174 protein-coding genes, 6 tRNA genes and 1 pseudogene (2 of these 181 only partly in view) are annotated in these 230,686 nt (G+C 64.6%); 94 read left to right on the forward strand and 87 right to left on the reverse strand.

The window, feature by feature from the left end:
- Together ACYOEI_RS00485 and ACYOEI_RS00490 are read right to left on the reverse strand one after the other, a co-directional pair.
- Positions 1 to 1,376: the 5' portion of a CoA-acylating methylmalonate-semialdehyde dehydrogenase gene (locus ACYOEI_RS00485; protein WP_462847284.1), read on the reverse strand. The gene continues 160 nt to the left of window position 1, outside the view; the window shows 1,376 of its 1,536 coding nt (coding positions 1-1,376); the start codon lies at positions 1,374 to 1,376; its stop codon lies off the left edge, out of view.
- Positions 1,377 to 2,083: 707 nt separating this feature from the next.
- Positions 2,084 to 3,304: pseudogene (locus tag ACYOEI_RS00490) on the reverse strand (ISAzo13 family transposase); the annotation flags it as partial.
- A gap of 529 nt (positions 3,305 to 3,833) precedes the next feature.
- On the opposite strand from ACYOEI_RS00490, the gene ACYOEI_RS00495 reads away from it, so the two are divergent.
- The 3 genes from ACYOEI_RS00495 to ACYOEI_RS00505 all read left to right on the forward strand — a co-directional run bounded on the left by ACYOEI_RS00495 (position 3,834) and on the right by ACYOEI_RS00505 (position 8,302).
- Positions 3,834 to 4,793 carry a ThuA domain-containing protein gene (locus ACYOEI_RS00495; RefSeq protein WP_462847285.1) on the forward strand — a complete coding sequence of 320 codons (960 nt, stop codon included), beginning with the start codon at positions 3,834 to 3,836 and terminating at the stop codon, positions 4,791 to 4,793.
- Positions 4,794 to 4,941: 148 nt separating this feature from the next.
- Positions 4,942 to 6,519 carry a sialate O-acetylesterase gene (locus ACYOEI_RS00500; protein WP_462847286.1) on the forward strand — a complete coding sequence of 526 codons (1,578 nt, stop codon included), beginning with the start codon at positions 4,942 to 4,944 and terminating at the stop codon, positions 6,517 to 6,519.
- 121 nt (positions 6,520 to 6,640) lie between these two features.
- The gene (locus tag ACYOEI_RS00505; RefSeq protein ID WP_462847287.1) at positions 6,641 to 8,302 is read left to right on the forward strand and encodes a ThuA domain-containing protein; all 1,662 of its coding nucleotides are present in this window, start codon (positions 6,641 to 6,643) and stop codon (positions 8,300 to 8,302) included.
- Positions 8,303 to 8,351: 49 nt separating this feature from the next.
- On the opposite strand, the gene ACYOEI_RS00510 is transcribed toward ACYOEI_RS00505, so the two are convergent.
- A complete protein-coding gene (locus ACYOEI_RS00510; RefSeq protein WP_462847288.1) occupies positions 8,352 to 8,804 on the reverse strand; it encodes an acyl-CoA thioesterase in 453 nt (150 codons plus the stop codon).
- A gap of 28 nt (positions 8,805 to 8,832) precedes the next feature.
- Between ACYOEI_RS00510 and ACYOEI_RS00515 the strand changes: the two genes are divergently transcribed.
- The 3 genes from ACYOEI_RS00515 to ACYOEI_RS00525 all read left to right on the forward strand — a co-directional run bounded on the left by ACYOEI_RS00515 (position 8,833) and on the right by ACYOEI_RS00525 (position 15,305).
- Positions 8,833 to 12,213 (forward strand): DUF7133 domain-containing protein, encoded by a 3,381-nt coding sequence (locus tag ACYOEI_RS00515; protein ID WP_462847289.1) that lies wholly within the window; start codon positions 8,833 to 8,835, stop codon positions 12,211 to 12,213.
- A 44-nt stretch (positions 12,214 to 12,257) separates the two neighbouring features.
- The gene (locus ACYOEI_RS00520) at positions 12,258 to 14,144 is read left to right on the forward strand and encodes a CocE/NonD family hydrolase (protein ID WP_462847857.1); all 1,887 of its coding nucleotides are present in this window, start codon (positions 12,258 to 12,260) and stop codon (positions 14,142 to 14,144) included.
- Between the two features lie 69 nt (positions 14,145 to 14,213).
- Positions 14,214 to 15,305, forward strand: a complete 1,092-nt coding sequence (locus ACYOEI_RS00525) for an alpha/beta hydrolase family protein (RefSeq protein ID WP_462847290.1) — start codon at positions 14,214 to 14,216, stop codon at positions 15,303 to 15,305.
- A 146-nt stretch (positions 15,306 to 15,451) separates the two neighbouring features.
- Here ACYOEI_RS00525 and ACYOEI_RS00530 read toward each other — a convergent pair whose 3' ends face one another.
- Positions 15,452 to 16,906 carry an NAD-dependent succinate-semialdehyde dehydrogenase gene (locus ACYOEI_RS00530; RefSeq protein ID WP_462847291.1) on the reverse strand — a complete coding sequence of 485 codons (1,455 nt, stop codon included), beginning with the start codon at positions 16,904 to 16,906 and terminating at the stop codon, positions 15,452 to 15,454.
- Positions 16,907 to 17,293: 387 nt separating this feature from the next.
- On the opposite strand from ACYOEI_RS00530, the gene ACYOEI_RS00535 reads away from it, so the two are divergent.
- The 3 genes from ACYOEI_RS00535 to ACYOEI_RS00545 all read left to right on the forward strand — a co-directional run bounded on the left by ACYOEI_RS00535 (position 17,294) and on the right by ACYOEI_RS00545 (position 20,219).
- Positions 17,294 to 17,824 carry a hypothetical protein gene (locus ACYOEI_RS00535; RefSeq protein WP_462847292.1) on the forward strand — a complete coding sequence of 177 codons (531 nt, stop codon included), beginning with the start codon at positions 17,294 to 17,296 and terminating at the stop codon, positions 17,822 to 17,824.
- A gap of 359 nt (positions 17,825 to 18,183) precedes the next feature.
- Positions 18,184 to 19,761 carry a class I tRNA ligase family protein gene (locus ACYOEI_RS00540; protein WP_462847293.1) on the forward strand — a complete coding sequence of 526 codons (1,578 nt, stop codon included), beginning with the start codon at positions 18,184 to 18,186 and terminating at the stop codon, positions 19,759 to 19,761.
- Positions 19,762 to 20,060: 299 nt separating this feature from the next.
- Entirely contained in the window at positions 20,061 to 20,219 is a 159-nt protein-coding gene (locus ACYOEI_RS00545; RefSeq protein ID WP_462847294.1) for a hypothetical protein, read from the forward strand.
- A gap of 18 nt (positions 20,220 to 20,237) precedes the next feature.
- Here ACYOEI_RS00545 and ACYOEI_RS00550 read toward each other — a convergent pair whose 3' ends face one another.
- The 7 genes from ACYOEI_RS00550 to ACYOEI_RS00580 all read right to left on the reverse strand — a co-directional run bounded on the left by ACYOEI_RS00550 (position 20,238) and on the right by ACYOEI_RS00580 (position 30,105).
- Positions 20,238 to 22,052 (reverse strand): ABC transporter permease, encoded by a 1,815-nt coding sequence (locus tag ACYOEI_RS00550; RefSeq protein WP_462847295.1) that lies wholly within the window; start codon positions 22,050 to 22,052, stop codon positions 20,238 to 20,240.
- Between the two features lie 57 nt (positions 22,053 to 22,109).
- Positions 22,110 to 22,934, reverse strand: coding sequence for a sugar phosphate isomerase/epimerase family protein (locus ACYOEI_RS00555; RefSeq protein WP_462847296.1), 825 nt, complete (start codon positions 22,932 to 22,934; stop codon positions 22,110 to 22,112).
- Positions 22,935 to 23,016: 82 nt separating this feature from the next.
- The gene (locus ACYOEI_RS00560; RefSeq protein ID WP_462847297.1) at positions 23,017 to 24,135 is read right to left on the reverse strand and encodes a Gfo/Idh/MocA family protein; all 1,119 of its coding nucleotides are present in this window, start codon (positions 24,133 to 24,135) and stop codon (positions 23,017 to 23,019) included.
- Between the two features lie 3 nt (positions 24,136 to 24,138).
- Positions 24,139 to 25,068: a CDP-alcohol phosphatidyltransferase family protein gene (locus ACYOEI_RS00565; protein WP_462847298.1), complete on the reverse strand. Its 930-nt coding sequence runs from the start codon at positions 25,066 to 25,068 to the stop codon at positions 24,139 to 24,141.
- Entirely contained in the window at positions 25,065 to 27,182 is a 2,118-nt protein-coding gene (locus ACYOEI_RS00570) for an ArnT family glycosyltransferase (protein ID WP_462847299.1), read from the reverse strand. The genes ACYOEI_RS00565 and ACYOEI_RS00570 overlap by 4 nt, the downstream gene beginning before the upstream one ends.
- 662 nt (positions 27,183 to 27,844) lie before the next feature.
- A complete protein-coding gene (locus ACYOEI_RS00575) occupies positions 27,845 to 29,398 on the reverse strand; it encodes a lipopolysaccharide biosynthesis protein (RefSeq protein WP_462847300.1) in 1,554 nt (517 codons plus the stop codon).
- Positions 29,386 to 30,105, reverse strand: a complete 720-nt coding sequence (locus ACYOEI_RS00580; protein ID WP_462847301.1) for a class I SAM-dependent methyltransferase — start codon at positions 30,103 to 30,105, stop codon at positions 29,386 to 29,388. The genes ACYOEI_RS00575 and ACYOEI_RS00580 overlap by 13 nt, the downstream gene beginning before the upstream one ends.
- A 291-nt stretch (positions 30,106 to 30,396) precedes the next feature.
- On the opposite strand from ACYOEI_RS00580, the gene ACYOEI_RS00585 reads away from it, so the two are divergent.
- Entirely contained in the window at positions 30,397 to 30,960 is a 564-nt protein-coding gene (locus tag ACYOEI_RS00585; protein ID WP_462847302.1) for a DUF2617 family protein, read from the forward strand.
- 232 nt (positions 30,961 to 31,192) lie between these two features.
- Here ACYOEI_RS00585 and ACYOEI_RS00590 read toward each other — a convergent pair whose 3' ends face one another.
- A complete protein-coding gene (locus tag ACYOEI_RS00590; protein ID WP_462847303.1) occupies positions 31,193 to 31,939 on the reverse strand; it encodes a 3-keto-disaccharide hydrolase in 747 nt (248 codons plus the stop codon).
- Between the two features lie 674 nt (positions 31,940 to 32,613).
- Here ACYOEI_RS00590 and ACYOEI_RS00595 point away from each other — a divergent pair.
- On the forward strand, positions 32,614 to 33,813 hold the full coding sequence (locus tag ACYOEI_RS00595) for an ADP-ribosylglycohydrolase family protein (protein WP_462847304.1): 1,200 nt from the start codon (positions 32,614 to 32,616) through the stop codon (positions 33,811 to 33,813).
- A 169-nt stretch (positions 33,814 to 33,982) separates the two neighbouring features.
- Positions 33,983 to 34,507: a TPR end-of-group domain-containing protein gene (locus ACYOEI_RS00600; RefSeq protein WP_462847305.1), complete on the forward strand. Its 525-nt coding sequence runs from the start codon at positions 33,983 to 33,985 to the stop codon at positions 34,505 to 34,507.
- Positions 34,508 to 34,580: 73 nt separating this feature from the next.
- On the opposite strand, the gene ACYOEI_RS00605 is transcribed toward ACYOEI_RS00600, so the two are convergent.
- From ACYOEI_RS00605 to ACYOEI_RS00625, 5 genes are all read right to left on the reverse strand, one after another.
- Positions 34,581 to 35,234: a hypothetical protein gene (locus ACYOEI_RS00605; protein ID WP_462847306.1), complete on the reverse strand. Its 654-nt coding sequence runs from the start codon at positions 35,232 to 35,234 to the stop codon at positions 34,581 to 34,583.
- A gap of 181 nt (positions 35,235 to 35,415) precedes the next feature.
- The gene (locus ACYOEI_RS00610; protein WP_462847307.1) at positions 35,416 to 36,540 is read right to left on the reverse strand and encodes a hypothetical protein; all 1,125 of its coding nucleotides are present in this window, start codon (positions 36,538 to 36,540) and stop codon (positions 35,416 to 35,418) included.
- A gap of 224 nt (positions 36,541 to 36,764) precedes the next feature.
- A complete protein-coding gene (locus ACYOEI_RS00615; RefSeq protein ID WP_462847308.1) occupies positions 36,765 to 37,529 on the reverse strand; it encodes a putative Ig domain-containing protein in 765 nt (254 codons plus the stop codon).
- A gap of 77 nt (positions 37,530 to 37,606) precedes the next feature.
- A complete protein-coding gene (locus ACYOEI_RS00620) occupies positions 37,607 to 38,953 on the reverse strand; it encodes a MotA/TolQ/ExbB proton channel family protein (protein WP_462847309.1) in 1,347 nt (448 codons plus the stop codon).
- A gap of 136 nt (positions 38,954 to 39,089) precedes the next feature.
- A complete protein-coding gene (locus ACYOEI_RS00625; protein ID WP_462847310.1) occupies positions 39,090 to 39,614 on the reverse strand; it encodes an L-2-amino-thiazoline-4-carboxylic acid hydrolase in 525 nt (174 codons plus the stop codon).
- A 357-nt stretch (positions 39,615 to 39,971) separates the two neighbouring features.
- On the opposite strand from ACYOEI_RS00625, the gene ACYOEI_RS00630 reads away from it, so the two are divergent.
- The 3 genes from ACYOEI_RS00630 to ACYOEI_RS00640 all read left to right on the forward strand — a co-directional run bounded on the left by ACYOEI_RS00630 (position 39,972) and on the right by ACYOEI_RS00640 (position 42,595).
- Positions 39,972 to 40,568 (forward strand): RNA polymerase sigma factor, encoded by a 597-nt coding sequence (locus ACYOEI_RS00630; protein ID WP_462847311.1) that lies wholly within the window; start codon positions 39,972 to 39,974, stop codon positions 40,566 to 40,568.
- Positions 40,569 to 41,243: 675 nt separating this feature from the next.
- Positions 41,244 to 42,134 carry a DUF1559 family PulG-like putative transporter gene (locus ACYOEI_RS00635; protein WP_462847312.1) on the forward strand — a complete coding sequence of 297 codons (891 nt, stop codon included), beginning with the start codon at positions 41,244 to 41,246 and terminating at the stop codon, positions 42,132 to 42,134.
- 23 nt (positions 42,135 to 42,157) lie between these two features.
- Complete coding sequence (locus tag ACYOEI_RS00640; RefSeq protein WP_462847313.1) at positions 42,158 to 42,595, forward strand: hypothetical protein; 438 nt, start codon at positions 42,158 to 42,160, stop codon at positions 42,593 to 42,595.
- Positions 42,596 to 42,624: 29 nt separating this feature from the next.
- On the opposite strand, the gene ACYOEI_RS00645 is transcribed toward ACYOEI_RS00640, so the two are convergent.
- Both ACYOEI_RS00645 and ACYOEI_RS00650 read right to left on the reverse strand, forming a co-directional pair.
- Positions 42,625 to 44,838 (reverse strand): serine/threonine-protein kinase, encoded by a 2,214-nt coding sequence (locus ACYOEI_RS00645; RefSeq protein WP_462847314.1) that lies wholly within the window; start codon positions 44,836 to 44,838, stop codon positions 42,625 to 42,627.
- A gap of 474 nt (positions 44,839 to 45,312) precedes the next feature.
- Entirely contained in the window at positions 45,313 to 45,699 is a 387-nt protein-coding gene (locus ACYOEI_RS00650) for a response regulator (RefSeq protein ID WP_462847315.1), read from the reverse strand.
- 335 nt (positions 45,700 to 46,034) lie between these two features.
- Between ACYOEI_RS00650 and ACYOEI_RS00655 the strand changes: the two genes are divergently transcribed.
- The 4 genes from ACYOEI_RS00655 to ACYOEI_RS00670 all read left to right on the forward strand — a co-directional run bounded on the left by ACYOEI_RS00655 (position 46,035) and on the right by ACYOEI_RS00670 (position 50,030).
- On the forward strand, positions 46,035 to 47,024 hold the full coding sequence (locus ACYOEI_RS00655) for an alpha/beta fold hydrolase (RefSeq protein WP_462847316.1): 990 nt from the start codon (positions 46,035 to 46,037) through the stop codon (positions 47,022 to 47,024).
- A 354-nt stretch (positions 47,025 to 47,378) separates the two neighbouring features.
- On the forward strand, positions 47,379 to 48,647 hold the full coding sequence (locus tag ACYOEI_RS00660) for a M24 family metallopeptidase (RefSeq protein ID WP_462847317.1): 1,269 nt from the start codon (positions 47,379 to 47,381) through the stop codon (positions 48,645 to 48,647).
- Positions 48,648 to 49,005: 358 nt separating this feature from the next.
- Positions 49,006 to 49,833, forward strand: a complete 828-nt coding sequence (locus ACYOEI_RS00665; RefSeq protein WP_462847319.1) for a site-2 protease family protein — start codon at positions 49,006 to 49,008, stop codon at positions 49,831 to 49,833.
- A complete protein-coding gene (locus ACYOEI_RS00670) occupies positions 49,824 to 50,030 on the forward strand; it encodes a hypothetical protein (RefSeq protein WP_462847320.1) in 207 nt (68 codons plus the stop codon). Before ACYOEI_RS00665 ends, ACYOEI_RS00670 begins: the two co-directional genes overlap by 10 nt.
- Before the next feature lie 165 nt (positions 50,031 to 50,195).
- On the opposite strand, the gene ACYOEI_RS00675 is transcribed toward ACYOEI_RS00670, so the two are convergent.
- The 3 genes from ACYOEI_RS00675 to ACYOEI_RS00685 form a co-directional block, all read right to left on the reverse strand.
- Complete coding sequence (locus tag ACYOEI_RS00675; protein ID WP_462847321.1) at positions 50,196 to 50,813, reverse strand: 3-keto-disaccharide hydrolase; 618 nt, start codon at positions 50,811 to 50,813, stop codon at positions 50,196 to 50,198.
- A 170-nt stretch (positions 50,814 to 50,983) separates the two neighbouring features.
- Positions 50,984 to 52,183, reverse strand: coding sequence for a hypothetical protein (locus ACYOEI_RS00680; RefSeq protein WP_462847322.1), 1,200 nt, complete (start codon positions 52,181 to 52,183; stop codon positions 50,984 to 50,986).
- A gap of 73 nt (positions 52,184 to 52,256) precedes the next feature.
- Entirely contained in the window at positions 52,257 to 53,183 is a 927-nt protein-coding gene (locus tag ACYOEI_RS00685; protein ID WP_462847323.1) for an LOG family protein, read from the reverse strand.
- A gap of 261 nt (positions 53,184 to 53,444) precedes the next feature.
- Between ACYOEI_RS00685 and hemE the strand changes: the two genes are divergently transcribed.
- The 21 genes from hemE (at position 53,445) to ACYOEI_RS00790 (ending at position 85,245) form a co-directional block, all read left to right on the forward strand.
- Positions 53,445 to 54,515 (forward strand): uroporphyrinogen decarboxylase, encoded by a 1,071-nt coding sequence (gene hemE / locus ACYOEI_RS00690; protein WP_462847324.1) that lies wholly within the window; start codon positions 53,445 to 53,447, stop codon positions 54,513 to 54,515.
- Between the two features lie 214 nt (positions 54,516 to 54,729).
- Positions 54,730 to 55,800, forward strand: coding sequence for a DUF1559 family PulG-like putative transporter (locus tag ACYOEI_RS00695; RefSeq protein WP_462847325.1), 1,071 nt, complete (start codon positions 54,730 to 54,732; stop codon positions 55,798 to 55,800).
- Positions 55,801 to 55,941: 141 nt separating this feature from the next.
- Positions 55,942 to 56,580: a sigma-70 family RNA polymerase sigma factor gene (locus tag ACYOEI_RS00700; RefSeq protein WP_462847326.1), complete on the forward strand. Its 639-nt coding sequence runs from the start codon at positions 55,942 to 55,944 to the stop codon at positions 56,578 to 56,580.
- Complete coding sequence (locus tag ACYOEI_RS00705; protein ID WP_462847327.1) at positions 56,577 to 58,277, forward strand: serine/threonine-protein kinase; 1,701 nt, start codon at positions 56,577 to 56,579, stop codon at positions 58,275 to 58,277. The genes ACYOEI_RS00700 and ACYOEI_RS00705 overlap by 4 nt, the downstream gene beginning before the upstream one ends.
- 1,945 nt (positions 58,278 to 60,222) lie before the next feature.
- Positions 60,223 to 62,511, forward strand: a complete 2,289-nt coding sequence (locus ACYOEI_RS00710) for a CRTAC1 family protein (RefSeq protein ID WP_462847328.1) — start codon at positions 60,223 to 60,225, stop codon at positions 62,509 to 62,511.
- 174 nt (positions 62,512 to 62,685) lie between these two features.
- Positions 62,686 to 64,035 carry an APC family permease gene (locus ACYOEI_RS00715; protein WP_462847329.1) on the forward strand — a complete coding sequence of 450 codons (1,350 nt, stop codon included), beginning with the start codon at positions 62,686 to 62,688 and terminating at the stop codon, positions 64,033 to 64,035.
- 371 nt (positions 64,036 to 64,406) lie between these two features.
- On the forward strand, positions 64,407 to 65,516 hold the full coding sequence (gene rfbB, locus ACYOEI_RS00720) for a dTDP-glucose 4,6-dehydratase (RefSeq protein WP_462847330.1): 1,110 nt from the start codon (positions 64,407 to 64,409) through the stop codon (positions 65,514 to 65,516).
- Positions 65,513 to 66,403 (forward strand): glucose-1-phosphate thymidylyltransferase RfbA, encoded by an 891-nt coding sequence (gene rfbA / locus ACYOEI_RS00725; protein ID WP_462847331.1) that lies wholly within the window; start codon positions 65,513 to 65,515, stop codon positions 66,401 to 66,403. Before rfbB ends, rfbA begins: the two co-directional genes overlap by 4 nt.
- Positions 66,404 to 66,879: 476 nt before the next feature.
- Entirely contained in the window at positions 66,880 to 67,602 is a 723-nt protein-coding gene (gene rfbC / locus ACYOEI_RS00730; RefSeq protein WP_462847332.1) for a dTDP-4-dehydrorhamnose 3,5-epimerase, read from the forward strand.
- Positions 67,603 to 67,849: 247 nt separating this feature from the next.
- On the forward strand, positions 67,850 to 68,839 hold the full coding sequence (locus ACYOEI_RS00735; RefSeq protein WP_462847333.1) for a hypothetical protein: 990 nt from the start codon (positions 67,850 to 67,852) through the stop codon (positions 68,837 to 68,839).
- Positions 68,840 to 68,903: 64 nt separating this feature from the next.
- Positions 68,904 to 69,683 (forward strand): glycosyltransferase family 2 protein, encoded by a 780-nt coding sequence (locus tag ACYOEI_RS00740; RefSeq protein ID WP_462847334.1) that lies wholly within the window; start codon positions 68,904 to 68,906, stop codon positions 69,681 to 69,683.
- 84 nt (positions 69,684 to 69,767) lie between these two features.
- Positions 69,768 to 70,814: a hypothetical protein gene (locus tag ACYOEI_RS00745; RefSeq protein ID WP_462847335.1), complete on the forward strand. Its 1,047-nt coding sequence runs from the start codon at positions 69,768 to 69,770 to the stop codon at positions 70,812 to 70,814.
- A 189-nt stretch (positions 70,815 to 71,003) separates the two neighbouring features.
- Positions 71,004 to 71,879, forward strand: a complete 876-nt coding sequence (locus ACYOEI_RS00750) for a methyltransferase domain-containing protein (protein WP_462847336.1) — start codon at positions 71,004 to 71,006, stop codon at positions 71,877 to 71,879.
- Positions 71,880 to 71,957: 78 nt separating this feature from the next.
- Positions 71,958 to 74,375, forward strand: coding sequence for a glycosyltransferase (locus tag ACYOEI_RS00755; protein WP_462847337.1), 2,418 nt, complete (start codon positions 71,958 to 71,960; stop codon positions 74,373 to 74,375).
- Between the two features lie 201 nt (positions 74,376 to 74,576).
- On the forward strand, positions 74,577 to 76,088 hold the full coding sequence (locus ACYOEI_RS00760) for a methyltransferase domain-containing protein (protein ID WP_462847338.1): 1,512 nt from the start codon (positions 74,577 to 74,579) through the stop codon (positions 76,086 to 76,088).
- Between the two features lie 421 nt (positions 76,089 to 76,509).
- Positions 76,510 to 76,806, forward strand: coding sequence for an EsaB/YukD family protein (locus tag ACYOEI_RS00765; protein WP_462847339.1), 297 nt, complete (start codon positions 76,510 to 76,512; stop codon positions 76,804 to 76,806).
- 60 nt (positions 76,807 to 76,866) lie between these two features.
- Positions 76,867 to 77,631: a ubiquitin-conjugating enzyme E2 gene (locus ACYOEI_RS00770; protein WP_462847340.1), complete on the forward strand. Its 765-nt coding sequence runs from the start codon at positions 76,867 to 76,869 to the stop codon at positions 77,629 to 77,631.
- A 130-nt stretch (positions 77,632 to 77,761) separates the two neighbouring features.
- Positions 77,762 to 79,006, forward strand: a complete 1,245-nt coding sequence (locus tag ACYOEI_RS00775) for a HesA/MoeB/ThiF family protein (RefSeq protein ID WP_462847341.1) — start codon at positions 77,762 to 77,764, stop codon at positions 79,004 to 79,006.
- Positions 79,007 to 79,191: 185 nt separating this feature from the next.
- Positions 79,192 to 80,595: a Mov34/MPN/PAD-1 family protein gene (locus ACYOEI_RS00780; protein WP_462847342.1), complete on the forward strand. Its 1,404-nt coding sequence runs from the start codon at positions 79,192 to 79,194 to the stop codon at positions 80,593 to 80,595.
- Between the two features lie 96 nt (positions 80,596 to 80,691).
- Positions 80,692 to 81,990, forward strand: a complete 1,299-nt coding sequence (locus ACYOEI_RS00785; protein ID WP_462847343.1) for a M48 family metallopeptidase — start codon at positions 80,692 to 80,694, stop codon at positions 81,988 to 81,990.
- A 507-nt stretch (positions 81,991 to 82,497) separates the two neighbouring features.
- A complete protein-coding gene (locus ACYOEI_RS00790) occupies positions 82,498 to 85,245 on the forward strand; it encodes an MMPL family transporter (RefSeq protein WP_462847344.1) in 2,748 nt (915 codons plus the stop codon).
- 36 nt (positions 85,246 to 85,281) lie between these two features.
- Here ACYOEI_RS00790 and ACYOEI_RS00795 read toward each other — a convergent pair whose 3' ends face one another.
- Positions 85,282 to 85,851, reverse strand: coding sequence for an elongation factor P (locus ACYOEI_RS00795; protein ID WP_462847345.1), 570 nt, complete (start codon positions 85,849 to 85,851; stop codon positions 85,282 to 85,284).
- A gap of 257 nt (positions 85,852 to 86,108) precedes the next feature.
- Here ACYOEI_RS00795 and rnc point away from each other — a divergent pair, with 257 nt between their 5' ends.
- From rnc to deoC, 3 genes are all read left to right on the forward strand, one after another.
- A complete protein-coding gene (gene rnc, locus ACYOEI_RS00800; RefSeq protein WP_462847346.1) occupies positions 86,109 to 86,834 on the forward strand; it encodes a ribonuclease III in 726 nt (241 codons plus the stop codon).
- A 152-nt stretch (positions 86,835 to 86,986) separates the two neighbouring features.
- Positions 86,987 to 88,267 (forward strand): hypothetical protein, encoded by a 1,281-nt coding sequence (locus tag ACYOEI_RS00805; RefSeq protein ID WP_462847347.1) that lies wholly within the window; start codon positions 86,987 to 86,989, stop codon positions 88,265 to 88,267.
- Positions 88,268 to 88,350: 83 nt separating this feature from the next.
- On the forward strand, positions 88,351 to 89,094 hold the full coding sequence (deoC, locus tag ACYOEI_RS00810) for a deoxyribose-phosphate aldolase (protein ID WP_462847348.1): 744 nt from the start codon (positions 88,351 to 88,353) through the stop codon (positions 89,092 to 89,094).
- A gap of 186 nt (positions 89,095 to 89,280) precedes the next feature.
- Here the strand turns inward: deoC and ACYOEI_RS00815 are convergent.
- The 6 genes from ACYOEI_RS00815 to ACYOEI_RS00840 all read right to left on the reverse strand — a co-directional run bounded on the left by ACYOEI_RS00815 (position 89,281) and on the right by ACYOEI_RS00840 (position 95,662).
- A tRNA-Pro gene (locus ACYOEI_RS00815) sits at positions 89,281 to 89,355 on the reverse strand.
- A gap of 43 nt (positions 89,356 to 89,398) precedes the next feature.
- Positions 89,399 to 89,827 (reverse strand): response regulator, encoded by a 429-nt coding sequence (locus ACYOEI_RS00820; RefSeq protein ID WP_462847349.1) that lies wholly within the window; start codon positions 89,825 to 89,827, stop codon positions 89,399 to 89,401.
- Positions 89,828 to 89,840: 13 nt separating this feature from the next.
- The gene (locus ACYOEI_RS00825; protein ID WP_462847350.1) at positions 89,841 to 90,548 is read right to left on the reverse strand and encodes a histidine kinase; all 708 of its coding nucleotides are present in this window, start codon (positions 90,546 to 90,548) and stop codon (positions 89,841 to 89,843) included.
- 689 nt (positions 90,549 to 91,237) lie between these two features.
- A complete protein-coding gene (locus tag ACYOEI_RS00830) occupies positions 91,238 to 92,128 on the reverse strand; it encodes a ParB/RepB/Spo0J family partition protein (protein ID WP_462847351.1) in 891 nt (296 codons plus the stop codon).
- 433 nt (positions 92,129 to 92,561) lie between these two features.
- The gene (locus ACYOEI_RS00835) at positions 92,562 to 93,917 is read right to left on the reverse strand and encodes a nicotinate phosphoribosyltransferase (RefSeq protein ID WP_462847352.1); all 1,356 of its coding nucleotides are present in this window, start codon (positions 93,915 to 93,917) and stop codon (positions 92,562 to 92,564) included.
- On the reverse strand, positions 93,914 to 95,662 hold the full coding sequence (locus tag ACYOEI_RS00840; RefSeq protein ID WP_462847353.1) for an ArnT family glycosyltransferase: 1,749 nt from the start codon (positions 95,660 to 95,662) through the stop codon (positions 93,914 to 93,916). Before ACYOEI_RS00840 ends, ACYOEI_RS00835 begins: the two co-directional genes overlap by 4 nt.
- 259 nt (positions 95,663 to 95,921) lie before the next feature.
- Here ACYOEI_RS00840 and ACYOEI_RS00845 point away from each other — a divergent pair, with 259 nt between their 5' ends.
- Positions 95,922 to 96,872 carry a histone deacetylase family protein gene (locus ACYOEI_RS00845; RefSeq protein ID WP_462847354.1) on the forward strand — a complete coding sequence of 317 codons (951 nt, stop codon included), beginning with the start codon at positions 95,922 to 95,924 and terminating at the stop codon, positions 96,870 to 96,872.
- Between the two features lie 312 nt (positions 96,873 to 97,184).
- On the opposite strand, the gene ACYOEI_RS00850 is transcribed toward ACYOEI_RS00845, so the two are convergent.
- Positions 97,185 to 97,259: transfer RNA gene (locus ACYOEI_RS00850), tRNA-Glu, on the reverse strand.
- A 276-nt stretch (positions 97,260 to 97,535) separates the two neighbouring features.
- On the opposite strand from ACYOEI_RS00850, the gene ACYOEI_RS00855 reads away from it, so the two are divergent.
- On the forward strand, positions 97,536 to 98,105 hold the full coding sequence (locus ACYOEI_RS00855) for a DJ-1/PfpI family protein (RefSeq protein ID WP_462847355.1): 570 nt from the start codon (positions 97,536 to 97,538) through the stop codon (positions 98,103 to 98,105).
- A gap of 160 nt (positions 98,106 to 98,265) precedes the next feature.
- Here the strand turns inward: ACYOEI_RS00855 and csrA are convergent, their stop codons facing one another.
- The 4 genes from csrA to ACYOEI_RS00875 form a co-directional block, all read right to left on the reverse strand.
- Positions 98,266 to 98,475 (reverse strand): carbon storage regulator CsrA, encoded by a 210-nt coding sequence (gene csrA / locus ACYOEI_RS00860; RefSeq protein WP_462847356.1) that lies wholly within the window; start codon positions 98,473 to 98,475, stop codon positions 98,266 to 98,268.
- Between the two features lie 546 nt (positions 98,476 to 99,021).
- Positions 99,022 to 99,765 (reverse strand): RNA polymerase sigma factor, encoded by a 744-nt coding sequence (locus tag ACYOEI_RS00865; RefSeq protein ID WP_462847357.1) that lies wholly within the window; start codon positions 99,763 to 99,765, stop codon positions 99,022 to 99,024.
- Positions 99,766 to 99,960: 195 nt separating this feature from the next.
- A tRNA-Arg gene (locus tag ACYOEI_RS00870) sits at positions 99,961 to 100,034 on the reverse strand.
- 44 nt (positions 100,035 to 100,078) lie between these two features.
- Positions 100,079 to 100,152 (reverse strand) — tRNA-Arg (locus ACYOEI_RS00875).
- Between the two features lie 492 nt (positions 100,153 to 100,644).
- On the opposite strand from ACYOEI_RS00875, the gene ACYOEI_RS00880 reads away from it, so the two are divergent.
- The 4 genes from ACYOEI_RS00880 (at position 100,645) to ACYOEI_RS00895 (ending at position 110,759) form a co-directional block, all read left to right on the forward strand.
- A complete protein-coding gene (locus tag ACYOEI_RS00880; RefSeq protein WP_462847358.1) occupies positions 100,645 to 104,733 on the forward strand; it encodes a serine/threonine-protein kinase in 4,089 nt (1,362 codons plus the stop codon).
- Positions 104,734 to 104,873: 140 nt separating this feature from the next.
- Positions 104,874 to 105,737: a tetratricopeptide repeat protein gene (locus ACYOEI_RS00885; protein WP_462847359.1), complete on the forward strand. Its 864-nt coding sequence runs from the start codon at positions 104,874 to 104,876 to the stop codon at positions 105,735 to 105,737.
- A gap of 31 nt (positions 105,738 to 105,768) precedes the next feature.
- Positions 105,769 to 106,737 (forward strand): nitrilase-related carbon-nitrogen hydrolase, encoded by a 969-nt coding sequence (locus tag ACYOEI_RS00890; protein WP_462847361.1) that lies wholly within the window; start codon positions 105,769 to 105,771, stop codon positions 106,735 to 106,737.
- 212 nt (positions 106,738 to 106,949) lie between these two features.
- Positions 106,950 to 110,759, forward strand: a complete 3,810-nt coding sequence (locus tag ACYOEI_RS00895) for a CRTAC1 family protein (RefSeq protein ID WP_462847362.1) — start codon at positions 106,950 to 106,952, stop codon at positions 110,757 to 110,759.
- A gap of 140 nt (positions 110,760 to 110,899) precedes the next feature.
- On the opposite strand, the gene ACYOEI_RS00900 is transcribed toward ACYOEI_RS00895, so the two are convergent.
- The 3 genes from ACYOEI_RS00900 to ubiE all read right to left on the reverse strand — a co-directional run bounded on the left by ACYOEI_RS00900 (position 110,900) and on the right by ubiE (position 113,600).
- Positions 110,900 to 111,769 (reverse strand): UbiA-like polyprenyltransferase, encoded by an 870-nt coding sequence (locus ACYOEI_RS00900; protein WP_462847363.1) that lies wholly within the window; start codon positions 111,767 to 111,769, stop codon positions 110,900 to 110,902.
- Positions 111,750 to 112,661, reverse strand: coding sequence for an SDR family NAD(P)-dependent oxidoreductase (locus ACYOEI_RS00905; protein WP_462847364.1), 912 nt, complete (start codon positions 112,659 to 112,661; stop codon positions 111,750 to 111,752). Before ACYOEI_RS00905 ends, ACYOEI_RS00900 begins: the two co-directional genes overlap by 20 nt.
- Positions 112,662 to 112,826: 165 nt before the next feature.
- Positions 112,827 to 113,600 (reverse strand): bifunctional demethylmenaquinone methyltransferase/2-methoxy-6-polyprenyl-1,4-benzoquinol methylase UbiE, encoded by a 774-nt coding sequence (ubiE, locus tag ACYOEI_RS00910; RefSeq protein WP_462847365.1) that lies wholly within the window; start codon positions 113,598 to 113,600, stop codon positions 112,827 to 112,829.
- A 283-nt stretch (positions 113,601 to 113,883) separates the two neighbouring features.
- Here ubiE and ACYOEI_RS00915 point away from each other — a divergent pair, with 283 nt between their 5' ends.
- From ACYOEI_RS00915 to ACYOEI_RS00925, 3 genes are all read left to right on the forward strand, one after another.
- Positions 113,884 to 115,713, forward strand: coding sequence for a UbiD family decarboxylase (locus tag ACYOEI_RS00915; protein WP_462847366.1), 1,830 nt, complete (start codon positions 113,884 to 113,886; stop codon positions 115,711 to 115,713).
- 175 nt (positions 115,714 to 115,888) lie between these two features.
- A complete protein-coding gene (locus tag ACYOEI_RS00920) occupies positions 115,889 to 118,984 on the forward strand; it encodes a PSD1 and planctomycete cytochrome C domain-containing protein (protein ID WP_462847367.1) in 3,096 nt (1,031 codons plus the stop codon).
- A gap of 35 nt (positions 118,985 to 119,019) precedes the next feature.
- Complete coding sequence (locus tag ACYOEI_RS00925; protein WP_462847368.1) at positions 119,020 to 120,498, forward strand: DUF1501 domain-containing protein; 1,479 nt, start codon at positions 119,020 to 119,022, stop codon at positions 120,496 to 120,498.
- Positions 120,499 to 120,519: 21 nt separating this feature from the next.
- Here ACYOEI_RS00925 and ACYOEI_RS00930 read toward each other — a convergent pair whose 3' ends face one another.
- Positions 120,520 to 122,082 (reverse strand): B12-binding domain-containing radical SAM protein, encoded by a 1,563-nt coding sequence (locus tag ACYOEI_RS00930; protein WP_462847369.1) that lies wholly within the window; start codon positions 122,080 to 122,082, stop codon positions 120,520 to 120,522.
- Between the two features lie 242 nt (positions 122,083 to 122,324).
- Between ACYOEI_RS00930 and ACYOEI_RS00935 the strand changes: the two genes are divergently transcribed.
- Positions 122,325 to 122,909 carry a flavin reductase family protein gene (locus ACYOEI_RS00935; RefSeq protein ID WP_462847370.1) on the forward strand — a complete coding sequence of 195 codons (585 nt, stop codon included), beginning with the start codon at positions 122,325 to 122,327 and terminating at the stop codon, positions 122,907 to 122,909.
- A gap of 163 nt (positions 122,910 to 123,072) precedes the next feature.
- On the opposite strand, the gene ACYOEI_RS00940 is transcribed toward ACYOEI_RS00935, so the two are convergent.
- Entirely contained in the window at positions 123,073 to 123,447 is a 375-nt protein-coding gene (locus tag ACYOEI_RS00940) for a hypothetical protein (protein ID WP_462847371.1), read from the reverse strand.
- Between the two features lie 750 nt (positions 123,448 to 124,197).
- Positions 124,198 to 127,113, reverse strand: coding sequence for a protein kinase domain-containing protein (locus ACYOEI_RS00945; RefSeq protein ID WP_462847372.1), 2,916 nt, complete (start codon positions 127,111 to 127,113; stop codon positions 124,198 to 124,200).
- Positions 127,114 to 127,723: 610 nt separating this feature from the next.
- On the opposite strand from ACYOEI_RS00945, the gene ACYOEI_RS00950 reads away from it, so the two are divergent.
- Positions 127,724 to 129,394 (forward strand): N-acyl-D-amino-acid deacylase family protein, encoded by a 1,671-nt coding sequence (locus ACYOEI_RS00950; protein ID WP_462847373.1) that lies wholly within the window; start codon positions 127,724 to 127,726, stop codon positions 129,392 to 129,394.
- A gap of 342 nt (positions 129,395 to 129,736) precedes the next feature.
- Here the strand turns inward: ACYOEI_RS00950 and ACYOEI_RS00955 are convergent, their stop codons facing one another.
- Entirely contained in the window at positions 129,737 to 130,903 is a 1,167-nt protein-coding gene (locus ACYOEI_RS00955; RefSeq protein WP_462847375.1) for a hypothetical protein, read from the reverse strand.
- Between the two features lie 1,079 nt (positions 130,904 to 131,982).
- Here ACYOEI_RS00955 and ACYOEI_RS00960 point away from each other — a divergent pair.
- The gene (locus ACYOEI_RS00960) at positions 131,983 to 132,876 is read left to right on the forward strand and encodes a response regulator (RefSeq protein ID WP_462847376.1); all 894 of its coding nucleotides are present in this window, start codon (positions 131,983 to 131,985) and stop codon (positions 132,874 to 132,876) included.
- Positions 132,877 to 132,893: 17 nt separating this feature from the next.
- Here the strand turns inward: ACYOEI_RS00960 and ACYOEI_RS00965 are convergent, their stop codons facing one another.
- On the reverse strand, positions 132,894 to 133,817 hold the full coding sequence (locus ACYOEI_RS00965; protein ID WP_462847377.1) for an alpha/beta hydrolase: 924 nt from the start codon (positions 133,815 to 133,817) through the stop codon (positions 132,894 to 132,896).
- Between the two features lie 323 nt (positions 133,818 to 134,140).
- Between ACYOEI_RS00965 and ACYOEI_RS00970 the strand changes: the two genes are divergently transcribed.
- Complete coding sequence (locus ACYOEI_RS00970) at positions 134,141 to 137,215, forward strand: PSD1 and planctomycete cytochrome C domain-containing protein (protein WP_462847379.1); 3,075 nt, start codon at positions 134,141 to 134,143, stop codon at positions 137,213 to 137,215.
- Positions 137,216 to 137,219: 4 nt separating this feature from the next.
- Positions 137,220 to 138,650: a DUF1501 domain-containing protein gene (locus tag ACYOEI_RS00975; protein WP_462847380.1), complete on the forward strand. Its 1,431-nt coding sequence runs from the start codon at positions 137,220 to 137,222 to the stop codon at positions 138,648 to 138,650.
- 193 nt (positions 138,651 to 138,843) lie between these two features.
- Here ACYOEI_RS00975 and ACYOEI_RS00980 read toward each other — a convergent pair whose 3' ends face one another.
- The gene (locus ACYOEI_RS00980) at positions 138,844 to 139,002 is read right to left on the reverse strand and encodes a hypothetical protein (protein WP_462847381.1); all 159 of its coding nucleotides are present in this window, start codon (positions 139,000 to 139,002) and stop codon (positions 138,844 to 138,846) included.
- Between the two features lie 40 nt (positions 139,003 to 139,042).
- Positions 139,043 to 140,197 (reverse strand): flavodoxin-dependent (E)-4-hydroxy-3-methylbut-2-enyl-diphosphate synthase, encoded by a 1,155-nt coding sequence (gene ispG / locus ACYOEI_RS00985; RefSeq protein WP_462847382.1) that lies wholly within the window; start codon positions 140,195 to 140,197, stop codon positions 139,043 to 139,045.
- A 143-nt stretch (positions 140,198 to 140,340) separates the two neighbouring features.
- On the opposite strand from ispG, the gene ACYOEI_RS00990 reads away from it, so the two are divergent.
- From ACYOEI_RS00990 to ACYOEI_RS01010, 5 genes are all read left to right on the forward strand, one after another.
- Entirely contained in the window at positions 140,341 to 141,234 is an 894-nt protein-coding gene (locus ACYOEI_RS00990; protein ID WP_462847383.1) for a class I SAM-dependent methyltransferase, read from the forward strand.
- A 134-nt stretch (positions 141,235 to 141,368) separates the two neighbouring features.
- Entirely contained in the window at positions 141,369 to 141,965 is a 597-nt protein-coding gene (locus ACYOEI_RS00995) for a cysteine hydrolase family protein (RefSeq protein ID WP_462847384.1), read from the forward strand.
- A 5-nt stretch (positions 141,966 to 141,970) separates the two neighbouring features.
- Entirely contained in the window at positions 141,971 to 142,792 is an 822-nt protein-coding gene (locus tag ACYOEI_RS01000; RefSeq protein ID WP_462847385.1) for an HD domain-containing protein, read from the forward strand.
- Between the two features lie 147 nt (positions 142,793 to 142,939).
- On the forward strand, positions 142,940 to 143,056 hold the full coding sequence (locus ACYOEI_RS01005) for a YnfA family protein (protein WP_462847858.1): 117 nt from the start codon (positions 142,940 to 142,942) through the stop codon (positions 143,054 to 143,056).
- Between the two features lie 260 nt (positions 143,057 to 143,316).
- The gene (locus tag ACYOEI_RS01010) at positions 143,317 to 144,024 is read left to right on the forward strand and encodes a fused DSP-PTPase phosphatase/NAD kinase-like protein (protein ID WP_462847386.1); all 708 of its coding nucleotides are present in this window, start codon (positions 143,317 to 143,319) and stop codon (positions 144,022 to 144,024) included.
- 27 nt (positions 144,025 to 144,051) lie between these two features.
- On the opposite strand, the gene ACYOEI_RS01015 is transcribed toward ACYOEI_RS01010, so the two are convergent.
- Together ACYOEI_RS01015 and ACYOEI_RS01020 are read right to left on the reverse strand one after the other, a co-directional pair.
- A complete protein-coding gene (locus ACYOEI_RS01015) occupies positions 144,052 to 145,119 on the reverse strand; it encodes a Gfo/Idh/MocA family protein (protein ID WP_462847387.1) in 1,068 nt (355 codons plus the stop codon).
- A gap of 321 nt (positions 145,120 to 145,440) precedes the next feature.
- A complete protein-coding gene (locus tag ACYOEI_RS01020; protein WP_462847388.1) occupies positions 145,441 to 145,764 on the reverse strand; it encodes a hypothetical protein in 324 nt (107 codons plus the stop codon).
- A gap of 243 nt (positions 145,765 to 146,007) precedes the next feature.
- On the opposite strand from ACYOEI_RS01020, the gene ACYOEI_RS01025 reads away from it, so the two are divergent.
- Positions 146,008 to 146,505 (forward strand): hypothetical protein, encoded by a 498-nt coding sequence (locus ACYOEI_RS01025; RefSeq protein ID WP_462847389.1) that lies wholly within the window; start codon positions 146,008 to 146,010, stop codon positions 146,503 to 146,505.
- A gap of 238 nt (positions 146,506 to 146,743) precedes the next feature.
- Here ACYOEI_RS01025 and ACYOEI_RS01030 read toward each other — a convergent pair whose 3' ends face one another.
- Positions 146,744 to 149,098 (reverse strand): FG-GAP repeat domain-containing protein, encoded by a 2,355-nt coding sequence (locus ACYOEI_RS01030; RefSeq protein ID WP_462847390.1) that lies wholly within the window; start codon positions 149,096 to 149,098, stop codon positions 146,744 to 146,746.
- Between the two features lie 369 nt (positions 149,099 to 149,467).
- Here ACYOEI_RS01030 and ACYOEI_RS01035 point away from each other — a divergent pair.
- The 3 genes from ACYOEI_RS01035 (at position 149,468) to ACYOEI_RS01045 (ending at position 149,993) form a co-directional block, all read left to right on the forward strand.
- Positions 149,468 to 149,550, forward strand: a tRNA-Leu gene (locus tag ACYOEI_RS01035).
- A gap of 78 nt (positions 149,551 to 149,628) precedes the next feature.
- Entirely contained in the window at positions 149,629 to 149,784 is a 156-nt protein-coding gene (locus ACYOEI_RS01040; RefSeq protein WP_462847391.1) for a hypothetical protein, read from the forward strand.
- The gene (locus tag ACYOEI_RS01045) at positions 149,781 to 149,993 is read left to right on the forward strand and encodes a hypothetical protein (RefSeq protein WP_462847392.1); all 213 of its coding nucleotides are present in this window, start codon (positions 149,781 to 149,783) and stop codon (positions 149,991 to 149,993) included. The genes ACYOEI_RS01040 and ACYOEI_RS01045 overlap by 4 nt, the downstream gene beginning before the upstream one ends.
- Positions 149,994 to 150,389: 396 nt before the next feature.
- Here the strand turns inward: ACYOEI_RS01045 and ACYOEI_RS01050 are convergent, their stop codons facing one another.
- Together ACYOEI_RS01050 and ACYOEI_RS01055 are read right to left on the reverse strand one after the other, a co-directional pair.
- Entirely contained in the window at positions 150,390 to 150,647 is a 258-nt protein-coding gene (locus tag ACYOEI_RS01050) for an HNH endonuclease (RefSeq protein ID WP_462847393.1), read from the reverse strand.
- A gap of 6 nt (positions 150,648 to 150,653) precedes the next feature.
- Positions 150,654 to 150,995, reverse strand: coding sequence for a hypothetical protein (locus ACYOEI_RS01055; RefSeq protein ID WP_462847394.1), 342 nt, complete (start codon positions 150,993 to 150,995; stop codon positions 150,654 to 150,656).
- A 1,250-nt stretch (positions 150,996 to 152,245) separates the two neighbouring features.
- Between ACYOEI_RS01055 and ACYOEI_RS01060 the strand changes: the two genes are divergently transcribed.
- Positions 152,246 to 153,490, forward strand: coding sequence for a hypothetical protein (locus ACYOEI_RS01060; protein ID WP_462847395.1), 1,245 nt, complete (start codon positions 152,246 to 152,248; stop codon positions 153,488 to 153,490).
- A 267-nt stretch (positions 153,491 to 153,757) separates the two neighbouring features.
- On the opposite strand, the gene ACYOEI_RS01065 is transcribed toward ACYOEI_RS01060, so the two are convergent.
- Complete coding sequence (locus ACYOEI_RS01065) at positions 153,758 to 154,993, reverse strand: cytochrome P450 family protein (protein ID WP_462847396.1); 1,236 nt, start codon at positions 154,991 to 154,993, stop codon at positions 153,758 to 153,760.
- Between the two features lie 289 nt (positions 154,994 to 155,282).
- On the opposite strand from ACYOEI_RS01065, the gene ACYOEI_RS01070 reads away from it, so the two are divergent.
- Complete coding sequence (locus tag ACYOEI_RS01070) at positions 155,283 to 156,716, forward strand: alpha-amylase family protein (protein WP_462847397.1); 1,434 nt, start codon at positions 155,283 to 155,285, stop codon at positions 156,714 to 156,716.
- A 23-nt stretch (positions 156,717 to 156,739) separates the two neighbouring features.
- Here ACYOEI_RS01070 and ACYOEI_RS01075 read toward each other — a convergent pair whose 3' ends face one another.
- From ACYOEI_RS01075 to ACYOEI_RS01085, 3 genes are all read right to left on the reverse strand, one after another.
- A complete protein-coding gene (locus tag ACYOEI_RS01075) occupies positions 156,740 to 157,555 on the reverse strand; it encodes an ATP-grasp domain-containing protein (RefSeq protein WP_462847398.1) in 816 nt (271 codons plus the stop codon).
- Positions 157,556 to 157,769: 214 nt separating this feature from the next.
- Positions 157,770 to 158,309 (reverse strand): hypothetical protein, encoded by a 540-nt coding sequence (locus ACYOEI_RS01080; protein WP_462847399.1) that lies wholly within the window; start codon positions 158,307 to 158,309, stop codon positions 157,770 to 157,772.
- 47 nt (positions 158,310 to 158,356) lie between these two features.
- On the reverse strand, positions 158,357 to 159,187 hold the full coding sequence (locus ACYOEI_RS01085; protein WP_462847400.1) for an RING finger protein: 831 nt from the start codon (positions 159,185 to 159,187) through the stop codon (positions 158,357 to 158,359).
- A 250-nt stretch (positions 159,188 to 159,437) separates the two neighbouring features.
- Between ACYOEI_RS01085 and ACYOEI_RS01090 the strand changes: the two genes are divergently transcribed.
- The gene (locus ACYOEI_RS01090) at positions 159,438 to 160,340 is read left to right on the forward strand and encodes a DMT family transporter (protein ID WP_462847401.1); all 903 of its coding nucleotides are present in this window, start codon (positions 159,438 to 159,440) and stop codon (positions 160,338 to 160,340) included.
- Between the two features lie 3 nt (positions 160,341 to 160,343).
- On the opposite strand, the gene ACYOEI_RS01095 is transcribed toward ACYOEI_RS01090, so the two are convergent.
- Positions 160,344 to 161,612, reverse strand: coding sequence for a threonine synthase (locus tag ACYOEI_RS01095; protein WP_462847402.1), 1,269 nt, complete (start codon positions 161,610 to 161,612; stop codon positions 160,344 to 160,346).
- 389 nt (positions 161,613 to 162,001) lie between these two features.
- Between ACYOEI_RS01095 and ACYOEI_RS01100 the strand changes: the two genes are divergently transcribed.
- Positions 162,002 to 163,609, forward strand: a complete 1,608-nt coding sequence (locus tag ACYOEI_RS01100) for a hypothetical protein (protein WP_462847403.1) — start codon at positions 162,002 to 162,004, stop codon at positions 163,607 to 163,609.
- Between the two features lie 120 nt (positions 163,610 to 163,729).
- Here ACYOEI_RS01100 and ACYOEI_RS01105 read toward each other — a convergent pair whose 3' ends face one another.
- Positions 163,730 to 164,239: a tRNA (cytidine(34)-2'-O)-methyltransferase gene (locus tag ACYOEI_RS01105; RefSeq protein ID WP_462847859.1), complete on the reverse strand. Its 510-nt coding sequence runs from the start codon at positions 164,237 to 164,239 to the stop codon at positions 163,730 to 163,732.
- A 412-nt stretch (positions 164,240 to 164,651) separates the two neighbouring features.
- Between ACYOEI_RS01105 and ACYOEI_RS01110 the strand changes: the two genes are divergently transcribed.
- Positions 164,652 to 168,008 (forward strand): PSD1 and planctomycete cytochrome C domain-containing protein, encoded by a 3,357-nt coding sequence (locus ACYOEI_RS01110; RefSeq protein ID WP_462847404.1) that lies wholly within the window; start codon positions 164,652 to 164,654, stop codon positions 168,006 to 168,008.
- Between the two features lie 153 nt (positions 168,009 to 168,161).
- Here the strand turns inward: ACYOEI_RS01110 and ilvB are convergent, their stop codons facing one another.
- Positions 168,162 to 169,931: a biosynthetic-type acetolactate synthase large subunit gene (gene ilvB, locus ACYOEI_RS01115; RefSeq protein ID WP_462847405.1), complete on the reverse strand. Its 1,770-nt coding sequence runs from the start codon at positions 169,929 to 169,931 to the stop codon at positions 168,162 to 168,164.
- 159 nt (positions 169,932 to 170,090) lie between these two features.
- On the opposite strand from ilvB, the gene ACYOEI_RS01120 reads away from it, so the two are divergent.
- Positions 170,091 to 170,909, forward strand: coding sequence for an SDR family NAD(P)-dependent oxidoreductase (locus ACYOEI_RS01120; protein WP_462847406.1), 819 nt, complete (start codon positions 170,091 to 170,093; stop codon positions 170,907 to 170,909).
- Positions 170,910 to 170,913: 4 nt separating this feature from the next.
- Here the strand turns inward: ACYOEI_RS01120 and ACYOEI_RS01125 are convergent, their stop codons facing one another.
- The 3 genes from ACYOEI_RS01125 to ACYOEI_RS01135 form a co-directional block, all read right to left on the reverse strand.
- Positions 170,914 to 171,210 (reverse strand): hypothetical protein, encoded by a 297-nt coding sequence (locus ACYOEI_RS01125; RefSeq protein ID WP_462847407.1) that lies wholly within the window; start codon positions 171,208 to 171,210, stop codon positions 170,914 to 170,916.
- Between the two features lie 197 nt (positions 171,211 to 171,407).
- Positions 171,408 to 172,388 (reverse strand): GNAT family N-acetyltransferase, encoded by a 981-nt coding sequence (locus ACYOEI_RS01130; protein ID WP_462847408.1) that lies wholly within the window; start codon positions 172,386 to 172,388, stop codon positions 171,408 to 171,410.
- Between the two features lie 72 nt (positions 172,389 to 172,460).
- Complete coding sequence (locus ACYOEI_RS01135) at positions 172,461 to 172,769, reverse strand: Rieske (2Fe-2S) protein (protein WP_462847409.1); 309 nt, start codon at positions 172,767 to 172,769, stop codon at positions 172,461 to 172,463.
- A 246-nt stretch (positions 172,770 to 173,015) separates the two neighbouring features.
- Here ACYOEI_RS01135 and bshB1 point away from each other — a divergent pair, with 246 nt between their 5' ends.
- Entirely contained in the window at positions 173,016 to 173,708 is a 693-nt protein-coding gene (gene bshB1 / locus ACYOEI_RS01140) for a bacillithiol biosynthesis deacetylase BshB1 (RefSeq protein WP_462847410.1), read from the forward strand.
- 94 nt (positions 173,709 to 173,802) lie between these two features.
- Here the strand turns inward: bshB1 and purN are convergent, their stop codons facing one another.
- Positions 173,803 to 174,462 carry a phosphoribosylglycinamide formyltransferase gene (purN, locus tag ACYOEI_RS01145; RefSeq protein ID WP_462847411.1) on the reverse strand — a complete coding sequence of 220 codons (660 nt, stop codon included), beginning with the start codon at positions 174,460 to 174,462 and terminating at the stop codon, positions 173,803 to 173,805.
- 214 nt (positions 174,463 to 174,676) lie between these two features.
- On the opposite strand from purN, the gene ACYOEI_RS01150 reads away from it, so the two are divergent.
- Positions 174,677 to 175,216 (forward strand): general stress protein, encoded by a 540-nt coding sequence (locus ACYOEI_RS01150; protein WP_462847413.1) that lies wholly within the window; start codon positions 174,677 to 174,679, stop codon positions 175,214 to 175,216.
- A 70-nt stretch (positions 175,217 to 175,286) separates the two neighbouring features.
- Here the strand turns inward: ACYOEI_RS01150 and ACYOEI_RS01155 are convergent, their stop codons facing one another.
- From ACYOEI_RS01155 to ACYOEI_RS01195, 9 genes are all read right to left on the reverse strand, one after another.
- Entirely contained in the window at positions 175,287 to 176,585 is a 1,299-nt protein-coding gene (locus tag ACYOEI_RS01155; protein WP_462847414.1) for a DUF1015 domain-containing protein, read from the reverse strand.
- Between the two features lie 393 nt (positions 176,586 to 176,978).
- Entirely contained in the window at positions 176,979 to 178,307 is a 1,329-nt protein-coding gene (ahcY, locus tag ACYOEI_RS01160) for an adenosylhomocysteinase (protein ID WP_462847860.1), read from the reverse strand.
- Between the two features lie 156 nt (positions 178,308 to 178,463).
- Positions 178,464 to 178,778: a hypothetical protein gene (locus ACYOEI_RS01165; protein WP_462847415.1), complete on the reverse strand. Its 315-nt coding sequence runs from the start codon at positions 178,776 to 178,778 to the stop codon at positions 178,464 to 178,466.
- 367 nt (positions 178,779 to 179,145) lie between these two features.
- Positions 179,146 to 179,799 carry a phosphoribosylanthranilate isomerase gene (locus ACYOEI_RS01170; RefSeq protein WP_462847416.1) on the reverse strand — a complete coding sequence of 218 codons (654 nt, stop codon included), beginning with the start codon at positions 179,797 to 179,799 and terminating at the stop codon, positions 179,146 to 179,148.
- A 4-nt stretch (positions 179,800 to 179,803) separates the two neighbouring features.
- Positions 179,804 to 180,136 (reverse strand): thioredoxin, encoded by a 333-nt coding sequence (trxA, locus tag ACYOEI_RS01175; RefSeq protein ID WP_462847418.1) that lies wholly within the window; start codon positions 180,134 to 180,136, stop codon positions 179,804 to 179,806.
- 208 nt (positions 180,137 to 180,344) lie between these two features.
- Positions 180,345 to 181,082: a zinc ribbon domain-containing protein gene (locus ACYOEI_RS01180; protein ID WP_462847419.1), complete on the reverse strand. Its 738-nt coding sequence runs from the start codon at positions 181,080 to 181,082 to the stop codon at positions 180,345 to 180,347.
- Between the two features lie 337 nt (positions 181,083 to 181,419).
- The gene (rpoD, locus tag ACYOEI_RS01185; protein ID WP_462847420.1) at positions 181,420 to 183,090 is read right to left on the reverse strand and encodes an RNA polymerase sigma factor RpoD; all 1,671 of its coding nucleotides are present in this window, start codon (positions 183,088 to 183,090) and stop codon (positions 181,420 to 181,422) included.
- 29 nt (positions 183,091 to 183,119) lie between these two features.
- Entirely contained in the window at positions 183,120 to 185,024 is a 1,905-nt protein-coding gene (gene dnaG / locus ACYOEI_RS01190) for a DNA primase (protein ID WP_462847421.1), read from the reverse strand.
- 696 nt (positions 185,025 to 185,720) lie between these two features.
- A complete protein-coding gene (locus ACYOEI_RS01195; RefSeq protein ID WP_462847422.1) occupies positions 185,721 to 187,211 on the reverse strand; it encodes a trypsin-like peptidase domain-containing protein in 1,491 nt (496 codons plus the stop codon).
- Between the two features lie 426 nt (positions 187,212 to 187,637).
- Here ACYOEI_RS01195 and asnB point away from each other — a divergent pair, with 426 nt between their 5' ends.
- The 4 genes from asnB (at position 187,638) to ACYOEI_RS01215 (ending at position 192,665) form a co-directional block, all read left to right on the forward strand.
- Positions 187,638 to 189,515: an asparagine synthase (glutamine-hydrolyzing) gene (asnB, locus tag ACYOEI_RS01200; protein WP_462847424.1), complete on the forward strand. Its 1,878-nt coding sequence runs from the start codon at positions 187,638 to 187,640 to the stop codon at positions 189,513 to 189,515.
- Positions 189,516 to 189,683: 168 nt separating this feature from the next.
- Positions 189,684 to 190,406 carry a metallophosphoesterase family protein gene (locus ACYOEI_RS01205; RefSeq protein WP_462847425.1) on the forward strand — a complete coding sequence of 241 codons (723 nt, stop codon included), beginning with the start codon at positions 189,684 to 189,686 and terminating at the stop codon, positions 190,404 to 190,406.
- Complete coding sequence (locus ACYOEI_RS01210) at positions 190,403 to 191,629, forward strand: MFS transporter (RefSeq protein ID WP_462847426.1); 1,227 nt, start codon at positions 190,403 to 190,405, stop codon at positions 191,627 to 191,629. Before ACYOEI_RS01205 ends, ACYOEI_RS01210 begins: the two co-directional genes overlap by 4 nt.
- Positions 191,616 to 192,665, forward strand: coding sequence for a 1-acyl-sn-glycerol-3-phosphate acyltransferase (locus ACYOEI_RS01215; protein WP_462847427.1), 1,050 nt, complete (start codon positions 191,616 to 191,618; stop codon positions 192,663 to 192,665). The genes ACYOEI_RS01210 and ACYOEI_RS01215 overlap by 14 nt, the downstream gene beginning before the upstream one ends.
- Positions 192,666 to 192,901: 236 nt before the next feature.
- On the opposite strand, the gene ACYOEI_RS01220 is transcribed toward ACYOEI_RS01215, so the two are convergent.
- The 7 genes from ACYOEI_RS01220 to ACYOEI_RS01250 form a co-directional block, all read right to left on the reverse strand.
- Positions 192,902 to 193,372, reverse strand: a complete 471-nt coding sequence (locus ACYOEI_RS01220; protein WP_462847428.1) for a helix-turn-helix domain-containing protein — start codon at positions 193,370 to 193,372, stop codon at positions 192,902 to 192,904.
- A 348-nt stretch (positions 193,373 to 193,720) separates the two neighbouring features.
- Entirely contained in the window at positions 193,721 to 194,725 is a 1,005-nt protein-coding gene (locus ACYOEI_RS01225) for a polyprenyl synthetase family protein (protein ID WP_462847429.1), read from the reverse strand.
- A 155-nt stretch (positions 194,726 to 194,880) separates the two neighbouring features.
- A complete protein-coding gene (gene moaC, locus ACYOEI_RS01230) occupies positions 194,881 to 195,360 on the reverse strand; it encodes a cyclic pyranopterin monophosphate synthase MoaC (RefSeq protein ID WP_462847430.1) in 480 nt (159 codons plus the stop codon).
- Between the two features lie 79 nt (positions 195,361 to 195,439).
- The gene (locus ACYOEI_RS01235) at positions 195,440 to 197,062 is read right to left on the reverse strand and encodes a glycosyltransferase family 39 protein (RefSeq protein WP_462847431.1); all 1,623 of its coding nucleotides are present in this window, start codon (positions 197,060 to 197,062) and stop codon (positions 195,440 to 195,442) included.
- Between the two features lie 261 nt (positions 197,063 to 197,323).
- Complete coding sequence (locus tag ACYOEI_RS01240) at positions 197,324 to 197,899, reverse strand: response regulator transcription factor (RefSeq protein WP_462847432.1); 576 nt, start codon at positions 197,897 to 197,899, stop codon at positions 197,324 to 197,326.
- 227 nt (positions 197,900 to 198,126) lie between these two features.
- Positions 198,127 to 198,255, reverse strand: coding sequence for a hypothetical protein (locus ACYOEI_RS01245; RefSeq protein ID WP_462847433.1), 129 nt, complete (start codon positions 198,253 to 198,255; stop codon positions 198,127 to 198,129).
- 210 nt (positions 198,256 to 198,465) lie between these two features.
- Positions 198,466 to 200,280 (reverse strand): flagellar basal body P-ring protein FlgI, encoded by a 1,815-nt coding sequence (locus ACYOEI_RS01250; RefSeq protein WP_462847434.1) that lies wholly within the window; start codon positions 200,278 to 200,280, stop codon positions 198,466 to 198,468.
- 1,302 nt (positions 200,281 to 201,582) lie between these two features.
- Here ACYOEI_RS01250 and ACYOEI_RS01255 point away from each other — a divergent pair.
- From ACYOEI_RS01255 to ACYOEI_RS01280, 6 genes are all read left to right on the forward strand, one after another.
- A complete protein-coding gene (locus tag ACYOEI_RS01255; protein WP_462847435.1) occupies positions 201,583 to 202,683 on the forward strand; it encodes a DUF1559 family PulG-like putative transporter in 1,101 nt (366 codons plus the stop codon).
- Between the two features lie 198 nt (positions 202,684 to 202,881).
- The gene (locus tag ACYOEI_RS01260; protein WP_462847436.1) at positions 202,882 to 203,073 is read left to right on the forward strand and encodes a hypothetical protein; all 192 of its coding nucleotides are present in this window, start codon (positions 202,882 to 202,884) and stop codon (positions 203,071 to 203,073) included.
- A 304-nt stretch (positions 203,074 to 203,377) separates the two neighbouring features.
- Positions 203,378 to 203,449 (forward strand) — tRNA-Gly (locus tag ACYOEI_RS01265).
- 106 nt (positions 203,450 to 203,555) lie between these two features.
- Positions 203,556 to 205,091, forward strand: a complete 1,536-nt coding sequence (gene tig, locus ACYOEI_RS01270) for a trigger factor (RefSeq protein ID WP_462847438.1) — start codon at positions 203,556 to 203,558, stop codon at positions 205,089 to 205,091.
- A gap of 116 nt (positions 205,092 to 205,207) precedes the next feature.
- Positions 205,208 to 205,846 carry a ClpP family protease gene (locus ACYOEI_RS01275; RefSeq protein ID WP_462847439.1) on the forward strand — a complete coding sequence of 213 codons (639 nt, stop codon included), beginning with the start codon at positions 205,208 to 205,210 and terminating at the stop codon, positions 205,844 to 205,846.
- A 32-nt stretch (positions 205,847 to 205,878) separates the two neighbouring features.
- Positions 205,879 to 206,493 (forward strand): ATP-dependent Clp protease proteolytic subunit, encoded by a 615-nt coding sequence (locus ACYOEI_RS01280; RefSeq protein WP_462847440.1) that lies wholly within the window; start codon positions 205,879 to 205,881, stop codon positions 206,491 to 206,493.
- Between the two features lie 202 nt (positions 206,494 to 206,695).
- Here ACYOEI_RS01280 and ACYOEI_RS01285 read toward each other — a convergent pair whose 3' ends face one another.
- From ACYOEI_RS01285 to ACYOEI_RS01300, 4 genes are all read right to left on the reverse strand, one after another.
- Entirely contained in the window at positions 206,696 to 207,361 is a 666-nt protein-coding gene (locus ACYOEI_RS01285; protein ID WP_462847441.1) for a hypothetical protein, read from the reverse strand.
- Between the two features lie 55 nt (positions 207,362 to 207,416).
- Positions 207,417 to 207,839, reverse strand: coding sequence for a (deoxy)nucleoside triphosphate pyrophosphohydrolase (locus ACYOEI_RS01290; RefSeq protein ID WP_462847442.1), 423 nt, complete (start codon positions 207,837 to 207,839; stop codon positions 207,417 to 207,419).
- Between the two features lie 16 nt (positions 207,840 to 207,855).
- Positions 207,856 to 208,668, reverse strand: a complete 813-nt coding sequence (locus ACYOEI_RS01295) for an enoyl-ACP reductase FabI (RefSeq protein WP_462847443.1) — start codon at positions 208,666 to 208,668, stop codon at positions 207,856 to 207,858.
- A 108-nt stretch (positions 208,669 to 208,776) separates the two neighbouring features.
- A complete protein-coding gene (locus tag ACYOEI_RS01300) occupies positions 208,777 to 210,021 on the reverse strand; it encodes a hypothetical protein (protein WP_462847445.1) in 1,245 nt (414 codons plus the stop codon).
- Between the two features lie 196 nt (positions 210,022 to 210,217).
- On the opposite strand from ACYOEI_RS01300, the gene pxpB reads away from it, so the two are divergent.
- The 9 genes from pxpB to ACYOEI_RS01345 all read left to right on the forward strand — a co-directional run bounded on the left by pxpB (position 210,218) and on the right by ACYOEI_RS01345 (position 221,781).
- Positions 210,218 to 210,868 (forward strand): 5-oxoprolinase subunit PxpB, encoded by a 651-nt coding sequence (gene pxpB, locus ACYOEI_RS01305; protein WP_462847446.1) that lies wholly within the window; start codon positions 210,218 to 210,220, stop codon positions 210,866 to 210,868.
- The gene (locus tag ACYOEI_RS01310; protein WP_462847447.1) at positions 210,865 to 211,575 is read left to right on the forward strand and encodes a 5-oxoprolinase subunit PxpA; all 711 of its coding nucleotides are present in this window, start codon (positions 210,865 to 210,867) and stop codon (positions 211,573 to 211,575) included. The genes pxpB and ACYOEI_RS01310 overlap by 4 nt, the downstream gene beginning before the upstream one ends.
- 1 nt (position 211,576) lies before the next feature.
- Positions 211,577 to 212,530 carry a 5-oxoprolinase subunit C family protein gene (locus ACYOEI_RS01315; RefSeq protein WP_462847448.1) on the forward strand — a complete coding sequence of 318 codons (954 nt, stop codon included), beginning with the start codon at positions 211,577 to 211,579 and terminating at the stop codon, positions 212,528 to 212,530.
- Positions 212,531 to 212,735: 205 nt separating this feature from the next.
- Complete coding sequence (locus tag ACYOEI_RS01320; RefSeq protein ID WP_462847449.1) at positions 212,736 to 213,821, forward strand: hypothetical protein; 1,086 nt, start codon at positions 212,736 to 212,738, stop codon at positions 213,819 to 213,821.
- A 157-nt stretch (positions 213,822 to 213,978) separates the two neighbouring features.
- Complete coding sequence (locus ACYOEI_RS01325) at positions 213,979 to 215,487, forward strand: c-type cytochrome domain-containing protein (protein ID WP_462847450.1); 1,509 nt, start codon at positions 213,979 to 213,981, stop codon at positions 215,485 to 215,487.
- A gap of 478 nt (positions 215,488 to 215,965) precedes the next feature.
- Positions 215,966 to 217,081: a mandelate racemase/muconate lactonizing enzyme family protein gene (locus ACYOEI_RS01330; protein WP_462847451.1), complete on the forward strand. Its 1,116-nt coding sequence runs from the start codon at positions 215,966 to 215,968 to the stop codon at positions 217,079 to 217,081.
- 376 nt (positions 217,082 to 217,457) lie between these two features.
- Positions 217,458 to 218,393 carry a ribokinase gene (locus tag ACYOEI_RS01335; RefSeq protein WP_462847453.1) on the forward strand — a complete coding sequence of 312 codons (936 nt, stop codon included), beginning with the start codon at positions 217,458 to 217,460 and terminating at the stop codon, positions 218,391 to 218,393.
- 317 nt (positions 218,394 to 218,710) lie between these two features.
- Positions 218,711 to 220,381: a gamma-glutamyltransferase gene (gene ggt, locus ACYOEI_RS01340; protein ID WP_462847861.1), complete on the forward strand. Its 1,671-nt coding sequence runs from the start codon at positions 218,711 to 218,713 to the stop codon at positions 220,379 to 220,381.
- Positions 220,382 to 220,413: 32 nt separating this feature from the next.
- Positions 220,414 to 221,781, forward strand: coding sequence for a DUF5009 domain-containing protein (locus tag ACYOEI_RS01345; RefSeq protein WP_462847454.1), 1,368 nt, complete (start codon positions 220,414 to 220,416; stop codon positions 221,779 to 221,781).
- A gap of 72 nt (positions 221,782 to 221,853) precedes the next feature.
- Here the strand turns inward: ACYOEI_RS01345 and ligA are convergent, their stop codons facing one another.
- Entirely contained in the window at positions 221,854 to 223,869 is a 2,016-nt protein-coding gene (ligA, locus tag ACYOEI_RS01350) for an NAD-dependent DNA ligase LigA (protein WP_462847455.1), read from the reverse strand.
- A 750-nt stretch (positions 223,870 to 224,619) separates the two neighbouring features.
- Between ligA and ACYOEI_RS01355 the strand changes: the two genes are divergently transcribed.
- A complete protein-coding gene (locus ACYOEI_RS01355; RefSeq protein WP_462847456.1) occupies positions 224,620 to 225,399 on the forward strand; it encodes a hypothetical protein in 780 nt (259 codons plus the stop codon).
- Positions 225,400 to 225,443: 44 nt separating this feature from the next.
- On the opposite strand, the gene ACYOEI_RS01360 is transcribed toward ACYOEI_RS01355, so the two are convergent.
- The 6 genes from ACYOEI_RS01360 to ACYOEI_RS01385 all read right to left on the reverse strand — a co-directional run.
- Positions 225,444 to 226,562 carry a DUF1559 family PulG-like putative transporter gene (locus tag ACYOEI_RS01360; protein ID WP_462847457.1) on the reverse strand — a complete coding sequence of 373 codons (1,119 nt, stop codon included), beginning with the start codon at positions 226,560 to 226,562 and terminating at the stop codon, positions 225,444 to 225,446.
- 155 nt (positions 226,563 to 226,717) lie between these two features.
- Entirely contained in the window at positions 226,718 to 226,933 is a 216-nt protein-coding gene (locus tag ACYOEI_RS01365; protein ID WP_462847458.1) for a hypothetical protein, read from the reverse strand.
- A gap of 1,086 nt (positions 226,934 to 228,019) precedes the next feature.
- Positions 228,020 to 228,475 carry a nucleoside-diphosphate kinase gene (ndk, locus tag ACYOEI_RS01370; RefSeq protein WP_462847862.1) on the reverse strand — a complete coding sequence of 152 codons (456 nt, stop codon included), beginning with the start codon at positions 228,473 to 228,475 and terminating at the stop codon, positions 228,020 to 228,022.
- 104 nt (positions 228,476 to 228,579) lie between these two features.
- On the reverse strand, positions 228,580 to 229,011 hold the full coding sequence (locus ACYOEI_RS01375; RefSeq protein WP_462847459.1) for a M67 family metallopeptidase: 432 nt from the start codon (positions 229,009 to 229,011) through the stop codon (positions 228,580 to 228,582).
- Positions 229,012 to 229,078: 67 nt separating this feature from the next.
- The gene (gene cysK, locus ACYOEI_RS01380; protein WP_462847460.1) at positions 229,079 to 230,044 is read right to left on the reverse strand and encodes a cysteine synthase A; all 966 of its coding nucleotides are present in this window, start codon (positions 230,042 to 230,044) and stop codon (positions 229,079 to 229,081) included.
- 240 nt (positions 230,045 to 230,284) lie between these two features.
- Positions 230,285 to 230,686, reverse strand: partial view of a cyclase family protein gene (locus ACYOEI_RS01385; protein WP_462847461.1) — the 3' portion only. 669 nt of this gene lie beyond the right edge of the window; 402 of the gene's 1,071 nt are visible here — the last part of the coding sequence; the start codon falls outside the window, past its right edge — the gene reads right to left on this strand; it ends in the stop codon at positions 230,285 to 230,287.

Consider the following 230,686-nt stretch of genomic DNA (forward strand, 5'->3'; position numbering starts at 1 on the left):
ACGCCGACATTGATCCCGACCATCCCGGCCTGGATCCGTTCGCGAAAAATGCGGGCCGCTGCCCCGGATTGAGTGAACAGGGCGGCGGTGTTGCCGTACCGGCTGCGATTCGCCAACGTGATCGCCGCATCAAGGTCCGGGGCACGCATCAGACTCACCACGGGTCCAAAAATCTCTTCCCGGCCGACGAACATTTCCGGAGCCACGTCGTCGAAGACCGTCGGCCCGATGAAACAACCTCGCGGCCTCCGGGGTGCGGTTTGGGAACGGCCGTCGAGTCGAAGCCGAGCCCCTTCCGCCACCCCGCGCTCGATGGCGGCACGGATCCGCCTTTCCTCTCCCGCGTTCACCACGGGACAGAGCGTCGCGGTGTCGTCCAGGCCGTCCCCCAACTTGAGTCCTCCCGCGGCGTGGACGAAGGCGTCGACGACGGCGTCCTGTCGGACTCGATCACCGACCACAACCAGCACACTCCCGGCGAGACATCGCTGTCCCGCGGAGCCGAAGCACGCTCCGATCAGGTCGGGCACGACCCGCTCGAGATCGGCATCGGGCAAGATCAGCAGATGGTTCTTCGCCCCGCCGTGCGCCTGGATACGCTTGCCGTGGGCCGCCGCAACGCTGTAGACGGAGTCTGCGACGGCAGACGTGCCGACGAAGGAGATCGCCTGGACATGCGGATTGGCGATGAGCCGTTCGCTGACATCCTTGCTCCCCTGCACCACTCCCACGACTCCGGTCGGCAAGCCGGCCTCGGCGAACATCTCGATGAGTCGCGTCCCGGTCAGCGGGGCCTTCTCAGCAGGCTTGAGGATGAACGTATTTCCGCAGGCGACGGCGACCGACATCATCCACAGCGGAATCAAGGCGGGGAAATTGAAAGGCGGAATGCCGACCACCACGCCCATGGGCTCGCGAAAGGTGAGGCAGTCGACGTCCCTCGAAACGTCGGTCAGAGTCTGTCCCATCATCTGCGAGGGAATCCCGCACGCGAAGTCGACGACGTCCAGCCCGCGCCGGAGCGAGCCGCGGGCCTCGCTCAACAGCTTGCCGTTCTCGCGGACGATGCTGTGGGCGACGTCCGAGAAGTTCTTCTCCAGGAGTTCTCGGAACTTGAACAAGACGTGAGCCCGATCGGGCGCCGGCGTGGCACGCCAGCCGGGGAAGGCCCGTGCGGCAGCCTCGCAGGCCTCGTCCACCTGCTCTGGGGCGGCTTCGCGCACGGGAGCCAGCAACTCGGCCTTATCCGCCGGATTGTAGATATCCCGACTCGTCTCTCCTCGCCCCTCGACCCAAGCTCCGCCGATCAGGCTCAATGTCGATACTGAACGCGGAGATGTTGCAGCCGACTGATCAGCGGCAGCAAACGTGCTCATGAGGCCCTCCTGGAACCTGAGAGTCAGTCCACGAATCGCTCGTCTCGCGATGTTGTCGTTAAACTGCAACCGTTAAAGTGCCCTAGAAATAAAATCAAACGATTGTTAATTTCAAACATTCAAACATATTATTTACGAACCAGCAATCCCAGGATGAGTGCGACATTGTTGGTTCACGATCCGACAAATGAGAGATCTTAGCATCGTGGCTTCGACAGACGTTAGGAGTCGGGCAAAAATAACCTGGTGAAATTCTCCAGCAATCTTTTGCGAATCTGAAGGGAACGATCTCCGCCCGCATGGCCGTCGACATGGGCACTCGCTCTCCTTACTCGTGGCCTCACTCCCCGATGGGCGGCCCCGGCACTTATCGACGGCGATCAGCGTAGGTCGGCAAGTTCGACGGCAACCTCGACCGGGGCCCCGCCCGGGTTTGCCCTTTCCCTGCAGCGAACCGACTCCCCAGGCTCGAACTGCCACCGCTCGTCTTCGGGACGATGGCCGATAAGCCGATAAACGCCCGGCGAGATCTCGAGGGCGTCAACCGGTCTCCAGACCTCCTTACCCTCGTCGATCAGCCGGACGAGGATCTGACGTTCCGATGCTGCCATAACCTTGTCCCCTCTCCATCGCAGGAGGCCCCATTCGTCACCCGCTGTTTCCCTAGCGGATCGGCGGACGGACGTCGCAACCGAGTATCGATTCCGCCTCGGCGAGATGATGGAATTCCAGTCCCCGTGAAAGTCGGCTCCTTTGATCCGCAGCCTCGCCATCTCCTGGTCGCTTACCTCGATCCCCTTCGGGTAGTTGCCGGTGTCCAGACCCGCCTGGACCCGCAACCCGGCTTCGGTACGAGTGCCACCGATCAGATTGACGATCACCTCCAGGCTCCTCAGCGGCCTGCCTCGCCAGTTCTCGGTGATGTGACAGAACATCCGGTGCTCGATCTTGTTCCACTTGCTGGTGCCCGGAGGGAAGTGGCACACCTTGATTCGAAGTCCGGTCGCATCGGCCAGTTCCTGCACGGCGAGCTTCCATAGCCGCACTCTGCTGCCGTTGCTCCCACCGGAGTCGGCTGTGACCAGCAATCCCTTGGCGTTCGGGTAGACCTTCGAGCCCATATACGCCCACCATCGCCGCAGCGTCTCGGCGGCGAACCGTGCGGTGTCGTGGTCGATCCCGACGCTCACCCAGCCCTCGTTGGCCGACAGGTCGTACACGCCGTAGGGGATCGCCTTGCCCAGCTCCTTGTCCTGGAAGTCGTGCACACGCACCAGCTCGGGTCGCCCCTCAGGCTTGTACTCCCGCCCTGCGTTCTTGAAGTCGCCGACGAGTTCCTTCTTCTTGGTGTCCACCGAGTCGACGGGCTGGCCCCGCCGCTGGAAGCGGCGGACCTGCTCGCTGATGTACTGGAACTGGGCGTTGCGGTCCGGGTGCGAGGCCCCCTCCCTCGCCTTGCGGTTGGATTGGAGGCTGTAGCCGAGTCCCTTGAGCAGGGCGGCCACGGTACGGTATCGGACGGCGTGGCCCTCATGTCGGAGTGCTTCGGCGAGCTTGCGGGTGCTCTTGCACGTCCACCGAAGGGGCGACTGCGGGTCGCCACGGGTCACGGGATCCACGAGGGACTCCAGCCCATTCAGCAGGCGGGCGTCATGATCGGTGAGGGGCTTTCGGCCCCCGCCGGGCCGTCGCACATGACTCAGTGCCCCCGCGACGTCGTCGCCCTCCGATCGCGACTGTAGTTCCCGGAGGCCGACGGCGATGGTCGTCTGCGACAGGCCGGTAGCGAGGGCGACGGCGGTGATTCCGCCCCAGCCGATCTCCCTGGCCGCGGCTGCGGCCCAGAGCCTCCGCAGCCGCTCGTTGAGGAGGGGATCGAGCGAGAGGTACTTCCGGCGAACGACTTCTGTGCGGTGATTGTCCGACATCATCCCAGCAGACCAGGTCGGACAAATTTCATCAAGTTATTGTTGCCCAACTCCTTAGCCAGAATAATCGGCTAACTTATGATGGGCAAGAAACGCTCGACGAGGAGGTCTCCTTTGCCTAAGACCATCTCCAGGACACGGCTGGAACTCACGGCCCTCGCCCTCTGCCTGATTCTCGGAACAGGGATCGGCTGGACATCGGGCGAGCTCTGGCTCCGATCCCACCCTGAGTACGATCAGGGCGAAGATGTCCTCATCTGTTATATTCGAGGGGCGATCGGCGGATTGTTGGGACTCGGGCTTGGCTCAGCCCTTCTTAGCTTTTACCGTCTGACAATGCGACGGCGGAACTCAGACGCTTGAGTTCGCGATCCGGTAAATTCTCCACCCGGCCGCTTCGCGTCTCCCGACACTTGTGATGCCTGGATCAGCGGGATCGTCGGTAATACGATGGCGGAGCTTCTGGGCCGACTCGATCCACAACACTTTGGACAATCGCACGCGGCCCGACACCCTGGAGCCAGCCGAAATGGTGTTCCCACCGAGTCGTCGCCGCTTCCTCGCAGCCTCGTCCGCGGCCATCGCCTCGCCGCTTTTGACCGCAGCCCCGAGTTCCGCAGATGAGCCAAATCGCAGTCGAGACAACTCGACAATCAATGTCGTGGTCTGGGACGAACAGCAACCGGCCCAGAAGGAGGCGTACGACAACTTCCTGGGCAACGCGATCGCCGACCATCTTCGCACGCAGCCGGAGTTCTCCGTGAAGTCGGTCAAGCTCGACGATCCCGAGCACGGGCTCGCGGCTGACGTCCTTGGGCCGTGCAACGTGCTCATCTGGTGGGGGCATGTCCGGCAGGCGGAAATCTCCCCTGAAGTCGGCAAAGCGATCGTGGCGAGGATCAAGGCTGGGACGTTGTCGCTCATCGCCCTCCACTCCGCCCACTGGTCAACGCCGTTCGTCGAGGCGATGAACGAGCGGACTCGAATCGATCTCCGCCGAGACTCGGAGGCACGAAGCGAGGTGCCGACCGAAGTCGAAGTCGCCCCGCCCCGTCGATACACGGTGCCCGCCGCGGACGCGAGGGTTACGCCGTGGACCTCGATCCGCAAGTTCCCCGGCGGTACGTCGAAGGCAACCGTCTACCTTCCCCTCTGTTGCTTCCCCGCCTATCGCAACGACGGCAAGCCGAGTCATGTGCAGACGCTGAAGCCAGGGCACCCGATCGCCGAGGGGATCCCCGCGAAATTCGAGCTTTCCAGGACGGAGATGTATGACGAGCCGTTCCACGTCCCCGACCCGGACGAAGTCCTCTTCGAGGAGCGTTGGGCCGGCGGCGAGTGGTTCCGGAGCGGCATGCTCTGGACCCTGGGCAAAGGGCGTGTCTTCTACTTCCGGCCGGGACACGAGACCTACCCGATCTATCGGAATCCGATCCCGCTCAAGATCCTCGCGAACGCCGCACGCTGGCTGGGGACGCGTCCTGGGTGACTGTCGCGTCGGTCGGAGGGTTTCGCGTCCTCAACGGGGCGCGTCCTCGCACCGGTGACCGAACCGTGGAATCGTCCTGACCGCTCCGCTACATTGATCACTCCCACCGGCTTCGTGGCCTGGACTCGACACCTAGAGGATCTCTCCGATGAATCGTGTCTTCGGACTGACACGCCCCGTCCTGATGGGCCTGTCGATGCTCGCCCTCCTCTCCGGAGGCCCCTCGGCGCAGGCGAACGTCAAGCTCCCGGCCCTCTTCGGCGACCACATGGTCCTCCAGCGCGATCAGAAAGACCGCGTCTGGGGCTGGGCCGACGCCGACGAGGAAGTGACCGTCTCCATCGCGGGGCAGTCGAAGTCGGCCAAGGCCGACAAGGACGGCAAGTGGCTCGTCACCCTCGACCCGTTGCCGGCCGGCGGCCCCTACACGGTCTTGATCAAGGGCAAGAACGAGATCCGGCTCGACGACGTCCTCGTCGGAGAAGTCTGGATCTGTTCCGGCCAGTCGAACATGCAGTGGGACGTCTCCCGGGCCGACGACGGCGACCTCGAGGCCCTCGCGGCCAAGGATTCCGGGATCCGACTGATCTCGGTGCCCCAGGTCGGGACGCAGGCGCCCCAGGACAACTTCCACGGCAAGTGGCAGGTTTGCACGACCGAGAACGTGAAGGATTTCTCGGCCGTCGGGTTCTTCTTCGGACGGCAGCTCCGCCAGACCCTCGACGTCCCGATCGGCCTGATCGACGACGCCTGGGGCGGCTCGGCCTGCGAGGCCTGGATCCGCCGCGACCTGCTCGCCTCCGACGCGAAATACAAGCCCCTGATGGAGAAATGGGAGACGCTCGAGGCCGATCATAAGGCGGCCCAGGCCGCCTACGAGAAGGCACTTTCCGATTGGACCGCCGCCGCGGAGAAGGCCAAAGCCGACGGCAAGCCTGCGCCGGAGAAGCCCAAGGCCCCCGAGAACAACCTCATGGGCGGAAACTCCCGGCCGGCCAATATCTATAATGGCGTGCTCAAGCCCACGATCGGTTACGGGATCCGGGGCGCGATCTGGTACCAGGGCGAGTCGAACGCGGGCCGGGCTTATCAGTACCGCGACCTCTTCCCGCTCATGATCAAGAGCTGGCGCGACGAGTGGGGCATCGGCGATTTCTCATTCTACTGGGTCCAACTCGCCGACTTCCTCGCCGAGAAGCCCGAGCCCGGCGACAGCGCCTGGGCCGAGCTCCGCGAGGCCCAGACCATGACGATGGGCAAGCTCCCCCACACGGGCGAAGCCGTCATCGTCGACCTCGGCGAGGCGCAGGACATCCACCCGAGGGACAAGCAGAACGTGGCCAAGCGGCTCGCCCGCTGGGCCCTCGCGCATGACTACGGGATCCGGGTCCCGCACCACAGCCCGACCTTCAAGTCCAAGGAGGTCCAGGGGAACAAGATCGTCGTGACCCTGGCCCACCCAGGCAACGGCCTCCGTCCCTTCGACGTCCCCGAGATTCGCGGGTTCACGATCGCCGGCGAGGACAAGAAGTTCGTGAAAGCCCAGGCCAAGATCCTCGACAAGGACAAGGTCGAAGTCTGGGCCGACGGCGTCTCGTCGCCGGTCTCGGTCCGCTACGCCTGGGCCGACAACCCGGTCTGCAACCTGTACACGACCGACGGCCTCCCCGTCACCCCGTTCCGGACCGACGACTGGCCCGGCGCGACGATCAACAACTTGAAGTGAACTCGGGAGGCCGGCCAACCCTTTCGAGCCCGCTCCGCTCCGCAGATGCGACGGAGCGGGCTCCCGCGAGCCGCTCCGATTCCCGAAAAGTCCTGATATTTCCATGCAAAAGGGGTTCGCAATGAGATCACGGCCGTCGTTCCCGGGGCGAGGTTGGGGGCATTACAGCGTTATCGCCTTGGCGCTCGCCGTCGCGTGCGTTGCGACCGCGTCAATCGCGGCAGACGCAGACTCGACGCTCAAGCTTCGCCTCCGATCCCGCGTCGAACCCACCGAGAAGGGGGCGCCTTACCTCGTCGTCGAGAAGGCGGCCACCTGGAGCCCCGAACAGACGGCGGTCATCGTTTGCGACATGTGGGACCTCCACCACTGCCTGAACGCCGTCCGGCGAGGCACGGAGATGGCGCCGACGATGGACAAGGTCCTCTCGGCGCTCCGCGACCGGGGCGTGCTCGTGATCCATGCGCCGAGCGGTTGCATGGACCCGTACAAAGATCACCCCGGCCGGAAACTCGCGAAGGAGACGCCGAAGTCCAAGCATCTTCCCAAGGACATCGGCCAGTGGTGCTACAAGATCCCGGCCGAGGAGAAGGGGGCCTATCCGATCGACCAGACGGACGGCGGCGAGGACGACGACCCTGCCGAACACAAAGAATGGGCCGCCAAGCTCTCGGGCATGGGCCGCAACCCCCGCGCCCCTTGGAAGTCGCAGATGGACCTCCTCACCATCAAGGACAACGACGTCATCAGCGACGACGGCGAGGAGATCTGGAGCGTCCTCGAAGCTCGCGGGATCGATAACGTGATCCTCATGGGCGTCCATTTAAACATGTGCGTCCTCGGGCGTCCGTTCGGGCTTCGGCAAATGTCGAAGAACGGCAAGAACGTCGTCCTGATGCGCGACATGACGGACACGATGTACAACCCGGCGATGCCGCCTCGCGTGAATCACTTCACGGGGACCGACCTGATGGTCGAGCACGTGGAGAAGTTCGTCGGCCCGACGATCACGAGCGATCAGGTGCTCGGCGGCGTCCCCTTCCGATTCAAGGACGACAAGCGTCCCCATGTCGCTTTCGTCATCGCCGAGGACGAGTACAAGACCGAGCAGACCTTGCCGGCCTTCGCCACCTCGTCGCTGATCAAGGACAAGCACGTGGATTACGTCTTCGACAGCGAGGGCGACCGGAACGACGTGCCGGGGATCGGGGTGCTCGACGTTGCCGACGCGGCGGTCATCAGCGTCCGGCGCCGGGTCCTGCCCAGGGATCAGGTCGACCGAATCCGCAAGTTCGTCGCCTCGGGCAAGTCGATCGTCGGCATCCGGACCGCCAGTCACGCCTTCTCGGCGAGAGGGAATACCCCTGCCGAGGGAGGACATGAGGCTTGGCCGGAGTTCGACGCTGAGGTCCTCGGCGGGCACTACACCGGCCACCATGAGGTTGGGCCGAAGTCGGCCGTGAGCGTCGCCGATGGTGCCTCGGACCACCCGATCCTCAAGGGGGTCGACGTGGCCAAGCTCGTCGGGAACGGGTCCCTCTACAAAGTCAGCCCGATCGCGAAGACCGCGACCCCGCTCCTGATCGGGACCGTCCCGGGCCACCCCGCGGAGCCGATCGCCTGGACCAATGCCCCCGCGACCAAGGGGCGGGTCTTCTACACGTCGCTCGGACACATCGACGACTTCACGTCGCCCGAGTTCCAGCGTCTCCTGAAGAACGCCATCGACTGGGCCACGGAACCCAACGCCAAGGCGGTCGCCGCGGCCCCCGGCGAGAAATGATCCGACGAGGGGCGGCCTCCTCTCCCGAGGGAGGCTGCCCCGACCGACTTCAAGCGGGGAAGGGCTTCCCCTCCAGGACCTCGATCGCGCGTCGGACCGTGTCGGGGACGGGGTGCGAGCGGTTCTGGATGTAGTCGAAGACGACGATCGTCGCGTGGGCCTCGGCCACGAGCATCCCGGAGGATTCCGCGAAGATCTTGTGCTCGAGCGTCACGCTGGAGCGGCCGATCCGCGCGACCCTCGCCCCGATTTTCACGGTCTCCGGATAGTTGACCTGCCGGCGATAGTGGCAGGTGATCGACGCGAGGATCGGCCCGATCTGCTCCGGTCCCATCCTGGCCGACAGGCCGACGCTCCCGAAATACGCGATCCGACTGGATTCGCACCACCGCAGATAAATCGTATTGTTCACATGTCCGAATGCGTCCTGGTCGCCCCACTGTACGGGGAGCGTGACGATGATCGGAAAGCTGTCCAGCGAGTCGTCCGGTTCGGGGTGCATGTCCGGTCCTGTCCCCAGGGAATGCCCGGTGGAGACGCGAGGCGTCTCCCTCGGCGCCACCTTATCGCCCCCCCTTTTGCGACGCAACCCGCGGGTCGGCGGCGTCGGGAGCCGGATCCTCCTCGGCCTGGTGACAGCCTTATCGGCCGGAGACGTCGCCAAGGCCGATGACCTCGGGTTGAAGGTGCCTCCCGGGTTCCGCGTCACGCTCTACTCCGACCAGGGCCTGGCCAACGACATCTACGCGATGACGCTCGACGCCGAGGGGCGTTTGGTCGTCACGAGCCGAGGGTATGTGAAGCTCCTGCACGACTCCGACGGCGATGGCAAGGCGGATCGGGCCACCCTGTATGCCGAGCCTGAGACGGGAGGCATGGGCCTCTGCTTCGATGGCCCCGACCTGCTCTTCTGCGGCGACGGCTGGCTCTCCCGCTACCGAGACGCCAACGGCGACGGCCGGGCCGACGGGCCTCCCGAGCGTCTGGCCCCGCTCGCGTTCGGCGAGCACGGCGGCCACGCGATGCGGAAAGGCCCCGACGGCTGGTGGTACGTGATCGGTGGCAACGATGCCGGGATCGATCGCCGACACGCCAGCCTGCCGAGCTCGCCGATCCGGGATCCCGAAGCCGGCGCCATCCTCCGGATGCCCCCCGACGGCCGCGGGAGCGAGGTGATTGCCCAGGGGTTCCGCAACCCGTATGACTTCGACTTCAACCCGGCCGGCGACCTCTTCACCTACGACAGCGACGTCGAACGCGACAACTTCCTCCCCTGGTACACGCCAACGAGGGTCGACCATGTTGCGTATTCGGGACATCACGGTTGGCGGCTGAACGGCTACCTGAGAAGCTGGCCCCGCCGGAACGACTTCCTCGACACGGTCGACATCCTCTGGCCGGTCGGCCGAGGCTCGCCGACGGGGGTCGTCTGCTACCGCCATACGCAGTTTCCCGGGCACTATCGAGGGGGCCTCTTCGCCCTCGACTGGACGTTCGGGAAGGTCTACTTCATCCCGCTCGATCCCGAAGGGGCGAGTTACCGGAACCAGGGCGAACTCTTTTTGGAACCAACGGGGACGTTCGGCTTCGCACCGACGGACGCCGTGGTCGCCCCCGATGGTTCGCTCCTCATCAGCATCGGCGGTCGCCGGACCCGAGGCGCGGTCTACCGCGTCGAATACGTGGGCGGCGATTCTCCGTCGTCGACATCCCCGGTCGACCCCTCATCGCTGCAGGCCGTCCTCGACGCCCCGCAGCCCCTGGACGCCTGGTCTCGCCGGCGCTGGGAACCGCCGGCAAAGGCCCTGGGGCGAACGCCGTTTCTGCAAAGCCTCGTCAACGACTCGCTCAGCGACACCTCGAAGGTCAGGGCGGTCGAGATCCTCACCGAGCATTTCGGAGGCTTGACCCGGGAATCGGCCGAGGCGGGCTCGCGGGTCTCATCCCCCGCCGTCAGGGCAAGAGTGGCCTGGTCACTCGGGCGTCGGCCCGTCGAAGGGACCAATGCGATCCTCGCCCGACTGGCCCAGGATCCGAATCCGCTGGTCAGCCTCCACGCGCTCGAGCCCCTCGGAGACCGCCCCGATCGGATCAGTCCCGAGGTGCTTCCGGGCGTGCTCAAGGCATCCCTTCCCTCGCTCGACAAACGGGTCCGCCAGGCCTCGGCGCGACTTGCGTCACGACTACCCGCAGAAACCTGGGAGTCGCTCTGGGAATCGCGCACTCGACATCCCCTCCGTTCCCGGCTCACGCTCGCCCTGGCGTCGGCCTGGCGCAACCCGGGGTCGCAATTCCAGGAAGAGCTCATCCGCGAAGCCCTCGCGGTCCTCGACGAGACATCCGACACGGAGCTACGATTCGAGGCGGTTCGCCTGATCGAGCTCGGGCTCGGGGACTTCCACCTCAAAGACCCGGCCGTCGAAGTCGTGACGGGTTATTCCCCGGCGGCCTCGATCGACGGACACGAGGCCCTGGTTTCGAGCGTCGGATCTCGGCTCCGTGGATTCTTCCCGACCGGGAAGGAACGTCTCGACGAGGAAGTGGCCCGCACCTTCGCGATGATCGAGGACGCCGACCCCGCCCTCCCTCGCATGGTCTCCGAGTTCTGGACGGCGCAAAGCAATCCGACCCGGGACATGCATTACCTCGTCGTCTACTCGAGACTCCGCGCCTCCCCCAACCCCGAATTGACGCCACGCGTAGCACGTGCGCTGCTGGCGCTCGACCCGAAGCTCGAGGGACGTGAGCTCCGGATCAAGCAGAGCTGGAACGACCGACTGGCCGAGCTCGTCGGCCTGCTGTGCAAGCACGACCCGAATTTGGCCGAGGCCCTGCTCTCCAGCCCGGACTTCGTCTCCCCGGCGCACGTCGGCCTTGCGCTGGCAATTCCCGAATCCGACCGGCCGAGGGTGGGCCGACGGTTTCTAAACGCCGCCCGCGACGATTCCGAGTTCGCCTGGTCGGGCCCGCTCATCGAGCTACTCGCCAACCTACCGACAGAAGAGACGCGTCCCCTCCTCCGCTCCCAGTGGGAGAACTACGGCCTGCGGGACGCGCTCCTCCCGAGGCTCGCCGATTCCCCCGACGTCTCCGATCGAGGCGCCTATCTCTGGGGCCTGGAATCCGGACAACCTCAGGTCGTCCGAGCCGCGCTCTCGGCCCTCGAACGGCTCCCTCGCGACGACGCACCTGAGCACCTGGCCGCGCCGCTGCGACTCCTCCGGCGTCTCCTATTCGAGCCGAAGGAAGGAGAGTTGCGAGGACGGGTTCTGGGCCTCCTCGCTCGTGACGCCGGCGCCACCTTCATCGTCAAGGAATCCTCGAGCGACCCGTTGCAACTCAAGGCCCTCTACCGACCGGTCTTTGACGAGCTCACTCGCCGATTTCCGGGACTCTCCGGAGAGCTCGGACAGGCGGCCGACGAAGACCTTGCCGCATGGGAGCGTCGCCTCTCCGCCATCGACTGGGCGCGAGGGCGAGCGGATCGCGGCGAGACATTGTTCCGCGCCCGAGCCTGCGAAACGTGCCACGCCGGCCCTCGAGCCCTCGGCCCCGACCTCTCGGGCGTTTCGGGGCGACTCTCCCGCCCCGACCTCTTCACGGCCATCGTCGCGCCCAACCTCGACGTCTCGCCCCTCTACCGGACGACCCAGGTCGAGACGAAGGAGGGCCAGCTCATCTCGGGGATGGTGGCCTTCGAGTCGGCCGACGGCCTGATCCTCCAGACGGGGGCGGCCACGACCGTCCGGATCCCGACGACGGACATCGCCGTCCGAGTCCTCGGCACGCGCTCGCTGATGCCGACGGGCCTGCTCAAAGACCTCAAGGACAGCGATCTCGCCGATCTCTTCGCCTACTTGCAAACGTTGTCGCCTCGGCCCCGGCCTCAAGCTTCGGGAGCCCCTCGTTGAGCGACGCCACAACCCCGCGAATACCCCAAGGTCTTGAGGTGAGCATGCGGACGTTCGGGATCCCAACGGCGCGAGTCCTGATCCTGGCCGGCCTATTCGGGATGACCCCGACCCGGCCGCTCGCGGGCCAGGGTTTGGATCACGTCAAGGCGAATTATACGAAATATGAGCACATGGTCCCGATGCGCGACGGGGTCAAGCTCTTCACCGCCGTGTACGCCCCCAAGGACCACTCGAAAAAGTATCCGATCCTCTTCAACCGAACGCCGTACGGGGCCGTCCCCTTCGGAGTCGACCGCTACAAGAGTGACCTCGGGCCCTCCCCCCACTTCGGCCGGGAAGGGTACATCTTCGTTTATCAGGATGTCCGAGGGCGCTGGATGTCGGAGGGGGAGTTCGTCAACGTGCGGCCGATCCGGCCGCATACGGGCGACCCGAAGGTGATCGACGAAAGCACCGACGCGAAAGACACGATCGAGTGGCTCCTCGCCCATGTGGAGAACCACAACGGCCGGGTCGGGATGTGGGGCATCTCCTATCCCGGCTACTACACGGCCTCAGCCCTGGTCGACCCGCACCCTGCCCTCAAGGCGGCGTCACCCCAGGCGCCGATCGCCGACTGGTTCATCGGGGACGACTGGCACCACAACGGGACGCTCTTCCTCCCGCATGCGTTCAACTTCATGGCCGTCTTCGGACACCCCCGCCCTGCCCCGACCAAGAAATCCGACCGAACTTTCGACCATGGGACGCCGGACGGCTACCAGTTCTTCCTCCGCATGGGGCCGCTCGCCAACGCGGATGCGGCCTATTTCAAGGGAGACGTCGGCTTCTGGAAAGAGTTGATGCGTCACGACACCTACGACGCCTTCTGGAAAGAGCGAAACCTCCGCCCCCACCTGAAGTCGGTCCGCCCCGCGGTGATGACCGTCGGGGGCTGGTTCGATGCCGAGAACCTCTTCGGGGCCCTCGAGACCTATCGGACCATCGAGTCGAGCAACCCCGGGGCTTCGAACACGCTCGTCATGGGCCCCTGGTACCACGGCGGCTGGTCCCGCGACTCGGGCGATTCCCTCGGAGCCGTCCGGTTCAACGCGAAGACGTCACATTTCTACGCGGAACATATCGAGCTCCCGTTCTTCGAGTTCCATCTGAAGGGAACGAAGGCCCTCGACCAGCCCGAGGCCTGGGTCTTCGAGACGGGCCGCAACGAGTGGCACTCCTATCGGACGTGGCCCCCCGAATCGGCGACGCCGAAGTCTCTCTTCCTCAGTGCGAAGGGGAAACTGGCATTCGACCCACCCGAAGAGGCGGGGGATGCGGTCTTCGACGAATACCGTAGCGACCCCGCCAAGCCGGTCCCCTACATCGACGAGTTCGCCGTCGGTATGAAGCGCGAGTACATGGTCGCCGACCAGCGGTTCGCCTCAAGGCGCCCCGACGTCCTCACCTATCAGACCGAACCTCTCCTCGAAGACGTCACCCTCGTCGGCCCGATCCGGGCCAAGCTGAACGTGTCGACGTCGGGAACCGACTCCGACTGGGTCGTCAAGGTCATCGACGTCTACCCCGACGACTCTCCCGACCCCGATCCCAACCCGTCGGGCGTTCGCATGGGCGGATATGAACAACTCATCCGAGGTGAGGTGATGCGCGGCAAGTTCCGCCGGAGCTACGAGACGCCCGAGCCGTTCGAGCCCGGGGTGGCGACCGAGGTGAATTTCACGCTCCAAGACGTCAACCACACCTTCCGGCCCGGGCATCGGATCATGGTCCAGGTCCAGAGCACCTGGTTCCCCCTGGTCGACCGGAACCCGCAGAAGTTCGTCGGGATCAACACCGCCAACGAATCCGACTTCCAGGTCGCGACCCAGAGGCTCTACCGTTCGAAGGACAAGACCTCGCGACTCGAGGTCCTGACCCTTCCCTGACACCCCGGCACCTCTACCGGAGCCGTCGCTTACCTCGTCCCGGCGCTCGCAACCCTTAAGAGGGATCTCATGAGTCGATACGTTTGGCTCTTGCTCTTGCTCTCGATCTCGATCTCGGCCTCGACGACGTTCGCCGAGGCCCCAAACGACCACCAACTCCCTCCAGCCGAGGTCAGGAAAGCCTTCACCTCGCTCCTGGACCGACCCAAGGTGGCCCTCGACGTCCGGCCTGGACCGATGAGCCCTCCCTCCGACGGCCTGGTCACCGAGCGGCTCAGTTTCGCGTCGGAGAAAAAAGCGGACGGGCACGTCGAGCGCGTCCCGGTCCTCATCATCCGCCCGGATGGGCCGACCAAGCGTCGTCCCGCCGTCATCGCCTTGCACGGGACGGGCGGGAGCAAAGAGGGGCTGAAACCCTGGTTGGTCGAGCTTGGCAAGCTAGGAATCGTCGGGGTCGCGATCGACTCCCGGTACCATGGCGAGCGCGAGGGGGCATCGAAGGGGACCGAAGCCTACAATGACGCGATCACGCGGGCCTGGAGGACACCGAAAGACCAGCCCCAGGAGCATCCGTTCTATTACGACACCTGCTGGGACCTCTGGCGGACGATCGACTACCTCGAGTCGCGCGACGACGTCGACCCGAAGCGGATCGGCATGTTCGGCATCAGCATGGGAGGGATCCAGACCTGGCTCGCAGCCTCGGTCGACGAACGCGTGGCCGTCGCGGTGCCGGCGATCGCCGTGCAGGGCTTCCGCTGGAGCCTCGAGCACGACCGTTGGCAAGGGCGGGCCCGGACCATCGCCGACGCGCACGAGGCCGCGGCCAAGGACCTGGGCGAACCCGAGGTAAACGCAAAGGTCTGCCGAGCCCTCTGGCAAAAAGTCATCCCCGGCATCCTCGGCCCCTTCGACGGGCCGAGCATGCTTCGACTCTTCGCCGGCCGCCCCCTCCTGATCCTCAACGGCGAGAAAGACCCCAACTGCCCCATCGAAGGCGCAGAACTCGCCTTCTCTTCCGCCCTCTCCGCCTTCAAAGACGTGGGAGCGGCGGACCGCGTGAAGATCATCGTCGCCGAAGGTGTCGGCCACTCCGTCACCCCGGACCAACATCGCGAGACGATCGAGTGGTTCCGGACCTGGCTCAAGCCAAGCCATTGATCGAGTCGAAGCGGGGAGGATTCACCACAAAGGCACAAAGGGCACGAAGAACTTCAAGAAAGGAATTATAATGACTTTCTTTCTTGCTCTTACCTTTGTGCCTTTGTGGTGAATCCTCCCCGTCTTTGTTCACTTCTAGGCCTTCCTCACGCCCTCAGGCCGATCGAGACGTACTTGGTTTCGAGGTAGGCGTCGATCCCTTCCACGCCGAGCTCGCGGCCCATGCCGGATTCCTTCATGCCGCCGAATGGGCACTGGGGGGTGGCGGGGACCGGGTCGTTGATGCCGATGATGCCCGCCTCGAGACCTTCGGCCATCTTCGTGGCGACGGTCAGGTCGTTGGTAAAGACGTAGGCGGCAAGGCCGTAAGGGGTGTTGTTCGCCGCCGCGAGGACATCCTCGAGCTTGGAGAAGTCGAGCAGCGGCATGACCGGGGCGAAGGGCTCTTCGGTCATGATCCTCATGGCTCCGTCGACTTCGCGGATCACGGTCGGCTCGAACCAGTAGCCCTTGTCGAACAGCGACGGCCGACCGCCCCCGGTCAGGATCTTCGCGCCTCGCCCTTTGGCGTCGTCGATCAGGGACTGGGTCTTGTCGAGGGCTCGCCCCTCGAACATCGGGCCGACCTGGACCCCGTCTTCGAGCCCGTTGCCTTGCTTGAGCTTCTTGGTCAGCTCGACGGCGGCCTCGGTGAATTCCTTCGAGATCGATTCGTGGACATAGAATCGCGAAGGCGCGATGCAGACCTGTCCATTATTCCGGAACTTGCCGATGACCGCGGCCTGGGCGACCTGCGCGACGTCGGCGTCGGGGAAGACGATCAGGGGGGCGTGGCCGCCGAGCTCGAGGCTCAGGCGTTTGACGCCGTCGGCGGAGCGCCGGATCAGTTCTTTCCCGACTCCCGTCGAGCCGGTGAAGCTGATCTTGCGGACGTCCTTGCTCGCGAAGTAGGCGTCGGCGACGGGAATCGCATCGCCGATCACGAGATTCGCCACTCCGGCGGGCAGCCCCGCATCGGCGAGGCACTCGAACATCTGGACGAGGGTCAGCGGTGTCTGGTCGGCGGGCCGACTCACGACCGTGCAGCCGACGGCCAGGGCCGGGGCGATCTTCCGGCTGGGGAGCGCGGCGGGGAAGTTCCAGGGGGTGATCGTGCCGACGACCCCCACCGGGTGCTTGATCGCCTGGTGGCGTTTGGTGGCGTTCGACTGGGGGATGATCCGCCCGTAGGTCCGCTTCCCTTCCTCGGCGAACCACTCGAAGGTGTCGGCCGCGTGCAAGACCTCGGCCTTCGCCTCGGGCAGGGGCTTGCCCTGCTCGCTGGTCAACGTGCGGGCGATCGTGTCGGCCCGCTCGCGCATCAGATCGGCGGTCCGCTTGAGGATCTTCGCGCGGTCATACGCCGTGAGGGCCCGCCAGGCGGGGAACGCTTTCGCGGCGGCCTCGATCGCCCGCTCGGCTTCCGCGCGTCCGCCGTACGCGACTTCGGCCAAGACCGACTCGTCCGCCGGGTTGATCACCGCGAGCGTCTTGCCCCCATCCGCCTCGCACCAGGCACCGTTGATGTACATCTGCCTCGGAAACCCGCTCGCCACGGCCATGGTGCTCGTCTCCCTCAAATCGCACGACCCAGCTTGCCCAACCGGCCTCGCCCCACGATGACGCGATATCGGCTCGACTTTCGATTGCTCTAAGTCTTGGCACCCCCCCCACGATAACGGCGGCGATATGGACATTCAACCGGCCTAGCATCAGGAGATGCGACTGTGAACAATGCAAATTGGCCCAAAAACGCACAAAAAAGATACCCCAGACATCCCAATTTACTGGACCGGAAAATCCGGTAGACGGAAATCGTCAACCTGCGCACAATCCGTTCAAGCGTTTGAAATCGCGGTACCGATACATCGAATCGTGGCCGCGAAACACTCCTAGCGATATCGACAGAACGCTATCGCGACATGCCCTAGGGGCAGTGCTGGTGAGTCATGACCCGATACATCCTTCGCTTACCGACCTACCTGCGACGATGCAGGGTCCACCTATTGCTCGCCGCGGGACTCTTGGGGATCGTCGCTCCGGTGGAGGCGAGCCCCATCCGACACCGGCAGCCGATCTCGTCCGAGACGGCGAGAGACTACCGATCCTGGGTCACCTACCTTTCGGCGGGCCCCACCGTCTGGGCGCATCTGCATGATCCCCCGATCAACCAGGGGATTCGGGCGATGATGATCCAGGCGCTCCGACAGTCGGATCCCTTGACGAACCCATTCACCCAGTTCCTGCTCTGGCGGCGGAACCTGAACCCGATCCGGTTCGATCGTTGGCATCCGGTCCTCGGCCCGTTACTTCAAAACCTCCCCCCGCCCCAAACCTCGACCTCGACCCCGCCCCCGCCGAATCTCGCCCCCCAGACGATCCCCGAGCCGAGGACCTGGTTGATGTCGGTCATGCTCATCGGGACGGGCGTCTGGTGGCGTCGGAGGGTAACGCCTGCGTTGCCGAAGGCCCTCGGCTGAGGGTTCCTCGAAGATCGGCCCCTCGACGTCGCACCACGACCGAAGCCGCACCCGACCTCCCTCGGGCTCGACCTGACGACCGCTTTCGGGACTACGCGACCATGCGTCCCCGGAGGCCGGTCGTTTTCGTTTTCAACGTCTCAGTCGGGCTCCGCTCCCAGTAGGGGGGAGTGCTGCGAAGGTCGTTGCGTAGCTGGGGACGACCCTGTGCCGCCGCTCGACGAGTGGGCGTGCGCCTCTCACCGAGGGTCGATCGACTCTGATAGAATGAGATGTTGTGAACGCCCGAAGTGCGGCCCGTGTCTCGAGACAGGGGGACGCAGGGGCGCCGCCAGAGCTCCGAAGAAAAGGTCTCGACGATGACGGACGCAAAGAAGTTCTACCTCACGACGGCGATCGACTATCCCAACAGCAGGCCGCACATCGGGACCGCCTTCGAGAAGATCGGGGCCGATGTCCAGGCACGCTTCCGCCGGATGGAAGGCTTCGACGTCCACTTCCTCATGGGCAACGACGAGAACACGATCAAGGTGTCGCTACGCGCCGAGGAACTGGGCGTGGCACCCAAGCCGTACGTCGACGACATGGCCCGACAGTTCCGCGAGGTCTGGGACGCGCTCGACATCTCCTATAGCGACTTCATCCAGACGAGTGAGAACCGACATCACGCGGGTTGCCGGAAGTTCATCCAGGCCGTCTACGACGCGGGAGACATTTATAAGAAGTCGTATACCGGGCTGTACTGCAACGGGTGCGAGTCGTTCAAGACCGAGAAAGAAATCGTCGACGGCCGGTGTCCGAACCACCCGAATACCCCCCTCCGCGAGATCGAGGAGGAGAACTATTTCTTCCGCCTCTCCGCCTTCCGGGACCGCTTGCTCGCCTACTACGCGGCCAATCCCGACTTCATCCAGCCCGAAAGCCGGCGCAATGAGATCGTGAACCTCGTCGAGTCGGGGCTGTTGGACATCTCGATCAGCCGCAAAGGTTTCACCTGGGGAATTCCGGTCCCGTTCGATCCCGAGCAGACGATCTACGTCTGGTTCGACGCCCTGCTGAACTACATCACGGCGATCGGATACGGGACCGACGAGGCGGCTTTCCAATCGCGATGGCCGGCCGACGTCCACGTCATCGGCAAGGACATCACGCGATTCCATTGCGCCCTCTGGCCGGCAATGCTGATGTCGGCCGGGGTCCCGCTGCCCAGGAAGGTGTTCGGCCACGGGTTCGTCTACAACAAGGGGGCGAAGATTAGCAAATCGGCGGGGACCGCCATCGACCCGATGGACGTCTACCGGCTGCACGGGTCCGACGCTTTCCGATATTATTTCATGAAAGAATGCCCCTTCGGAGGCGACGGCAACTTCAGCGAGGAGCGCTTCGCCGAGATCTACAACTCGGACCTGGCCGACAAGCTCGGGAATCTCTACAGCCGCACCCTCACGATGTGCGTCAAGTATTTCGAGGGTCGCCTCCCCGGCGCGGACGCCGTCGACTCGACCACCTGGCTGGCGGGTCTCGACCTGGACGGTCTCGTGACGGACCTCCGTGGGCGCGTCGGCTCGTTCGAGTACAACCCTGCGCTCCAGCGGATCTGGCTGGAGGTCGTAGGCGCCGCCAACCGCTACATCGAAGACACCGCCCCGTTCAAGCTGGCGAAGACCGACCTCGAGGGGACGAAGCCGATCCTGATCAACTGTATCGAGGCGATCCGCGTCATCGCGATCCTGATCAAACCCTTCATCCCCAGGACCGCCGGCGTGTTCTACTCGGCGTTCAACTTCGAGGAGGCGGCCCCGTGGGACGAGGTGGGCTACCGGGATGCCTCGGCCCGCGTCTCGATCCCCGAACTCCGTGTGACCGCGACGCTCACCGCGGGCAAGCCGACGCCCCTCTTTCCCAAGATTGAGCTGAAGACGTCCGAGGCCAAATAATCTCCCGATCCGGAGAGATCCGCAAACCTTGCCCTTTCCCCCGAAAACTTCAAAATCCGGGAGAGGATTTACCGAAAAACCATTCTATAGTGGACTCGAGGGATGCGACGCGGTGCCCGGAACGAGCTGAGGCGAAAGCCGGCTCGCGAGCCCCCTCGAATGCGACTTGGCCCCATCTTGGTTTTTGGCACTCGATTTGCTTACCAAGATGGGACCATACGAGTTGACACGACGGCGGCTCAGTATCCACTCCCGGTCGTCGGCAATGGTTGGCCTTGGTGCTTGGGAGATACAAGACGATGAACGCCCTTTCTGAAGTGGCCGTGACCCTGGCTCCCGAACTTCTCGACCGGCTCCGCTCGGAGGCCGCCGGCCTCGGGCTCTCGCTCGAGTGGCTCATCGCCTCGCTGATCGTCGATAGCCTCGACGAAGCGGACCTGCCCGCTGCGGTCAACTGACCCGGGTCACGAACGAGTTCAGTCTTCGGCCGAGGGCCCTTGGAGACGTGCCAGGGCCCAGGTCGCGAAGAGACCGAAGCTCGAAACCGCCGCGAGCACCACAAGGACGACCGCAGAGAGGTGGCTCTCAACCCCCGTGTGGAGCAGGCTCCAGATCACCACGGTCACGGGGGTGATCCCCGGCGGAGTGACGGGATTTGTGGCAGGAAGCTCGCCAAATGCGAGCACGAACGCGACGCTCCAGGCGGCAATGATCGCCCCTCGAGTCGTCGGGACCGCCACTCGGGTCGCCAACCCGAATGAGTCGAGGCCGTCGAGCATGGCCGACTCGAACAGCTCGGAAGGCAACGACCTGGCCGCCGGCCAGAGGACGAGCCAGGCGTACGGCAGCGTACGGAGCACGCCCGCGAGCACGATCATCGCGATCGAGTCGTAAACGTCCGGGAAGTTTCGATATGCCAGGACGAGGGCCATCCCCGAGACTGGCCCTGGGACGGCCAACGCCAGTGCGACGCTCAAGACGCCCACGACTCGCCAAAGGCCAGACCCACGTCCCGACCACACAAGCCACCAGGCGACCGCGACCGCGAACGACGCCGATAGTCCCGAGCAGATGAGACTCGTCGCCAGCGGACTCGACGCGAGTCGTTGGAAGGTCGCGACGCACTCGTTCCACCCAACCTCGAGGTAGATCCACGCTTCGGGACCCGTCAGGGCCTGCACGAAGGTAGGCAGTCCCTCGGGCGAGCCCGAAGTGCCCGGCTCGGGCTCCGAGATTCCCGTCAACTCGAAGAACGCGGAGCGGAGCGAGCCGTACAGCCCCGAGGACGACCAGTGTGGCGACTGGCCTCGAGAGGCCACGCCTCCGACCCGACCCGCCCGCCAAACCAGGGCACCGAACGGGACGGCAACCATTCCGCCGACGATCAGGCCCGTCGCGAGTCCGACCGCAACCCGACTTCGGCCGAGCTTCCAGACCTTCCCGGTCCTCGCCGCCGAGGCGATCCGACGCGGGTCCGCGCGCAACAACGTCCCCTCCGCGACGAGGAGCAGGATGCCGAGCACGACCAGCGGAGGGAGGGCCACGGTCCCCGCGGCGGCCGGCCCTCCCCCGAGCTGATATTGGAGGTACGCTTCCTCGGCATAGGTCCGGACCTGGAGGAGATCCGTGACCGTCATGTCTCCCGCCGTGAGCACGGCCACGGCCAGCGCCGCGCCGGCGATCGCCCATGCCCCGCGTCGGAGGGTCACCGTAGTGACGACTCGCCAACCGGACATGTCCATCTGGGCGGCCTCTTCCAGCTCCGGCTCGACCGAACGCAAGCCGACTCCGGAAAGGATCACGACCCAGGGGATCGCTGCAACCGCATGCACGACCGCAGCACCCACGACCCCGACTAGGAATGGTGACGACCCGAAGAGTTGACTCCGCCCGACATTCCCGAAGGCCCCGAGCCAGGCCGTGGCGTGCAAGGGCATGGGGACGAACGCCGCGATCGCCATCAGCGCGAGCCACCCTCGGCGCCCCCAAAGGTTCGTGCGGAAGAGGAGGAACCCGAGCGGGATCCCCACGGAGAGCGCGATCGCCTCGGTCAGTAGCACGAGCTTCAACGTCTCCACCGCCAGGGCGAGGGGCCGCGTGATCCGCCCCTGGTCGCCCAGCGGCAGCATGAGGCCCCCCCCTCCCCCAACCAACTCATCCGATGCCGGGGCGATGGCCTCCAGAATCGTCGCGAGGGTCGGCCAGGCCAGGACCGCCACGAGGGCCGCGGCCAGGGCCGCTCCTGCCAGGATCGACTTCCAGAGCGAGGCTCGAGCGAAGGCACTTGGCACGTTGGGCCTCGGCGACGGGCATGATTGGGGCGAGGGCGTAGGGGCGATCGCAGGCCGTCAGCCTCGGAGCCCTGCGTTGCTCATGAGCCTGGCCGTCGAGTCGTACGCCTCGCGCACCCACTCGACGATCCTGTCAGGCTCGGGCGAATACTCGAGCTCGATGGAGATCACCGCGTCGTCGATCCCGAGCGACTTGATCGCGTCGAGGTACGGGGGGAAGTCGACCACACCCCGACCGGGCGGCAGGTCGCCGTGGACCTTGCCGTCGCAGTCCGAGAGATGGACGTGGGCGATCCGGCCGCGCAGCCGCTCGATCGACGCAGCGGGCTCTTTGGCGAGGACCAGGTGCGAGACGTCGAGGTTGGCTTTGACGGCCGGATGGTCGACGTCGTCCAGGAACCGGGCCATGCTGTCGACATTGTTCAGGAGCGACAGGGTGAACGGCTCCAACTCGAGCGCAATTTCGAGGCCCAGACGCGAGGCATGTTCGGCGAGGGAGCGGACGTTGGCGACGCCCGTCGCCCATTGCTCGGCCGGAGGAATCACCTCGCGCTGCCAGAGGTATTCGCCGAGGACCAGGAGGAGGTTCTTCGCCTCGAAGTCGTACGCCATGTCGAGATAGGCCCGGGCCCGATCGACGTGGAACCGCTGGACGCTCGGGTTGAAGTCGATCAGGCCGATCGCGACGCAGGCCACGCTCACGATCGGCAGCCCGGCCTTCTGGCATTCGTCCCGGATCAGCTTCCGTTCCCTGGCATCCGTGTCCAGGGGGTCCGCGAAGATGTCGATCGTGTCGAAGCCGATCTCGCGGGTCTTGTGGATCCCGAAGGCGGTATCTCGGCCCGACTGGGCCCACGCGGAGTTGATGAGGCCGAGTTTCATGGGTGTGATCCGAGGAAGGTCCAACGCGCTTCGCACGCCGGGGCGGTCGGAGGACATCAAGCCGGCTTCGGGGAAGCTCCGATCAGGCCTCCGGCCCGAGCATCTCGCGGAAGTCGACCACCCTGTGCTCGCGGGCCCCGACGAGCACCGCCTCGCAGAGCGCCAGGGTCTTGAGGTTGTCGCGTCCGGGGATGTCCGGCTCGGTCTCCGACTCGAGGGCACGGAGGAGCCCGGCCATCGTACCGGCGAAGGCGTCGGGGAACCAGGCTTCGGGCCATCGAGGACGATGCCAGGTCCCCGAGTCGCGGACAGTCGAGTAGTCGAGGGTACTCGGGGTCCGGGCTGGCCATCCTGGCCAGCCGATCGTCCCGAGGGCCAAGCCCTCGGTCCCCTCGAATCGCCAGCGGATCCCGATCTCGGCCCCCGCCCCTTCCCGCGCGGGGCCGGCCCAAACGTCGTCCCAGGCCGACGCCCGAGCTCCGCCCTCGTATTCGAGGATCACCAGGTTGATCCCGTCTTCGTGCGGGAACCTGGTCCGAGGGTCGGGTCGAGTGCTCGCCAGGACCCGAGCCGGGTCTCCCAGCCAGTATCGGAACGTATCGAGGTGGTGGATGCTCATAATATACGTCGAGAGCGACCTCGCGCCTTGCGACCACGGCATCCAATGCGGGATCGCACGCATCTCGATCGTCGCCAGCACGGATTCGCCTAGCACCCCACGGTCGATCAGGGACTTGAGGGCCCGGACCGACTGGTCGTATCGCATATTCTGATTGATCTGAAGCCGAACCCCGGCCCCCTCGCAGCGCTCGACGAGGTCTCGGGCCTCCACAAGCGTCATGGCCAGGGGCTTCTGTGCAAGGATGCCGCGAACCTTGCGGGGATGGTCGAGGATCGACCGGAGGATCGCCGGCTGCTCGTTCGGCGGGACAGCGACATCGACGACTTCGATCTCGGGGTCGTCGAGCATCGCCGCGACCGAGTTGAAGACTTTCGGCACGCCTCTGAGGCTCGCGACCTCCTCGGCCACGGCCCGAGTCCGCGAGGTCAGTCCGACGACGCGGAAACCCGCCTGTGCATAGGCGACGAGGTGACAGTCTCGGACGATGAACCCGGCCCCCACGACTCCGATCCCGACATCCCGACGCGAGGGGAGCAGCGGAAGGTGGTCAGAGCCGGAGGGGAGGTCGACGTCGGACATCGTTCAACTCGATCGGGTGAGCCCGGGTTCTCGAGGCAGAGTCCCATGGTACGCGACGGTCGGCTCGAGTCCACCCTCGGAATCCTCGACCGAGGTCGCGGCATCACCAGTCGAAAGGTCGGGTCGGAACCAGGCGTCGAACTCGGAGGAGACGGATCGTCGCGAGATCGTCCGCGACGCCCTGGCAATGGCCAACGTCGGCGCGAGGATGGCCATGCCTCGTACACTCCCCCTCATGACGCACTCCCAGGCGGGCTCCGACGCGAGCGCCAGGAGGGCGAATGCCGAGAGTCCTGCGAGTACCACGTGGGCCTCGCAGGCCTTGTACGCGGGCCAGGTCAACGCGGCCCGTCCTCGTCTGGGCCAAGGAGTCGGAGGAGAGGGCCGGCCTCCGGATCCACCTTCGACTCGGTATTCGACAGTCTCTCGCTTCAAGCGCTGAAAGAATGCCTTGTACCGGCAGTCGTTGTGGAGGCCAAGAAACAGCCACCCCAAGGCGATCGCGAAGCCGGCGACTGACCAGGTCGGATCGCCGCTTCGGAAGGCCAGCCCCTGGCCAAGGGCGAACCCCAGGCCGAGGTTCCATGCGTGGTGCAGCAGGTAGTCGAAGTAGACTCCGTCGAGGCTCGACGTCCCTCGCCAACGCGCCACCTGGCCATCGACGTGATCGAGCCAGAACGCCAGGTGGGCCAGGACAACCCCCGCGATGAAACCCCCGCGAGTCCCCGAAGCGATCGCGACAGAGGCCCCCCCCAAGGCGAGGAGGGCACCGGTCGTCACCTGATTCGCGGACAACCTGAGTCGGACGGCCAGCCAGGTCCCGTAGACGGCGGCCGGCCTCGCAACCCGGCGTGCCAACCAATTGCCGATCTCGCGGTGGTGCTCCTTGTGAACCTTGACTCGCAAGTCCGCCAGCGTAGGCGTGTCCCTCATCGCCTCGCCTCCCCGCCGTCGCGTACGGCCAATGGTTCGGAGAGCGGGTAGATCTCATACCGGCGACGGACGCCGTCGGCGTCCTCGATCACCTCGCGGAAGACGGGAGGACGTCCCGACGACCATGGGGCGAGCCGCCTCGAGAGCGTCGGGTCGAATTCGACGGCCGACTCCGGGATCGGAGGGCAGAGCATCACATGAGTGAACCCTTCTTGTTGCAACCTCTCCACGATCTGACGGGGAGACTCGCCGCGACTCCCAAGCCCGGTCCGCCTCCGATGGGCAAGCTCCATCGTGTAGGGCCTCGGGATGTAATAGCCCCGGTGATCCTGGCCCACCAGCCTCGCGTCCGCAGGGAGGTTCTCCGCCACCCAACGGCCCACGCGGAACGTGGGCTCTCGGCGGGCGAGGAAGTGCTCTCGGGTCTCTCGGCCGAGCACGACGGGGAGCCCATGCCGTGCCCTCGCCATTGCGAGACTCGACTCGAAGGCGAGAACAAGCAGAAGGACTCCGACGATGGCCCGCCCGGGCCAGGATCGACGATCCCACCACGTACTCGCCAGCCACGCCACCGCCACCGACATCGGCCCAATGGCGATCAACAGGAACCGCATGCTCTGGCGCTGGGTCAGGCAGAGGATCAGGAAGCCATACCCAACGGCGGCGATTCCGAGCACGCGACGCGGGGCACGCTCCAGCAAGAGCGCGGGGAGAAAAAGCAGGAATACCGGTCCGAACTGATGGGAAAAGCTGTCGAATCGAGCGGGCTCAAGAGTCAGGGGCCCAATTGCGGTGAGTAGATTCACCACCGTAACCGCCAGGGGACGCTTGATCGGATCAAGCACCTCGTCGAGTCCCGCGCCGCCGAAGACACTTCGGAAGAACGGATAGACGGGATTGCCGGTGTAGGCCCAGGCTCGCAGGTACCAGGCCCCGCCCACCATCAGAGCTGCCAGCCCAAAGATCGCCGCATGCGAAGCCATCGGGCTGGTTACGAGTGTCCTCGATCCGGCCTCGATCGCCTGGCACTCGTCGTTCTGGGACTGCGATGAGAGCGATTCCGCGTCACACCGACCCTCGTTCCCACGAGCCCCGAGGGCAGACCGCCTTCGATGGTCTGCGTCGGTATTTTTGGCCGCAGAGTCGCCAGGATATGCCATCCCATGCGGCCCGTAGGAACGAGATCTCGTGGAGGTAGCGCGAAGGTAGACCACCGCAGCCCTAAAGAGTCGGCCGAAACGCTCGACACTCGCCAAGACGATCGGTCGCGCGAGGATCGTCATCCCTAGAAGACCCGTGAGCACCAGGGCCGGGTACTTCACGCCCATACCGAGCCCCGCCATGATTCCCGCGAGCAGCGCCGACCTAGCATCGGGGCGTTCGTACCACCGGCTCCACACCACAAGCGTTGTAGACCCGAACGCCGCCAAGGCGACGTCGTTCAATGGGGCACTCATCCCGTTCGAAACCGCGGGGACCAATAACGCGATCGTCCCGGCCCACCAGGCTCGTTTGCCCAGGCTTGGTCGTGCCAACACCGTCACATTCGCCGCGAAGACTAGCCCGAAGACCCACTGAATCAGCCGGCAGGCTTCGGGCCCTCGCAGGGCCAGTCCGTAGGCGTAGAGCAATTCAGTCAGAAGGGGATAAACCGTCTCGTGGAGGTCCGGGTCGAAGAAGACGGCCCCGCGAGCGAGGAACTCTTTGGGGACTTGCAAGTGGTAGCACAGGGCGTCGCCGTCCGTGACCGGCGCCATCGCGGTGAGGAGAGTGCCAAGGACGGTCGACAGTAACGCGATTCCGAATGCGACATCGATGAAGTTTGAGGGCCGAGCGTGGCGAAACCCTTGAGTCGACCGGACGATCGTTACCCAAGCGACCTTTGCCCCAGGAATCGCTCCCACGCAGATCATGCCGAGGAGCGTTGATCGATTGACTACCCCGATCTCGCCCATGAACAGAGCCGCCAAGGCAAGGAAGCCGAAGCCTAGCGGGATCGCGACCCCGATTCGATCGGTGGGCTCGCCGAAATCCGGGACGAGGCAGTCCAGTAGCCTCGCGCCAACGCCCGACGCGCCGAGTACGAGGGCGGCGATGAATAGCAGCTCAAGCATCCTTGCCTCTGGGAAGTGTCACCGTCGGAATATCGCCGATTGAAAGCAATTCACCAATATTATCGATGAAGATCACTCCATGTAATCGCAAAGAAATACAGAATCCACACGACTCCCAGGAGGCGTCCCAACCGGTCGATCCAGGAGGGATCAGGTCGTCGAATCCCAGCGATAGCTCGGCTCAGCCACGCACCGGCGACCGCCGCTCCGATCGCGACGGAGTCACGATAAAGGAGGCCGACCCACCAGGGTGCCGAAGCCATCCCCATATAAAACTTCATCCGCGAGCCGGGGACCGGCCCGACGATCAGGACGAGAATCCCGAACACGAGCAGAAAGGCGGTCGCAATCCCGCAAGCAACCGCTCCTGGCTGTCGGCCCAGCCGTTTGAAGTCGGGGCGGGGCTGTCGGAGACAGACCAGGAACGTGGCGACCGACCACGCCGCGAGGAGGGGTAAACCAAGGGCAATCTGGTGGAGGGATTGGGCCGGCAGGTTATTCCATTCTCTCGTAATCGAGAGCCCGACTCCTGTGGCCGCAATGTAGATCATCCCGTCTGCAAGCGTAAAGTCGCGACGCATCCGCGTGCGATTCGGAGTGGCTGCACCACGCAAATCGACGCCCGCCGAAAGCCCGGATGCCATCTCTTCCCCTTTACTTATTTATTGCGTCGTTTCGTGGTCGGTTCGTCGAGCAACCTTGTTTCTGAGGCCGCCCCAACCGTTTCGCCGGCCCCAGAGCCAGAGGGTCGGCAAGAGCCAGGCGCCGAGGACGAGGCCATGAAGAACGACGGCGAGATAGGGCGACCGTCCTGCGGTGGGAACCAGGTCCGTCAGTAGAGTGCCCGCCAGGAATCCGCCGAGCGTCCGGAAAAGTCGAAGCTGGTGGCCGAGCCAGGCCGTCCATCCGAGCACGGGCACGAGGGCTGTCGCGCTCGTGAGGACCGAGAGTGCCGAGTAACCGACGGACATCCCCCAGGCGACGCCGACAATCCCGGAGGTATCGGCACCAAGCGTCGCGGCCGCGGCGGTCACCGCCAGTCCTGCAAGGGTCGCGAGGCCGAGGCGATAGGGCCGGTCGACGGCGATGAGCATCTGCCGCGTGGGCCAGGCAAGGCCAAGCATGATCATGCCGGGCAGGAGCGGTCGGAGCGCGGGCAGTCCTTCGACGTATTGGGGCATCAGGGTGCCGAGGAACGTCGGTCCGACGACATAGGCGACGGCGCTCCCTCCAGCGAGCAGCGGCGCCTGGGCTTCCGTGGCCTTTGCCGCCTGGCGTGCCACCTCCGTGATGTCACGCGTCCGGCCCAAGGTCGTCTGAAAAGCCGTGTACATCACGAGGACGATCCGCCCCGCGAGGTCGAGGCTCCAACTGGTCCCCATGATCGCGATCGAATAAAGCCCCACCGCGCGAGCCCCGTCGGGGACGCGCCAAAGAATCAGCGCCCGGTCGAGGTTGAGCACCGCGCCGAACAGGGCGGTATTCGCGAGGATCGGCAGCCCAACGACCATCAGCCTTGAAACCGATGTCCCGTCCCAGGCCCAACGGAATCGGAGCGGATGGGAGGCGTGTAAGTAGGCGATCTTGATCCCAAGTATTGCGCCGACCGACGCGAGCAGGCCCCAAAAGCCAGCGAGCCGGAGGCCGCTCCCCACCGCGACGATCGAGACCGTCGACTCGAGGATGTCCAGTTTCGTCGTGAGGACGAACTCGCGGTGCGCCCGGAGGACGGCGATGAGGTAGCTCTCGTACCGCTTCACCAGCGTCAGGCCGGCGACGGCGACAAGTCCCCAGGTCCATTCCGCGGCGAGCGGGTCGTCGGCGACGAGCGGCGAGCGGATCCAGGCCCAGAGTAGAAGCAAGCCTGCGTAGATCAAACACGTGAGCGTGTTCGTGGTGTACGCGATGTCCGCCACGCGTTGGGCTTCGACCTCCCGGCCGGCGGCGAGGAGGACGGGGATCTCCTGCACGGCGCCGAGGCTAACGCCCAGGCTCGATCGGTTGGTGTTGTCGAGGTAGAGACGAAGGCCGCTGTAAACACCGAGCCGCGCGGGGTCGAGCCCCCAATGAAGGATCAACGACGTCAACGTCCCGATCGCGCGCTCGAGCTGGCCGCCGATCGTGACGACGATGCTGTCGCGGACCGTCTTTCCCTTCTCGAGCGGCGTCCGGCCCTCGGCGGTCGTCGCCGCGACCGTCCCGGTTACGGTCGCCACAGTTCGGCCACGCAGAACTGGGAGTCGGTCGGGTCGCAATCGATCGGGAAGGGACCCGACTCGGCAAGGGCGAACCCTGCCCCCTCGTACCAGGCGGCCGTGTCGTAGCCGAAGCGGTTGTAGGTGACGTCGGTGTCCTCGTTATGGGCCGCATACCGGCGGGCGACCCGGACGACTTCGCGCCGAATCCGTTCCGCGACCGGGGGAGGGTTGTGGAGGATGACCGCCGAGGTCAAGACGAGGTCGAATGACTGGTCGGCGAACGGCAGGGCCTCTCCGTTGGCGAGGGCCAACGACACCTCCCGGAATTCCGACAGGTACTCTCGCCCCCTGCGGAGTTGGCTCGGGCTGAAGTCGACCCCGAAAACGGGGACGTCGATCTCCCTGCGGATCGCGGCGATTTGCTTCCCGTAGCCGCAGCCGATCTCGAGGATCGAGGTCGGTCGGTAGGATGCGACCCTTCGGGCGATCCACTCGGACCGCCTCGATCGCGCCTCCTGCCCTTCCTGTTCCCGAAAGTATTCTTCGCCGCCCCGGAGTGTCCAATAATTGCGAGGGTCGGCGTAAAGGAGGCGACGCTTCCACCCCGGCCAACGTCCGAGGGAGCGTCGGAGGGTCTTGTGCCAGGCGTAGCGTACCCCCCGGTTTCGCCATGCGTTCCAGGCGCGAGCGGGGAGCACGGGGGCTCGAAGAGGTTCCACCACCATGCGGCTCCTCTCAACGGCCCCGACATCCGTTCGGGAGGGGGCGGTCGGCCGAGTGTCGAAGGCTTCCTACCTCCCGGCGTCCGGGAAAGCGCGAGGAGTGTACGGGCCTCCGCAATGCGGGTCAAGGCGGGCTTACGCACCCGGCTCCGGCCGGAGGATCCCCCCGATTTTTCCCGGTCGCATCGCTCGAATTGCGTTGCCTGGCCCGCCATCTATAATGGAGTGGGGATGCCCGTATCGGGACCCAGCCGTGGGCCTGGCCGGACGACGGAGTGGAAGGGAGCACGTGCGATGGGCGTGAGTTTCGGCCGTTCGCGGGTCGCCGACCTGTCCTTCCAGGTCTTCGCCAAGGTCATCCATCCCGACTGGTTCGGCGTCAGGGCGCACCGGAGGATCTCCCAGGAAGGCTGGGAGGCCGACATCCGGATCATCGAAGGCGGACACTCCGTCACGTTTCGTTCCGGGACAACGAGGCTGACCGAAGTCCTCTGCGGCCCCGAGACGAAACTCCCCGAGTCCGGGTTGCTCTTCCACTCGACCGTGCGCCACGAGCGTTCCACGAACCTACCGGCCCGCGGCGGGCTCGCCTACCAGACCTGCTTCGAGGTCGAGCGAGTGGACCGCGAGATCTTCGACCACCTTAGCGATGAGATGAGCCTCGACACGACCCGCGGCCGGCTCTTTCATCGCTTCGCCCCGGCCAATCGCCTCGCCCCGTCTCCGATGAGCCACGTGCTCGTCGAACCGGGCGTCAAAGGGCTCTCCGTCCACGCCTTCCACACCTTCCCCGACGAGCGGGCGATCGTCCGCATCCTCTCGCTCTTCGAGCCCCAACTCGCGCTCCCCCCACGCTGATCGTCCCCACGCCAAACCAAAATCGTCGACAAACCAACCGCTCGGGAGACCGAGCACCGGCCCCCTGTCGGGGGTGGTGGCCCAGCCTCCGGCCGGCACGAGCGCCCGGGAGAAATGCGAATGCGCCAACCAGGGCCAACAGCCCGGGCCCAGGACTTCGAACCAGGCCGGTGGCCGTCGACCGTCGCACGTTGAATTCACGATATCGTCAACGTGGATTCGCCCTCGCAGCTCACTTCGAGTCGAGAGGCAGGAGCCAGATGTTGCGGTATTGGACCGGATTCCCGTGATCCTGGAGCATGATCGGGCCAGGCTTGCTCGGATCTCCGCCGAGTCCGGCGACGGTGTTGTCGATGAGGATCGAGACGTCCTCGTGGATCGGGACACCGTTCTGCACCACGCTGATCTTGGCCGGTTCCACCTTCTTCCCGTCGCGGAAGACCGGCGCACGGAAGTCGATGTCGTACGTCTGCCAGACGGTCGGAGCCTTACAGGCGTTCACTGTTGGGGTCGCCACCTTGTAGATCCCGCCGCAGTCGTTGTCCTGACTCTTCAGTCCGTAACTGTCCAGGATCTGGACTTCGTACCGCCCTTGTAGATAGACACCGCTATTTCCCCGACCCTGCCCCTTGGCGGTCGGCATGTACGGCACGCGGAACTCGACGTGGAGCTTGAAGTGACCATCGAAGGTCCGCTTCGTCATGAGGCTCCCGTTCTTGACCTGGACGGCTCCCGGCTCGACCAGAGTCCAGCTCGGGGCCGACTTCCCATCGGTCTTGGTCCAGGAGTCGAGATTCTTTCCGTCGAACAGAATCAAGGCGTCGGACGGAGGCGGTACCATCTTTGCGTCGACACCATCCGCTGGCTTGGCGAGCGCGAGATCGGTGACCGGACCGTAGGGATCCTGTCCCCGGACGGTGGTGCCGAGCGCGGCGAAAATGACGCCAAGACCAAGGGAACGCGCAATTAACCAACTCATACGGGTGAACTCTCCGTCGAGGGCCCGGAAGGAGGAATTCCTTCGTTGTGGTGATCGTCGAGGGTCGACCAATCGTCCTTGCTCCCCGATGGCTCGTCAACCCGTGAGTCGCGACGCTCGGGATTTCCTCGAGCCTCGCATCGGGCCATTCGGGAGACCGGCAGGGCCGGGTCTCGAACGTCGCAACGCTCGGCACGGTTACGCCGCGGGGGAGGCCTTCGACGAAGGAATCCTTCGGCTTCGATGTGCTCCCGAGAGGGTGGGCCCGCCGATAGAAAGCGTCGGAGTGGATTGGCGGATCTTCATGGGTTCCTGCATCGAATGCGGTCACGATCCTCCGATCTCTATGTGTCGACGCTTTCGAAAAATCAGCCTATCCATTTAGCCACGACCACCCTAAACCTCATCGGGTGGGTGAGGAACACGACCCCAGCGAGGGAAAATGTGAGCGGACCGAAAAAAATTGGCGAAGCCCCTGAGGCCGCTTAAGGTGAAGAGGGGCCTTGCGCCCGTGTTGCCATGCGTGCGTCGTGGAAGGCGACTCGGGAGTGCGGCGGGTAAAAATACGTTGGCGTGGTTCGGCCATGTCGTTACAGTTCGTTGCGTCCCGAAGAGGAGGGAGATTGTCCGGTCTCTCGGGCAATCCACCCGTCATCCGAAGGAGCCTTGCCACGATGCCCCAATTGTCCCGCCTCGACCGTGTCCGAGGCAGTCTCCTCGGATTGGCTACTGGAGATGCGCTGGGGGCCCCCCTCGAAGGTCTCAGTGCCCAACAGATCCGAGCCCATTACGGTGTGGTGGCCGATTATGTCGACGGATCTCGGGCGTGGAAGAAGAAGCCCTACCGTTGGCGGATGCCGGGTTTGTACTCGGATGACACCCAGCAGGCACTCGCGCTGAGCGACGTTCTCCTCGACCTGGGCGAGATCGACGCCGACCGGCTCGCCTCGCTCTACCTCCAAATGGCGCATCCGCGCGGGTCTCATTACGGGGCCCATCGGGGGATCGGCAGGAGCTTCCGTCAGGTTCTCGGTGCGCTGGAGGAGGGCACGTCGCCCCTCGAGACGGGCCAGGCGTCCGCGGGCATCGGTGCCGCGATGCGGATTGCCCCGCTGGCCCTCTACTTCGAGAAGAACGACCAGGAAGGCCTCTTCCGCTCCGCAATGTCCGCGAGCCTGATGACGCACCGGGACGTGCGAAGCCTCGCCGGAGCCATGGCCGTCGCCCACGCCGTTCGCCGGCTCGTGGATGGCGAGGCCCGCGAGCCGAGCTTCCTCCTCTGGCTGGCCGCCGACGTCGCCCGTGAGGAAGAGCGCATCGCCTCGCAACTCGGGACGGGCGTCGGCTCGCTCGACCGACATTCGAGGAGCATGTCGACGGCCATTGCCCACACCGAGTCGCTCCTCGAACTGCCGCGCACCCAGGCGCTCGCGGGCCTTGTCGAGGAGGCCAATCGCCACGGTGCCGATCCCACCTGCAAGCGGGCTACGATGGGCTTCCCCCCCGCGTGCATCCCGACCTGCCTCTACATCCTGCTGACGACCGACTCCTTCGAGGACGGCCTCATCGAGATGGTCAACTTGGGCGGCGATGCCGACAGCACCGGCGCCATCCTCGGTGCCCTCATGGGCGCCCACTACGGTGTCCAGGCGATCCCGGAACGCTGGCTCGACGGGCTCCGCAACCACGAAGGCGTCGACACGAGGGCGCGAGCCCTCGCCGAACGCTCCGCGGTCGGGATCAAGATTCCTGCTCTCGTCGCCACCGAACATCAGCTCAGCGAGCTGGAATCCCACTTCAGAGACCACTTGATCAAGTCCGCCCCGATATCGCCCCAAAACGGGGGCGATCTCGGGGCAAACCGGCGGATGTGATCGAGTGGCTCGACCGAGGAACCGCCCCCTCTCGGTCTCTTCCCCCGCACCACTTTTTGGGGTAGACTGGGCTTGTCAAGGTGTGCGGCACCCTAGGCAACCTGTCGCGAACCTCGCGATCAAGCCAGATCGCGAGGTGTCTGTGACTGAGCGGGGAGAGAGCGGAGCGATGGGCCGGATCATCCGCGACCGCATCAAGCGGCAACTTGACGAGGCCGAAGGCTACTTGATGCTGAATCTCCCGCGTCGCGCCATCGAGATTCTCGAAAGGCGGGCCGACTGGGCGACGATGCAATTCGAGGCGAGCTTTCTCACCGGGGAAGCCCTACGCTCGCTCGAGCGTTATCGCGAGGCCCTCAAGCCGCTCGAGGTCGCCGCCTTATTACGCCCCGGCGACATCGGCGTGGCGATTGCTCTCGGCTGGTGCTACAAGCGCACGCATCGGCTCGCCCAGGCGATCGACGCTCTGGAACGAGCCGAGCGTCACAACCCGGAAGAGCCGCTCCTCCACTACAACCTCGCCTGCTACTGGAGCCTCGCGGGGAACCCAGCGAAGGCACTCGACGCCCTCACCATGGCCCTCGAACTCGACCCCGACCTCCGCTCCTTGATCCCGGTCGAATCCGACTTCGATCTGCTTCGCGGCGACCCCGATTTCGAGCGACTTACCGTCGGCCCGGCCCCGCTCGCATAACCCCGGCCTCATATCTTAGGCACGCTCGACGTGACGGCTGCCCTCGAGCATGGACAGCCGTCGCATCCGTCGTTTATCTCCTTTGAATCGGAGCGCCGTTCCCCACACCGGTGAGCGGGGTGGATCCGTTTGCAACCCTGCGGATCGTGAACGGGTCTCCGAGAAGGGCCTCCCACTGCTCGCGCTGGGGCTCGGACAGGACGGCCATCATGTTCCTCGAGAGCACGAGCGAGTCGTTCGCGGGAACCGGCCCCGACTTGTGCTTCGCAACGAACTGGTTGACCTCGCGGACCAGGATCGTCCTCTGCTCGGCATTCAAACCGAGCCCATCGGCCAGCCCCCGACGGCTGACGAGCGCCGAGGGGCCTTCCCACTGCAGGTCGATCTGCAGCAAGCGCGTCCGCTGGGCGTCGGTGAGGCGGGACTTGAGCCACAGGCCTTGCTCTTCATTGAGCAGGCGCTGCTCGGCAAAGACTTTCTCTCCTTGCAGGCCGAAGAGCTTCTTCGCCCTGAGGAAGAACATCCGGCTTGCCGCTTCCGCCTCGACCGACTTCTCGGCATCGAGGCCGATCGCGGTCCGAATATCCTGCCGGCTGAGCAGCAGCATCGGCGCCTTCCGTTTCCCCCACTCGCTGTCGGGGAGCGTCAAGTCACCCCCAAAGACGACCGGGGGCAAGCTCGCCGCGACGAGCATGATGGTTAACGCCGGGATCGCACCATGATGCATTGTCCCGATCCCTCCTTGGATCGATCGATTCGCCGATAACACGAGCGGCGTCGTTATACGCCGAACCCCCGAGCAGGAGAAGGCCAGACGACCACGGGATTGTGGCCAAAACAAAAGAGGACGATCCAAAGGTCGTCCTCCATAATGACAAGCCCATGCATACTGGTGACGCCGAAGTCGACTACGACTGCGCCGTGCGACGAGTCGTCGAGGCTTTCTTCTTGGTCGTCTTGCCGGTCCCGGCCGGGGTGTCTCCCTTGGCCGTCGCCGATTTGCCGGTCTTCGACTGAGCGTCGGCCTTCTTGGTCTCGTCCTTCTTGGCGGCGTTCCCCTTCTCGATGTCGAATGGCTCGCCGAGCATCTTGTTGAAGGTGTTCTTCTGGTTCCTGGTCAGGACCTTGCCGAGAGCGGCAATGGTGTCCTCTCGAAGCGAATCGCCGGCCTTCTGCATCTCTTCGCGCTTCGCCTTGGCCTCGGGCGAATTTCTTTCGGCGTCGAATGCTTCCTTGTTGAAGCTGCCGTCGGCATTCTGGAATCGGTTTCGGCCACCACCACCAGGGCCGCCACCACCGCCTCCGTTGTTGCCCCCGCCGCCACTCTGGGCGCCACCGCCGCCGTTGCCCCCGTCGTCATTCCCGTTGCCGTTATTGCCGTTCCCGCCTCGTCCCCCGCGGCCACCACGTCCGCCGCCGTTCTGGCGAAAGAGTTCCATCTGACTCTGACGATAATCCTGGTTGATCATGTTGATCTGTTCAACTTGCTCAGGGGCAAGATTCAACTTTTCCTGCATGTCGGCCTTGGTGACGGCCATCGGCCCTTCTTGCTGGAGAGCAATCTGGCTGAGCCGCGTGCGCTGCCCTTTGTTCAGGATTTTGGAAAGCAACGTGTTCGTGTCGCGGGTCATCGACGCGAACAATTCTTGCATCGTTTCCGGGTCGAGACGCTGGGTACCCGAATTCTCGCGTGCGGCCTTGAAGTTGTCTTCACCTTTTTTGCGGAGCCGCTCCTGGGCGGTTTTCAATTGTTTCTTCTGGTCCTCGGTGATCTTCAACTCCTCCTGAACGGTCGCGCGATCGAGCAGACCGAAGCTCGAATTGCGACCGCCGAAGCCCCCGCCGAAGCCTCCTCCTTTGCCGAAGGGGCCGCCGCCACCGGGGCCACCCCCACCACCGCCCTGGCGTCCTCGCCCTTTCCCTTGTCCACCGTTGCCCTGGTCACCAGGGCCCTGGGCGAACATCGTAGAATGAATCATCAAGGTGGCGACCACCAACCCCATGCTCAGCAAGAGAGTGCGAATCCGGGACATCTTGACCTCCAGATGCTTCCGATCGCCGTTGAAGGTCGACGCGGAGGGGAATGGGCCGGGCAGGAAAGACTGACAGCGTTAGTGACATAAGCGATATCCGTGCCCCACCCGTCCGGCGATTCAAGGTCCTTTTTGCAAACAATTGTAAAGGCGACGGCCCCCGGATGATCGTTTCCGGGGACCGCCGCCTTGATGTTCAGAAGCTCGATCGCCCCGGGGCGAAATCAGCCGATCGGGCGCCAGAGCCAGAGGGCGAGGGCAACCGTGCCACCGAACGTGGCCAATCGCGTGAACACCCGATACCTCAGGAACCGCTTTCGGACATTCGCACTCTCTTCATCGCTGTCCGGCGAGTCGTCGAGACCGCTTTCGGCTCGACGTTCCAGGCTGGCCAGGCTGTTCATCCCGAACGCGTGGATCAGCCACAACATCAGGAAACCGAACCCTTGCTCGAGCCAGGCCTGCCAGGGGACCGGTGGGAGGGCAGGTTTCCACTTCGAGGGGGTCGTCAAGGGTTTGTCGGACTCGTAGACGAGCAGGCGAGCCTCCTGGCTCGCGCGGTCATTCCCATCGGAGACCCTCATGACCACCTTGGCCGGCTCGGGCGTGCCTTTTCGAGGGGTTCCTCGGACCTGAGCCGACGCCGGGTCGAAGTCGAGCCCCTCCGGGAGTTTCCCGTCCAGCGACCATTTCAAAGGCCCCCGCCCCCCCGTCGCCGCGAGTGCGACCACGTAGGGATGCCCCGCGATGGCCTCGGGCAGGCGCTCCGGGGTCGCGATCGCCAAGGGCAAAGCGGCTCGATCCTGAGAGGGAGTTCCCGCCGAATGCATGTCCACGGCCTTGGGCATCAACGCCATGATGACCATTGTCAGGAGGAGGATGAACAGCAAGGCACCCGTGAGCTTCGTGACCACGACAGCCACGAACGAATCCTCGCCGGAGCCTCCGAATTCCATGCCCGCATGCCCGTTCCTTCGCGATCGCCGCATGCGTCTCCCCTCCTGGCGGGCATCGTGGCCCGATCGTCAATCGGAAGTCCTCACGCCTCGTCGGTCGTGGCGGACGATCACGCCGCGTCGTGCTTGGTGACACCGAAGCCGCCGTCGTTCTGGAACATCTTCTTGACGATGTTGCGATAGAGCGAATGGCCTTGCTCCATGCTGACGTTCAGCATGTCGAGCGCGTCCTTGAGGCTGTTCATCGTCTTCGCGAGCTGCTCCTGCGTCGATCGGCTCGAACGCTCGTAGGCGTGCGCCCACGACTCCGAGAGATTCTCGACGGCCGCACAGGTGCGCTCGATGCCCACCTTGATCTCGTCGAGCCGATCGCCTTGCATCGCCTGGTCGGCGAGCGTCGACTCGATCCGCCCGAGCGACGTAACCCCGCGTCGCAGCGAGTCGTTCGCCGTTCCCAGGGCCTCGAAATCGCTGCCGATCGCGGCGATCGACTCCGCCCCGCGCTGGAACGCGGCAAGGGACATCGGCAGGCGGTCGACCGACTTCGAGAACTGCTCGATCGGCGCCCCGAGTCGCTCACCCCAGCGGGCCGACTGGACTTCGAAGGCCTGGGCCGCCGGCTCGATGAGCGCCGCGAGCTCACGACGCAGCAGCTCGAGCTGCGGCGCGATCGCCAGGGCCAAGCTTTCCGCCAGCGGGTTGTCGGTGCCCACCTTCGGCAGGACCTGCTCCACGACCCAACGATCGATGCGTGCCAGGAGGTCTTCCGAGCGCCGGAAGACCAGCGTCTGCACCAGCATCAACGCCGCACTCAGGAAGAGTGCGAGGAGCGTACTGTCGAAAGCGATCTGAAGGGCCGAAGTGACCTTCGTCAGGTTATTCATGAACCCGTCGAGGTCCTTGACCATCGGCAGGACCACGCTGATCTCCATCAGCGCATGCGAGATTCCCTCGACCGTCCCGATGAAGCCGATCACGGGCAGGAGATACAGGATGTATCGCGTCAGCGTGAACCGGCCCGTGGCCTGCTCCTGGTCGAGTCCGGAGCCCTCGCGGTTCAGCTCCATGAGCTGGTCGACGGTCGGCGAGCGGGATTCCTGGACGTAAGCCGCCAACTGGCGGAATCTCGAGGGCAAGATCCGGCGGTCGACTTGGCCCGCCTTCGTGGCCGTCGGGCTCGGCTCGCCGCTCGGGGTTCGGCCGCGGATCATGGTTTTGAGAAGGGCCGGGGCTTCCTCGAAGGCCCGCTCATTCTTCCAGAGCCAGGACAGCTCTCGGGCGAGCGTGACGACCGCCCAGATGTAGATGCCCGTCCCGACGTATTGTTCCCAACCCCGCTCGAACATGAGGGTCGGGTTGAAGATCATCAGGGCGACCGGGAAGGCCAAGGCCAGCCCCAGCATCGCCAGGGTCCCCGGATACGCCAGCCGTGAGGTGCCATGAGCGCCGCTCGGCATAATGCATGCCCCTTCCTTTGGGCAGGTCGGATCGATCGAAGGCCGGGCCACGGACAGCCGCGAGGCCGGCGACACGTCCCTACCATCCCGATAATCGGCAAATTGTCCAGGTCGACTTGAGCCCCAAGGGACGTCGTCAAATCTCGGGGTCGACAGCCCCTCGAGACTCGAACGGTGGGAGAGGCTCGGCCCCCGGGGCTCGGAACCGAAAGTTGCAGTGGGAGGCCCCTTCCATGAGGGTTTGAGTCCGGGTGAGCTCGATCGACGGGTTGAATCCCTGAATCAGCGCGAAGTCGCGCTGGCACGAAAGGCTCGCCCCCAGGTCGGCCATCCCGAGCGCCCGATACATCTCGGCGTAGCGGCAGCGGGTCACGTCGAAGTCGAGAGAGTCTGCGGACTGCTCGAGCATCCGAATCTCGAGGGCCCCCCCTTCGCGCCAACGCTCGAGCCCCTGGGCGAACGCCTCGAGCGTCGACTCTCCGAGTCGGCCGGCCAGGTCGGCTCCCCCTTGGCGGGCGAGATCGGAGATCACCAGGCGGACCACTTCCAGCGCCTTCTCCTGCCCCAATTCATCGACAAAGGCACGGATCAACGGTCCGACGATCCTCGCCTCGATCTCGCGCTGCTGGAGGAGGGTCAGGACGGGACGTTCGCTCGACATGGGGACCATCCATCCTCGGGAACTCATGGGCGAAAACCGACGCTTCACGAATCCTACCAGGACTCGATGGACGGTTCATCCCGTGGACGGCCCACCGATCAGGTCCTCCCTGTTGCGACAAACGGGTATTTCCGAATCGTGTCGGGATTTAAACACCCGTTCCTCCCGAAATGAGTCGGCCCGCCTCCCGGAGTTCCGATCGGCCCAGTATGAATTCGTGCAAGGTTCGCGGAGCCGATTGGGAAAACGTTCGTTCCGGGCCTTGATTCTGGCATGAGTGATGCGCACATTGTGAAAGGATAAGCGACTTTCGCCGAGCTTATCCTCGTTTCTCCTCGCATGAAGGGAAGGCAGACCATGGCCGGGATGTCTGTCCAACAAGAGGAGTTCGCCGATTTCATTCGGCGGATCCGTGCCGGCGATGTCCAGGCGGCCGAGGAGGTGGTGAGCCGCTACGGCCCGGAGCTTCGCTTCGAGTTGAGGATGTACCTCCGGCGCTGCAACACCCGAATGCGTCGGGTCGTCGATTCGATGGACATCTTCCAGTCCGTCATGGCAAGCTTTTTCGTCAGGGCCGCCGTCGGTGAGTTCGAGTTGGACCGCCCCGACCGCCTCGCCCACCTTTTGATGGAGATGGCCCGGCACAAGCTGACGGATCAGGTGAAATACTACCAGCGACAGCGTCGCGACCTGAGGCGGGAGCAGGACCTGCATTCCAATCCCGAACCCACGGACGCCTCAACGCAATCCCCCAGCCAAATGATGGCGAGCCGCGAGCACCTGCAGCAACTCTGGGGAAGACTGTCCAACGAGGAACGTAGGCTCGCCGAACTGCGCATCCAGGGGCAGGAGTGGGTGGCGATTGCAGACCTCCTCGGAGGGACCCCGGAAGCGAGGCGTAAGCAACTCGCACGAGCCGTCACGCGAGTCCACGCCGAGATGCCCCCGAACTGATCCTCCTCAGGACCTTACCGCTGGAGAAGCGACCTAGACGGTAACGTTTCGACGCAACAAGCACTCGCCCCTGCATCGCCCGTTCGATTCCTGAAGTATCCCTCCGGAGCAGCCCCAGGTGTGACGGTGCCTCCTGCTGGCGATGGTGCGCGCGAACTCCTCGAGAACACGGCCCTGGAACCTCTCCATCCTCCCGACGAATCGCCGCGGGTCGATCTCCCGCCAGGTTTCCATTTGCCTCGAGTGTTCAATCCTAGCCAAGTGCATGACCAATAATGCTGTCAATGCTTCGTGGCACATTGGTCTTCAGGTCCATACGTACGTATTCAGAATGGTCCGAATGCCTCGCCCACAACCTGCGGCGCCCGGTACGTCGTGGACACGAACAAACGTTCAGACGCCGGAGGGTCGCCGGGCCTTTTTCCCATTTTGTGTCCGGTGGTCCGGCCAACGTCGATTTCGTAGTTGGGGGGAAACATGCAACGCCGCGGCCGGCGTGGCGAGCCCCCAGATGTCACCAATCCGGCTCGACGCCGCCCGTTGACAACGCTGCATACCGGCTTCCTTGACAGTCGGATTCCCGAGGGCCCTCCATTCCAACCAACGTGCCCGAAAGCGGACGTCCCCCGTCCGACTCGGGCATCCCCACTCCTCATCCATTCCCAGGAGCCGCACATGCATCCTTCGCGAACTCGGGGCTTCACCCTGATCGAACTGCTGGTCGTGATCGCCATCATCGCGGTGCTGATCGCACTCCTCCTCCCCGCAGTGCAATCGGCTCGCGAGGCGGCACGCCGCGCCCAGTGTATCAACAACCTCAAGCAGATCGGACTGGCCGTCCATAATTATCACGATATCAACAACACGATCCCCACCCACAATGGGAAGACCGAAGGATCCTGGATTTTGGAGATGCTCCCGAATCTGGAACAGACGAACCTGTTCAACCTCTACAATTTCAGCCCTGCCATCATTACCACGCCTTGGTGTTCGCCATCGAACATGACCGTCATGACCACGCCCTTGAGCGTCTGTGCATGCCCGAGCTACGCGGGTCCGATGACCCAGTTGGGGCAGGCCGACATGACCGGGCCGGCGGCGACCTGGCTGGTCGCGGGCACGTGCTACAAAGGATGCACGGGTGACAACACGATGGGAGGGATCTTCGTGACCCCGTTCTCCCTGCTCGGAGATGGCTCTCCCCCGACGTTCCGGGGAGTTTTCTACCGCTACGACGGGGGGCCCATGAGCTTCGCGTCCATCACCGACGGCCTGAGCAACACCTTCCTGGCCGGCGAGGCGCTGCCGAACAAGTGCAAGTGGAACAACTGGGCCAACGGCAACCAATCCGTCGGCTACTGCGCGATCCCCTTGAACCAGATCACGTACAACAATCCCAGCGATTGGAGCACGTGCATGGGATATGCCAGCCAGCATCCGGGCGGCGGTAACTTCGCGTTCGCCGATGGCTCGGCCCGATTCGTCAAGACCACCGTCAACTACCAGAATTACATGGCGCTCAGCTCGAGAGCCGGAACCGAAATTGTCAGCAGCGACGCCTATTGACCCAGGAAGGTGGGGTATACCCGATGCCGAGTTCCATCACCAGACGGGGTTCCTCCCTGGTCCTGGCCGTCGCCGCGAGCCTGGGGACCATCTCCGGCTGCGGCTCCGAAGCCGAGGAGTTTCCCGAGACATTCCCCGTCACGGGAAAGGTCTCGCTACGCGGTGAGCCGTTGACGAAGGGGGCGATCAGCTTCGTCCCCACGAACGGGAGGCCGGCGACGGCCACCATCGAATCCGACGGGACCTATCACCTGAGCACATTCAAACCCGGCGATGGTGCGGTGCCCGGCCCGTACCGCGTGACCGTCAGCGCCACCGACACCGACCCCATGCAAATGCCCCGCCCCGGAGACCCGCCGCCGAAGAACCTCGTCCCCAAGAAATACGGTCGGACGGCGACGTCGGATCTCAACGCGACCGTGGAAAAGAAACCCAACGAGATCCCATTCGATCTCCGCTGAGGTCGATTTCCGACGCGGTCATCGCACCATCACTCGGCCGAATTCGCACCGAGGGTTGGAGTCTTCGCTTGAGGGAGCTGAGGATTTCGGAGTCGATGCATCAGCTCCCGATAGCCTGAGTGGTGGCGGATCGGTGCGAGGGCCTCGTCGGTCTCGATCAGGCCGAGATTTCGGGGCCCTCGCGTCGCCGCCAGCTCGAACGCCAGGGCTGCGACGGCCCGGTCGCCGCATTGCCGTCGCAGACTCGCCGCCCCATCCCCTTCGATCTGAGAGATACAGGTGGAGAGGGCCTTCGCCAGCCAGATCGGCTCTTCCACAACTTCGGGATTGAACTCGCACAGTTCCTCGGCCACGGCGGGTATCTCGGATCGGCGACCGCGATCGGCCAGGAGATTGACGCGGAGGAGGAGCAGCCGGACGGCGACGTCGGGCACTTCCGCCCGGGCACGCGCGGGCATGTCGAGGATCACGGCCGCCGCGTCGCAGTAGGCGATGTCCCGCTTCAGCGTATTCAGGTAGCGCAACTCGATCGCGGCCTGCCCGTCGAGCTTACCTTCGCGCTCGAGCCGGCCCAATCGTTCGAGGACCTGCCGGAAGAGGCGTGCTGCGTCCTGGAAACGACGCTCGTCCCGGTTCAACCCGGCGAGGTTGTATTGCACGTGGATCAGGCGGAGATGGGACTCTCGGTCTTCCTCATCGAGGGCGACGGTCCGCAGGGCGTAACCTTCGGCAACCTCGAGATTCTTCCTCGCCTCGACATAATTATGTTCGTGCATAAACACGATCGCGGCGTTGTGCGTGCAAATTACGTGTTGGCTCTCGATCGCCTTCACGGCCGCGATCCGGAGGCGTTGCTCGTCGTCCTGCATTCCGATGAGCAGGAGGACGAATGCGAGTCCGAGTGAGGCGAGCGAAATGACGAGGGTCGGACGACGCTTGACCCACTTCCAGGCCCGCCCCCAGGCCGGAATCGGCCGTGCCATGATCGACTCGCCATCGAGGAATCGTCCCAGGTCGTGAGCAAGATCGATGGCCGAGGCATAGCGCTGTCGAGGGGCTTTCTCCAGGCACTTCAGGCAGATCGTCTCCAGGTCGCGCGGGATCTTGGGTTGCAGACGCCTCGGTGGGACCGGCTCCTGGGTGAGGATCTGACCGATCATGGCGAGGGGTGTCACGCCCTGAAACGGCGTCTGACCGGTCAGCATTTCATAGAGGATGATTCCCAGGGCATAGATGTCCGTGGCGGCCGTGACCTGTTCGGGTTTCCCCTGGGCTTGTTCGGGGGCCATGTAACCGGGGGTCCCGAGCAAGTCGCCGGATTTCGTCTGCTCGACGGAGTGTTCCAGGAGCTTGGCCAGGCCGAAGTCGGCGAGTTTGGGCACGTTTTCCTCGGTGAGGAGGACGTTCGCCGGCTTCAGGTCGCGATGCACGATCCCACACTGGTGGGCATAGCCGAGTGCACAGGCGAGGGTCTCCACGATTCGGGCGGATTCGAGCGGATCTTGCGGGCGACCGGCGATCCGGTCGTGCAGATTCCCCCCGGAGGCGTACTCCATGACCAGGCAGGCCATGCCCTCGACTTCGCCTCGCTCGTAAATATGAATGATGTTCGGGTGATGAAAGCGAGCCGCGGCCTCGGCCTCGACCTGGAAGCGTCCCGCGGTCCGGGGATCGATTCGGGCACTGAGGTTGAGGATCTTGATCGCCACCAGGCGTTTCAGGTTGATTTGCCAACCTTTGTACACGGTCCCCATGCCGCCTCGGCCCAGGATGCTCAGGATCCGGTAGCCTGGCATGGAGAAACCAAGCGGGAGCGAGCCACCCACTTCGAGCACTTCGGACTCGGCGTCCGCGGCGACTCCGGCACATTCCGTTTGCACGGGCGGCGGCACGCTCCACAAGGCACGATGGACCGCGACTTGCCTCCGAAATCGGTCGGCGAAACGGGGGAAGCGCCAGGTAAACTCGGCGACCTCGGGGGCCTCTCCCAGCGCGCTGCGCAGCCAATACTCGCCGAAGACCAGTTCGAACGCGGTCTCGTCCTCCCACGAGATTTCCGGATGCCGCCGCAAGTAGGCCTCGGCTGGGATCCGCATCCCCGCGTGCCAATGACGCTCCTGCGTCTCCCAGAGTGGTTCGGGCGAATCCGGATCCCTCGGCTCTCGAAGCTCGCTCTCGAGTACGCGCGAGCTTCCGGAGCTATCCAAAGCCGGAAGGTGTGGGTGATCCGTCTCCGGGGTCATTGCGGCGATCCTGGGGGGATGAGCATACCCGAACGAGCCGGCAAGAAGCACTTGCTCGATTCGAGACGCGAGGGCTCATATCCGCAAACCGAAGGGCAGAGATTCAAGGATCTGATCGAGAGGACGGACGGAGGAGACGATTGCTACGAACGGAGGACCGCTTCCGACGCGGTCGGGCGCGTAAGATTCCTCCCATTGCGACCTATCGATTATTCCCGATCGGAGCACGTCGTTCAAGACTCGAGCAACGCCCACGACTGGTGCCGAGAGAGGCATCCGGGCCCGACGAGCGTCGCGACTTGAACAAGCATCGGGTTTTGTTTGAAGGAAAGGGATCGAGAGGGCGGCGTGGCCAGGGCGTCGCGGGCCCCGACCCGGCCACAGGTCTTCGGGCGTAGGTACTGTCGACGAGCTGTGCTCTGCGGGGAGGGCTTCCTCGGTCACGGAGCGACTGCGATTCGCCCGGGTCTTCGGTCAGCCGACCTGCAAGGCCCGGAGCCGGTCCAGCAAGGTCGGGAGGTCGATGGGCTTCGTCACGAAGTCGACGGCCCCGGCCTGCCTGGCCTTGATCTCGGCTTGCTTCGAGGAGTCGGCCGTGATCGCCAGGATCGGGAGGTCGGCCGTCTTCGGGTTGGCCTTAAGCTTTTGGATCAGCTCGACCCCATCCATCCCAGGCATCATCAGGTCGGTGACGACCAGCTGGGGATGGAAATCGCTCACGTATTCGAGCGCTTCGAACCCGTCGTTCGCCTCCATGACTTCGAAGCCGTGCATGCGCAGGAGCCGGCCGAACGCATACCGGAGGAACGGGGCATCCTCCACGAGTAGTATTTTCATGCTCTTATTATAATTCGCCCACATGGGATTGCTATCTCCGTCGCATGGGACTCGAGTCAACCCGCACTCCAGTGAGTCGGCTCCGCCAACCGCCCTGAACGATCCTCAAATCCTCGGTCAACGATCGGTCTCGATGCCGCGACCGAATCCGCGAAGTTTGATTGAGCAAATACCGGACCAATCGCTTCGAGAGACCAGCCTCATTCAGGTCCACGGATCCCGCACGATCGTCGCGATTCACAGAACCATCCCGACGAAAGCGGAGCGGAGCCCTTGAAACGGGCCGAGTGCGGGCCCTAGGATCACTCAACAACGTTGACGAGACACCTTGTTCGGTTGCAGCGGAGGCCTTTCCCGTCATGTCCTTTCCCTTACCCCTACGGCTTGGGACCGCCCGCATCCTGGGGTCGTCCTGGACCCGAGGAATCGCCTGGGGATGCCTCCTGGCGGCGACGGGCATGCTGGTGAAGGCCGAGGCCACCCGCCCCGAACTCCCTTCAGGGGTCGTTACCCACGGCGACCTCCTCTACCGAGTTTCGGGGGGTCGAAAAGTCCGGCTCGACCTGTATCTGCCCAATCGCCCAGCGCCTCCGGAAGGCTGGCCAGCGGTCGTCGCCATTCACGGCGGCGGTTGGCGAGGGGGGAGCAAAGAACTTGTCCGACCGATGGCCATCGAACTTGCCCAGCACGGTTACGCCGTCGCCGCGATCGACTATCGTCTCTCGAAACCCGGGTCACCGAGTTGGCCCGACAACTTCGAAGATGTCCGTGAGTCCGTTCGTTGGCTTCGCCAACATGCGTCCGACTACGGAGTCGACTCGGACCGAATCGCCGCCCTCGGATCGTCGGCCGGCGGGCACCTCTCGGTGTTGCTCGGGGCGTATCCGGACGGCCCCGTCCTCCCCGAAGGACGCCCTCGGACTCCGTCCGATGATCGGGTTCGGACGGCTCCGCACGCGTCGGCGCGGGTCAAGGCCGTCATCGATTTCTATGGCCCCGTCGACCTTGCAAACCTGCATCCCTCGGCCCCCGACTCCGGATCACCCGTCCCGCTGATGCTCGGCGGACGCCCCGCAGCCGTACCCGGGCGTTGCGAAGCGGCGACTCCCCTGACCCATATCTCAAACGACGATCCGCCGATGCTCCTCATCCATGGGAACAAGGATTCGCTCGTCCCCCTCGAGCAGTCCGAGAAGCTCGCCTCGGCGCTCACCGAATCGGGCGTGCCACACCGGTTGATCGTCGTCGACGCGGCCCGACACGGCTTCGGGTTTAAGGCCGGAGACCGTGACCTCCTCCCCGACATCCTCGCGTTCCTCGACTCCACCATTGGCAAGTCGTCCCAGTAGGCTCGTCCCGCCCCCAATGCCTCAGGCCCCGACCCGATTGACCAGGTCGGTTCGGCCCGCGCGAGGCGGTCGTATCTCGGTTGAGATCGGGGCGGCCCGGCCGGACGGAGTCGGTCGGCGCCGCCCAATCCTGTTTAAACTCAGATCAACCCAAGTAAAGCTTGGCCGGTCGCGGAGTCCCTTCGAAAGCGTGCATCTCCCGGCCCTGCAGGCATTTTCAGCATGACGACGACTTGCTTTTCGACCAGGGACGTGGAACGATGGCATTAAGCCTTTCCGACGCGTATTCCGGGTGTCGATCGGGACGATCACCCCAGGGCACGCCTCACGATCGAAAAAAATGGAGGCCGTCGCGTGGCATCCGGATCCCATGTGACCGGGATGTCTCCCCCCCTTTCCGGGGCGCCAGACCTCTCCGACGGATTTGATCGGGTCTTGCACACGGCGGGAGACCGTCCGAACACCGACACCCTCCCCGCCCTGTCCGATCCGACCGTCGACCATGCCGACGACGATCTGGCGGAGCGGCGTGAGGATATCGACGAGAAGCATCGCCGGATCGCTGCCTACCTCGACGCTACGGGCCAAGATGCCGTCGTCCTCGGCCGTGCCGACTCGATCGCCTGGTTCACGTCCGGTGGCGACCTCGGGCAAGACCTCGGATCCGAGGTGAGCACGGCCCTGCTCTATGTGAACCGAGGCAGCCGGGCCGTCGTCACGGACAACGTCCAGAGCGCCCGGATCTTCGAGGAAGAGCTGGCCGGCCTCGGCTTCCAGTTGAAGGAGCGGCCCTGGTACGAGGAGCCCGAGCGGGTCATCAGCGAGCTCGGGCACAATAAGCGCCTCGCCTGCGACCTCGGGCAGGCCTGCTACCCTTGGCCACGCGACGGCGGTCCCCTGCGGGCCCTGCGTCGGCCGCTTACCGGGCTGGAACGGCAACGGCTCCGCGAGCTCGGCAGGACGCTGACCCTGGCCGTCGAGGCGACGTGCCGCAACTTCGACCGGGGCGAGAAGGAGGCGGATGTCGCCGGCCACCTCGCGCATCGACTCGTCCGCGAAGGGGTCGTTCCCGTCGAACTTCGCGTGGCCGGCGACGACCGGCCCGCGCGATTCCGTCAGCCGACCTTCAAGGCGGCCCCGATCGACCGGCGTGTGACGATCAGCGCAACCGGGCGACGCCATGGGCTCTGCGCAACGGTATCGCGTTCCGTCTCGTTCGGTCCGCCCGACGAGACATTTCGAAACTGCCACAGCCTCTGCGCGATGGTCGACGCCACCTGCATCTATTTCTCCAAGAACGGCGAAACGATCGCCGAGGTCTTCCGCCGCGCGCGTCGGATCTACGAAAAATTCCAACATGCCCACGAGTGGACCCTCGATTATCTCGGATTCCTGATCGGATACCTCCCGAGAGAGATGCTGCTCCTCCCCGACAGCGGCCTCGTGCTCGAGCATGGCACGCCCGTCTGCTGGAGCCCCAGCGTCGGGCCCGCCCGCTCTTGCGACACCATGGTCGTCGACCGTAGGGGCCTGGAGTTGGTCACGGCCGCCCAGAACTGGCCGCAGATCGAGGTCTCGGTGAAAGGGTTCGTCATCCCCAGGCCCGGCATCCTGGAACGCTAATCCCCCCCGCGATCAAAGTTCCTCCCCCTTGGCGTCGCGGCCCCACTCGGGAGCGCCTGGACGTCCCACGGACGGTCGCTCACCCACCTCTCGGTTCGGTCTCAATCGCTCGGCAGCTCCGCCTTGGTCGCCCCGTTTGCTACGAAAATCGTGATCCACCCGCACAACACGGGTCGTCCTTAGTGCGAAGCACGAGAGGCTGACCGTCTTGTTAGGGTGAAACGATTTCACTCCGCCAGGAGTCAAAGACGAAGGAATCGGCCCTGGAGATTCGCCCGGGCGAACTATTCGTCCAGAACAAGCGAACTACAATAAGACAGAGGAGGGTTCGCCCTTCGATGAAAGGATAAGGTGTCGAATGAGCATGTCGTGGAAGTTGGGTCGCGTGGCGGGGATCGACGTCTACGTCCACAAGACCTTCCTGCTCCTGCTGGCGTATCTCCTGGCCTCCTACGGCGAGGTCCAGGTCCTTTTGCTCGCCCTGTCCGCTTTCGGTTGCGTGCTCCTTCACGAGTATGGGCATGCCCTGATGGCGCGTCGGTTCGGGATCGAGACCGAAGATATCACGTTGTACCCAATCGGCGGCGTCGCCAGACTTCGACGCCTGCCAAGGTCGCCCGGTGCCGAGTTGGCCATCGCCCTCGCCGGCCCTGCGGTGAACGGGGCAATCGTGATGCTGATCTTCCTGCTCGGGCTCTCGGGTGTTCTGGACCCGCTCGTAACCTCCCCCGCGTCCCGTGCGTTCGTCGTCAACTTGATGGTGGTGAACGTCTTCCTCGGCGCCTTCAACCTGATCCCCGCGTTCCCGATGGACGGTGGACGTGTCCTTCGGGCGATCCTGAGCACCTGGCTCGGCAGGGCCCGGGCGACCGGCATCGCGGCAGGGATTGGCCAGGCGCTCGCGATCCTGTACGGGGTCTACAACTTCGGACTCGCCGTCTTCGACGGGCAATCAGGAGCCTGGCTCCAGGTGTTCCTCGCGACGTTCATCTACATCGCCGCCGGCGCCGAGTTGAGTCGGGTCATCGCCGAGGAACGCGGCCGTCATGGCCAAAGCGACGATTCCAACGACACTGGCTCGGCCCCTCCGGGATTCCGCTGGGTCAGCCGAGGCAAGGGCGTCTGGCAGCTCGCCCCGATTACCGTCGACGCGCGGGTGGACCGAGGCGGGACACGATGGCCCTGAAACCAATCGTCGAACTCGGGGTGGCCGAAGCCTATGAGCTCCTCACCGTGCGATTCGGCTTCGAGATCCCCCCGCCCCTGGACGCGATCGAGAACGAAGACTGGGGGCGGGATTTCCTCCTGAGCCACTTCCAAGCGATCCCGGCCGAAGCCCTCGCCGAGGCCGGGCTCTCTTGGGAAGACGTCAGCGACTCTTGAGGAAGGATGAAGCACGGGGGGGGAAGCGGACTCATCAACGGATGACAAAGACGGACGCAGATAAGATTAATTCTAAAACCAAAAATTATTTGACATACTAGATCGAATTGTTTTTATACGTGTTCAATCCGTGGCTAGAAATGCCCGGCCCTATCCACGACCGCCTCAAGGCTTCGACAATTCCTTGATCTTCAGCTCGCGCCACTCGAACTGCCCATTTTCGCCTTGCAAGCCGAGATAACCTTCGGGCAGGCTGATCGCCTCCGAGACGGTGACGGCCATCCCGTTCAGGCTGACTTCGGCGTGCTTCCCGACGACTTTCAGCGTGAGCTTCTGCCACTCCCCCACGCCCTTCATGACCGACTTGAGGACGTCAGGCTTCCGCTCCGAGGTAGGGGGCGGGGTCCCGTGGCCGAAGATCATGAGGTTGTTCTCGCCGTCGACGACCTGGAGTTGATATCCGCGCGACGGCCAGAACGGTTCCTTGTCGGCGCTCTCGAGGCTGGAGCGGAAGAAGATCCCGCTGTCGGCCCCTTTCTTCAGGGCCCGATACTCGGCCTGAAATTCGAAATCCTTGTAGAGCTTGGCCGAGCGGAGCCAACCGGTCCCGCCGTCGTGGAAGATCGCCCCGTCCCGGACGGAGACGCGATCGGTATGTTCGGGGGTCCATCCGCTGAGTGTCTTGCCGTCGAAGAGGCTCTGGAACGTCGGGTCGGCGCCCGAGGCTGCGCCCAGGAACACGACGGCCGCGATGACCGCGAGTCCTCGGATCCGGCATGTCATCGATCGATCCCCTTCGTCAGGGCAGAGTGCTTCGCGAACCGCCCCGGACGTCACCGGCTCTCGGGCGAACTCGCGCGGCCTTTGAAAGATTATCGAACCCCGATCGGGCTCGCCAGTGGGCTCGTGGGACAGACGTCGAAGGCCGTTGGAGTCGGGCGAATGGGAGGCGGTCAGGCGGGAGGGTCGAGAGGGCCGGTTTGGAGCAGGGCGGCCGTGTAGTTGACGAGGTTGCCGTGATCCCTGGCGATCCTAGCGAGCCGGTCGGGTTGCCCCGCCTTCTGGCAGAGCGTGGCGACGCCGGGGCACATGAGGGCCGAGTCGGGCAGATCTCCGAGGCGTTCCGCCGCCAGTTCGATCGCTTCGTCGAGCCGCCCCAGCCGCACCAGCAGGCCGACCAGCACCTGAGCGGCGGGGGATGCATCCCGACCCTCGGGATCGGGCGGGCCGAGCTTCGAGCGGAAATGGGCGATGGCCTCCTCGACCTCCTCCCCCACCAGGGCCCGGAGGTACACCGCGTGGTCCTCGTAGGTGTTCTCGAACGGGACTTCTCCCTCATATCGATGCCTGGGGGAGAGCCTGCGGCCGTATTCGGTCAGGCCGACCGCCAACGAGAGCGTGGCCGGGTCCGACACAAGCGGGGCGAGGCGGACCGTCGCGGCCAGGTGGGAGACATCGATGTGATACGCATCATCACTGAAGAGCCAGTCCCGGCCGGAAACCAGGCTCGAAATCGGGGTCCCGACCGCGGGTAGTGGCTGGCCTCGATGCGTGATCTCGGCGCGGAGGCTCTCGGTCAGGTGGGCGTGGAGTTGCCGGATCAAGAGGTCGGCACAGGCGACTCGAGTTGCCTCGTCTTGCGGCAGGTGCTCGAACGCGGTGATCGCGGAACACGTCCCGTAATGCGTCAGGATCAGCTCGAATCCTCGACGAGGGTTCGCCCCCTGATTGAAGGCGACCTCGACGATCGGTCCGAGTTGTTCGTCCGACTCGCCCGGCGAAAACGCGTCGATGGCCTTCGAGACCAGTTCGGGCTCGCCGATCGCCCGGAAGTAGGGCCAGGCGGCGGGAATATCCCCCGAGGCGAGAAGACGCCCTCCGACGGTCCGGATCGCGTCGACGTAACGCTCCTCGTATTTCGATCGGGTCGGTTCCGGCACGTCATTGAGCGACCCGACCTGCACGAGCGGGAGGCCGAGCTCATGCCTCGCCTTGAGCAGCAAGGCGTCCAGCAAGGCACGCGACTCTCCCCGATCGCTCAGGAGCCCGATCAGTCGGTTGAGCGTGGCTTCGGGGCCCGAGTTGCGAAGGGCCTCATCCAGGGCCCGGAACGGCGCGGCGTCCTGTTCGGTGAGGGCGGGGGCGTCGAGCATCTCTCGGGCTCCTGCGGCGGGGGGATCCAGGCAAGCCAATCGGTCGGGGATGGAGGCTCGACGACCCAATAATTTACTGGGCGTCGGCCTTGGCGGGATCGGGAGCGGTCGACGGTGCTCCAGGCGGGTCGGCGTCGAGCTTCGCCCCTTCCGACTTCTTCCAGGTGGTCCAGCACCGTGTATTATAGCAGTCAACGATCACGTCGCGGGCCTCGTCCGTCGAATCGGTCACGATCAGGAGGTTCAGGTCCTCCGGCGAGATCGCCCCTTCGGCCAACTGGGTCGCCTTGATCCAGTCGAGCAGCCCCTTCCAGTAGGAGGAGCCGAAGAGCACGATCGGGAACCGCTTGATCTTCCGGGTCTGGACCAAGGTCAGCGCTTCAAACAGCTCGTCCAGCGTACCGAACCCGCCGGGAAAGATCACGAACCCGTTCGCGTATTTCACGAACATCGTCTTCCGCACGAAAAAATAGCGGAAGTTGATCGAGAGGTTTGCATACGGATTCTGCGACTGCTCGAACGGGAGCTCGATGTTCAGCCCGATCGAGAGCCCGCCGGCCTCGGCCGCACCTCGGTTGGCGGCCTCCATGAGACCCGGGCCGCCCCCGGTGATCACCGCGAAGCCCGCCTCGGCCAGCTTCCGCCCGAGGATGCAGGCCTCGGCATAGTACGGGTTGTCGGCCCCGAACCGCGCGGAGCCGAAGACGGCGACCCCCGCCCCGACCTCGGCCAGGGCATTGATCCCGTGCACGAATTCCCCCTGGATCCGGAGGACCCGCCAGGGTTCGCTGTGCGTGAAGGCCGCCATCTCGGGCACGCTGGCCTTCGGGAATGTCGGCACCGCCCGGTTGAGCAGTTGCTCGTCCTCGGTCTCTCGACCGGGCGGTCGGCCCTTCGGGCGGGAGGCGTCCAGCACCGACTTTCGAGAATCCTCCGATGTGCCGTTCTTGTTGGTATTCGGGGTCGTCCCCGCCGTTTCGTTCGAATCATTTCGGTCCATCAGGCGACACTCATCACGGAATCATCGGGCGTATGTCGCCGGCCCGCGTAGGCCGCGATCATCGAAATCCCATCAATCGACCCGTTGACTAATTGTACCGCCGAAACCCGGAGGGACCACCCCCGCGGACCTCGGCGGCCCGGGCGGCCTCGGACCTAACGGAGACCAGGGGATCAGGCCCTGGCATTCCCTTGATGCGACGCGCTGGCGTATGATGGCGGCACATGACGACTGGAACCGCCTCGAGACCGCAATCGCACCATGCCAAGCCCTGCCCTCCCCTCCTTCGAAGAGCCGCTCCGAGATAGCCTCCTCCTGAAAGCCTGCCGGCGAGAGTCGACACCGACCACTCCCGTCTGGCTCATGAGGCAGGCCGGGCGGTATATGGCCGAGTATCGCGAGCTCCGGGCCAAGGTCTCATTCCTCGAGCTATGCAAGGATCCCTCACTCGCGACCGAGGTCACCGTGACGGCCGCCGAGCGATTGGGCGTCGACGCCGCGATCCTCTTCGCCGACATCCTGCTCATCCTCGAGCCGATGGGCCTCGACCTCGAGTTCGCCAAGGGGGAAGGGCCGGTCATCCACAACCCGGTGCGGACCGGCGAAGATGTCGATCGTATTCGCCGCCTGGGCGATGTCACTCCCCTGGACTACGTCTTCCGCGCCGTCACGTCGATCCGCTCGGCCCTCAAGCCGAACATCCCGCTGATCGGCTTCGCCGGGGCGCCGTTCACGCTCGCGTGCTACGCCATCGAAGGGGGAGGGTCTCGGCACTACGAGAAGGCCAAAGCCTTCATGTATCGCGACGCCGGCGCGTGGGACGCGCTCATGGAGGTGCTCGTCGACGGCACCACGCTCTACCTCAACGCCCAGGCCGAAGCGGGTGCCCAGGTCCTCCAACTGTTCGATAGCTGGGTCGGCAACCTCAGCCCGGACGACTACCGACGATTCGTCCAGCCCCACATGCGCCGACTCATCGGCGGCCTCGCCCCTGGAGTGCCCGTGATCCACTTCGGGACCGACACAGGCTCATTGTTGGAACTCCAGCGCGACGCGGGGGGCGACGTCATCGGCCTCGACTGGCGCGTCGACCTGACGAAGGCCTGGGAACGACTCGGCCCAACCGTCGGAGTCCAGGGTAACCTCGATCCCATCGTCCTCTTCGCGACGATCCCCGAGATCGAACGCCAGGCCCGTCGGATCCTCGACCAAGCGGCGGGACGACCTGGCCACATCTTCAACCTCGGCCACGGGATCCTACCCCACACGCCCGTCGACCACGTCATCGCCCTGGTCGACATCGTCCACTCGTACAGCCGCCCCGCCGAGTAAACCGCCCTTCTCCACGCCCGTGGATCTAGCCATGTCGCGGGCGGTCATGGCCGCCTACTCGGCTCCCCTCGGAATCACGTGTTCGAGAAAAGTTTGATTTTTGCGAATCAAGTGTTCGCAAAATGTTCTTCACCCCGTTAATTTCATCGGTCTGGCGGGAGTTTCCAGGGCGGAGCTCCCGGTCGAAGTCGCACCGAGATCGCGAGAGGACACGATGAAACACCAAGGACTCACCCGGCGTGACGGGGGAGGGCGAGGCTTTACGCTGATTGAGCTGCTGGTCGTGATCGCGATCATCGCGGTCTTGATCGCGCTGCTGCTCCCGGCCGTCCAGGCCGCGCGCGAGGCGGCCCGGCGGGCCCAATGCGTCAACAACCTGAAGCAGATCGGGCTGGCGCTGGCCAACTACGAGAGCGGCGAAGGAGCCCTGCCCCCGGCGGGCAAGTCGACCTATTTCGGGTCGAATCCGCCGAACAACCAGTTCGTCGACGGGGTCTCCGTCTTCCCGAGGATCCTCCCCCAGTTGGAAGCGGCCCCGACGTTCAACGCGATCAACTTCTCGTTGGACTACAACCATCTCAGCGGCGCGAACTTCACCGCGTACAGCACGGTGATCAACGCATTCCTCTGCCCTTCGGCGTCGCGCGTCCCCTCGGGAGGTCGTGATTCCGTCGAGCCGGATGATCCGGCTTCGAGCCGGGCCGGCTTCGGATATGGCGTCACCGACTACGGCGCGACCTGCGCGACGACGATCGACCCTCTCGGCCGAGCCGGCTTGCCGAGCAGCACACCGATCGCCAACTATCGGAACACATCCGCCCGGGTCAACGGCCTGCTCAAGCAGGGGATGACCCGACTCTCCGAGGTCACGGACGGCCTTAGCATGACGATCGCCATCGCCGAAGACGCGGGACGGGACGATCGCTTTATCAGCGCATACGCGGAGAACTTCATCACGCCGGCCTTGACGGTGAACCGCCCCGTCCCCCAGGGCCAGCGCCGGTTCTGGCGCTGGGCCGAGCCGGACAATGCGATCGTCTCGTCGTCGACGATCAACAACAAGGGGACCCCGAGCCACGGCGACACCCCATATGCCCAATCGGGCCCATCACTGGGCTCCGGCGCCGGTGCGGATGACGAGATCTTCGGTTACCACCCCGGCGGCGTGAACGCCCTCTTCGGCGACGGCTCGGTCAAATTCCTGAGGGAAGGCCTGAACATCGTCGTCCAGCGGTCGTTGATCACGGCCTCTGGAGGCGAGGCCATTTCCAGCGACGCCTATTGAGAAATCCCCTTCTTAATTAGGGTTGGGCGACCGGCGCGCGGTCGCCCAATAACTCACCAGGATTGGCTTGAGGGTGCGCGCTGCCGTTGGGACCGATATACTCGAAGGGGCAATCCGAACCGTCCTTCGAGTATGTTCCTCATGTGGCCCGACGCGGACGAGACCCAGGTTCTCCTAAGGGGCGTCGAACAGGAGGCCCCCAACGCCGCGGGACGGCTTTGGGAAAGGCATCGCGGGCCCCTGAAACAGATGATTCGACTCCGGCTCGACCCGATGCTGGAGCGGAGAGTCGACGCCAGCGACGTGGTCCAGGAGGTCCTGCTCAAGGCCGATCAGCGCCTCGGCGACTATCTCCGGAACCCGGCGATCCCGTTCCCTCTCTGGCTCAGGCAGATCGCTCGCGATCATATGATCGACGAGCACCGACGCCATCGAGGTGCGGCGCGTCGGAGCATGGATCGAGAGCAATCCTTGGCGATCGCCGCATTCGCGGACCGATCTTCAGCCGTGCTCATGGCCGAGCTCCGCGACCCGAACCCGACGCCTGCGGCCGACGCACTACGCCGAGAGCTTGAGCGGCGATTCCAAGAGGCCCTCGGTCGACTCGGGGACGACGATCGCGAAATCATCCTCCTCCGCCACTTCGAGCAGCTCTCCAACGGAGAAATCGCCCGACTCCTCGGCCTGAGCGAGCCCGCAGCCGGGATGCGACATCTTCGAGCATTGCGGAAGCTCCGGGCAATCCTGGGCGAATCCCCATCCAAGGAGCCCGTCTCATGACGGCTTCTCCCAAAAGAGTCAACACACCTGAACCGGAAGACTTCCCTTCCGATTCCGAGTCGAGACTCGCGGCACTCCTCCAAGGCTTGATCGACGAGTTCCGTGACGGGCGTGAACCGGACGTCGAACGCACCGCTCTCGCCCATCCCGAACTGGCGGAGGAATTACTCCACCTCTGGGAGGCATCTCGGCTCGCGGAGGAAGTCGCGCGATCAGCCTGGGAAGAATCGCCGACGGACGACTGGGTGTCGGTCAGGGCTGGATCCCGGCCGGCGGCTCGCGAAGAAGTCCACGTCCCTCGGGTTGGCAATCATGTCCTCCTCGACGAAATCGGCCGGGGTGGGATGGGGGTCGTGTATCGGGCTCGTCAGGGGGAGCTCGGCCGGATCGTGGCGCTGAAGTGCCTACTGGGGGGGTCCGTGTCGCCGAGCAGCCTGGCCCGATTCCGCGCCGAGGCCGACGCGGTGGCGCGGCTCTCTCATCCGCACATCGTGCCGGTTCACGACGTCGGTGAAGAGGAAGGCCAGCCGTTCTTCGTGATGACCTACATCGAGGGGACAACCTTGGCCCGTCGCCTGGCGGACGCGCCACCCTCCCCCCTCGAAGGGGCTCGGCTCCTGACCCGGGTCTGTCGCGCCGTCCATTATGCCCACACCCAGGGGATCCTCCACCGCGACCTCAAGCCCTCGAACATCCTGATCGATCTCGAGGGACAGCCTTACGTCAGCGACTTCGGCCTGGCGAAGCAGTTCGATTCCGAGGCCGGCCTTACCGAGAGCGGGGCGATTCTGGGGACGCCGAGCTACATGGCTCCCGAGCAGGCCTCGAGAGGACGGGGCTCTGTCGGCCCGGCGAGCGACGTCTACGGCCTGGGGGCGATCCTCTACCAGATGTTGACCGGTAAGGCACCATTCGTCGCCTCGTCGCCGGTCGAAACAATCCTGCTGGTCCTCGAGCAAGACCCGGTCCCTCCTCGGGTGATCAACCCGAAGATGCCACTCGACCTCGAGATGATCGCGCTCAAGTGCCTCCAGAAATCGGCCGACCAACGCTATCCTTCGGCGGCGGCGATGGCGGACGACCTCGACGCGTTCCTCGCCGGGGAGCGGGTCTCGGCCCGATCGACAAGCCTCGGGTCTCTCGCGGCCAGGCTTCTGGGCGACACGCACCACGCGGACGTCCTCGAGAACTGGGGGATGCTTTGGATCTACCACAGTATCGCCCTCGTCGTCTTCTTCGGATTGACCAATGTCCTGCTCTGGCGCGGGGTGACGTCGCGCTGGCCTTACGTCTCCATCTTTACCCTGGGTCTGGGGGCGTGGGCGGCCGTCTTCTGGACGCTTCGTAGGCGCGGAGGCCCGATCCGTTTCGTCGAGCGGCAACTTGCGCATATCTGGGGCGCGGGCGTGCTCGGCATCAATCTCATTTTCCTCGTCGAATGGCTCCTTCGCCTACCCGTCCTCTCGCTATCGACGATGTTCGCCGTGACCAACGGGATGCTCTTCATGATCAAGGGCGGCGTCCTATCCGGCTGCTTCTACCCGCAGGCGGCACTCACCCTCCTCGCCATCTTCCCCATGGCGGCGTTCCCTCACTTCGCTCCCTTGATCTTCGGGCTGGTGAGTGCTTACTGTTTTTTCCAAACCGGTCTGAAGTATCATCTCCGTCACCGCCAGGCAGAACGGCTCGCTCGATGAACGGCCTCAACAATAGATAGAAATTCATTATCACCAATGACCACAATTTGGCATTGGCTCATGTAGCGAGATCGGTGCCGAAGTCAACCCGTAGGTTGGGCATCGCCCACCAGTCTTTCCCGGTGACGATCGAGGGCAGGAAATTCGTCAACTCGCTCCGCCCGAGGTTCGATGGCTGGTGACGTCTACCGGGCCTCCAGGAATGCTGGTGGGCAGTGCCCACCCTACAAGGAGCCAGCACCGGTTTCGCTTCATGGGCCTCGGCATCTTCGGTTCGTGGATCCGTCGGGCTCAGGATGACGAATTCCGGATGACGTTTTCCGTCGGGAGCGCGATCGGTGACATGGCGACGGTCGTCCCTTGTCCCCAAGGGCCACCTTAAGTATGGTAAGCTTAGGAGTGATTTGATTCGCGAGTGTCACTACTCCCCTTCAATCTCGGCCGATCGGCCGGAGCTTGATGACGACGTCAGGATGGCACCACTCGATGAGGTCCACCGCGGAAAGTCGACGGGGACGACTCTCGGTCGGAGTACCCTTGGTGCTCCTGGCGGGGATCGTGTTCGCCTGTCGACCGGCCGAGGCAGGGTGCGCCTCGCATGCTCGAGTCGCCGTCCACTCCGACGGAATCGACGGGGGTTTGGAAGCAATTGATGCCGCCGGTAAAACTCGGGAATCTCGGACGCCATCGGCCCCCGAGCGACCCTCGCCATGCACGGGTCCAATGTGTTCCGGTCGGCCGACCATCCCCCTCTCCCCGGTTCTCTTAGATCACTATCCAGCGAGTCCTCGGGCTCTATTACACATCCCCATCCGGCTGGAATCCCCCGAACCTGAGCGTTATCCCTCGGACGATGGCGTTGTCCGGCCTACCTCCCTCGGACTTGGCGTTTTCCACCCGCCTCCGTTCGTCCTCACCCTCCCCGATTCCGACTGACTCATCGCATTCCGGGACATTCCATTCGGCGCGGGCCGATTGGGATCGGACCGGAGTTAGCCGTACGTTCCCTCTCCGAATGCGGGAAGCCGTCGATCGGGCCCCTCCGGACTCGATTTGGATCGGGATTCCGCGCCTTGAATGCGGAACGACATGTTCGGTGATCGACCTCGACAACTGGTCAGTCGAGCGACCATGGCACTCTTGGTGTCCTGGTTCTGTGGTCTCGCTGCGCCCGCTCCGGCTCGGGCGGGATGTGGTCACGGCCTCAACGACCAATCCCGCGTCGAGATGGAGTCGGTCCGACTCGGACTGCTGGAGCGATTCAGCGACGAGGCTCATTTCGACACGACCCCGGAACCTGAGCAGCCCGCTCACCCGGGCCCTTGCTCTGGGAATTGGTGTTCGGGACGCCCCAACCTTCCGGTAGCGCCCCAATCAGTGGAGCAACGTCTCGCGGGACGCTGGGCGTTCCACGAACCTCACCTGTCACTTGACGTTCCTGGCCGCTCGTGGCCACCTCGAATCTGCGAAGACATACGTCCCGTCAAGGTTTCGACCTCGATCTTCCACCCTCCTCGACATCCGGATTCCTCCTCCCATCGTGAGAACTCGTCGACGGACTAAATTCGGTCCGTATTGACTCGACGTGCGCGTCCGTTGCGACGGGACGGGTGAGTCGATGCGGGCACTCGGTCCGATCGCGTGCCCGAGTTTCACGAGGGGCCGGCCATGCCGATAGAGTCCATCACTCTATCATATTTAAACTTATAATATCAAACATTTCCGTCGAACTTCATCCGGAAGGCGTCCGATACCCTTCGCGCCCAGAGAGTCTTCCCGCGCCTTGCGGCGTCGAATGAGTCGGGAAGGTATCGGCGGCTTCCGGAGTCGAAACAGCGGACGGATTGGGAACGAGAGTACCAGGAACGACTCGGTCGAACTCCCCGAATTGGGAGGTCCTGAAGTCCTTCCCGTTGCAGGATCGACTCGGAGGTTCCGTAGGACGATGACTTCACTGACACGAAGATTCGGCTCGGCGTCGAAGATCCTTGCCGGCGTGATCCTGGTGCTGGCGATCGGGATCTTCGCGCTCAATGCGTCCCGCGAGACGGCATCCGGCCACTCGAAACCATCGGCGCCCTCCGCGGTGAAGCCGGTGTCAACCACGGTATTCCGTGAGCGTATGCCGTTCGACACCAGCGGTTACTCTCTCGTGGTCCCAAGGGTCAAGCCATGGGAACCTTTCGCCTCCCTGCAAGAAATCGGCGACCACTGGAAGAATGCGGGTGCCAAGATCAATGGGGCGATCGATGCGCATCTCGCCACGATCAAGAGCAAGGACGCCACTCCCGGTTCGTTGATCCCCGTGCTGATCAACAAGGCCGTGCTGTATAACTACGAGGGCGAGCCCGACAAGGCCTACGTCCAACTGGAAAGGGCCCGATCGCTGCTCGGTGGCGACCCTTCGCTCGAGTCGCGGTGGCTCTATACGATCGCTTATCACCAGGGGGTCGCCTCCTTGCGACGCGGGGAAAACGAAAACTGCATCATGTGCCGAGGTGAAAGTTCGTGTATTTTGCCGATCTCGACCAAGGCGGTCCACACGAACCCGGACGGATCTCACCGGGCGATACGCCACTTCACCGAGTACCTCGAGAAGTTCCCGAGCGACCTCGAGGTCCGCTGGCTTCTCAACCTGGCCCATATGACCCTGGGCGAACATCCCGAGGGAGTCGACCCTCGTTTCCTCATCTCGCTGGAGAGGTTCACCAAGTCGGAGTTCGACATCGGCCGGTTCCGGGACATCGGCGACCGGGTTGGCGTGAACCGGCTGAATCAGGCCGGCGGGGGGATCCTCGAGGATTTCGACAACGACGGCCTGCTCGACCTCGCGGCCACCTCCTTCGACCCGACCCAGGTGATGGCCTTCTACCGCAACCAGGGGGACGGGAAGTTCGAAGAGCGGACCGAGTCGGCCGGCCTCACCGATCAGCTCGGCGGGCTATTCTGCGGCCAGACCGACTACAACAATGACGGTTACATGGACATCTTCATCCCCAGGGGCGCCTGGTTGCCGCTGCCGATGCGCCCGACCTTGCTCAAGAACAACGGCGACGGCTCCTTCGCCGACGTGACCGAGGCTGCGGGCCTGATGGACCCGGTCAACTCCAACTCGGCGCAGTGGGCGGACTACGACAACGACGGATGGCTCGACCTGTTCATCTGCTGCGAGAACCAGCCCAATCGCCTCTACCACAACAAGGGCGATGGGAGCTTCGAGGAGTTGGCCATCTCGGCGGGCCTGATCACGAATCAGTCGTTCTGCAAGGGGGCGAACTGGATCGATTTCGACAACGATCGATATCCCGACATTTTCATGAATTTCCTCAACGGGTCCGGCCGTTTGTTCCGCAACAACAAGGACGGGTCGTTCAGCGACGTGACCATGCCCATGGGAATCAACGGGCCCCGGATCGGCTTCTCTTGCTGGGCCTGGGACTACAACAACGACGGATGGCTCGACATCTGGGCCTCCTGCTACGAACGGACGTTGAAGGACGTCGTCAAGGGGATGATCGGTGAGCCCCACGGGCTCAACTCCAACAAGCTCTACCGCAACGAGGGGGGCGAGCGCTTCGTCGACGTGACCAAAGAGGCGGGATTGGACATGGTCTTCGCGACGATGGGGAGCAATTTCGGCGACTTCGACAACGACGGGTTCCTGGACATGTATCTCGGGACGGGTGAGCCGAGCATCTCCACGCTCATCCCTAACCGCATGTTCAGGAACGTCGGGGGGACGCGCTTCGCCGAGATCACCGGCTCCTCGGGGACGGGGCATCTCCAGAAAGGACACGGGGTCGCCTGCGGCGACTGGGATCGCGACGGCGACACCGATATCTTCATCGAGATGGGAGGCGCCATCAACGGCGACAAGTACCACAACGTCCTCTTCGAAAACCCCGGCCAGGGGAACCACTGGCTGACGGTCAAGCTCGTCGGCAAGAAGACCAACCGGGCGGCGATCGGGGCCAGGATCAAGGTGGTCACCGCGGGTGAATCACCGTTGACCGTCCGTCGACTCGTCTCGACGGGCAGCAGCTTCGGCGCGAATCCGCTCCAGCAGACGATTGGCCTCGCCAAGGCCGACCGGGTTGCGACCTTGGAAATCACCTGGCCGACGAGCGGGACGACCCAGGTCTTCCGCGACATCCCCACCGATCAGGCCATCGAGATCACCGAGTTCGCCGACAACTACAAGTCGCTCGGCTGGAAGCCGATCGCATCCAAGTAAGCGAGCTCAGGACGCCTGGCGAACGCTCGAGATCTCCAGTGCGTTCCGTCCACCCTCTTTTCAGGCCCCGGCTTCACGACGACGATGTGGACCGGAAATGGGCGGTCCACGGGGCCTCGCGAGCGGCCGGGGCCTGTTCGGGATCCAGGCAACGATCGAGAGGGTGCGGACCTCATGGCGAGTGTTGAAGGCACAACGGACCAGCCGGTCGGGACGCTCCGGCGGCAACTCGGGGTCGCCTCGGCGACGGCGGTGGTCGTCGGGGAAGTGGTCGGCGTGGGGATCTTCCTGACGCCGGCCGAGATGGCCCGGTCACTGGGCTCGCCCGCCATTCTGCTCGCGGTCTGGCTCGCGATGGGAGTGATCACGCTGGCAGGGGCCCTCTGCTTCGGAGGCCTGGCGGCCCGATTCCCCGAGGCCGGGGGAATTTATGTCTACCTCCGAGAAGCCTTCGGCCCTCGTCCGGCGTTCCTGTTCGGGTGGATGTCGCTCCTGGTGACCGACCCCGGCATCACGGCCGCCCTCGCCACGGGGATGGCCGCGGCATTCAAGGACGCCTTCGGTCTCTCCCCGCTCGGCCTCAAGGCCATCGCCGTGGGGGTCATCCTGGTTCTGGCCACGATCAATGCGGTCGGACTCGGCGTCGTCGCCAGACTCCTGCGAGGTCTCGTGCTCCTGAAGCTCGGGATCCTGGCATTCCTCGCCATCTGGGGATTCGGACTCGGCCGCGGGGATTGGTCGAACGTCTTCCCGCTGACCCTCCGAAGATCGGGGGCGGAACCCCTCCCCGGTGCCCTCATCGGCGCGATGATCTCCGCCTTCTTCTCGTTCGGCGGGTGGTGGGATCTGAGCAAGCTGACGGGGGAGGTACGGGAGCCGGCGAGGACCATCCCGAAGGCATTGACTTGCGGCGTCCTGACTGTTACAGGCATTTATATTTTGGTTAGTTTCGTTTTCATCTACCTCGTGCCGCTCTCGCGGATCGGTCGGAAGGATACTTTCGCCACGCTCGTCGGCGAGGCCTTTTTCGGCCCGTCGGGTACGGTCCTGTTCGCGGGGATCGTCGCCATCGTCGTCTTCGGAAGCGTGGCGGCGATCCTGATGGCTGCCCCTCGCGTGTACTACGCCATGGCGCAGGACGGCCTCTTTCCGCGTTCGCTCGCCGCGATTCACCCGAAGTTCGGCACGCCCGCTCGCGCGATCGCCATCCAGGCGATCCTCGCCTCGGCCCTGGTCATCTCCGGGACGTTCGAGCAGATCCTGGCCTACTTCTTTTTCGTCACCGTGGCGTTCCTCGTCCTGACCGTCTTGGGCGTCTATCCTTTGGCCCGAAGAGACGGCAACGATCTCACGCTGAGGAGCAGGATCCCGGGCTACCCGATCACCCCCCTGCTCTTCCTGTTTCCCATCGCCTTGCTTCTCGTCCTTTTGGCAGCCGGCAGGCCGGTGCAAACCCTCCTCGGGTCGGTCGTCGTATTGCTCGGCCTCCCCGTCTATCAGTTCGCGTTCCGGCGGCGGGCCTGACCCGAGCACTAGGACCGATCGGAATCCTCTCGAGAGTCGACCCTACAGTCGCCTTGACATACCTGGGGTCGAATGCTAGTTTCCCGCCGACGTCGGGGTCGATCGGCGTATCGCCCTCGAGTCGGCCCGGGCCATGAACGACTTGGCCTGGGTCCTCGACGGCGGGCTGGGGTTCTGCCCGGAGTCGCGGCAGGAGGTCGCGACAGGGGGAACCGTCGCCTCAGACTCCCGAACCAAACGCCCGAATCGCGAGCGACCGACGACCGCGTCGGTCGGCTGCTCACGCACCGAGCCCAGGACTCGAGGCGTCTCGACGCGCCGCGAAGACGCGAGCGCCGAGTTCCAAGACCGGCCAAACCGCCGAGGGATCCATGATCGAAATGCCGGAGACCGTCGACGCGAACGGCGAGGACCGCCCCGGGACCGTCCTGGTGACCGGTGGGGCGGGCTTCATCGGGTCGGCCCTGGTCCGACAGATGATCCGCGAGTCAGAGCTCGACGTCGTCAACGTCGACAAGCTGACCTACGCCGGCGACCTCGGGTCCGTCGCCGAGGTCGCCTCCAACCCCCGGTATCACTTCGAGCGCGTGGACATCTGCCAGGCCGACGAGGTCGCCCGGCTGTTCGAGCAGTACCAGCCCTCGGCCGTCGTCCACCTGGCCGCGGAGTCGCACGTCGACCGCTCGATCGACGGGCCGGCCGAGTTCATCCGGACCAACATCGTCGGGACGTTCACGCTGCTCGAGGCGGCGTACGCCTACTGGAAGTGCACCACGGGCGAGGCTCGAGGGCGGTTCCGGTTCTTGCACATCTCCACCGATGAGGTCTTCGGCTCGCTCGGCGAGACGGGTTTCTTCACGGAGGAGACGCCCTACCAGCCGAATTCGCCGTACTCGGCGAGCAAGGCGTCGTCCGACCACCTGGTGCGAGCGTGGAACCATACGTATGGGCTCCCGACGCTCATGACCAACTGCTCGAACAACTACGGCCCTTATCAGTTCCCCGAGAAGCTGATCCCGTTGATCATCCACAATGCCCTGGCGGGGAAGCCGCTGCCAATCTACGGCAAGGGCGACAACATCCGAGACTGGCTCTACGTCGACGACCACGCCAGCGCCATCCGCCTCGTGCTCGAGACCGGCAAGGTCGGCGAGTCGTACAACGTCGGCGGACACAACGAGAAGACCAATCTCGAGGTGGTGACCACCATCTGCGCGATCCTTGATGAACTCGTTCCCGACTCGCCGCATGCCCCGCACGCGGGGCTGATCCGGTTCGTCCAGGATCGCCCCGGGCACGATCGACGCTACGCCATCGACGCGGGCAAGATCGGGCGAGAGCTCGGGTGGATGCCTCGGGAAAGCTTCGACTCGGGGTTGAGGAAGACCGTCGAGTGGTATCTCCGGAATCGGACTTGGCGCGGGGACGGCCCGGCCGGCCAGAACCGGGGCGAACGACTGGGCCTGGGGGTAGGACGATGAAAGGAATCATCCTCGCGGGAGGGTCGGGGACCCGGCTCTACCCACTGACCCGCGTGGTCAGCAAGCAGTTGCTCCCGGTCTACGACAAGCCCATGATCTACTATCCGCTCAGCACCCTCATGCTGGGGGGGATCCGCGAGATCCTGATCATTTCCACGCCGTCGGACCTGCCCCGGTTCCGCGAACTGCTCGGCGACGGCTCCCAGTGGGGGATCTCGCTCGAGTACGCGATCCAGCCCCAGCCGGACGGCCTGGCCCAGGCGTTCGTCATCGGCCGGTCGTTCGTCGGGGATCAGCCCGTCGCCCTCGTCCTGGGGGACAACATTTTCTACGGCCATGGCCTCAGCGAGACGCTCCAGAACGCCACGAGCCGGACGAGCGGCGCGACGATCTTCGGCTACTACGTCAAGGATCCCGAGCGCTATGGCGTCGCCGAGTTCGACAGCCACGGGCGCGTCGTCGGCCTCGAGGAGAAGCCGCCGATCCCGAAGTCGCACTATGCGATCACGGGGCTCTATTACTACGACAATGACGTCCTCGACATCGCCAAGGACCTCAAGCCCTCGAAGCGCGGCGAGTACGAGATCACGGACGTGAACCTCGCCTATCTCGAGCGAGGCGACCTCCATCTTGAACTCCTGGGCCGAGGCGTCGCCTGGCTCGACACCGGGACGCACGAGGCGCTCCTCCAGGCGTCGGACTTCATCCAGATCGTCGAGCAGCGGCAAGGCCTGAAGATCGCTTGCCCCGAAGAGATCGCCTACCGCATGGGCTACATCGATGCGGGCGAGCTCATCCGCCTCGCGGAGCCGCTGCGGAACGAATACGGGCGTTACCTCCTCGGCCTCGTCCGGGAGCGTCCGGCCCTGTCGGCGATGGCCGGCTGAGACCGGTCGTCGCGCGGAAAGACTCTCAGACATCTTCGCGCCCGAGGGGTCGCTTTGCCGACCCCTCAGACCATCGTTTGCCCAATCTCCGAAACCCGTCGGATCTCGTTGAGAGATCGAACCTTGTTGACATCACGGGCGGGGTTGTCCGGGTGGAGAGCGCGAGTCTTTCGTGGCGTGGGCATCGCCCACCGTGGCATTCCCGATGCCGGTGGGCGATGCCCACCCTACGAAAGGCAACCTGCCGGGATCCACAACGACGTCCCGAGTGAGGTTGTCGACATCGAATGCAACAGAAACCCGTTCTTTAAGAATAAAACAGATTTCAAGTGAAACACTTCGTGATGCTTGACTGAGCCCCACCCCCGGACCATTCGATCTCCAAGCAAGTCGGGCCGACTCTTCCCCATCCTTCCCCTATCTCGGAGGGCGGCGAATGCTCCCCTGCGCCAGGCGCGGGCGGGACTTGCCGCGGCATGATGAATCTGATCGAGACCCGGTTGGCGGGCGTCGTGATCCTCGAGCCTCGCGTGTTCCACGACTCTCGCGGGTACTTCATGGAGACGTGGAACCGGGCGAGGTACGAGTCGTTCGGCCTACCGGGGACCTTCGTGCAGGACAACCTGTCGTCGTCGGTCCGAGGTGTGCTACGGGGACTGCACTACCAGCATCCTCGGGCACAAGGGAAGCTCGTGACCGTCCTGAAGGGGGAGGTCTTCGACGTCGCCGTGGACATCCGGGTCGGCTCGCCCACGTTCGGCCAGTGGGCCGGCGTGACACTCTCCGAGGAGAACAAGCGGGAATTCTACATCCCGCCCGACTTCGCCCACGGGTTCGTGGTGACGAGCGAATCGGCCCTGTTCAGCTACAAATGCACCGAGTATTACGACCCGAAGGGCGAAGCGAGCCTTCTCTGGAACGACCCGGGCATCGGGATCGAGTGGCCGGCGGACACGCCGCTCCTCTCACCGAAGGATGAGGCGGCACCTCGACTCGAGGAGATCCCGCTTGATCGACTCCCCCGATTCTCGACAGGGGACGTCTCCTCCGGCACGTTCGTCCGCGAGGGCGAGGCCACGGAGGAGGGTCGCCGGAAGCGCTGGGTCGAACAGCCCGGGGCCCCGGTCGCTGGTCGGCCGTCGTCCTGGCGCGTCACGCCTCGCGACGAGGCGACAACGACGCTTCCCTCCGAGAACTGAAGGCCGGCGATGGGCCGACGGCTCGGCGATCGAGGCATACTTCGATCGCCGAGCAAGCTGCATTGACCGATGTGGAGGGCAAGGCTATAGTCCCCCCGCCACCTCGAGCTTGCCTCATGTGAGGGACAGTGACGGACGCGAACGAGCAACACCGCGGCCCTCCCAGCGAGCCGCCGGCGGATCCTCGACGTCCTCGAGCGCAGATCCTGTCCTCGACCCGCCACCCGCGTGAGAAGCGAGACCGACCATGAAACCGGAACCGGCCGAAAGAGCCCACCGTCGAGCGCTCATCGTCATCCCCGGCACGGTGAACTACTTCTACAACCTCAGCGGGAGGCGGATCGCCGAGGCGCTGGGGGAACACGGTTTCGCGGTGGAGATCCGGACCCTCGCGGAGTGCTCCGAGGTCGGCGAGTACGACTGGTGCCTCCTGTCGAACATCACCGAAATCCTTCATAACTTCGGCGAGGAAGGGCCAGGACTCGAGCGAATCGCCGCGATCCGCCGTCGATGCCGGGCCATGGCCTCGCTCTCGATCGACTGCGTCTCGACCCCCTGGTATCACAAGATCCGAAACCTGGGAGCGCGGGCAGGCGTCGAGACGATCCTCGACCTGGGCCTCCAGGACCAGTCCGAAGCGCTCGCCCCCTCCGATCGGCCCGGATATCAGTTCGTCTTCTCGGGGCTGACGCCGACCGAACTGTCGCTCCTCGGCGAGCTCGACCGCCGCGATTCGGAACGGACGGTCCCCTGGGCCTTCGTCGGCCACGTCACGACCACCCGCGCCGCCCTCGTCGACCACATGATCCAGCACGTCGACCCGAGGGGCTTCGTCTACATCCCGGCGGCGGCCCCTTATACCGAGAAAGGGTCGCCCCACCTCAATCAGCAGCAGTTCGACCGCGTGCTGGATCGCACGCGTTATCAAGTGTGGTGCTCCCACCACGCCCACTTCTACATGGAACCGGAACGGTTCCGGACCTCACTGCTGACCGGAGGCGTCCCGATCAAGGTTGTGCTCAACCGCGACGAGATCCCGAAGTCGGCCCCGCTCAGCTACCTGATGCTCGAGGCGCACGAGGTCGTCGAGCGGATGCGAGAGAGCGTCTTCCCCCGACTTCGCCGCGTATTCTGGCAGGACTGGGGGCGGTTCCCGACGCTTGCCCAGGAGTTCGGTCGCATCCTCGAGGCGTCCGGCATCCAACTCAAAACGGCCGCGAGCGCCCGGGCGGCATGATCGGCCGGGTTTGTGCAGACTTCAGTCGATGACCTCACCAGACGGAACTGAGAGGGGACGGGGCATGAATGCTCAGCCGGGCGTCACGATCGCGATCCCGAACTGGAATCACGAGATCCTCCTCCCGCGTGCCGTGGCGTCGGCGATGCGATCGCTCGCCGCACTCCGGGACCGGGGGATCCCGGGCGAAGTCGTGGCGATCGACGACGCCTCTCGCGACGGCTCACTCCCGCTGCTCCGCCGCCTCGAAGCCCGCTACTACAAAGACGGCTTCCGGCTCCTCGCCTTCGAGTCGAACGGTGGCCTCGCCGCGAATCGGAACGAGATCCTCCAACGTTCCCGATACCGTTACGTGACCTTCCTCGACGCGGACAACGAACTGATCCCCGAGAACCTCCCCTACTTCGTCAAGACGCTCGAGGACACGAAGGCGGCCGTCGCCTACGGGAACCTGCTGATCCGCTCCGCGGCGGCCGAGTGCTCGCACTACGTCGTCAGCAATGAGAGCATCCAGTCCAAGATTTTTCTTGGCAATTATATCGATGCGTTTGCACTCTTGGACCGGGTCCAGCTCCTCGACGTGGGGGGATACGACGTCTCGTATCAGGCCCTCGAGGACTGGGAGATGTGGATCCACCTGACGACGAACGGGCGCCGAATCGTCTTCGTCCCGATGGCGTTCGGCTACTACTACGCGCTGCCGAGCTCGATGGCCCTGGATCCCGCCAAGGAACACGCCTCGTTGAACAAGATCCGACGAGTCTTCAACCAGGTCGGGACGAGGGAACACCTCCGGTCGAACACCCATCAGCTCCGGTATCACCCGGAGATCGGCTACCTCTGAGTCGGCCGCGCACGGTCGTCTCGAGCGGACGCCCGCGACCGAGGATGCCCCGGCGAACATCGTTCGAGCGCGAAAGGGATGTCGATGAATCCGAAGCTCCAGTCGAAGCGTTCCTCCAAGCCGTCCATCATGACGGTGTTCGAGCCGGTCGAGGAATACTGGGCCTCGTTCGAGGGGCTCGACATCCAGGGCCGGCCGCTCGAAGAGGTCTTGAATCCCTTCGACGCATTCCTCACCCACTTGGTCCTCGAGTTCACCCCGGGGCTCCCCCTCGTGGTCGACCTCGCGGTCGAATCGACGGGAGGCGCCAGCTCGTTGATCGGCCTGACGCACCCGCACGTCCGCGGGGTCCTCGCCGTGTCCGACGGCGGGACGGTGTCGGCGGGGAGGACACTCTCGGCCCTCAAAGTCTATTTGCGGAGCCGACCCGCGGGCCACGCCCCGCTCGACGTGACGTCCCGCGAGGCGTTGGCATCGAGCCTCGTTGATGAGTCCCGAATCGCCATCCTCGTCGACGCGAGGGAGGAAGACTCCGAGGACCTTTCGCAACAGTTGCAGTCCTGGACCGACGAGTATCCCGACGCCCTCATCTTCGTCTTCGGGCTCGGCAGAGTCGGCGAGTGCCGAGGCATCGAGGCGATCCAGTCGGCCTGCTCTTCGAGCTCGTCCCGGCGGTTCTGGTTGATGAGGGAATTGGAAGAAGTCTTCGCGGGGAGCGACCTCGCACTGGTGGCTCGGAACGACCATCCCCACCTCGCGGACGTCCTCCAGCGCATTCAACTCCTCCACGCGAGCAACTACAACTATCTCGATCTCCTGAAGTCGCACAATCAACTCGCGATGCAGCAGGCCCGGGTCGACGACAACGTCTTCCAGACCCACCCGCTGTCGGCCCCGCTTCGTGCCGAGTTCGAGGCCTTGAAGCGTTCCGCCGAGGAGTCGCGAGGGCGGGGCGACGAGCTCGCCCGGGCCCTCGAAGCGGCGCAAGCCGAGCTGAACGAGTTGAAGCAGCAACGACTCGCCCGCCTCATCGTCAGGAAGGTCCGCCGGAAGCTGGCCCCCTCGATCGTGGGCAAGGCCTGGCGGCTCTCCAAACGGGTCGCCAGGAAGGGACGGTCGTACCTTCGCTGAAGAAATGTCTCGAAACCCGGTTGGCTCGTAGGGCGAAATCGGTGTCCGGGATACCCGGTAGGGGGGCACCGCCCACCTGCCATTCCCGTCGACGGTGGGCGGTGCCCACCCTACAAAACACCAAAGGATGAAGATGCGACGCACCTGTCGCCAATGAGAGGCGGCGCACCAACGGAGAGGGAGTGATCCATGTCGGCGAACACCGCCACCTTGTCCCGGCTCGAGACGTTGCTCCCGTTGCTCGCCTGCCCGACCTGCCGAGAGGCGCTGCGTCTGGAGCACGAACAACTCGCCTGCAGCGGCTGCAACACCCAGTTCCCGATCTTCGAAGACCGCCCGAGCTTCCTGCCCGACGCGGGGAACCCACCGCGAGTCATGCCCGAGGGACATATCAGCAACCAACCGCCGAGGAATATCCTCGACTGGATGATCTGGTCCGAAGGGTGGATCCTCAACCTCGGCGCAGGGGGCACGCAGACCAAGCTCGAGAACTGCGTCGAGATGGAATATTCCATCTTCCGGAACACCGACATCGTCGGCGACGCCCACCATCTGCCCTTCGCCGACGACGCCTTCGACTCCGTCGTCAGCTTCAACACATTCGAGCACCTGGCGGATCCCGACCGGGCCGCCGCCGAGATCTACCGGGTGCTCAAGCCAGGGGGCAAGCTGATCGTCCATACGGCGTTCCTCCAGCCGGTGCACGAGCCCCCTTATCACTTCTACAACACGACCGAGTACGGCCTGCGTCGCTGGTTCCAGTCGTTCGACATCGAGTCGGTGTCGGTCTCCGAGAACTTCCACCCAGCGCACGTCCTGGGATGGCTGGTTTCCGAGATGCTCCGAGCCGTGGAGACTTCTCAAGGGAGGGCGGCGCGGGATCAGCTCGCGGGCAGTTCTCTCGAATTCTGGCGGGAGATGTGGGAAAACCCCGCCCAGCGGTCGAGCCCGGTCTGGGAGTGCCTGAAGAAGCTCCCCCAGGACGAGCAGAAGCGGATCTCGGCCGGGTTCCAGCTTGACGCCGCCAAGCCGCTCGAGCCTCGCGACGCGACGACTCGTCCTTGACGGGACTTCGCCTCGAACGCCCCCCGAGCGATTCGCCCCTCGCGGACGCTGAAGACTCGGAGAGGAGGGATCAACAGCATGAACGATAACCACGCACTGAAGGCGTCCCCCCCGCCGGGCCCCGGACGTTGGCGCGACCGCCCCACCGTCCATCGGGCCCGCCACCTGGCACGTCGGGTCGTCGGAAAGCTGCGTAGGGTCGGCGGACGGACCCTCCGGAAACTCGGCCTGAGGCCGACGCCGGTCCCTTCGCCGACACCTCCGCCCCAGCCGGCCAGGCCGAGGTGGCCCGATCGCGTGGGAGGGCCTCGCGTCCCTTCGCTCCGTTCCTTCCGGGTCATGTTCCTCATCCGGCCCGGGGTCTGGGACGCCGCCTGCATGCGCTACCGGGGGTACAACGTCGTCGAAGCGCTCAGGCTCTCGGGGATCGAGGTCGCCTACATCGACGACCGACACCTGGCCGAGCGGTTCGCCGAGGTCCTCTCCTACGACCTCATCATCTTGGTCCGCCGCCCGATGACCCCGGAAATGTCCGAGTTGCTCGACGCCGCGGCGGAGCTCTCGGTCCCCGTCGTGTTCGACCTCGACGATTATCTGTTCGACGAGGAGATCGTCCCCTACGTCGCGATGCTCCAACTCGCCCCGCCCGAAAAAGCCCGCGCCGTGGTGGCCGAATGGCGCGACATGCTGATGCGGTGCGACTTCTACACCGGGTCGACGGCCTACTTGACCGAACGCGCGACCGCGATCGGCCGAGACGCCTTCTTGATCCGGAACGGATTGAATGAGGCACAACTCGAATTGTCCCGGATCGCGCTGGAGCAGGTACGGCGGAAACCGCCCCGGTCCGGCCTCCGTCTCGGGTATTTCAGCGGGACGAGGACGCACCAGGACGACTTTCGCCAAATCGCGACGGTCCTGGTGAGCCTGCTCGAGGAGTTCCCGAACCTCGAGCTCGTGGTCACGGGCGACTTCGACCTGACCGAATTCCCCGAATTCGCCCCGTTCGAGGATCGCCTCGAGGAACGCCCGTTCGTCGACTGGCGGCGCCTCCCCGCCGAAATCGCCCGCGTGGACATCAACCTCATCCCGCTTGAAGTGAATACGTTCACCGAGGGGAAGAGCAACCTGAAGTACTACGAGGCCGCTCTCCTGCATGTGCCCAGCGTCGCCACGCCGTCGAGCGCGTTCGCTTCGAGCATCGAACACGGGGTCACCGGCTACCTTGCCCAGACCGACGACGAATGGTACGGATGCCTCCGGGCGTTGATCGTCGACCCGAAGCTCCTTCGAGACATGGGAGAACGGGCCTATCGGGATGCCCTGCGGGAATACGCCCCTCGCGTCGTCGCGGGCGAGGCCATCTCGGCCTATCGACAGATGCTGACGACCCACCGGCGCCGACTGGGCGTCCAAGATCAGGCCACGACCATCGTCGTCCTGGTTTCGGACCTCCACCAAGCGATCCAGGATCGCGACCCGGCGCTGACGCTGGCGCGAGAACTGGCCGACCTCGGTGCCGTCGTAACCTTACAACTATGCGACCAAACCTCGGGGCTCTCGGCCGAAGACGCGTGCCGAAAAATCGCCGAACTTGGGGATGAACCGACGTACGCCATCGAGTTCGGGGTCGAGGTCCCCTGCTGCGACGTCTTGATCGCGACGGACCCTGACACCGCCCGCCTTGCCAAACGTGCCGAAGGCCGGGCGATCCATCTCGCCTACTCCGTGGCCGAATACCTTCCGGGACGACTCCCCGAGGGTCCCGACCGGTCTCGTGCCGACGCGAGTTACGGCTGGGGCCTGGACTTGCTCACCTACGACCCGGCCGTGGCCGAACGGCTCGAGCGCCAAAACGGAGCCCGAGCGACCCTCCTCGGCCCCTGGTCGGAACGAGCGACCGGTCCGGTCGAGTGCTTCGACCCGACGTCGGTGTTGGCAATCGCGACGGGCCCGTTGCCCGAACACGTATGGCGTGAGGCCCTCGACGCCCTCGGTCGAGTCCACGCCCACCATCCCGAGATTGCCATCGTACTCGGCGGCCAGGCGGCCTCGCGAAGTCATCTCTGTGAGTTCCCGCACACCGTCCTCCCCGACCTCGTGGGCACGGAGTTCGAGGCGCGGATCGAACAGAAGCCGATTGGACTCGTCCTCAATCCGTCGGGCACTCCACGTTGGATGTTCGACCTGCTGGCAGCCGGATGCCCGATGGTTGCCCTCCTGGACGAATGGGGATCGCCCGGAACCCGCGCGGAGCTCGTCGACGGCTATCTGAGCGTGGGGGTGGAGGCGCGTCCGATGGCCGATGCGATCGAATCCCTGCTGGTCGATCGAGGGCGACGGACTCGCCTTCTGTTCAGGGCGTCGGAGCGGGTCCGGAACCTGGGAAATGCCAAGGAAACGGTCGAAGGATTCTTGCGGGGATTGGAATTAGCCGATAGTCAACGTCATCAGGACGTCTGTGGCACAAGTGGTCCCTTCGCCCACGTGGCGTGAGCAGGACCTCCCCCTTCGGGCCGAGGATCGGTCCACTGGGGGATTTCGAGCGACGACTTTGCTGGCCACGAGTCCGGATCGTTCCGGGGACACCCGAATCCGGGCACTTACCGTAAGTCCACTTCGCGGGGGGACGGTCGGCGCATCAGTGCCCCGAGTCCTCGGATCGAGTGATTCCTTCCCCCCCGAAGGAGAATCCCGATGAAACTCAGCGGCGAACGCTACTTCCCTCGGCTCACCAACCCTGAGCTGTTGCCGTTCGAACCTTTCATCTCCTACGAGCACTGGCACCGGTATTTCTACGCCGTGCCGTTCATCGCCGGCAAGGTGGTCCTGGACATCGCCTCGGGCGAGGGCTACGGCAGCGCCTTCCTCTCCGAACGGGCCGCCCGGGTCTGCGGCGTCGATGTCTCCGAAGAAGCCGTCGAGCATGCCAGCGAGCAGTATCGACGGGACAACCTCCAGTTCTTCCACGGCTCGGCCGAGCAGATCCCGATCCCCGGCGAACACGTCTTTGACGTCATCGTGTCGTTCGAGACCATCGAGCACCTCGACGCCGACGCCCAGGCCCGTTTCGCCGCCGAGGTCCGTCGTCTCCTGAAACCGGACGGCGTCTTCCTGCTCTCGACCCCGAACCGGATCACCTACAACGAAGGCGATACGCACAGCAACCCCTACCACCTGCACGAGTTCACCCGCGAAGAGTTCCTCGACTACCTCCGCGAGAGCTTCCAGCACGTTCATCTGCTCAGTCAGCATGTGTATCCGATGTCGTACATCTGGAACCTCGACCACCCCGGTGCGTCGAACATCGAGTACCAGATGACCCTCGTGGACGGCGGATTCCGCCCCTGCGACTCCGACCAGAAAGAGGTCGACTACCTCATCGCCGTCTGCACCAACCGCGACGAGGACCCTAACACCTCCGACTCGGTCCTCGTCGACCTGTCGGAGACCGCCTTCCGGGGGATCCGCGACCGCGAACGTTGGCAACTCAGCTCGCTCTTCCTCGACACGGGATTCAGCTTCCGCGCCGAGGAGGTCCGCCGCGAACAGGTGGAGTACAATCCCGAGTTCGAGGCCACGTTCATCCTGGACTCGCCCGACGCAATCAGGCAATTGCGCTGGGACCCGCTCGAGTCGCGGCTTTGCCTCGTCCACATCCGCGAGGTCGTCTGGGAAGACGACCAGGGGAAGTCGCACGCCCTCGACCTCGACGCGGTCACGAGCAACGGGGTTTTGATCGAACCGGGGACATTCCGGTTCGAGACGCTCGATCCGATGATATATCTCCCGGTCACGGGGGCCGTCACCCGATTGACGATCCGAGGTGAGTGTCGGATCGAGGGGGAGACGGGCTCGTTGCTCGGCCTGGAAAAAGCGATCGTCACCCGCAATTCTCAGCTCATCCAGCGCGACCACGAGCTCAAGGTCTCGATCGAACGGGTCATGACCCAGGACCAGTCGCTGGAAGAATACCGACGCCAATTGAAGGAAACGACCGATCGCTTCATCGCGGCCGAGCGTCGATTGCATGAGATCGAGCACACTCTCGGCCTGGTCCTGAACTCGAAGCGCTGGGCGTATATGAATCGCATTCGGTCGGTCTATCTCTACTTCTCCGACCTCTTCAATCGCAGAGGCACGCAAAACGGCCGTCGACACGGGCCGCACCGACTCCAACAACTCGGGAATCGGGCCGAACGGGTCTGAAGTCATTCCTCGCCGATGACTCTTGTGGCCCTCCAGGCCCCCTCCCTCCCACGAACAGACGTTCAGTTCATCGGGCGAGCCTCGTGCTCGCCCGAGCACGCGTTTCAAGCCACCGCTTCTCGCTCGACTCTCCTCGACCATATCTCACCCTTCGACAGTGGCGACCCCTCAGAATCCGAACGTCGTCGCCTCGTCTCGCGATTTCGATCCGGACTCGGCACCGACTTCCTCCATCCTTCGGACTCGCCAATCGACCGGTTCCACCTCCCGGTCACGATGCCAATTCGATCACTCGAGAGTTTTCGGCACCTCCTCGAGTGGATATCCTGGAACGGGGCGGCGCGGGCGCTCGACGATTCTCGTCTTGGTCGGTTAATAATGCCCGGTGTCGAGCGAATGATGGTGAGGAGGTATCTTAACCATGTCATATGGCGGAAATGCCGAACCGAGCGGGATCCAGGTCACTTTCCTGGACCAGACCGGGGCGAAGTCGGTCAAGGCGGTCATTGCCTTTAGCGTCCCCGTGAGCCGGATTCTTCCGAACATCATCACGAAGATGAATCTGCCCACGATCAGCCCCGACGGGCAGCCCATGAGTTATTCGCTCGACCATAAAGAGGGAGGGCGTCGACTCGTCGAGAGCCAGACCCTCGTGGAGGCGAGCGTCCGGAACGGCGACCACTTGATCGTCTATCCGGAAGTCGTCGCCGGTCGTTGACTCGTCGCGCTCCGGCGAGTCTCCCTCGAAGAAAGTCGCGGCGGGGAGTGAGCCCCTATCATGCACGAATCGCCCCGGATCCGTCGGCTCCGCAACGATCATGCGGCGATGGAACGCCTCCGTGCCGAGAGCTCCGTGCTCCGGTTCCGCGAGGCCGGAAAGCCCGCCCAGCAGTATGTCGTCGAGTTTTTGGGGAAAAGCCTGGCGCGTGAGCGAAGCAAGGTGGTGATTCGGGAGCGTCACGAGGTCGAGATCAAACTCGGCTCGTCGTATCCCCGAACCATGCCCGAGATCCGCTGGCTGACCCCGATCTACCATCCGAACATCTCCGAGATCGGGATGGTCTGCCTCGGAGGATACGGCACCCACTGGGTGCCGAGCCTCAACCTCGACGAGCTCTGCGGGATGTTGTGGGACATGGCCCGATTCCACAACTATGACATCCGAAGTCCGTACAACCGAGACGCGGCGCTCTGGGTCGCCAACCAGCGGAACTTCACCTTCCCGCTCGACCACCGGCCGCTTCGCGACCTCCGCGCCGCGCTCGGGAGGGTCGAACACGAGGGGGCCGCGACGCCCGAGTCACCCGCCGAACCGGATCCACCAGCGGAGCCGAGTCGCAAGGACTCCCGGGTCGGTCGCTACACCGACTTCCTCAAAAAGATCGCGGAGAACGGCGACGCGATCAGCCCGATTCGGTTGAAAGACGACTCCAAAGGCCCGATCGCGGAGCCCGAAGGGGTCATCATCCTCGACATGGAGGTCGACCTCCGCCCGAGGCCGGTCGCCGTACGGGCCGACGAAGAGATCGTGTTCCTCGAGTAGTCGAGCTCGACCCCGACTCCGGTCGCTTCGCCGCGAGGCCGGGTCGGCTATCGCCGTCCTCGGAGCCCTCGGGCCGGCGCCAGCCTCCGAGCCTCGCCGACCTTGCCCGATCCCTCGATGCGAGACCTCCATGGACGAGCCCCCGCTGACGTTTCTCGACGATCCCGAGCAACCGGAGGAACACGAGGACGCCGGCTCGGAGACGTTCGTCATCGACGACGATGACCGATATAGCCGGCTACGACTCATCCCCTGGTGGCGGCAGGAACGGCTCGCAGCCGCCAGGGTCCTGGTCGTCGGTGCGGGGGCGCTGGGGAACGAGGTCTTGAAGAATCTCGCGCTCCTCGGCGTCGGGACGACCTACGTCATCGACCTCGACTGCGTCGAGCCCTCGAACCTGTCGCGATCCGTCCTGTTTCGAGCCGAGGACGGGGGCCTCGCGAAGGCCGAAGTCGCCGCCCGCCGTGCCCAGGAAATCAATCCTGATGTCACGTTCGTCCCGATGCGCGGTGACGTGATCACCGAGCTCGGCCTTGGCTTGTTCGCGGATGTCGATGTCGTGATCGGATGCCTCGACAATCGCGAGGCCCGACTCTGGGTCAACCGCCAATGCTGGAAGGTCGGGACCCCGTGGGTCGACTCCGGGATCCAGGAGATCCAGGGGGTCGTCAAGGTCTTCGTCCCGCCGACATCCGCCTGTTATGAGTGCGCGATGACGGAGCGAGACTACCAACTTCTGAACGTTCGGTACAGTTGCCCTCTCTTAAGACGTGAAGACATCCTCCAAGGCAAGGTCCCGACGGCGCCGACGATCGCCTCGATGATGGGGGCCCTCGAAGTCCAGGAGGCGTTGAAGCTGATCCACGGCTTGCCGGTCGCCGCGGGTTCCGCCCTCGTCTTCAACGGGGTGACCAACCAGTTCTATTCGACGCAGCTCCCCTTCCGGGAAGACTGCCTAAGCCACGAGACCTACCCCGCGCCGGTCGAACTCCCGATCGGATTTCGCGACTCCGCCCGCGCTCTGTTCGAGGCCGCGGGGAAAACCATGGTCGGTCCGCTCTCACTCGGCCTCGACCGCGACCTGGTCGTCGCCGTCGACTGTCCCCGATGCGGTTGGAGGGCCGAGATCCTCCGCGCCCGGACCCGGGTCAGCCAGGCCGACGCGCAATGTCCGAACTGCCGTGAATTGGGGCGACCGGAGACACGGAACTCCATCTCCGAGGATTCCCCGCTCGCGGATCGGCCGCTCAAAGAACTCGGGATCCCGGCGTACGACATTGTGAGGGTCGACGGTGAGGAGACAACCGGCTTCTTCCTCCTCGCTGGGGATCGTGACGGGATGGCCTCCGGCTGGAGCTTGGGACGAGCGACGTGAGTCTGCGGACCGGGTTTTGAGCCGAGGTCACGTTCGTTGACGCTGGCAGGGCCCATCGGCGAGGATGTTGGGGTATCCGCCGGTCGGGGGTCGGACTCGTACGAGAGCACGCCGGGGTGGGGTCACAGGACCCTTCCGGGCATCTTCGGTCCGAGCCGAGGCCCGCAACAGGGGGGCGTGTCGACTTGAGCCACGACGAGATCGTCTTCGACGACGTCCAGTATCGCGAACCCGAACGGCGCCGACGGCCGGAACACGACGGCGGTTGGGCGTGTCTGGCCTATGAAATCCCGAAGGCCGACGACCTGCCGATCTACCTCGAACGCGGCACGGCGGACGTCATCGAGCGGCACGCCCTCCGGGACACGCGGGTCGAGCTCGGCGGCATCCTGCTCGGGAAAGAATGTGTTGATGAGACCTCGGGACGCCCCTTCGTCCTGATCGTGAAGTCGCTCGAGGCCAAGCACTACGAGAATACCCAGGCGAGCTTCACCTATACTCACGACTCGTGGGAAGAGATCACTCGTGAACGCGACCGGCTCCACCCCGACCTCGATATCGTCGGGTGGTACCACACGCACCCCGACTTCGGGATCTTCCTCTCGGGACACGACCTTTTCATTCACCGCCACTTCTTCTCCCAGCCGCTCCAGGTCGCGTACGTGGTCGACCCGATCCGTCAGACTCGGGGATTTTTCCGCTGGCGAGACGGGGGCCTCGACCAGGTCGGCGGCTTCCATATCGTCTCCGAGCGAGCCGATCGCGTCGCTCTCGCGCGGCTGGTCAACGACCTCGAGAACGTCCCCAACCCCGACGGCGGCGGAAGCCTGTCCCCTCGCCTGGAAGCGGAGTTGATCGCCATGTTGACTCGACCCCAGTCCTCGCATCTCTCGGCAACGGACCGGACGCAGACGGCCGCGATCTTCAGCCTCGCCGGGGGGCTGGCCGGCATGTTGATGTTCGCGATCTTGCTCTGGTTGTTCTCGATGAACAACCAACTCCAGGATCAGACCCAGGCGATCAAGGATCTGAACACGAAAGCCCTGGAGACTTCCTCCAAGCAGAGCCTCGCGCTCGACGCGTTGCTGGGCCAATCGACGGGGACGAGCGCCGAGAAGATCCTCCGCCAATACGAGCAGGTCATCCGAGAACGTGACCAGTCGTCTCGCGAGGTCGACCGCTGGCGGACGATCGACGCCGCCCTCAACGACCGTTCGCGGGCCTTGTTCGGCGAAAACCTCAAGCTGAAAGAGGAGCTGGGCAAGTCGAAGGTGGTGGTCGAGGCCTACAACGCCGCCAAGAAGGACTATCCCGACCTCCAAACTCGACTGAGCAAGATAAACCGAGACTCTGAGACGCAAGAAGCGGAGATCGCAAGACTCAAGCGTCTCCTCGATACCGTCGAGGGTCACCAGGCCGAGGAACTCGTCCGCAGATATGATCTTGCCTGGTATGTGGCGGCGGGAGGATGGGGGGTCGCGGTACTCCTGGTGCTGGGCCTGCTCACGCTGCTCGGGCGGATCAAGGGCGAGGACGCGCCCGACCAGGCCCCTCCCCCGTTGGGGACGCCGACGCACAAGATTGTTTGACCAGACTGGCGGCCGACACGCACTCGAGGGGCGTAAAGCCCGACGGAACCCCGCCACGCACCAGATCGCCTGAGCCCACCGAGATGAGCCCGCCCGATGAAGCTGTCCCTGCCCGTCCTCGCCTTGATCCTCTGCGCGGCTGGTTCCCTCGGGGCCGATGCTCCCGAGACGAATGTGCGACCCGATCCCCCGTCCTTGAAGCGACAGGCCGACGAGTTGGTTCCCGTCGACGTGCCGGAAGCGACGCCCCTCGCCTTGCGGTTCTACCGCTCGGGCAACTGGCTTTGGGCCTTCGGACAGGCCTGGAGCCTGTCGATCCCGACGGTGCTCCTTCTCACGGGAATCTCGGCCAAGCTCCGGGACGTCGCCCGGCGACTCGGACGGGTCTGGTTCCTCACGTTCCCGATCTATCTCGTCCTTTATCTCGCCCTCGACTTCGCGATCGACTTCCCCCTGCACTACTACCGCGGGTATGTCCGACTGCACGAGTATGGACTCTCGAATCAAACCTTCGCCAAATGGCTCGGCGACTCCCTGAAGGGCCTAGGGATCTCGGTGGTCGGGGGGTGCCTTTTCGCGTGGGTCCCCTTCGCTCTGCTGGCTCGCAGGCCGAAGCGTTGGTGGCTCGACACCAGCTTGCTGACCGTGCCGTTTCTCTTCTTCGTCGTGCTCGTTCATCCCTTATGGATCGACCCGCTCTTCAACGAGTTCGGGCCGATGAAAAACCAAGCGCTCGAGCACGAGATCCTCGCCCTCGCGAAACGCGCGGGGATCGATGGGAGTCGGGTCTTCGAAGTCGAGAAGAGCGTCGATACCAAGGCGATGAACGCTTATGTCACGGGGTTCCTCGGGAGTAAGCGGGTCGTCCTCTGGGACACCCTGCTCGCCAAACTCAACGACAAGGAGGTGCTCGGGGTCATGGGTCACGAGATGGGACACTACGTCCTGGGACACATCCCTCGCTCCATCCTCCTCTCGTTCTTCGTCACTCTGGCCAGCCTTTTCTTCGTGGATCGTGCGGGTCGCTGGCTGGTCTCGAAGTACTCCGGCAGGTTCGGCTTCGATCGCCTCTCCGACGTCGCTTCGATCCCCCTCCTGCTCTTGCTCCTCCACGTCTCAACGCTCGTTCTCGGCCCGGTCACCAACATGTACAGCCAGGCCCAGGAACACGAGGCCGACCAATTCGGACTCGAGGTCACGCGCCTCAACCGATCGACAGCGCTCGCCTTCGCGAAGCTTCAGCGCGAAAATCTCGCGAATCCACGTCCCGGACTGCTTTTCAAGCTCTGGCGATCGACCCACCCCAGCATCGCCGATCGCATCGAGTTCTGTAACCGCTACCATCCCTGGACGACGGGCGAACCCCTCCGTTTTTCGAATTGGTTGACACCCTAATCACGCCTCAGGGGACTTACGACCACACGTAGGATGGACGGCGACGACCCGCAGGAAGAGTCGAAGGCACGTCACACGCCGATGAGCCGAGACTTTAAGAGATCAAGTCCGGTGCGGTGCGGTCGTGACGAATCCGACGATCCGCGTGCGATGGACGGGCCGGAGAAGCTCTTGCAGAAATCGAGGCACCGACGCCATGATTTCTCAATTGCGCATCGACGCCATGAGTCGCAGCGTCGAGGGATCTCGAGTAGATCGTGCGTGATCGAGCTTTTCAGGCCATCGCCAGGGGATGGAATGGTGCGTCGGCCCACGCGGGCTTTCGCGACCGATGGCTTCCCGACGAGGCGCCAGGTCGATAACCGGCCGGCCTCCTGCCACAACCCTCAAGTCGCTCGCGACGGACTCGGGCGACGACAGAACGTGTGACCTGCGACGGTCGTCGTTCGATCCCTACCTCCCAGGTGTGCCCCCCGCCGAGCGCCACGGATTGAGGAGTCTGCCGCGATGGCCTTGGAAAATCTGCGCTCGATCGTCGGACGACGCCCGACCTGGATCATTGTGGGTTGGCTCGCCTTGGCCGTGGGCGTGGGCATTGCCGCTCCGGATCTCTCTCGAGTGACGGCCGAGGGGCAGACCCGACTGCTCGGCCCCGACTCCGAGAGTCTCCACGCCGAGGCCATCATCCACCAGGCTTGGCCCGACCGGACGCACGGCTCGATGGCCGTCGCCGCCCTCCATCGTCCCGAAGGCTTGACCGCCAATGACCGGGCGTTCGCGAAACGCCTGGCCGGGCACTGGCAGAGCGACGGACCCTCGGGCGAGATCCTCCGGGTGCTCGGCCCCGATTCCGCGAAAGAGATCGCCGATCGACTGACGAGCAAGGATCGGACGATGCAGCTCATCGCCGTCCCGCTCGCGAGCATGTTCGTCTCACCGAAAGCCCATGACGCGGTCGCCTGGCTCCAATCCTGGGACAAGGATCCCGGCCTCGCGGCCCCGGCTGGCCTGGAAGTCCATTGGGCCGGCGACGCCGTGACGGGACGAGACTACATGGAGAACGTCCAGACCTCGCTCGATCGCGCGGCCGTGGTGACGGTGATCCTCCTCTTGATCGTCCTGCTGATCGTCTATCGATCGGCCTGGCTCGCCCTCATCCCGCTCGTGACAATCGGAGTCAGCCTGATCATCTCCCGGGGGCTCCTCGCCTGGTTGATGCTCGCGGGTTGGGAGATCTCCCCTCTCGCCGAGTTGTTCCTCGTGGCGCTCCTGTTCGGCACCGGGACGGACTTCTGCCTCTTCATCTCCTGGCGATACGGCGAGCACTTCGACGCGGACGACCCGGTTCGCGCGATGTCTGTCACGCTCCGGAAATCGTTCCTCGCCCTCATCACGAGCGCCGGCACGGTGATCATCGGCCTCGCCCTGATGGGGACGACCCGCTTCAAGCTCTTCTCCAGTACGGGCCCGAGCGTCGCGGTCGGCCTCGTCCTGACGTTGGCGGCGACCCTGAGCCTCACCCCCGCCCTGCTCGTGGTCCTGGCCCGGCTTCGTCCGCAAGCCTTCTCGGGGCTCACCGCCCCGTCGTCGGGATTCTGGGGACACCTCGGCCGCCGGGCGATGGCCCGACCGGTCTTGAGCTGGCTGGCCGCACTCGCCCTGATGACCCCGCTGGCGCTTCTGAGCCTTCGCACCTCCTTCGTGCAGGACCTGATGGGAGAGCTCCCGAAGTCGACACCCTCGAGCCGTGTCTTCCATTCGATCGCCTCGAAGTTCGGGCCCGGTTTCGTCGCTCCCCTCTCGGTTGTGCTCGAGTCGGACACGGACCTCCATCAATCGGCCGGCCTCGCGCTGATCGACGACATCAGCCGACTTCTCGCCCACCAGCGTCGCCTCCTCGAGGTCCGCTCCGCGACCCAGCCCTTGGGGAGCCCAGCACCTCTCGCTCGGGCTCGACTCGACTCGAGGCTTGGCGAGGTGAATGTCGGGTTCGCTCGGATCTCGCAAGGGGCCGGCCAACTCCAGAAAGGCCTGACGGAAGGCGCGGCCAAACTCCGAGCGGCACTCTGGCTCGAGGAGAAGCTGGCCCGTTCTTCGTCCCCTCGCCGCCCGACCGAAGGGACCGTAGCGTCGCAGCCCTCGACGAGTCAGGAGCGAGGCAAGGTCGACACGGACGTCGGACGGGTCTCGACCGATTTCCTCGGCGTCGGGAAGGCGTCACGCTGGCTCGGCCTTTCCTCGTCACCGAGCCGCCCCGAGACCAAGGACACGCCGACGAACGAGTCCGCCAAAGCCACGATGCTCCGTGACTTGACCCGTGCCGCGGAGGGCATTTCGCTGATTGCCCAGGGCGCCGAACAGGCACACCGCGAGGTCACCACGATCCTCGACGATCCCGTGGGACGTCGAGCCCTCGACCGGCTGCTGATCACCTCCGAGACGGTTCGGGACCACCCGGAGTTGAACGCGAGCTTTAATGCTTATATCACCCCGGACGGGCACCAGGCCCGGATCGACCTGACCCAGGCCGATCGAGTCTTCTCCGCAGGGGCGATGGACCAGGTCCTAACCCTCCGCAAGAGGCTCGACGACTATCTTGGTGAAGTCGAGGGGATGTCGGTGAAGGCGAGCCTCACCGGTGCGAATGCCGAGTCGGCGGATATCCGGGAGATGACGCGGTCCGACCAGTTCCGAAGTTGGTTCGTGATCCCGCTCGGGGTCTTCCTCGTCCTGCTCGTCGCGCTCCGCGACCCGCTGGCGTGCTTCAACCTCGTCGGGACGATGCTGTTGACCTACGCCTTCGCCCTCGGGGCGACTCACCTGGTTTTCGTCACGGGGCTCGGACTCGAAGGGCTCGACTGGAAGGTCCCGTACTTCCTCTTCGTGCTCCTGGTCGCGATCGGCGTCGACTACAACGTCTTCCTGATGGATCGAGTTCGTCAGGAAACGGAGACCCTCGGCCCGAGGATGGGCATCATTCGGGCGATCGGGCGGACGGGCGGCCTGATCACTTCCGCCGCGGCGATCACGGCGTGCAGCTTCGCGTCGTTCCTGTCGAGCCCCTTGGTCTCGCTCCGACAGCTTGGGTTCGCGCTCGTCGTCGGCATCCTGCTCGACGCGCTCCTCGTCCGCCCGCTCCTCGTCCCTTGCGGACACTGGCTCCTCACTCGTGGGCGGCCCGACCGCCGACCGGCGCGACCGGCTCGGCCCTCCCCTGCCCTGGAGGTCGGGTCCGTCCTCCAATACGCCGAGTGAGGCCGGACCCAACCACAGTCATTCGCTCCGGCGTTCTCAGTTCGCGCGGCCGAGGTAGTCGCCGGTGCGCGTGTCGACCTTGACGGTGACCCCGCCGTCGAGGTGTTCCGGGACCTGGATCACATGCCCCGTCGACAGGGTAGCGGGCTTGGTGCGCCCCGTCGCCGAGTTGCCCCGGACGCCGGGCGCCGTGTCGGTGATCGGGAGCTCGACGGTGTCGGGCAGCTCGATCGCGATGACCTCGTCGTCGACCACCAAGGCCTCGACCCCTTCCATGTTCTCCGTCATGTAAGGGAGCTGGTCGCGGAGCTCGTCGGGCGAGAACGAGAACTGGTTGTAGTCCGCCGAGTCCATGAAATGGCAGCCGTCCGGATCCCGGTAGAGGTACTGGATCGGGCGACGCTCGAAGCTGGACTCGTTGAGTCCTTCGGTCCCCTTGTAACTCTTCTCGACCCGGTTCTTGGTCTTGAGATTCCGCGCCTTGATCTTGTAGAGGGTCGCGGCCCCTCGAGCCGACGGAGTCTGGACCTGAATGTGCTCGATCATGTGCGGGGCGCCGTCGATCTCGACGACCATTCGGCGCTTGAAGTCTTTGGCGGGAACCACGGCGGCCAATCCTCCGGCCCCTCGCGTTCGAAGCGAGGGGCACGACGCGTTTACGATAGAATGTCCGGATGCCTCGATCCGCACATCATAACGACGGGCCCGGCGGAGGGTCAAAGCGCCAGGGTCGTCCTGACGGAAGCTGACTCCCGACGCGGGGTAAGGCGCGACGCCTTGTCGACGCGTGGTTGACAGGTGTGATCTCCAGGGATAGCCTGGGAGACTGGTTGCAACTCTTTATGCGCCTTGTTGGTGCGATCATGCCCGATCCGACTCGACGCGACGAGATGAACACCCTTGACCACTGCCAAGAGGTGCTTCACTATCGCTTCCGCGATCCCACCTACCTCCAAGAGGCGTTGACCCACGCGTCGGGCGCCAATCATCGACTCGTCTCGAACGAACGGCTCGAGTTCCTCGGTGACGCGATCCTGGGCGCGATCGTCTGCGAGGTCCTGTTCCGGAAGTTTCCGGAGTATCTCGAGGGGGACCTGACTCGGATCAAGTCTGTGGTCGTCTCACGCCGCACTTGCGCCAAGATCTCGCAGAGGCTCGGTCTCGACGCCTTCCTCGTGCTTGGAAAGGGGATGGGAGGTCAGGACGAGACACCCTCCTCCGCGCTCGCCGACGTCTTCGAAAGCCTGATCGGCGCAATCTACCTCGACGGGGGGATGGAGGCCGCCCAGCAGTTCATCCTCAGGCACATTGAGGCGGAGATCGAGGCGACGGTCGGCGGCCAGGGCGGCATCAACTACAAGAGCAACCTCCAGCAAGTGGCCCAGCGCCAGTTCGGCGAGACACCGACGTACCTCTTACTCGACGAGAAGGGCCCCGACCACTCGAAGTGCTTCAAGATCTCGGCACAGATCGGTCGGCAGAGCTACGCCCCGGCCTGGGGCCGGAACAAGAAGGATGCCGAGCAGAGGGCGGCGATGAATGCCCTTTGCCAGCTCGCAGGCGAGGCCGTCCCGTTCGAGTCGGATTGACTTGGATCGATTTGGAACGGTCGAAGGCGAGGCGCCTTGCGGCCCTCCATGGACGTTCGTAAGATTTCCCCTCGAGGCGAGGATCGCCCGCCCCGCGGGATCTGGCAGCGAGTCTTCGCCTTTTCGACTTCGCTGGGAAGAGAGAGGATTCCGTGAGCGGCCCTTCGCTCGTCATCGACCTCGGGGTCGGCCCCGTCGTTTGGTTGTTCCTGTCGCTGCTCGGCTGCGTGACGTTCTTCTTCAAGTTCAGCCGAGTCTGGAGCGTACGGAACCTCGACTTACTCCTGCTCTTCACGCTCGCCCCAGGGATGATGATCCTCGTCGGGAACGGGCATCGCCAACCCTGGATCGCGTTCGTCTGGCTCTTCCTCGGGTCGATCCTCTGGCTCGTCCGCTGCCTCGTCGACCTCGGCCTGACTCGTCGCCCGCTGCTCGAACCGAATATGAACGCCGCGGGTTTGGCGTGTCTGTCGATCGGCGTCCTCGGCTTACTCCTCGTGGAAACGGTCAGTCTCCCGGTGGATGAAGGGGCGGCGCGGAACCCTGCGGACCCTGTCGGCCGGGCTGATCCGCCGCCTGCCGGTTCGCTCGACGCGAATCACGCCTTGAACCAGGTGTTGAGCGCCACGTCCCTGACCGACAAGATCACGGATCGAAGGCCCCAGGTGATCCTCTCGAGGGTCCTGGCCAGCCTGGCGCACCTCGGCCTCGTCGCCTCGTTGTTCATCGTGGGGTGGAAGCATTTCGAACGCCCCATCGCGGGGCTGGCCGCCGTGACCTGCTACTTGATTTCCCCATACACTCGGATCGCGCTCGTCGATAGCGGGCAAGTCGTCCCCGCTGCGCTCATCGTTGCGGCGCTCGCCGTCTATACGCGACCGATGATCGCCGGCGGACTGATCGGCCTTGCGGGAGGCTGGATGCCCGCGTGCCTGGGGCTGATCCCGCTCTGGTGCGGCTTCTACCGAGGCCGGGGGATGATCCGCTTCGGGTCGATCGGACTCGGGGTCGTCACGATCTGCGGAGTCGTCGGGGCGCTGATCCCCGGCCTCGCCGGGTGGGCTCGTGCCCTCGGCTCTAGGAGTCTGGCCGAAGCCGGGATGTTGCCTGGAATCGAGGCCCCGCTCACCGGCAGCTTCTGGGCGGGGATCGACGCCAGCTATCGGCTCCCGGTGCTGATCAGTTACATCGCCTTCGTCATCATCATCACGATCTGGCCGTCGGAGAAGAACCTCGGCGAGTTGATCTCGCTGTCGGCAGCGATCCTGGTCTCCAGCCAGTTCTGGTATCTCGACGAAGGGGGGACGCTCGTCCTGCTCTACCTCCCTCTCGTCCTGTTGATGATGTTCCGACCGAACCTGGCCTCGAAACGCGCGACCCCGACACCCCGGAGATCCAGGGATTCGCGCCAGTCGCTCAACCCCGTCCGGTGATCGAGCCAGTCGAATCCCGTCGCCCCCTCCCCCTCCAAGACACGCGGCCTCGACCTCTCCCCTGCCCCAGGAGCTGACCTCCCATGCAACTCACGTATGAAACGATCGCCAAGCGGATCGATCACTCACTCCTCGGGCCCACGCTGACCCACATCGAGCTCGACGAGGGGTGCCGACTCGCCGCGCAATACCAGGTGGCCAGCGTCTGCATCAAGCCGTACGCCGTCGCCCGTGCGGCCGAGTTGCTTCGAGGCACGGGTGTCTTCGTCGGGACGACCATCGGGTTCCCTCATGGCGGCCACTCGACCGAGGTGAAGGTCTTCGAGTCTCGGCGGGCACTGGCCGACGGTGCGACTGAGCTCGACATGGTCATCAACATCGGCGAAGCCATCGCCGGGCGTTGGGATGTAGTGCGTAACGACATCGCCGAGGTCACCAAAGTGGCCCACGAGGGCGGAGCGATCGTGAAGGTGATCTTCGAGAATTGCTACCTCAACGACGAGCAGAAGACCCGGCTCTGCGAGATCAGCGGAGAAATCAAGGCCGACTATGTCAAGACCTCGACCGGCTACGGCACCGGTGGCGCAACCCACGAAGACCTGATCCTGATGCGTCGGGCCTCGCCGCCGCACGTGAAGGTCAAAGCGGCCGGCGGCGTACGTGACCTTGACTCCGCGATTGCGGTCGCCGAGCTCGGTTGCGATCGGATTGGAGCGAGTCGAACCGCCGAAATCCTCGACGAGCTCAAGGTCAGGCTGGGATTGGCCACGCCGAGGGCTGACAGTGATCGTGCGCCTCGCCAAGCCTCGACCCAAGGCGGATACTGACCCCGTCGCCGAGACTTACGGATTGGGCGCGTCCCCGCTCGATCCTGGCGTCTGCGAAGCGAGCGAACTCGATCTCGGTTCCACGTGAAACGGGCCCGGAAGTGCCGGGCCCGTTGGCGTTTCATTCAGGTTTGCATACGAGACTTCGTTGAGCGTACTTTCTTACCGCTCGACGAAGTTCCCAAGTCGGGGCGACCAGATTCGAACTGGTGACCTCCTGCTCCCAAGGCAGGCGCGCTAACCAGGCTGCGCTACGCCCCGATCAGTTGGACTTACGCATGGTAAGGTGAGGTTGGGAGCCAGGTCAAGTCCGGCTCGATAATCCGTGCGGAGGCATCAGGCGGTCGATCCACGAGAGGAACCGCTCGATGTCGACCGGTTTTGAGAAAACCGTCGCGAAACTCCGCTTCAACTGGACGAGCTCCAGGTCGCCGAGAGCCTGCCCGGTCATCAAGAGGATCGGGACCGAGGGGAATCGCGTCTTCATCCAGGTGGCGAGGCCGCGACCGTCGAGGTTGGGCATCGACAGGTCCGTCACGACGACCTGGGGCCTCCGCTCCTCGCAAAAGCTCAGGGCTTCGGTCGCGCAGTGGGCGAGGGAACACGAATACCCTGCCCCTTCGACGACCTGCTTGAGGAAACTCACGCTCGACCGGTCGTCGTCGACCAGCAAGACATAGGGCCGCTCCGGACGTGGGCGGATCGTCAGCATCGAGGCGGTGAGGCTGAGCATGGGTGCGGACTCATCATCGAGGTCGGAAGTCGAGGGGCCAGCGGATTTCGAGGTGATTGGCTCCCGGAGCCACGTGCGTGATCGAACCGCCGTGGGCGGAGACGACCCGAGCGAGCAGCGGGAATGCGAACGCGTTGGTCTCGTTCTTTGACGTGGAATCCGCGAGAGAATCGTCGAGGCCGCTCTCCTCCCATACGATGACGAATTGTCCGCCCTTCGCGACCCAACTTAGCCGTACGTGGCTGTCCAACGGCCCGCACTCGGAACGCCAGGCGACGAAGGCATCGAAGGCTTCCCCCAGACGGGTCGAATCGAACTGACCGACGGCCGGCTCTTCTGGCCCGATCATCTCGAAGGTCCGATTCCTCGACGCGAACGCCGATGTCCATGACGCTCGGCGGTCGTCGAAGAGGAGCGCGAGCGAGCCGACCATCGGCGAGAGGGTCATCGGCCGGCAGATCGACTGCAATCGCTCGAACAACCGTTCAATCTTCTGATATCCCGGCTCGAAATGGGACCACGTTTCGGGTGAACCCCCCGACTGGTCGCGCCGGGCGAGATAGAGGCTGAGCTTCAGCGAATTCAAGATGTTGCGACCCTGGTGACAGTAGCTCCCGACGATCCGATGCAAGTAGCACACCTGCTCGGGATCCGAAGCAATCTGCACGAGGGCACTCGCCAGATCGGATCCAGCCCGCTCCTCGACACTCAGCAATTCCATGCGCGAGTCAATTCCTAGGGCGAATGCCAGTTCGGCGGATCGGGTTCGTGACGTTCGATCGGATCGACGGTGGGATCAGCTCTCCCCCCATTTAGCAAAGCGAATGCCATCTGTGCTGGGGAAACAGGGCCAGGTAGCAACCTAGTTCTGGGAACCATCTTCGAAGGTGACCGTGGAGAAAAATCGACGTCACGACCCGTGCCGAAGCCGGAAGGCGTATTCTCTTTTTCGACGGCATCCCCCGAGAAATGGGAAGCCAAGTCGCGATCTCGGGCCGAATTCAAACCGGGGTTTCGTCGCGTCCCCCTTCTCGACCCGAAGCCGGCTCCCCACTCCGGATACCATCCGGAGCGATTGCATCGAGTTCACCTGTGTTCAAGAGGACACAAATCATCGATCGTCGAAAGGTGCGTTGACCATTTCGAGAGATGATCCAAGGTACCAGGAGGATCCACGTCTCGAGGACGCGATCGGACGATCCGGCGCCGTTTGGAGGAGGACGGAGAAGAGACGAGGATGGCCCGATCGAATGGGGGAGGGCGTTGAGATGAGGGGGTCGAAGGCCGAACTCGCCGCGGAAAGAACGGTGAGGTGGATCGAAGCTGTCTCGGGAAAGGAAAACCCGGCGTGAAGACTCGGCCTCACACCGGGGGAAATGGTCATCGGAGGGTTGGTCGGCCGGTCAGGCATCACCCGCGGATGAGCCCTGTAACGCGCTCGAATTCTTCCTGCGAGTTGAAGTCGATGACGATCTGGCCACGGTCGCGACTCTTCACACGAATCAGGACCGGCGTCCCGAACCGGGTGTTGAGGTGCTGTTCGAGCTCGACGAAGTGCGGGGCCCGCGCCGCCGTCGAGGAGGCGAGGTGTCCGGGATCCTTGCGGATCCGAGACTTCGCCGGGGTCGGCTCCCCGGTCGCGACGAGCGCCTCGGTTTGGCGGACCGAAAGGTTTTCCTCGATCACCCGCTCACACGCCGCGCGTTGCTGATCCGCGTCGGACAGGCCGAGGAGGGCTCGGGCGTGGCCTTGCGAGATCTTCTTGCTGCGGACCGCATCCTGGACCTCTTCCGGGAGCTCGAGCAGGCGGATCAGGTTCGCGATCGTCGAACGATCGAGACCGAGCCGTTTGGCCAGGTCCTCCTGGGTCCCGCCGTAGCGGAGCAGGTAGTCGCGGAAGGCGACGGACTTCTCGATCGCGTTGAGATCCTCACGCTGGAGGTTCTCGACCATCGCCAGCTCGTTGACGCGCTGGTCGTCGAGATCCATCACGCGGGCGGGGACCTCGCGGAGGTGGGCCTCGATGCTCGCGCGGAGCCGACGCTCGCCGGCGACGAGTTGGTAACGATCGTCGACCGCCCGGACCAGGATCGGCTGGAGCATACCGTGCTGGCGGAGCGAGTCGGCCAGGGCGGCGATATCTTCGGCGTCGAATTGACGGCGGGGTTGAAACGGGTTCGGGTCGATCTGATCGACGGCGATATAGGTCAAGTCATTCGTGTCGACGGAGACGGGATCGAAACCGCCTTCCTCGCGGCCGAGCAAGGACTCCAGGCCGCGTCCAAGACGTCGCTTATTCACCTTCGATGACCTCCTTGACAAGTTCCGTGAGGGCCCGACTCCGCGGGCCCTCGGCGTGTCGGAGCACGCCGACTCCGTGACTCGTCGGCTCACTGCCCGGGACTTCGCTCGGGACGTCGGCCTCGAAGGCCTCGCCATTTCGAAGTTCCTGCTGATTTCATCGTCCGCTCGAGCGGAAACCTCTAGCGTCGTCGCAAAGAGCGTTTCCCCAGGATCGCAAACTTCCCCTCCCCTGCCCTCTTCTCCAGGTCCAAATCACACCCGCAAACTCCGATTCGACCTCGAAGACGATGCTCGGGTGTTCCCAACCTTTTCGAGCATCCCGGGCGGTGGTGCTCGGCGTGAGCCATCAACACGAGACGCACTCCGGTCCCGGTCGCGATGAGCGCGTTCTCAGAACAAGTGAGGACGAGCCGTCCAAATCCGCGAGGGGTCAGGACCGATGACCGAGTTCCTCGGCCGCCGCCTGCAGTCTTGCGCTGACGACGACCGGGTAAGTCGGAGTCTCGTCGAGGTCGCGGAGCGTTTCCGGGAGCGATTCGAGTTGAACACGGCAATGCGCGCGAATCTCTTCGAGCCTGGGATAGGTCCCGACGAGTCGCCCCTCTCGAATCATCGGCACGAGCAAAGCCTCGCCCTCCGATGATTCGTCCGATTGCGTGACGCGGTCCTCCAAAAATCGACCGTCGTCCTCTCGTATTCGGAAGACCTGTTTGGCGAAGGGATAGGTCGCCTTCCCCGGACTTCGCTTGAGTCGCCCCTTCCCGTCGAGCTCGACGAGCTTATAAACGAGCGAGAGAGCCGGGGCGTCCCGACTGGTGATGAGCTCGGTCCCGACGCCGAACGCATCGAAAGGTACACCTCGCTCGACGAGCGAGCGGATGGAACGCTCGTGGAGGTCGCCGCTGCCCACGATCCTGACCTGGGGTCGTCGAAGCTCATCCAGAAGGGCTCTGGCCCGGAACGCCTCCTCCGCGAGGTCTCCGCTGTCGATGCGGATGGCCTGGACCGGAGGTTCGATCGCCGCCGCATGGCGGACTCCCTGCTCGACATCGTACGTATCGACGAGGAGCGTGGTCGCGTCCGGGAAGTGTCCGGCGAAAGCCGTGAAGGCTTCGGCCTCCGTCTCGAACGACTGGACCCAGGAATGCGCCATGGTTCCGACGCAAGGGATGCCCAGACGTCGTGCTGCCTCGACGTGGCTCGTCCCCGATGCGCCTGCGATCCACGACGCTCGGGCCGCTAGGAAGCCGGCAAGGGGCCCCTGCCCTCGTCTCGCCCCGAAGTCGAAGACGGGCCGGCCGCTCGCGGCATGGACGACGCGTGCGGCCTTGGACGCCACCAAAGTCGGGTATCCGAGCGTCGCGAGGAGAAACGTCTCGATCCACTGCGCCTCGAGCAGCGTCGCCTCGACGCGAACTAGGGGTTCTCCCGCGAAGACCACGCTCCCCTCGGGGATTGCCCAGAGGTCTCCCGTGAACCGAAGCGTCCTGAGGCGGTCGAAGAACCGAGGGTCGGTCCTCGAGAAGGCTGGCCAATCTCGTAGCGAGTCGATCTGTTCCGGCGAAAAGGCCAGGTTGAGGAGGTCCGCGATCGCCTGCTCGAGGCCCGCGAAGACCAGATAAGAGCGGTCCTGCGGCAACCGCCTTACGAACACCTCGAACGTGGCCCGCTGGCGATCTTTTCCCAAGGCGGCGTAACCCGCCATCATCGTCAACTGATAAAGATCCGTCACAGGACCCAACGCGTTCGGGTCGGGCCAGAGCGGGCTCGGCGGTTCGGATCTCACGGGGAAACTCCCGGCTTCCCTGGTGTGGTGTTGGGCAAAACGCGTCGGAGTAACACCAGGAATAGGCCACCTGACGAGTTCGTTCCGAACGCCGATCGCGGTTCGACGTCGAGACGAGTCACCGGGTCGAGCTCGAGCGCTCGGCTCGAAACGGTTTCCCAATCACGAAATTTAGCCCGTGCCGAGGCGAGATCCTTCTCCTGGAGGAGCTGGACCTCGTCGATTAGGGCAAAATCATGAACTTGTGTGTTGGCAAGAATCGAGTCCAGGTCGGGATGCAGTTGGATCGGTCGCTGACTCACGAGAGCGAGATAGAAAAGCACCGGTCGGCGAGCCAGGACCTGCACGCCCCTCCCCCCTGCCGCCTTCGAAGTCTCCATTCCCTGCGCAGCCTGCGTGACGGCCAGCTTCAGCCCATCCGTTGGGCCGAAGACTTGCGAGATCGGGAACGGTCGCGCGTGCGTCATACGTTCGGTCAGGATCCCGAAGATCGCGCAGACTCCGACCGCGAGTAGGAAAGCGCGTGGCAACGACGTCGAACGCCGTGCGGACTCCTTCAAAGAATCCAAGTGGCCGAGCACGTCGAGTCCTCGAGCGAGGAACAACCATCCCACCGCATGGAGCGGGAGCCAGAGTCGCGCGTATGGGTGGTAAAACGGCGTCAAGACCGACATGACGAGCCACCAAACAGCGAGGATTCGCGCCGCCGGGCGTCGGTCGAGAAGAAGGTTTGGCATGAGCGCAAGACTAACCCACCACGCAAGAGTCGGCAGCAACCCCAGGACGAGCGAACCCACGCATAGCTCGATCCAAGGTCGGAGTCTTCCCCACCGACTCGGCTTCGAGTCGGTGGAGGTCGCCGAAGTCGACCACTGACGCACGCACCAGACCACAATCCAGGTCAGGACTCCCCAGGCCGCTCCACCCGACAGGGCGACCGCCTGAGCCTGCTGCGTGTTCCAGTGCGGCAGCCAGGTCTTGGGACCGCCGAGATAGCTCTGGTGGTGTCGAACGAGGGCGTCGTAACCCCCATGCCGCTCAACGAACATGAACCAGGGCCAGTAGACGACGAGGGCGACCCCGACGGCGATGAGACCGAACCCGAACGTCCGTGGCCAGGTGTCGCGACGACGATCGGCCTGGCAAACGACGAGGCCGAGGACGGCGGTCAGCACGACGATCGCCCCCGCGAGCCAACCGTTGTACTTGGTCATCTGAGCGAAGCCGATGGCCAGTCCCAGGGGAATCGCCCGACGGAGCCGAGGCCGTTCGAGGAACCTCCCGCCAAGCCCGATGACCAGGCTCCACGCGAGAAGCAATGGGACGTCGGTCAGCGCTTTGCGTGAGAACGCGATGTGAGCAATGGAAACACCGGCCAAAGCCGCCGCGGTCACGCCCGATCCCGGTCCGAAGGCCCGACGGCCAAGCCATGCGATCACGGGGATGAGGGCGACTCCACAAAGCGTTGAGACCAGGATCGCCGAAACATCGGCCACACCGATCACGCTGTAACCCAATCCGATCAGGATCGGGAAGCCGGGCGGGGCGTACGGGACCACCATCGGGTCGATCCCGGTCAAGCCGCCGGGACGAATCGCCCAGAGGCCTGACAGGGCGTAAACACCCTCATCGAAATGGGTAAGGCCGAGACGGCCGATCGCCCAGAACCGGAAGATTGCCCCGAGGCACGTTACGGCGATCACCGCCAGGATTTCCCGCCTGGTCGACTGCTCCAAGGGTCTCATGCGAGGATCTTAACCGAACCGGGACCGGATCTCATCCCCAGCGCCGACCGTCCCGAGTTCCTGTCGTTGCGGGTTCCACGTGGAACGGCGAGGGGCGACCGTCGACGAGGCAACGAGTGTCGATGTGCCCCTGCCCTCGTCCGCAGGCATTCCGGGGAACTCAACGTTTGACGAACAACGTGTTGGAACCTTAGGCTCCGTGCTGAGGAAGGAACGACACGTCAGGGCCGGTCGAATTTGCCGAGGGGAGATGTTGGAGATGGTCATCCTGTACTCGGACCGTCGAATGCTGGAGCACAGCCCGCCTCCCCGACATCCGGAGCGGCCCCAGCGTCTCGAGACGGTCCTTAGGCACCTGGACCGGACAGGCCTCTCTCAGGTCTGTCCGGCCGGGATCGTCCGGGAGGCCACGCGCGAGGAACTGGCGCGGGTCCATTCCGAGGGATACATCGACCAGCTCATTGAGTACGAAGGAGAAGGCGGCGGGCCCATCGAGGCGGACACCTGGATCAATGCCGGCTCGACGCGAGCCGCCCGCCTCGCCGCAGGCGCCTCGGTCGAGGCCGTCGAAGCGGTCCTCAAGGAGCCAGGACAGGGCAAACGCGCCTTCTGTGCCGTGCGGCCCCCCGGACACCACGCGAGGCCCGACGAGCCTATGGGGTTCTGCCTCTTCGGTAACGTCTCCGTCGCGGCGGCCCATGCCCTTGAGCGCTTCGAGCTCGACCGGGTCCTGATCGTCGACTTCGACGTCCACCATGGTAATGGCACTCAGGAGATTTTCTACGAGGATCCTCGCGTGGCGTTTCTCTCGATCCACCGGTACCCGTTCTATCCGGGGACCGGGGCGGCTGACGAGACGGGGACAGCCGCTGGGTTGGGTGCGACGCGGAACATCCCCCTACCCTTCGGGATTTCACGCCTCGAGTATCTTTCGGCCTTTCGGCGCGGCTTGGAGTCCGTCGCGGATCAGGTCCGACCCGAACTCGTGATCGTGAGCGCGGGTTTCGACGCGCACGTCGAGGATCCTGTAGGAAGCCTCGGACTCGAGACCGAAGACTTCGAGTCGATCACGCAGGCGATCGTCGACGTCGCCGAAACGCACGCCCAGGGCCGGATCGTCAGCGTCCTGGAAGGCGGCTATAATGTCTCCAGACTTGCGGGCTGCGTGGAAGTCCACCTCAGGGCGCTCGGCGCTGACACCCTCCGCTGAACCGAGCCACAATCCATCAACCGAGACGCGTCGAGCTACTCCTACCATCCGACCGCTGGAGGCCGCCAACCTATCGTTGGGTGAGTGACTTCGCTCTGGCCAGACTACACCTTGGAAACAGGCCCTTGAGCTCGTTGCCGGCGTTGGCGTCCGCGTGCTCGTGACAGCCGTAGCGATCACCACCCGGCCAATCTCGACGTCCGGTGCGGATCCATTGAGACTAGCCTAAAACGAAAAGAGCCCGGCCTTTTCAAGGCCGGGCTCCTGGTGATCGTTGATGAGGTCGCAAACACCCCATCCGCTTCGACGAAATGACCCTGACGGGATTCGAACCCGTGTTGCATGCGTGAAAGGCATGTGTCCTAGACCAGGCTAGACGACAGGGCCGTCGCACGTCTGACGCGAACTACTGTAACGAGAGCACACGGGGAGGGTCAACCCCGGTTCGACGGGATCTCACGAGGCGAGCCCAGGGACCAAGCCATTTAGACATGACTTGCTAGCTTTGCGCGAGCTAACAAGGCGACTCGTCTCGGTCCTACGTTCGGATTGCCAAGCGAGGGACTGATCCCGGCGGGTTGCGGACGCACACACGTGTCGTTAGCTTAGGTGCGATGCGGACGTCTCGAGAGTCGCGGCCGAGGACGGGAGAGTGTCGTCGCCATGCTCAAGTTCTTGTTACTCACCGGCGATGCGGGCGAAGCCCAGGAGATCTATTACGCGAAGTATCGTCTAGAGGAGGAAGGCTGGACGGTCCACATCGTCGCTCCCGAGAAGCGGGTCTTCCATTCGGTCGTCCACGACTTCGAACCCGGCTTCGACACATACACCGAGAAACCTGGGTATCGGGTTCAGGCCGACCTCGGCCTCGATGACGTCGAACCCGGTGCCTACCATGGCCTCGTCCTCCCGGGCGGCCGCGCACCGGAGTATCTGCGAAACCGACCGAAGGCGGTCGCCATCGTTCGCCACTTCCTCGAAGCCGGCAAGCCGATCGCCGCGAACTGCCACGGCCCGTTGCTCATCTTGGCCGCGGGCGGTGGCAAGGGTAAGACGATGACTTGCTACCCGGAACTCGAGCCGGACTTGAAGGCCGCTGGAGTCGAGTTCGTCAATCGCGACGTCGTTGTCGACGGTCCCATCATCTCGGTGCGTGGATGGCCCGACAATGGTCCGTGGATGCGAGAATTCGTCCGGGTCGTGAAGAGCTTCGAAACCTCGCGCAGCACATGACGAAGTCTCGTCGCGATTACAGACCCGATGCGGTTGGGAAATGCGCATGAAGACTCTGTACCGATCCCTTTTGGGGAACGCCCGAATCTAACGCATTCTCGAGAATTGGATCGCTAACGCGGAACGGACGAGGGTGGGAAAGAATCGGAGGGATCGGGGATCACGCTTCCGGCGAAAAGGCCGTCGGTCCGTGATCGTGCGCCTTGGCCTGGTTCTGGATCGCTTCGTAAACTTCGCGTCGGTGAACGGTCACATCCTTGGGCGCTTCAATTCCGAGGCGCACCTTATCACCTCGAATCTCGATCACGGTGACCGTGATATTGTCGTGGATGATGATGCTTTCGTTCTTCTTCCGGGAGAGAACCAGCATCGCCACTCCTCTCTGAGGTCAACGAAGCTCGTCAGGTACGTGAATAAAACGGGACAAGCCTGCCCCAAATCACGTGAGGAACTGGGATTGACGCCAAGCCTGAAACTCTTGACATCTCCACTACAACTCTAACTCCTGAGTGGCGACGGTCAAGGGGGGCGGAAAAATCCCGTCCTCGCGATTAGGGAAATCGGGGCATTTTCGAGGTGGGAAGGCTGGGGAATTCGCGGGAGAGGCCAGTGGCGCATGCCTCGTCACGCCTTGATCAGGGGTGTGCCGCGGCCTTTTCGACACCCGATCCGTGGAGAGAGTCCGCACGGACGTTCCCGTCCACGCGCACGGATTCGTCACGAAGTCTTCTACCGGAAGACGCTGCACGGTTGCCCCGGTCGCCAGAGAGACGTCGCGGCGAGGGCCGAGGGCAACCATGGGCTCGTCCACATGCGGGACGAAAGCCCAGGCCAAGTGCACCCCACTTCCCGTGAGGTATCCCTATCCGCGCACGACAACCCGTAACGGGGACCGTTGGGTCCGGCTGAGCCATCGCTAGCTGTCGGAGTCGCTCGAGTATCGACGGTAGAGGTTGCCCAACCCCAGGTCAAAGATCTCGGCCTCGATGTCCTCCGGCTCGGCCGGATGAATCGTCTCTTTGAGTTCGAGGATGAGGAGCTCGAGGAATTTAGCCCGAGCGCGCTGGAGCGTCTTGCGGAAAGCCTCGGGACTGATCGGCGAATGATTTTGCTGGCTCAGTTGCTGGGCGAGTTCGTCGATCGACGCCTTGGGGTTTCCCACGCGAAGGTGCAGGACGCTGGCGTATCGGTTCTTGGGCGTGTTGACTTCGTATGTATCAAGTCGCAACCACACGCGTTTGATGACCGCCTCGCGCCAGACGCGATCGTAGTCCGCGTCGGGACTCGCCGGGTCGAGCAGGTCGCCGGAGGGAAGCGGCTGGAGTTTCCGGGTGCGAAAGTGATCGATGATGAGGCGATGCAGGACGGTCCGGAGATAGTCGCGGAACCGCCCCTTATTGTTGTCCGCCCCCGCGAGCTTGTGAGTCAGGAGCTTCGTCCAGAATTCCTGAAACACCTCGTCGGCGAGGTTACGGTCGCGCAACTTCAGCCGGAGGTAGCGCTCGACGGCGTCGTGATAGCGACCGATGAGCTCGCCCATGGCCGCCTGGCCGACGGGGCCTGGGCAGTGGGCATTGCGAATGGTGGTCCAGCTCGTTTCGAGATCGGTCAGGTTTTCACCCGCCGTCGGCGGGGTCGCCCCACGATCGGGGAGGTCCATGGGCAGGTCCGCCTCGATAAAGATCGTGCCGGGCGGTTCCCGGACGTTTCACGTGGAACTCGGCAGGCCCCTCAACAGGGAGGAGGCCCTTAAAGCGTTATGAAATCCGACTTCACCACTCCTGTCAAGATCCTAACCCGAGGAGGAGTGAGCATTCGGCGAAGGTTGGAATCTCCGACCAGAAGTCGTCGGAAGTACGCCCGGCAGGACTCGAACCTGCGACCGACGGTTTAGAAAACCGTTGCTCTATCCAGCTGAGCTACGAGCGCAAGGATCTCTCGAGTCGAGCCAAGGACCTAACCCGAGAGAAGAATGCGCCCGGCAGGATTCGAACCTGCGGCCTGCGGTTTAGGAAACCGCCGCTCTATCCACCTGAGCTACGGGCGCGGACGACTTGAGGACCGCCCGATTGTGCTCCAAGCGGCGGCGTGCTGTCAACCGCGGAGCTGACGGGACCCCTCCTTTCTGAACGGTTTGCATTTTCCGCGAGCCCAACCTTGACCCTCGCGCCCTAAACTTCAATGGTGAGGCCGGGTCTGGTCGTTCAGGTGTGCCCGATCCTCGATGGCCATTGGCCGCGTCGAGTCGTCGGGTTCCCCATTCGAGCCCGTTCCGACCTCGCTGATCCGGTCGCGAGGATGACCGACAACCGGTACCCGCGCATCGCATCGTGGGGACCAGGGATCGAGTCGCAAAGCCGAGGGGAGGGGGTCGCCTCGATCTGAGGATTTCGGTAGGATTTCATCGTAGTCTCACTTCAAACGATCACAACTCCCTGATGGCCCGGTTGTGGAGACCCCGCCCACGACCGTGCCGACGATTTTTCCGGGCGGGACGTTCTCCCCGCCTGGTTCCGAAAGGGAAAGGGCCGAGACGAACATGTCCGAGGCGGACTCGACCAAGACCGACAAGGTCGGACCGAGGATCGGCAGTTACCGATTGCTCCAGTCCCTCGGTTCTGGGGGGATGAGCTCGGTCTTTCGGGCCGTCCACATCGAGACCGGACACATCGTCGCCCTGAAGGTTCTCCAACGGGCCCTGGCGAAGAACGGGATCCCGCTCCAGAGGTTCCTGCGCGAGGCGAAAAGCGCCGAGTCGCTGGAGCACCCGAACATCGTTCAGATCTTCGACCGTGGTGTCGACAACGGGCGATATTACCTCGTCCTCGAGTACGTCGAAGGGGGAGACCTCCACGAGCGAGTGCGGACCCAAGGGCCGCTCGGCATCGGGGAATCGCTCCGCATTATCAAGACCGTCGCGAAGGGACTCCAGTTCGCGGCGAGCCGCGGCCTGATCCACCGCGACATCAAGCCTGCCAACCTGCTGCTAACCCCCACGGGCGACGTCAAGATCATCGATCTCGGGCTGGCACTCCAGGCCGACCGCGAGGATGAGCGCGTCACTCGTGAAGGTACGACGGTCGGCACAGTCGACTTCATGTCACCGGAGCAGGCGAGGGATAGCCGAGCGACCAGCGAACGGAGCGACATCTACTCGCTCGGGTGCACGTTCTACTACATCCTCACGGGATCGGCCCCGTTCCCCGGGGGCGATATCGCCGACAAGCTGAGTCGCCATTGCCTTTTGCCGCCACCGAATCCGAAGGAGTTGCGACCCGAAGTATCGACCTCGCTCTCACTCCTGATCCGACGGATGATGGCGAAGAAGCCGGAACAGCGCTTCGCCAACTACGAGGAGTTGATCGACGAGCTCGACGTCGTCCCCACTTTCGAACGCGACGGGGACGCTGGTCCTCTGTACGCGGTCATCGACGACGCGGAGGACGACCGAGACGCAACCCAGATCAGTCGCATTCGGTTTCCGATCGAAGTCGACTCCGTCGAAGGCCGAGGACTCCGACTCGGGTCCGAGTTGGCCGGAGCCCCCACGCTTGGCGTGGAGTCGGGGCAGGGGGAAGTCCCGGGCGTCGATCATTCGGGACTGCTCTACGCCGAGTTGACTCCGCTGCTCGAGGCTTCCCGCGACGAACTCGACGAGCTGCCCTCGAAGGAATCCCAGGCAACAACGTCGCCACGCTCCAGTAGTCCGGAGGTGACCCCGTCCATCGTTGCCCTTATGGAGAGTGAGGAGGAGGAAGCCGAGACAGGGCCGGGTGTCGCGGCGATTCGAGGTCCACGCCCTTCCTTCGACGACGGCTCGCGCCGGTGGATCACCACGTGCGTGACCCTGGGGGCCGGTATCGTCCTCCTGATCATCGGGACCCATCAACTGTTTCAATCCGCGGCCGGGTCCTATCCCGAGCCCCAGGAACCGAATCCAGCAAGGGAATCCCAGATCCTCGCGGCGGCTCCCTCGAACGTCCCGCTCGCGCCGGTAGCGACGAGCCCTCCAAAAGCCATCATGGCACCGGGTCACACTCCCGCAACGAAGGGAGACCACCCGAGCCAACCGGCTCCGCCCACCTGGATTGAGCCGAGTGACCCGCCGCCCGACCTCCAACCCGAACCAAGCTATGGGGTAGGAGTCGAGTCGAAGTTCGTGCCGGATTGGGCCTCGGCCGAGATTCCGACCCGACTCTCGGGTAACTACGCGATGGTTCACCGGGTCGTCGACCCGAGGGATTCGTCGCAACACCCCAACTTGCGCTTCGCACTCGACGTGATCGGCGGGACGATCGAGATCGCCGACAATGGCCCGTTCTTCGAGGACGACCTACGAATCTCGGGGGAGTCCCGATTGATCCGGGGACGCGACGGCTGCCGCCCGATCGTGGCCGTGGATACGCCCCAGTTAGAAGTCGTGCGGGCGCAGCCGGCGGTGATCATGCTCGAGGGGAAATCACTGATCCTCGACGGCCTGGACCTCATCGTGAACGTTCAGGACTTGCCCAAGACGCAGTCGGCGCTCGTCCAATGCCGAGGCGGCTCGTTGACGATCCGGAACTCGACGATCACCATCGTCAACCCCCGGAAGCAACCGTTCTCACTCATAAGGACCCGTACGGCGACGGTCCCCAACCACATTCGCATCGAGTCGACGTTGATCCGGGGCGATGGGACTTCGCTCATCGACTTCGCCGGCGGGAACGCCGAGGCCCTGATCCGACGATCCGCGGTCGTCTGTGGTGTCGAACCTGTGGTCACGGGTTCGGGCACAGAACCGCAGGGAGATCGCCGCCTGTCCTTCGTCCGGTGCCTTGTTCTTGGAGGGAGCTCCCTCGTCGACCTGTCGCGAGGCACCCCGAGTGCTCGCAGGGAATCGACCACGGTCCGTGCCCTGGGATCGACATTCGCGCACACGGCGAAGGGACGGGCGTCGAGCCTGATCATCGCGGCTTCAGAACCCGGGAGAGCAGGGGATTCGATCCATTGGCACGGCGATCACAACCGATTGGTTGGCTGGGCCGAGTTTCTGAGTTCGGCGACCAATAAGCCGTCCAGGATCGCATCCCTCGCGGGGGTCCGAGAAGCCTGGCCGGGAACCGACGCGCATAGCGTCGCTGAGTCGACGAACCTCGAGGTCAGGGCCGATATCGAGCGGATCGCCCCAACCGACTTGTTGACGATCGCCCCGGAACGTTACCCGACGATCTCCCGGATCGCCGTCCCGGCACCCTTCCTCTTCGAGAAAACGCTCGAGACGTTCCGCAAAGTCGCGCCACCCGTCCCCATGGGTCGATCCTCGAACGGTCCGGGCTCGCCCCCGAGTGCCTCGATCACTCCCGTCAGCGCGGCAAAGAGTGCCCAGGCCAAGGATCTCGGATTCGCGGTGATCGGCGACACGCCCGCCCCCGCCCCCGCCCCGACACCGACCATTCGCCCACGCGCCCAGGCGACGAATGCCAAGGTCCGGGACATCGTCTTCGACCCCGGCGTGAGTCCAGACGCCCTCGATCTCGGCCAATTCATCCTCGAGGAGCTGACCTCGACCGATCGGACCCTGCGGGTCAGGATCCGAGGGAGTCGTACGATCCCTTTCACGCCCGTTCGGCTCCCCAACGGAGTCTCGCTCGAGCTCTCTCCGGTCAGTCCGACGACCCCGGCCACCATCATCGCGGCTCCATCGGCCTCGGGCGATGCGCTGATCGAGATCCACGAGGGCGACCTTCGGATCTCCGACCTCCGGCTGGCTCGGGAGTCGAACTCGGGGGTCCAGTTCCTGGTGAAGGTCAATCGTGGCAATCTGCTCCTCGAGCGCTGCTGGCTCTCGGATTCGGAGACGACCCCTCGGTGGGACGGAGGACTCATTTCGTTCCAGGCCTCGAGTACGGAGCCCTTCGCCGAAGCGAGCGCCCTCTTCGATCCGCCGATCCACAAGCCGGTTTGCAGAATCATCGACTCCCTCCTCTCCACCGGCGGTGAGGCCGTACGCGCCGAGGTCGGTCGAGGGATGATCGCCGCCTCGAACTGCGCGATCGCCAGCGGGAGCGTTGCGTTCTCGCTTCGACCATCGAAGGTGGCCAGGGACCGGTTCGACGCCACGCTCGGCCTCGAGCATTGCACGGTTGCGGCCGCAGAGAGCTTCGTCGAGCTGGCCCGATGGCCGGGCTCCGCGCCCGGGCCGGATCGCCCCTGGCTCGTATTGACCCGTGACAACGCCTTCGTCGCCGGTTTCGACCGAGGTGCGAAAGACTCATCAATGCTGCGGGTCGAGGCCGAGTCGCTGGGGCAGGGGGCCCTCTTCTGGCAAGCGGCAAATGACGCCGTCGAGGTGGCCCATTTCACCTCTCGGGCCGAAACACCCCCGTCCTCGAAGACGCGACCCGATGTCGAACGCCAGTGGGTCGAATTCTGGGGGAAGGTCCACATGCACAACATCACGGGACCGAGTCGGCTCCCGGGCGTCCCCCCCAGCGTACGGCTCCTCGGCAAGCTCCACGCTGGCCAGATCGCGCCTGGAGACCTCGCACTCGACCCGAGCTATCACCCGGGGCGTGCCAAGCTGGACGTCGGGCCGGACTTGAAGCGTCTCGGTATCGACCCGACTCGGCCGGCTCGGAGACGGTGACGGCCCCCAGTCACTCACCTGAACAGGTGCCGAATCTTCCCTCGAAGTGGATTGCCTTCGACGGCCTCCCCCCGCGATAATTGACTGTAACGGAAGGTTGTTCGGAAGAGATTCCAGGTCAGGAGGGGGGTCGGCCTGCCATGTCACGCTCACGACCGTTGGGCAGCGTCCTCTGCGTCCTCGCGTCCTTATCTTTGCCGGCCGTCGCCGGCCCACACTCCGGTGGGATGGCTCATCACCACGGGGGGGGGGGTGGCGGTGGTGGCGGCGGAATCCACCACCACGGCGGTGGATTCTCATTCGGGGTCGGGGGCGGCTGGTCCGGGTATCCCTTCCCGTATTACCAGTCTTTCGGCGTGGGCGGATTCCCCATCGTCTTCATGCCGCCGATCATCAACTACAGCCCGAATTGGTATCCGCCCTACTTACCGACGGTTCAGGCCCCGGGCTGGAATGGGGGGGCGCTCGCCGGGCCGATGCCCCCCATGGCGATGGGACGACCGTTGGCGGAAGTGCCGAAGCGCAAGAAGAGCGAACCCGAGCGATCGAAGCAGTTGGTGACGGTCGGCGATCGACTCTTCCGGGCGGGGAACAACCGGCGCGCCACCGAGCGTTACGAGCAGGCCGCCAAGGCCGATCCCCATTCCGCCCCCCCTCGGGTCCGCCTGGCTCAGTGCGCCCTGGTGCGAGGGCAATACGGCGAAGCGGCGAACCATTTCCGCGAGGCCCAGACGGCCGAGCCCGGCTGGCTCGCGAACGCAGGGGACATCCAGACGATCTACTCGGAACCTGCCGACTTCGCCAGACAGATCGCTGCCCTCGAGTCGCATCTCCAGGTCACTCCTGGGGACCGGGACGCCTGGCTCGTGCTCGGGGCCCAGTGGTATCTTTCCGGTCGGACGCAGAAGGCCTCCGACGTCTTCCTGAGACTTTCCGACCGCGCGGCGGACCCGACTCTCGCCGCCTTCCTCGACGCCACGACTCCTGCGGTGGAGTCCCGTTGAGGACGGGACCTCGACCCAGACTTCGAGAAAGGTGAGATCGCTGTCCTCGAGCCCTCCTCGATACTACGCCGCCGCTTGCCAGACCGACTTGCCTTGCCCTCGCGATCGGAGCGAGTTGGCGGGGCGAGTCGGTGCCTTGTTGGGGATGGTCGATCGCGCGGTCGTCGGATACAAGCCGTTCTTCGACGTGAAACTCCTGGCGTTCCCCGAGTTCGCCCACGCCGCACCCATCTACGAGACTCTCGACGAGCTTCGCGATCGACTCGCGGTCGAGATCCCGAACGAACAGACCGACCGTTACGCCGCCAAGGCGAAAGAGCACAACGTCTGGATCCAGACCGGGACCTTCCTCGAAATCGACCGACGCTGGCCCCGGTCGGTCTTCAATACCACATGCCTGGTCGGCCCCGACGGGCTGCTTGCCAAATACCGAAAGGTCAACCCCTGGCTCCCCTGGGAGTTGCACACCAGCCCGGCGGACTTGCCCAAGTATCATGAGCCGATGTTCCCGGTCGTCGAGACTGAAATCGGTCGGATCGGCGCGGCGATCTGCTACGACTGGCTCTTCCCCGAGGCGATCCGCGCCCTTGCGCTCGGCGGAGCTGAGGTCTTGATTCGAGTCTCGGCATACATGGACCCCTGGGGTGCGACGCCCCCAATGGACTGGTGGACGCTTTTCAATCGGGCCCGAGCGGTCGAAAACCTGGCCTACGTGGTGGCCGCGAACCAGGGGGCAAGTGCCTCGAACTATCCCCCGTTTACCTGGCCCGGCGGTAGCATGGTCGTCGACTTCGACGGACGGATCCTGGCCCAAGCCGATCCCGGTCCCGGCGAAAAGATCGTCGTCGCGCCGATCGACATCGACTCGCTCCGCGCCGAGCGGGCTCGCCGCAGCGGGCATCAGATGCTCTCCCACCTCCGACTCCACGCCTATGCCCATTCGGTGTCTCATCCACAGGTTCCCACGTTTCCTCCCCCTCTGAAGCCGGATTCTCGCTAGCCAGAGGGAGGATGTCCGGCATCATTGACGGTGGGCGCAGCGACCTCACCTCGGGCCGCAGTCGCGTCAGCTCCTGTGGCCGGCCTCTCTTTGGCCGTCCGTATCGTGGCTCATCCGGATCGACTCACCCACCGTGGACGGTTCGCGTCTACTCGGCGCCAAATCGAACCGCTATCCTTGAGGTTCTTCCTGACCTCTTGCGAGAGAGCTTCATGCCTCATCGACCGCTCGGCCATCGTCCGTGGTCCCAGACCGTGTTCGTCCTGCTGGCGCTGGCATTCGGTTGCCACCGAGAGCCAGCGCCAACGCTCGGCCCCGTTGCAGGCTCGCCGAACGAACCGAACACCTCAGAGGCGGTCAAACCGAAGGCCGAGCCGCTCCGCGACGAAATCCCCTCGGCGGAGATGGATAAGGTCGTCGGAGAACACCTCCGCGGCCTCGGTCACATGGAGCGATACGAATACGACAAGGCGGCCGAAGCCTTTCGCGAGGTGCACGAGAGGGCCCCGGGTTGGATCCCGGGTTCGATCAACCTGGCGATCGCCTATCTGAACCAGACCGGCACTCAGGCGGAGGGGGCGAAAGCCGGCGGGGCGAGCCCGCGCGGAGAAGGGGAGGGGGCGGGCGGTCAGGTCGCCCCGACTCAGTTCGAGCGGGCCCTCGGGCTCCTGGATGGGGTCCTCACAAGGGCGCCGGGGAACCTCCACGCCCATTATTGCCGGGGCGTGATCCTCGAATACCTCGGCAAGCTCGCCGACGCCCATCGCGACTACACGTTCGTCGCCGAGCATGATCCGAACGATGCGCATGCTTGGTACAAGGTAGGGAGCACTCTCGCCGATCCCGAGGCCCCCGATCGCCCCGCCGGTCCGAAGCAGGCGAAGCAGCTCATCGAGATCTACACGAAGGCCCTCGAGCGGAATCCCTATCTCGTCAGCGCCCTGTACAAGCTCCAGTTCGCCTACGCCTGGGCGGGCGAGCGCGACAAGCAGAAGACGTTGCTCCAGCTCTGGCAACGTCTCAACCCGAAGAGCAACGCCGCCGGGCCCGGCGACACGGCCGAATCGTTCTATGGCGAGATGGGACGGTACGCGCAGGTCGTGAACCCGATCCCAACCGCGGCCCCCGCCGCCAAGCCAGGGATCCCTCCCCGCTTCGACGTCCCCAAGACGATCACCGTCGCACTCCCGACTGAGTGTCGCTGGGTTCAGCCCGACGACTTCACACGGTCGCTTGCCGTCGTCGGTCGAGCGAGGTCCCGCTTCGGGGCCGCGTCGGCAAGCCTCGACGCGGATGGCGACGGACGTCTAGACCTTTTCCTGGCCTCCGCTGTCCACGGCCCGGGCGGGGTCCGCGACGTGCTCTTACTCAACCGAGGCGAGGGCCGTTTCGAGGACGCCTCCGCCGCGTACGGCTTGCCGGCCTCCGGGGGCAGCCTCGGCGTCGCGGCGGCCGACTTCGACGCCGATCGTAGGATCGACCTCTTCCTCTCCGGGGTCGGAACAGCTCGACTTCTCCGGAATGTTGGCGGCCGATTCGAAGACGTCACAAAGGCCGCCGGTATCTCGGTGGACGCCTTGAGCCTCACCGCACGCTGGCTTGACCTCGACCAGGACGGCGACCTCGACCTCTATGTGGTCAACTACACGAGTCCGGACCATGCCGAGACGGCGTTCACCGAGACAAGGCCCCCCGGCACTCCCAATCAAGCGTTCCGCAACGACGGACAGCCCGCCGCGATCGCCGGCCGACCCAAGGACAACTGGGCCCCGCTCGGGGTGGCTACCGATGAGCTCGCGGCCAAGTCGGGACTTTCGATCGCCTTCACCGCCTGGCCTGAGGCCGAGGTCCTCAAGGGCGGATCCAGCCCTCACGTCGCCGTGGCCTCGCTCGACATCGACGAGGATCGAGACATCGACCTCGTTCTCGCGTCGGAAGGCAACCCGCCCCTCGTCGTGCTGAACGACCGACTCGGACGATTTCACGCCGCCGAGGCGAGGGGGATGGACGCGAAGGAGCCGATCTCAGGGATGCTCGTCACCGACCTCGATAAAGACGGTCGGACCGACGTCGTCGCCGTCTCCGCGACCGGACGAACCTCCCCGTGGCGGAACGTGACGGACCGGACCGCGGAAGCGGGCCGGACGTACTGGGAAGCTTGGCCGAGCAACGGAGTCGGTTGGACGAATGCCGTGGCCGCCGACCTCGACCTCGACACCTGGACCGACCTGGTCGGCATCTCGAGCAGGCCACTGTCGTCCTCTCCCTCATGGGCGAGGAATGACGGGAAGCGGCTGGAGACTTCTCCGCTGACCCTTGGACCAGGCGTCGACGAGGGCAAACCACTGTCGGGATTCGCACTGGCCGACTTCGCGGGAGACCCCTTGCCGGACTTGTTCCTGATTCAAGACGGGGCCGCCCCTCGGCTGGCGCGGAACCTCGGCAACGGCCAGCACTGGCTGTCGATCGACCTCTCCGGGCGTTGGAAGACATTCCCGGACCACATGAGGAGCAACTCCCATGGGACGGGGACTCGCCTGACGCTGGAAGGGCAGGGGTTGCTCGTGCCCTTCGATGCGTCCACGATTTACGCCGGACTCTCCCAGTCGGTCGGACCGTTCGTGCTGGGACTCGGGAAGGTCCCGACCGCCTCGCTCCTTCGCCTCCGATGGCCCGACGGGACGATGCAGTGCGAGTTGAACGTGGTCGCGGATAAGACGCTCTCTCTCGCCGAACATAATCGAAAGACGGGGAGCTGCCCGGTCCTTTTCACGTGGAACGGCGAACGTCTCGTCTGCCTGGGGGACTTCCTGGGAGGGGGTGGCCTGGGATACCTCGTCGCCCCGGGCGTCTACGGACAGCCCGACCGCGATGAGTCGGTCGCGATTGCGCCCGACCAGCTCAAGCCGGAGAACGGCGTCCTCCGACTCTCCGTCGTCGAGCCGATGGACGAAGTTGCCTATCTCGAGAAGCTCTCGCTGGATGTCATCGATCGGCCCCCGGGGGTATCCACAACTCCCGACGAGCGGTTCGCCCCCGAAGGGCCTCGGCCGACCGGCGAGGTCATCGCCTGGCGCGAGACGATCGACCCCGTGAAAGCGACCGACCTGCACGGCCGCGACGTCACCGAGACTTTGAAGGCCTGGGACCGCAAGTCGGTTGACGACTTTCGACGCCTGAACGGTTGGATCGGGTATGCCGAGGAGCACGGCATCATCCTCGATTTCGGCGATCGGCTCTCGCGGTTTCAACCGAACGACCCGCTGGTCCTCTGCCTCGCGGGTTGGGTCGAGTACCCGTATTCGCAAACGAACTACGCCGCGGCAACGGCGGGGGTGGCCTTGAAACCTCCGGCGATCGAGCGTCGCCGAGAGGACGGGACGTGGGAGGTGATCGAACCGAACGCGGGCTATCCCGCGGGGCTCCCTCGCATGATGACGGTCGATCTGACGGGGAAACTCCGGGGCTCGTCCTGTGTCCTCCGGATCCGAACGAACATGGAGTGCGCCTGGGACCAGGCGTTCCTGGCCGTCCGAGATCGGAGCCTGCCGATCCGCGTTTCGAGGCTTGCGGTTTCACGTGCCGTGCTCGGGGAGCGAGGTTATCTACGCGAATCCTCGCCCGATGGCCGCGCCCCGTTGCTTTACGACTACGAGCACGTCGACCCCGCCCCGTTGGCCAGGATGTCCGGGCGGCTCACTCGGTTCGGCGATGTGGCGACGCTCCTCAAGGCCGATGACGACCAGCTCTGCACCGTCGGGCCGGGTGACGAGGTTCGCCTCGAGTTTGATGCCGTCGCCGCCCCGAAGCTGCCGGAGGGATGGACGCGTTCCTACGTCCTCCGCTCCGTCGGCTACTGCAAGGACGCCGATCCGTTCACGGCCGCGAGCGACTCCGTCGAGCCTCTCCCCTGGCGAGGGATGCCCGCATACCCCTTCGGCCCCGAGGGCGAAAGGCCTCGAGACGCCGAGTATGACAGCTATCTGAAGGAGTATCAGACCCGGCCCGCGGGTGATCGTTGACTACCCCCCGTTCCATTCAAATGCTAGGGCCGTCTTGTTTCACGGGAAACATTGAGTAACGCTCGGTGGGCAATGCCCACCGGGTCGTCACTATGGCGAGGCATCGCGACTGACCTCACCAATAACCCGGCCATCCCGCCCTAGACCAAGAGGTCGACCAGGCCGAACACGAGCAGCCCCATGCTGATCGCGATGTTCACCTGGAAGAACGCGACGTTCACGCGTGTCAGGTCGTCGGGGCGGACGATCGCGTGCTCGTACCCCAGGAGGATCGACACCGCCGTGACGCCGACGAAGTACACGGCACCGAGGGGATAGGCGACACCCAGCGCGATGAGAGTCAACACCATCACGGCGTGGCAGGCCGCGGCCAATCGCAGCGCACCTTTCACACCCAACCTCGACGGGACGCTGTGCAGGCCCGCGGTGCGGTCGAAGTCGACGTCCTGGCATGCGTAGATGATGTCGAAGCCCGAGACCCAGAAGAGCACCGCCAGCCCGAGCAGAACCGGTGGCCAGGCAAGATCGCCGCGCAAGGCGATCCACGCCGCGATCGGCGCGAGCATCAGTGCCCCGCCGAGCCAGAAGTGGGCCAGGCTCGTGAACCGCTTCGCGAACGAATAGCCGAGGAGCCAGAGGAGCACCGGGACCGACAAATAGATCGGCCAGCGGTTCGGGAGGAACAGGAGCGTCGACGCGACGAATCCCACCGCACTCGCCACGGTAAAGATCGACACCGAGGCGACCGAGAGTTGTCCGCTGGGCAAGTGCCGCATCGCGGTCCTCGGATTCTTCGCATCGATCGAGCGATCGATGAGCCGGTTGAAGGCCATCGCCGCAGATCGGGCGGTCGCCATGCAGAGCAGGATCCCGAGCCAGTCTTGGGGGCGGCCATGCCAACCGTCGGGGGCATACGCGGCGAGAGCGGCGCCGAGGAGGGCGAAGGGGAGGGCGAACAGCGTATGGCTGAACTTGATCATCCCCAGGAGGTCATTCAGTCGGCCGAGCATCGCCGTGGCTCCCTACCAGTCGCGAGTTCTCTTCCAGCCGCTCGAAGTGGCGGGCCATGGTGGTGAAGGCCACGTCCCCGAGGGCGGGCCAGGCGCGGAATACTCCGCCAAGGAGTCGGAAGGGCCAAACCACCCTCCGGCGGACCGAGAGTCGCCGCTTCGGGGAGTCGATCAAGTCGACGATCCTGCGGGCCACGTCGTCGACCTGGGCCGACATCCACGGGGCAGGGGCGTCGAGCATCGGGTGATATTCCCCCCCCGGTCGAATCAGCCGCTCGATCGCGCTGAAGAATTCGGTGTGGACTGGTCCAGGCTCCACGAGGCAGACCTTGAGCCCTTTGTGGCGGAGCTCGCGGCGGAGCGCATCATTCCAGTAAGCCAGGCCCGCCTTGGTCGCACCATAAGCGCCAAGTGCCGAGTTGGGAACGCTGGTGATCGCCGAACCGATATTGATGATCGTCCCCGGACTCGCGAGCAGGTGGGGCAGGGCGGCCCTGGTGAGCAAGAGTGGCGCGACGAGGTTGACCTCGATCTGGCGGCGCAGCTCACTCGCGTCCGAGTCGGCGAACAGGGAGGGGAGGCCGAAGCCCGCGTTGTTGATCAGGACGTCGAGCCGGCCGAAACGCTCGACCACGTCCCCGATGATCTGGTCGGGGGCCGAAGGGTCGCTCAGATCGGCGGGGAAAGCCTCGACCTCGATCGAAGGTCGATCGGAGCCGCGGGCCTTGTCCTCGGCAAGCAACCTGTCGGCGAGCGTCTGGAGTCGGTCGCCACGCCTGGCCGTGAGGGCGAGGTGGTAGCCTCGACTCGCAAGCTCGAGGGCCAGGGCCGCCCCGATCCCGGCCGAGGCCCCGGTCACCAAGACGACTTTCGGTGGTGCGGCGGGGGACATCAAATCAGTCCTCTCCTCGGACACGGCCCCGGGTCTCGTCGAGCTCTCCCCGATGTCGAATCGGAGTCAGACCGAGACCGAGCCGATCGCGAATCCCTGCGACCTCGAGACAAGCCACGCTGAGTTGGCTTCGATCAAGGACGACGTCGACGACGGACGCATCGCTCATCCGACCGTCCCTCGGCCGGGCTTCACGCCCACGTAGAGGGTGGCGATGCCGAACGTCAAGGGATACTGGCGGAGTTCGGTCAGGCCTCGCTCGGCCATCAGGTCGAGCATCGCCTGGCCGTCGGGGAACTGGAGGACGCTGTTGGGCAGGTAGTCGTAGGCGTCGTACTGGTTCGGGGCGATCGCCTGGCCGACCCTGGGGAGGACGTGGCGGAAGAACCCCATGTAGATCCGGCCAAGCACCGGGCCTCGGGGCCTCGAGAACTCGAGGATCGCGACCTTACCGCCCGGCCGAGCGACCCGGATCATCTCGTCGAGGCCACCGGCCGTGTCGTTCACGTTGCGGAGGCCAAAAGCGACCGTCACGACCCCGAACGTGTCGCTGGGGAGGGGAAGCCTGAGCGTGTCCCCTTCGATCAAGGCAACCCGGCCTTCGGCGCCCGCCTTGCGGACCTTCTGGTTGCCGATACGGAGCATCTCGCGGCAGAAGTCGGAGCCGACGACCGGCGACTGCCCTCGGCTCGCCCGGTCGTAGGCAAGGGCGAGGTCGGCCGTCCCGGTGCAGCAGTCGAGGATCGGCACCCCCGGCTCCGGCGGGACCGTCCGCGTCGTGAAACTCCGCCAGAGCTTGTCGATGTTCAAGCTCAGGAGGTGGTTCATCAGGTCGTACTTGCCCGCGATCGACGTGAACATCGAGCGCACGCGCGTCGAGGACTTGTCAACCGGCACTTCGAGACGCAGGCGTTGCGAAGGTTCCGTCTCCGTGGACATTTCGATCCCTTTGCGGATCACGAGGGCAGGGCAGGGGGTACGCACCCCCCGGATCTTCATTGTATACGAGCCCACACCGCGCTTGTCCACGCGGACTGCCGGCTGAATCCTTGCCCGAGCTCGCCTTCACGAGTCTCAGGACCATGCCCCTTGGCGTTGCCGTGGGCGATTCCCTAGTCTGGAACGGCAACGGGCCGCGGGTAAGGCGGCGGTGGAGGAATGTCCTCGCGTCGACAACCTCCGCCTCGGATCGGATGGACACGGAAAGGGCTCGTCTCTCGCCATGGGCTATCGCACGCTGGCCGACTGTGTTGACGACCTTCGAGAACGCGGCGACCTCGTCGCGATCGACCGGGAGATCGACCCCTACCTCGAAGCCTCCGCCATCCAGCGCCGAGTCTTCGAGGCGCAGGGGCCTGCCCTCCTGTTCCCGAGGGTCAAGGGGACCGCCTTCCCGATGGTCGGGAACTTGTTCGGGACGATGGCGCGGACCCGGCTGATCTTCCGCGACACGCTCGATGCCGTCCGAAAGCTGGTCGAGGTGAAGGTCCGCCCTCCCGAAATCCTGAAGCGTCCCTGGCGATACCGAGGCCTCCCCGCCACGGCGCTCCACTTGCTTCCCATACGTGTCTCGCGGGGCCCGATCTTGGAAGGAACAACCACGGTCGACCGACTTCCCCAACTCCACTCGTGGCCGGGAGACGGGGGAGCGTTCGTGACATTGCCCCAGGTCTACACCGAGGATCCCGACCGTCCGGGCCTCGCACGGTCGAACCTCGGGATGTACCGGGTGCAGCTCACCGGCAACGACTACGTGACGAATCGCGAGGTCGGGCTGCACTACCAGATCCATCGAGGGATCGGAGTTCATCACGCGTCGGCGATCCGGAAGAACGAACCGCTGCGGGTGAACGTCTTCGTCGGCGGTCCCCCCGCCATGACCGTCGCCGCCGTGATGCCCTTGCCCGAGGGACTCCCCGAGCTCGCCTTCGCCGGGGCGTTGGGAGGTCGGCGCGTGCGCATGGTCATCGCGGCCAACGGGTTACCCATGCCGGCCGAGGCCGACTTCGTGATCTCGGGCACTGTCGACCCCGACCTAAGGAAGCCGGAAGGTCCGTTCGGGGACCACCTGGGATACTACAGCCTGACCCACGACTTCCCGGTGCTCCGAGTCGAGCGGGTGTACCACCGCCCCGGCGCGATCTGGCCGTTCACCTCGGTCGGAAGGCCTCCGCAGGAGGATACGTCCTTCGGCGACCTGATCCACGAGCTGACCGGCCCGCTCATCCCGACGGTCCTCCCCGGCGTCAAGGCCGTGAATGCCGTCGACGCCGCCGGCGTACACCCGCTTCTCCTGGCAATCGGCAGCGAGCGTTACGTCCCCTACGCCGACGTACGTCGCCCTCAGGAGATTCTGACCACCGCGAACGCGATTCTCGGCCAGGGGCAGATGTCCCTGGCGAAGTACCTCCTGATCGTCGCGAGCGAAGACGACCCGACGCTCGACATCCACGACATCCCCGCGTACTTCCGCCACGTCCTCGCGCGAGTCGACTGGACCAACGACCTCCATTTCCAGACCCGTACGACGATCGACACCCTCGACTACTCGGGGGACGGGTTGAATCAGGGGTCGAAGGTCGTGATCGCCGCGGCCGGTCCCCCGCGCCGGGGACTCCCGACGGAACTGCCCTCGGAGCTTCGGATCGCCGAGGGATTCCACTCCCCCAAGGTCGCCTTGCCGGGGATCCTCGCGGTTCAGGGCCCCCCCTACCGCACGGATGTCGAGGACCTGGAGCGTTTCTGCCGAAGCGTGTCGCCGGACGATCCTATTCGTCAATTCCCCCTGATCGTGCTCGTTGATGACAGCGAGTTCGTCGCACGTCGTGAGAAAAACTTCCTTTGGGTCACGTTCACCCGCTCGAATCCGGCGGCGGATATCAGTGGGGTCGACTCGTTCGTCTCACAGAAGCACTGGGGATGCCGGGGGCCGCTCGTCATCGACGCGAGGATCAAGCCGCACCACGCCCCTCCGCTCATCGACGACCCCGAAGTCGAGCGACGCGTCGACGCATTGGCGGCTCCCGGCGGTCCGCTCCACGGGGTCTATTGACGTCCGAAGGTCTGAGACGTGAAAGACGTACGGGGGATTGGAGTCGGGGTCGTCTTGGTGTAGCCTCAAGGTCTCGCACGCCGACGACCAGCCGCGCCTCGGCTCATTCCGACGGATTGCCACGCAGGACGCCTTGAATCGTCCCCAAAGTTGCCAGCCCAGAGAGGTCCGAACGATGGTGGGACGGACGAACTTCGCCCCCGGCTCCCCGGCCCTGGGTTACCTGCTCGGGCTCGCGCTCCTGTTGATCCCCGCGAGGGGCGCCGAACCGGACGCGAAGGAGCTCGAGTACTTCGAGTCCAAGGTGCGGCCGATCCTGGTCGAACGATGTTACTCGTGCCACTCGACTGAGGCGAAGAAGAGTCGAGGGAACCTCCTCCTCGACTCGAAGGATGGTTGGCAGAAGGGGGGGGATTCGGGACCCGCGATCGTCCCCGGCTCGCCCGACCAGAGCCCGATCGTCAAGGCAATCCGATACGACGACCCGGACCTCAAGATGCCCCCGAAGGGCAAGCTGGCGGAGGAGGAGATCGCCATCCTCGAGGCCTGGGTCAAACGAGGGGCCCACGACCCTCGGGCCAAGCCGGTGGCCGCCTCGGGAAAGCGAGTCATCGACATTGAGGGCGGGCGAAGCTTCTGGTCGTTCCAGCCCCTCTCCACCGCGCCCCTCCCAGTCGTGCGCGATCCATCGCGATGTTCGAACGACATCGATCGGTTCGTCCTCGCCGCGCTCGAGTCTCGAGGGATCGAGCCCAACCGGCCCTTGGCACGTCGACAGCTTATCCGCCGCGCCTCCTTCGATCTGGTCGGGCTCCCGCCGACGCCGGAGGAAGTCGAGGCGTTCGTGGCCGACTCGTCGGCCGACGCCTATGATCGACTCCTCGACCGACTGCTCGCCTCGCCCCACTACGGCGAGCGCTGGGGTCGACACTGGCTCGACCTCGCACGATTCGCCGAGAGTCACGGGTTCGAGCATGACACCGATCGCCCCTCGGCGTACCACTACCGCGACTTCGTGACCGAGGCCCTCAACCAGGATCTCCCCTTCAACACGTTCGTCACCTGGCAGCTCGCGGGCGACGAGGTCGCGCCCGAGAACCCCCTGGCCTTGAAGGCGACGGGCTTTCTGGCGGCGGGGGTCCACAGCACCCAGATCACGGCAAACCAGGTCGAGAAAGAGCGGTACGACGAGCTCGACGACATCGCGAGCACCATCGGGACCTCGATGCTCGGCCTGACGATCGGATGTGCTCGATGCCACGACCACAAGTACGACCCGATCCCCCAACGCGACTACTACCGTCTGGTCTCCACGTTCACGACGACCGTCCGCTCCGAGATCGAACTGATCGTCGACCCTTCGGGCCTCGATCGCGCACGAACCGCCTTCATTGAAGAGCACAAACCCTACGTCGCCGACCTCGCCCGGTTCGAGGCGGAGGTCCTCCCCGGTCGCCTCGAGACCTGGGAACGGGAACGCTCGGCGTCGACCGAACCCCCCGCCTGGTTGACCCTCGACTTGTCAAGCCGGACGTCCCAGGGAGGAGCGACCTTCTCGAAGCGCGTCGACGGCTCCTGGCTCGTCGGGGGCAAGAATCCCGACTTCGACACGTATACTCTGGTCGCCACCGCCTCCCCGATCGGAATCACGGCGATGCGTCTCGAGGTCCTCCCCGACCCCTCGCTCGTCCACGGAGGTCCGGGGCGTGCGGACAATGGCAACTTCGACCTCACCGACTTCCGCGTGATGGCCGCACCAAAGGACGGCTCGTCTCGTCCCGAGCCGGTTCGCCTGCGGAACGCCAGGGCGAGCTTCGAGCAACCGGGGCTCCCGATCAAGGCCGCCATCGATCGGGACAAGGCCTCCGGCTGGGCGATCGACCCCCAGTTTGGCAAACCCCAATCGGCGCTCTTCGAAGTCGACGGGGACCTGGGGCACCCCTCGGGGACGGTCCTCACCTTCGTCCTCGACTTCCGGGGAAACCGACGCCACGGGATCGGCCGGCTCCGGCTCTCGGTAACCAGCCTCCCTCGGTCGCTCGCCTCGTTGTACGGGGAGACGATCCCCATGGAGATCTGGTCCATCCTCGCCAGGCCCCGATCGGAGCGGTCGAAGGAGCAGGGCATCACCCTCCTCGATTGGTATCGAACGATCGATCCCCTCTGGCAGGCGAGGAGCAAGGCGGTCGAGGAGCACCTGGCGAAAGGGCCGAAGCCCAGGACGTCGAAGGCCCTGATCGCCAGCGAGGGTCTGCCCGCGGTCCGGCTCAACACACAGGGGGGGGACTTCCTCGAGAAGACCCACCTGTTGAAGCGGGGTGATCCCAATCAGAAGTTGGAGGAAGTGCTCCCCGGATATCTCCAGGTCCAGATGTCGAGCGCAGCGACGGAATCGCGCTGGAAGATCAACCCTCCCTCCGAGTCTCGGACCACGTTCCGACGCGCCTCGCTCGCCAACTGGCTCACCGATCCCAACGATGGCGCCGGTCGGCTCCTCGCCCGGGTGATCGTGAACCGGCTCTGGCAGCATCACATGGGACGTGGGATCGTCTCCACCCCCAGCGACTTCGGCGCCCAGGGGGAAAGGCCGACCCATCCCGAGCTGCTCGACTACCTCGCCGGCGAGTTGATCCGAGGAGGTTGGCGACTGAAGCCGATCCATAAGCGGATCATGTCGTCGGCCGTCTACCGCCAAGAGGCTCGAATCGACCCGGTGAAGTTGAAGCTCGACCCGGAGAATCGTCTCCTCTGGCGGCAAGAACGCCGGAGGCTCGAAGCCGAGATCATCCGGGATGCCATGCTCGCGGTCTCGGGCCAGCTCGACCCGACCTTGTACGGACCGGGGACCCTCGATCCGAATCAAAGGCGGCGCAGCCTCTACTTTACCGTGAAGCGGAGCCAGTTGATCCCGATGATGACGCTGTTCGATGCGCCGGACACACTCCAGGGGATCGGTGTGCGTGCCACGACCACCGTCGCCCCCCAGTCACTCCTCCTCCTGAACAGCACAATCGTCCGGGGATGGGCCGAGGGATTCGCCTCGAGGATCGCCCGGAGCTCCGGGGGATCCACCGAGGAGATCATCCGCTCGGGCTATGGGATCGCCCTGGGCCGCCCCCCGGCTCCGGGAGAAGCGCAGGATGCACGGGCCTTCCTCGACCGCCAGGCCAAGCTCCACCGAAAGGGCGGGGGAGGTGACCCGGAAGAATTGGCCCTCAGAGACTTCGCCCAGGTGTTGTTGAGCCTCAACGAGTTCTTCTACGTCGAGTGAGTCCGCCGATCGGCTCCGCGCCTGGAGATTGAACGATGCCTCGAATCCCCCACGCATTCGCGACCCCGAGCCCGACGTTCCGAACGCGCCGAGAGTTCCTCCGCCGGACGGGGTCGGGGCTCGGTATGCTTGCCCTGTCGGGTTTGCTCGACGCCGAAGCCACGCTCCGATCGGCCTCGGCCGGGGAATCCGACCGGGCGCTACATCCCCTGGCCCCGAAGTCCGGCCACTTCGCGACCGGGGCCAAGTCGGTCATCTGGCTGTTCCTGAACGGGGGGCCGAGCCAGGTTGATACCTGGGACTACAAGCCGGAGCTCGAGAAGCGGCACGGCCAGGAGCTTCCCGGCTTCGACAAGAACACCGGGTTCTTCACCGGGCAGGTCGGCCCGCTGATGAAGTCTCCGTTCCGATTCCGTCGGCACGGCGAGTCCGGGGCGTGGGTCTCGGAGATCTTCCCGAACCTCGCCCGCCACGTCGACGAGATGGCGTTCCTCCACGCCTGCCATACCGAGACCAACAACCACTCCCCCGCGCTCTTCGAGATCAACACGGGGATGAGCCGTATGGGCTTCCCCTGCGTCGGTTCCTGGGTCACTTACGGGCTCGGCACGGAGAACCAGAACCTCCCCGGCTTCGTCGTGATGTACGATACCCTGGGACGCGGACTCCCCAAGGGCCACGCCCTGAACTGGGGTCCGGGATTCCTGCCGGGCATTTATCAAGGGACGGCCTTGAACCCACAAGGCGTGCCGATCGACAACCTGACCCGCCTGCCCGAGGTCTCCGCGGACGAGCAGCGGTCGCAACTCGACCTGATCGCGCGGCTCAACGGCCGATACCAGGAGGAGAACCCCGACGAGGTCGCGCTCGCCGCCCGGATCGAGTCGTTCGAGCTCGCCTACCGGATGCAGATGTCCGCCCCCGAGGCGCTCGACCTCGACCGAGAGTCGAACGCGACGCGAACCCTCTACGGCCTCGACGACCCGAAGTGTGGCCACTTCGCCAAGCAGTGCCTCATGGCGCGCAGGATGGTCGAACGTGGCGTCCGTTTCGTCCAGATCTACAGCGGCGGGATGGAGAACGAGCGGAGCTGGGATGGCCACACCGACATCGTTTCGAACCACGGCGGCTTCGCCCTCGAGACCGACCAGCCGATCGCCGCCCTCCTGACCGACCTGAAAGGCCGAGGCCTACTCGACTCGACGCTCGTCGTCTGCAACGGTGAGTTCGGCCGGCTTCCGATCGTCCAGAAGGGGGGGACGGGTCGCGACCACAACCCGCATGCGTTCACGACCTGGATGGCCGGCGGCGGTGTGAAGCCGGCCGTTCACCACGGCGAGACCGACGAGTTCGGGCACAAGGCGGTCGTCGACCGCGTGAGCGTCAACGACCTCCACGCCACGATCCTCCACCTCCTAGGGATCGACCACACCCGACTCACCTACCGCTTCAACGGTCGAGACTTCCGCCTCACCGACGTCGCCGGCCAGGTGGTGAAGGCCGTCGTGGCCTGAACTTCGCGAGTCTCGGCCCGTTCACGTGTTGACCAGTCGCGACTCCCCGCGGACCATCTGGCGGGTCATGATCGCGAAATGCGTGTGCATGACGCATTTGAACGCGAACTGGAAGAGGTAGCGCGGGGGACGGCCCGAGGTCAGCAGCTTCCGCAACGTCTTCGCGTAGACGTGGCGGTAGGGTTTCGACCGAGGGTCGAGGAAGACCCGGACGAGGATCCCGATCGCCGCCAGGATCGTGAGCGTCTGGTTCGCCGCGTACTTGAGCGGCCGGTGCCGACGGAGCCATTCCATCTTCGCCGTACCGAGGGGGAGCTTCCCCTCGATGAAGAGCTCGTCGAACCGTTCGAAGTAGTTTTCGGCGTCGTAGAGCCGGTCCATAAGGTCGAGCCAGCCGTCGCGCATCGCCTCGCGGGACATGAGCAGGGGGATGACGTTCGTCGCGATGTTAGGGTCGTCGGCGGCGGCATTGTCGAGTCGGCCCGCGGCCTCGAGCCGTTCGTAGAGCGGGGTCTTCGGGATCGCCGAGAGCATCCCGGCCATCGCCCCGATGATCTTCGCGCGGCTGAGGAATTCGAACTGGCGGTCGAAGATCGTCTCGTCGTCCTGGTCGAAGCCGACGATCATCCCCGCGTAGACCTCGAGACCGGCGGCCTGGACCTTGTGGACTCGGTCCAAGAGGCTGCCGCGCACGTTCTGATACTTCTTGGTCTCGCGGAGCGCCTCTTCATCCGGGCTCTCGATCCCGATGAAGACCGCGACCATCCCGGCCTCGGCCATCAAGCGGAGGAGCTCGTCATCCTCGGCCAGGTCCAGCGACGCCTCGGTGAAGAAGGCGAGGGGATACCCGTGCCGATGCTGCCAGTCGACGATCGCGCGAAGCAGGACCTTGGCCGCCTTCTTGTTGCCGATAAAATTGTCGTCGACGAGGAAGATCACCCGAGCGCCGAGGCGGTGTTGCGCCTCGATCTCCGCGATGACCTGGTCGGCCGTCTTGAGTCGAGGGCGCCGGCCGAAGATCACGATGATGTCGCAGAACTCGCACTGGAACGGGCACCCGCGCGAGGTCTGGATGCATCCCATCGAGTATTCGCGAAAAGGGACGAGGTCGTAGCGGGGGAGGGGGACCTTCGTCATGTCGGATTTTTCGGCCTGTTCGTAGCGGCGTTGCCATTCACCCCGTTTCCAGTCCTCCAGGAACTTCGGCCAGGTTTCTTCCGCCTCGCCGATGAAGATCACGTCGACAAGGCCATCAAACCAATTCTCGGCGACGGTGATCCAGGGGCCTCCCACGACAACGAAGATGTCACGGGCCTGTAACTCCAGGAGGATGTCGCGCATCCGGTCGCGCTGGACGGTCATCCCTGTCAGCCCGACGATGTCGAACCCGCGGAGTGCGTCGAAGTCGATCTCCTCGATATTTTCATCGATCAGGACGACTTCATGCTCTTCGGAGGTCAGGCCCGCGATTGTTGGCAGGGCCAGGACCGGCATGTTGGCCTTCTTACCGAGCAAGGGAAGGCCATGATTGAGCCCCCAGAACGAGGTCGGGAATCGCGGGTTGATCAGGCAAATCCTAGCCATCGAATAAGAGCCTCAGCCTGGAGGAACCGGATCGGACCCGACGCAACACGAGTGAGGAACTCACCCTAAGGAGGGAGCGTGAGGTTATCATCGCCTCTGCCACGCCACAATAGGAAGGTGATCGCAATCCGGCCGACTTCGCCGTCGCAAATCCGATGGGTCGGCAATCAAGGGCATGAGCGTCGAGTTTGAGGCACATCCTCAACCCCTCCGCAACCATGGCCATGTTCAAAGGAATCGGTATGGATACGACCGGAGCCTCGCAGCTCTTCCGACACCTCGACCGTGAGCTCTGGCTCGTGACCTCGGCCTCCGGGGGCCGACGTGGAGGTTTGATCGCGACGTTCGTCAGCCAGGCGTCGCTCCCCCCTCGACTTCCTCGAGTCGTGATCGGGATCGCCAAGCAACATCACACAGGGAGGCTGATCGAGCGGAGTGGGGCCTTCGCGCTCCACCTCATCGCCCCGGAACGGATCGACTGGGTCTGGCGATTCGGGCTCCAGTCCGGCCGGGACGTGACCGACAAGTTCGCCGGTCTCTCGCCGAAATCCGGCGCGACGGGCTCCCCCCTGTTCGAGGAAGCCCCAGGTTGGCTCGACTGCCGGGTCGAGTCGACCACCGACACCGGCGATCGGACGATCTTCCTCGCCGAAGTCGTCGATTCACGGTTCGAACCTAGACCGTTTTTGACCACGAAGGAGATGATCGCACGAGCCCCGGAGGACCGGCGGGACGAGTTGCGACGCCAGATCGATAGGGATGTCGAGGTCGATACCAGGGCCATCGAGATCTGGCGGAGCGGTCGAGGTCCGAAGCAGGGCAGGTGATCGGGAGGACGTCAGTACCGCCAAGGGGAGACGGCGAGCTCTTCGACCCATGAGATCGGGCAAGCATTCCGGTCCCAAACCCTGTTCACGTTTCAGCCCATGAGTCCATGCATTTGTCGGACGACCTCGGCCGAGTTCGACTCGAGTTCGGACCGGGCCCAGCTTACGGTCCCTCGAGATCTCGCAACTCAGGGAACAGTTCGAGCAGCCTCATGTTCAAGAAGTCACTCATTGGTCTGGATCTCTCCTCGAACCGTTCCAGTTTCTCTTGCACGGCGGCCTGCCGCTTCTCGACCGCATTAACACCGTCGGTCAGATCGCGCACGCCCCCGCCGACCCCCGTTGGGGTCCGCTCGGCGCGGATCGCCATGAGTGCCTCGAAGAAAGCCGGCAACCGCCCGGGGTCGACCAACATCTCTTCTCGAGAAACCCCGGCGAGCCTGAATAGCCGGGCGTGAAAGCCGTTGACGAAAGTTCCCCAGCGAGGCCACTGGAGCGGATTCTTACCGAGGCGATTGTAGTAATGAGTCAGCGTCACCCGACACCGATTCTCCGGCTCTTCGTCGCCATTGTAAACTCGGAACATAACGTCATAACTTCGGGGCTTCCTCTCATCGAGCGAGGCATCAAGCGAGGTTTCGAGTAGACGACAACCTTGCCGATACTTGCCCGTGAAGTAGAGGAGTGGAATGTCGTGAAACTGGAACCAGTTCAGTTCACGGATCGACCATGCCCGTCGATCGAGGTCAATTTTTCGCCCGAAGACGCACTCTTCCCATCGCCGGAGCAGTCGCCAAGCCGAAGGGTACTGCCCAAGTGCACACGGCGCGTCGATCTCGAACGAATAGGTGAAAAGGCCCGCGTCCCGGCCCGGACCACGAGCAGCGTGGCGCCGGATCTCCCGGCATGCCGCAACGACACGCTCGTGCGAACCACTCCGACTCAATCGAGCGAGGTAGAGTAGGTATAATCGGGGCGTGTCTTCATTGATTCGCCACAGATCGGTGAGACGCATAGGAATCAAACTCGAGAAGGCGATGCAGGTTTCCGATCGTCGAGTCGACCCCAGCCAGCTAGAGGCGTCCCCTGCACCAAGGAGCCGGCCACCTACGATATTTCACCACTACTATTCATAATATGAATTATAAAGCGTTAGATATTCTGAAATTTACACGATATAATTAAAATCGTTTCATCGCGTTATCACAATTTAACTTACCACGCATTTATTTAATTTCATATTTCCGTCGGTTCGTCGAAATGGATAGTCTCGATCCACCCCGACAACTCAGGCTTGGGGCAAGCGAGGCAGGCCTTCGAAGAGGATCTCGCCGTCGGGAGCTACGACCCGGATTTCCTTAAAGCGGGCGGTTGAGTCCCAGGTCGAGAGCCCGACTCTGCCGATCCGGAATCGGTCGTCCTTACCGTGAAATTCCTCCCGACCATCGACATAGCAACGAAAGTCCGCCTTTCGGACCTCGATCCTGACATGGAACCAGCGGTCGAACTCTCGCTTCATCGGCAGGAAGAACCCGTTGTGACGGCCCCAGTTCCCGTTGATGTCGAAGGAGAGATCGTCTCCCGTGTTATGATAGTTCCCGAGTGCGAAGGCGTACGTGGTGGGCCTCTCCCCGCCGGAGTGATGGAAGAGCCCTTTGAACAGGTGAGTGCCGTGGGTCGCCTTACCTTTGAATTCGAAGTCGTAATCCGACCAGAATGGGCTGCCGAAAAGCAGAATGGCTCCCCTTAACTTCAACCGTTCGGACTGGACCAATTCGTCGCCCTCGATCGCCCATCTTCCGGCGCGAATCGTCGCCGGGAAGTCGTCGCGGACGAGCGAGGTTCGGGGCAAGGGGGTCGCGACCCTGGCGTCCCGGCCCTCTCCGACCGGACGTCTCATCCCCACACTGGATTTCCGATCAAATTCCTCGACAACAAGATCCTTGACATGCAGATTCGTATACGCTTCGCAATAAAGGCCGATGCGTACCGGTTCGAGTCCCCCATTGGGCTCGTTGTAGGCCGCGACTTCTTTGCCATTGACCAAGGTGGTGAGGCGGTTCCTGGAGTAGACCAGTTCGATTTCCGCCCAATCTCCGAATTTGATCGAACCCGACCTGGCCGGGATCGTGACGTCGGGGCCGACGAGCTGACCTCGAATGATGCTGCCGACCGGCAACCGCTGATTGCCCTCGATCGAAGGGGTACCGATTACGACGCGATAGGTCGCCTCTTCGGGATTCTCGCCGACGCCCCTCCCTCTCGAGTAGAGTGCGATCGACTTGTCTCTTCGATCGGAGTTCAAGAACTTCATTCGCATCCGGAAGTTCGCGAAGTTGGCGCGGTCGGTCCTCAACAAGGCGTAGGCCCGATCCTCATCGCCTCCCTTCCCGATGAGAATCCCGTCCTCGACAAACCATCCACTGCCATTGGGCTGATCATCTCCCCAACCTTCCGTGTTCTTCCCGTTGAAGAGGGGGGTAAACCCATTGGGTACCTCGGTCGGGGTGAGCTTCGGGGTTTCCCGTATCGCCGGCCGTAGTTCGGCCTCCAAAGGAGTCACCCCCTCGGCGTCCGGGGCTTGAGCGAGCGGCTTGACGATCAGGCCCGGTTCTCCAGGTTTGCCCCCTAGATCCACCTTCGCCTCCTCGGCCCGCCGCACGATGGCTTTCTCGCCGACGATGGGGACGCCCGCGTTTGCCGGGGATGTTTTCGGGGCGGTCGAGGGGCCACGAGAGGTCAACACGAGAATCCCGAGCAGGAGGACACTAAAAGTGGTGCCCGCGATGGCGAGGATTGCCGCCCAATTCGAGTTCTTGCGACGGTGGAGAGCCTGCGTGAGCGAGGACTCGGGCAACGTCCCTGGAACGTCTCGTTCGCTCGTGTCGATCAAGTGAGACCAAGGCGTCTTGGAGTCCTCCACAACGGTCTTTGTCTGATGCGGGATTGGTTCGGAGGGCGGCTTGGCTCGCGGTTCGGCACGATTCGGAGAGGTTTTCTTGGACCTCAAGGGTTGGGGATTACGGCTTGCTCGGGGGTCCTGTGCGGTCGTCCGACCCGTCCCGGCTCCGCCGACCGCAGGCTTCCTGAAAAAGGGGGTCAGAGCTTTGGCCACCTCGTCGGGGGTCTGGAAGCGTCGCGACCGTTCTTTCGTCAGCATCTTGGCGACAAGCGATGCAAGCTCGGCGGGGACCTCGGGCCGGATGAGATTCAGGGGGCTTGCTTCTCGAGAGATATGGGATTGGTAGATGTCATAGAGCGACTTGGCCAGGAAGGGGGGACGGCCGGTCAGGAGGTAATACATCGTCCCTCCCAAGCTATAGATGTCCGCCCGAATGTCGACGTTCGTCGCGTTGAGGATCTGCTCGGGCGCGATGTAGTCCGGAGTGCCGAGAGCCTGGCCCTCGTGCGTCAAGGTCGTGTCGAGCGAACCCTCACGGTTGGCCTTCGCCAGCCCGAAATCCAGGATCTTGATGAGTCGACGCTTGCCGTCATGGGTGAGCATCAGGTTCTGGGGCTTGATGTCCCGGTGGACGGTCCCTCGCTCGAAGGCGTGCTGGAGCCCGAGCGACACCTGGTAGGCAAAGTGGGCGGCGTGCTCGACCGAGAGCGGCCCTTTGGCCTGGACCAACCGCGCGAGGTCGAGGCCTTCGACATACTCCATCGAGAACACCAACCCGCCTTCGATGCGAAACGCAGTGTAGGCCGTGACGATGTTGGGATGGCGAAGGTTGGCAACCGCCCGAATCTCGCGTTGGAAGCGTTCCAGCACCCCTGGACGCTCCATGACCTTCTGGTTGATGACCTTGAGAACCTCATCTCGACCCATCATGAGGTTCTGGGCCAAATACACGACCCCCATCCCACCCCGGCCAAGCTCCTTCCGGATCCGATAATCGAGGTGCGACGCCAGCCCAGGCGGGAGGGAATCGACCGGAGGTGGAGCGGGTTCTCCTTGGAGCGACCGAGACGTAGGCGTGATCTCGAGTTCACCACGACTCAAGGTCGTATCGCCAGGGGAGAGCCCAGCCTCTCGGAGCCGGCCGAGGAACGTGTCATGCGACAACCCGATTACCCGGCTCCGGCACTCTTCGCACCGCTCCAGATGCCCGTGGATCGAGCTCGCGAGGCTCTCGTCGAGCCTTCCAAGCCCATACTCGGCCAGGTCTCGATCACTCGGGTGCGAAGTCTTGAGATCGTCCATCGGACAACATTCCCGGGCGGGTTGTCGGAAGGCCTCGCAAACTCTCTCGAAGAGAGGTGAGCCAGGGTTGGGCGTAAACCTTCCACCTCGGTTTTAACAGCGATCCGACTTTGGGGCCAAACCTAGCCACGGCAGAAACGCAGATAATCCAAGACAAATTGATCGGCAGACGACACGAAATCGCCAAGAATGGAATCGCAAAGGTATCTTACTCCATCCGTGTCGACCTGGGGCATCTGCGGATCGTCTACTGGCTCTTTCTCCAAGCCCGATGTTGGGTCGTTGGATTCCAATCAATCATATGAGATCCGGCGAAGAACCGAGGGACTGAAGTCAAGGTACAGTCAGTACAAATGAGTTGAGAGAGGCCGACGTTTTCACCCCCGTTTTCACGTGCCCTCCGCGAACGATCTCGCCTTTTTTCTCCTACCCCCTCCCAACGCGATATGTGGGTCATGGCGGGAACAGCTTTGGACCACGGTTTTGCCGTCGGGCTCTGGTACATTCCGTCTTCGCCAGCGACCTTCGCGAATCGAGCTCGGTGGTCATCGCCAGCGAAGGTAGGCGACGTGGACGAGTGACTGGTCCTGCCCTCATGAAGGAGTCCTCCATGAAACCGTGCCGACGTCTGTTGGGCATCGCGATCGGCCTTGCCGTCCTCATGATCTCTCCCGCGCGAGCTGCGGAGCCGCCATTCGACCTGGTCATTCGCAACGGGAAGGTCGTTGACGGGACCGGCAATCCCTGGTTCCGGGGAGAAGTCGCCATCCGAGGGGACCGGGTCGTGGCCGTCGGCCGCGCAATTACCGGCGAGGCCAGGCGCGTGATCGACGCCAAGGGGATGGTCATCGCCCCCGGCTTCATCGATATGCATTCGCACTCCGACCTCCTCCTCCTCGAAGACGGGAACGCCCAGAGCAAGGTCCGTCAGGGAGTGACGACGGAGGTGATCGGGGAAGGGGGATCGGCCGGCCCATCGAAGACACCCGAGACGGCGATCGTCGGGGGAAAGCCGGTCGAGTGGAAGACGCTCGGGGGCTACTTCGAAACCCTGGAACATGCGGGGATCGCCGTGAACGTCGCCTCGTACGTGGGGCTCGACACCGTCTGGCAGATGGCGATGGGGGACTCCTTCGAGCGTCCGACCTCTTCGCAGATGGACACGATGAAGGCAGTCGTGGACCAGGCGATGACAGAGGGGGCCTTCGGACTCTCGAGCCAGCTCGCGATGCCCCCGGGCTCGCTCGCGACGACGGATGACATCGTCGAGCTCGGAAAGGTCGTCGCCAGGCATCACGGCCTCTTCTCGTCACACATCCGCAACGAGGGGACGGGTGTGCTCGACGCCGTGAAGGAGGCGATCGCGGTCGGAGAACGGGCGGGTATTCCCGTCGACGTCATCCACGTCAAGATCGCCGACCAGAGGTCGTGGGGCCGGATGAATGAAATCATCGCGTTGATCGAGGACGCCCGGAAACGTGGCGTCGACGTCCAGACGAACGTCTATCCGTACACTCGAGGCAACAACAACCTCGCGAGCATCATCCCCCCTTGGGCCCACGAGGGAGGCACCGCTCGAATGCTCGAACGGCTGAAGGATCCTGCGCTCCGTCCTCGCCTGAAGACCGACATTCGGGAGGGGATTCCGGGCTGGTACAACCACTACACCGCGGTCGGGGGCGACTGGCGTCGGATGCTCGTCAATGGCGGTGGGAAGTACGGGGGGCTCACGATGGATCGGGTCATCCAGGACTGGAGCCGAGGGAAAACCCTGACCCCCGACCCCCTCGACGTTCTCTTCGACGTCCTGAGCGAGCAGCAAGGGTCAATCCCCACGATCTATGAGCATCATACCCAGAAGGACATGACCCTGGCGCTCGCGCAACCGTGGTGCTCGATCGGCTCGGACGGCTCGGCCTACGCCATCGAGGGGCCGCTTCGCCGAGGCTATCCCCACCCTCGCAGCTTCGGGACCTTCCCGAGAGTGCTGGGCGTCTACGTCCGAGAGCGAGGGGTGATCCGGCTCGAGGATGCGGTCCGCAAGATGACGTCGCTGAACGCGTCGAAGCTTGGGATCACGGATCGGGGGCTACTCCGCGCGGGACAATACGCCGACGTGGTCGTGTTTGATCCCGACCGGATCCTCGACCATTCCACGTACGAAGATCCGTTCCGATACAGCGAAGGGGTCGAGTTCCTCGTCGTCAACGGCCGGATCGTCCTCGAGCAAGGCCGCCACACGGGGGCTCGGTCAGGGCGTGTCGTCCGCCACGGGGGCTGAATCCCGCCCCAATCAGCTGTTGACGCTTCATGACAACGACCCGACATCGGGCTGGAATCGGCCACAGATTGAGGATGGAGATTTTTCAGCCACGGATGAAACACGGATGGAACACGGATAAATCGAGAGATCAGAGAATTTATCAACAGATGACGCAGATGGGCTCAGGCAGGAAATTCAATAAAATTTTCAAATTTATTGAATAAATCATTTGTTCCCATCTGCGTCACCTGTTGATCGTTTTTATTCTTGATTTATCCGTGTTCCATCCGTGTTTCATCCGTGGCTAAAAAAACCTTTGCTCGACCTGGGGCGGACCCGAACGCCGTGCCCGGCCGTTGCTTAAAAATAATCGGCGACGGATTCGGCCGACGCCCGCGCCGTGGCGGGGCTGGGATTGTGCGGAGACGAGTTGGGGCCCTTGGGTGGATCCTGGAGCGCGAAGCGCTGGACTTGCCAGGGGCCCGGTGCTTTGGGCCAGGTGAGGTAACGGAGCCACCGATTGTCGAGCGAGAAGGAAGGGGGAGTGGCGACGCATTGTTTGCAAATCGTCCGAGACTCGGCGGTGACGACCGAGGGAACACCTGAGTCCGCTTCGAGTTCGATCGGAGCGACCTTCAATGTCCATTGGGACCTCGGCTCGCTCGACCGACGGTCGAGGTAGGCGAGGAGGAGACGCCCCGACCGGTCCGTCCCGATTGTGGGACAGCGTTCCGTCGTCAGCCCATCGTCCGGCACGTTCGGACGGGTCAGCCGGCCCGCGGCAACGATCTTGGTGTATTCGGGGTTGAGTTCGAGCCACCAGATCTGATCACGCTCGAGGTGGGCGACCCCGCCGAAGGTAGAGCGAGGGCTCAACGAGGCGAGGATCCGTCCTTTCAAGCGAGGGTCGGACGGCCAGAAGAGGTCACCGCGGAACAGACCATCGGAACCGAGGACATCGTCTCCCCAACGAACGGGCGTCGGCCGCAACTCGCTCCGACGATTCGGCCGACCCTCGAACTCCAACCGGGCGAGGTTGGACCGAGAATCAACGTAGAGGATCCGGGCGGAGCGGTCCGGGAACCAGCAAGGACGCCCGGCCGGCAGGATTTCCATGGCGAGTTGATCGAGCAAGCTACCATCGGGCAGCGAAGCCCGGACCAGTGTCGGTTCGGTGGCCCCGCCCTGGAGAAGGCCCGAGAGGACCCCGACGATCTGAGTTCGCCCGCGCTCGTCGCGCCAGGGGGAACCGCTGGCGTGGCTCAGATCCATCCCCACCCTCGACGCTAACGGATCCATCTTTCCCGTCTCCGGGTCGAACACCACCGTCTTCGGAGGCGTCAGGTCCGGGATCGTCTCCGGCCCGAGGATGAGCGGGGCCGTGGCCGAAGCCCTGGCCGAGGGGGCGGGCGGATTGATCCGGGAGAGGAGTACAGCAAGGATCGTGACCAACAACGCCAATTTCGCCAGGACTCCGCACGCCCCGCGGACGACCGTCGCGACGCGAGTGCAGGAGTACGGACTCATTCTCGCGTGTGGAACCACTCGAGTTCGTTCCCTTCGTAGAGCGCGCATAACGTCGTACCTCGGCTCGGAGAATCGTGAATTCCCTGCTCGTCGTGGCTCGGCGCGTACCGCGAACCTGGCCTCTCACGGATCAACGACGACCCTTGGGGACTTCCATCAATCGACGTCCATACCGCCGGGACCGGCCGCGCGCCTACACCACGAGGATGGGTCGCGATCGGGTCACCGCTCGATCCCTCGAATCCAAGACATCTCCCGACAGATTACGCTCTCATCGACGTTATCTTAGAGTCGTTCGGTTCCGATTCCGAAATATCAAATCCGGGTCCTAGGATCGCATGCTTCGGGATGCGAGATCCTGGACATAGATCATCCATCTCAACTCATCTCATCTCATCATTGAAGTGAAAACCAACGGGTGTGGAGAGCTTCGGCCGTCGGAGAGGGCGCGGCCGGACTTCCCAGGAATTGGGGGATGCTCATTCACTCTCCTCCGATCGAGCCTTGGAGTCAAGTGGCATGTTCGCACGCCTCCACCCAACCTCCATCCTAATAGTGTCGCGAGGGTTTCGATGTCATCCAATTTTTTCCCCAACCACCCAAAATCGGTCTTACAAACCGAGGCCGAAGACGATCCGCAGATCAACTCCGTCGAATTGAGGAAGATGACCGTTTTCATCTGAACCCCTCCGCGGATACACTCGCCTTGTCTCGTCCGTTCCCCATTCGGGGCTGACTTCGCCCGACGTCGGGGCGTGGATTCTCTCGCGATCGCATGGAAATGCGGCCCTTGGCGAAGGGTTGGCGTTCGGTATTGGCATCCGGAGCTTTTCAAAGCTTTGCCAACTAGACATCTCCCTGCTCGGCGGCCCTTGACGCGATCACTCGCTCCCTCGCCACCAAACAATCGTTCGACCTGATCCTGTCCGATGCCGGGATGCCGGGTGTCGAGGGATTCGACCTTGTCCGCTTATTTAAGCAAGAGTCCCACTCCACCGGCCTGACGGTTGCGAATCTCTCGCCCGGCGTGAGCGATCGACGCGGTGTGTTGTCGGGACCTGAGAGTGAGGAGCTTTCTCGTGGAGCCGATTCGCCCCTCGGAGTTGGAGGACGCCAAGGCGTCGTCGATGGACACAACCCGGTCGGACGACTCGGCAACGGCCGAATCCCCTCCCGGTCGAGCGATTCCTCCCGTCCGCCCCGCGCGGATCCTGATCGCCGAGGACAACATGGTGAACCAAAAACTGGCGAGGTTGATGCTCGAGCAGCATGGGCATCAGGTCGTCGTCGTCAACGACGGGGCCCAGGCGCTCGAGCGGTTGGAGGCCGAGCCGTTCGACCTCGTGCTGATGGACGTCCAGATGCCAGTGATGGACGGATTCCAGGTCACCGCGGCGATCCGGGGGCGTGAGGCCGGGACGGGCCGACACATGCCGGTGATCGCGATCACGGCGGGCTCGACGAAGGGAGATCGCGAGCGTTGTCTAAACGGCGGATTCGACGACTACATCCCCAAGCCCGTCCACTGGCCGACATTCATGGACATCCTCGAGAGGCATTCACGCCAACCCGCCGAATCCGAATCGGTGTCCGACACGGAGGGGCTGTCTCGGACGATTCTTGACCTCGACTCGGCGTTGGCGAACCTCAACAGCAATCGCGAGATTCTCCGGGAGATTACGGAGATGTTCCTCGACGATGCGCCTGGGATGATCCAGGGGCTCGCCGAGGCGATCGATCGGGGTGACGCGAAAGCACTCCGACTTGGGGCCCATACGCTGAAAGGGTCGGTATCGATCCTCGGGGGCCTGGCCGCGACGATCGTGGTCGCCCGGCTCGAGGAGATCGGTCGCACCGGCGACCTCGCCGAGGCCGAGGTCGCTCTCGCTCGCGTTCGACTTAGCCTGGAACAGATCCGGCCCGCGCTGATGAGCCTGGTCGGTCGGGACGACGCCGAAGCTCCCAAGTCCTGAACGCCCGCCTCAAGTCGTCAACGGCGCCAGGCGTCCCGGAGCGCCGACGCCGCATCGAGGAGCGCCGTCCGGCCGTCGTCGAGGATCCCGGCCATCTGGACGAAGCCGTGGATCATCCCGTGATAGCGCCGAAGCTCGACCGAGACCCCGGCCTCTTCCAGGCGCCCGGCATAGGCTTCGGCCTCGTCGCGAAGCGGGTCGAACTCCGCCGAGAGGATCCAGGCGGGAGGAAGTCCGCCGAGGTCTTTCGCCCGAGACGGGGAGGCCAGGGGGTTCTCCCGGTCATCGACGTTCGCGAGGTACCGGCTCCAGTACCACGCCATCGTCGACCGCGTCAGCCCGTACCCCTGGGCGAATTCACGGTACGACGGGGTGTCGAGGGTCGCGTCGATCACCGGATAGATCAACAACTGAAATCCGATCCGAAGGTCCCCGCGATCCCTGGCGAGCAGGGCGACGGCCGTCGCCAGGTTGCCCCCGGCGCTATCGCCACCGACCGCGATCTCATCAGGGTTCACGCCGAGCGACTCGGCATTCTCGACGACATACTTCGAGGCGGCGTAACAGTCCTCGAGCGGGACGGGGAAGGGGTGCTCCGGAGCCCGGCGATACCCGACGGAGACGACCACGCAGTCCGAGGCGTTGGCGAGCGTTCGGCAGGGGCCATCGACGGTCTCGAGACTCCCGAAGACCCATCCGCCTCCGTGGAAGAAAACGAGGACAGGGCGAAGGACCGAGCCCTCGGGGCGGTAAACTCGAATCGTGACCTGATCGGCGAGAGTCCGGCTCTCGACCGACGCCACGGGCTCGGCCGGCCCCGACAGCTTTCGCAACGACTCGAAGCCCGAGCGGCCGACCGACACGGGCAACGTCTCGACCGCGGGTGCCCCGATCGCCGCCAGTTTCTCGAGAAAATCCTGGGCTTGGGGGTGGGGCGGCATCCTCATCCTCGGACATCGGCCAATCCGTCGCCTCCTGGCCTGACGTTTCGAAGATACGTGGCTCGGCCTGGAATCGGCAAGCCGAGGCGTGACCGGTCGTCGTCAACGGGGGTCGGGCGCCCCGATCCTCGCCCCGAGATTGACAGAGACCGAAGACCCGGATCCCCGAGCATCCGGCGCAGGGACTCGACGTCGCGTTGGCGTGCCCCCCGGTGGTGGACCTGGGGCCTTCCGAGCTTGTTCTCAGCGCCACGCCCTCGGGATATAATCATGGTCTTGCGGTCGGTGGCTCGGTTGCATTCCTGGAAGGGGTCTTACGAACGATGAGTGGTCACTGGCTGCCGAAGGCGGGGATGATTCTCCTCGGACTCGCGACGACCTTGCACGCCGCCTCGCCGAAGGACGTCGTCGACTTCGACCGGCAGATCCGGCCGATCCTGTCGAACAACTGCTTCCAGTGCCACGGCCCCGACGCCAACGAGCGCCAGGCGGAGCTCCGGCTCGACGTCCGCGACGACGCCCTCCGACCGGCCGAGTCGGGCGAGCCCGCGATCATCCCCGGCGACGCCGCGAAGAGCACGCTCGCGAAGCGGATCGACTCCAAGAGCAAGGGCTTCATGATGCCGCCGCCGGAGAGCCGCAAGGCCCTCACGGACGACCAAAAAGCCCTCCTGAAATCCTGGATCGACCAGGGGGCCAAGTACCAGACTCACTGGTCGTTCGTCGCGCCCCGACGGCCCGAGGTCCCGACTCCGAAGGGCGTCCCGGCCACCTCGAACCCGATCGACCGGTTCCTCCTCGGCCGAATCAATAGCGAAGGCCTGAAGCCCGCCCCCGAGGCGGACAAGACAACCCTGATCCGCCGGGTGACGCTCGACCTGACCGGCCTGCCGCCGACTCCGGCCGAAGTCGACGCATTCCTCGCCGACACCCGCCCGGACGCCTACGAACGACTCGTCGAGCGGCTCTTCAGGTCGGCCCACCACGGCGAACGCCTGGCCCTCGACTGGCTCGATGCCGCGCGATACGCCGACACCCACGGCTACCACATCGACAGCGGGCGCGACATGACCCGTTGGCGTGACTGGGTCATCGACTCATTCAACAGGAATCTCCCGTTCGACCAGTTCACGATCGAACAACTCGCCGGCGACCTCCTCCCCGAACCGACGGTCTCCCAGCGCGTCGCGAGCGGATTCAACCGCAACCACATGATCAACTTCGAGGGAGGGGCCATCCCCGAGGAGTATCAGACCGCCTACGTGATCGACCGGCTCAACACGACCGGGACCGTCTGGCTCGGACTGACCGTCGGATGCACGCAGTGCCACGACCACAAATTCGACCCGATCACTCAGAAAGAATATTATCAACTGTACGCATTCTTCAATAACATCCAGGAGAATGGGCTCGACGGCAGCAAGGGCAACGCCTCGCCCCAACTCTCGACTCCCGATCCGACGCAGAAGGCCGAGCTCGACCGATTGACGGCCTCGATCGCGGAGCTCGACGCTCAGCTCAATGCCGACTCGCCCGCACTCGACGAGGCGCAGGCCCGTTGGGAGGCTTCGGCGACGGACGCGTCGAAGGAGGGAACTTGGACTCCGCTCGAAGCCGTGCAGGTTCGCTCCAAAGGGGGAGCCACCCTGGTCGCCCAAGACGATCGCTCCATCAAGGTCGAAGGGACGAACCCGTCGACCGACTCCTACTCGGTCGTCGTCGCCGGAGACCTGGCGGGAGTCCGGGCCTTTCGACTCGAGGCGCTCCCCGATGCTCGGCTCGCCGCCAAAGGACCGGGCCGGTCGGCGAACGGCAACATGGTCCTCACCGAGTTCCGGGTCGAAGGGGCAGGGCCGCTCAAGATCAAGGCGGCCGCCGCGGACTTCAGCCAGGATGATTTCCCCGTGACGCTTGCCATCGACGGCCAACCTTCGACCGGTTGGGCGATCTATCCCGAGGTCGGCAAGGCGCACTCCGCGATCTTCGAGCTCGACCAGCCAATCGCCTCGGCCCCCGAACAGCCCGTCACGGTCAACCTCGACTTCGAGTCGCCGTTCGGCCAGCATCAGCTCGGGAAATTCCGACTCTCGGCCTCGAGGGCGGAGCACGCCGCCGGCACGAAGTCGCTGCCGAAGCGAGTCGCGAACATCCTCGCGACCGCGGCCCAGGCGCGCGACCCGATGCAGAAAGCCCATCTTCGGACGTACTTCCGGTCCCAGGCTTCGCCCGAGCTGAAGGCGGCCGCCGAGCGTCGCGCCAAGCTCCAGGATGCACTCGACGGGGTCGAGAAGACCGTCCCCACCACGATGGTCATGCAGGAGATGGCCACGCCTCGCGACACGTTCTTGCTCGTCCGAGGCCAGTACGACAAACACGGCGAGAAGGTGACCCCGGGGGTCCCCGCAAGCCTCCCGCCGCTGCCCGCCGATGCGCCCAGGAATCGGCTGGGCCTCGCGCGATGGCTCGTGGACCCCTCGCATCCCCTCATGGCCCGCGTCACGGTCAACCGGTTCTGGCAGATGTTCTTCGGCACCGGGCTCGTCAAGACGGCCGAAGACTTCGGCTCGCAAGGCGAGGTCCCCAGCCACCCCGAGCTGCTCGACTGGCTGGCGGTCGAGTTCCAGGACGGCTGGGATGTCCGCGAGCTCATCCGGCTCATCGTGACGTCCGAGGCTTACCGCCAGTCCTCGACGGTCACTCCCGAAGGACTCGCCAAGGACCCCGAAAACCGCCTCCTTGCCCGAGGCCCCAGGCTCCGGCTCCAGGCCGAGTTCATCCGCGACCAGGCGCTCGCCGTGGGCGGGCTCCTCGACGGCCGAATCGGCGGTGCGAGCGTCTCGCCCTATCAGCCGCCGGGACTCTGGGAGGAGCTGGCCTCGAGGCTCGACGGCAAGAACTGGACGGCCCAGACATATACGCAGAGCCACGGACGCGACCTCTACCGCCGGACGATGTACACCTTCTGGAAACGTACCTCGCCCCCGCCGACGCTCGCCACCTTCGACGCCCCGGACCGCGAGACGTGCACCGTCCGCCGGTCCCGCACCAATACCCCGCTCCAGGCGCTCGTCCTCATGAACGACCCGACATACGTCGAGGCATCGCGGAAGCTCGCCGAGCGGATGATGACCGAAGGGGGGGCGTCGGACGAAGACCGGATCACCTACGCATTCCGACTCGCCACCGCGAGGCGGCCCAGGCCGCTGGAAGTCGCCGTCCTCAAAGAGCTCTACGCCTCGCAGTTGGCCGCCTATCGTCGCGACGCCGAGGCCGCCAAAAAGCTGCTCCACGTGGGCGAATCGCCGAGGAACGAGTCGCTCGATCCTTCAGAATTGGCCGCCTGGTCGATGGTCGCCGGCGCGATCCTCAACCTCGACGAGACCGTCACCAAGGGGTAACGCCATGCTCGACCCGACGCTAGAACATCAACGCCTCGTCACCCGTCGGCAGTTCTTCGGCAGGACCGCCACGGGGATCGGCACGGCCGCACTCGCCTCGCTCCTCAACCCCCGGCTGATGGCCGCGCCGACGCACTTCGCCCCCAAGGCGAAGCACGTCATCTACCTGTTCATGTCGGGCGGTCCTTCGCACATCGACCTCTTCGACTACAAGCCGCAACTCAAGGAGCACCACGGCGAAGAGCTCCCGGGGTCGGTCCGCATGGGCCAGCGGGTCACCGGGATGACCTCGGGGCAGAAGTCGTTCCCGTGCGTCGCCCCGATGTTCAAGTTCGCCCAGCACGGCCAGTCGGGCGGGTGGGTCAGCGAGTTGCTGCCGCACACGGCGGAAATCGTCGACGACATCGCCATCGTCAAGTCGCTGAACACCGAGGCGATCAACCACGACCCGGCCACGACCTTCATCCAGACGGGTCACCAGCAACCGGGTCGGCCCAGCCTCGGGGCCTGGCTGAGCTACGGGCTCGGGAGCGAGAACGAGAACCTGCCCGCGTTCATCGTCCTGATCTCCCAAGGGAGCGGGAACAAGACCGACCAGCCGATCTTCTCGAGGCTCTGGGGCAGCGGCTTTATCCCCACCCAGCACCAGGGGGTGCGCTTCCGGTCGGGGGACGACCCGGTCCTCTACCTCTCGAACCCGCCCGGCATCGACGCCGAAACTCGGCGCAGGATGCTCGACGGCGTGGGCCGGCTCAACGAGATGGCCGCCCAGTCGTTCGGCGACCCGGAGATCAACACCCGGATCGCCCAGTACGAGATGGCCTATCGGATGCAGGCCTCCGTCCCCGAGTTGACCGACCTCTCGCGAGAGCCCGCGTCGACCATCCAGATGTACGGAATCGACGATACCGGCGTCGACGGCGGCTTCGCCCGCAACTGCCTGCTCGCGCGGCGGATGGTCGAACGCGGCGTACGATTCGTCCAGTTGATGCACCGGGGCTGGGACCAGCACGGCAACCTGCCGACCCAGATCCGAGGCCAGTGCAAGGACGTCGACCAGCCCGCCGCGGCCCTTGTCAAGGACCTCAAGGCGCGGGGCCTCCTCGACGAGACCCTCGTCATCTGGGGAGGGGAATTCGGTCGTACGGTCTATAGCCAGGGGGCCCTGTCCAAGGACAACTACGGGCGCGACCACCACGGGCGTTGCTTCACGATGTGGATGGCGGGGGGCGGGATCAAGCCGGGCATCACCTACGGCGAGACCGACGACTACTGCTACAACATCGTCAAGGACCCGGTCCACATCCACGACTTCAACGCCACGATCCTCCGCACCCTCGGCATCGACCACACCCGACTGACGTTCCGATTCCAGGGCCGCGACTTCCGCCTCACCGACGTCCACGGCAACGTCGTGCCCGGGTTACTCGCGTAGGCGAATCGAATCTCTACAAGCCCGAAGCGCCAGCGAGTGAGTCTCCTCACGATCATGCGTGAGGGGTTTCACTCGTCGGCGATTCGGGCTTGCATCAGAGTGGGCCAAAAATCTGGCGGGGTAGGAGTACACCACCCACCATCCGAGATGCTCAGACTACCGGTGGGCAGAGCATCCTGGGCCTCGAAGTGTGCTAGCGATCGACCAGGATAAGCGTGCCGGCGGCGATCGCGAGCAGGGCGAGCAGGGGGGTGACGAAGGGGATGCTGATGAGCGACATCACCCCCTGGGCAATCAGCCAGACCGCGAGGAGGACGACCCCGAGGTCCTTGCGACGCTTGAAGAGACTCAACGGCCCGCCTCCTTGTGGGACTTCGGGGAATCGTTCCCGATCAGTTGAGAACCGGCAGTACGGACTTCTTCTTCTCCTGGTACGACTTCAGGGCCGGCGTGTCTTCTTCGAAGCGTTCGACCTCCTCGAGCAGCGCCTGGACCATGTCGGCCTCCTTGACGTGCCGGATCGGGACCCCTCGCTTGAAGATGACCCCCTTGCCGGAGCCGGCGGCGATGCCGATGTCGGCTTCTTTGGCCTCGCCAAAGCCGTTGACCAGGCAGCCGAGGATGCTGATCCGGAGCGGGTTCTTGAGGTGGGCCATCTTGGCCTCGACCTCGGCGACGATCCGTTCGAGGTCGATGTCGAGCCGGCCGCAGGTGGGGCAGGCGACGACTTCGGGTCGGGTCACGCGCCGGTCGCAGGCGCGGAGGATGTCGAATCCGGCCGCGATCTCGGGGACCGGGTCGCCCAGGAGCGAGACCCGAATCGTGTCGCCGATCCCCCGGAGCACGATCGCGCCGATCCCCGCCGCACTCTTCAACGTGCCGTACTCCCTCGAGCCAGCCTCGGTGATCCCGACGTGGGTCGGGTAGTCACACTTGGACGCGAACAGGGAGTAGCATTCGACGGCGGTCGGGACGTGGCTCGCCTTCAAGGAGACGATCATCTGCTTGTAACCCAGGCCTTCGGCCATTTCGATCGCGCGGAGGGCGCTCTCGACCATGGCTTCGGGGCAGGGGAAGCCGTATTTCTCGATCAGGTCCTTCTCGAGGCTCCCCGAGTTGACCCCGATCCGCATCGGGATCCCCTTGTCGCGGGCCTTCCGGACGACTTCCTTGAATCGCTCCTCGCCGCCGATGTTGCCGGGGTTGATCCGGATCTTGTCGACGGCGGGTCGGCCGTCCGCGGTGGTCGCGTCGAGGCAGGCCAGGGCCATCCGGTAGTCGTAGTGGATGTCGGCGATGAGCGGGATGTTGATGTTCGCGCGGATCAGGCGGCAAGCCTCGACGTCCTCCTTCTTGGGGACGGTGACACGCACGATCTCGCAGCCTGCTTCTTGCAGGCGGCGGATCTGCTCGATGGTCGCCTCGGCGTCGAACGTGTTCGTCGTCGTCATCGACTGGACCCAGATCGGGTTGTCGCCGCCGACCACGTGATCGCCCAGACCCACTTCGCGCGTCTTGTGCCGAACCACACCCGTGCTGTAAGCCATCGCCGTCGTCCTAGGTTGTTTTAACGACTGCTCTTTGCGTAAATTCCACACCTCGGCCCAAGGGCAAACGTCATCGTAGCCGAGGGTATCATGAGGGTCAAGGCGACCCGCGAGGGCCTCTCGAACAGGACAAGACATCGCTCATGGCTCGCATCCCGGTTCGGTTGAAACGAATCCTCCTCCCCGCCTGGAACCGGGGGCATCGACTCGCAGCAGAGACGGGCGAGCTGCTCGACGCCGTCGCGAGCCGTCGGATCGAGGTCTGCCGGGTCTGCGGCCGACTAGGGCCGATGCTGTATCGACCTCGGGTCATCCCCGGTCGGCTTCGAGAGTTCTGGGGGCTCTCCCCTCGACTCGCCGCCGCCCTCGCGCGGAAGGAGTCGTGCGACTGCTACTGGTGCGGGGCGAAGCTGCGGGCCCGGCGACTGGCCCAGGTCCTGCTCGAAGTCTTCACCGAGGGGAACCCACCTCAACCTGCGAAGTCCGTCGCCGAGTGGGTCCGCGGCCCCGAGGCTCGGTCGTTGCGAGTCGCGGAGATCAATCTCGTCGAGGGCCTCCACGACCAGCTTCGATCGCTCCCGAAGCTCGCATATTCCGACTTCCAACCCGGCGTCGAGCCCGGGCAGGTCGTCGAAGGGGTCCGATGCGAAGACCTGACTCGGCTCACGTATGACGACCACTCCTTCGACCTCGTGCTGACCTCCGAAACGTTGGAGCATGTCCCCGACCTCGACGCAGCCCTCCGCGAGATCGACCGGGTCCTGGTGCCTGGAGGGATCCACCTCTTCACGATCCCACTCCTCCCGGGCGTCGCGACGACATTCGCTCGAGCCTCGATCGCGCCCGACGGCAGTCTCGTCCACCATGTCCCCCCGATCCACCATCCGGGCGGGGATGTCGGCTACCCCGTCTTCACCGAGTTCGGCACTGACTTTCCCGACAAACTCCGATGCGCGGGCTTCGAAGTCGACGTGATCTTCGGGCCAACGACCGAGGATGACCTCGCCCAGGTCTACGTTTGCCGAAAGCGAGACTGATCCCCTCCGGCAAGTTGCCACGAGTCCGGCTATCCCCCGATCGCGGTCGTGGGTACGCTCGAACGGTCTCAGTCATGCCGCTAGGCGATGTGGCACCCCTCAGAAACCGTCCTCGGACCTTCGAGACCTTGCCGATGCTTCAGGGCCCATTGGTCTTCGTCGACATCGACACCCAGCGAGATTTCCTCGAGCCCTCGGGGGCGTTGTACGTCCCCGACTCCCTGGCGATCGTGGGCAACCTGGCACGTCTGACGGGATTCGCCAGGACGAACGACATCCCCGTGTTCGCCACGGCCTGCGCCCATTCGCCCGACGACCGCGAGCTCGAAGTCTTCCCCCCACATTGTCTCCTGGGGACGTCGGGGCAGTCCCGGATCGACGCGACGGCCTGGCCTGGCGGGCAGATCCTCGCGTCGGACGAGGGATTCGTCGGAAGTCTTCCGGCGCACCTCACGGTCGAGAAGCAAGAGTACGACGTCTCCAGCCACCCTGAGGCCGGTCGGCTCCTCGCCCTCTATGACCGCGGGCATCCGACTTTTGTCGTCTACGGCGTGGCGACGGATTACTGCGTCAAGGCGGCGGCCTCCTGGCTCCTCGATCACCGCTGTCGCGTTGCGATCGTCGTGGACGCCATCCGGGCTATCGACGACGCGAATGAAGGGAAGGTCCTGACCGACCTGGTTTCGCGAGGAGCGTTGTTAACCCTGACCGACGTCGTCTGCGACGAGTGACCGTCATGCATGACCGATTCAAGAAGCGATACCAGTCGCCCCAGGCCACTCCTCGACTCCGTCGCCAGATCGCGGCCGAGGCGGCGCGTCGATTGTTCGACGCGATCACGCCCTCACCCGTCGAAGACGGGGTGCCGAAGCGCGAGGCGACCGAGAGCCAATGCTACGCGGCCAAACGGAAGGCGGCCGCCGTCCTCGGCCACAAGGTCCGCCCCGGCGACCTCCCCTCCGATGACGAGGTCCTCAAGCAATTGGCCCTCCTTGAAGGCTCGAACACCGAGGGCGACTCCGCGCCCGACGTCGTCGAAGACCTCGAGGATGTCCCCGAGGTGATCGCCATGGCGGATCACCTCGACCGGTTCGCCATCTACAAGCTGCGCCTCGACCCACTCGAGGCCGTGAAGCTCGACCCGAAGCGCCACCCGGAAGGGGACGCCCTCTACCACAGCCTCCAGGTCTTCGACCTCGCCCGCGAGGCGCGTCCGTACGACGAGGAATTCCTCCTGGCGGCGCTCCTCCACGACGTCGGCAAGGCGATCGACCCCCAATTTCCGATCGCGGCCGCCGTCCAGTCCCTCCGAGGCTCGGTCACCGAGCGGACTCTCTGGCTGATCGGGCACCAGGCCGACTTGCTCGATCGCCGCGAACGGCCACCCGGGTTGAAGTCGCGTCGGACTCCCGAAAGTCCCGAGGCGCGCGACGACCTGGAACTCCTCCGCGACCTCGACGATCGCGGCCGAGTCCCCGGCACCCCCGTCGGGACCGTCGAACAGGCCCTCGACTACCTCCGCGGCCTCGAGCGTGAGGACTACCTCGACGCAGATTGATCGGCCCTAAGGAAACGGATACGGCGGCCCAAGCCTGGCCATCGCGAGGGTTTTCGCCATCCTCGTCGCCGCGGGACTCTGCGAGATCAGCGCCGACTGCCTGATCCGACTTTGCCTCCGCGAGGGTAGGGGGATTGGCTGGCCGTCATCGGCGCGACGCGGCCTGCGTACGGCACGCTCCCGACGTTCCAGTCCGCTCCGCCCGGCTGCGTCTACGCCGCGTACGGCGGCGTAGAGATCTTCCCGCCCGCCATCCGAGGGTAGCCCGTCGACGGAGACACCTCGATCGATGCGGCAGGATCGGCGGCATTATCGCGCCGATCGGGGCCGCCGTGATGATGATCGGGCCGAGGCGGGCCTGATCCGTAAGCCTTGCGGCGAACTCTCTCGCAGGAGATGGCCTTGGGCTTGGCACGCGCCTAAGATTGGTGTTGACCCCCCACTGTAGACCGATAAATTGTCGGGGATTTCCTCAATGAATGGGGAAACGCAGGTAGGGGGACGTTGGGAAAGGATACCCGGTCTTGGTCCAGCGTGAAGGTCCCCCCATTCGCCGTCGACGTCGACTCGCCATCCTGGGCGGGTCCTTCCTCGTCGTGATCGCCGCGCTGGCGGTGACGTTTCGGAATCCGTTGTTGCACGGCAATTTCGGCGTCGTCGAGGCGGATCGAGTCCTGCGCTCGGCGCAACCCCAAGAAAATCTGCGCACGCTCGTCGACACCTACAAGGTGGCCTCGATCCTGAACCTTCGAGGAGGGTCGCAGGCGGATTCGTTCTACGCGAATGAAGTTCGCCTGGTGGAAGAGGCCCGGATCGACTTCTACGACTTCCCGATCAGCGCAACGCGACGACCGACGCGGCAGGAACTGCTCCGCCTCATCGACCTCTTCGGGCGTTGCCGATATCCGTTGCTCATCCACTGCAAGTCGGGCTCGGACCGTACGGGCCTCGCGAGCGGACTCTATTTGATGTGCCAGGCCGGCAAGTCGCCGAAGGAAGCCCTGGGGGCCTTCTCGACCTACTACGGTCATGTCGCCTTCGGCGGCACGGAAAGGCTCCACGAGCCTTTCGTCGAGTACGACCGTTGGCTCGAGGGGCAACACCTCGCGCACAACCCGGAACGCCTGAAGGCCTGGGTCGAGAATTCTTACAAGTCCGAGGATCCCGCGAAGCCGCTCGTCCCGCTCCCGGCCGGCCCTCGGCTCAGGTTCTCGCGAGTCTCCGCGCGCTGACGAGGCGAGGTGACTCGACTCCTACGGTCACAGGCTCGGGTTCGAGAACTCGCGGAGGGGTAGGGCCACCGGCGACTCATGGCGCGAGCTCCGGGCGACCGCCTCGGTGAACTGCATGTACTTGACCCCGGTCTCGAAGTCGGTCCGCGTCACCGGCCGTTCCCCTCGGATGGCGGCGACGAATTCGGCCTCGACCTCCCAGCCGCCACGGAGCTCCGGCGGGATGGGCATCAGCTCCAACTCCGTCGAGCCGCGACGTCCGCCGCGAATCTCATCGCGGGTGAGGTCGTAGACGAGGGTCCCCGCGCTCCCGAAAAGCGTGACCACCATCCCGGTCTCGTGCCAGACGATGCCACTGAGCCGATAGACCCCGCACGACCCGTCCTCATGGGTCGTCAGGACCTGGACGCTGTCCGGGGTCCCTACCTTGGACGGTTCGCCGGTCTCCGGGTCGCGTCGTCGCGGGATACGCTTCGACGCATGGGCGATGACGCGGTTGGCGGGGGCTACCCAGCGGAGGATCGTCTCGTAGAGGATCCCCAGCGTGAGCATGTTGAAGCCCGAATACTTCGTCGTCTGCCGCCACCCGAGCGGCGTTTTCGGGTCGGCGAGGTCGGAGTTGAGCCCTTGGACATGAACTTCGCGGAGATGGCCGAGAAAGCCATCGTCGACCAACGCTCGGAGGAAGCGATCGCCCGTGAGCCCGTAAGGGCTTGGGACGACCATTGTGGTCAGCCTCGAATGCTCTCGAGAATGGTCGAGCATCCGCTGCGCCTCGCGCGCGTTCATCGCCATCCTCGCCTCGGTCAGCACGTGCTTCCCCGCCTCGAGGGCCGCGAGCGTGACAGGGCAGTGGAGGTAAGGCCACGCTCCGATAACGACGGCGTCGATCGCGTCGTCCTCGATCAAGCTTTCCCAACTGCTGAAGATCTTGGGGATGTTGAAGTCGCGGGCAACCTTGCCGGCCGACTCTCGACGCTGGTTGCAGACGCCGACGATCTTGACCCCTGGGAGCGCGAGGAAGCCGGGGATGTGCCGCGACCGTGTCACCTGACCGGCACCCACGATCCCGATTCGCAAGTCGCCCGCACTCATCTGACGGACCGTCCTTTCAAGTCCTCTGCCCCAACCGGCGGGACGAACGGTCTTCATCAACGCGACGGCCAGCGGCCGAGGCCCGACGGAATTATTGTCTCAGCAACCGACAGGCCAAGCCCCGGCCCGTGAAAGTTTCTCGAGCCAGGACGGCGCATCGACGTCGAAGGGTCGACCGACTCGGCCAGGTCTTGATGATCGCCCACGACCCCGCGAGGGAAGGGAGACACAATCCGGGCGGCCGGGCTTCGCAAGCGTCCCCTCGGCCACCCGCCCCGACGAGTCGTGAACCGACCTGGCGCTAACTCGACGCCGAGTCTGTCAGCGATTGGTGCCAAACCAGCCGAAGAAAGGACGGCTCGATCGGCTCGTCGGGTAGGCGACGCCGGTCGGGGCGAGCGTAGCCCTGGGCGCGGCGGACGGATAGTTCGTCCCGGCATAGCTTGACAGATACAGGGTCTTGTGGCGGAAGGGGTCGAAGGGACGTCGACCCATTACCCGACGCGCCTGGGTTTCCGTGTAGGCACTCTGGCTCGAGGCCAACTCACCCGCACGGGCCCTCGAGGTGGAGATGTCCAGAGAGGTCGCCGCGCCCGCGACCACGAGACCGAGCAAGGTCATCCGGCAACGATTCGCCAAGATCACGTCCATTCCTCCTGAAAAGCGGAGAGTCTTCGCGGTCAGTGATGCGTGAGGCGCATCCGTCGACCGTCGATAACGACGCTTGTGAGGAACCCTATCACGCGATTGTCGACCGCGACGCAACCATGCCCTCGTCGAGAGGAAGGATCGTCGGGAATGGTGGAAGCGTGGCGATTGTCAGGCTAGGATGCGGAGACCCCGGCGTTCGCCAGTCGGCCACCGACCATCCCTCCCGGAGCTTCCCCAATGTTCCGACCGGCCTTCCTCCTCCTCGCAATCTCGATCACGCTCATCACCCCTTCGGCGCGAGCCGAGCACGCCAAGATTCGCCTCGACGTCTCGTCGCCCAAGGGCCAGGAGGCGGCCTTCGTTGACCAGACGCCCCCCGCCTCCGGCAAGAACCCTCGACCGGTGCTCCGCGCCCGCGTCAACGACCCGATCAAGGTCCAGTGGATGTTGACGAACGTCTATCCCCACAAGACCTTGGAGAATGTCGTGGTCCACTTCTTCGTCGCCCGCGAAGAGAAGGTCGGGCAGAAAGACCTCCCCGACCTCTCCGGGGACGTGATCCTCGAATCCGCCTTCGACATGGATTTCAAGCCCGGCGCCAAGGCCGGCCAGCGTACCACCCTCCGCATCGACACCCCGGGCGTCTACCTCGTCCGCATCGAGACCCGCCAGACCCAAAGCGACCACGAGCATTTCTCGGCGATCGACCTGGTCATCGAGGGCAAGGCACCCTGAATCTCGATCCGAGAGTCCTCCGTTCCCACCCACTCGGCAACGGTTGGGAAGACTCCCCCGGGTGGGTGGGGCACTCTTGCCCCGCGGTTTTCGATCTTGCTCCAGAAACAACCAGGACTTGAGGGGCTCCGCTCGCAAAACTCCCTCCACAATGCGAACCACCCGCCTTTATCTCCGAAGGCGGGTGGTCGGTGCGTCGATCATTCCGTCGACCACGTCGATCGGCGAGGGCTCTTTCTTACTTCGCCTTCTCCTCGTCGGCCTTGCCGGAGTCCTGTCGATACACCAGGACGCGGTCGTGGACGATGAGAACGAGGTCGGACTTGTGGTCGCCGTCGACGTCGCCGACGCCCAGGTCTCGAGGCTCGAGGAGGCTGTTCATCTCGCGGAACGACTTCCGTTCGAAGATCTTGAACGAGAGGCCTCGTTCGAGCGTGGAGGGCGGAACGAACGAGACGATCTCGATAAAGTGCTCGGCAACGTCGGTCAGGACGATGTCGATCCGCCCATCACCGTTGAGATCCCCCGCGGCGAGGTCCGAGAGCCGGGCCTCGGTGCGGTTCGACTCGTAGCTCGCGATCGGCTTGAGGCGAAGCCCCTTCCTCCCCGTGAGCACCACGCCGAAACGGTCCGTTCCCGCGAGGAGGAGGTCGTCTCGACCGTCGCCGTCGAAGTCGGCGACGTGCATCCCCTGGAAGTCGATCGAGCCGACGGAGAGCGTGCCGCTGGGCCGGTAGACCCCGTCTTTCGCCTCGAGGAAGAGGAGCGACTTCGACGTCTTGTCGAGCAGGACGATTTCCTTGGCCCCATCGCCGTCGGTGTCGAGCGCAGCCGCGCCGATCACCTGGGCCGTGCCTCGCCCGGTGTTGTACTGGTCCTTGACCTCCCAACGCCCTTCCTTGTCGAGCAAGATGTTCCGCGCGAACGTGTTCTGGGCCACGATGAGCGACGGCCCTTTCAGGTCCATCAGGCTGAGCCCGGCGGGCGTCACGCCGGCCAACGGCCCGAGACTCCCGCCCGCGGGGGCAGGGGGTTCGCCGGCTCGGCCGAGGAGGAGCAGAGGGCTGCCGAACGAGTTGAACACGAGGATGTCCACCTGACCATCGCGGTTGACGTCGACAACCTGAAGGGCAGGGGGGGCGCTCGTCAAGGTCTTCAAGGGCACGTTGTCTTCTTGACCCCAGCGGAACGGCAGCATCGCGCCAGACTTGTCCCGCTTCAAGCCGCGGAGCGCGAAGGCGTCGGAGCCGTTTGCGTTCGTCCGCGAGACATACAGGATCTCGGGCGTCTTATCGCCGTCGAGGTCCGCCACGTCGAGCGCCACCGGTTCCCCACTGATCGGTAGGGGCGTGGGGAAGGTCAGCCGGTTCCCGGCCAGGACGCTCCGCCCGATCTGCTTCTCCTGCTCGGAGAGGACGATGACCTCCGCCGCCTTGTCGCCGTCGAGGTCGGCCAGGCGAACCGTCTTGCCGCCGACCAGGCCGGGGAAGCTCTGGCTCGTCCCGAGGCCATCTTTGCCGTCTTGCCTGTAGACGAGGAACTGGGCGTTCGCCGGGTCGGTCACGACGACGTCGGGCTTGCCGTCGCCGTCGAGGTCGCCGACGGCCAGGGATCGCCCGCGCTCGTTGCCGGGGGGGAGCGGATAGAAGATCAGTCGGCCGCGTTTCCCCTGGTCGTCGCCCTCCGACTCGTCGAGCGTGAGGACACGGGCACGGCCCGATTGGTTCTCGATCGTGAGCAGCTCCGCGCCGGGCTTGCCGTCGACCTGGGCGAATGCGATCGCCTTCGGGGACTCGACCGCAAACCTTTGCTCGGGCCCAAGCCTCTTGCCCGCGGCCGAGAATCGGACGCGGATCGGATCCTCGGCGCCTCCGTCGAGGATGACGAGGTCATCTCCGCCATCCCCGTCGAGGTCCACGGCCCGGAGCATCCGGGGTGTGCTCGACGTGTGGGGCAGCCGTTCGGGCTCGTTCAGCTTGCCCCCGTCTCCTTGGCTGATGACGACGATCTCACCCTGACCGAGCAGCGCGAGATCGTCCCGGCCGTCGCGATTGAGGTCGCCGACCGCAAGCGACGTCCCGCTTTCGACGGCCTCACCGGTGTTGATCCGCTTCGGGTTCCCGAACGAGCCCAGACCGTCATTGAAGAGGACGATGACCTCCCCTTCCGGGGTCCCGTAATACGCCAGGTCCGGCTTCCCGTCGGCATTGAAGTCGCCGGCCTGGAGGCTGACGACTTCCTTGTTCACGGGCACGCTGACCAGCCGCATCCGGCGATCATTGGCGAGGTAATTCGTCTCCTTCTCGGTCGCCGAGGGCTCATCGCCAGCGCCGTCTTTCTTGCCGGTCAGCAGGAGGTCGATGCGGGACCGGCCGTTGTTGACGACGATGATGTCGTCAACCTTGTCGCCGTCGAGATCCTTGAGCAGCAGGTTGCTGATGCGGCTGTCGAGCTTGTAGACCTCGAGCGGGAGGAATCCGAAGTAGTCGGCCAACCTCGCGTCGTCCGCCCTCGCCCCCGTCCCGGTCCCAGCCGTCACGCAGAGGACGATCCCGAAGATCCCGACCCATTTTCGTCTCGCCGATCGATGCATTACGGTCGCCCCTGGTCTGTCAATCCCTCGACACTCCGACACTTGACCAGCGAACTAGACTAAGAGCTCATTCCCCCCTCTGACAAGAGCGGCGAGCGGAGAAGACGGGGTTCCACCGTCTTCCCGCATCGGCCTTTCCACACCGAATGCCGGTCCGAAGCCCCCGAAGCCCCCCTCGAGCGGCGATGACATTCTCGGCCTCAAAACCGGATCGGCCATACGGCACACCCAATCCTCGAGCGAGTTTGAGGGTTCGCGACCTGGCTCAAAGGCTCTTGACATCACGCCCCCTGAATTGGATCATAGCCTCCTCGTACGAGCCCAACGTTCGGAGCCTCGGCCCGACCCGGGTTCAACGAATCAGCACATGCCGAAGTGGCGGAATGGCAGACGCGCCGGACTCAAAATCCGGTGGGGTAACACCCGTGTGGGTTCAAGTCCCACCTTCGGTACTATCGACTTACGGCGATCCTGCCCACTCCACATCGCCCGCCTTGGCAACAGGATTGGGGCGGCATTGGGGACATCCAATGGCCTCGCTCCAGGATCGTAGCGGCAGCTACCGATTCATCTTCCGCTACCACGGCAAGCAGCCCTTCGTCACCATCGGCAAGGTCTCACTGGAGGAGGCGGAGGCCAAGGCCGCCCAGAGGGATACCTGCTCCTGCGGCTCAAGCAGCCGTTGATCGAGTTGCCGCCTGGCGTCGGCATCGTCGAATTCCTCCAGCACGCCGGCAAGCCATCGTCAGGGTCGACAGGCGTTCCTGCGGAGGTGCGCGCCTTGACCCTGGCAGAGTTCCGCAACCGCTACCTGACCACGTCCCGGGATTCGCTCGAAGACCGGACCATCCAGGGCATCGAGCTGCATTTCAGGCTTGTCTCCTTAGGGGGGTAGTCGGTGATCGACAGACCAATGACTATGCTATCGAGACCCACATGCAAGCGCCACATTTTGGGAATCGACCCTTACAGACGAATCTCGAATTCGACCAATACCCGGAATGGTTTTCTGGCAACATCATGCCTGATGGCTCCTTGTTTGGAGTGCTTCACCTAGGTCGAGGCATGCAACCATTCTTGGATGTCGAAACCTTTCGATTGTAGAACGAACCGACAAACCGTGAATAGCCGGGGCATCTCGGCGTCACTCAGGAGGAAACACACCTTCCTCGATCAACCCCTGCCGGAAGATCACGCGATAGCCGAGATTGATTTCAAGGACGACGATGGTCGCCCGGCCGGCTGGCGTCAACCCGACCAGGGTTGGTCCGTCCCAGCGGAAATGCCTACTTCATTTGTGGCGACGTGGATTGAACAAGGAGACGATTCTTTTCGTCTTCGCGTCGATTCCAGAAATATTCGGACCTTTATGGTTATTACAGGCAAAACAGGCTAAACAGAGGTTGGCGGCCCGGGTGGGACCGAGATGCTTCTTGGCGATGATGTGGTCGATCTCGAAAGGAAGATCGAGGCTCTCTTGGGATAGCTGGCAGTATTCGCAACGACCACCGGCACGCTGCCACACCAGGTCTACAAGCTCGCGTTGCATGCGTGCTCAGTGAGCCTTGCCCTTTCCGTTGCTGCTGCCGCGGGCCTTGAGTGAGCGACGGGCTTTGGATTTCATCAGCGAGAGGAAGTGCCCGACTCGCTCGTAATTATTGATCTCATCCTGCTCGCCGAGGCTGAGAGTCCCTTCCTGGGCTTTGGCCGATAGCTGGCGCATCCGTTGCATATCGGCCTGGGTGAAGCCGAAATCGAGGATTGCCCGGGCGGCCGCGATGGAGAGTGTGGCCTGATCGGGTTCCAGAATCCTGCTAAGGATCGCCCCTTCGCTGGTGCCCTGGGAGGGATGCAATGCCCGCTCGTTTTCGCCCGCGTGCGTGGTGGTCGTCCCCATGTGCGTTCCTTTGCGTAAGATGCGTCCGGGATCGAGTATAGCACGGCTCCGAGCTTGCGGGAAACGGCTCGGTCGCGTAACGAGCGGGATGCGACTTCGGCGGGTTGACAGTTTGAGTGGAAGGGGAGGCCGCCCCTTGGTGAACTGGTTCACGACCAAGATCGCCAGTCTCAGGGAGGGCCTCACCCGATGTTCACGCTATCGATCCGCGACCTCGTCTGCAACGCCCCCTCCGCCCTCCCAATCCCGTCGCACAAGAGCCCACCACCACGTCTACTGTCCTGTTCGATGTCCCCACCCGCAGGCGCTTCGCAGTTACCGCTTTCGCCATGGGGATCAGCTCGCGTCAGATCGAGGAACTCTTTCGCGTCGTCCTTCCCGATGACGCCCCCGACCACTCCAGCATCGGACGTTGGGTCGCCCAGGAGGCCGAGAAGGCCAAGCCCCTCCTCCAGACGCTCGACCCGGACTCAATATCCGGTGGGGTAACACCCGTGTGGGTTCAAGTCCCACCTTCGGTACCATCGATCGCCCACCCTCCTCGATCTTCTCCTCTCTCTACGTTTCAAACAGCAAACCATCGCAGAACCGTGGGTCGACGCAAGCCGGGCCGAGCGACTCCCAGTGCCGTGGGATCCTCTAACATCCCCTTGGCACGGATGGTCAGTGGGTGACTCCGAATCTCCAGAAACGAATCAGCTCGGCGTTCCTGAGCGATAGCGAAACCCCAAAGCAAAGATATATATACAATAATTTTCGCGGCAAAGCAAACCGCCAAGTCGGCCGGTGATTGGGAAAACCGTAAGAGTGTTCTCGAATCGATTTCCTCGCTTTCTCAGGCCCGGGTCCGTAAGCCTCCTACCCCCTTCCGGCCGATCGCCGACACCAACCCGACCCCTCGTCCGCGACGCAAGGGCCTCCACTCGACGATCTGCCTCGCCAATAGCCTTCCTTAATTCCCAAGATGGCCTCGAGCACGGCGAGCGACGTCCGTGTTCTCTGCCGCAGCCCCGTAGTCCGGCTCCCCGTGCCCTCGCTCCGCCCTCCCGGACGGTGGCCCCCTGCGGCCCGCTTCGATAGCCAGGCTTCCGTTCGAGCCTCAATCCACGCACGTGTTTTTTTTGGCCCGATTGACACCCGAACATGGGGCTCATATGGTGTTGGAGCGAAGACGTGCCTGGCTGTTTGTATGAGGGCGCGAGGCAATCGCCGTCCGAGGCGCGTCTTCGACATTTCGGGGAGCGACCACCATGCTGTCGAGGCGGTTCACCATTCGGGCGGGGCTGACGTCGAGTTGGGGTTACGGGGCACTCATCGCGGGGATGATCCTGGGCCTCTGGCACGCCACCGGCGCCGGCCAGGAGCCTGGCAAGGCGCGGGGCCGGACGGGGCGTCCCGAGGTTCGCCGTCCGGAAACTCGACGCCCGGAGGTACGGCATCGACGGCTCTCATCGCTGAACCTCGGTTTTCACGACCATCTCGACAAGGCGATCGAGGGCCTCAAGAAGCAGGCGGGGCCCGATCCCCAAAAGAAGACGACCTACAACGAAGCCAACGACCCGTACGGCCGCAAGGCGCTGCTGCTCGACAGGGCCCTGGAACATTACCAGACCCACTACAAGAACACGTCGACGATGACCGCCACGCAACTGACGAACCAGGACGAGTTCGCGATCACCAACGGTCACGATCCCAGCTACTTCAGCAACGCCCTCGACAGTTCGCACATCGCTCACTACCAAACGTCCTCCGATCGGTATAATTACGATACCTCGAAGGACAAAGAGATGCAGTTCTGGGTCGACTTCGCCAACAAGGAGTTGGGTGGCGGGGTGTTCAACACCGGCTTCGTCCAGGAAGAGACGATGTGCCTCGAGATGCCCGAGATGGCCAACGCGGCGGCCTTGCCGTCCCGCCCCGTCGTCCGCACGGGCGTGAAGCCGGGGGTGCTCGACGGAAGCCCAACGCCTTGGGTCTTCGAGAAGGTGAGGCGCGTGATGCACATTCACGAGCGTGCGTCGGATAAGGACAAATGGAGGACGATGCCCGTCGCGGAGCTCAAGGCCGCCGACGAGGAGCTCCAGCAACCGTTCACGATCAACATCCTCGCGATGGCGGCCCCACGCCTGTCCAAAACCGAGCCGAAGGCGTCGCAGGCCATCGTCAAGGACCTGTTCAACACGTTCGTCGCCGGTTTCACGCTCGCGAAGGAGCAGGCGAAAGGGGAGCCGGTTCTGATCCACACCGGGCCCATCGGGGCCGGCGATTTCAACAACGACAAATCGGCCGTGTTCGTCATTCAGCGTATGGCCGCCTTGACCGTGGGCAAGGTCAACTTGAAGTTCTGGGCGTATTCGGATCAAGAGGCCCGCGATGCGAACGTGAAGTACTATGACCCCATCATGAGTGAATTCCACGATCCGAAGGCCAAAACGACCGATCGGTCGCTCATCCGCCTGCTCAATATTGCGGCACAGCATATGAGCGGACTGTGAGCGGCCAGACGTCGGAGAAATCCGGGTGACATCTTAACAGCCCCGTCCTGCGTACCGGCGCCGACGGGGTTTTGTATTGCCCTTCCGGACTGGCACTCGTGATTGCGACCAGAACCTAACCGACGCCGAGGGGCACGATCCGTCGCCAACCGGCCGGACTTGGTCGACCAGTCGACGCAACCCGTCGCGAACGGAGGCTCCCGGCCACGTGATCCCATCCGACTGAAACGGGGGCGTGAACCGGGCTTGCTCAAAAGGTGGGCGCATTCACGACGTCCAAAGCCGGACCGGGAGGGCCGCAAGGCCTCGGGTCCCCGGCTGGCCCGACCATCGCACCGTGGAGGGAGGGACGGCCAGCTCGAGCCTCGGGAAGCGGGTCAACAATCGTTCGATCGCGATCTCGCCTTCGATCTTGGCCAGCCTCGCTCCCAAGCACACGTGGATCCCGGCCCCGAACGCCAGGTGCGGGTTGGGACGGCGTCGGATGTCGAACCGGTCGGGGGCCTCGAACTTCTTCGGGTCGACGTTCGCGGCGGCCAGCAGGGCGAAGACTTTCTCTCCGCGCTTCAGCACCTGCCCCTGCCACTCGAGGTCGCGGGCCGGCATCATCGGCTTGGTCATCTGGACGGGGGAGACGTAGCGCAGAAGCTCGTCGACCGCCGACTCCGCCAGTGACCGGTCGGACTCCAGCGCCTGCCGCTGGTCGGGATGGCCGAGGAGCGTATAGACGCCCGCTCCGATCAGGTGCACCGTCGTCAGGTGGCCTGCCGCCAGCAGCAGGCCGATCATTGCGAGCAACTCATCGTCGGTCAGGCTCTCGCCCTCGTGCTGGGCGGCGATGAGCGCGGAGATGAGTCCCTCGCGAGGCTCGGCGCGGCGGAGTCGGACCTCCTCGCGGATGTACGCCACAAGCCCTTTGATGGCGCCGAACCAGCGGAACATGCCGAGCATCGAGAACGGGCCGGCGAACGCCTCGGCGAGTCTCACGAACCTCGGCCGATCTTCGGGCGGCAGGCCGAGCAGCTCGCAGATCACCGCCAGGGGAAACGGTCGCGCGAGGCCCGCGACGAGGTCGACCGGCCGGCCGTCCCGCCGGAACTGGGCCTCCAGGTCGTCGAGCATTCGGTCGACGATCAGCTCGAAATTCGGCCGCAGATGCTCGATGCTTCGCCGGACGAACGCCTGCTCGACCAACCCCCGCAGACGGCGATGCGCCGGCTCGTCGCGATTGATCATCGACCCGACCATCGGGAGCAGCGATCGCGGGACCCACCACGGAAGGGAGGCCCGTTGCGAGAGACCCGCCGACTGGGCCTCTCGCACGAACGTGTGCCGATCGCGCAAGAGCTCGTTTACCGCCTCGTACGTGGTCGCCATCCAGATCTTGCCGAACAGCGGGAACCTGACGCGGACCACGGGGGCTTCTGCAAGCATGGCCGCCAGCGTGGGATACGGGTTCCGCTTGTAGGATTGCGAGTACAGGTCGAAGTCCTGAACGCCCATGCGAGGCCTCCGGGATGACGCACCGCGAGAACGCAGCCCAGCCAACACGGTACGCTCGGCCGCCTTGGACGAGAACCCGAGATCGACGCGGGCTTCCCGACATCGAACGATCCCAGTGGAACGGGCCACTCCCGACGTAAGCTCCATGACATCCGAAGACGGCCGTGGTCCCCATCCTCCTCTCGCGAGAATCCAAACGAGAGTCGTACCGCTGGTGGTGGGTGCCCGCATTGGTATCCTGATCCCGTCGGCGAATCGTGCTTGTCGGTTTCACTCCGGAGATGCTGCCGTGTCTTTGATCCTGAGCGCACTCGTCGTCGTGGGGCTCTCCGCAGGCGAAGCGAGCGGAGACGGGCCGTTCGATCAGCGAGGGTACTACCTCACGTTCATGCGGATGCCGACTTATGACCTCGCCGATTGGACTCGGATCGTCGATGGGGTTCACGACGATGGCGGAAACACTTTGGTGCTCTGGATTGGCGGGGGATTCCGAAGCCGGAGGTTTCCGATTACCTGGAAGTACAACGAGGATCATGAAAACATCCGCAAAGACTTCCTGCGTGACCTCATCGACCACTCACACTCGAAGGGGATCAAAGTCCTGCTCGGCTTCACGCCGTTCGGCTATGACGGCGTGAACCGGTATTCCCTGGAACATCCGGAGCTCAAGGCGGTCGGCAAGGACAGTAAGCCGGTGCAGGCGTTCGGGATCGGCTGCTGGGGGTATAACCTCTGTCCGTCGAGGCCCGAGTCGCAGCGGTTCATGCTCGAGTACGCCCGGGAGTTGGCGTTCGAGTTCTACCCGAATGCGGACGGCCTGCTCATCGAGTCGTCGGACTATGCGATCTGCCACTGTCGAGACTGCTCGGGACACTTCTTCGAGCGGGAATTCGGGTTCGTCAAGCAGATTTCGGACGAGGTGTGGGCGAGGAAGCCCGAGGCCACGGTCGTGGTCTTCCCCCACTACTTCTCGGGGTCGGAGGTCCCGGGTTTCGGCGTGAAGGCGGCGAAACTCCCCTTCGACCCGCGCTGGACCCTCGTCTTCTCGCCTCACAGCGCCAGGCCCGAGCCGGACCTCATCAAGGAGGCGAAGGGAAGCCTGTGGTGGGACGACTCGCCCGCCTTGAGAAGCCCCCGACAAATCCAGGGCGGCGCGAAGCACGCGAAGGAGATCGGGGCGACCGGCTACATCCCCTCGTTGGAAGCGTTCACGTTCGTCGCCAACGAAGCCGAGGAAGGGCAGGGGTGGTTGAAGGGAAAACGGCAGATACCCCTGGGATTCGGCTGGCTGCAGCCCGGAAGCCCTCCTTACGACGAGTTGCCGATGCGAGTCAACCGGATCGCCTACCGGGAGTTCGTCCGCAATCCCGACCTTCCGTTCGACTCTTACAAAGCAACCGTCGGGCGGGAACTTCTCGGGCCCGCCTCGTCCGCGCAGTCGATCGACGACCTCTTGAGTCTTCAGGCCACGTTCAACTTCGAGCGCACCTGGTGTCAACCCTCACCGCTCACAAGTCCCCTTCGGGTCCGGGCCATGAAGGATCAGGGTGAGTTGACGGCCGAAAGAGAAGCCCGATACCGCGGTGCCCTGGATCGACTCCGACCCCTTGAGGCACGGCACCGAGAGTCGAAGTCCGACGGCGAGACGGAGCTTCATCGGATCGCCCAGTGGGTGCTCGACCAGTGGGGGAACGCGGATCGTGGACTGCTGGAAGCCAACTGAGATCCGGGGAGAACCGGTGGAACTTACTCGTTCGTTCGGAGTGGAGTCCCCGGCAGCCCGGCCGTCCAGCGAACGACCAGATCCAGGTAGGCCGTACGCACCTCGGGAAAGACGGTCACGTTCGGGACGTGGTTGACCTCGAGAAGAGAGCGATCGCCCTCGAGGGAGACCATGTAGTCCACGCCGATGGTCTGCAATCCGAAATGTTCGGCCAATCGGCGCGTGTCGTCGAGCAGTTCAGGGTCGATCGGCATGAATGCGGCCCTCGGATCGTGGACCGACTTGAGCCAATCGTCACCCGCCATACGAACTTGCCAGGCCTGTCGGTCGACGAGGATGATGCGGACTGCCTCACCGTCGACGAAGGTCTCGAAGAGGGTCGGTTCGGTGGCCGTCCACGAGCCCTCGAAGCGTTGCTTGTCCTCACCGCAGTGCCAGTTCCCCCATTTGGCGACGGTGGGACACTCGACGTCGAGCCTCGAGTCGCGGTCCGCGTAGCCTCTAGGAAGCCCGCCGAATCGGGTAATGGCCAACACCCTGACCAGGCCCGAGAGTCGCAGTCGGAGTTCCATCATCCCGCGGGCGCTTGGCAGGCAAGGACCTCCCCAGAGGGCCAGCGCGGTGAGGAAATCAAAGTCGTCCTCGAAGATCGCGTGGTAAACAACTCCGTCGACCGGGACGAAACGATCCATCGCATGCGGGTGTTCGACGAGCAAACGCCCACGCTCAACCCGGATTCGGGGCAGTGACGTGAATGTGAAGACCGGGGTCGCCTCCAGCCGGCGCCGAATCTCCTTGGATTCGGATTCGTCGAGACCGATGAGGAGTTGGACACCCATTCCCTTCGCTCCCATCAACTCCGAGTCGACAGCCGGAGTCTCCCGGCCCACTTCGACCCTCCGCTGTCGGAGTGGATGCGCACGACGGACCCAAGGTTCAGCACCCCAGACCGATTGACGATCAAGAGGCCGTTTTCCGAGACCCGGCCAAAGCGCAGTCGAGTGTATGCCCCTCATTTTCCTGCGGCAGCGAAGGCTCTCCCAACCGTAAGAGCTACGGGATTTGGTTGGGATGACTCGCGCTTTCCGAGGAATGGTTGACCGGCGTGATTTGCTCCGTGGCCTTTCCGGCCGACGTCTTCATCACCCACGCGGAGAGGCCGAACGAAAGGAGGAACATTACCCACCCTGGACCGGCCTGGAACGCAGTCAGGCCAGGTCCCACAGCCCCGACCCGGTCACTCTGAACGGCGATGTAGATCAGAGTGAGGAAGAGCCCGAATACCAGACCTTTCTCACCCTGCCACACGATGCAACGAGACGGAGGATACGGTAACCCCCGCTTGTGGTGATACTCCTTCGACCACCCGTCCAGGAACAGATAGAAGACTACATAGACCATCACGAACCCGTTCAGAATGAAGAGTGCGAACGCCGTATGCGAGCGGAGTTGATCGGCCGACACTCGGCTCGACAGGATCATCCGCACAAGAAGAACCGCCAGGTCGTTCGACCCGACGACCACGGCCAGGAGGATCATCCACTGATTGATTGTGACTTTCGGCCTCGGAGAAGGGTTCGAGGGATCGGGCATAGACTCCTCCATGAGGGGTAAAACTCGACGGCCTTACGGGACAAGTTCTACGCGGGAACGCTGTGCTTACCAGTGCACCCATAGATCGAGCATGAGCCGACGAACTCCCAGCAATCCCGATGATGAGGGGTCCGGCAGGCGACGCAGAGGACGCCAGGGGTCACGATGGGCTCGCCGCAAACCTTGCAAATGGGGGATTCGATCTCGGGGTCGTCGGTGACGCCGACGGCGACGATCGACACGCCTTCGGTGAGGCGGGTCGCGACGCCGGCCTGGAGGCCGTCGTGGATCGTGAGGGCTTCTCGGACGGCGTGGGCCAGGGCGTCGGAGCTGAGTCCGAGGTTGCGATCGACCTGGACCAGGAGTCGCTCCGGGTTGATCGAGATCAGCATCCCGCTCGGGGGAGCGAGCCGGACGAGCTTGCCGATCGAGCGCCGGACCGGGCTGCAGAGGAACTCGCAGGCCATCTCGGGGTCGTTGGCCTGGATCTGGAAGGCGCGGTCGAACTCGGGATCCCCGACCCGGACGGGTCGGGTGCCCTTGGGGGGCTGCGGGGGTGTAGGTCGACCGGCGGGCGCGAGCTCGAGGCGAAAGGGGAGTCCCTGGCGGAACCGCGCGACGAGTCGAGTCCTCGGGTGGACCGGCTGTCCCGCCACGATCGGCGCGAGGCCGACGCGGATGCTCGAGCCGTTGTGTGAAAAGCTGACCGTCGGTGGGTCGGAGAAGCCTCGGCTCTCGTACTTGCCGTTGTAGTGCGTCGCGATGTAACGATAGGCGCGGAAGCGTGACCCGGACATCCACGCGCCGGCCGTCGCGACGAGGCGGATCAACAGGTACAGGCAAAGGACGGCCGCGCAAAGGCCCAAGAGTGGCGTCACGAGTCGTCCTCCCGGACGTTGGCGATCGGGGCCTCGAGAACGAGACGTCCAGGTCTCACCCCGAAGGGCTCCATCCTATCCATTCCAGCCCCTTCGGCCCGAGGAATCAACGGCATCCCCGCACCAAATCAAGGCGGCTCCTTTGTAAAGGGTGGGGTTGGCCGCGAAGCCGGCTTCCCCCGGCGTCGAGTCTGCGAGTACCATCGGCCGGACTCGAAAAGAAAGGCGCGAAGAGGAGAGGACTCGACGAATGGCCGACGCTCAAGGGAACTCTTCCGCCCGAGGGCGATTGTATGTCCTCTCGGCGGCGGTCCTGTGGAGCCTCGGCGGCGTTTTTGCCAAGTCGATTGCCCTCGATGGACTGACGATCGCCTTCTATCGAGGACTCTTCGCAGGACTGGCGTTGCTCCCATTCGTCCCTCGAGCAAAACAAGTCTTCCGGCCTGGAATGATTCCGCTGGGCCTGGCCTTCGGGGCGATGACGGGGCTCTACCTCGCCTCGATGAAGGCCACGACCGCCGCGAACGCGATCTTCCTCCAGTGCACCTCGACGATCTGGACGATCCCCCTGAGCGCGATCGTTCTCCGCGAGGCTCCCAATCGCCGGGCGGTCGTCGGCATCGTGCTCGCGACCCTGGGGATCGCGGCGATCGTCGTGTACGGGCACGACGGCAGGCCCACCGAAAGCCTGGGGATTGCCCTCGGACTGGCCAGCGGCCTGGGGTACGGGAGCGTGACCGTCGGATTTCGAGGGATGCGCGACCTCGACCCCGTTTGGCTCAGCGCGTTCAGCAACCTCGCCGGCGCGATCGCCCTCGGCGTCTGGATCCTCGTCTCTCGAGGCTCGATCCCCATCCCCAGCGCGACCCAGGGTCTCGGGCTCGTCGGCTTCGGCCTGATCCAGATGGCGATCCCTTATATCTTCTTCGCCCGAGGCCTCCGGACGATCGACGCCCCCGAGGCGAGCCTGATCACCCTCGTCGAGCCGATCCTCAACCCGATCTGGGTCCTCCTCGTTGCGGGCGAACGCCCCGCGGGAGCTACCATCGTGGGAGGCCTTCTCCTGCTCTCCGGAGTTGCGTGGAGATACCTCCCGGCCCTGAACGGGCGATCGGACGAGACCGAGACCGTGACGAAGTCCAAGACTTCCTAAGTCTCAAAGCCCTCCGCCAATCCACTTTCGGATTGTCGGGAGCGACTTCTCGGGGGAGGCCGTGTTGACCAGGACGACCCGGTCTCCTTCCCGGATGACCCCGAGGTCGGCCAGTTCGGGGAGCGCGGCGAGCGTGGCGGCCCCTTCGGGCGACCAGGCGAATCGACGATGCTGCCATTCCTCACGGATCACCTCGCCGATCGCCTCGTCGTCCACGGCGACGGCCACGCCACCGGCCTCCCGGATGATCCGCAGCACGTTGATGTGTCCGAGATTCTTGGCGACATTCAGGCCCGTCGCGATCGTGGAACCCGCGGGACGAGCGTCGATATCGGCGGCCCCTTCCTTGAAGGCACGGACGATGGGCGTCGTCGCCGAGCTCTGGACGCAGACCATCCGAGGCCGTTCGGGACCGACGAGTCCGAGGCTCTCGAGCTCGTCGAAGGCCTTCGCCATCCCCACGACCCCCGTCCCTCCCCCCGTCGGGTAGATGATAACGTCGGGCAGCTTCCAGATCCGGTCGGCCAGCCGGTCTCCCCGAGGTTCCGCCATCTCGAGCCCTAGCGTCTTCTTCCCCTCGGTCCGCCAGCCGGGCTCCTGGAACGTCGCGACGCTGAAGTAACCCAGGGGGACGTACGACTCGCGGACCCTCTGCGCGGAGTCGACGATCGTGCCGGGGACGAGGTCGAGGTTGATCAGCTCGGGGTGCAGCTTCGCGAGGGCCGCCACGCTCCCGAGGATCGGGAGGTCGGTGTCGGGTGACATCACGATCGCCGCCTCGATCGTCGCGGCGACGGCGTAACGAGCCAGCGAGTCCCCCGCGTTGCCCTGGGTCGGGACGGCCAGGCGCGAGAGGCCCAGGGCCTTGGCCATCGACGCCGTGACCGCCATCCCCCGATCCTTGAAGGAGAGCGTCGGGTTGCCGCCGAATCCGGGGTGGTGGCGCCCCTCGTCTTTCACTTCCAGTCGGCAACGCAAGCGATCCGCCCAGGGATGAGGGTAGTCGATCGAGGGGGTGTGTCCTTCGCCGAGCGTGACGATGTGATCGCGGTCGGACGGGTCATGGATGTCGAGCGGCAGGAGGGCGCCGAACCTCCATAGATCACGTCGAGCCGGATCCCACCCTCCGTCCCGACCACGCTCCGCCCGAATCCGAGGCAGGTCGAGGATCATCTGGACGGGGCGCGCGTCGCGCTCGCAGAGGTTCATGATCCGGTCCGCGGGATAGCTCGTGCCGCAGACCGAACAGGCAAGGTGAGAGACATACCGCATCGTCCATCGCCCCCGTCATCCGTTCGCGTGCCTTCCCGGAGGTTCGGAACCCGACCCGCCCCAAGGCTCTTCGACTGTATCGGACCAGATGCGGCCATGCACTGACCTTCACCAAGGTCACCCTATGTGAGGTGCACCCGAGGTCGAAAAGATAGATTCCGAATCGGAATCAATATTCCGAATCGGAATCGAATTCTCGGAGCATGGCCGACGTCTCTCTTTGGTACCACCTCCGTGACGCCAACATGCCGACGGATCTCGCTGAAGCCCTAAAAAATTCGGTCGTCTGCTCGGCGTGACTCCGTTCTGTCGAGGAATCAGGGACCGCGTGTTCCCCCTCAATGAATCGGCCCGGACCCACCCGTAGTCAACGAGTAAGGTTGATCCTGATGCGCTCACCCCTCTGCCTCCTGACCAGGCCTTCGGCCCTCGTCGGCGGCCTGATTCTGGCCTTCCCGTTCTCGTCGGCTTCGGCCCAGGCCGTCAAGAATGAGGCCACAGCCGTCAAAGACGAGGCTCCGGCCGTCAATCTCCTCGAAGCGCTTCGCGACCGCTCCATCGGCGTCAAAGCCGAAGGTACTGGCGATGGTCGGATGACCCTCTCCGTGACCAACAACACCAAGCGTCCGCTCCGGGTCGTGCTCCCGCCGGGCCTGATCGCCACGTCTGCCACCGGCCAGTTCGGCGGCATGGGTGGCGGTGGCGGTGGCGGTATGGGCGGCGGCATGGGCGGTGGCATGGGTGGCGGTGGTATGGGCGGCGGCGGCATGGGCGGCGGCGGCATGGGCGGCGGCGGCATGGGCGGTGGCGGTATGGGCGGCGGTGGTATGGGCGGCGGCACGATGCCGGCGTCCATGGGCATGATGATGCTCGGCCAGCTCATCATGCGGCTCGTCGGCGACCGTGATAGTTGGGACTTCACCTCCCTCATGTCCGGTATGGGCGGCATGGGCGGTGGTGGCATGGGCGGTGGCATGGGTGGTGGTATGGGCGGAATGGGTGGTGGCGGCATGGGTGGCGGTGGCTTCCGCTCCGTCCCCCCGACCAGCCTTCCCTTCGCCTCGCTCAAGCCCGGCCAGACCCGGCATCTCCCGACCCGCCTCATCTCGCTCTCGAACCCCGATCCGATGACCCCCCTGGCCATGCCCCAGGAGGGCGAGAAGCTCGCGATCGGCGAGATCGGCCAGTTGACCAACGACCGCAAGGTCCAGGTGGCCCTCAAGCGGCTCGCCCAGGACAAGACCGCCGCGACCCTCTCGCAGCTCGTGATGTGGCGCGTGGCCTCGGGCCTCGAGTGGGACGCGATCGCCGACCTCTCGAAGTCGTGGTCGAATCCCCAGGAGCTGACCCTGGCCCGTCAGTTCGTCGACCGCCTCGGTGACGAGTCCGCGAACGGCTCCGCGTCGCTCCTCTGCCAGGTCCGGACCTCGGATCGCTCGCTCGACGCGACCGTCAGCGAAATCGGTGCGGCCCTCAAGGACAAGACCGTTCTCGGCCTCTCCGTGAAGTCGGACGTCCCCGACCAGCCCGAGGTTCCGAGCATCGCCTGCCGGATCACCCTCACCGGGTCGGCCAGGAAGGTCGAAGCGCTCGTCCAGGTCGCGACCAGCGACGCGGATGTCACCGCCTGGGCTCCCGCCGGCAAGTTCACGCTGCCGATCGGCACGGACCAGGGCAAGCTCAAGACCAGCGACTTCGCCGACGCCCTGGCCGAAGGGATCCTCGGACGGCTCGTCCGGGCTCAACTCGGTAAGGGTCCCAAGGTCAAGGGCAAGGATACCTTCCGCATCAAGATCGAGAATTTCTCCCCGCTCGTCCTGAACGGCGTGGCGATCCTCGGCGACGCGAAGAAGGAAGGGGCCACCCCCAACGTGCTGCCGGTGGTGAGCCTCCCCCCCGGCAAGAGCATGTCCGTCCCCGCGACCAGCCAGATCGTCGACCAACTGGGCCTGAAGAAGGGCGTCCGCGTCTACGCGGCCAACCTCGGCAGCCTTTGATCGACCGCTTGCTTCGTCTCGCTTGCTGACAAACCACGAGGAGCCCCGGTCGTCCACGACGACCGGGGCTCCTTCGCGTTTCGAATCCTCTACTCGCGGGTTCCGGCAGCCCCGTAGGCTTCAGTTGCACGGCTCGTGACTCCCGTCGTCGATCTGGCGGAGGGCCTCGAAGACGGCGATCGCCGTGGCATTTCCCAGGTTCAAGCTTCGCGCCTCGGGCCGGATCGGGATCCGAACGGCACGATCGGGCCGGGACGTGAGCAAGGATTCGGGAAGTCCTCGACTCTCGGGCCCGAGGACCAGTCCATCCCCCTCGCGATACTCGACCTGGGTGTAGGAGCGCTCCGCCTTGGTGCTGAAGAGCCAGAGACGGTCGTGCCCGAGGGCCGAGGCGACCTCATCGAGGTGGTCGACCGCCCGCCAGGTGAGGTGTTCCCAGTAATCCAGGCCCGCGCGATGCCTTTGGGGATGATCGAGTTGAAAGCCGAGGGGGCGGATCAACCAGAGCATCGCGCCGGCCGCGACGCACGTCCGCCCGATCGCCCCCACGTTCGCCGCGATCTCGGGTTGGGCGAGGATGACATGGAACCGCGCTCGAGCCAATCCGGGAGGCTTCTCTTCGAAACTCATCGTCGCCACGTGCGCCTTCGTGTCCAAGGGCGGGTTAGGGAAATCCTGATTCTTCCAGGTTAGCGACCCCTCGCCCCTCACGCGACCGAATCATTCGCACTTGGGACCATACCGACCATACCCCCGTGGGTGGGGAACTCTCGCCTGGCGATGTTCGCCTCGACTTTTGCAGAAAGAGCGGGGCAGGAGTGCCCCACCCACGGGGGTGAGGCTTGGTGCCAAATCGACGGAGAGACGTCGCAACAGCCCGCACCGTGCATGCGTGTTGAGCTAGGCTGGGTCTCGGCGTTGTTGTACAATTGATGTTGGACAGGATAGACCGCCCCTCCTTCGGCCGTGGTCGACCCGCCCGGGTCCGATCGGCCCGATTGCCACAACCGGCGCCTCGACGATCCCCACGGGAAACCCGCCCATGCGATCGTTTCTTCCCTCGTTTTTCCTCGGCCTCTTCCTCGGATCGGGGCTGTCAGCCCGAGCGCTTGCCGAGCCGCCTGCCAAGGCCCCCGGTCCCGCCGTTTCGGAGAAGGACGCCGAGTTCTTCGAATCGAAGGTCCGCCCTGTCCTCGTCGAGTCCTGCGTCAAGTGCCACGGCTCGACCAGGCAAGGCTCGGGCCTGCGACTCGACTCGCGTGAAGCGATGATGGAAGGGGGAGAGAGCGGGCCGGCCCTCGTGCCCGGCGACCCGGACAAGAGCCTGCTCGTCCGGGCGATCCGTTACTCGCATGATGACGTGAAGATGCCCCCCAAGGCCAAGCTCCCCGACCTCGCCATAGGGACTCTGGAGACCTGGGTCAAGCACGGAGCACCCTGGCCCGAGGGCAAAACCCTCTCGCCTGAGGATCGGGTCAAGGCAAGCGAGTCGCACTGGGCGTTTCGGCCCGTGCGCGAGGTGACTCCCCCTTCGGTGAGCGATCCCCGATGGGGTTCCTCGCCCATCGACGACTTCATCCTCTCGGCCCTCGAGCAGAAGGGGATGGTCCCCCAGCCTCGAACCGACAAGCGGACATTGATTCGTCGGGCCACCTTCGACCTGACGGGCCTCCCCCCGACCATCGAGGAAATCGAGGCGTTCGAGGACGATCATCGATCCGATGCGTTCGCTCGGGTCGTCGACCGGCTTCTCGCGTCGCCGAGATATGGCGAGCGCTGGGGGAGGCACTGGCTCGACGTCGCACGATACGCCGACACCAAAGGGTACGTCTTCACGGAGGAGCGTCGCTACCCGTTCTCGTATACGTATCGAGACTACGTCATTCGTTCCTTCAATGAGGACAAGCCGTACAACCAGTTCCTCCTGGAACAGGTCGCGGCCGACCTCCTCCCTCCGGGCGGCGACCCGAACGCACTCGCCGCCCTCGGCTTCCTGACCGTGGGCCGTCGGTTCCTGAACGATGGCAACGACATCATCGACGACCGCATCGACGTCGTGACTCGGGGGCTCCTCGGCCTCACGGTGACATGCGCCCGTTGCCACGACCATAAATATGATCCGATCCCGACCGATGACTATTACTCCCTCCACGGCGTCTTCGCCAGCTCGGTCGAACCCGGCGAACTCCCCCTCCTGAAGTCATCCAGCACGGACACCCAGGCGTTAGACTACGACCGGCAATACAAGGCGATCGAGTCGGAATTCCACGCCTTCGTTGCTTCGAAACAGGCCGAGATCCAGGACGACCTCCGCGGCCGGATCGCTGCCTACCTGAAGGTCGCCGCGCAGCTCGGCTTCGATCGAGAAAACGCGAAACGCAATGAATTGGCGGCCGTGGAACACCTCGAACCCACCCGTCTCCGCTGGCTGATCCGGAACTGGGAAGCCTACCGGGCGAAGACCCGCGCCCAGTTCGACCCGATCTTCGCGCCCTGGAATGCCCTCGCGGACTTGCCGGCGGCGGAGTTCTCCTCGAAGGCGAAGGCCACGATCGACAAGTTGGCCGAGTCGAAGCCCCCGGTTCATCCGCTCGTCGCGAAAGCGTTGCGCGACGCTCCGCCCGAACGATTGAGCGACGTCGCCCTGCGCTACGCGGCCCTTTTCGGCGAGGCCGAATCGAAGTGGCGGGAGCGTCTCAAGGTTGGAACCGCCTCAGGCCTGACCGACCCCGATTGGGAGTCGCTCCGCCAGGTCCTCTACCGACCCGACGGCCCCGTCACCCTCACGCCCGACCTGACCCCCGGCCCGTTCCCCAACCTGGCCAAGAACGCAGGGCGACTCTATTCGCCAGGCGACCGCAAGACGCTCGAAGAGTTGAAGAACCGCGCGACCCAGTTGATGGCGACCCACCCCGGCCCGCCGGCCCGCGCGATGGTCCTCAACGACGCCCCGCAGCCGGTGAATCCGTACGTCTTCCTCCGCGGGAATCCCGGCCGACGCGGCAAGGATGTGCCTCGGCAATTCCTCAAGGTCCTCTCCGGCCCCGACCGGAAGCCATTCCAGAAGGGGAGCGGTCGACTCGAGCTCGCCAACGCGATCGTGGATCCGTCGAACCCGATGACAGCTCGGGTGCTGGTCAATCGGGTCTGGCTCCAGCATTTCGGGATGGGGCTCGTCGCAACCCCCAGCGACTTCGGCCTCCGGAGCGAGCCCCCCTCTCACCCCGAACTCCTCGACTTCCTTGCCGGGCAGTTCCTCCATGACGGCTGGTCGATCAAGTCGCTCCATCGCCTGATCATGCTTTCCAGCGTCTATCAGCAGGGGAGCGAGAATCAGTCGGCCTACCTCGACCGCGACCCCGAGAACCGGCTCCTGTGGAAGTTCACGAGGCGCCGCCTCGACTTCGAGTCGATGCGCGACGCCATGCTCGCCGTCTCCGCTCGACTCGACGAGACGATCGGAGGACGTCCCGTCCCGATCGGTGAGCCTCCGTTTTCGCCGAGGAGGACGGTCTACGGCTTCATCGATCGCCAGAACCTCGACGGCGTCTACCGGACCTTCGACTTCGCCAGCCCCGACGCGAGCAGTCCTCGACGGTTCGTCACGACCGTCCCCCAGCAGGCGCTCTTCTTGATGAACAGCCCGTTCGTCATCGAGCGGGCCAAAGGGCTGGTGGGGAGCGTCCCGGAGTTTCCGTCGCCGGAGGCCAGGATCCAGGCGTATTACGAACGCCTCTTCGGTAGGGAGCCCGAGTCTCACGAGGTCGAGATCGGCCTTCGCTTCCTCGACCATCAATCGGAGCTTGCCGCGAAGCCCCCACAACTCTGGCAGTTCGGCTACGGCGGTTACGACGAGTCCTCAGGTCGACTCGCCGGGTTCACGCCTTTCCCATTCTGGACCGGGAACACCTGGCAGTGCGGCCCGAAGATCCCGGATCCGAACCTGCACTACCTGAACCTCAACGCCGGGGGTGGCCATGTGGGCAACGACCCCAACCACGCGGCCATCCGCCGCTGGACGGCTCCCCACGACGCCGTCATCGCGGTCGACGCCTCGCTCGAGCACGGCAGCCCCAACGGCGACGGAGTCCGCGGTCGGATCGTCGCCTCGAAGGGAGGCGAGCTCGGGTCCTGGGTGTCCCACAATGCCAAGGTCCGGACCCACGTCGCCCGCTACGCGGTCCGAGCGGGCGAGACGGTCGACTTCGTCGTTGATTGTCGCACGAGCCCGGACTTCGACTCCTTCGCGTGGGCCCCGGTCATCCGGGAGATCAGCCCGGAGACTTCCGAGTGGGCCGCCTCCGCCGGCTTCGAAGGACCTGCACCGCCGGTCCTCACGCCTTGGGAAGCCTATGCCCAGGTGTTGCTGCTGACGAACGAATTTATGTTTGTAGATTGAAGCCAGCCCCGCATCCCATCCCTTTCTCCGGAAACGCGCGAAGCCCCGGGCCTCACAGGAGGCCCGGGGCTTCGCGATCGATGACCCTGGATCTTTGCTCGGCCGTCGTTCGAGGGCGTCGCGAGAGATCGCGACGCCTCCGCGCGAATTGGATTAGCTCTTGATGATATCCCGGAACGTACCCCCGGCCGGGATCATCGGCAGGACGTGCTCCTGGTAGGGGACCAGGATGTCGAGGACGTACGGGCCGGGGTACTCGATCATTTCCTTGAGGGCGTCGATGACCTCGGACTTGTGGCGGATCTGCTTGGCCTGGACGCCGAAGCCCTTGGCGATCGTCACGAAATCGGGGTAGGTGACTTCGGGGAGGTCGCCTTCACCCTGGCCGATCGCTTCGGGGTGGTCGACGGGGCCGAGGTACGTATGGGCTCGGTTGCCGGCGTGGAAGCGGTCCTCCCACTGCACGACCATCCCAAGGTGCTGGTTGTTGAGCAGGATCACCTTGACCGGGAGGTTCTCGCAGAAGACGGTCGCGAGCTCTTGGATGTTCATCACGAAGCTGCCGTCGCCGTCGATGTCGACCACGAGGGCGTCGGGGAAGGCCGCCTGAGCACCCATCGCGGCGGGGAGGCCGAAGCCCATCGACCCGAGTCCGCCGGAGGTGATCCAGGTCCTCGGCTCGGTGAACCGGGTCCACTGGGCCGCCCACATCTGGTGCTGGCCGACGCCGGTGGCCATCACGAACTTGCCCTTGGTGAGATTCGAGAACTGGTCGACGACGTACTGCGGCAGGATGGCGTCGTCGCGCTGGTCGTACGTCATCGGGTCGCTGGCACGCCAGGCGTCGAGCTGCTGGTGCCACTCGCGCCAGTCGCCCGCTTCGACCTTGGGATTGATCGCGGTCAGGAACGACTTCACGTCGGAGTTGATCGCGATGTGGGCGGTCTTGTTCTTGTTGATCTCGGAGGCGTCGATGTCGACGTGGATGATCCGGCCGTGCTTGGCGAACTCGCTGAGCTTGCCCGTCACGCGGTCGTCGAACCGGACGCCCAGGGCGAGGAGCAGGTCGGCGTCGTTGATGGCATAGTTCGAGTAGACGGTGCCGTGCATCCCGAGCATGTTGAGCGAGAGGTAGTGCTCGTTCGGGATCGAGCCGAGGCCCTGGAGGGTCATCGCGACCGGGATCCCGGCCTTGGTCGCGAACTCCCGGAGCTCCTCGGAGGCGTTCGAGGCGATCACGCCACCGCCGCAGTAGATGATGGGCTTCCGGCTCGCCTTGATCGCGGCCAGGGCGTCCTGGATCTTCTCATCCGAAGGGACCGGCGGGAGCCGGTAGCCGGGGAGGTCCATCTCCACGTCGTAGTCGGGGTCGAGCACGATCGTATTCTGAATATCCTTGGGCATGTCGATGAGGATCGGACCCGGCCGGCCCGACGAGGCGAGGTGGAACGCCTCCTTGACGATGCGGGCGATGTCCTTGGCGTTCTGGACGAGGTAGTGGTGCTTGGTGATTGCCCGACACACCTCGACCATCGGCGTTTCCTGGAACGCGTCGGTCCCGATGACGTGGGTGGGGACCTGCCCGGTGATGGCGATGATCGGCAGCGAGTCCATCTTGGCGTCGGCCAGGCCGGTCACGAGGTTCAGCGCGCCCGGGCCGGAGGTCGCCATCACGACGCCCGGCTTGCCGCTCGCCCTCGCATACCCTTCGGCCGCGAAGATCCCGCCTTGCTCGTGGCGAGGGAGGATGGTCCGAATCTGGTCGCGAAAGCGGGTGAGCGCCTGGTGCATCGGCATGCTCGCCCCGCCCGGGTAGGCGAAAATGACCTCGACCCCGTGCCGGACCAGGGACTCGACCAGAACGTCGGCTCCGGTCAACGGTTTTCGGTTCGTCGCGGTCTGGCGGTCGTCGATGGTGGCCACGTCAATCCTCTTTCCGGACCCTTCAGTCCTGCAATTGCGGGAGAGACTCGCGTAAGATTCGATTCTAAATCATCGATCACGGCGGGACAACCCAGAGCGTCGTCGGGCGGCCGATGACCTGCTTGGGACACGGATAAGACGCTTGGAGTTCGCGCCCCTATGCTTCGCAATGCCCTGGTCACCGGCGCCTCCTCCGGACTCGGACGCGAACTCGTCCGGCAACTCGTCCGCGACCGGGACATGACCGTCCTCGCGACCGCCAGGCGACTCGATCGGCTCGAGGAGCTGGCCGCCGAGCTCCCCCCGGGTCGAGTCGTTGTCATGGCCGGCGACCTCGCCGATCCCGACTTTCGGGGACGGCTCTGGGCCCGTGCCGTGGAGCTCCCCGGCGGGCTCGACCTCCTCGTGAACAACGCGGGGTTGGGAGAATATCACGCGCTCGCCGACCAAGACTTCGACGCCATGCGCCGGATGGTCGAGGTCAACCTTATGGCACTCCTGGATCTCAGCCGACGAGGGGCAGGGTACATGAGCACGCGAGGCGCCGGTCAGATCCTCCAGATCTCGTCGGTCCTCGGTTTCGTGGGGCTGCCGTACTCGGCGGTCTACGTCGCCACGAAGCACGCGGTGAACGGGCTGGTCAAGAGCCTGCGATACGAGCTCCGAGGGACGGGCGTCCGGGTCTGGGCCGCCTGTCCCGGCCGGACCGAGAGCGAGTTCGCGAGGGTCGCAATCGGGGAGGGAGCCTCACACGACGCACTCCCCAAAGGCGAGCCGACAGACAAGATCGTTCGAGCGATCGTCCGCGAGCTCGACGGTCGTCGCGCGTTTCTCATGCCGAGCGTGATCGCCGGTGCGACGGTGGCCCTGGCCCACTGGCTCCCGGCCCCGTTCGACTGGGCGATGGCCCGTTGGTCCCCCAAGTTCTTCCGAGCCGAGATCGAGCGGGCACGGCAAACGCAATCGCCCGACCCCTGATCCTTCAGCCCATCGGTTCTTTGAGCGATCGAACGAAGTGATTCCCTTTGCCTCGCGCCTTCAGTTCGAGGGCGTGGGCTTCCGCGTCGGTCTTGCGCGGATACTCGAAGGTGGCAACGGTACGCCCGCCGATGTCGCAGACAGCCCAGACGACGCGCAACCGCGCCTGGGGCTCGGGCTTGGGACGGCGCTCGGTCGACTCGGATCGCGGCTTGCGCTCCGCCGGCGTGTTGAGGCCGAGGGCTTCCGCCGCCTCGGCTGCGGCGCGAAGGTCGTGGCGATTGAGGGTGCGGCGTGCCATCGCTAGTCGGATCCCAGTTCTTGGATGTCGAGAGAAGAGTGACGGGAGGACTCTCGTCCGCACCGAATGGACGGCGACAGATTTCGCCCCCGATATCTTAGAACGTCGGGGAAGGGGGGAAGCGTTGGAATCGCCGTCGAAAATTCGTGGCTCAGTTGTTCGGCTTGGCGTCCGGGGATGGTCTCGCCCGATTTCGTTCAGTGGGGTCCGAGGCCTCGATCTCCGGGGAGCCGGAAGAGCGTGCTCGACTCCACCGAGGTGAACCCGAGGGAAAGGTACAAGGCCAGGGCCGGCGTGTTGGTCGCGGCGGTCTGAACGGCCACCGCGGAGACCATCTGAGAACGGGCGTGGCGGAGGATCTCGGCCACCAGGTGCCGGCCATACCCCTTGCGACGTGACGAGGGCTCGACGCCCAACTCGATCAGGCCGATCCGGGTGCGGCCGTCGCAACGCCCAAACCAACTCATATCCCAGGTGGTCGCCCGAGCGAGCTCGCGGTCATCGGACTTCGACAACAGGCGAAAGAGGGTCGGCCGGAATGCACCGATGGCGAGCGACTCCCACCAGTGGGACGGCATCGAATCCTCCTGAATCTCGACGCGGGCCTGGCGCCGGATGAGCGGCGATCTCGGATCGCGAACCTCAGGCGCCGAGAGGTCGGCTTCCAGGAGAACCGTCGAGCTCACGGATTCGAAGCCCGCCTGGTGGGCGGCGCGGAGGAAGGCGGTGTGGGCGGAGAGGATCCCGGCCCATTCGCTCCCCCCGTAAATCCCCCAATAATAGGGGTTCAAAGGATATTGGCCGCCGGCATACAGGACCTTCGCCCCACGTTCTTGGAGGTAGGCCTTCGACTCGGCGATGAGTCCGTCCTCGAGCTCGGGGTCATCGGGGCCGGGCTCGACGACGAGCATCCCGATCGTCCCGAGCTCTCGATTGAGACGAAGGGCGGGCCCCGGGGGATCGTCCGGCCCGAACCCCGCGTGGGCGAAGCCGACGATCTTGCCGAGGCGCTCGGCGACGGTCAGGCCGGCGGCGTCGAAATCGGGCCGGGAGATCACCTGGGTGTCGAATTCGTGCGCGGTCAAGGGCCGCGCGACGGCTTCGTTGGGAACGCCTCGGTTCCAGAGGTCGGCCAGGCCAGGCGAGTCGCCGTTTCGATACGAGCGGAAGTGCGTCACCGGTCGTTCATTCGGGGAGGAGACGGGCCTCGAGTCGGAGCGCCAACACGAACTTTCCGTCGAAGCGGCCCATCAATCGACGGCCACGAGCACATCCTGTCCTACGACCCTGACCTCATAAACCGTTTGCTTGATTTTCGGTCCCAACGGCGTCTTGCCGGTGCAAACGTCAAATTCCCAGCCGTGCCAGGGGCACGACACCATGTTCCCTTCCAGGATCCCGTCGGCCAACGGCCCACCTTGATGGGGACATAACCCGTCGATCGCGGAGATCTTGCCGTCGACATTGAAGATCGCGACGATACGACCGCCGTGCTCCACCTCCAGGGCCTTCCCTGGGGGCAAGTCGCTCAAGGTCGCCAGCTTAACATAGTCCGGCATCGGACCGACTCCGGGGCGCTTCACATCACCTTCAGGACAGAGACAAAGGTCTTCCGACCATCGCACTGCCCGCATCGCGTCCGAATTATTCAATATACCCAGATTGTACCACAGCAGGTCTTCACCGCGATAGGAGACCAGCATTCGATTCGCTGTCGAAGCGCGTCCGTTGGGGGCCCGCGCCTATCATTGAGGGCGTCGTTGAAAGGCCGTGGTCAGGACTTCGACCCTTGGGGAATGGCTGCCATGCTCGATGCCTTGGTGATCTCGCCGCACCCGGATGATGCCGAGCTCGGGGTGGGAGGGACGATCGTTCGATTGCTGAGCCAGGGGTGGCGGGTCGGGATCCTCGACCTCACGACCGGGGAACCCACACCGCTGGGGTCGCTCGAGCGCCGATCGCAGGAGACCGCCGAGGCTAACGCCGCCCTCGGGAACCCCTGGCGGAAGAATCTCGGGCTGCCGAATCGCAACCTCGAACCCACCTTGCTACATCGGAGAGCCCTGGCCGAAGTCTTCCGGAAGACACGCCCTCGACTCCTCCTCGCCCCCTACTGGGAGGACGCGCATCCCGACCACATCGCCGCCACCCAGCTCGTCGAGCAGGCCCGGTTCTGGAGCAAGCTCTCGAAGTCCGACATCGCCGGGGAGCCTTTCCACCCGGCTCGCATTCTCTATTATTTCAGCGTGCATCTCCGAATCGTCGAACGCCCGAACCTGATCCTCGACATCAGCGACCAACTCGACGCCAAGGTCGCGGCGATGCGATGCTATCGATCGCAGCTCGTGGACAATCAGCCCGCAGGTAGGCCCGGAGTGATCGATTCGGTCTGCGATCGGACCCGATTCTGGGGGCACACCGTCGGGGTCCGCCACGCCGAACCCTTCGCGAGCCGAGAGCCCGTGGGACTCTCGAGCCTGGATCACCTGCTCCTCTGAGGGCCAGGCCCGAAACCCGGTTTCATCCGTCGAGCGCTCGCGGAATCACGTGTCCGGACAACCGACTGGTTCACTCGAGCATGTCAGCCCGAGTTCAGCGAGGGGCGCGGACGATTACGCGGCGTCCTTCGGTTTGTAGGCGTCCCGCGGCGTAGAGTGCGATCGCCGCCGGGAGTGCCTGGCATTCGGCGTCGAACACGCGGGCCGCCACCATCCCTGGCGTGTCGTCGTCGCGGACCTCGACCGTGCGTTGCACGATGATGGGGCCGGTATCATAAGTCGAGTCGGCGAAGTGGACGGTGCAGCCGGAGACCTTCACCCCCGATTCGACCACGGCCTGATGGACCGCGGCGCCGTGGTAGCCCTTGCCGCAGAAGGCGGGGATCAGAGAGGGGTGGACGTTGATGACCTTCCCGGCGTAATCCGGGGGGATCTCGAGCAGGGAGAGGAAGCCTCCGAGGACCACGAGGTCGGCCTGGCTCGTCCGGATGGCCTCGAAGACGACCTCACTGAAGGCCGACACGCTCTTCGACTCGCGGCGAGTGACCACCGCCAGTGGGATCCCCGCAGCCTCCGCCCGAGGGATCGCACCGATCCCCGCGCGACTCGCGACCACCTGGACGATCGTCGCGTTCAGCGAGCCCGCCTGGATGAGATCGATCAGGTTCTGGAGGCTCGTCCCCCCTCCCGACACGCAGACCGCCAGTCGGATCGGAGAGTCGACAAAGGGAGGTTGTCGCGGAAAGTCCGCCATGGCGAGCATGCCTTGGAATTCGATGGGGCCGTTTTTCGAGGGAGTCGACAATAATCCAAATCGCCTCGGGAAACGAGCCACGATCGAGGCTTCGAGGGCGAGCTCATGCTCGAGCAGGATCCCGAGGCCGTCCCAGTGGGGTTGGTACTGGGGTTGCGGTAAGATCCCTTACGTGAGTCGACCCCCTTCGAGGATCCTTTCAGGACCAACAGCCATGAGCCAGTCAGAGACGCCGGTGGGATCGAGTGTCGTCGCGGTTTATCCCGACCATGCGTCCGCCGAGCAGGCGGTGCGCAAGCTGCACGAGGCGGGCTTCGCGATGAGCGACCTTTCGATCGTCGGGCGTGATTTCCAGGTCAGCGAGGCACCGATCGGGTTTGTCACCACCGGGGATTTCGCGTCGGCCGGGGCGGGGACGGGCGCCTGGGTCGGCGGCCTGTTCGGCCTCCTCGTGGGCGCCGCGTTCCTGATCCTGCCGGGGCTCGGCCCGGTGATCGTCGCCGGTCCCCTCTCGGCCGCGCTGCTGGGCGGGGTCGAGGGGGCTCTCGCCGGCGCGGCCCTCGGGGCCCTGGGAGGAGCCCTGGTCGGTTGGGGAGTTCCCAAGGACCAGGCCATCAAATACGAGACCCAGGTCAAGGCCGGCAAGTTCCTCGTGTTGGCCCGAGGCTCCGCGTCGGAGATCGAGCGGGGCAAGGGGCTCCTCGACCAGGGTGGCCACGAGCAGATCGACGTCTACGAAGGCTCGCCGTCCTGACCCATCAAAAAACGCCGCGATCCTCACGGGAACGCGGCGCCTTTTGAGGACATCATCGACCTTAGGCTGCTCAACGCAGGGGATTCAGCACCAGGCCGCTCAAGAGCTTCGGATAGAAATACGTGCTCTTGGGCGGCATCTTCTCGAGGTTCGACGCGATCCCCTCGACGTGGTCCATCCCCGCGGGCGGGACGAGGCAGGCGAGGTCGCACCCTCGGTTCGCGACGTCGGTGAGGACTTCGTCGATCAGGTGAACATAGCGGCAACTCGCGTTGCCGAGCGGGCCGAGCAGGGCCTTGAGGACCAGCTCGTGCAGGATGCTCACCCCGAGCGACCGCCATTCCGCGCTATGTTCGGGGACCAGCTCATCCATCTTGGCGTCGGAGCGGAGTCGGGCCGTCAGCCAGCGGCCATCCGCGACCGTGCCGAAGGCCAGGAGGTCCTGGACCCCGCCGATCTCGACCTCTTCCCAGGCTGAGCGGCAGGCCGAGTCCCCTTCGCCGACGATCGTGACCTCGAACTCGGGGGAGAGTTTCTCCGCGAGCACGTCGGCGGTGAGTCCAGGGAACCCCGAGACCAGCCGGTGCGTGGGGAGGATGAGCAAGCCGGGGTCGCTCATCCCGACGAGCATCATCATGCAAAAGTTGGCCGGGTCCTCGGGGCCGGTCAGCCCGCCCGACGCCGCGAGGTCCTCGCGGTACTTGACCCCGGTCTCATAACGATGGTGACCGTCGGCGATGAAGATCGGCTTCGAGGCCATCAGGCCCTGGACCAAGGTGTGCGCTTCCTGGTCGAGGACCGGCCAGAGGCGGTTCGTGACACCGAGGTGATCGGTCGCCTCGAGCGGGGTCCGGTCGCGGAGGCCGGCCTCCACAGCGCAGAGGACTTCGGCCGTCGCGTCGGGATAGAGGCCGAAGATCGGGCTCAGGTTGTATTTCGTGGCGTTGAAGAGTGCGAGCCGGTCCGCCTTCGGGCCGGAAAGGGTCTGTTCGTGCGGGAAGATCTTGCCCTGGCCGAAGGGCTCGAGACGGACGCGCGCGAGGAATCCCTTGCGGGTATGCGTCCGGCCCTCGACTTCGAAGGTCTGGTGGTAGACGTAGAGCGCCGGATGCTCGTCGGCCCGGAGGACCCCCTCTCGGGTCCAGTCTTTCAAGAACCGGGCGGCTCGGGTGTACCGGTTCTGCTCGGCGCCGTCACCGGCCTCTTCGCGGTTGAGCTCGAGGCGGATGATGTTGTACGGGCTCGCGTCGTAGAGTCGGTCCTGGAGGGCCGAGTCGATCACGTCGTAGGGGGGGGCGACGACGTCGGACAGGGCTCCGACTTGGGCGATGTCATAGCGGACGCCGCGGAACGGGCGAATCTCGGGCATGTTGGGTAGATCCCCGGGGCGTCGGCGACTTTCGGGCCGTCGCACTCGTGCAGGGTAATTGGGAAAGACGTTGGAAAACAGACCCGACCGCCACAGGTCGGGTTGTCCGGTCCCGGCCGAATCGACCGGGGCCGGTTCTAGAGAATGCACCTCGACGGACGACGACGACCGTCCTGCGTCGTCCGGGAGGTCCTTGAAAACGTCGACAGGGGGCCACCATGGCCCCTTGGCGATTCGCGGCCTTCGACTCGACCTCGACGTCCTACGGAGGTAGATCGGTGGCACGTTGGGTCGGTTGAGTTCTGCCAGGCCTCTCCTCGAGCGAGGCGACCATGACGGGGCGTGACCCAGGCCTTTCGCTCCGCGCGTCGCAAGCTCGGGACGAATCCGGTGTCATGTCCCGATTTCCCAACTGTTGAGATACTTTCGTTGTTCTTCGGTCAGGGTGTCGATCCCGATCCCCATGGTCTGGAGCTTGAGCGAAGCGACCCACTGGTCGACCGCCTTCGGGACGTTATAGACGACGTTCTCGAGCTGGCCCTTTTGCGTGATCGACCATTCCGTCGCGAGCGCCTGGACCGCGAAGCTCATGTCCATGACGCTGGCGGGGTGGCCGTGGGCGGCGGCGAGGTTGATGATCCGCCCCTCGCCGAGGACATAGAGCCGGCGGCCGTCCTTCAGCACATACTCGTCGACGAATTCGCGGACCTTCTTGTTCTGCGAAGCCGCTTGCTGCGCGAGTTGGTCCAGATCGAGCTCGACGTTGAAATGTCCCGCGTTGCAGATGATCGCCCCGTCCTTCATCAGGGCGAAATGCTCACCCCGGATCACCTGGATGTTGCCCGTGACGGTAATGAAGAGGTCGCCGACGCTGGCGGCCCGGGTCATCTCCAGGACCTCGAAGCCGTCCATCGCGGCCTCGAGCCCTCGGATCGGGTTCACCTCGGTCACGATGACGAGGGCGCCGAGGCCCTTGGCCCGCATCGCGACCCCTTTGCCGCACCAGCCGTAGCCGCAGACGACGACCTTGCGACCCGCCATCAGCATGTCGGTCGCCCGGATCACGCCGTCGAGCGTGCTCTGGCCGGTGCCGTAACGGTTGTCGAAGAGGTGTTTGGTCTCGGCGTCGTTGACGGCGATCACCGGCAGCTTCAATACGCCGTCCTTCTGCATCGCGCGGAGTCGGATCACGCCGGTGGTCGTCTCTTCCATGCTCGCGACAATGTCGGAGACCAGGTGGGTCCGCTCGTCCGCGCTCAAAGTCTCGGCCCAACTGCGGAGTTCGGGATGGAGATCCTCGAGCCGGCCGAGGGCGATGCAGATCATCGCGCTGACGAGGTCCGCACCGTCGTCCATCGTCACGTTCGGCCGGTGCTTCAACGCGGCGGCGATGTGGCTGTAATAGCTCGACTCGTCCTCGCCCTTGATCGCGAAGACGGGGATGTTGAAGTCCTGGACGAGGCTCGCCGCGACATCATCCTGGGTCGAGAGTGGATTCGAAGCCACCAGAACGAGGTCCGCTCCCCCTGCGACGAGTGTCCTGGCGAGGTTCGCGGTCTCGGCCGTCACGTGGAGGCATGCCGACATCCGCATCCCGGCCAGTGGCTTCTCGACCTCGAAACGCTCTCGGATCGCGCGGAGGACGGGCATGTCGCGCTCCGCCCAGAGGATCCGCTGATGGCCGTCGCCGGAGAGTCCCAGGTCTTTCACGTCTCCGGTCATGACGGTTGCCAAGGTGGATTCTCCCTCGTGAGAAGACAGGGGTCTCGAAGACGTTCGGATCCGATTCCCACGAGGCCTGCGAACTACGTGCCCGAAAGATGGCCTGACGCATCGTGGGCTCTGGACCTCGCACGCTCAGCTCGCGTCGACCTTGCCTTAAACGGCCGACCTTAGCAGTCGCAGGGTCTTCAGTCGCTCCCAGTCCATCCAATCGAGGGGGGTAGGCTCTTCGACGGGATGCGCCGCCGCCAATTCGAGGAGCTTCGAGAGCACGATGCCGTGCGCCCGGGCCAAGGTCGGCTCGCCCGAGGCTTCGACCCTCACAAGGGCCTCGAATCGGGCCCAGTCCTCGTGCGACATCGCGACGCGAAGCGCTTTGCTCGTCCACTCGCGAGGAAGCCGAGGATGGAGGGGCCGCAATCCTCGTTCTTGATCCGGCTGACGTCGGCGACCGCGACGGTCTCGATCCACGATGGTCCTCTCCCAACGAGACGTCCTCGACGGGCTTCGAGCCCCCTCTCAAGCATGGTACAGACACGCGTACGTGTGTGTCAAGGATCGGGCCTCGATGGCCGGATCGAGCGTGAGGGTGCCACGGGTTCCGTCTTCGGACCCCGTGCGGGCCAGGCCCGGCTTGCGTTATCGGGCATGGGTCGATGACGGTTCTCGAGGTCAGTGCAGGATCCCCCTGCGACCGAGGATCGAGGTATAGGCCGAGCCTGGTCCGAACGGGGTCCGAAGACGGAACCCGTGGCACCCAATGCATGAACATTTTTATGCGATGCCTCGCTCCGACCCAATTTCGCCCCAAGAACCCGATCGACTTCAGGGGAGTCAATCAGGCGCCGACCGCGGCGCGGACGAAGGCCTGGATCTTGGCCGGATCCTTTCGACCGGGCGAGGACTCGACGCCGGTGGCGACGTCGACCATCCAGGGATGGACCTGGGCGACCCTCATCCCGACGTTCTCGGGGGTGAGGCCGCCAGCGAGGATGAGCTGAGGGTGGGAGGGGAGGATGGCGTCGAGGTCGGACGAGAAGGCGTGGCCCGTCCCGCCGGCATGTCCCGCAACGAAGCCGTCGACGAGGACGGCGTCTGGGGCGCACCCGAGTTCAGAACAGCGCCGGAGATAGTCGTGCATCGACTGGACTGCCGAGACGTCGGCGAGGCGAAACGCACGGACCACCGTGAGGTGGGAGAGGGCCAAGAGATCCTCGGGAGGCTCTTGGCCGTGGAGTTGAACGATCTTCAAGCCAACTCGGTCGGCGACCGCCGCAACCTCGTCCGGCGAGCGGTCGACGAACAACCCAACGGCGTCGACCCGGTCGGGCAACGCCGCGATGAGCTCGACGGCGAGCGAAGGGTCGACGTACCGGACCGACGGGGGATAAAAGTTCAGACCGATCCAGTCGACCCCGGCCGAGACGCACGCCAAAACATCAGTGATTTGCGTCAGTCCGCAAATCTTGATTCGGACGTTACGTTCGGCCACGCGGTCAGGAGACCCCGAGTTTCTGGAGGGACGCCTTGAACTTCGACTCGGTGTTCACCCCGACGAGGCGATCGACTTCCTTGCCGGCGTGGAAGATCAAGACCGTCGGGATGGCCGAGATCCGGAGGCCGCCGGGGGTCTCCTGGTTCTCGTCGGTGTTGAGCTTCCCGATCTTGACCTTGCCCTCGAGTTCCCCGGCGAGCTTCTCGATCGTGGGAGCCAGCATCCGACACGGGCCACACCAAGGCGCCCAGAAGTCGACCATCACGGGGACGGACGACTCAAGGACTTCCGACTTCCAGTTGGCGTCGGTAAACTCGATCACGCTCCCGGCCATGGCAGGTGCCTCGTCTCTTCGGAAATCAGCGAGAATCACGTATCTCAACATTCGGCGGCGTCGAACAGGTCGACGCCGGCTGATACATTGGAGGCATTATAAAGTCGCCCGACGCCGAGTCAACAAGCCCGGAAGGGGGGCGGACTGGGCGATCCCGGCCGACAACTGCCCCATCTGGACGAGCGGTACTCCCGCCGACAGACCCGCCTCAGCGTGTCTTGCGCCGGGTGGTCGGGAGGTCTTCCTCGGCGAGGTAGAGGATCCGGCCACATGACTTGCAAAAGCTTAGAGTACTAGCATTGATCAATTCGTTGAGCATCTGCGGTGTGATGGACACGAAGCATCCCGAGCAGGCGTTGTTCTCGATGAACGCCAAGGCGTCGGCCCCGTGCTGTTTCACGGTGCGGCGATAGCGTTCGCGAAGGTCCTCGGGGATGATCTCCTCGGCGCCGATGATGGCGGACTCGAGGCCCTCGAGCTGGTCCTTCTGCGCCTCGGCGGTCGACTCGACCTGGGCCTTGATCGCGGCGACCTCTTCGGAGAACTTCTTGAACTCCGCCTCCTCGTTGGCGAGGGCGGCGACCATCTCGTCGAGGCGGACCATCTCTTCGAGGATCTCTCCCTCGACCTTCCCGATGGCATTCTTGTCATTGGCGATCTGGTTTTGGATCGCCTTGTATTCGTCGTTCTTCTTGACGAGGTTCAACTTGACCGTGAGGTCGTCGATCTTGGATTGATGGGCCTGGAGGGTGTGCTCGCGTTTTTTGAGCTGGACCTTGCAATCCTGGAGGGCTTTTCGAGAGGAGTCGAGCGCCGCCTGCCGGTTGGTCAAGGCGATCAGGCGAGCGGCGACGGTCTTCGGGCCCGACGTCATTCGATCGCGGAGCGTCTTGGCGCGTTGGTGGAGTTGATGGAGTTCGCGAAGGTTCTCGGCGGTCGCTGACATCGGTGGTCAAACTCCCTCGGGTCGCGATGGGACGATCGTCTGGTTCAGGGGCTCGGACCGTCGTTCCGCACGACGTTTCGTTCGCGGTCCATCCCAAGAGTGAGCGTCGCGTTTCGGGAGCGCCTCTAACGACGAATCCGGCGCGGAGTTTGGACTCCGTCCGGGTCACAAGTTCGCTGGGGGGTAACGTTGAATCGACGGGTCGGGACGGGGGAGAAGGCCCTCGTCCCGGGGCGAACGGATCCGGAATGGTCGAGCGGATCGATCGATCGTTATTCCTCAGCGAAAAAGGCCGCCGGACGCCTTTAAGGCGTCCGGCGGCCTCGATGATTCGGGCTCAGCCGGTGCTCTCGAGGAAGCCCTCGAGTTGCCGGCTCCGGACGGGATGCTGGAGCTTGCGGACGGCCTTGGCCTCGATCTGCCGCACACGCTCGCGAGTCACCTTGAAGATTCGGCCCACCTCTTCGAGGGTGTAGGTGTAGCCGTCGCCCAGGCCGTAGCGAAGCTTGATGATCTCGCGTTCGCGATAGGTCAAGGTCTTCAGGACCTGGTCGATCTTCTCCTTGAGCATCTCCTGGGTCGCGGCGTTGATCGGGCTCTCGGCGGCCTCGTCTTCGATGAAGTCGCCGAAGTAGCTGTCTTCGCTCTCGCCGACGGGACGGTCGAGGGAGATCGGGTGCCGGGAGATCTTCATCACCCGCCGCGTCTCTTCGATCGAGATGTTCGCGGCGCGGGCGGTCTCCTCGATGGTCGGCTCGCGGCCCTTCTCCTGGAGGAGTTTCTTCGAGACGTTGCGAAGCTTCGACATCGTCTCGATCATGTGGACCGGGATGCGGATCGTCCGCGCCTGGTCGGCGATGGCCCGGGTGATCGCCTGGCGGATCCACCAGGTGGCGTAGGTGCTGAACTTGTAGCCGCGGCGGTATTCGTACTTGTCGACCGCCCGCATCAGCCCGGTGTTCCCCTCCTGGATGAGGTCGAGGAAGGAGAGGCCGCGGTTGCGGTACTTCTTGGCGATCGAGACGACGAGTCGGAGGTTACCGCCGGAGAGCTCGCGCTTGGCCTGCTCATACTCGCGGAACCGCGAATTCATCAGCTCGACCCGCTTCCGCAAGCTCTGCGGGGTCTCGAGCGTGATCCGCATCAGGTCCTTGAGCTCTTTCTGCAGGTTGGACCGATCTTCCTTGCCGCCACGGCCGGCGCGGTGGTCCTGGAGCTGGCTCATGAGCTCGCCCATGCGGGCGGAGACCTGTTCGAGCCGCTTCATCAAGGGCTGGACCTTCTGGGTCCGGATCGACAGCTCCTCGACGAGGTTCACGGCCTTGCGGCGACGATTCTTGAGGTCGTCCATGAGGCCGCGTCGCGTCGGCTTGTCGCGTTCGCGGACGAAGGACCGGAAGTCGCGGTTGTTGCACTCCATCAGGTGCGCGAGGGTCACCAGGTTGTGCGGCATCCGCCCGAGGATCTGGTCCTTCTCGAGGTTCTCGGTGACCGAGACCTTGACCGTGCGGTCGAAGGGGAGGTCGCCGTCATTGACCTTCTTGAGGACGTCGACCACGAGGGCGAGTGCGAAGTGGCACTCGAGCACCTTGCGGCGGAACCGCTTTCGGGTGATCTCGATCTTCTTGGCCAGGCCGATTTCCTGGTCGCGCGTCAGGAGCGGGATCTCGCCCATCTGGGTGAGATACATCCGCACGGGGTCGTCGATCCGCCGCGAGATTTCGTCGAGGTCTTCGGGGGTCAGCTCGCCGTCATCATCGTCGACCGGTTCGTCGACGAGCTCGTCCGGTTCGTCGTCCATGTCGCCCGAAGCGAGGAGGCGAGACTCGGCCTCATCCTCGTTGATCAGCTCGATGCCCAGTTCATCGAGCGATTCGAGCAGGCCGGAGATCTTCTCAGGGCTACTCGCCTCGTCGGGCAGGTAGTCGTTGACCTGGTCAAAGGTCAGGAATCCCCGGCGCTTGCCCAAGTCGAGGAGCGTCTTGAGGCCCTCGTCCAGCTTTTCCATCCAATAACCTCCCTCAACGGAACGACGGGTCAGGACGCGCTTTTCTTCTTCGTGTCCGGCCGCATGGATTGATGTCGGAACATTTCATTTCGCAACGCTAGACGGGACGCCGGGTCCGCTTCGGGGTCGGCCTCGAGTTCTTTGCGGGCGTCCTGCAGGTCCCGGAGTCGGACCTGCCAGTCACGCTCGTCGATGCGGGCAAGGACGGTGGCCAGCAGATCCTCCCAGGGGGCGGGCTGGAGGTCCTTGGGCAACGGGGCCGAGACGATCGGCGAAAGTAGGCCGGCCGCCAGGGAACGGACCGCGGGGTCGTCGAGCCGAAGCGCGACCCGCTCGAACGTGGGGGGTGTACCCTCGGCGTGGAGGTCGAAGCACGCCTGGAGGATTGCTCGCAACGGGGCGTCGCGTATCGAGGCGACCGCCACCCGGGAGCTCAACCGCCCAACAACGTCCGGTTGGTTCAAGATGATTTGGACAAGCTCACGATCGTTGACGTCGAGCGTCTCTAGCCGGATCACCACCGGGGCCGCCTCCTTCGGGGCGTCCTCGGCGGCGGGGGCCTTCGGGGCGGCCCGTCCGGCGGACTTATTCATCGAGGCGAGCTGCAGTTGTTTGAGTCGACGCCTGAGCGTCTCGACCGGGACCCGGAGCTGCCGGGAGAGCGTGTCGAGCGCCTTGGCCACCTTCACGTCGAGCCCGAGGTTCCGCGAAGCGGGGACCCGGCCGAGGACGGTCAGGACCCACTCCGCCGCACGCCTCGCGTCTTCGGGCGAGTCGAGGTCGAACCGCGACGAGGCCCGGCGGATCGCGAAGGTCATCGGGTCGACCGCCTGCTCGACCAGCGAGCGAAACGCGTCGGCCCCTTCCGATAAGAGGAAGTCGCACGGGTCGAGGTTCGAAGGAAGGCTCAGCACGCGGACGTCGACCTCATGACCCAGGAAGAATTCGAGCGAGCGATCGGCGGCGTTTTGGCCGGCGTCGTCCCCGTCGAAGACCAGGACGACGCGGTCGGCGAGACGGCGGAGCAACTGCACGTGGTCGTCACCCAGGGCCGTGCCGAGGGTCCCCACCACGTTCTGCAGGCCGACCTGGTGTGCGGCGATGACGTCGGTATAGCCTTCGACCACGGCCACCCAGCCCGCCTCACGCGAGGCGGCACGGGCGAGGTCGGCGGCAAACAACACGCGACGCTTCAGGAACAACGACGTCTCGGGGCTATTCAAGTATTTAGCGGCGTTTTTCCCTTGGGCGGCCAGGGCCTGTTGCGCCGCCGGCATAATCCGCCCGCCGAACCCCAGCGTCCGGCCCGCAATGTCGTGGATAGGGAAGATCAATCGGCCGCGGAACCGCTCGTGCGTGAATCCCGGCGACTCTTTCGGGCGGACGATCAAGCCGGCCCGTTCGAGCAACTCGCCCGAAAACCCTTCGCGACGTGCCCGAGTCGTGAGCCAGTCGCGGGCGTCGGGGGCATACCCGATCCGGAACCGCGCGACGCTCTCGGCGTTCAAGCCGCGTTCGGAGACGTAAGTCTGGGCCTCGGGGGTCCGGGCGAGGGCGTCGGCGAAGGCCTGCTCGGCCCAGGAGTTCACCGCGAGCAAGTCCGACTTCGACGGCCCAAGCGGCCGCGGCCCGTCGGACGGGCTCTCCAGCGTAACTCCTGCCCGTTCCGCCAGCATTCGGAGCGCCTCTGGGAATTCCACGACTTCTCGAGCCATGACAAAGTCGAACACATCGCCCCCGGCGCCACAGCTCCAACACTTATACGATTGGCGTTCGGGATTGAGTTCGAGGGAAGGGTTGTGATCGTCGTGGAACGGACACAACGCTTTAAACTTCGAACCGGAAGCATGCAGGGGCAGGGTTTCGCCGGCCAGGGCGACGATGTCGACCGCATTCTTGATGGCGGAGAGGGTCGCCTCAGAGTATCGGGGCACCGGGGGCTCCTGAAAGAGGGTCTCAGGCCCGGGTCCATGGTGTTTTCGGGCACCGCAGATCGGACAGCTTGTCCGAGTCCTCGGTGCGTCTCACCTTGCCCTTGAATGCCTCGGCTGCGAAAGAATTATAACCCCAAGCTGAATTTCGGTCAAGTTTTTCGAGGCAGCGCACGACAACCCCTCTCTCTTTCTAAACAGGCATGATTTTAGCAGTTACAACGGCGAGCCGCGCAGCCCACCCCTCCGTCACACCCTTCCTCGGGAGGCGGAGAGAATTATTTCTTGACAATGCGAAATCCCTTGTTCTTCGGCGTTCTGCGGCGCGGAGCCTTACCCAAATCCTCATAACTCACGAGTCAAGCCCTCGGAGCTTGTCCCCAGAACCAAGTGTCCAAGTCAAGGCCGCCAACCCGCTTTTTCGTTCGTTGCGGGCTGGATCGCCATACCAGGGTGCGTTCTCCAGGGGTGACCGGGCCCAGACACCCTCGCCTGGACGGTTAGTGGCATCGTGGTGGGCCCAATGGGCGGACGGCCTCGGAGAGACGGTCGACGCCAACTTGGCGGGCTTCCGGCTCCGAGGGCGCAAAACCGGCCCGGGATCCGCGGACCATTGAAGTCCGCGGATCCCGGGCAAGTCTTCCACGAAAACGGAGGGCAGGCCGAGAATCTCTCAAAGCCGGCCCGATTCAACTTCGGTCAGCGTCGACCGGGAGGTTGAACATCGCCGAGCACGATCGTGGCGGTCTGACCGTCGGGGGTGCGGATCGTGAGCGGAAGACCGGTGTTTTGGTTCAGCGCGGCGACGGCGGAGTCGTATTGGGCCTTGTTGTGGACCCTCGTCGGGCCGACGGCGAGGATCCGCATCCCCGGACGGATCCCGGCCCTCGAGGCCGGGCTCCCATCGACGATCTGGTCGATCTCGAGCGCACCGCCCGCGTCGGGTCCTTCGCCGGGTGCGACCTCGCGGAGGCGGAAGCCTAGGGCGGTCAGGACGGGCGCCCCGGGGAGCTCGGCGATGGTCACGTTCACCGACGCCAGCTTCCCCTCGCGGAAATACGAGAGCGCGACGGCCGTCCCCACGCTGAGGCCGGCGGTCTGGTTGCGGAGACTCGACGGGTCGGGGACGTCCTTCTCGGCGAGCTTGACGATGACGTCGCCGACCCTCAGGCCCGCCTTCTCGGCGGGGCTGCCCGCCCGGACTTCCATGACGAGCGCCCCTCGGGCCTCGGGGAGCGCGAGCTTCTCGGCGACCGCCGGGGTGACGGGTTGGATCCCGACGCCGAGGTAGCCCCGGACGACCCGCCCCTCCTTGATGATGCTCTCGACGATCCGACGCGCCATGGAGGAGGGGATGGCGAGGCCGATCCCGTCGTTCCCTTGCTTCTGGTCGGAGCTGAAGATCGCCGTGTTGATCCCGACGACCGTCCCCCGGAGGTCGATCAGCGGCCCTCCCGAGTTCCCCGGGTTGATCGCCGCGTCGGTCTGGATGAACGACTCGTATTCATTGATTCGCAAGTCATTCCGCTGGGTCGCGGAGACGATGCCCGCGGTCACCGTGTGGTCGAGGGCGTAGGGGCTGCCGATCGCGAGGACCCAGTCGCCGATGTCGAGCTTGTCGGAGTCGCCCCAACGCGCCGCGGCGGGGGCCGGGCCCTTGATCTGGAGGACGGCCAGGTCGGTCTTCGGGTCGCTGCCGACGAGTCGGGCCGGCGCAAGCGTCCCCTGACTGAGACGGACGACAATCTCGTCGGCCCCGTTGATCACGTGGTTGTTGGTGACGATGAACCCGTGCTCCTTGTCGATGATCACCCCCGAGCCGAGGTTCGTCCCCTCCGAACGGTCGCCCCCCGGATTGCCTCGACCGTCGGGAACTCCGGCCTGGGCCTGTCGGGTTACCACACGCACGACGGCCGGCGAGACGGCGACGGTCGCCATCCGGAACAGGGCTGAAGATCGATCCACGACCCCCGCCTTATCGAGCCGTTCAAGGGCCTCGATCGCCGCGCGAGAACGTCCCGACTCCCACGCGTACCCGGCCTGGTCGGCCATGTAGGGGATGCCGTAGACCAGCGAGGCGAGTAGGCAGAGTAGGAAGAGGACCAGAACGAAACCTCGACGCACGGGGGGGGTCGTCGGACGCGGCGGCGGCTCATCGAGGCCGAAGTCTTGCGGTTCAAACGACGCCATCGGCGAGGAACTCCTGCGATCGAGCAAGCGGGCGGGAGGCTATGTTGCACGGGTTGGACGACTTCCATTCTCCGGAGCAGGCTGGACGAAATCAACCTGTGGGGGCTACGGGAGAAACGGCAAATCTCGGTCGGATTCTCGAGGGGCAGAAACTCCAGGATCCGATCACGAGTCCGACGCGGAAGCGTCGCGATCGCGAGACGAGAGGCGAGTTCACCCCCGCCTCCAGAACATGACCGATGCGCCTCGCGGTCGGGAAAACCCCGATCGCCCGCCCATGGCTGTTTTCCGGCGACCTCGCGAGGGTGTACACTCAAGTTCGAGCGGCCTCGTCAGGAGAGGTTCGGTCGCCGGTCGAGCGAACGGAAGCGGTCCTCGACGACCTCGCCACGCCGTCCAATGAATCGGGGGCTGCACGCGACCGACATGTGTGGGATCGCTGGATTCGTTTGCCGAGAAGGAAAGCCTGCCGAGCTCGACGTGTTGAAGGCGATGACGGCGACGCTCTCGAGGCGAGGGCCGGACGGCGACGGCTTCTACATCGATGGCTCGGCGGGATTGGGGCATCGCAGGCTCTCGATCATCGATCTCGCCGGAGGCTCCCAGCCGATGTCCAACGAGGACGGGTCGGTCTGGGTCACCTACAACGGCGAGATCTACAACGAACCGGCCCTCCGCGCCGCGCTCGAATCGCGCGGGCACGTCTTCCGGACGCAGTCGGATACCGAGTGCCTGGTCCACCTCTACGAAGAGCATGGCCCGGAGTTCGCCCGAGAGCTCAACGGGATGTTCGCGCTGGCGATCTGGGACGCGCGTCGTCGAAGACTCGTGCTCGCCCGCGATCGGATGGGGCAGAAGCCGCTCCTCTACGCGGTGACAACGACCGGAGCCCTGGTCTTCGGCTCGGAGCCCAAGGCGCTCCTGGAACACCCCGACGTCGCGCGTCGGATCGATCCGGCGGGATTGGCCCGTTACCTCTTCTACGAGTATCTCCCCGCCCCCCATTCGATCTGGTCGGGGATGCGCAAGCTCCCTCCCGCCCATGTCCTCGTCTGGGAAGACGGCGGAGCTCGGGTCGATCCATACTGGCGGCCAAGTCTGCCCAATGGGGAATCGGCCCCGTTGGAAGAAGCCGCCCCGCGGTTCTGGGACGAGTTTCGACAGGCGGTCGGTCGACATCGGCGATCCGACGTCCCCCTGGGGGTCTTCCTCTCGGGGGGAATCGACTCCTCGAGCGTTGCGGCGGCCCTATCGGAGCTCGAGCCGGCTCGAGGGATCCGCACGTTCTCGATCGCGTTCGACGACCGAAGCTTCGACGAGAGCTCGCACGCGAGGGCGGTTGCCGAGTATCTGGGGACCGACCACCGGGAGAAGACCTTCGCGGTCGAGTCGGTCCGCGAGCTCTTGCCCGAGGTCGTCGAGTGGCTGGACGAGCCGTTCGGGGATGCCTCGCTGCTCCCGACGTTCCTCCTGAGCCGGTTTGCTCGGGGCGAGGTGACGGTGGCCCTGGGAGGCGACGGCGCCGATGAACTGATGGCGGGTTACCCCACATTCGTCGCCGAGCGTGCTGCCGGACTCTTTCGCCACTTACCGGGCGCGGCTCGACGCCTGGCGGGGGCGGCGGTGGGTCGCCTTCCCGTCGACCATGGCAATTTCAGCCTGGACTTCCGACTCAAGCAGTTCCTCCGGGGAGCCTCCGAGCCCACTGCGCTGGCCCACCAGCGTTGGCTCGGCTCGTTCTCCGGGTCGGAAATCGAGCGGGTGCTGGTCGGGGCCGGGGGAATCGACGTCGAGTCGGAGCACCTCCTCCGGGCCGACGGGCTCGCGCTAGGGGCCGACGCCCTTACGAGGTCGCTCGCGCTCTACCAGGATACCTATCTGCCGGAAGACATCCTGACGAAGGTGGACCGGGCGAGCATGGCGTGCGGGCTCGAAGTCCGGGCCCCGTTCCTCGACGCGAGCCTGGTGGACTCTATCCAAGCCATGCCTCCCGTGTTCAAATACGGGCGAAGTCAGACCAAGCGTGTCCTCAAGCTCGCGGCGAAGGGCCACTTGCCCGACTCGATCTTACGGCGGCCGAAGAAAGGATTCGGGATTCCGGTGGCCCGTTGGCTCCGGGGTCCGCTGAAACCGCTCCTGGAGTCGCGGTTGAGCGTCGAGCGTCTGGAACGCCAGGGGCTATTCCGCCCCGATGCCGTCTCCGTCCTCGTCCAGGAGCACCTGTCGGGGGCCCGTGACCTCCGAAAGCCCCTCTGGACCTTGCTGATGTTCCAGCTTTGGTACGATCGCTGGCTCAAAGGCTGAGGGGCCGCCGAGCGAGGGATCGGAGTCATGGATCCGCGTGTTCATTAAGGACCTGGCCTCGTCCGGTGGGCCATTGCCCGAGGTCGACGCCCATGGCCGCTCGAAGCCCGAGCGGCCGTGCTCATCCAATCCCCATGGCCGAACGTCCTGGACCTGGAATTGGGATCGATGCGAATCCTGGTCGTCTCCGACATTCACGCGAACTGGCCCGCCCTCGCGGCGATCGACGAGCCGCACGACGTCTGCCTTTGCCTGGGCGACCTTGTCGACTACGGCCCCAGCCCCGCCCCTTGCGTCCGTTGGGCGATGGAGCACGCCGATTACGCCATACGAGGGAACCACGACCACGGCGTGGCCCAGGGGATCGCCGTCAACGGCGAGAGCGGTTATCGCTACCTCACTCGCGTTTCGCGGCCTCATATGTGGGATGCGCTCGACGCGGACGAGCGCCGGTTCCTCCTCCAACTACCGCTCACCCAGCGGGTCACCTTGGGAGGAAAGCGATTCTTCCTCGTCCACGCCACGCCGCGTGACCCGCTCGACGAATACCTCATGAAAGACCCGCAGGTCTGGGCGAAGCGGGTCCAGAACGTCGATGCGGACATCGTTTGCGTCGGCCATTCGCACATGCAATTCAACCTCGCCGTCGACGACGTCGTCGTCGTCAATCCCGGGAGCGTGGGACAGCCGCGCGACGGCGACCCCCGCGCAGCATATGCCGTGATCGACGACAACAAGATCGAGCTCAAGCGCGTCGCGTACCCGATCGAAGAGACGATCGCACAGCTCGAGGCCGCACCGCTTCCTGACCGGGCCAAACGACTCATGAGCCACTCGTTTCGAACGGGCCGACTGCCCGACGACTCGACCCTCCTCGGGGTACCCGAATGACCTCGGGTCGGCGCGTCCCCGCGTCGTACTTCGCCCTCTTCGCCTCGCTCTACGCGATCCAGGGGGTGGTGGTCGCGTACTTCTTCAGTTTCAATCAGCTTTACATGATCAAGTACGGGGTCACGCCGGAGACGGCCTCGGGGGTCCAGAGCCTTGCGCTCGCCCCCTTCCTGTTCAAATTCCTCTTCGGCCCCCTGTCGGACCGGGTCAGCCTGCTGGGGATGGGACACCGCAAGCCCTACATCGTCTCGGGGCTCCTCCTCCAGTCGGCCGGTCTGCTCGGGCTCTCGCGAGTCGACCCCGGCCAACACGCGATCGCCTTCGCCGTGGTGGCCATCCTCACGGTCACCGGCCTCGCACTCTACGACACATGCTGCGACGGTATGGTGATCGATCTCACCCCGCCCGAGGATCGAGCTCGGGTGCAGGGAATGCTCGTCGCGGCCAGGGCGATCGCCGCGATGATCGGCTCCTATGGCTTCGGGCTCTGGCTCGAAGGGCAGGGGGATGCCTCTCGCTTCCATTCGGTGCTTTACGCCTGCGCGGGTTTGGGCCTGGTGCCCTTGCTCCAGATTTTGCCCCTGTCCGAACCCTCCCTTGCCTCCGACGCCGAACGGTTCAATTGGTCGGCCTTGAAGGCGATGATCACCCCGAGATCCCTCGTGCTGCTGGCCTTCGGGGCGATGTACTCGGTCGTCGCCTATGGGGTCGAAATCAACCTGAGCCCCTACTATCAGACGTTGGGCTTCAGGGAGGGGCGGATCGGGGCCTTCGCGTCGGCCCGATACGTGGGGAGAGCCGTCGGGGCGGGACTCTTGACGCTCGCGGGCCATCGGATCGGTCGCGGTTGGATTATGACCCTCGGGATCCTTGCACTCGCGGCGACGACCGCGGGACAGGCCCTGGTGGACGATACCCCGTCGGCGGCGATCATGGGTTTCCTGTTCGGCGCCGCGAACGGCTGGGGCGATGCGCTCTTCAACGTCCTGGCGATGGAGGCCTCCGATCCGAGGATGGCGGCGTCGACCTACGCACTGTTCATGGCCGTCTCGAACGTGAGCGTGGCGGGAGGTTGGATCTTCGCGAAGGCAGAGTCCTCGCTGGGCGGGCGACCCTCGCCGACGTTCCTGCTCTCGGCGCTCATCACCCTCATCCCCCTCGCCTTGATCCCCACGCTCAGCCGACCGACCTCGGTCCGGGAGCCCCGCGATGTCGTGGCGTGAGTGGCTCGTCGTCGGCTTGTCCGGGGGCGTGGCCACGGCCATCGTCGTCTACGCATGTTTACCCTGGCTGATCCAGCCCTGGCTCCGGCTCGTCCTCTCACTCCGCTATCGAATTCGAGTCGAAGGCCTCGAGCACCTTCCGTTGACCGGGCCGGTGCTGGTAGCCGCCAACCATGTGACCTGGATCGACGGGTTTGTGATCGCCGCGTCCGCCCCACGGCGGGGTCGCTTCCTTATTAATGCGCAATATGTCGGCTGGCCGATCGTCCGGAATCTCGCGCGCAGGGTCGGCCTGATCCCGGTCCCGTTCTCCGGTCCTCGAGCGATCCGGACGTCGATCACGCTGGCCCGAGAAGCCCTCGACCGCGGTGAAGCGGTCGCACTGTTCCCGGAAGCCCAACTGACGAGGACGGGGCTCCTCGGCCCTTTCTATCGAGGCCTGGAAGTCATCCTCCAGGGTCGGGAAACCGTGCCGGTCGTTCCCGTATACCTCGACAACCTATGGGGGAGTCTCTTCAGCTTCTCGGGAGGACGCTTCCTGCGAAAGCGCCCGGAGGGATGGCGGCGGACGATCCATGTCGTTTACGGCCCCCCCATCCCCACGCCGGTGAACGTTTTCAACGTGCGACAAGCCTTATTGGAAGCAGGCGTGAGGGCGTATTCCCGGCGCGAGCCTCGATCGATCCGACCGCTCGAGACGGTCGATCCTCTACGCCCACGCTTCAACCATCCGACTTTGGGGCCTCTGACGGGGGCGACTGCGAACTTCGAACGAGACGGGATTCATCAGACCGGCGAGAAACCCGACTCCGTCGGCCATCCCCTTCCCGGTGTGGCCCTTCGGGTCGTGGACGGGGACGGACAGCCGCTTCCGCCAGAGGAATCGGGGCGGGTGGAGGCCCTCGTCCAAGGCCTGAGCGGTTGGACCGACGCGAACGCTCGCGGTTTCCTGGACCGCGATGGTTTCTTGTTTCTGATCCGGGATGCGCCGACTCTCGAGACCGACGCCGACCACCCTTCCTCGTCGGAACGCTGAGACACCGTTTCCTGGGAACTTGCAATCGTCGCAAAACGCCCGGATCGGTCCTCCGTTGAGAAGACCGGGCGGGCGTGGCCTGTACGCATCGACGGTTCGAGGACTTGTCGCGGGCTCTTCGGAGACGCTTGAGCCGTTGGGTCCCTGAGGGTGTCGCCCGGAGACAGTCGAAACCTGATGAGGAGAGGCGTCAAGACGAGCGATGGAAGGGCGGGCGTGCCGGGTGAGAAGCTCGATTAGGCGGGGGTCCCCCGGGCCGAGCTTGTGGCGGCAACCGGGGTGTTAGGGGGTGGGCTAGGGATACGAGGCCCGTCTTCGGGCTCCGCGCCGGCCCTGGCATCAAGGATGCGTCTCATCGCGGCTTCATAGCCGACGAACCGAATATTCTCGAGAATTCGCACCGATCGCGAGCACCCGATCGCCCGGGCCATCTCGAGGACTTCCCGCTCCTCGACCGAGAGCGGGTCGGAGCGGCCCGCCGGGTCGGACTCGAGAGAGTCGTCGGCCAGGAAGTCCAGCGAGACCCCGACGGCCTTCGCCAACCGGAATGCGTTTTCCAGCCCGGGCCGGGATTTGCCTGCGAGGATTCGAGAGATCTCGGAGTCGCTCACTTTCGAGATTTTCGCGAGCTTCTGGCCGTTCAGACCCAAACGAACCATCTGCGCCAAAAGCTTCTTTTGGAGGGGGGATGCTTTCTCGGCGTCCATCTGAAGCATCCTTATTTGAATCGACTCGAGTGCCATGTCCGATGGCGTGCGTTCTCCGCCTGCATAGCATAATTCCCGCCCAGGAAAATTACACCATTCCTGTATCAGCAATATTTTTCCGTATTCGGGGCAGCCGAAAACCTATCCTCCTCCCGGCCGGGAACTGAGAAACGCGCGGTTATGCACTGAACCGCAAGTGTCTCGGGAGGTTGGAAGGATCTCTGGCTTTGCGAATACGGAATACCGACGGGGGGAGGGTTTCACATACGGAAGGCAGGCGAGGCGAAGGACCTCAAATCATGTCGATTCGGGAAGGAAACTTCACGTTGGCGAGCGAGGATGGGCCGTTCACGAGGCGCGACGGACGACGTATTGGGTGAGGCTCCGCAGGATCCCCTTGGCGACCGACTCGTCGAGGCCGTCGAGACGCGAGTGCGCTTGTGCGGCGTAGTACTTCGCGCGGTCCCAGCAGTATTCGAGGGCGTCCGAGGCATCGAGGTAGGAGCGGAGCTCGTCCCGATTCGGATGCTCCTCGGCGAGGAGTTGGCGGACCTTGGTGGAGGTCGCGGGGGTGGAGGTCGAAAGAAGGCGGATGATGGGGAGGGTGAGCTTCTGCTTCTCGAGGTCGGTCCCCAGGCTCTTGCCGGTCGTGCGCTCCTCGCCCCAGAGGTCGAGGAGGTCGTCGGCGATCTGGAACGCGACGCCGAGGTCTCGGCCGTACTCTTCCATCTCGGTGACGATCGCCGGCGAAGCACCGGCGTAGTGGGCCCCGAGCTGGCAAGAGACGGCCGTCAACTCGGCGGTCTTGCCTCGGATGATCGAGTAGTAGGTCTCCTCGTCGAGGACGAGGTTCCCTCGGTTGTGAATCTGCTGCATCTCGCCCTCGCAGACCATATTGGTCGCGCGGCCGATCCAGCGGCAGGCGAGGGTCGAGTCGAGCGAGGCCGCGAGGTGGAAGGCGTGGGTGAAGAGGAAGTCGCCGAGGAGGACGGCCGGTTCGTTGCCCCACTCGGCGTTGATCGTCGTCGCATGCCGACGGACGCTCGCCTCGTCGAGGATGTCGTCGTGGACGAGTGTCGCGGTGTGGATCATCTCGACGACGGCGGCGACGACCGGGTGGGCCGGCCGCAGGCCGCCGCACGCCTGCCCCGTGAGGAGCACCAGGGCGGGGCGGAGCCGCTTGCCCCGGAACTTGGCGCAGCGCTCGACGAGGCGTTGCACGAACGGGAATCGACTCCCCAGCTCGTCCGCGAAGATCTGCTCGGACTCGGCCAGTTCCGCGGCGATCGGAGCGTAGATCGCCGCGAATTTGCGGCTGGTTTCCTCTGACTTCACAAGAGATTGCGAGGACATCCCGAGCCTCCCGATCATCCCGCCGACTCGCCCGTCGACAGACCGCTGCGTGTGCGGATGCGGAATGGAAGAGCGACGGCGCGCTCTCACCGGATTGAAAACGGTCGGGTCTCCGACGACCCGACCCCCTATCGCCTTTCCCTGGCTCGCGAGCGTCAGCCCGGTTCTCTCCGGAAGTGGCCGCTCCGGCCCCCCAACTTCTCTTCCAGGCGGATCTGATCGATGACCATCGCCCGGTCCACCGCCTTGCACATGTCATAAACCGTGAGTGCCGCGACGCTCACGGCGGTCATCGCTTCCATCTCCACACCAGTCCGCGCAGACACCTTGGCGGTCGCTTCGATTCGGAGGGAGGAATCATCGACCGGGACGAACGAGAGCTCGACGCTATCGAGGCCTAGCGGATGGCAGAGCGGGATCAGCTCGCCGGTTCGCTTCGCGGCGAGGATACCCGCCAGCCGGGCGACTTCGAGGACGTCACCCTTTGACGCACGCCGGTCCAGGATCAACTCCAAGGTCGACGACGCCATCCGAATCATCCCGCTGGCACGCGCCGAGCGGAGCGTCACCGCTTTCGAGGAGACGTCCACCATCCGGCTCGCACCGGCGTCATCGAAATGCGTGAGCTCATCCACGTCGCCGGTCCTTGTTTCAAATCATTCTGAACGTATTTTACAAATCGTCGACCCCTTGGCTAGTGGGGATAGCTGGGTTTTAACGACGTGGCGTCGGGGGCGACGCGTCTGAGGTCGGGTTGGTTTCGGGCGAGAAGGTCCAAAGTCCCGAGAGCCAGACCCCTTGTCGTTCCCGCACCGCGACCCGACGGCCCTGTTCGAGGCGACGACGGAGCGCGGGTTTCCAGTAGGCGGAACGTCTTGAGACCACGACCCACCGGGCGCGAAGCGCGGCGTCCTCGTCGCGGAGGATGACCGGAAGCCGGGCCATCGTCCGGGTCGTCGAAGCGAGACCTTGTCCCGGATACAGCGACGGGGCCAGGGCCGCCGGGTCATTGGGCTCCGCCTCGGCCGCCAACCGGGCGAGGAGGGTCGGGTCGACCGCATCGTTCCAGTAGGTGAGTTCCAACCCGAGGCGTTCCGCCCCGCGAAGGCCGCCGACGAGGGCGTTGTAGTAGCTCAGGCCGAACGGGTGGACGGTCAGTGTCCCCGCTCCCTGCGCCACGAAGAAGCCGAGGAGCCCGATTCGGGCGATTCGACGCGACGAAGTCCACTGCCAGGCGGAATGGAAACCTCGGCCGATCAGGAGGGCCCAGAGCGGGAAGACCATCAAGAAGAGTCGCTCGCCGTCATACACGGGGACTCGAGTGCTGAACAAGGTCAGGAAGAAGACGATCGACCCGGCCGGGAGAAGCAACGCGGGATCGGTCCGGCGCTCGCGCCAGGACTGGGATAGCCCCAACAGCCCAAGGGCGTGCAACCCCACGGGGACGGTCGCCGCGAAGTAAAACCAGGGATAATGCCAGGGGATGTCTCGGTCGGCGTAGACCTGTCCGAAGTACTGTACGAAGATCGAGGTTCGCTCGACTCCGGTTCCCCAGTAGGCCGCGAGTCGCTCCCCGGTGTGATACCAGAGCCAGGGCCAGCCGAGGGCAAAGGTCGCTATGCCCGTCGCCGACCAGGCGAGGAAGGGGGGGAGCACCCAGAGCTTTCGGTATCGGGCGAGCGCCCAGATCAAGAGAATCGGGGGGAGAAACCAGGCGTGGATCTTGGTCAGAAGGGCCAGGCCCCAGAGGATCCCGGCACCGGCCATCGCCAACGAGGGACGCTTGGCATCCAGAGCCCTGGCGGATGCGAGGAGGGCCAGCGTCCAGAAGAAGGCGATGAAGGTGTCCAGCGCCCCGAGGTGCGCGTGCGCGAAGACTCGGGGCATGGCGAGCAGGCCGAGCCCAGCCGCAACGCCCGCGGCACTCCCGTACCGGCGGCAACCGACAAACACGACCATGCCGACCATCGCGGCGAAGATTGTGGTGGGGGCCAGCCGACCGGCGAGCAAATAGAGTCCGATCGGGTCGCGGCCACCCGCGAGGACAATCTCGATGGGTTCTCCGAGCGTCGAGGCGATGCCGAGCAGCCAACGGCCGAGCGGGGGATGCTCGGCGTTGTCTCGGAACACCCGTTCAACGACCTCGGGACGGAAGAACCCCCAGCCCTGGGAGAGAAGCGTGGCCACGTACGTCCGACCGGGGCGGACGTCGAGGGGCTCGTCGATCGTGATCCCAGGGCCGTCGAGCGTCAAGACGACGGAGAGGCCCGACAGGAGCCCGATGGCCGTCGAGAGCCGTACAGGGGTCCAGAATCGGCGATAGAAGGGCTCGGCCATCGCGGTGTCGGCGTCCCAGTCGAGGCGGGGCGAACTTGATGTCTCGGGACCCCTCCGTTGGCGACGAGGGACCGGTTCCTGACGGTGGCCAGGACGGCGGACGATTATGAACGATCGCGATCCGTTCGGCGAGCCGGGGCCGTCGGGAAATCGGGGCAGGGGGATGGCGGGGGGGAAAGGCGAACGAGCCCGAGGCTCGTCCTGGGCGATTCCAGGACGTACCTCGGGCTCGTCGACTAAGCGGCGGATCTCGCGTCTATTTCAGGGTTCCTCGGCCTTTTTCTGGGAGATAAGGCGTCGGACTCGTTCGGCGAGCAGGGCGCCGTCGAACGGCTTCTTGAAGGCGTCGTTGAAGCCGAGCGAGTAGAGCTCCTCGCCGGGTTCGTCACTCGTCAGGGCGACGAGGATGGTGGTGATGTGGTCCTGGCTCTTGCGGAGGTTCTGGGCGATCTGACCCGCCTCGATCCGGCCGACAGCCATGTCGATCACGATGCAATCCGGGTGGAAGCTCTCGGCACGAATGCCGGCTTCGAATCCGGACGCGGCGGTCTCGATCCGGAAGTCGTCCCCTTCGCGAAGCTGCTCGCGGAGGCTGGTCAGCATGGGGGCATCCGCCCCCACAACCAGGATCTTGTGATAAACCTCTGCCTCGAGATCACCCAAGGGCATTCCGTGCTCCTTGAGGAACCGAAGCAGATGCTCGCGAGGGATCCGACGATCCTGCGAGCCCGGGATCCGATATCCACGCAAGCGGCCCGAATCGAACCACTTGCTAACGGTCCGAGGCGCGACTTTGCAAATCTTCGCGACCTGGCCGGTTGTAAACACTTTCTTCATAGTGGAGGTCTCCACTCGCCCGTTATCCGGGCGAGACCTCGGAGGTTTCCTCACCCCTCCGGTTTGAACCAATGTCGGCGCGGTGACAGTCCCATCCCTGCGACTCGAATTCGAACGCCTAGCGTCTGATGAACTCGTCCGCGAGAGACGGCAATCGTGCAAGACGCTCCGACCCCGCCCCCAACCTCCGGCGTCCCGTCTGCTCCTCCGCACCCGCTGATGAAGAATCAGGAGATGGCGGTGCGGATCACGGGCGGGGTCGGGATCGGCATCCCGGGCCCCTTGTGCCGAAGGTCGAGACACTCCCCGCTCTCACGGAGGGTTGCCCGGCCTAGGACCACCAGGAGGTCACTCATCCCCTCCTTGCCGTAGCGGACCTGACCGTCAAGACTATTTTTCGAACGGCGCGGCGTGCGACTTTAGGATGGACCAGGACTAGATCGAAGGAGCACAGGAATCCTGGCAAAAAGGCAGGCTGAGTAGGCGTGGAGGGATAGAGGGAAAGCGAGGATTGGCTAAGAAAAACGCCCGGCGGCGAGAGCAGCCGCCGGGCGTCGAGGGCAATTTCAACGCTTGAAGATCGGGCCGAACATGCGCCCGAAGAATCCCTTCTTGGGCTCCTCGAGCTTCGTCTTCTTGAGGTTGTCGTCCTTCTTGGTCATATCGCGGCCGAGGATCGCGGCTTCGTCGTAGAGCGCGCTCGGGGTCGGCACAGCGTCGAGGACGAGCGGGCCGGCCATGTTCTTCTGACGAGAGGCCGCCTGGAGCAGCGTGACGACGTCGGGATAGCGGGCGCCGAGGTTGGCGGTCTCGCGGAGCACGTCGGCGACCTCGAGCCTCGAGGAAACCTTCGTGTCCAGATCACCGACCTGGGTCGGGGCGATCCGGCTGATCTGCAGCTTCTCGTCCCCGTCTGCCGCGTTCAGGAGAATGGGACCGGTCCGGAGCACGATCGGCGTCAGGAGCTTTTGATCGCGTCCGAACACGACGACCTCATTGCGGCGCGTCCGGGAGACGTGGACGAGCGGGGGCCCTTCGCAATCGATGACGTACAACTCGAACGGGTCTTCCTTGAGCGGCTTTCGCCGACGGTTGACCGAGGCGATCGCGATCGACATCGAGTCGGACTCCTCCGGCTCGGGCTCCTGGTCGAGGACCCGGACCCGCCCGAGGAACGAATCCTCGGGGTCGAGGGTCCGGAGGGAGTCGAACGCCCCGTAGCGGACTTCCACGTCCGGCTGATCCATGAGCTTGATCAGCTTCATCCGGGAGGCCGGCTGGTCGGTCGCCGCCAGGGCCGCGAGTGCGTAGGAGCGGAACTCCGGGGTCTTCACCGCGGTCTGGGCCAGCACCTCGGCGCCGGACTCGTCGTTAAGGAAGGCGAGCGACTCGGCCGCGAGGAACCGAACCTGGGAGTTGGGGCTCGACAAACCGGTCTTCAAGGTCTCGATGGCCGACGACCCGAGGCCCTCGAGCCGCAAGGATGCAACCCCGGACTTCTGGGGGTCGAGAAGATCCTTGCCCCACATTTCCATCCGCTTTTCGCGGAGCGACGGGCTGTCGACCAGCGGAAGGAGCTTCACGACCCGGAAGAAGCGGTAGTGATGATGGTGGTAGATCCTCGGGACCTTGAGCTCGAGGAACGTATCCCGCTTCGCGGTGGCCGCCCCCTTGAGGTCGACCCCCTCGTGCTGCGGGAATCGGTCGTTGACGACCTTCTCGAGGAGAGCGGCCGTTCGGAAGCTCCGCCGGTTCTCCTTGATGATGAGGGTGAACGGCGTATTCTTCTTGACCCTCGCCGCGCCGAGCACCCGGCCAACCTTGAGATTGTCCGGCTTCGCCTCGGTCCCGGTCATGACCGGCCCTTGGGCGACGGCCAGCGGCGCACCTTCCTTGACCTCTCCCCCCTTGGCGATCAGGGTCTCCCGGAGCTGACAGGTGAGGAGGTAACCCCCGGCCAGACTCTTCGTATTCGAGTTCGGCGGCAGCTCGAGTTCGACGTCGAGTCGGTCGCTCGTGGTCGTCCCGACCGGCACCTTGAGGCGCACGATGACCATCGCGACGCTCGGGTCGGTCAGCAACTTGCTCGGGTTGTCGACCTGCGCCTTCCGCATCTCGTTGATGAGCGTCGTGCGGTAATAGGACTGCGGGGAGTCGCCGCCCGTATTATCGAGCCCGACGACGAGCCCCACGCCTTCGAGTCTCATGTCCATGGGGGAGCCGATGAAGGCGGCGTCACCGACGGCTTCTTCGACCTTGGGCGGAGGCGGTTCGCTTCGCTTCTTCTTGGGCAGGGGCAGGCCCGCCCCGAGAAGGGCTAGTGCCGTGAATGCCCAGAGGGCGAGCACGGCCTCGCCGCGCCTTGCGTACGTTCGCCTCATCGACCTGCCTCCTTGCTCACCGACGCGGGGAGAACCCCCGGACACAACTCGAGAACCAAGCCGTGCCATCACGCCGGTCCGCCCACTTCCGTGTGGGACGAACCGCGGCCGGACTTTAGAACCTCCCGGATTTTTAGTCAAGAGTTTTTTTCGGGAGATCATTCAAGATGCCGAAGCCATTCGTTCACGGTGGGCCGAAGGAGGGGATCAGGCGCCCGATGGGGAGGAGTTCGTACGAATCCGGGACATTCGCGCAGATTTACACGCCTAAATGGCAACGGTGACCGCCACCTTGGGGAAGAGACGAGGCAGGCGAGCTCCCGCTCTCCAGGTCATACGGTCGTGTCTTCACCCGTCGCTCAAGACACACCGCTTCACGCAAGAATGCATCGATTGACGGGCAAGCTCGAGCGGTGAGGCTTCATCGAGGCCATGCAAGCAAGACGCATCCGGGCCTGACGTTTCCTCGAAATCATGGTGAGCGATCCGCCCCGACGATCGCTTTACAAAGCCTTTTTCCTACTCACGCCGATTTTCAACGCCTTGCGGGCTGCTTCCGACGACCATTTCAAAAAAAATGGAAAGCCGAAGAAGGCAACGCTTGATCTGGACGGCGAAGTATTATATTTAATATAGTGAAGGCGCAACTCGGGGATCGAGGGTTGAATCGGGTCACTCCCCCTTCCTATTTAGAGCGAGCCGCATTGATTGAGGGTTTCGCCGAGCCCGGCCTTCGCGGGATGGAAGTCGAGAGAACGAGAAGGGTTGGTCTGGGCGTCCCAGGTTTCCAGACTCGAGATCTTGAGGGGACGTCACGGCGATTCGACGGGTTTCTGCGACGTCGGCGTTGGGCGGGTATCGCTCAACGCGATGACCTCCCTTCACCTCGGTTTCGGACCGCGGCCACCGGTAGTTCGTCGAATCCGCCCAGCTTGAAGGACTGGATTCACGGTCAACGACCCCGACAGGGGGAATTGGTCGAGAGTGGAGAGTTGCGCGTCACGCCACCTGACGAATCGGGCGTCGGTCAACCCCGACGCATCGATGGCGGATGGTGCTGCGCCGTATTCAGACAACTCTGAGGGGCGAATTTCCGGTATCCACAGCCACCGCCTTTTCCCGCCAATCCGTGGGATATAAAGAATCGCCCATAACGGCATTCGTCGGGCTGTGGGATTTGTGTGATTTCTGAACGTTCGAGAGATCCGCGGGACCATCCCATTTTCGAGGGCCGGTCCCGGGACCTGTCTGTCTTGCGTCTCGATCCTTTTTCATGACCCCTTGCGGGAGGGAATTGCACTTATGCGCATGACTATTCTGCGTCGACGAACCGGGTTCACGCTGATCGAACTGCTCGTGGTCATCGCCATCATCGCGGTTTTGATCGCCCTCTTGCTCCCGGCCGTGCAGGCGGCCCGCGAAGCCGCCCGACGCGCCCAGTGCGTGAACAACCTCAAGCAGATCGGCCTGGGGCTGCACAACTATGTGTCCCAGCAGAACACCTTCCCGCCCCTCTGCGGCAACATGTGGCTCCCCGGCCATGTCGCGAGCCCCGGCTGGGGGAATTGGCCGCTCGGCTGGGCCGCGTCGCTGATGCCGATGATGGAGCAGCAGCAGTTGGCCAACGCGGCGAACTACTCGTTCGGAGCCGACCAGCCGCAGAACTACCAGACCGTGTGCCGGGCGCGGGTCGCGACGTTCATTTGCCCGTCGGAGAGCAAGCCCCTCGGGCCATGGCTCGAATCCTCCTGGACGAACTACAGCGCCAACGTCGGCGGCCCGGCATCGATGGCGACCTGGAGCGGTGTCATCATCCCCATGAGGGAAGTGGCCGGGCAGACGGCGGTGGGGACGAACTACCCGACGAAGTTGGGCACGATCGGCCTCGAGAGCGTGGTCGACGGCACGTCGAACACGGTGGCGTTCAGCGAGCGCCTCGTCGGCATGGGTCCCGGCGACGTGACGGTCTCGCTTAGCTCGGCGGACGCGAAGCGCGTGACCTTCGGCCCCGTGGGCCCCGTCACGGCCGACACCGGTGGAAGCGTTCAAGCTCTGGCCTTCGTCCAGTCCTGCCGGAGCTTGCCCGGCACCACCACGACCGCCGGGTTGGTGAACGACTCCTGGATCGGCGGTGCGGTCTGGGCGGGTTCGCACGCCAACACCCTACGTTTCAACACGCATACGCACGTCAATACGCCCAACGGAATCTCCTGCATGGCGGAGAACTATCCCCCGGGCCAGGCCATCGACGCGATCACCGTGGGGAGCAACCACCCCGGCGGCGTGAACGCGTGCATGGCCGATGGGTCCGTCCGCTTCTTCAAGGACACCATCGCGATCCAGACGTGGTGGGCGGTGGGAACCAGGGCGGGTGGCGAGGTCGTCAGCGCCGACTCGTATTGATTCGAGTTCGGCCTTGTCGAGAGGCAAAGGTAGGGCTCGACTCCTAGAAACCCTCTACCCCGGTTTTGGGAAGAGAAGCTCGGAGGCTGAGCCCTCTCTCCACGTTTCGTCGACGAATCGATTTCACGCACGAAGGCCGGGCGTTTGCAACGCCCGGCCTTCTTCTCCCTTTTCGACCTATCCGAGAGGATTTGTTTCATGCACTTCGTTCGACTGACGTCGGTCGGCCTCGTCGTACTACTTCTCTCCGCCGTGGCCGGTTGTGGTGGGGGTGGAGGCAGTTCCGAACCGGTCGTCGACGAGACCCGCCCGGACGCAGGCCTGGAGGCCTCGAAGAAACTCCAGCAGATGCAGCCGCTCCCGTTGCCCGGCAAGAAGGCCCGCCGCTGAGCTCCTACGTTGCGGGGAGCCAGGCCCTCGGGGCGAGGTCGGAGCTCACGATCCAAGTTTTGCGACAACGCCGCCATCGAGGCTGCGGATGGTCGACATCGACACCGCGGCGAACACCGACCTGGCCCCGAGAAATTGCGACGCATGGCTTTAAGGATGGCGGGAGGAACCCATGCGGGATTTTTGGAGAGGCCTCTTGAATTCGCGACCGGCTCGTTTATAGTAGGTCTACCTCGACACGAGGGAGTTGAAATTGGCAGACGACTCTTCGAGAGTCTTGCCTGACAATGGCGACACGGTTCACGCGGGAGTAGCTCAGGGGTAGAGCACCACGTTGCCAACGTGGTTGTCGTGGGTTCAAATCCCATCTCCCGCTCTTTGTGGATTGCCATTCAAAGGCTGGCGGCTTACGCTCGGAGCGCGTCGGGTGCGTGATGGCGGCTCAAGCCATCCCAGCCCGACTTGTTCTGAGGATGCCTTTGATGAGCACGGGCGAGCACGACCACGAATCTTCCGTCAGCACGGCTGACGAAATTGGGGCAACCGAGACCCAATCGGTTGGGCAGAAGCTCGACCTCGACGTTCAAATCTCTGACGTCGGGCCCTGTAAGAAACATCTCAAAGTCGCCATCTCCCGAGCGGATATCGATCGCCAGTTCGATGAATCGCTCGGGTCGATGAAGAAAGAGGCAGCCGTCCCTGGTTTCCGACCCGGGCGTGCCCCCAAGCAGCTCGTCGAACGACGGTTTCGCAAGCAAGTTTCGGAGCAGGTGAAGTCCACCCTCCTGATGGCTTGCCTCGAGCAGCTCGACGAGTCGTATAAACTCAATCCCATCTCGCAGCCGCAATTCGACATCGCGGCGATCGAGCTTCCCGACACCGGGCCGATGCGGTTCGAGATGGACCTCGAGGTTCGTCCCGAGTTCGCGCTTCCGGCCTACAAGGCCTTGAAGGTCAAGCGGCCGAACCGGACGATCAGCGAAGCCGACATCGACGGCCAGTTGAAGCTCTTCCTGGAGCAGCACGCGAAGCTCGTCCCGAAGCTCGAAGGCGGGGCCGAGATCGGCGATTTCATCACGGCCGACCTTCGCTTCCATCGCGACGGGACGACGCTCAACGAGGCGAAAGAGATTCAATTCCGCCTCCAGCCCGAGCTTCGTTTCCAGGATGGAGCGGTCCCCGAGGTTGGCAAGGCCCTCGTCGGCGTGACCGCGGGCGAAACCCGCGACGCGAAAGCGAACATCGGGTCCGGCTCCGCCGACCCCAGCCTTCGCGGGAACACGATCGACGTGACCTTCCAGGTCCACGACCTCAAGCAACTCCGCCTGCCCCAGACCAATCGCTCGTTCTTCGAGAGCATCGGCTTCGACGACGAAGAGGACCTGCGCAAGGCCCTCCGCGAAGTCCTCGAGCGTCGGCATCGCTCGGCGCAGATGAAGGCGATTCGCCGCGACGTCGTCACGCAGCTCCTCGAGTCGACGCCCTTCGACTTGCCGGCCGACCTCGTCGGCCGCCAGGAGAAGGCGACGCTCCGCCGACTCGTGATGGACCTGAAAGAGCAGGGGCTCAGCGAGTCGGAGATCCGCGCCAGCGAGGCCCAGATCCGCGCCAATGCTCACGAGTCGACGCTCCGCAGCCTGAAGGAGTTCTTCCTCCTGGCCAAGATCGCCGAGGCGGAGGAGATCAAGGTCGAGGACGAGGACCTCGAAAACGAGATCGAGGCCATTGCGTCCCGATCCGACGAGAACTCGAGGCGAGTTCGAGCTCGGATCGAAAAGGAAGGGCTGGCCGAGGTCCTTGCCTCGCAGATCCTCGAGCGGAAGTCGCTCGACCGGATCCTGGAGTTCGTCGTGTTCGAGGAAGTCGCGGCCGCCGAGGAAGAATCGGCGGTGGAGACCCTCGACCAGACGGCGACCACGATGGTTGCCAGCGACGAGGCCCCCGAGACCTCCGTGTCGGGCTCGGCCGAAGGGCAGGGGGCTGGCGAATCCTCCGAGGGTGAGGCCTCGCAGGGATGATGATGGATCGGATCGGCTGACACGTTCGTCAGGTCGTCTCGACATGACCACGAAGGCCCTGCCACGCCCGCGTCTCTCGGGCGCGGCGGGGCTACGATCACGAAGGATTGCCGCCCATGTATGCCGAACACCCACTCGCGCAGCCGTCCCTTCAGCGCTATCAAAATTACGCGCGCCAGCGCCAGATGACCCTCGGCGATCTGCTCCTGGAAAACCGGATCGTCTTCCTCGAGGGTGTGATCAACGACGCCGTGGCCAATAACACGGTCATGAAGTTCCTGTTCCTCCAGTTCGAGAACCGAACTCAGGGGATCAGTTTTTACATCAACAGCCCGGGAGGGAGCGTCAGCAGCACCCTCGCGATCTACGACACGATGCAGTTCATCGATTGCCCAGTGTCGACGTACTGCATCGGCATGGCGGCCTCGGGCGGGGCTGTCCTCCTGGCCGGCGGGACCAAGGGCCGTCGCTACGCGCTGCCCCACTCCAAGGTCATGATCCACCAGCCCTACGGGCAGGTGGGCGGCCAGATCTCGGACATCGAGATCCAGGCGCAAGAGATCCTCGCCAACCGCAAGGACATCAACGAAATCCTGGCCAAGCACACCGGCCAGCCGATCGAGAGGATCGCCAAGGACACGGAGCGCGACCGCTACTTGACGGCCATCCAGGCCAAGGAATATGGGATCGTCGATGAGGTGGTCGGCCACATCCCCGCGAGTGAAGTGAAGGCCCACACGCCCCCGGCCAACTGACTCGTGATCCTCACCAGGAAAGAGACCTTCCCATGCCACTGATCCCCATCGTGATCGAGCGGAGCGGGCGCGAAGAGCGGGCGATGGATATTTATTCCCGCCTGCTCCAAGACCGCATCATCATCTTGGGTTCGGCCATCGACGACAACGTGGCCAACCTCATCGTCGCCCAGATGCTGGTGCTCGCGCACCAGGATGCCAAGGCCGACATCCACCTCTATATCAACAGCCCCGGCGGCAGCGTGACCGCGGGGATGGCCATCTACGATACGATGCAGTGGGTCTCCTGCGACGTCGCCACCTACTGCCTCGGCCAGTGTGCCAGCATGGGCTCGTTGCTCCTCGCCGCAGGCGCGAAGGGGAAGCGGAACGCCTTGCCGCATGGCCGGATCATGATCCACCAGCCGCTGGCCGGCATGGAAGGGACCGCCACCGACATCCTGATTCATGCCGAAGAGTTCATTCGCATGAAGCATCAGCTCAACGGGATCTACCGGCACCACACCGGCCAGACCCTGGAGAAGCTGCAAGAGGATACGGATCGCGACCGCTTCATGTCCCCCGAAGAGGCCCGGGAATACGGGCTGATCGACAAGGTCGTCGAGCGCGAGCCACCGATCCCCCTCAACCCGAACCCGATCCCCTGATCGGATCGAAAGCTCGAATCCAACTCGGCCCGGCGACGTCGCATCCTCTGCGACGTCGCCGGGCCGAGCCCGTTTTTGAGCCGGGGGGAAGCGGAAGGGGATTCACCACAAGGGACGCAAAGTTCAGATCGAATCAATCAAAGAGTTCTCTTTTTGATTTTACCTTTGTGCCCTTTGTGCCTTCGTGGTGAATCCGCTTCAATTACGATTTCCCCGAGAGTGGCTTGAGCAGCAGCCGGAGCGTCTCGCGAGCGTGCGGGTGGCTGAGGAACCAGCCGGCCGTGGGCAGGATCAGGACCAGGGCCGAGAACCCGAGTAACAGCCAGGCGAGCCGGGACGGCCGCAAGACGACGACGTTGAGCTGATGGCGGAGGGGGAGCGAGATCTCCTGAATGAGCCCGCTCGGGTCGTCGCCGAAGGCCGTGATCGTCGCCGTCCTGAGCCTGGACGACGCGGAGACGGTCACGCCTCGACGTGTCGCCGGGTCCTCGAAACCTTGCATGGTCCTCGAATAGTTGCCGGGGACGCGAAGCAAGGCCTCGCGGAGCGCAGCGTCGAGCGACCGAGGGTCGACGTGGTAGACGACCAGGTTTCGCGACGCCCTCCGAGAGATCAAGATCGCGACGAAGATGTAAGCCGACGTGAGGGCGAGCCAGGCCTGGAGGTTCGCCGTTCGGAAGAACGTGCGCACCATGGTCTGGCCGAAGGGACCGAAGAGGACGAGGCCGCCGATCCCGAAGGCGAGGAACGCATGGTCGGTGGTGCCGGAGACGACGCGAGGGTGTCGTCCGCCGTGCCAGTACCCCAGGGCGTAGAGGTAGAGGGCGAGAGGGAAAACCGCAAACGCGAATTGCCACTGATCGCCCATGGGAACCTCGTCGTTTGCGGGCTCCGGCCCAGCCGATCGATCAAGATCGGAGTTGCTACGTGGCCCGGGCTTCGTCCGCCAGCTCTTCGAGAATCGGGCCGTTCGCCTCGGGGAACGTGAGCGAGGGGAGGTCCCCGGCGCGGACCCATCGAAAACCGGTCTCGGCCGACGGCTCGGCCTCGGGAGACTCGGTCGTGCCGTCGAAGTAGAATAGTTCGACCCAAGCGTGGGGGTAGCGATGGGTCATTCGTCTGCGGAGCGGCCCGAGGACGATCCCCAGGCCGATTTCCTCTCGGCATTCTCGTACGGTCGCGTCCTCTGGGGATTCCCCGGCCTCGCACTTCCCGCCGGGGAACTCCCAGTACCCGGCCATCGCGGAGCCCGGCGGGCGCTGACGGATCAGGTAGTAACCCGCCCGCCCCACCAGGGCAATACCCACGCGAATCGGCCGCTCGGTTTCGTCCAGGGGACTGGTCATGGCACGGATGGACTCGTCAGCCGTTCTTGGCCGCCTCGGCGGCCTCGAGGGCGCGACCCGGAGAGCCCATCACGTTGTAACCGCAGTCGACGTGGAGGATCTCGCCGGTGATCCCGCTGGCGAGGTCCGAAAGCAGGAACATCCCCGCGGCGCCGACCTCTTCGCGGGTCGCGGTCCGCTGCATCGGAGCCACCGCCTCGTAGAGGCCGGCAAGCTTGTCGGCGTCGCCGACCGCGCTCGCTGCCAGGGTTTTGACCGGACCGGCGGAGACGGCGTTGACGCGAATCTTTTTGGGCCCGAGGTCGTAGGCCAGATATTTGACCGAAGCGTCGAGGGCGGCCTTGCAGACACCCATCAGGTTGTAGCCGGACACGACGCGCTCGCCGCCGAAGTAGGTGAGAGTCTCGATCGCCCCGCCGTTGGGCATCGACTCGGCCGCATGCCGCGCGACGATCGCCAGCGAATACACGCTGATGTCCATCGCGGTCTTGAAGCCCTCACGGCTGGCATTCACGAAGTTGCACTTGATGTCGTCCATCGGCGCGAACGCGATCGAATGGATGACGAAGTCGAGCGGGCCGAGCAGCTCGCGGGCCTCGGCGAACGCCCGCGCCACATCCTCGTCCTTTTGCACATCGCAGGGGGTGATGAGCTTCGGTTGGAACTGGTCCACCGCTTTCCGGACCCGGCGCTCCATCTTGTCGCCCGGTAGGTGGGTGAAGCCGAGCTCGGCCCCTTCGTCGAACAACTTCTGGCTGATCGCCCAGGCGATGCTGAAGTCGTTGGCAACACCCAGCACGAGCCCTTTCTTCCCCGTGAATAACCCCATCGGCGGGACCCTTTCGCGCCTCTCACGCGTTGATGTTGGAAGGCTAGATTGGCCGGACGGTTTTGCACGCCCGGGCGCCGCCCAGGATACCCCGGTGAGGATGGCGGCTCAATTGGACTTTCCCTCGGGCCGATCGGCGTCCACCGGCTCATCGGCCTTCGCCGCAGGATCCTTCGCCGGCGCAGGATTGTCGTCGATCGGCAAGGCGAGATCGGTCAGGTCGCGTTGATAGAGCGAGCGGACCTCGGCCATTGCGTGTTGGGTGGCCGCCCCGGCGTTCAGACTCTGTCGCCTGAACTCCTCGGGGATCGGGCCGAGTCCGATCGACTCCACGAGGCGGAAGGCCGCCTTCACCTGGGGATCGTCGGCAAGCTCTCCTCCGGCATCATTCTTGAGATTCCGCGGATCGACGACCGCAGCTCGCGAGCCGAACGCAATCCAGCGATCAGCCCCGGGCCGTACCATAAGCGTCGACTCCACCCGGACGGAGTTGCCGACTCCGACATCGAGTTGGGTCACGACCGCCCCGACGCCCCCTCGGCCCGCCACCGTGCGGAGGCGATCCAGGAGCGGGTCGGTCGGTTTGTCCTCGATGAGCGCTTTGAGGTCTCCCAGTGCGCCCACGGCCGACCCGATCGTCAACGGCTGTCCGGGCTCGGACTCCGGGAGGACGAACGTCCCGGTTCGCACGAACCGGGTCCCGGAGTCATGGAGCACCTCGGTCGCCGCCCGTCGAGCGAGCCACTGAGCGTCGGTCTCCAGGGCCAGAGGCCTCAATCGGTCGAGGTTTGAGCTTGAACCCTCCACGAGGGCGAACCCGCGTCCCTCCAGGAAGTCGGCCAGGGAGTCAACGGGCCGAGTCTCGACGTCGGAGACCCCCGAGAGCCATCCGAGTCGAAGCATCTCCGCCGACTTTCCCGGACGCTTCACGATCGACTTGAGACCGGCCCGGTTCAGGTTCACGACCATGAGCATGGCGGGCGTAGGGCCGTCGGGATCCTCGAGCCGGATCAGCTCGCGTCCCAGCCATTCGAGGATCTTATCATCAGGCCCGGCGAACTTCTCTCGATCGCGACGCCAGGCGGCGAGGCGATCGCGACGTTGGGCGAACGCCCGACGGAGGCCCGGAGCCTCGGCGGTCTCCCAACGCGCGAACCAAACCGGCACGTTCTCCCTGGCCCAATCGCGACGGACCTGGAAGCGTAACGTCCCCCGAGGGGAGGGCTCCAGGATCTGACCGAGGACGACCTTTCCATCCGAGAGGACCACCGCATCGGCGGCCGACGCCGGGACCCCGGGGGGAGTCGTCGCCACCAGGAACGCAAGGCCCAGTGTCAGGGTCACGACGACCATGCTCGTCCTTCCTCTCGGTCGGTCCGACCGTTCGAGATTCGCCACCAACCGCCGGATCGACGGGCACCCGGTGGGCGATCGGGGCGCGGCCTTCCGCTAGAATTGTATGCGAACCGACACAACTTGTGTCGCCACTCCCCGACAATCGGGGGCCTTGACGCGACGCTCGTCCCCGAACCCCTCGTCACGTACGTTTATGATCCACCTCGAGCCATTGGGAGACCGGGCGTTCCTGGCGCGTTTTCCGGACGAAGTCCAGGCCGCGGCCTGGGCCGAGGCCGTCCGGGCAAGGCACCTGGAAGGCGTCGAGGATGTGGTCGTCGCCTATCGGACCGCGGCGGTCCACGTCCACGACGAGAGGGTCGACCTCGTCCGGCTCGAGAGAGAACTCATCGGCGTTCAATTCGAAGCGAGATCGGCGGCTCTGGGGCGTCGGATTTGCCTCCCGGTGCTCTACGACGGCGAGGACCTCGCCGAGGTTGCCCGCGTGTGCCGGATGAGCGAAGTGGACGTGATCGCATTGCACAGCGGCCGGGACTATCACGTGTACGCGGTCGGTTTCCAACCCGGTTTTCCCTACGCAGGATATCTCCCGCAGGGTCTGGACCGACTCCCGAGACGTGCGGAGCCCCGGGTCCGCGTACCCCAGGGAAGCGTCGCCATTGCCGGTCGGCAGACGGGGATCTATCCCACGGCCTCGCCGGGTGGTTGGCAACTCCTCGGGAGGACGCCGCTCCGCATCGTCGACGTCGAACGCGGTCATTTCCCGATCCGGGCGGGCGACCGGATCCGATTCAACTCGATCGGCCCCGACGAGTTCGCCGATCGGAAAGGGGAAAGCTTGTGAGCACTCTTGAGAAAGTCATCGACCTGAATGCCGACCTGGGGGAAGGGTTCCCCAACGACGACGCCCTCCTGTGTCTGGTCACCTCGACCAGCGTCGCCTGCGGCGGCCATGCCGGGGACAACATGACCCTGGTCCGTGCGCTTCGCGGTGCGAAGGCGCGCGGAGTCATCGTCGGGGCCCACCCCGGGTTTGACGACCGGGAAACCTTCGGACGCGCCGAGCGGGAGGCGTCTACGGCCGACGTCGAACGGATCGTGAACGAACAACTCGCCGCATTCGAGGGCGTCGCCCGCGTCGTCGGAGTCGAGCCCCGATTCGTCAAGCCCCATGGCGCCCTGTACAACCAGGCCCAACGCGACCCGGAGATCGCCGTCGGTGTCGTCAACGCCGTGCGTCCCCGAGGACTTGCCATCGTCGGCCAACCCGGGAGCGTGATCGAGGACGTCGCGCGGTCGGCCGGCATTCGCTTCATCTCCGAAGGGTTCCCCGACCGGCGGTATCACGAAGATGGCAGCCTCATCCCCAGATCGAACCCCGACGCGCTCCTGAGACATCCTCTGGAAATCGAAGCCCAGGTGATCCGCCTGGTGGACCAGGGGGTGGAGACTCTTTGCATCCACGGCGACGACCCCCGGGCGATCGAGAACGCCGGCTGCGTCCGCGCGGTCCTGGAACGAAACGACATTGCCATGCGAGGTTTCGCTTGACATGGGCTTGCGCGTCATCAGTCCGGGAGTCTTCACGACCGTCCAAGATCACGGTCGGGTCGGCTATCGCGAGTGGGGAATCCCGGCGGGCGGGGCGTTCGATCGGGACGCTTCGGACCTCGCCAACGCGCTCCTCGGGAATGATCCCGACTGCTCGACGCTCGAGTTGACGATGCTGGGCGGGGTCTACGAGGCCTGCGAAACACTCGCGATCGCCTGGGCAGGCGCGCCGATGTCCGTCACCATCTCCGGCCAGGCACGCGGAGAGCGCCGGTTCGCGACGGCCCAGTGCCACACGATCTTCCAAGGAGAGACGCTGTCGATCGGGGGCACCCCTTCGGGCGCGAGGATGTACCTCGCGGTCGCCGGCGGTTGGAGGACGCCGTCGGTGCTCGGGAGCCGCTCCTCCGACAAGCCTTTGAGTGCCGGGATGATGATCCCCGCAATCCCAAGCTCGACTCCGGGACGTTGCCCGTCCGAGGCGACCTGGCGCGTGCCGACCGAGGCCCCGCTCCGGGTCATCGACGGCCCGGACGCGTCGAGCGTCGAAGGGACCTCCGACTGGCTTGACGGCGAATTCATCGTCGGCAAGTCGTCCGATCGGATGGGCCTTCGGCTCGAGGGGCCGGCCCCTTCGATCCTCCCGGTTGACGACCGCCCGTCCATGCCGGTGGTCCCTGGGGCGATCCAGTTGGCAGGGGGTCGACTGCTGGTGCTGGGGGTCGACGGGGGGACGATCGGCGGTTATCCCCACGTCGCGAACGTGATCGCCGCGGACCTCGGGCGACTTGGGCAGATCCGGCCTACGGACCGGGTCCGGTTCTGGAGGATCACGCTCGAAGAGGCACGACGGATCAACCAAATCGAGCGTCAACGATGCGAAAGGCGGCGCCGCATGATCGCGGCACTGGCGGCGGATCGCGGGCCTTTCGTGGGGACGGTCGGTGAGTTTTGAGCTTGTCGGCGACCCGAGGATGGGGTACATCATCGCGACGTCCCGACCCATCTCAACTCCGAACGCGCCGGGCCTCTCGTCCGACGTTTCGGGCCGAATCAAGGGCCGTCCGATGCTCGAAGGATGCCAATCGTGGCGAGGCCGCGCCGGTCTCGCTTGGATGTTGCTCATCACGGCCCTTGCGGCCGGTTGTGAGCAACTCCCGATGCCTCGTCCCAACGTCGTGCCGATCCACGTGCCCAACCCGGTCGACGCGACGGCAGGGCCCGACAAGGATCCTCACGCCGATTCGGTCCCTCTGTCGCAGCCGGCGGAGCCGCTCCCGCCCTTGCCGAAGGGAGGGTCTTCGGACGACTCGGCCACGACGGCAACGCCCTTGCTCGACGAGGCCTTGATGCAGGCCGAGTTGATCAAACACATCGACACCACGTCCGAGCCCGAACCAGCGGAGGATCACCACGCTTCGGAAAAGACGGGCGTCCCGAAGCCGCCTTCGTCGGATGCGGAAGCAAAGCCGATCGAGGTCGCACTGAACACGGTGCCGACGGCCGCGACGCCGTCGAAGGATCACACGAACGCCCCGGCTTCGATCGACCCCGAGAAGCCCACGCCCGAACCGCCGACACCGAGGGAACGGTGGAACAAGGGACTGGAGCGGCTCCGATCCCTCGTCCACGAACGGGAAGGGAGCCCCGACGCCGCCTCCGGTCCCTGGTCGCTCCGCGCCAGGGTGCTCGACGTCCTCGACGCGACGGGCGACAACGACTCGGCCGACCACCCGACGTGGAAGGCCGTCACGACGGCCCTCGCCGTCGCCAGCGGACATCGGGCCGCCGACGAACACTCGCGGGCCGTCGATATCCGCGAAGCCATCACCACACTCGAGGACAAGGTTCCGCTCGAGATCACCGAACTCCAGCTCTGCCGGAAGGTCAGCGGATTCGGGAACTTCGAGCCCGTCGACACGAACGCCTTCAAGGCCGGCCAGTCGCTGATCGTGTATTCCGAGCTCTCGGGCATCCGCTACACTCAGTCGGGCGAGGCCTTCCGGAGCAACCTGTCCTCCCGGATCGAGCTGGTCCCGAGCCAGGGCGGCGCCCCGGTCTGGACGCCGCCGCTCGACCCCGCCGAGGATTATTGCCGACACCGCCGACGTGATTACTTCATCAACTATCGCTTGACCCTCCCCGACAACATCCCGGCCGGTGTCTACGACCTGAAGCTGATCCAGAAAGACGAGATCGCCGGGCATTCCACTTCCTCCTCATTGCCCGTCACGATCATCCGCTGAGGGATCGACGACAACGGTCAGCCGAGGGGGCTCCCCGACACAACGCAGGCCGATGCGAACCGAGGCACGCGACTCGGCGCGGCGTCCTTGTCAAAGCACGTCCGACGCGCGAGAATAAAGGCATCCGTTCTCGGGTTCCGATTCACGGGGTGCCGCCATGTCGAGAATCCTCAGCGTCCTGGGATGCGTCTGCGCCACCTTGGCGATCGCGACCGATTGGGGTGGGGCCTCGGAGTCTACCCCTCCGGCAGAGTCCGTCGAGGGGAGGACTCACGTTCTCGTCGCGGGCGACACCATTCACGGCGGACGGATCCTGCGCGTCGCCCAGAAGAAAACGCGCAAGAAGGGTTCGGCCAAGAAAAAGGCGACCGAGCCGGCCGACACCGGGGACGAGGCAACGAAGCCGGCTTCGGGCAATGACGGGGAGCTGAAGTTCTCCAAGGACATCGCGCCGATCCTGGTCGGCAACTGCGTCGGCTGCCACAACGAAAAGGCGATGACGAAGAACGGCAAGCTCGACCTCACCACCTATGACAAAATCCTCAAGGCCGCCGCAGCCTCGGGAGACTCTTCCGTCAGCCCTGGTAAGCCGGACGAGAGCCACCTGTACCTCCGCCTGACGGGCGAGGAAACCCCGAGGATGCCGAGGGGAGGAGGCAATCGCCGCCTCTCGGAAAACGCCGTCGAGAAGATCGGGCGATGGATCAAGGAAGGGGCGAAGCTCGACGCCGGGATCGACGCCAAGGCCGAGATCGCCTCGTACGCCGCCTCGCCCGAACAGCTCAAGAGCGACGCCCTCTCGAAGTTGCCGGTGGAAGAGCGCGACAAGCTCGTCGAGTCGAAGGGGATCGAGCGTTGGAAGAAGGGGAACCCCAAGGGGACCCCCGAAGTCACCCCCGGAAAGCTCGTCACCGTCTTCGGCAACCTCCCGAAGGATCGCGTCACCACCACGATCCGTACGGTCGAGACCCAATACGCCCAAATCAAGAAGATGACGGCGACGAAGGACCTCGCGCAGAAGATCGGCCTCTACGTTTTCAACGACCGGCCGAGCTTCGTCGAGTTCGCTCGGAGCGTCGAGAATCGCGACGTGGAAGCGACCGAGCAAGGGTCGGTGGACCTCAGCGGCTCGGAACCGTATATCGTCGTGATCGACCCGCTCGGAGGTCGCGAGGGCTCGGCGACCGCGACCGCAAAAAAAGGGCGGGCGAAGCGAGACGACTCGGGCGGGCCCGATCGTTCGCTCGCGGGGCTCGTGACCGACTACCTGGCCAACGGGATGATCCGTCGGAGCGAAAAAGCCCCGCTCTGGCTGGGCTACGGCCTCGGGGCCTACTTCGGTTCGAGGGTCGACCCCCGCAGCCCATTCGCCGGTAGGCTGAAGCGAAACCTGTATCAGCAGATCGAGCTCGGATGGGTCTCGAAGGCCAACGACGCGCTCGGCGGAGACTCCAAGGTCGAAGACATCCGCGCCGTGGGATATGGCATCGTCGAAGCGGTGATGGGAGACCAACGTTCTCGGCCGGTCTCCACCAAGTTCTTCACCGCGATGTCAACCGAGGGGGGCGAGAAGTTGGACGACGTCCTTCGCGACGTCCTCCTGATGTCTCGTCAGGAATTCTTCGCCTGGACGAACGAGTACTTTACCTCCTCCAATCAGCAATAACCTTCCCCGCACTCGCCGCGAAATTGCTTCGGTGACACAGGCAGCGAGTCGTCACTCCAAGCCCGAAGCGCGAACGAGTGAATCCTTCTCGATTTCATGCGAGAGGATTCACTCGTTCGCGCTTCGGGCTTGGGGAAGGTTGCTCTGCGGCAGCTGTCTGGTGGTGGAAATCCATTGCGTGAGTGTCTTTTACGAAACCCTGCCCACAACGACTCAGCCAACGAGTCTTCGACGTCCGTCTCTCACCTCGGCTCTCTGAACGTTTGACTCAGCCCCGACTTCGGTCTACCTTACGAACCTCGAGTCGACGGGCTGAAGTCGCTCTCACGGAGTTCGAGGGGAGGACGTCGACCGTTTCCCCCCCAGACTTTCGCGCCTCGTCCGCCCACGTCCGCTCGCCTTACTCGGTCGCGCCCGGGGAAACCCCCGCGACGGCGCGAGCCGAACAGCCTTGTCATCGACGACGGAGGACCTATTGATGAGCGTGCGGATTCAGCGGATCGAGGCCGAGGTCGTGGATCATCCGGTCCGTTCCGAAGGGGCTATCATCTCGTTCCTCGGGCGGCACGAGGCGTCGCATTATGTGACCGTCACGATCACCGGGGACAACGGCCTCCAGGGTTTCGGCGAGGCGACGACGGCGCCGGTCTGGAGCGGCGAGACCGCCGAGACCGCAAAGTGGATGCTCGACCACTACATCGCCACTCGGCTCGTCGGCCAGACGTTCCATGAGCCGGCCGAAGCCCTCGCGATCCTCGACCGCGACCTCCACGCCAACTCCTTCGCCAAGGCCGCGGTGGACATCGCCCTGTGGGACCTCCTGGCCCGGTCACACGGTGTCTCCGTGTCCTCGATGGTCGCCGATCGCGAACCCGTCGAATGGATCCCGACCCGAGTCAGCATCGGGGCCTATCCTCCCGAGGAAACCGTGCGCCTGGCGGTCGAGTTCTGGGAGGCGGGCGTCCGCACCCTCAAGTTCAAGACCGGCAAGCCCGGGATCGACGACCCGGCGCGTCTCAAGGCGGTCCGCGACCGGCTGGGTCCCGAGCCGGTCTTCACGATCGATGCCAACGGGGCCCACGCGACGGCCGACGAGGCGGTCCGGGCGATCGAAGCCCTCGTCCCCTTCAACCTCGCGCTCGCCGAGCAGCCGACCCCGAGGGATCGCATCGGCATGCTCGCGGAAGTCCGTCGCCGAGTCCCCGTCCCGATCCTGGTCGACGAGGCCGTCTTCACCCCCGGCCACCTCGAGGAGGCGATCGACCGCGACGCCTTCGACATCCTCTCGATCTACCCGGGCAAGAACGGCGGATTTACCCACTCCCTGGCGATGGCAAAGCGGGCCCAGTCCGTCGGGAAGTCGTGCGCCATCGGCTCGAACCTGGAGACCGACCTGGGACAGGCCGCGATGGCGTGCCTCGCCTCGAGCCTCTCCGCCTTCCCCGTCGAGCGGTTCGCCTGCGACCTCATGGCCGCCCTGTTCTACGCCCAGTCGTATGTGAACCCGCCGATCCTCTTCCGCGAGGGGAAGATCCAGGCCCCCAAGGGCCTCGGCTTCGGCGTCGATCCCCGGCGAGGCCCGCACGCGGGTTGATCGCCTCTTCCAGCCTACGGAGGTGTCGACGCTGAAGGTTGATGCCGTACCTACGGCTTCATGCGACTGAGCCTGATCCCCCCGGTGGGTGGGGCTCTCTTGCCCCTGGGCTTTTGCCTCGACTCTTGCGGCAAGAGCGGGGCAGGAGTTGCCCCACCTACCGGGGGGACACCCGTCCGGCTTTGCGCATTGATGATAGGGAAGTTGCCACGGCATACCCCGAATCAAGGCTTGACGGATGACGACTCTCTAAACTCCCACCCGGACGACTGGGGCGTTCAAACCGTCGTGCGGCCAGCTTACAATTGCGGGTCATACGATGCGTCATCCGACTCCTTCGCCCGAAGGGTCGCCTTCCGAGATTCGGGATTTCAACTTGTCTCGCGTCGTCGTCCTCGGTTCGAGCAACACGGATATGACGGTTCGTCTCCCCAGGCTCCCCGGCCGAGGGGAGACGGTCCTCGGCGGCACGTTCGTCTCGGGCCCTGGGGGGAAAGGGGCGAATCAGGCGGTCGCCGCGTGCCGAGCTGGCGGGGACGTCTTGTTCCTCACCGCGGTCGGAGACGACTCGTTCGGGCGTGATGCACTCGACCACTATCGTCGCGAGCGGATCGACGTTTCGCTCGCCCGCATCCTCCCGGGCGAGTCCTCGGGGATCGCCTTGATCCTGGTCGAGGAGGGGGGTGAGAACTCGATCGGCGTCGCGCCGGGCGCCAATGCGAAGCTCACTCCGGACGACGTCGATGGACTGCCCGGCAGCGTCTTCGGACCGAAGGCCGTGCTCCTGGCCAGCCTCGAGGTTCCGACCGAGACCGTCATTAGGGGCCTGCAACGCGCACGTCGGGCAGGGATGCTCACGATCCTCAACCCTGCACCTGCCCACCCGTTGTCCTCGGCCAATGGCGAGGAAGCCCTGTCATCGGTCGACATCCTCACTCCGAACCAGTCGGAGCTGGCGACACTCGCAGGGCTTCCCTGCGAGTCCGAGACGGAGATCGTCGCGGCTGCACGGGCGTTGCAACGTCGTTGGGATGTCCGCGCGGTCGTCGTGACACTCGGTCCGCGAGGGGCCCTGGTCGTTGAGGACGAAGCGAAGCCCGTCGCGCCCCGAGCCGTCGACGCGATCGACAGCGTGGGGGCCGGTGACGCATTCAATGGTGCGTTGGCCGTGGGGTTGGCAGAGGGTCGTCCCTTGTTCGAGGCCGCCGACTGGGCCAATGCCGCAGCGGCTCTTTCGGTGACTCGTCGAGGAGCTCAGGCCGGGTTGCCGACTCGCGAGGAAATCGACCGCCTTCTCGCGGAAGGGCGTTAGCGTTTCCTTCGGCCTCGACGACACTTTTCGTCGTCCGTAAATCCCTTTTGACTCTCCCGTTGGGACACGATAGCCTCGTTCCCTGGACACGCCCCTGGATCCTCTCTCCCTTCCAGACAGGCGAGTCTCGTTCCGGTAAACGGTCGAGCGGCGCCTGGTCCCTTGGAGGCCCGGCGAGTCGCCTGCGGCCCGATTACAAGGGACGCATGAACAGATCTCCCGGGCTTGGCGATCTCCGTCAACGACTCTTTCGGGGGTGAAATCCAGTGCTGCAACGACCGAGCCTTCCCTTCGTCTTCGGCCTCGCGACGCTCCTCATGCTCTTCGCCACCCTCGGTGTCAGCCGGCTCGCCGCGCACGACCGGCCGAGTGGACCAATCAACAAGACACGTTCGGCCGTCATCGCCCGCAACGGCATGGCCGCGACCAGCCAACCCCTTGCGACCGCCGCGGCGATCCGCGTCCTCCAGGACGGGGGGAACGCGATCGACGCCGCGATCGCCGCGAACGCGGTCCTCGGCGTCGTCGAGCCGATGTCGTGCGGGATCGGAGGCGACCTCTTCGCCATCGTCTGGGACGCCAAGACCCGGACGCTCCACGGCCTCAACGCCAGCGGCCGGTCCCCCTACGCCGCGAGTCTCCAGGGGTTTCAATCCAAGGGACTCAAGTCGATCCCGTCGACCGGGCCGCTGAGCTGGTCCGTCCCCGGCTGTGTGGACGGTTGGGAGCAACTGCGGTCGAAGTTCGGCACCAAACCCCTGGCCGAGCTCCTCGCCCCGGCGATCGCGTACGCCGAGAACGGCTTCCCTGTCAGCGAGATCATCGCCGACGACTGGCAGCTCTCGACCTCGGCCCTGGCGAAAGTCCCGACGAGCGCCGCGTGCTTCCTCCCGAACGGCAAGGCCCCCGGCAAGGGCGATGTGTTCCGGAACTCCAACCTCGCCCGCTCCCTGAGCCTGATCGCGAAAGGGGGGCGCGACGCCTTCTACAAAGGCCCGGTCGCGGCGACGATCGTGGAATACTCGTCGCAGGTCGGCGGACTCTTCTCCGAGAAGGACTTCGAGGACCACACCTCCACCTGGATCGACCCGGTCTCGACAAACTATCGAGGCTTCGACGTTTGGGAATTGCCCCCGAATACGCAGGGGATCGCGGTCCTCCAGATGCTGAACCTACTCGAGCCTTATGACCTCAGGGCGATGGGACCGCAGTCGGCCGAGGCGCTGCACGTGATGATCGAGGCCGAGAAGCTCGCGTACGAGGACCGCGGCCGCTACTACGCCGACCTCGACTTCGCCAAGGTCCCGGTCAAGGCCTTGATCTCCAAAGCTTATGCGGCCACGCGGGGTGCCTTGATCGATCGCGATCGCGCGAACGATCGCCCGAGCCCCGGCATGCCCCCCCAGGCCGACACCATTTACATGACGGTCGTCGACAAGGACTTCAACGCCGTCAGCCTGATCCAGAGCAATTTCGCCGGCTTCGGCTCGTCCCACGTCCCTGCCGACCTGGGCTTCCCGATCCAGAACCGGGGCAGTCTATTCGCCCTCGACCCCGAGCATCCCAACCGCCTCGAGCCCCACAAGCGCCCGTTCCACACGATCATCCCCGGCTTCGTCACCAAGGCCGGCAAACCCTGGCTGAGCTTCGGGCTGATGGGAGGAGACATGCAGGCGCAAGGACATGCCCAGGTCCTCTGCAACATGATCGACTTCGGCATGGACGTCCAGGAGGCGGGCGACGCCCCGCGATTCCGACACGTCGGGTCCACCGACCCGACCGGCCCTCGCGCGACCGACGGGGGCACAGTCTCGCTCGAGTCCGAGATCGGTCCTGAAGTCCGGAAGGCCCTCGAGGCCAAGGGGCATCGACTGGTCGACGGAAAAGGCGGCTTCGGCGGATATCAGGCGATCCGCATCGACGTCGAACGCGGCGTACTCATCGGAGGATCGGATCCTCGCAAAGACGGCGGGGCGATGGGCTATTGAGCGGAGGAATCCCACCGAATATGGACGGAAACGTGGCAAGCGCACCCGGCAAGAACTTCGAGCCTCCCGAGGCCCACCGACCGGCCCGGCCTATCGGGCCCGAGTCGTTCCCGCAGGTCCCTTCGATGCGAGTCGCCTCAGTCGACACGCTTCGGGGGCTCATCATTCTGCTCATGGTCTTCGTCAACGACCTCGGGCCGGGAGCCCCCTCGTGGATGCTCCACATCCAGCCCCCGAACGCCGACGGCATGACCCTGGCCGATGTCGTCTTCCCTTCGTTCCTCTTCATCGTCGGGATGTCCATCCCGCTCGCCTTTGAACATGCCCGGATGGTCGGGAAATCCAAGCTCGCCCTTTTCCGGCACGTCCTGACACGCTCCGCGAGCCTGCTCTTCCTCGGCCTCGTCGAGTTGAATCACCACGACGACCGCACGCTCGGGCCTCGCCTCTGGGGGCTACTCGCCTTCGTCAGCGTGGCGCTCGCCTGGTGTTCACTCCCCCGCGAGCCGGGAGCGAAACGCAAGGTCTTCATCGGTCTGAAGGGGATTGGCCTCGTCGGAATCATCGCCCTCCTCGCCGTCTTCCGACGCGAGCCGGTCTCGACCACTATCCTCTTCCGAGGGCCCGTCGAGCACTACGCGTGGCTCCGGACCGAGTGGTGGGGCATCCTCGGCCTGATCGGGTGGGCCTACCTGACGGTCGCGACCTTCACCTTGATTCTCGGGAAGCGCCGGGAGTGGCTGATGGGCATGGTGGCGATCCTGATGACCTTGCACCTCGCGATGCACCACGGAGGCCTTTTCAAGCGCGTCGAGGACAAGGCCTGGCTCGGTGGCGCGAAGCCGGCGATTCTCGCGGTGGAACGCGCCGTGAATGGGGTCGGCGATTACGTCGGACTCGGCGACGCCACCGGCTCGCTCGCCGCAATCAGCATGGCCGGTTGCGTCCTCGGGATGATCCTGAGGCGTGACAGCGACGTCTCGACCCACGGCGCCCGGGTCCGTTGGACGGTCAAGTTCATCCTCGGCCTGATGCTGGCGGGGTTCCTGACCGACACGTTCGAGGGGATCAACAAGATCGGGGCCACGCCGACCTGGTGCTTCTGGTCCGCCGCCTTCGCTTGCACCTTGTGGCTACTTCTTTATCTCTTGATGGACGTGGCACTCCTTCGAAGGTGGTCGATCCTCGTCCGACCGGCCGGCGCCAATCCGCTCCTGGCGTACTTCCTCCATCCGATCACCCTCTGGGGAGTATCGCTCGCCAAGTTGGACTCGGTGCTCCTCAGCTACAAGTCCGACGCGGATGCCGGCATGGTCGTGGCCGGATCGTTCGGGATGGCGCTCTTCGTCTGCGTAACGACCGGGTTACTCTCACGCCTCGGCGTGAAGCTCCGCCTCTGACCACAGACCCGGCACCCCGGAGTTGGACACGAACTCCGGGGTTCTGACAGGTCAGTGATCGCCGGGCGATCCTTATTCGACGCCGATCATCCGATCCAACTCGTCCTCGTCGATCACCGGGATGTTCAACTGCTTCGCCTTGTCGATTTTACTTCCAGGGTCGGCGCCCGCGACCACGTAAGTCGTCGACTTCGACACGGAGCCCGTCACCTTGCCCCCGGATCGCTTGATCAAGGCCTCCGCCTCGGGACGAGTCCGCCTGGGAAAAGTCCCGGTGAGGACGAACGTCTGGCCCGCCAGGGGGAGGTTGTCGCGATTCGTCTGGACGACGACGACGGGGGTCGGGATCACGCCGACACTCGGGAAGTCGTCGAGCAGTCGCTGGTTCTCCGGATCCTGGAAGAAGTCATAAACGCTCGCGGCGACGACCGGCCCGATCTCGGGGACGCCTTCGAGGTCGGCAAGAGATGCGCCTCGGATCGCCTCCAGGGTTGAGAACCGTTGGGCCAGGACCTCGGCGCTTCGGGTTCCGACGTGGCGGATGGTCAGACCCGTCAGGAACCGGTCGAGCGTCCGGGTCTTGCTCACCTCGAGAGCCTTGACGAGATTCTGGGCCGACTTCTTCCCCATCCGATCGAGGTCGGTGAGGGTCGCTTCGTCGAGCCGGTAGAGGTCGGCAAGGTTCTTGAGCAGGCCTCGGTCGACGAGTTGCTCGATCAGCTTGATGCCGAGGCCGTCGATGTCCATCGAATCTCGGTGGGCGAACCAGCGGATCCACTCCTTGAGCTGATCCGGGCAACGCGCGGGAGGATTGGCGCAGTGGAAGTCGACCTCGCCGGGCTCACGCTCGACGGGGCCACCGCAGCTCGGGCAGGTTTTGGGGAACTCGAAGGGCAGTTCGCTGCCGTCCCGCGCCTCGACCTCGACGCGGACGACCTGGGGAATAATCTCGCCGGCCTTCTGGATGACGACCGTGTCGCCGATCCGCACGTCCTTGCGGAGGATCTCCTCGGCGTTGTGCAGGCTCGCTCGCTTTACGGTCGTCCCGGCGAGGCTGACCGGCGTCAGGTCGGCCACGGGCGTAAGCTTGCCGGTCTTGCCGACCTGGACGGTGATCCCCTCGAGCTTCGTCACGGCCTGTTCGGCTTCATACTTGAAGGCGATCACCCAGCGCGGGCTCTTGCTCCGCGTGCCCAGGCGGGCTCGCTGGCCGAGGTCGTCGACTTTGATCACCAGCCCGTCGGTCTGGTAGTCGAGCGTGTTTCGCTGCGTCGACCAGGTCTCCGCGTGGGCGATCACCTCGTCGATCGTTTCGAAGGTGCGGTTGTACGGGCTGACGGGGATCCCCCACGACTTGAGCCGGTCGAGGATCTCGGCGTAGGACGTCGCCTGGATCCCTTCGAACGCCCCCAGGCCATGCGAGACGAACCGGAGCCGGCGGAGGCCGCAGAGCTTGGAGTCGAGGAGCTTGAGGGATCCGGCCGTCGAGTTGCGCGGGTTGGCGAAGGGGGGTTCATCCTGGGCACGTCGGAGCTCGTTGAGCCGTACGAGCTCGGAATTCGTCATGTAGACCTCGCCGCGGACCTCCAGGAGGGGAGGGGGGGAGTCGGACAGGACAAGGGGGACGCCGCGGACCGTCCGGATGTTATTGGTCACGTCGTCGCCGCGTTCACCGTCACCCCGGGTCGCCCCGAGTACGAGCTTTCCCGCCTCGTAGCGCAGGGAGACCGCCACACCATCGACCTTGAGCTCGACCGCGTAACGGACCGTCTCGCCCGCCGTGAGGCCCTTCCGGACCCGGGCGTCCCACTCGCGAATCTCGTCGTAGTTGTAGGTGTTGTCGATCGAGAGCATCGGCACCGAGTGGGTGACCGTCTCGAACGCGGCGAGCGGAGCCCCGCCGACTCGTTGCGTCGGGCTCTCGGGGGAAATCAACTCGGGGTGTGCGGCCTCCAGGGACTGGAGCCGTTCCATCAGGCGGTCGTAGTCCCGGTCGCTGATGATCGGGGCGGCATCGAGATAATAGAGCCGGTTGTGCGCCTCGATCTCCGCCCGGAGCTCCGCAACCTCACGCTCGACCTGAGTCATCCTCGAGCCTCCTCCCTGCCGATCCGGAGTCCCCGGAAAAGAACCCGAGACGATCGTCGGCGATCGATCGATCCCATCCTCTCAAGACGGGACGCTCGACGACGAGCCCACCTCGGCCAGCCCACCCATCCCGGCGCAACCTCGAGGCCAAGGGTCGGGCGGATCCCTCCTCTCGCATAACTTCGGCCTCGTCGGGGGCCATTCTTTCGCTCAAGTCGCCCGGCTCTCGCGTTCGTGGTCGATCCGCGTCCCCTTCAACGACGGAATCGGTGGCGGCAGCATGCCGCTCGAAGCCGACGAGAGGCGCCGGCTTCGGCCCTCCTCGGGTGGCGGCACGCACTACATCCAAACATACAAATAACGTTTTGCTTTCAAATCTAATCGCAATGCAACAATTCGAGGACAATCGACCGCCGCTCGGAGAATCGCCGACCGGGATCGCGTCGAGCAAGCGAATTCAAATGACGAACCTTGCAATCGCTGATCTGTATTGCGAATCGCGATCCTCCATTCCGCCGGATGCCCATAATCCCTCCCGCAAACGACGCGAACGTCACGCATCGTTGTCCAAGGCTCGTTCCACTCGGCCTCGCTCGGGTTCTATCCCTTGCATGTGAATTCCCGAAGCCTCGACCGTCGCTGAATTGATGGACTTCGACGATTCCGTTAGGCTTTCTCACGACTGCCAGCCAGGGAGATTCCAACGCATTCGCTTTTTCAATTTATCTCGATTGGACAGGAGTGATCGGCATGGTGGCATCCGACCTTGATTTACCCCCGCCCGACGGGCCTGGTCCCGAACCCTCACCGCCCTCCGCACCAGCGGTCCTTTCGAATGCCCGAATCGCCGGATTTGCCATCCTCGCGGGTTTGCTCGCCGGAGGCGTCGCTTGGTTCTCGGGGGAGACGATCCTGAGGGCCTATCAATCGGCGCTCAACCCCAGGATCGGGCGCGAGATCGACGCCGCGGCCGTCCGGCGGTTCGCCGGGGCGCATCTCGACAGTGCCTCGTGGACGTTCGCCGCGCTGGGAGCCGCCTTGGGATTGGGGCTGGGACTATCGGGCGGCCTGGCGAGGGGTTCCGCGGCGGCCGGTGCGAAGTCGGGCGCGGTGGGAGGTTTGCTCGCGGCGATCGCCGGATTCGCGACGTCGAGGCTGGTCCTCCCCTACTTCTACAAAACCCACGACCCGCAGTCGCAAGATCTATTGATGCCGCTCATGACGGTCGGCGCCATCGTATCGGCCGTCGGTGCTGCGGCAGGCTTGGGCTTCGGGATGGGCCTCGGGGGCCGTGAACGCTTGGGGAAAGCGCTGACCGGTGGGCTGATGGGGGCCACGCTAGGGGCGGCGATCTATGAGCTCGTCGGGGCGATGTCATTCCCGACCGCGAAGACCGAGCTCCCCGTCTCTCAAGAGGTGCTCACCAGGGCAATGCTCCACGTTTCGGTCGCGGTGATGGCCTCCGTCGGGGCCGTGCTCGCGCTGGGACTCTCTCCCAAGAAAAAAGCGGAGCCGCCGCCCAAGCCATGAAATCGGGCGGCGGCCGAGGGATTCCGTCGAGATGTCCGACGTCGTCAGAAGGCGTCGGCGCTGACGACCTCGCCGCCGGCCCTGGTGCCGATCGACTGGTAGATCGTCATGTTGATCGAATCCTTGATGAACCTGACGCTGCCATCTCCGAAGCTGAAGTTGGCGCCTCCCGGATGGTTGCTGCTCGCGTTGACGAAGCTGGAGCCTTCCGGGGCGCATTCCAGGCAAGTGCCAAGTCGGCAACTGCGCCAGGGGTATTGCTTCGAGTTCGGCGGCACGACCGTGTTGAACAGGGTCCAACCTCGCTCGCCCTGGGCCCAGACTTGCCCATTATACTGCTTGAGGCCGGTGGAGTCGCTTGTGAGCGTGCCGCTGGTAAAGAACGAGTTGCAGGACTGCAGGGCCTGGAGGACCGCCGCGGGGTTGGTCTTGGCGTCGATCAACGCCTCGACCGCGGCATTGTCGGGCGGGCCCGACATCCCATTGCCTCGATAGGTCGTCTTTCCATAGTCTCCGACGAGCCCCTCACCGAACGCGATCGTGTTCGAGGTGCCGTCGGAGACCTCGGCGATGGAAGTCGAGAGGCCGCCGTAATTCGTGGTGTTGTAGAGCTTGAAGAACCCGGACGTGTTGCCGTCGGACGGATACTGGGCCGTCGTCGACCCGATGCTGCCGGAATAGCTGTTGATGTTGGAGGTGTAGGACGCGACATTGCCCACGCCCGCCAGGCCGTCCGAGGGGCAGAGGAACGAGTTGATCTTGGTCGTGTAGACCGTGAGGTTGATGGCGTCGGCGGTCGGGCTGTCCCAGCAGCAGGCCCAACTGAAGTTGGCCGCATTGTAGATCGAGGTCTGCTCCAGGTAGGGCAGGAGCATCGCCTGGGCACTCCAGGATGTCCACTGGCTGTAGTTGTTCACGCCGGTCTGCGACAGGCCGGAGTCGGTCGTCGAGGTCGTCGAGACGCAGCCCGGCGGGAACGCGCCCGCAGCCGTGTTGTAGTTGTGCAAGCTCAAGCCAAGTTGCTTCAGGTTGTTGACGCACTGGGCGCGTCGGGCGGCCTCGCGAGCGGCTTGGACCGCGGGCAAGAGCAAGGCGATCAGGACCGCGATGATCGCGATCACCACCAACAATTCGATCAGGGTGAATCCTCGGCGCGTCTTCATGTTCTTGATCCTTTTGCGAGACGAGATGGAATTATGAAACCCACGGGCGAATCGCCCGTGCGGAGCCGGCTCGGGTGCCGGCCAGATCGAATCACGCCCGGACCTTCATCGATGACGGACTTACGAGCGCTCGGATGCGTCGATCCCTCGAGACATTATCGCTTCGAACTGTTTTTTTTCTTCTTCGCCAGCTTCTTCTGGCTGACCCTCGACCTATACATCTCCGCGCGTGACTTGACTTCGGCCTTGGTTGCGTCGCTGATCTCGACGTGGTTTCCGTCGTTCGACCCGCCGCAGCCCAGGAACGAAAGCGGTGTGGTGAGGGCGATTGCCAGAAAAGCGCGGCGCGGTGCGAGGCGAGAATCGATCAATTCGGGCCTCCTCGAGAAGACGAGTGATGCGGCCGACTGTGGACATCGGAATGTTCAATTCCGATGCAGGGTTGAAGTGGAGAGAGCATCGACGCTAACCGATCATGCCCGAGACCGACAAGTCGTTTCTGCGGAGAATTCATGCCTGCGTGATCCTTAGATGAGCGACGACGACCTACCCAACCAATCTTCACCACGGCCATGCACTTAGTTGAATGCCGTATCTACCTTTGTGTACAAGAATTCCATCAGACGGAAGCGAATCTCCCGGCGAAAGGTTAGTTCGATAAAGATCAATAGGAGCAAGCGAAATCGACGCGAATCGCTCGCTCTCTTTCGCCGCGAAAGGCCTCTTTGCGACGTCTGGAACTCCGCGGAAGCCCTCGACGAGATGCCGTCCCATGTCCATGTGCCGAGCATTTGGCGACCGAGGGAAGGGTTTTGTGTATTTTATAGAATCGAGAGTGTTAGCCAACGTAATGTTTTCGCATTCCGTTTTGTTCGCGAATCAGGCCCCAGCCCGAGAGAATCCGTTTCAGGCGAGGGAACATGAGGACGCGAACAGCGTACCATCGTTCTCATATACTGCGCACTTCGACCCGCTCCTGCAGAGGGCGCACGGCGCCTCGTCTCGGATATCCCGCTCCAGGCGACCGCGGAGGAACCGGCGGCAAGCCCGGACGGCACCCGACTCATCTCCACCAGTATGGACGGGACGGTGAAAGTCCGGGACTCCCGGCCGCTGGATGCCGAGCCGGCAAGGCCCGGCCCAACCTCACGTTGAGGGAGCCTCGCATAGACTGGCCATCAAGGGCTGACGCTGGGCTCCCACGCCTTTGGCACGGCGGCGGGCTCGACGACGTTGCCGCACCTGCGCCACGGCCTCTGCTTCATCACGACGCTATTTCAAGGAGGGCTCCGGGAGAGTCGCGATCCACACTTCAGGCAGCAGCAACTCTCGGCCCACTTGCATCGATGAGAAGGAGATCAGCAAACTCGTTGAATTGAAAAAGGGGCCTTCCCGGGACGATGGAACGTCCCGGGAAGGCCCCTTCGATGATTCGTCGTCGTCCGAGCGTGCCCGGATCAGGCGCCGTCGAAGACCCACTGGCTGCCGGCGATGCTGTAGTCGACGACTTCCTCGGGGCGGAACCAGAGGGCGATCTCGCGCTGGGCCGACTCGGGGCTGTCGCTGCCGTGGACCAGGTTGTTCTGCTTGCTGATCGAGAAATCGCCTCGGATCGTGCCGGGGGCCGCGGCGACGCCGTTGGTGGCGCCGAGCATCGAGCGGACGACGGCGATGGCCTCGTTCCCCTCGAGGACGCCGACGACGACGGGGCCGCCCGTGATGAACGAGATCAGGCCTTCGAAGAAGGGCTTGCCCTGGTGCTCGCCGTAGTGCTTCTCGCCGAGGGCGCGGTCGACCTGAAGGAGCTTCAGGGCGGCAATCCGAAGGCCCTTCGCCTCGAAACGCTGGAGGATCGAGCCGACCAGGCGGCGCTGGACACAATCGGGCTTCAGGATGATCAAGGTGCGCTGCATGGGAGTCGTTGGCCCCGCGTGGAAGGTCGGCATTGACCGAAACTCTTGTCCCGTTTCAGCCTCAGGAAACGAGAGCCGTAGTTTAGCGGGTCGCCCCTTCGCGTTCAAGGGGCGGCGGGCGAGTCGATCAGCTGCCAGGGGAGTTCTTCATACGAGTCGGGATCCAGCCTCCAGACGCGGACTTCGGGCGTGGCGCCCAGGAGCGAAACGATGATCCGGGGGAGGGGGCCGTAGTAGTTCTGGTCGAGGTCGGTACGACTCGGGATGGCCGCCCAACGGGGGTGGGAGTGGTAGATCGCCAGGAACTCGGCGCCTCGGGAACGGAGATCGCGGTGGGCCGCGATGAGCTCCTGCCCGTCGGCGTCGTACCGAGTCTCGCTCGCCGCGACGTTCCGCAACGGGTGGAAGGACGAGACGATTTGGGGTACCCCCCCCAGAATGCCGCAGCATTCCAGGGGGGCTTCGCGGAGGCAGTGGGCCACCATCGCGTCGTGGATGGAAACCGGGATCGCCAGGATGCTCGGATCTTCGCTCATGGTGGCTCGGCGATCGTTTTGCATGCGCGGTCCCGGATCGCGGCCTGGCCGCGACCCGGGTCGGCGGTCATTCGGGGAAGAGGGGAGTGGAGAGGTAACGTTCGCCGAGGTCGGGCAGGATCACCACGACGAGCTTGCCCTCGTTCTCGGCTCGCTTCGCGACCTGGATCGCCCCGTAGGCCGCCGCGCCGCAGGAGATCCCGCAGAGCATGCCTTCTTCGCGGGCGAGGCGTCGCGAAGTCTCGAACGCGTCCTCGTCTCGGATGGTCACGACCTCGTCAATGATCGCGGTATTGAGGATGTCTGGGATGAAACCGGCGCCGATCCCCTGGATCTTGTGGGGGCCCGGCTTGAGTGCGTCGCCGTTCCTCTGCTGGGTCAGCACCGGCGAACTGATCGGCTCGACCGCGATGACCTTGAGACCCGGCTTGTGTGCCTTGAGGGCCTCGCCGCAGCCGGTGATCGTGCCGCCCGTCCCGACGCCGCAGACGAGGATGTCGACCTTGCCGTCGGTGTCTCGCCAGATTTCCTCGGCGGTCGTCTTGCGGTGGATCTCCGGATTCGCAGGGTTCTTGAACTGCTGGGGCATGAAGGCGTGCGGGGTCGTCTTGACGATCTCCTCGGCCTTACGGACCGCCCCGGGCATCCCTTCAGTCGCGGGGGTCAGCACGATCTCGGCGCCGAATGCCTTGAGGAGCCGGCGGCGCTCGAGGCTCATGCTCTCGGGCATGGTCACCTTGAGCCGATATCCTCGGGCCGCGCAGGTGAAGGCCAGGGCGATACCCGTGTTCCCGCTGGTCGGCTCGACGATCACGGTGTCCTTGGTGATCTTCCCTTCCGCCTCGGCCGCATCGATCATCGCCACGCCGATCCGGTCCTTGACCGACCAGAGCGGGTTGAAATTCTCGAGCTTCGCGACGACCTGGGCATAACATCCGTCCGTGAGCCGTTGGAGCCGGATCAACGGCGTGTTGCCGATCGTTTGCGTGATGTTGTCGTAGATCCGCCCCCGCGTCCGCTCGGCGGTCGTCATATCATTTCCTCGCTGTCTGTGAAGAGACACCCCTGGAGTCAGTGCCGCCGACTCCACCGATCACGCGCGATTGTCCGCATTCTTCGCCTCGCCTCGGCCCCATCCTCGTTGAGGAGCCCAAGGGACGACCTGCCGGTATCCTAAAAGACATCCCGTAACGGGACAAGGCAGCCTCCCGAGCGGGGAATGGCCCGAAGGCGCCGCTTCGCTTGGAAACGCCGCCCCCAAAATAGGCCCGATTCAACGGACAGCGATCGGCCGGAGGGCGAACCCCGCGGCGGTTCCCTTGATCTTGTTGGTGGTCGCCATGTAGCAGAACTCGTAGGCCTTGGCCCGGCTCAGACCTTCGAGATAGTGGAACTCCCCGAGATGGACCCCCTGATCGACGAGCAGATAGCGATGGACGGGGATCACCGTGCCATTCTTACCGGTCGGCGGGTTGACCTCATAGCCGCTGGTGTCGGACCCGACCATGATCGCCCCTTGGTCCTCGATGAGCCAACGGGTGGCGGCGAGGTCGGGGCCGGCGGTGTCATACTCGGCGATCGTCGCGTGGTCCGCCCCGTACTCGCCCCAGAATTGCCCCGTGCCCGTCCGCACCAGGACGACGTCGCCCGGTCGGATCGCGACGTTTTCCCAGGC

This window comes from Singulisphaera rosea (assembly GCF_054877945.1).

Excerpts from the sequence above, each read along its gene's own strand:
- ACYOEI_RS00615 (WP_462847308.1), bottom strand. The coding sequence starts at position 37,529 with ATGCGGCGATCGCGAAGGAACGGGCATGCGGGCATGGAATTCGGAGGC.
- rnc (WP_462847346.1), top strand. The coding sequence starts at position 86,109 with ATGCCCGATCCGACTCGACGCGACGAGATGAACACCCTTGACCACTGC.
- ACYOEI_RS01275 (WP_462847439.1), top strand. The coding sequence starts at position 205,208 with ATGTATGCCGAACACCCACTCGCGCAGCCGTCCCTTCAGCGCTATCAA.
- ACYOEI_RS00905 (WP_462847364.1), bottom strand. The coding sequence starts at position 112,661 with ATGTCCCCCGCCGCACCACCGAAAGTCGTCTTGGTGACCGGGGCCTCG.
- ACYOEI_RS00630 (WP_462847311.1), top strand. The coding sequence starts at position 39,972 with ATGGCCGGGATGTCTGTCCAACAAGAGGAGTTCGCCGATTTCATTCGG.
- ACYOEI_RS00530 (WP_462847291.1), bottom strand. The coding sequence starts at position 16,906 with ATGGCCGTGGCGAGCGGGTTTCCGAGGCAGATGTACATCAACGGTGCC.
- ACYOEI_RS01330 (WP_462847451.1), top strand. The coding sequence starts at position 215,966 with ATGAGCGTGCGGATTCAGCGGATCGAGGCCGAGGTCGTGGATCATCCG.
- ACYOEI_RS00640 (WP_462847313.1), top strand. The coding sequence starts at position 42,158 with ATGCCGAGTTCCATCACCAGACGGGGTTCCTCCCTGGTCCTGGCCGTC.
- ACYOEI_RS00885 (WP_462847359.1), top strand. The coding sequence starts at position 104,874 with ATGTCACGCTCACGACCGTTGGGCAGCGTCCTCTGCGTCCTCGCGTCC.
- ACYOEI_RS00595 (WP_462847304.1), top strand. The coding sequence starts at position 32,614 with ATGCCCCAATTGTCCCGCCTCGACCGTGTCCGAGGCAGTCTCCTCGGA.
- ggt (WP_462847861.1), top strand. The coding sequence starts at position 218,711 with ATGCTCTTCGCCACCCTCGGTGTCAGCCGGCTCGCCGCGCACGACCGG.
- ACYOEI_RS01030 (WP_462847390.1), bottom strand. The coding sequence starts at position 149,098 with ATGCATCGATCGGCGAGACGAAAATGGGTCGGGATCTTCGGGATCGTC.
- ACYOEI_RS01180 (WP_462847419.1), bottom strand. The coding sequence starts at position 181,082 with ATGTCAGCGACCGCCGAGAACCTTCGCGAACTCCATCAACTCCACCAA.
- rfbB (WP_462847330.1), top strand. The coding sequence starts at position 64,407 with ATGATCGAAATGCCGGAGACCGTCGACGCGAACGGCGAGGACCGCCCC.
- ACYOEI_RS00700 (WP_462847326.1), top strand. The coding sequence starts at position 55,942 with ATGTGGCCCGACGCGGACGAGACCCAGGTTCTCCTAAGGGGCGTCGAA.
- ACYOEI_RS01215 (WP_462847427.1), top strand. The coding sequence starts at position 191,616 with ATGTCGTGGCGTGAGTGGCTCGTCGTCGGCTTGTCCGGGGGCGTGGCC.
- ACYOEI_RS00925 (WP_462847368.1), top strand. The coding sequence starts at position 119,020 with ATGCCTCGAATCCCCCACGCATTCGCGACCCCGAGCCCGACGTTCCGA.
- asnB (WP_462847424.1), top strand. The coding sequence starts at position 187,638 with ATGTGTGGGATCGCTGGATTCGTTTGCCGAGAAGGAAAGCCTGCCGAG.
- ACYOEI_RS00865 (WP_462847357.1), bottom strand. The coding sequence starts at position 99,765 with ATGGACCTCCCCGATCGTGGGGCGACCCCGCCGACGGCGGGTGAAAAC.
- ACYOEI_RS01095 (WP_462847402.1), bottom strand. The coding sequence starts at position 161,612 with ATGCGGTATGTCTCTCACCTTGCCTGTTCGGTCTGCGGCACGAGCTAT.
- ACYOEI_RS00620 (WP_462847309.1), bottom strand. The coding sequence starts at position 38,953 with ATGCCGAGCGGCGCTCATGGCACCTCACGGCTGGCGTATCCGGGGACC.
- ACYOEI_RS00580 (WP_462847301.1), bottom strand. The coding sequence starts at position 30,105 with ATGGTGGTGGAACCTCTTCGAGCCCCCGTGCTCCCCGCTCGCGCCTGG.
- ACYOEI_RS00965 (WP_462847377.1), bottom strand. The coding sequence starts at position 133,817 with ATGCCGCCCCACCCCCAAGCCCAGGATTTTCTCGAGAAACTGGCGGCG.
- ACYOEI_RS00685 (WP_462847323.1), bottom strand. The coding sequence starts at position 53,183 with ATGGACCGAAATGATTCGAACGAAACGGCGGGGACGACCCCGAATACC.
- ndk (WP_462847862.1), bottom strand. The coding sequence starts at position 228,475 with ATGCAGCGCACCTTGATCATCCTGAAGCCCGATTGTGTCCAGCGCCGC.
- ACYOEI_RS01100 (WP_462847403.1), top strand. The coding sequence starts at position 162,002 with ATGCGCTCACCCCTCTGCCTCCTGACCAGGCCTTCGGCCCTCGTCGGC.
- ACYOEI_RS01065 (WP_462847396.1), bottom strand. The coding sequence starts at position 154,993 with ATGGGCGTTCAGGACTTCGACCTGTACTCGCAATCCTACAAGCGGAAC.
- ACYOEI_RS00650 (WP_462847315.1), bottom strand. The coding sequence starts at position 45,699 with ATGTGGGCGAATTATAATAAGAGCATGAAAATACTACTCGTGGAGGAT.
- ACYOEI_RS01210 (WP_462847426.1), top strand. The coding sequence starts at position 190,403 with ATGACCTCGGGTCGGCGCGTCCCCGCGTCGTACTTCGCCCTCTTCGCC.
- ACYOEI_RS00705 (WP_462847327.1), top strand. The coding sequence starts at position 56,577 with ATGACGGCTTCTCCCAAAAGAGTCAACACACCTGAACCGGAAGACTTC.
- ACYOEI_RS00695 (WP_462847325.1), top strand. The coding sequence starts at position 54,730 with ATGAAACACCAAGGACTCACCCGGCGTGACGGGGGAGGGCGAGGCTTT.
- ACYOEI_RS00505 (WP_462847287.1), top strand. The coding sequence starts at position 6,641 with ATGAGATCACGGCCGTCGTTCCCGGGGCGAGGTTGGGGGCATTACAGC.
- ACYOEI_RS01195 (WP_462847422.1), bottom strand. The coding sequence starts at position 187,211 with ATGGCGTCGTTTGAACCGCAAGACTTCGGCCTCGATGAGCCGCCGCCG.
- ACYOEI_RS00820 (WP_462847349.1), bottom strand. The coding sequence starts at position 89,827 with ATGCTCAGCCTCACCGCCTCGATGCTGACGATCCGCCCACGTCCGGAG.
- ACYOEI_RS01015 (WP_462847387.1), bottom strand. The coding sequence starts at position 145,119 with ATGAGTGCGGGCGACTTGCGAATCGGGATCGTGGGTGCCGGTCAGGTG.
- hemE (WP_462847324.1), top strand. The coding sequence starts at position 53,445 with ATGCCAAGCCCTGCCCTCCCCTCCTTCGAAGAGCCGCTCCGAGATAGC.
- ACYOEI_RS00535 (WP_462847292.1), top strand. The coding sequence starts at position 17,294 with ATGACCCGATACATCCTTCGCTTACCGACCTACCTGCGACGATGCAGG.
- ACYOEI_RS01280 (WP_462847440.1), top strand. The coding sequence starts at position 205,879 with ATGCCACTGATCCCCATCGTGATCGAGCGGAGCGGGCGCGAAGAGCGG.
- ACYOEI_RS00880 (WP_462847358.1), top strand. The coding sequence starts at position 100,645 with ATGTCCGAGGCGGACTCGACCAAGACCGACAAGGTCGGACCGAGGATC.
- ACYOEI_RS00770 (WP_462847340.1), top strand. The coding sequence starts at position 76,867 with ATGCACGAATCGCCCCGGATCCGTCGGCTCCGCAACGATCATGCGGCG.
- ACYOEI_RS00525 (WP_462847290.1), top strand. The coding sequence starts at position 14,214 with ATGAGTCGATACGTTTGGCTCTTGCTCTTGCTCTCGATCTCGATCTCG.
- ACYOEI_RS01120 (WP_462847406.1), top strand. The coding sequence starts at position 170,091 with ATGCTTCGCAATGCCCTGGTCACCGGCGCCTCCTCCGGACTCGGACGC.
- ACYOEI_RS00785 (WP_462847343.1), top strand. The coding sequence starts at position 80,692 with ATGAAGCTGTCCCTGCCCGTCCTCGCCTTGATCCTCTGCGCGGCTGGT.
- ACYOEI_RS01050 (WP_462847393.1), bottom strand. The coding sequence starts at position 150,647 with ATGCAACGCGAGCTTGTAGACCTGGTGTGGCAGCGTGCCGGTGGTCGT.
- ACYOEI_RS01150 (WP_462847413.1), top strand. The coding sequence starts at position 174,677 with ATGAGCCAGTCAGAGACGCCGGTGGGATCGAGTGTCGTCGCGGTTTAT.
- ACYOEI_RS00540 (WP_462847293.1), top strand. The coding sequence starts at position 18,184 with ATGACGGACGCAAAGAAGTTCTACCTCACGACGGCGATCGACTATCCC.
- ACYOEI_RS01075 (WP_462847398.1), bottom strand. The coding sequence starts at position 157,555 with ATGGGTGTCCAACTCCTCATCGGTCTCGACGAATCCGAATCCAAGGAG.
- ACYOEI_RS01090 (WP_462847401.1), top strand. The coding sequence starts at position 159,438 with ATGGCCGACGCTCAAGGGAACTCTTCCGCCCGAGGGCGATTGTATGTC.
- ACYOEI_RS00855 (WP_462847355.1), top strand. The coding sequence starts at position 97,536 with ATGCTCAAGTTCTTGTTACTCACCGGCGATGCGGGCGAAGCCCAGGAG.
- ACYOEI_RS01110 (WP_462847404.1), top strand. The coding sequence starts at position 164,652 with ATGCGATCGTTTCTTCCCTCGTTTTTCCTCGGCCTCTTCCTCGGATCG.
- ACYOEI_RS01225 (WP_462847429.1), bottom strand. The coding sequence starts at position 194,725 with ATGTCCTCGCAATCTCTTGTGAAGTCAGAGGAAACCAGCCGCAAATTC.
- ACYOEI_RS01260 (WP_462847436.1), top strand. The coding sequence starts at position 202,882 with ATGCACTTCGTTCGACTGACGTCGGTCGGCCTCGTCGTACTACTTCTC.
- ACYOEI_RS00520 (WP_462847857.1), top strand. The coding sequence starts at position 12,258 with ATGCGGACGTTCGGGATCCCAACGGCGCGAGTCCTGATCCTGGCCGGC.
- ACYOEI_RS00995 (WP_462847384.1), top strand. The coding sequence starts at position 141,369 with ATGCTTCAGGGCCCATTGGTCTTCGTCGACATCGACACCCAGCGAGAT.
- ACYOEI_RS00755 (WP_462847337.1), top strand. The coding sequence starts at position 71,958 with ATGAACGATAACCACGCACTGAAGGCGTCCCCCCCGCCGGGCCCCGGA.
- purN (WP_462847411.1), bottom strand. The coding sequence starts at position 174,462 with ATGGCGGACTTTCCGCGACAACCTCCCTTTGTCGACTCTCCGATCCGA.
- deoC (WP_462847348.1), top strand. The coding sequence starts at position 88,351 with ATGCAACTCACGTATGAAACGATCGCCAAGCGGATCGATCACTCACTC.
- ACYOEI_RS01125 (WP_462847407.1), bottom strand. The coding sequence starts at position 171,210 with ATGGCACGCCGCACCCTCAATCGCCACGACCTTCGCGCCGCAGCCGAG.
- ACYOEI_RS01325 (WP_462847450.1), top strand. The coding sequence starts at position 213,979 with ATGTCGAGAATCCTCAGCGTCCTGGGATGCGTCTGCGCCACCTTGGCG.
- ACYOEI_RS01000 (WP_462847385.1), top strand. The coding sequence starts at position 141,971 with ATGCATGACCGATTCAAGAAGCGATACCAGTCGCCCCAGGCCACTCCT.
- ACYOEI_RS00920 (WP_462847367.1), top strand. The coding sequence starts at position 115,889 with ATGGTGGGACGGACGAACTTCGCCCCCGGCTCCCCGGCCCTGGGTTAC.
- ACYOEI_RS00745 (WP_462847335.1), top strand. The coding sequence starts at position 69,768 with ATGAATCCGAAGCTCCAGTCGAAGCGTTCCTCCAAGCCGTCCATCATG.
- ACYOEI_RS00625 (WP_462847310.1), bottom strand. The coding sequence starts at position 39,614 with ATGTCGAGCGAACGTCCCGTCCTGACCCTCCTCCAGCAGCGCGAGATC.
- ACYOEI_RS01285 (WP_462847441.1), bottom strand. The coding sequence starts at position 207,361 with ATGGGCGATCAGTGGCAATTCGCGTTTGCGGTTTTCCCTCTCGCCCTC.
- ACYOEI_RS00950 (WP_462847373.1), top strand. The coding sequence starts at position 127,724 with ATGAAACCGTGCCGACGTCTGTTGGGCATCGCGATCGGCCTTGCCGTC.
- ACYOEI_RS01135 (WP_462847409.1), bottom strand. The coding sequence starts at position 172,769 with ATGCCGGACTATGTTAAGCTGGCGACCTTGAGCGACTTGCCCCCAGGG.
- ACYOEI_RS00765 (WP_462847339.1), top strand. The coding sequence starts at position 76,510 with ATGTCATATGGCGGAAATGCCGAACCGAGCGGGATCCAGGTCACTTTC.
- ACYOEI_RS01220 (WP_462847428.1), bottom strand. The coding sequence starts at position 193,372 with ATGGACGCCGAGAAAGCATCCCCCCTCCAAAAGAAGCTTTTGGCGCAG.
- ACYOEI_RS00895 (WP_462847362.1), top strand. The coding sequence starts at position 106,950 with ATGCCTCATCGACCGCTCGGCCATCGTCCGTGGTCCCAGACCGTGTTC.
- rfbA (WP_462847331.1), top strand. The coding sequence starts at position 65,513 with ATGAAAGGAATCATCCTCGCGGGAGGGTCGGGGACCCGGCTCTACCCA.
- ACYOEI_RS01360 (WP_462847457.1), bottom strand. The coding sequence starts at position 226,562 with ATGAAGACGCGCCGAGGATTCACCCTGATCGAATTGTTGGTGGTGATC.
- tig (WP_462847438.1), top strand. The coding sequence starts at position 203,556 with ATGAGCACGGGCGAGCACGACCACGAATCTTCCGTCAGCACGGCTGAC.
- bshB1 (WP_462847410.1), top strand. The coding sequence starts at position 173,016 with ATGCTCGATGCCTTGGTGATCTCGCCGCACCCGGATGATGCCGAGCTC.
- trxA (WP_462847418.1), bottom strand. The coding sequence starts at position 180,136 with ATGGCCGGGAGCGTGATCGAGTTTACCGACGCCAACTGGAAGTCGGAA.
- ACYOEI_RS00500 (WP_462847286.1), top strand. The coding sequence starts at position 4,942 with ATGAATCGTGTCTTCGGACTGACACGCCCCGTCCTGATGGGCCTGTCG.
- ACYOEI_RS00715 (WP_462847329.1), top strand. The coding sequence starts at position 62,686 with ATGGCGAGTGTTGAAGGCACAACGGACCAGCCGGTCGGGACGCTCCGG.
- ACYOEI_RS01320 (WP_462847449.1), top strand. The coding sequence starts at position 212,736 with ATGCCTCGTCCCAACGTCGTGCCGATCCACGTGCCCAACCCGGTCGAC.
- ahcY (WP_462847860.1), bottom strand. The coding sequence starts at position 178,307 with ATGACCGGAGACGTGAAAGACCTGGGACTCTCCGGCGACGGCCATCAG.
- rpoD (WP_462847420.1), bottom strand. The coding sequence starts at position 183,090 with ATGGAAAAGCTGGACGAGGGCCTCAAGACGCTCCTCGACTTGGGCAAG.
- ispG (WP_462847382.1), bottom strand. The coding sequence starts at position 140,197 with ATGGCTTACAGCACGGGTGTGGTTCGGCACAAGACGCGCGAAGTGGGT.
- ACYOEI_RS00825 (WP_462847350.1), bottom strand. The coding sequence starts at position 90,548 with ATGGAATTGCTGAGTGTCGAGGAGCGGGCTGGATCCGATCTGGCGAGT.
- ACYOEI_RS00510 (WP_462847288.1), bottom strand. The coding sequence starts at position 8,804 with ATGCACCCCGAACCGGACGACTCGCTGGACAGCTTTCCGATCATCGTC.
- ACYOEI_RS01250 (WP_462847434.1), bottom strand. The coding sequence starts at position 200,280 with ATGAGGCGAACGTACGCAAGGCGCGGCGAGGCCGTGCTCGCCCTCTGG.
- ACYOEI_RS00900 (WP_462847363.1), bottom strand. The coding sequence starts at position 111,769 with ATGCTCGGCCGACTGAATGACCTCCTGGGGATGATCAAGTTCAGCCAT.
- ACYOEI_RS00975 (WP_462847380.1), top strand. The coding sequence starts at position 137,220 with ATGCTCGACCCGACGCTAGAACATCAACGCCTCGTCACCCGTCGGCAG.
- ACYOEI_RS00790 (WP_462847344.1), top strand. The coding sequence starts at position 82,498 with ATGGCCTTGGAAAATCTGCGCTCGATCGTCGGACGACGCCCGACCTGG.
- ACYOEI_RS01105 (WP_462847859.1), bottom strand. The coding sequence starts at position 164,239 with ATGAGTTTCGAAGAGAAGCCTCCCGGATTGGCTCGAGCGCGGTTCCAT.
- ACYOEI_RS01315 (WP_462847448.1), top strand. The coding sequence starts at position 211,577 with ATGGGCTTGCGCGTCATCAGTCCGGGAGTCTTCACGACCGTCCAAGAT.
- ACYOEI_RS00680 (WP_462847322.1), bottom strand. The coding sequence starts at position 52,183 with ATGCTCGACGCCCCCGCCCTCACCGAACAGGACGCCGCGCCGTTCCGG.
- ACYOEI_RS00560 (WP_462847297.1), bottom strand. The coding sequence starts at position 24,135 with ATGTCCGACGTCGACCTCCCCTCCGGCTCTGACCACCTTCCGCTGCTC.
- ACYOEI_RS00740 (WP_462847334.1), top strand. The coding sequence starts at position 68,904 with ATGAATGCTCAGCCGGGCGTCACGATCGCGATCCCGAACTGGAATCAC.
- ACYOEI_RS00645 (WP_462847314.1), bottom strand. The coding sequence starts at position 44,838 with ATGACCCCGGAGACGGATCACCCACACCTTCCGGCTTTGGATAGCTCC.
- ACYOEI_RS00955 (WP_462847375.1), bottom strand. The coding sequence starts at position 130,903 with ATGAGTCCGTACTCCTGCACTCGCGTCGCGACGGTCGTCCGCGGGGCG.
- ACYOEI_RS00915 (WP_462847366.1), top strand. The coding sequence starts at position 113,884 with ATGGGCTATCGCACGCTGGCCGACTGTGTTGACGACCTTCGAGAACGC.
- ACYOEI_RS00565 (WP_462847298.1), bottom strand. The coding sequence starts at position 25,068 with ATGAGGGACACGCCTACGCTGGCGGACTTGCGAGTCAAGGTTCACAAG.
- ACYOEI_RS01040 (WP_462847391.1), top strand. The coding sequence starts at position 149,629 with ATGGCCTCGCTCCAGGATCGTAGCGGCAGCTACCGATTCATCTTCCGC.
- ACYOEI_RS00935 (WP_462847370.1), top strand. The coding sequence starts at position 122,325 with ATGGATACGACCGGAGCCTCGCAGCTCTTCCGACACCTCGACCGTGAG.
- ACYOEI_RS00655 (WP_462847316.1), top strand. The coding sequence starts at position 46,035 with ATGTCCTTTCCCTTACCCCTACGGCTTGGGACCGCCCGCATCCTGGGG.
- ACYOEI_RS00570 (WP_462847299.1), bottom strand. The coding sequence starts at position 27,182 with ATGCTTGAGCTGCTATTCATCGCCGCCCTCGTACTCGGCGCGTCGGGC.
- ACYOEI_RS00495 (WP_462847285.1), top strand. The coding sequence starts at position 3,834 with ATGGTGTTCCCACCGAGTCGTCGCCGCTTCCTCGCAGCCTCGTCCGCG.
- ACYOEI_RS01300 (WP_462847445.1), bottom strand. The coding sequence starts at position 210,021 with ATGGTCGTCGTGACCCTGACACTGGGCCTTGCGTTCCTGGTGGCGACG.
- ACYOEI_RS01025 (WP_462847389.1), top strand. The coding sequence starts at position 146,008 with ATGTTCCGACCGGCCTTCCTCCTCCTCGCAATCTCGATCACGCTCATC.
- ACYOEI_RS00675 (WP_462847321.1), bottom strand. The coding sequence starts at position 50,813 with ATGACATGCCGGATCCGAGGACTCGCGGTCATCGCGGCCGTCGTGTTC.
- ligA (WP_462847455.1), bottom strand. The coding sequence starts at position 223,869 with ATGACTCAGGTCGAGCGTGAGGTTGCGGAGCTCCGGGCGGAGATCGAG.
- ACYOEI_RS01375 (WP_462847459.1), bottom strand. The coding sequence starts at position 229,011 with ATGAGCGAAGATCCGAGCATCCTGGCGATCCCGGTTTCCATCCACGAC.
- ACYOEI_RS00840 (WP_462847353.1), bottom strand. The coding sequence starts at position 95,662 with ATGAGACCCTTGGAGCAGTCGACCAGGCGGGAAATCCTGGCGGTGATC.
- ACYOEI_RS01240 (WP_462847432.1), bottom strand. The coding sequence starts at position 197,899 with ATGAAGAAAGTGTTTACAACCGGCCAGGTCGCGAAGATTTGCAAAGTC.
- ACYOEI_RS00760 (WP_462847338.1), top strand. The coding sequence starts at position 74,577 with ATGAAACTCAGCGGCGAACGCTACTTCCCTCGGCTCACCAACCCTGAG.
- ACYOEI_RS00710 (WP_462847328.1), top strand. The coding sequence starts at position 60,223 with ATGACTTCACTGACACGAAGATTCGGCTCGGCGTCGAAGATCCTTGCC.
- ACYOEI_RS00970 (WP_462847379.1), top strand. The coding sequence starts at position 134,141 with ATGAGTGGTCACTGGCTGCCGAAGGCGGGGATGATTCTCCTCGGACTC.
- ACYOEI_RS00605 (WP_462847306.1), bottom strand. The coding sequence starts at position 35,234 with ATGCATCATGGTGCGATCCCGGCGTTAACCATCATGCTCGTCGCGGCG.
- ACYOEI_RS01055 (WP_462847394.1), bottom strand. The coding sequence starts at position 150,995 with ATGGGGACGACCACCACGCACGCGGGCGAAAACGAGCGGGCATTGCAT.
- ACYOEI_RS00600 (WP_462847305.1), top strand. The coding sequence starts at position 33,983 with ATGGGCCGGATCATCCGCGACCGCATCAAGCGGCAACTTGACGAGGCC.
- ACYOEI_RS00750 (WP_462847336.1), top strand. The coding sequence starts at position 71,004 with ATGTCGGCGAACACCGCCACCTTGTCCCGGCTCGAGACGTTGCTCCCG.
- ACYOEI_RS01355 (WP_462847456.1), top strand. The coding sequence starts at position 224,620 with ATGGTGGCATCCGACCTTGATTTACCCCCGCCCGACGGGCCTGGTCCC.
- ACYOEI_RS01205 (WP_462847425.1), top strand. The coding sequence starts at position 189,684 with ATGCGAATCCTGGTCGTCTCCGACATTCACGCGAACTGGCCCGCCCTC.
- ACYOEI_RS00635 (WP_462847312.1), top strand. The coding sequence starts at position 41,244 with ATGCATCCTTCGCGAACTCGGGGCTTCACCCTGATCGAACTGCTGGTC.
- ACYOEI_RS01295 (WP_462847443.1), bottom strand. The coding sequence starts at position 208,668 with ATGGGGTTATTCACGGGGAAGAAAGGGCTCGTGCTGGGTGTTGCCAAC.
- ACYOEI_RS00775 (WP_462847341.1), top strand. The coding sequence starts at position 77,762 with ATGGACGAGCCCCCGCTGACGTTTCTCGACGATCCCGAGCAACCGGAG.
- ACYOEI_RS00845 (WP_462847354.1), top strand. The coding sequence starts at position 95,922 with ATGGTCATCCTGTACTCGGACCGTCGAATGCTGGAGCACAGCCCGCCT.
- ACYOEI_RS01255 (WP_462847435.1), top strand. The coding sequence starts at position 201,583 with ATGCGCATGACTATTCTGCGTCGACGAACCGGGTTCACGCTGATCGAA.
- ubiE (WP_462847365.1), bottom strand. The coding sequence starts at position 113,600 with ATGTCCACGGAGACGGAACCTTCGCAACGCCTGCGTCTCGAAGTGCCG.
- ACYOEI_RS00585 (WP_462847302.1), top strand. The coding sequence starts at position 30,397 with ATGGGCGTGAGTTTCGGCCGTTCGCGGGTCGCCGACCTGTCCTTCCAG.
- ACYOEI_RS01060 (WP_462847395.1), top strand. The coding sequence starts at position 152,246 with ATGCTGTCGAGGCGGTTCACCATTCGGGCGGGGCTGACGTCGAGTTGG.
- ACYOEI_RS00590 (WP_462847303.1), bottom strand. The coding sequence starts at position 31,939 with ATGAGTTGGTTAATTGCGCGTTCCCTTGGTCTTGGCGTCATTTTCGCC.
- ACYOEI_RS01235 (WP_462847431.1), bottom strand. The coding sequence starts at position 197,062 with ATGGCCGAGCCCTTCTATCGCCGATTCTGGACCCCTGTACGGCTCTCG.
- ACYOEI_RS01290 (WP_462847442.1), bottom strand. The coding sequence starts at position 207,839 with ATGACCAGTCCCCTGGACGAAACCGAGCGGCCGATTCGCGTGGGTATT.
- rfbC (WP_462847332.1), top strand. The coding sequence starts at position 66,880 with ATGATGAATCTGATCGAGACCCGGTTGGCGGGCGTCGTGATCCTCGAG.
- ACYOEI_RS01080 (WP_462847399.1), bottom strand. The coding sequence starts at position 158,309 with ATGCCCGATCCCTCGAACCCTTCTCCGAGGCCGAAAGTCACAATCAAT.
- pxpB (WP_462847446.1), top strand. The coding sequence starts at position 210,218 with ATGATCCACCTCGAGCCATTGGGAGACCGGGCGTTCCTGGCGCGTTTT.
- ACYOEI_RS01245 (WP_462847433.1), bottom strand. The coding sequence starts at position 198,255 with ATGAGTGACCTCCTGGTGGTCCTAGGCCGGGCAACCCTCCGTGAGAGC.
- ACYOEI_RS00990 (WP_462847383.1), top strand. The coding sequence starts at position 140,341 with ATGGCTCGCATCCCGGTTCGGTTGAAACGAATCCTCCTCCCCGCCTGG.
- ACYOEI_RS00610 (WP_462847307.1), bottom strand. The coding sequence starts at position 36,540 with ATGTCCCGGATTCGCACTCTCTTGCTGAGCATGGGGTTGGTGGTCGCC.
- ACYOEI_RS00945 (WP_462847372.1), bottom strand. The coding sequence starts at position 127,113 with ATGGACGATCTCAAGACTTCGCACCCGAGTGATCGAGACCTGGCCGAG.
- ACYOEI_RS01155 (WP_462847414.1), bottom strand. The coding sequence starts at position 176,585 with ATGCCCGAGATTCGCCCGTTCCGCGGCGTCCGCTATGACATCGCCCAA.
- ACYOEI_RS00555 (WP_462847296.1), bottom strand. The coding sequence starts at position 22,934 with ATGAAACTCGGCCTCATCAACTCCGCGTGGGCCCAGTCGGGCCGAGAT.
- ACYOEI_RS00665 (WP_462847319.1), top strand. The coding sequence starts at position 49,006 with ATGAGCATGTCGTGGAAGTTGGGTCGCGTGGCGGGGATCGACGTCTAC.
- ACYOEI_RS00670 (WP_462847320.1), top strand. The coding sequence starts at position 49,824 with ATGGCCCTGAAACCAATCGTCGAACTCGGGGTGGCCGAAGCCTATGAG.
- csrA (WP_462847356.1), bottom strand. The coding sequence starts at position 98,475 with ATGCTGGTTCTCTCCCGGAAGAAGAACGAAAGCATCATCATCCACGAC.
- ACYOEI_RS00735 (WP_462847333.1), top strand. The coding sequence starts at position 67,850 with ATGAAACCGGAACCGGCCGAAAGAGCCCACCGTCGAGCGCTCATCGTC.
- cysK (WP_462847460.1), bottom strand. The coding sequence starts at position 230,044 with ATGACGACCGCCGAGCGGACGCGGGGGCGGATCTACGACAACATCACG.
- ACYOEI_RS00930 (WP_462847369.1), bottom strand. The coding sequence starts at position 122,082 with ATGGCTAGGATTTGCCTGATCAACCCGCGATTCCCGACCTCGTTCTGG.
- ACYOEI_RS00545 (WP_462847294.1), top strand. The coding sequence starts at position 20,061 with ATGAACGCCCTTTCTGAAGTGGCCGTGACCCTGGCTCCCGAACTTCTC.